Origin of the sequence: Aquamicrobium sp., from assembly GCF_023954335.1 — a bacterium.
In the GTDB taxonomy this organism is placed as follows: Bacteria; Pseudomonadota; Alphaproteobacteria; order Rhizobiales; family Rhizobiaceae; genus Aerobium.
In genome coordinates, this window is record NZ_JAMLIE010000001.1 from 1,171,581 (window position 1) to 1,394,463 (window position 222,883).

Genomic DNA, 222,883 nt, shown 5'->3' on the forward strand with positions numbered 1-222,883 from the left:
GACAGCCCGTCCTCGCCGCCATAGGCCGGCCAGGAGACGGCGAAATAGTAGGTCATCTGCGCGAAGGCGAGCGTGATCATGATGAAGTAGACGCCCGAGGTGCGGAGGCTGATCGCGCCGATGGCCGCCGCCAGCAGCCCGCCGACCGCGACGGCGACGAGCCAGATCACCGGCATGGTCTTGGTGCCGGGCACGGAAAACAGGCCGAAATCGAGCGGCTGGCCGGCGAAGGCGTGCGAGGCGAGGATGCCCGCCGCATAGCCGCCGACGCCGAAGAAGGCGGCATGGCCGAACGAGACCAGCCCGCCGAGGCCGAGCGCGATGTTGAGGCCGACGGCCGCGAGGGCGAGGATCGCCATGCGCGTCGCCAGCGTCACGTAGAACGGCTTGCCGAGTTCCAGCGCGGCATAGGGGATCGCCAGCAGGACGAGGACGAGAACGATACTGAGCGCGGTTTCGCGGGAGATCGTCATCGGTTCACCCCTTTGCCGCCGGAAACAGGCCCTGCGGCTTCACCGCGAGCACCACCGCCATGACGATGTAGATCAGCATCGAGGCGAGCGCGCCGCCGACGAGGCCGGCCTGCGAGGGCGGCATCATCAGCCCGAACAGTTGCGGCAGCAGGAAGCGGCCCATCGTGTCGACGACGCCGACGATCACCGCGCCGATGAGCGCGCCCTTGATCGAGCCGATGCCGCCGATGACGATGACGACGAAGGCGAGGATCAGCACCGGCTCGCCCATGCCGACCTGCACGGATTGCAGCGCCCCCACCATCGCGCCCGCAAGGCCGGCGAGCGCCGCGCCGAGCGCGAAGACGATGGTGTAGAGCGTGCGGATGTCGACGCCGAGCGCGCCGATCATCTCGCGGTCGCTTTCGCCGGCCCGGATGCGCATGCCGAGCCGCGTTCTCGCGATCAGCAGATAGAGCCCCAGGGCCACCGCGACGCCGACGCCGATGATGGCCAGCCGGTAGAGCTGGTAGCGCGAGCCGCCCGGAAGCGCCACCGTGCCCTGAAGCAGCGGCGGGATGTCGAGATAGAGCGGGAACGAGCCGAACAGCCAGCGTGTGCCTTCCGAGAAGATCAGGATCAGCGCGAAGGTGGCCAGCACCTGGTCGAGATGGTCGCGCTCGTAGAGCCGGCGGATGACGAGGATCTCGACCACCGCGCCGGCTGCCGCCGCGGCCGCGAGACTGGCGGCGAGGCCGAGCCAGAACGAGCCGGTCGCCGCCGCCGTGACGGCGCAGGCGAAGGCCCCGACCATGTAGAGCGAGCCGTGGGCGAGGTTGATCAGCCCCATCACGCCGAAGATCAGCGTCAGCCCGGCGGCCATGAGGAACAGCATCACCCCGAGCTGGAGCCCGTTCAGGAGCTGTTCGATGAAAAGCGCGGTCTGCAAGGGCGGGGCTCTGGTTCTGTGATAGAGGTGAAGATCGCGGCACGGACGTTCCCCCCTCTCCCCGTTCACGGGGAGAGGGTGGCCCGAAGGGCCGGGTGAGGGGCGGCGCGAGCGTGGCAGACAGTCTTTCGACGTCTCCGCTGCCCCTCATCCGGCTGCCGCCACCTTCTCCCCGCAAGCGGGGAGAAGGAAGCTGTGGCTGTGTCGTGCGCGTGCTAGTTCAGCGCGCACTGCTCCGCATAGGCGTCCTTGTGGTCGGTGAAGGCGGTGCCGATGATCTTGTTGGTCAGCACGTCGCCCTCCTTCACCACCTCGCGGACATAGATGTCCTGGATCGGGTGGTTGTTGGTGTTGAAGGAGAATTTTCCGCGCACGCTGTCGAAGTCGGCTTCCTTCAGCGCGGCGCGGAAGGCGTCGGCGTCCTTGACGCTGGCCTTCGCCGCCGCCGCGACGATCAGGCTGCCGGTGTCGTAGGCCTGCGCGGCGTAGATCGAGGGCAGGCGACCATATTCGGCCTGGAAGGTCTCGACGAACTTCTTCGACGCGTCGTTGTCGAGGTCCTTGGCCCAGCTCGCCGAGTTCCTGACGCCGAGCGCCGCGTCGCCGATCGCCGGCAGCACGTCCTGGCTGAAGGAGAAACCGGGGCCGATCAGCGGGATGTCGACACCCGACTGGGCGTATTGCTTGACGAAGGCGATACCCATGCCGCCCGGCAAGAAGATGAACACCGAATCCGCGCCCGAGGCACGGATCTGCGCGATCTCGGCCGCGTAGTCGGTCTGGCCGACCTGGGTGTAGACCTCGCCGGCCAGCTCGTTCTTGTAGTAGCGCTTGAAGCCGGTCAGCGAATCCGTGCCCGCCGGGTAGTTGGGGGCGAGGATGAAGGTCTTCTTGTACGTCTCGTTGGCGTACTGGCCCATCGCCTCGTGGAAATTGTCGTTCTGGTAGGCGACGTTGAAATAGTTCTCGTGGCACTGCGCGCCGGCCAGCGCCGAGGGGCCGGCATTGACCGAGATGTAGAACTTGCCCTGCGCCACCGCGCCCGGCACCACGGCCATGGCGAGGTTCGACCAGATGATGCCGGTCAGGATGTCGACCTGGTCGGACTGGACCATCTTGTCGGCGATCTGCACCGCCAGCTCCGGCTTCTGGCCGTCGTCCTCGGTGACGACCTCGATCTCGGCCGCGGCGTCGCCGGCGTTCTTCAGCGCCAGCAGGAAGCCGTCGCGGGCGTCGATGCCCAGGCCCGCGCCGCCGCCCGAAAGCGTGGTGATGAGGCCGACCTTGACCGGCTCGGCAAACGCCCCGCCGCTCATACCCGTCGCAAGCGCAATGGCGCTCGCCGCAATCAGTTTACGCATGTCCGTTCCACTCCCGTTTTGCCTGGAGCCCTGGGGGGCTTCTCCTACGATGAAAAATAATTGGCGCGCGCGCCAGTCTTCGCCGACATTTTTAAAGCTCCGTCCTCACCTTCCATAGTTCGGGGAAAAGCTCCACCTCCAGCATGCGCCGGAGATAGGAGACGCCCTGCGTGCCGCCGGTGCCGCGCTTCAGGCCGATGATGCGCTCGACCGTGGTGACGTGGTTGAAGCGCCAGCGGCGGAAATAATCCTCGAAATCGACCAGCTTCTCGGCCAGCTCGTAGAGCGCCCAGTGGCGCTCCGGCTGGCGATAGACCTTTCGCCACGCCGCGATCACCGCCTCGCTCGGCCTGCGCGTCTCCCGCCAGTCGCTGCGCAACGCGTCCGCGCCGATGTCGAACCCGTTGCGGTGGATGAGAAGCAGCGCCTCATCGTAGAGGCTCGGCCGGGCGAGGATCGCCTCCAGCCGCTCGATGATCTGCGGCCGGTGCGCGTGCGGCTTCAGCATGGCAAGGTTGCGGTTGCCGGCGAGGAACTCGATGGCGCGGTACTGCCACGACTGGAAGCCGGAGGACTGGCCGAGCGCGCCGCGAAAGCGCGTGTATTCGCTCGGCGTCATCGTGCGCAGCACGTCCCAGGCATTGTTCAGCTGCTCGAAGATGCGCGCCACCCGCGTCAGCATCTTGAAGGCCGGGCGCACGTCGTCGGTGCGGATCGCAGCGATCGCGCCCGTCACTTCATGGATCGCGAGCTTCATCCACAGTTCGGAGGTCTGGTGCTGGATGATGAACAGCAATTCGTCCGGCGAGGCTGACAGCGGCTCCTGCGCGTCGAGGATCTTCTCGAGGTGCAGATAGTCGCCATAGGCCATGCGGCCGCGGAAATCGGTCTCGGCGCCCTCGATGCCCTGCGTGTCGCGAGGGTCGGTCACGATGCCCCCTCCCGCAGCCGGAAGCGCTGGATCTTGCCGGTCTGCGTCTTCGGCAGGGCGTCGACGAACCTGACGACGCGCGGATATTTGTAGGGCGCGATGGTCGCCTTGACGTGCTCCTGAAGCAGCTTCGCCGTCTCGGGCCCGTCCGGCGCGCCGTTCGCCAGCACGACATGCGCCTCGACGATCTGGCCGCGCGCCTCGTCCGGCGCGCCGATCACCGCGCATTCGGCGACCAGAGGGTGCGACAGCAAGGCCGCCTCCACTTCCGGCCCGGCGATGTTGTAGCCGGAGGACAGGATCATGTCGTCCGAGCGCGCGGCGAAGCGGAAACGGCCGTCCTCGTCCTCGACGAAGGAATCGCCCGTCAGGTTCCAGCCGTCGCGGACATAGTTCTTCTGCCTTTCGTCGGCGAGATAGCGGCAGCCGGTCGGGCCGCGCACGGCCAGCCGCCCGACCACGCCGCGCTTCACCGGCTTCATCTCCTCGTCGACGATCATCGCCTCGTAGCCCGTCACCGGCCGGCCGGTGACGCCGGGGGCGCGGTCGTCGAGGCGGTTGGTGATGAAGATGTGCAGCATCTCGGTCGCGCCGATGCCGTCGAGGATCGGCTTGCCGGTCTTCCGCTCCCATTCCTCGTAGACCGGGGCGGGCAGCGTCTCGCCGGCCGAGACGGCGATGCGCAGCGAGGACAGGTCCGCGCCCTCGTCCATCGCCTTCAGCATCGCCCGGTAGGCGGTGGGCGCGGTGAAGGAGATCGTCGCCCGGTATTTCTGGATGATCTCGACCATGTTGGGCGGCGTCGCGCTCTCGAGCAGCGTCGCCGTCGCGCCGAAGCGCAGCGGGAACACGGCGAGCCCGCCGAGGCCGAAGGTGAAGGCGAGCGGCGGCGAGCCGACGAAGACGTCGTCGGGCGTGACGCCGAGCACTTCCCTGGCGTAGCCGTCGGCGATGATCAGCACGTCGCGGTGGAATTGCATCGTCGCCTTGGGCGCGCCCGTGGTGCCGGAGGTGAAGCCCAGCAGGCAGACGTCGTCGCGGCCCGTAGCGACCGCGTCGAAGGAAACCGGCTTGTCGAGCGCGGCGCGGTCGAGCTCGGCGTCATGATTGGCCGTGCCGTCGAAGCCGATGACCTGGCGCAGGAACCGGCTCTCCTTGGCGCAGGCCACCAGCTCGTCCTTGATGCGCGTGTCGCACAGGGCGAGCTGGATTTCGGCCTTGTCGACGATCTTGCCGAGCTCGCCCGCGCGCAGCATCGGCATGGTGTTGACGACGACCGCGCCCGCCTTGGTGGCGGCGAGCCAGCAGGCCACCATCGCCGGGTTGTTGGGCGCGCGGATCAGCACCCGGTTGCCGGGCACGACGCCGTAATTCTCGACGAGCGCGCGGGCGAGCCGGTTGGTCCAGTCGGCAAGCTCCTTGTAGGTGCGCCGCCTGCCGTTGCCGATCAGCGCCGTGCGGTCGCCGAAGCCCTTCTCCACCATGCGGTCGGTCAGCTCGACCGCGCAGTTGAGCCGTTCGGGATAGTCGAACCCGTCGAGCTTCAGGTCCGGCCATTCCTCCGCCGGCGGCAGGTTGTCGCGGGAAAACGTGTCGACATGCGCGGACGGTCCCAGCATTGCGTCATGCTCCCATGGTCTGGCGGGCGATCACCACCTTCTGCACGTCCGATGCGCCCTCGTAGATGCGCAGCGCCCTGATCTCGCGATAGAGGCTTTCGACGATGTGGCCGCGCCGCACGCCGTCGCCGCCGTGAAGCTGCACCGCCTTGTCGATGACGGCCTGTGCCCGGTCGGTGGCGTAGAGCTTGGCCATCGCCGCCTCGCGGGTGACGCGCGCCGCGCCGCGATCCTTCACCCATGCCGCGCGGTAGATGAGCAGCGCCGCGGCGTCGACATCGAGCGCCATGTCGGCGACGTGGCCCTGCACCATCTGGAGGTCGAACAGCGGCGCGCCGAACAGCTCGCGCTCGCGCACCCGTGCGATGGTTTCATCCAGCGCCCGGCGCGCGAAGCCGAGCGCGGCGGCCCCGACCGTCGAGCGGAACACGTCGAGCACCGACATGGCGATGCGGAAGCCTTCACCCGGCCTGCCGATCATCGCCGAGGCCGGCACGCGCACGTCGTCGAAGGCGAGCCGGGCGAGGGGATGCGGCGCCACCACCTCCAGCCGCTCGGCGACGGTGAGGCCGGCCGTGTCGGCCGGCACGACGAAGGCCGAGATGCCTTTCGCCGCCGGCGCCTCGCCGGTGCGGGCGAACACGCAATAGACATCGGCGATGCCACCGTTGGAGATCCACGTCTTCTCGCCCGACAGCACGTAGTCGCCGCCGTCGCGCGCCGCCGTCATCTCCATGTTGGCGACGTCGGAGCCCGAGCGCGGCTCGGAGAGCGCGAAGGCCGACAGCGCCGTGCCGGCGCGGGTCTTCCTCAGCCATTCCTTCTGCCCGGGCGAGCCGAACAGGCTGATCGCGCCGGTGCCGAGCCCCTGCATGGCGAAGGCGAAATCGGCCAGCCCGTCATGGCGCGCCAGCGTCTCGCGGCTGATGCACAGCGTGCGCACGTCGAGCGGGCGCGGATCGTCGGGATCGACCGCCGTCGGCAGGAGCCAGCCGGCCTCGCCTAGCGCCGCGACCAGCTTGCGGCAGGCGGCGTCGACATCGCCATGATCGGCGGGAAGGTTATCGCCGCACCAGCGTTCGAGCCGCGCCGCATGGTTGCGGTGGGCATCATCGAGGAACGGCCAGTCGAGGAAGGAGCGGTCAGGCATGCGTACGATCTCCCCGGACAGGCCGCGCCGACCCCTCACCGGTTCGCTGCGCGAACCACCTCTCCCCAGAGGGGAGAGGAAAGAACATGAGACGTTGCGGCCGGCCTTCCTCTCCCCTCTGGGGAGAGGTGGCCCGAAGGGCCGGTGAGGGGTCAGCAGCGAACATCGTCATCAATCCCCTCCGAACACCGGGCGCTCGCGGGCGACGAAGGCGCGGTAGGCGCGCTCGAAATCCTTCGTCTGCATGCAGATCGCCTGCGCCTGCGCCTCGGCCTCGATGGCCTGCTCCAGCCCCATCGACCATTCCTGGTTGAGCTGGGTCTTGGTGATGCCGTGGGCGAAGGTCGGCCCGGCGGCGAGCTGGGCGGCGAGCTTCATCGCCTCGGCTTCCAGCACGTCCGCCTCGACCAGCCGGCTGTAATAGCCCCAGCGCTCGCCCTCGGCCGCGCTCATCGTGCGCCCGGTGTAAAGCAGCTCGGCCGCGCGGCTGTGGCCGATCTGGCGCGGCAGCATGGCGCAGGCGCCCATGTCGCAGCCGGCGAGCCCGACGCGGGTGAACAGGAACGCGGTCTTCGCCTCCGGCGTCGCGAGGCGGATGTCGGACGCCATGGTGATGATCGCCCCCGCGCCGACGGCGACGCCGTCCACCGCCGAGACGATCGGCCGGCCGCAGGACAGCATCGCCTTGACGAGGTCGCCGGTCATGCGGGTGAAGGCGAGCAGCCCCTTCATGTCCATGTCGACCAGCGGGCCGATGATGTCGTGGACGTCGCCGCCCGAGCAGAAATTGCCGCCGTTGGGCAGGAAGACGACGACGTCGACGTCGTCGGCATAGGCGAGGTTGCGGAAGGTGTCGCGCAGCTCGGCGTAGGACTCGAAGGTCAGCGGGTTCTTGCGCTCCGGCAGGTCGAGCCGCACGGTGGCGATCCTGTCCTCGACCTTCCACAGGAAATGCCGCGGCTTCAGCTCCGCCATGCTGCGTACGGTCAGAGTGCTCAATGCTCTCCCTCCCAGTTGCTGCGGAACGCCTTCAGCATCGCCGAGAGCGCCTTCGCGTCGGTCTCGCTCACCTCGCCGAGCAGGTCGGCGATCCAGCCCTCATGCGCGGCCGCCATGGCGGCGAAGCGGGCCGTGCCTTCCTCGGTCAGCCGCACGACGAAGGCGCGGCGGTCGCCTTCGCGGGCAGCGCGCTGCACCAGCCCGTCGGCGACCAGCCGCTCGACGATGCCGGTGACGTTGCCGTTGGAGACGAGCAGGAACCGCGACAGGTCGCTCATCAGCATGCCCTCACGCTCCCTGTAGAGCGCGGAAAGCACGTCGAAGCGCGGCAGCGTTGAGTCGAACTCGCGCTTCAGTCGCTCGCGCAGCTCGGCCTCGACCACATGGACGACGCGCAGCAGCCTGATCCACAGCCGCAGGCGCTCCTTGCTGCCGGTCCGGCGGTCGACGAGTTCGAGCGGCACGCTCACCATGTCTCGCCTCCCGAAACCGAGATCGCCTGCCCGGTGATCGAGCCTGCCATGTCGCCGCACAGCCACAGCACGGCTGCCGCCACTTCCTGCGGCTGGATGAAGCGGCCTTGCGGGTTGGTCGCGGCAAGCGCCGCGCGCGCCTCCGCTTCGCTGCGGCCGGTGGTGGCGACGATGTTCGCCACGCTTTCGTCCAGCATGCCGGTCTCGACGAAGCCGGGGCAGACGGCGTTGACGGTGACGCCGGTCCTGGCGAACTCGGCGGCCAGCGCCCGCATCAGCCCAACCACGCCGTGCTTGGCCGTGACATAGGACGCGACGTAAGGATAGCCCTTCAGCCCGGCGGTGGAGGCGATGAACACGATGCGGCCCCCGCCGGCCTTGCGCATCGTGTCCATCGCCGGACGGGCGCTCAGGAATGCGCCCGTCAAATTCACCGCAAGCGTCTTCTGCCACAGGTCGAGCGTCGTCTTCGCCGCCGGCGCGCTCTGCGCCATCCCGGCATTGGCGATCACGATGTCGAACGGCCCGCGCGCGGCGACAGCCTCCTCATAAAGCGCGGCGACGGACGCCTCGTCGGTCACGTCGGCGGCGAGCGCGTGGATGGACGGGCTTTGCGCCGCCGTCTCCATGAGCGGCTCGATGCGCCGGCCGCAGACCGTCACCGCGACGCCTTCGCCCGCCAGCGCCAGCGCGACCGCCCGGCCGACGCCGCTGCCGCCGCCGGTGACGAGAGCGTGTCGGAAGGGGATCGCCATCACACCTTCCCCGTCATCTGTTCCGGCCCGCGCTCGGCGAGGCGGTAGAGCTGGTCGCGGCCCGGCAAATAGGGATCGGGCCATTTCACGCCGCGGTCGCCGAGCTTCGCTGCCGCGTGCAGCGTCCAGTAGGGATCGGCCAGATGCGGCCGGGCCAGGCAGACGAGATCGGCCCGCCCGGCCATCAGGATCGAGTTGACGTGGTCCGGCTCGTAGATGTTGCCGACCGCCATCGTCGCCATGCCGGTCTCGTTGCGGATGCGGTCGGAGAACGGCGTCTGGAACATGCGCCCGTAGACCGGCCGCGCCCGCGTCGAGGTCTGCCCGGCCGACACGTCGCAGATGTCGACGCCGGCCGCCTGGAGCATGCGCGCGATCTCCACGGCTTCCTCCGGCGTCACGCCCTCGTCGCCGACCCAGTCATTGGCCGAGATGCGCACCGAGACCGGCTTGTCCTGCGGCCACACGGCGCGCACGGCGTGGAACACCTCGAGCGGGAAGCGCATGCGGTTGTCGAGGCTGCCGCCATAGGCGTCGTCGCGCCGGTTGGTCAGCGGCGAGATGAAGGAGGAGAGCAGATAGCCGTGCGCCATGTGCAATTCGAGCATGTCGAAGCCGCAGCGATCGGCCATCTGCGCGGCGGCCACGAACTCCCCGCGCACCCTATCCATGTCGGCGCGGTCCATCGCCTTCGGCGTCTGGTTCTTGCCCGACCATGGCACGGCGGAGGCGGCGAGAAGCGGCCAGTTGCCGTCCTTCAGCGGCGCGTCGGCCTCCTCCCAGCCGAGCTGGGTCGAGCCCTTCGGCCCCGAATGGCCGAGCTGGGCGCAGATCTTCGCCTCGGTCTCTTCATGGACGAAATCGACGATCCGCTTCCACGCCGCCTCGTGCCCGGGCCGGTAGAAGCCGGTGCAGCCGGGCGTGATGCGCCCTTCAGGCGACACGCAGGTCATCTCGATGACCACCAGCCCGGCCCCGCCCTTGGCCCGCTCGCAATAATGGATGAGATGCCAGTCGGTCGGGGTGCCGTCGACGGCCTTGTATTGCGCCATCGGCGAGACGACGACGCGGTTCTTCAGCTCGAGCCCGCGCAGGCGGAACGGGGCGAACATCGGCGCGCGATGCGTGCCGTCGCGTGCGCCGGCCCGGCGCTGGAACCATTCCTCCGCGCCGCCCAGCCATTTCGCGTCGCGCAGGCGCAGGTTCTCGTGGCTGATGCGCTGTGAGCGCGTCAGCAGCGAATAGGTGAACTGGATAGGGTCGAGGTCGAGATAGCGCTCGACGTCCTCGAACCATTCGAGCGAGTTGCGCGCCGCCGATTGCAGCTTCAGCACCTCGGTACGCCGCGCGACCTCGTATTTCTCGAATGCCGCCTGCAGGGTCGGCTCGGAATGGAGATAGTCGGCCAGCGCGACGGCGCTTTCCATGGCGAGCTTCGAGCCGGAGCCGATCGAGAAATGCGCCGTCGCCGCCGCGTCGCCCATCAGCACGACGTTCTCGTGCGACCAGCGCTCGCACAGCACGCGCGGGAAGTTGATCCACGCCGAGCCGCGGATGTGGTTGGCGTTCGACATCAGCGCGTGGCCGCCGAGATAGTCGCGGAAGATCGCCTCGCAGGCGGCGATGGACTGCTCGCGGCTCATCTCGCCGAAGCCGAACCTCTGCCACGTCTCCTCGGCGCATTCGACGATGAAGGTCGCGGTGTCGTCGTCGAACTGGTAGGCATGGGCCCAGACCCAGCCATGCGGCGTCTTCTCGAAGATGAAGGTGAAGGCGTCGTCGAATTTCTGGCGGGTGCCGAGCCAGACGAACTTGCATTTGCGCATGTCGATGTCGGGGCGGAAATGCCCGGCCAGCGCCGTGCGGGTCTTCGAGTTCAACCCGTCCGCGGCGACAACGAGGTCGTAACTCGCCATCAGCGCGGCGTGGTCGTCGGCTTCCGCCTCGAAGCGCAGATCGACGCCGAGCTCGCGCGCCCGCGCCTGCAGCAGGAGCAGCAGCCGCATGCGGCCGATGCCGCAGAAGCCGTGCCCGGTCGACAGGGTGCGCACGCCCTTGTGGACGACGGCGATGTCGTCCCAATAGGCGAAGTGGTCGCGAATGGCGGCGGCGCTCTTCGCATCGTTGGCGGCGAGGTTGTCGAGCGTCTCGTCCGACAGCACCACGCCCCAGCCGAACGTATCGTCCGGCCGGTTGCGCTCGAAGACGACGACCTCGTGGCCGGCGTCTCGCAGCTTCATCGAGATGGCGAAATAGAGGCCGGCGGCACCGCCGCCCAGCACTGCAACCTTCATCCCGTTCTCCCATTGGGCCCGCCTCTTGGCGTGTTCCCGTGCCGGCCGCTGGTCCTCGATGAAGGATGCGCCGGTCTGTCATTGGGGCAAGGATTCCACCGAACCGGAATTGTTTCAAGTATGAAATTTCAAGATTGAAATATTTTTCCCGTCTGGACAGGATGCCTCCCGCCGCGCCATGGAAGGCGCGCGCGCCGTCGAGAGGAAAGCGGGCGCGCAAGGGAGCGACACGGATGTTTCATCGCATCGGGGACTGGGACGACGCCTATGCCAACGGCGTCAACATCGCGCGCGGCGATGCGTGGCCGGGCGTCTGGGTCGAGGCCTCGCGCGCCTTCCGCGACAAGCTGGCGGGTGGAGAGAGGGCGCGGCTCGACCTTTCCTACGGCGATGCCCCGCGCCACCGCTTCGACCTCTTCCTGCCGGACGGCGCGCCGAAAGGGCTGGTCGTCTTCGTCCATGGCGGCTTCTGGATGAAGCTCGACCAGACCTTCCTGTCGCATCTCGCCGCCGGGCCGCTGGCGCACGGCCATGCTGTCGCCATGCCGACCTATACGCTCTGCCCCGACATCCGCATTTCCGGCATCGTCGGCGAGGTCGCCCGCGCCGTCGAGGCTGCGGCCGGCATGGTTGAGGGGCCGGTCCGGCTTGCGGGCCACTCGGCCGGCGGGCAGCTCGTCACGCGCATGATCTGCGCCGATTCGCCCCTGCCCGGGGCGGTGAGGGCGCGCATCGTCAACACCGTGTCGATCTCGGGCCTCCACGATCTGCGGCCGCTGATAAGGACGAAGATGAACGAGACCTTGCGCCTCGACGCGGCGGAAGCGGCGGCGCAAAGCCCGGCGCTGCTCGCGCCGCTGCCGGGTGCGCGGCTCGTCTGCTGGGTCGGCGCGGCGGAGCGCTCCGAATTCGTGCGCCAGAACGCGCTGCTGGCCAATATCTGGACCGGGCTGGGCGCGGCGACGCTTTGCGTCGAGGAGCCGGACCGGCACCATTTCACCATCGTCGACGGGCTGGCCGACCCGGCGCATCCGCTGACGACCACCCTGTTGACAGGCTGACCCCGAGGCCCGACTGTGGCCGGCAGAATGCGAGGAAAACGATGAGAGCGGTTTTCGTCCAGCTCCAGTGCACCCCCGGCAAGACCTATGACGTCGCCGACGAACTGTTCGCCCGCGAGGTCGCGTCCGAGCTCTATTCGACCAGCGGCGACTACGACCTCCTGATGAAGATCTATGTCGAAGACGGCGTCGACATCGGCAAGTTCATCAACGAGAACGTCGCCAACGTGCCCGGCATCGTCCGCTCGCTGACGACGCTGACTTTTAAAGCGTTCTGACTTTTATTCGAACCGGATCGCCTGCAAGGCGCTGCCGTTGCGCTTGAGCCAGGCGCGGGCCTCGTCGGTGCGCGGGCATAGCTCGCGGCACAGCGCCCAGAATTTCGGCCCGTGGTTCATCTCGCGCAGATGCGCGACCTCGTGCGCGACGAGATAGTCGATCACCGTCGGCGGCGCCATCATGATCCGCCACGAGAAGGACAGCGTGCCGTCCGCCGTGCACGAGCCCCAACGCGACGACGTGTCCTTGTAGCGGACGGCCTTGGCCCGCCGGCCGGCGCTGGCCGCATGCCGCGCCACCAAAGGCTCGATGTCGCGCCGCGCCTCGCGCTTGAGGAAGTCGGCGAGCCGGCGCGGCAGGTGCGCCTCCTCGCCATGGACGTGCAGCGCCGGCGCGCCGTCTTCCAGCGCGACCGCCACCGTGCCGCGCCTTCCGGGCCGGTGCAGGATCAGGTGCGGCGTGCCGCGCAGCGGGATCTTCACCCCGGCGCGCACCTGCGGCCGGTCGGGCAGCCGGGCAAGCTTCAGCTCCAGCCAGTCGCGGTGGCGTTCGAGGAAGCGCTCGACCTCGCCCCGGCGCAGGCCGGGCGGCACGGTGACGCGCAGGCCCTGGCCGCCGGCGTCGATCCTGAGCGTCAGTCGCCGGGCGCGCGCGTTCTCGACCACGCGCAACGGCAATTCGCGCCCCGCGACGTGGTGGGTGCGCTCCCCGGCCGTCTCGGGCGCGGGCTTTGCAGGGCGGGAAAAGAAGCCGAATGCCATGGAAGCCAGTCTATCCGATTCGCCGCTCCGGGAAGCGGGAGCGAAGGGAGCAAGGAAAAGCGGCGGCGGATTTCTCCGCCGCCGCTTTCGCGTCATCAAGGGGCCGTCTTCAGAGGCCGCTTCAGTCGTCGAGAAGATTGTCGTCGTTCTTCTTCGCCTTGCGGGGGGCAGGGGTTCCCTTGGAGCGTTCGGACATGAAGCGGTCGAATTCCTGCTGGTCCTTGGCGCGGCGCAGCTCGCGGGCATAGGTGTCGAACTCGTCGCGCAGCTCGTCGAGCTTGCGGCGCTCCTCGTTCAGGCGCTCCAGCTCCTTCTCGCGCCAGTCGTCGAAGGCGACGTTGCCGGTGCGGGAAAAGCCGTTGCCGCGCTTGCGGCAGGAGCCGAACAGGCTCTTGCCCGTCTTGCTCCAGTCGCCGTTGAACTCGCCCAGCCGATCGCCCCACAGGATGTAGGCGAGCATGGCGAGGCCGAGCGGCCAGAACACCACGAAGCCCACGACCATCAGCGCAATGGTGGCCGGCGTCCACGCGGGACGGATAAGGGCGGTCTTGGTCATAGTCTTCCGTTCCTTCCAGGTCATGCAGTCCGGTCTCGGCTGCCATTTTCGAGATGGGAAGACGAATGCGGCCGTTCAAGGCCCGGCCGGCAAAAAGCGGAAACCTTACCGAAATGTAAGGATGGGCGTTCCGGTCATATGTCGCCTGCCGCCCGCGCCACCAGCCCGTCGAGCGCGGCGAGCATCATGGCGATGTCCTGCGGCCGCGACAGGCGGTGGTCGCCGTCGCGGATCAGCGACAGCGTCACGTCGTCGGCCGGCAGGTGCTGGACGAGCTTCAGCGCCAGCGCGTGCGGCACGTCGGGGTCCTCCATGCCTTGCAGGATGTGGACCGGGCAGTGCGTGTCGATGAGCCCGTCGAGCACGCGGTTCCTGCGCCCGTCCTCGAACAGGGCGCTTGTGTAGACGTTCGGCTCCGGCGCGTATTGGGACGGCTCCTCGAAATAGCCCTTCTCCTCGAGGTCGCGGCGCTGCGCCGCGGTCAGTTCGGGCTCCATCAGCTCGACGGTGAAATCGGGCGCGGGCGCCAGCAGCAGCAGCCCGGCGACGCGGCCGCCTTCTCCCGCCCTGGCGAGTTCCTGCACCATGCGCAGCGCGATCCATCCGCCCATCGACGAGCCGACCAGCACCTGCGGCCCCGTGGTGAACTGGCGGAACACGGCGAGGCTCTGCGCCAGCCAGCGGGAGATCGTGCCGTCGCTGAAGCGCCCGCCCGATTCGCCGTGGCCGGAATAGTCGTGGCGAACGAAGGCGCGGCCCTCGCGTTCCGCCCAGCCGTCGAGCGCCTGCGCCTTGGTGCCCGCCATGTCGGAGCGGTAGCCGCCGAGCCACACCGCGCCGGGGCCCCTGCCGGTCCTGCGGCGCACCGCGATGCGGTCGCCCTCGACCGCGATGAATTCGGCGTCGGCGGATATGGGCTCTGTAGACATGGGCCTCGTCGTCTCCTATCTGGTGGAAGTGGGGTTCATGGCACGTTTGCCGGCCGCAGGAAAAGGCTGCGTCCTGAGCGCGCGCCTTGCACGAGACCCGTGATTTTTTCCCGCTCCCGTGCTATTGACCGCGCTCGAACGCGCGCGGGAATTGCCGTGACGCGCCATTTCTGCAGCATCGAACATCAATCATTCGAGGAGATTACGACCATTCGCAGACCGTTCAAAGCCGCTGCGCCCGTGAAGGAAGGGCCGCGTTCCAACCAGGAGATTCGCGTCCCGCAGGTTCAGCTCATCGACGCCGAAGGCCAGAATCGCGGCGTCGTCGCGACCGCCGAGGCCCTGGCCATGGCCGAGGATGCCGGGATGGATCTGGTGGAGATCGTGCCGCACGCGCAGCCGCCCGTGTGCAAGATCACCGATCTCGGCAAGATGAAGTACCAGAACCAGAAGAAGGCGGCCGAGGCGCGCAAGCGCCAGAAGACCATCGAGATCAAGGAGATCAAGATGCGTCCGAACATCGACGACCACGATTACGAGACCAAGATGAAGGCCGTGCGCCGCTTCTTCGACGACGGCGACAAGGTCAAGCTGACGCTGCGCTTCCGCGGCCGCGAGATGGCGCATCTGGAGCTCGGCATGCAGCTTCTCAACCGGGTCCGGGAAGAGGTCGGCGAGATCGCCAAGGTCGAGGCCGAGCCGAAGCTCGAAGGCCGCCAGATGATGATGGTGCTGGCGCCGAAATAGGCGTTCCGGAGCGGGTTGTCCGTTCCGCGCGCAGCCTGTTGCGCTTTTATCCGCGCGCCGCTATATAGCGCGCGTTCCAAAGAGCCGCCCGGCAGGGCATGCCGTGGCGGTTTCTTATGCTTTTCGGGCTTGGTCGGCCCGAAGCAATGACAAAGAGACGCGAACCGAGCGACAGCGAGGCAAGCGCGACCGCGCGTCGGCCGGCATCGGCCGCCCCCGCGGAGGCGTGAGCGACAGCGAACTTGCCGGGAGCGCAAAGAAAGGAAAGCAAAATGCCCAAGATGAAGACCAAGTCGGCCGCCAAGAAGCGGTTCAAGATCACCGGCACCGGCAAAGTGAAGTCCGCCGCTGCCGGCAAGCGCCATGGCATGATCAAGCGTTCCAACAAGTTCATCCGCGACGCCCGCGGCATGATGGTTCTGGCCGAACCCGATGCCAAGAAGGTCGTGACGTACTTCCTGCCCAATGGCGGCGGCCTCTGAGCCGGCTGGAAACGAGATTTAAGGAGATCATGACATGGCACGCGTGAAACGGGGCGTTACCGCCCATGCCAAGCACAAGAAGGTCCTTTCGGCAGCCAAGGGCTTCTACGGCCGCCGCAAGAACACCATCCGCATCGCCAAGCAGGCGGTGGAGAAGTCGCTCCAGTACGCCTACCGCGACCGCAAGAACCGCAAGCGCAATTTCCGCGCCCTGTGGATCCAGCGCATCAACGCGGCGGTGCGCGAGCACGGCCTGACCTATGGCCGCTTCGTCGACGGCCTCAACAAGGCCGGCATCGAGGTCGACCGCAAGATCCTGTCGGATCTGGCGATCCACGAGCCGCAGGCGTTCGCCGCGCTGGTCGCCAAGTCGAAGGCCGCGCTCGAATACCTCAAGGACACCACGCCGAACCAGTTTGAGAGCGCGGTAGCTTAAGGCGCAGCGCTTCCCAGGCATTCGGAAAACTGATTTGGGAAACCCGCGCCGGCAGGGCTGGCGCGGGTTTTTTCGTGAGCGAAGATGGCAAGAGGGATTGAGGATAGCGGCGGCCTGTCGCGGCAAGGAACCGAGCAGCTCCTGAAGCTGCTGGTCGCCCATCCGCGCCGGCTGTCCTCTGCCGAAATCGACGGCTGCACCGTGTGGATCAAGCGGTTCGACACCGAGACGCGGCCGCTGGCCACGCGGCTGCATTCCCTTCTTTCGCCCGTCCTGCCGGCCGCGTTCCTGCCCGCCTCTCCGTCCGCCGACGCGGCCGGGCTGGCCGCGCGCGAGGCGCGCAAGGTCGCGCGGTTCGACGCCGCCGGCGTCCCGACGCCGGCCATCCTGTGGCAGGGCGGGGCCGTCCTCGTCCTGTCGCAGGTGGCCGAGATCGTCCAGCCGACGCTGCACCGGCTGGCGAAGGCCGGTGACAGGCAGGGCCATGACGGCCTGCTGGTCGAGATGGCCGGCGCGCTCGGCCGCGTCCATGCCGCCGGGCTGTGCCACGGCCGGCCGCACCCGCGCGACATGTTCCGCATGGCGGACGGGACATGGGGCTTCCTCGATTTCGAGGAGGAGCCGGAAGCGTCGATGCCGCTGGCCGCGGCGCAGGCGCGCGACGTGTGGCTGCTGTTCATGCAGATCACCTTCCGGACGCAGGACGAGGCGGCGAGGGCGGCCGCCTTCGACGCCTGGCGGGCCGAGGCTCCCGCGGCGGTCGTGCCGCAGTTGCGCCGGCTGGTGTCGGCCCTCTCGCCGCTCGTGCCCGTGCTGAAACTGCTGCAGCCGCTCGGGCTCGGCAAGGACGGCCGCCGCCTGCTCGGCGCCCTCGTCTTCCTGCGCTCCGCCTTGCGGACGCGAGCCAACGCTTCCCCGGCGCCTGCCGCCGGAACATCCAAACCAGACCGGATCGGGACACCGACATGACAGAACTTGAACAACTGGAACGCTCGATCATCGAGGCGGTCGAGGCGGCGGCCGACGAGGCGGCCATAGAGGCGGTGCGCGTCGCCGCGCTCGGCAAGAAGGGCTCGGTCTCGGAGAAGCTGAAGACGCTGGGCGCGATGAGCGCCGAGGAGCGCCAGGTGATGGGCCCGGCGATCAACGGCCTGCGCGACCGGGTAAGCGCGGCGCTCGTCGCCCGCAAGAGCGCGCTGCGCGACGCCGCCATCGAGGCGCGGCTCGCCGCCGAGCGCGTCGACGTGACGCTGCCCGTGCGGCAGGCCCCGGCCGAGCGCGGCCGCATCCATCCGATCAGCCAGGTGATCGACGAGATCGCCGCCATCTTCGGCGATCTCGGCTTCGCCATCGCCGAGGGGCCGGATATCGAGACCGACTACTACAACTTCACCGCGCTGAATTTCCCGGAAGGCCATCCGGCGCGCGAGATGCACGACACCTTCTTCTTCAACCCCGACGAGAAGGGCGAGAGGAAGCTCCTGCGCACCCATACCTCGCCGGTGCAGATCAGGACCATGGAGGCCCAGAAGCCGCCGATCCGCATCGTCATCCCCGGCAAGACCTACCGGCAAGATTCGGACGCGACCCACTCGCCGATGTTCCACCAGCTCGAGGGGCTGGTGATCGACAGGACGGCGAACATCGCCAACATGAAGTGGGTGCTGAGCGAGTTCTGCAAGGCGTTCTTCGAGGTGCGACACGTCAACATGCGCTTCCGGCCGTCCTTCTTCCCCTTCACCGAGCCGTCGCTGGAGGTGGACATCCAGTGCGACCGCTCGCGGCCGGGCGAGGTGCGCTTCGGCGAGGGCGAGGACTGGATGGAGATCCTCGGCTGCGGCATGGTCCATCCCAACGTGCTGCGCCATGGCGGGCTCGACCCGGACGAGTATCAGGGCTTCGCCTGGGGCATGGGCATCGACCGCATCGCCATGCTGAAATACGGCATGCCGGACCTGCGCGCCTTCTTCGACGCCGACGTGCGCTGGCTCTCCCACTACGGCTTCCGCCCGCTCGACCTGCCGACGCTGTTCGGCGGCCTTTCAAGCTGATCTTCGAAGGAAAGAGACCATGAAATTCACCCTTTCCTGGCTGAAGGACCACCTCGACACCGACGCTTCGCTCGACGAGATCGTGGAAAAGCTGACCATGATCGGCCTCGAGGTCGAGAGCGTCGACGACAAGGCGGCGCTGAAGCCGTTCGTCATCGCCAAGGTGCTGACGGCGGAGAAGCATCCCGACGCCGACAAGCTGCGCGTGCTCACCGTCGATGCCGGCTCCGGCGCCCCGGTGCAGGTCGTGTGCGGCGCGCCCAACGCGCGCGCCGGGCTGATCGGCGCCTTCGCCGCGCCCGGCACCTATGTTCCCGGCATCGACGTCACGCTCTCCGTCGGCAAGATCCGCGGCGTCGAGAGCCACGGCATGATGTGCTCGGAGCGCGAGCTCCAGCTTTCCGACGAGCATACCGGCATCATCGACCTGCCCGAGGGCGCGCCGGTCGGCACCAGCTTCGCGGCATGGGCGAAGCTCGACGATCCGGTCATCGAGATCAATCTGACGCCGAACCGCCCCGACGCGACCAGCATCCACGGCATCGCCCGCGACCTGGCTGCCAGCGGTCTCGGCACGCTGAAGAACGACGCGGTCGCCGCCATCCCCGGCGAGGGCGACTGCCCGGTCAAGGTCAGGATCGAGGCGCCCGACCTTTGCCCCGGCTTCGCCTTGCGGCTTGTGCGCGGGGTGAAGAACGGCCCGTCGCCGAAATGGATGCAGCAGCGGCTGATCGCCATCGGCCTTCGGCCCATCAACGCGCTGGTCGACATCACCAACTACGTCACCTTCGACCGCGGCCGGCCGCTCCACGTCTTCGACGCGAAGAAAGTCGCGGGCGATCTCGTGGTACGTCGCGCACGCGAGGGCGAGACGGTGCTGGCGCTCGACGGGCGCGAATACACGCTGACGCCCGAGATGTGCGCCATCGCCGACGACAACGGCGTCGAATCTATCGCCGGCCTGATGGGCGGCGAGCATTCCGGCTGCGACGAGGATACGACCGACGTGCTGATCGAATCGGCGCTGTGGGACCCGATCGTCACCGCCCGCACCGGCCGGGCCTTGAGCATCGTCACCGACGCCCGCTACCGCTTCGAGCGCGGGGTGGACCCCGAATTCATGGTGCCGGGGCTGGAGCTGGCGACCAAGCTGGTGACGGAACTCTGTGGCGGCACGCCGAGCAGGGCCGAAGTCGTCGGCTATGCCGGCCATACGCCGAAGGTCGTGTCGTTCCCCTTCGCCGAAGTGAAGCGCCTGACCGGCATCGACGTGCCGGTGCAGACAAGCCGCGCCATCCTCACCCGCCTCGGCTTCACGCCGGAGGGCGAGGGCGAGACGGCGGAGGTCGCGGTGCCGTCCTGGCGGCCGGACATCGATGGCAAGGCCGATCTGGTGGAAGAGGTGATGCGCATCCACGGCGTCGACAACATCGCTCCGCAGCCGCTCGCCAGCCACGACGCCGTCAACGGCCGCATCCTCACCACGCTGCAGATCCGCACCCGCGCGGCACGCCGCGCGCTCGCCGTGCGCGGCATGATGGAGGCGGTGACGTGGTCGTTCATTCCCGCGAAGCACGCCGAGCTGTTCGGCGGCGGGCAGGCGGCGCTGAAGCTCGCTAACCCCATCGCCGCCGACATGTCCGACATGCGCCCCTCGCTGCTGCCGGGGCTGGTCGCCGCCGCCCAGCGCAACGCCGACCGCGGCTTCGCCGACGTCGCGCTGTTCGAGGTGTCCGGCACCTATGAGGGCGATGGCGCCGAGAGCCAGCGCCGGGTCGCCGGCGGCGTGCGCCGCGGCACGGCGAAGCTGGACGGGCAGGGCCGCCACTGGGCCGGCAATGCCGGGCCGGTCGGCGTGTTCGACGCCAAGGCCGACGCCATCGCCGCGCTGGAAGCGGCCGGCGCGCCGGTGGACAAGCTCCAGGTCGAGGCCGGCGGCCCGGCCTGGTATCACCCCGGCCGCTCGGGCACGATCAGGCTCGGGCCGAAGGTCGTGCTCGCCACCTTCGGCGAGTTCCACCCGAAGACGCTGGAGGCGCTCGACGCGGCGGGGCCGCTTTGCGGCTTCGAGGTGTTCATCGACGCGATCCCCGAGGCCAAGGCCAAGCCGACGCGGACCAAGCCGCGCCTCGATCTGTCGCCCTTCCAGGCGGTGAAGCGCGATTTCGCCTTCGTCGTCGGCGAGGATGTCGAGGCGTCCACCCTGATGCGCGCGGCTTCCGCCGCCGACAGGAAGCTCATCACCGGCGTGCGCGTCTTCGATGTGTTCGAGGGCGCGGCGCTGGGCGAGGGCAGGAAGTCGGTCGCCATCGAGGTGGCCATCCAGCCGCTCGAACGCACGCTGACCGACGAGGATTTCGAGGCGCTCGCCGCGAAGATCGTCGACAACGTGACGAAGCAGACCGGCGGCGTCCTGCGCACCTGAAAATCACGGACCGGGCGCCGCCGCGCGAGCGCCGCCCGGTCCCTTCGACTGCGGCCGGGACCGCGCCGTCCTGACCTGATGTTTCAGCCTGTTGCCATAAGTGTCCGCGCCTGAAGGGCTTTGCCACCTCGTCGCCCGATTTCGTGCCTAGCGGCGCTCCATCGTCAATGGAACGGGACAGTCCCAGGCATGAAATCCACCCCCCGTCTGGCGGCCTTCGCCGCCGCCTCGCTCGTCGTGCTGTGCGCCGACGCCGCCTTCGCCCAGTGCGGCGGCGCATCCTGGTATGCGCTGACCTCGAAGACAGCCTCGGGCGAGCGCATGAACCCGGCGGCGATGACCGCCGCCCACCGCAGCCTGCCCTTCGGCACCAGGGTGAAGGTGACGAACCAGCGCAACGGCAAGTCGGTGACGGTGCGGATCAACGACCGCGGGCCGTTCATCAGGGGCCGGGTGATCGACCTGTCGAAGGCCGCGGCGCACGAGCTCGGCTTCATCAAGTCCGGCCACACGCCGATCTGCTTCCAGAAGGTCGGCTGAAGCACTTTTCCGTCCGGAATAGCGCCGAAACAGGATCTCAGGCGATACGCCGCATCACGGATGCGAGATAGCTCTCGCGCAGGAGGGCCATCGTCGTCTCGGCGTTGCTGGGCTTGCCGAACAGGTAGCCCTGTCCGCCGCCGCAGCCGAACTCGATGAGCCGCCGCGCCTGCTCCTTTTCCTCGATGCCCTCGGCCACGACGTCCATGCCCAACCCCTCGCACATGGCGAGGATGGCGCGGATGATGTGCTCGGACGGCTTGTCGTCGAGGATCGAGGACACGAAGGAGCGGTCGATCTTGAGCTTGTCGAAATCGAACTGGCGCAGGCGGCCGAGCGAGGACTGCCCGGTGCCGAAATCGTCGAGGGCGACGCGCACGCCCATGGCGTGAAAGTCGCCGACGATCTTCTCGGCCGAGGCAGGGTCGGTCATCAGTCCGCTTTCGGTGATCTCGATCTCCAGCCGGCGCGGGTCGAACCCGGTCCGCTCGAGGATGGCCAGCACGTGCTGGGCCGTGTTCTGGTCGACGAGCTGCGACGGCGACAGGTTGAACGACAGGAACAGCTCGTCCGGCCACTGGTTCGCGGTCTGCGTCGCCTTCTGCAGCAGAAGCTGCGACAGGGGGCCGATGATGCCCCGCTCCTCGGCCAGCGGGATGAACACGTCCGGCGTCACCACGCCGAGGTCGCGGTCGGTCCAGCGGGCCAGCGTCTCGAAGCCGATGATGCGCTGCGTCTTCAGCTCGACGATGGGCTGGAAGTGAGGCTCGACCTCGCCGGCCGCCACCGCGCGGCGCAGCGCCTGTTCGATCTGGGTGGTGCGCCGGGCCGCTTCCTCCATCTCGCGCGTGTAGACCACGACCTTGCCGCGGCCGGACCGCTTGGCGTGATAGAGCGCGGTCTCGGCCTTGGAGACCAGAGTCTCGGTGTTCTCCTCGCCCGAATAGAACAGCGAGCAGCCGACGGAGGCGGAAAGCCGCGCCGTGCGGACGCCGACGTCGTAAGGCGCCGACAGGATCTCGATCAGCATCAGGGCGCGCTCGCGCGCGGCCTCCTCGCTGAACACCAGCGGGTAGAGGAAGGCGAACTCGTCGGCGCCGACGCGCGCCACGGTGGCGTTCTGGTCCATCGCCGCGCCGAGGCGCATCGCCACCTGCTGGAGGATGTCGTCGCCGGCCCCGCGCCCGAAAAGGTCGTTGATCGGCTTGAAGCCGTCGAGGTCGAGGATGCCCACAGTGAAAGGGGCGGGGTCGTCGGCGCGCTCGATGATCAGCCGGTCGACCTTGTCGAAGAAGCGGCGCAGGTTGCCGAGCCCGGTCAGCGGATCGGTGAATGCGAGATCCGCGCCCTGACCGGCAATATGGCCGCTAACCGGTGGGTTGTTCATCTCACGCCCCAGAGCCTTCTTTTTCTTTTCGGCTACCCCGGGATCGACCCTGCCAGAAAACCCTTTAGGAAACGTATCGAACGGGAGACGAAAATTCTACGCGGCTCCCAATCAGGGGAACGGGCCGGGGCATGGGCGTCGGGGGGGGGCCGGGGGGGGCCGGCCCGCCCCCCCCGCGGGCGGGGCCCCCTCAGCGCCGGGCGGCCGCGGCGCGGCGGGCGCGCGGGCGACAGGTGCCTCCCTGCGGATCGGGCAGCGAGCCGCGCGCCCGGACGTGGACAAGAGGGCGAGCGACGGCCGCCGTGAGCGCCGCGGCTACGCGCCCCCGCCGACGGCCCGGGCCAGGCGCGCCACCCGCCCGCGCACGATCCGCGCCGTCGACAGGGTCGCGTCGCGGCCGGTCCGGGCCAGGGCGTCGAGCGCCGCGCGCCCTCGGCGAACGGCGCGGCGACGTCCATGAACATCATGTGGAAGCTGCCGGGCTTGAGCTCGACCGTGCCGCCGGCGGGGATTTCGAGCCCGCCCTCGACCGGGCGCATGGTCATCACGTCGTCGACCACCTCCATGGTGTGGACCTCGACCTTGCCGGCGCGGGCGCTGGAGCCGCCGACCAGCCGGTCCGCCTCCGCGCCCTTGTTGGTGACGGTGAGGTAGGCCCCGGCCGCCTTCTGCCCGGCCAGCATGGCGCGCGCCCAGGCCGCGCCGATCTCGAGATCGCCGGCGGCAACGACATCGGCCCCGGCGTCCGCGCCATGGGCGTGGCCGTGGCCGCCGCCATGGCTGTCGTTCGACGCCAGCACGACGAGGCCGGGCGCAGGACGATCGAGCGCGTGCGGGTCCTGTCCGGCGGCCGGGATCTCGTCCCAGGCGACGGTCCCCTCGGGGCAGGTCTGCACCGTCTTGAAGAACAGCGACGTGCCGCCGGCGTCGCCGGCCAGCGTGCCGGACAGCACGAACTCGTCGTAATGGGCGTCGTCGAGCGGGCCGCCCGACCACGTCACGGCCTTGACGCCGGAGGCGACCTCGCGGCCGTGCAGCGTGTAGGCATGGGCATAGTCGCCGCGCTCGATGTCGAGCGACCAGCCCGCCTTGGGCTGCGGGCGCACGCCGATATAGCCTTCCGGCACCTCGACGCGCACGGTGTGGGTCGGCTGGCCGTCGCAGCCATGGCCGATGCGCACGACGGCCTTGTAGCCGCCGGGCGATGCTTCAGCGGTTTCGAGCGTGGCGTGGGCGTTGGCGGTTACGAGGGATGCGGCCGTCAGCGCGGTGGCCGCGGCGAACTGGATGAACAGGTGACGCATGATCTTTTCCTTGCCAGTCTGAAAACGGGATCGCGCCTTCCAGGGAGGAAGGCAGTTCGCTTCTCAGGCTGAAAGGGGTGGCGCGCGGATCGCCGGCGGCGGCGCGACGAGTAGCTCGGCCGGGCCGTCGCTCGCCACGGCAAGCAGGGATTGCGCCGCGAGCGCCGCCGGGGCGGGGAAGGCCGCGAAGGCGGCGGGCGTCGCCTTGTAGACGGCGGCGGCCCCGCAAGCGTTGCCGATGAGGCAGACCGGGCAATCGTCGAGCGGCCCCGGCGAGTCGCCGGCCGCGCCCGTCTCGCCGCCGGCGCTGAGCGCCGTGCAGATCGCCATGTGCCCGCCGCCCGGCATCTGCGCGGCGGCAAGCGGCTGGAGCGTGTTGAGGATGAGGACCAGCGTGCCGAGAAGCGCGAACAGGAAGCGGTCGCGCCGCAGCGAGGCAAACAGGGTGAGGCGTGACGCCGTGCTCATGCACGACACTTACCCGAAACCGCCGCCGCCCGCCACTGCGACATGGCGGCGCTATCGCATGCGGTCAATCACGGGCGCCGTCGCTGCCCCTCACCTGCCTGCCGGCATCCTCTCCCCGTGAATGGGGAGAGGAGAGATGGCCGCAACCCCGCCGCTTCCCCTTCTCCCCGTTCACGGGGAGAAGGTGGCCCGAAGGGCCGGATGAGGGGCGGCGCGGGCGCTGGCGATTACCGCCCGCCTAGCGCAGCTCGTAGAACTCGCGGATGATCGTCCAGGCCTCGTCGGCGGTGTCGACCGCGTCGATGATGTTCTGGTCGCCGGGCGAGATCGTTCCCTGCTCGGCCAGATAGTCGAGGTCGATGGCGCGCTTCCAGAATTCCTTGCCGAAGAGGATCACCGGCAGGCGCTCCATCCGCCCGGTCTGGATCAGCGTCAGCGTCTCGAACAATTCGTCCATGGTGCCGAAGCCGCCCGGGAAGATGGCGACCGCCTTCGCCCGCATCATGAAGTGCATCTTGCGGATGGCGAAATAGTGGAAGTTGAAGCACAGGTCCGGCGTGACGTATTCGTTGGGCGCCTGCTCGTGCGGCAGCACGATGTTGAGGCCGATCGTCGGCGCGCCGCAATCGGCCGCGCCGCGGTTGCCCGCCTCCATCACCCCCGGCCCGCCGCCGGTGACGACGACGAACTCTCGGTAATAGGTCGAGGCCGAGTATTCCGAGCACAGCCGCGCGAACTGCCGCGCCTCGGCATAGTAGCCGGCATTGGCTTCGAGGTTCTTCTTCTGCGTCTCGTTCTTGGCCGCCCAGGCCGGGCCGCCGGGCTCGGGGATGCGGGCGCCACCGAACAGGATCACGGTCGAGCGGATGCCGCGTTCGGAGAGCGCCATCTCCGGCTTCAGCAGCTCGAGCTGGAGCCGCACCGGGCGCAATTCGCGCCGCGTCATGAAGTCCTCGTCGTCCCAGGCAAGCCGGTAGGCCGGCGCGCGCGTCTGCGGCGTGTCGGGAACGGCCTTGGCGCGTTCGAGGTCCTCGTGTGAATGCGGCAGCGGCGTCCAGCCGGCCTTGTCCTCCGGGTTCATGCTTGTCAGTCCTGTCTGTGCCGGCCGCCGGTGCGGCGGCCTTTGCGTCCCGTCATTGACCCCTATCCGCGCTTCGCATAGGTTCCGCGCGGCTTCGGGGGATGTCCCTGCCTCCGAGCCTATCGTCCCAGCCCTTAACAGCGCGTGTAGCGGAGCATTTTCATGACCAGACCGGACCTCGCAAGCCTGGAGAAGACCGTGGACAGGGCCTTCGACGAGCGCGACGCCGTTTCGACGGATACGCGCGGCGAAGTGCGCGAGGCGGTGGAAGCCGCGCTCGACCTGCTCGACCGGGGCGAGGCGCGCGTCGCGGAGCGGCAGGACGGCGGCGTGTGGCGCGTCAACCAGTGGCTGAAGAAGGCGGTGCTGCTGTCTTTCCGCCTCAACCCGATGGAGATCGTCAGGGGCGGTCCGGGCGAGGCCGTGTGGTGGGACAAGGTGCCTTCCAAGTTCGACGGCTGGTCGGCCAACGAGTTCGAGCGCGCCGGCTTCCGCGCCGTGCCGAACTGCGTCGTGCGCCGCTCGGCCTATGTCGCGCCGGGCGCGGTGCTGATGCCGTCCTTCGTCAATCTCGGCGCCTATGTCGGCGAGGGCACCATGGTCGACACCTGGGCCACCGTCGGCTCCTGCGCCCAGATCGGCAGGAACGTGCACCTCTCCGGCGGCGTCGGCATCGGCGGCGTGCTGGAGCCGATGCAGGCCGGCCCGACCATCATCGAGGACAACTGCTTCATCGGCGCGCGCTCGGAGGTGGTCGAGGGCTGCATCGTGCGCGAGGGGTCGGTGCTCGGCATGGGCGTCTTCATCGGCAAGTCGACCAAGATCGTCGACCGCGACACCGGCGAGATCTTCTACGGCGAGGTGCCGCCCTATTCGGTGGTGGTGGCCGGCACGCTGCCGGGCAGGCCGTTCCCCAACGGCGAGCCGGGGCCGAGCCTCTACTGCGCCGTCATCGTCAAGAAGGTCGACGAGAAGACGCGCTCCAAGACCTCGATCAACGAATTGCTGCGCGACTGAGCGGACGCTCCCATGATGCAGATGGCCTGGCTGTTCTTCGGCTTTACCGGGCGCATAGACCGCAGCGTCTATGCGCTGGCCGGGCTCTTCGTCTTCACGGTGCAGATGTTCATCGTCTACCGCTATCTCCAGCCGGTGCTCGGCACGCTGGCCAACGGCACCTTCGATCCGTCCGAGACGCTCACCCTGTCGCCGATGACCAACATCCAGAGCGGCATCTTTCTCCTCGGCCAGCTCGCCCATATCGCGCTCGCCGCCAAGCGCATCCACGATTTCGGCAAGTCCGGCTTCTTCGCGCTGCTCTTCATGTTCGCCGGGCTCGTCGCCTATCTGGCCCTGTGCCTGATTCCGGGAACGCCGGGTCCCAACAAGCACGGCTCGCGCTCCAACGCGGCGAAATAGCCAGCTCGCAGGGCCATGAACGGGTCGCGCGTCCACGGTGACAGGCCTGCGCGTTTGGGCTATCCCTTCGCATTACCATGAGCCTGCCCACCGACCCCGCCGCAAACCTCGCCGCCCTGATCCGCTGCCCCTCCGTCACGCCCGCGGAGGGCGGAGCCCTGATGGCGCTGGAGGCGATGCTGAAACCGCTCGGCTTCGCCGTCGACCGCCCGGTGTTTTCCGGGGAGGGGACGCCCGACGTCGAGAACCTCTACGCCCGCCTCGCCGGCGATCATTCGGGCGAGGGCCCGCATCTGATGTTCGCTGGCCACACCGACGTCGTGCCGCCGGGCGACGAGGCCGACTGGACGCATCCGCCCTTCTCGGCGACGGTCGAGGGCGGCTTCATGCACGGCCGCGGCGCGGTCGACATGAAGGGCGGCATCGCCTGCTTCGTCGCGGCGCTCGCCCGCCATGTCGAGGCGCACGGTGCACCGGGCGGCCCGGTCTCGCTGCTGATCACCGGCGACGAGGAAGGCCCGGCGATCAACGGCACGGTCAAGCTGCTCGAATGGGCGGCCGCGCGCGGCGAGCGCTGGGACGCCGCCATCGTCGGCGAGCCGACCAACCCGGACGCGCTCGGCGACATGATCAAGATCGGCCGGCGCGGCTCACTGACCGGCGACATCGTCGTCCACGGCCGGCAGGGGCACATCGCCTATCCGCATCTCGCCGACAACCCGGTACGCGGCATGGCGGCCCTGCTCGACGCGCTGTTCCACCCGCCGCTCGACGCGGGCACGGAGAACTTCCAGCCGTCGAACCTCGAGGTCACCACCGTCGATGTCGGCAACCCGGCGACCAACGTGATCCCGGCCAAGGCCCGCGCCACCTTCAACATCCGCTACAACGACGCGTGGACGCCGGAGGCTCTCCAGGCCGAGATCCACAACCGGCTCGACCGCGCCGCCGGCCGTGGCAAGCTCAGGCTTGGCAAAGAGGACGGCGTCGCCTTCGAATTGAGCTGGCGCGTCAGCCCCAGCCCCGTCTTCCTGACGCGCGACGACAGGCTCGTCTCCGGCCTGTCGGCGGCGATCGAGGCGGTGACCGGCCGGCGGCCGGCGCTCTCCACCTCGGGCGGCACGTCGGATGCCCGCTTCATCAAGGATTACTGCCCGGTGGTCGAGTTCGGCCTCGTCGGCCAGACCATGCACATGGTGAACGAGCGCGTGGCCCTCGCCGACCTCGAGACCCTGACCCGCATCTATCGCCGCTTCATCGAAGACTGGTTCGCCTGACCATGCCGCCGGCTGAGGACATATACCGCCATCTTCTCGGTGCCTTTCGCATGATGATCGGCAAGCGCGACGGCCTGCGCCTGCTCGACCTGTCGCTCGACGGCTTCTGGAACTCGTTCTTCGCCATCGTCGTCGCGCTGCCGGCGATGCTGGCGAGCTGGGTGCCGCTGGCGGGTGAGCTGACCGTGGCGGACGCCTCCTTCGGCCTGCGCCTGTCCATGCTGGTGCGGCTGGCGATCGTCGATGTCGGGGCGTGGGTGCTGCCGCTCGTCGCACTCGCCGCCGTCGCCGATTACGCCGGCATCCGCCACCGCTTCGTCCACTATGTCGTCGCCTCGAACTGGGGCTCGGCCATCTTCGCCTGGATGACGCTGCCCGTCTCGCTGGTCCGGCTGGTCTTTCCCGGAAGCGGCGACCTCGCCGCCGGCCTGTCGCTCGTCGTCTTCATCGCCACGCTGGTGCTCTATTGGCGACTGACCGACGCCGCGCTGGAAAAGGGCGCCGGCACGGCGAGCGCCGTGTTCGGCGGCATGCTGGTCGCCTCCCTGCTCACTTTGTTCGCGCTTCAGGACATTCTCGGCGTCACGCCGGCCTAATAGTCGACCTTGACGAGATAGAGCCCGTCGGCCGGCGCGACCTGGCCGCAGCGGGCGCGGTCGGCGGCCTTCAGCGCGGCTTCGAGGTCGTCGGCGCTCCAGCCGCCGTCGCCGACCCGCTTCAGCGAGCCGACCATCGAGCGCACCTGGTTGTGCAGGAACGAGCGCGCCGAGGCGCGCACCTCGATCAGGTCGCCGGCGCGCGTCACGTCGAGCCGGTCGAGCGTCTTGACCGGGCTGTCCGACTGGCACTGGACCGAGCGGAAGGTGGTGAAGTCGTGCTTGCCGAGGAGCCGCTGCGCCGCCGCGTGCATCGCTTCAGTGTCGAGGCGCTTCGGCACATGCCAGACATTGCCGCGCAGCAGCGCTGCCGGGGCGCGGCGGTTGAGAATGACATAGAGATAGTGCCGCGCCCTGGCCGAGAAGCGGGCGTCGAACTCCTCGCCGACCGCGGAGACGGCAAGCGCCGCCACATGCTCGCCGGCAAGGCCAAGATGCGCGTTGAGCGCGCCCTGCACCTTGTCCGCCTGCCAATCGCGGGAAAGGTCGACATGCGCGACCTGCCCCGTGGCGTGGACCCCGGCGTCGGTGCGGCCCGCGCCGCGGATCGTCACCGCCTCGCCGGTGAAGGCGAGGAGCGCCTTCTCGATCGCCTCCTGCACCGTGGGCAGGTCGGCCTGCCGCTGCCAGCCGGCATAGAAGCGGCCGTCATATTCGATGTCGAGGCGATAGCGCGGCATGGCTCAGGACGCGGTGGTCACGACAGGAAATCCCCCTTGCCCAGCTTGGCGCCGTGCAGGAAATCCGTGGCGTTCATCGCCCTGCCGCCGGCGCGCTGCACTTCGATGAGCCGCACCGCGCCCTCGCCGCAGGCGACGGTCAGCGCGTCGTCGAGGATTTCGCCTAGCCGGCCGCTGCCCGCCGCCAGCGTCGAGCGCAGGAGCTTCACGCGCTCCACCTTGCCGCCCGCCTCCATCTCGCACCACGCGCCGGGGAAGGGCGAGAGGCCGCGAATCCGGTTGTGGACTTCGCTTGCCGGTATCGACCAGTCGATGCGCGTCTCTTCCTTGGAGATTTTTTTCGCGTAGGTCGCGCCGTCTTGCGGTTGGGGCGTCAGCGTCAGCTCGCCTTTCTCCAGCGCCGCCAGCGTGCGCACCATCAGCGCCGCGCCCGTCGTCATCAGCGCGTCGTGCAACTCGCCTGCCGTCATGTCGGGGCCGATGGCAACGCGGCTCGTCAGCGCCACCGGGCCGGTGTCCAGCCCCTCGTCCATCTTCATCGCCATCATGCCGGTCTCGGCGTCACCTTCGATGATCGCGCGCTGGATCGGCGCGGCCCCGCGCCAGCGCGGCAGCAGCGAGGCGTGGCCGTTATAGGCCCCGAGCCGCGTCCCTTCGAGGATGGCTTTCGGCAGCAAAAGGCCGTAGGCGACGACGACCGCGACATCGGCGGCAAGCGCGCGGAACGCCTCCTGCTCCTCCGCCCCCTTCAGCGAGCGCGGCGTGCGCACCTCGATGCCGAGCTCTTCGGCGGCCAGGTGGACGGGCGATTTCGTCAGCTCCAGCCCGCGCCGCCCGGCCGGGCGCGGCGGCTGAGAATAGACAGCGGCGATGTCGTGGCCAGCCCCGGCCAATGCCCGCAACGTCGCCGCCGAAAACTCCGGCGTGCCCATGAAGACGACGCGCAGCGTCATCGCCGAGGCCCTAGACCGCGAGCCGGCTGGGCGCGGGCTTGTCCCTGGCGAGCTTCCTGAACTTGCGCACGACCATGTCGCGCTTGAGCTTGGAGATGTGGTCGATGAACAGCACGCCGTTCAGATGGTCGATTTCGTGCTGGAGGCAGGTCGCCATCAGCCCGTCGGCCTGAAGCGTCCGCTCCTTGCCGTCGCGGTCGAGATAGGCGACCGTCACCGTCGCCGGCCGCTCGACCTCGGCGTAATAGTCCGGGATCGACAGGCAGCCTTCCTCGTAGACGGACGGCTCGTCGCCATGCGCCACGATCTGCGGGTTGATCACGACATGCGGCGCCTTCGGCTGGTCGTCCTTGGCGAGGTCGATGACCAGAAGCCGCAGCGGCACGCCGATCTGGATCGCCGCGAGGCCGATGCCCGGCGCGTCGTACATCGTCTCCAGCATGTCGTCGGCGAGCAGGCGCAACGCGTCGTCGACGCGCTCGACGGGTTTGGAAACCTGGCGCAGGACGGGATCGGGAAGGATGACGAGAGGCCGTATCATGGCCCGTCAGGTAATCGCGCGCTTGCCACGCGTCAACGGCTTTCAGGACGTGCCCGCGGATTTGTTCACTCTTTGATCTTATGTGCGGCGTTCGAATCGTCTATCCTGCCGCGATGGACGATCTTTCCTCGCTGTTTTCGATGCCGGTCGCGCAGCTCGGCGCGAGCGTGATCACGCTCGGCCACGCGCTGGCGGCTGCCGGCGCGCTGGTGGTTATCCTCGTGCTCGCCCTTTCCTTCGGCCTGTGGCGCGCCGGCAAGGCGCGGGCTGAGGCCGCGGTCGAGGCGGCGGAGCGGGCGCGCGAGGCCGAGGAGCGCATGACGGGAATCGCCCGCGCGCAGGCCGAGATGCAGGGGCGCATGGGCGCGCTGGCCGAGGTGTTCGGCAGCCGGCAGGCCGAGCTGACGAAAGCCATCGGCGAACGGCTCGACGGCATGACCTCGCGCCTCGGCCAGTCGCTGACCGAGCAGACGCGCTCGACCCACGAGAACCTTGCCAAGCTTCAGGAACGGCTCGCCGTCATCGACACGGCGCAGACCAACATCCAGTCGCTCGCCGGGCAGGTGGTGCAACTCCAGCAGATCCTGTCCAACAAGCAGACGCGCGGCGCGTTCGGCCAGAGCCGCATGGAGGCCATCATCGCCGACGGCCTGCCCAAGGGCGCCTACGAATTCCAGGCGACGCTCTCCAACGGCAACCGGCCCGACTGTCTCGTCAGGATGCCGAACGGCGCGCCCGACCTCGTCATCGACGCCAAGTTCCCGCTCGAATCGTGGAACGCGATCCGCGCCGCCGCCGAGGCCGAGAACCCAGACGCCCACCGCTTTGCCACGCAGGCGTTCCGCCGCGACGTCGAGGTGCATATCAAGGCGATCGCCGACAAATACCTGATTCAAGGCGAGACGCAGGACACCGCCTTCCTGTTCGTGCCGTCGGAATCGATCTTCGCCGGCATCCACGAGGATTTCGAGGGGCTGGTGCAGAAGGCGCACCGCGCCCGCATCGTCATCGTCTCGCCCTCGCTGCTGATGCTGTCCATTCAGGTGATCCAGGCGGTGCTGAAGGATGCGCGCATGCGCGAGCAGGCGCACCTGATCCAGCACGAGGTGGTGCGGCTGATGGAGGATGTCGGCCGGCTCGACGACCGCGTGCGCAAGCTGCAGGGGCATTTCTCGCAGGCGACCCGCGACATCGACATGATCCTGACCTCGACCGACAAGGTGACCAAGCGCGGCGCGCGCATCGAGGCGCTGGAGCTCGGCGCAAGCGAGGGCGCAGAGCCGCAGGGCGCGGCCGCCGACGCCAACGGCGACGAGGCCGCCCGCCGCGTTGCCGCCGCGCCGGCCGGTCGCCTGCGGCTGCATGTCGTCGACGACGAGGAATGACGGTGCGGCTTGACCAACGGCCGCTGCGATACGATTTGTTGAGCCGATGACAGCCTCCGTTCTCACCGCCGCCTTCAGGGCCACGGCCCTTTCCGCCCTTCTCACCCTCGCCGCCTGTCAGACCGGCGACTGGTGGCCGCGCGAGACGACGTCGGCCGGCGCGTCCGTCGCCGCCGCCTCCCATGTCCGCGAAATCCGCGCCACTGCCGGCCTCGCCGGCCTGTCGCCCGACGCGAAGCTTGAAAAAGCGGCGCAGCGCCAGGCCGCCTATATGGCGGGCTCGGGAAGGATGGAGCACACGACCGGCCCCGGCCGCGACTTCGCCGCTCGCATGAAGCGCGACGGCGTCGCCGCCCCGGCGGCGGAGAACCTCGCCCATGGCCGCATGGAGCTGGAGCGCCTGTTCTCGATGTGGATGGCCTCGCCCGGCCATCGCCGCAACATGCTCGACCCGCGCTTTTCCCGCTACGGCCTAGCCCATGCGGCCGCCGGCGACGGGCAGCGCTACTGGGCGCTGGTGCTCGGGCCGTAGACAGCCTGTTCACTGGCTCACGCTGGCGCATCGCGCGGCCCGCGCCTAACTCTGCCGCTTTGACAAGGGAGCGTTCAGCATGGAACTCGGCCTCTACACCTTCGGCGATGTCGGCAAGGACCCGGTGACGGGGGCGATCACCGGCCCGCAGGAGCGGCTCAGGAACCTCGTCGAGGAGATCGAGCTGGCCGACCAGCTCGGCCTCGATTTCTTCGGCCTCGGCGAGCATCACCGCCCCGACTACGCGGTGTCCGCCCCGGCGGTCGCGCTGGCTGCGGCGGCATTGCGCACGAAGACCATCCGCCTGTCGAGCGCCGTGTCGGTGCTGTCGTCCGACGATCCGGTCCGCGTCTACCAGCAGTTCGCGACGCTCGACAATTTGACCGGCGGCCGGGCCGAGATCATGGCCGGCCGCGGCTCCTTCATCGAATCCTTCCCGCTGTTCGGCTACGCGCTCGACGATTACGATACCCTGTTCGCGGAAAAGCTCGACCTCCTGATCAAGCTGAACGAAGGCGAGCGCCTGACATGGCCGGGCGGCCAGCACACGCCGAAGATCGATGGCCGCGGCGTCTATCCGCGCCCGGTCAACGGCACGCTGCCGCTGTGGATCGCCGTCGGCGGCACGCCGCAATCGGTCGGCCGCGCCGCCATGCTTGGCCTGCCGCTGGCGCTGGCCATCATCGGCGGCGAGCCGCACCGCTTCGCGCCGTTGTTCAACCTCTATCGCGAGGCGGCGCGGAAATTCGGCCGCGATCCGGCGGCGCTGAAGACCTCGATCAACGTCCACGGCTTCGTCGCCGAGACGACAAAGGAGGCGATCGACACCGCGTTTCCCGCCCACAGCGACGTGATGAACCGCATCGGCCGCGAGCGCGGCTGGGGCGCGTCGATCACCAGGGCCGAGTTCGCGGCGAGCGCGGAACCGCGCGGCGCGAACTTCGCCGGCAGCCCGGCGCAGGTGGTCGACAAGATTCTCGCCAACCACGAGATCTTCGGCTTCGACCGCTTCGTGCTCCAGATGGCCATCGGCGTCATGGACCATGGCAAGCTGATGAAGGCGATCGAGCTCTACGGCACGAAGGTCGCGCCCGAGGTGCGCAAGGCGGTTGCGGCGCGGAAGGCCGCGCCCGCAGGCACATGACGCGCCCGCGTTCTGGCGCTTGGTGAAGCGCGCCTCGCGTCCTATATGCGCGCGATGATACCGCTCTCCGTTCTCGACCTTTCGCCCGTTCCCGAAGGCTCCGACGTCTCGGCGTCGCTCGCCAACACGCTCGACCTCGCCCGCCATGCCGAGCGGCTCGGCTATCGCCGCTACTGGCTGGCCGAGCACCACAACATGCCGGGCATCGCCAGCGCCGCGACGGCGGTGGTCATCGCCCATGTCGCGGCCGGCACCTCGACCATCCGCGTCGGGGCGGGCGGCATCATGCTGCCCAACCACGCGCCGCTGATGGTGGCGGAAGCCTTCGGCACGCTGGAGGCGCTGCATCCCGGCCGTATCGACCTCGGGCTCGGCCGTGCGCCGGGCACCGACGGGCGCACCGCCCACGCGCTGCGCCGCAACATGAACGCGGACATCGATTCATTCCCCAACGACGTGGTCGAATTGATCAACTATTTCGAGCCGGAGCAGCCCGGCCAGCTCGTGCGCGCCGTGCCGGGCGCGGGGCTGAAGGTGCCGGTGTGGATCCTGGGCTCCAGCCTCTACGGCGCGCAGCTCGCCGCCATGCTCGGCCTGCCCTACGCCTTCGCCTCGCATTTCGCCCCGGCCGAGATGGAGCGCGCGCTTGAGGTCTACCGGACGCGCTTCGAGCCGTCGCGCTATCTCGACAAGCCCTATGCGATGCTCGGCGTCAACGTCGTCGCGGCCGAGACGGACGAGGAGGCGCGTCTCCTCTTCACCTCGCTCCAGCAGGCCTTCGTCAACCTGCGCACGGGCCGCGCCGGCAAGCTGCCGCCGCCGCTGGCCGGCTATGGCGAGACGCTGGAGCCGGCGGCGCGGGCGATGCTCGCCCACACGCTCTCGACCGCCATCGTCGGCTCGCGCGAGACCGTGCGGCAGGGGCTGGATGCCTTCGTCGGCCGCACCGGGGCCGACGAGCTGATGGTCGCGGCGCAGGTCTTCGACCACGCCGCGCGGGTCCGCTCCTACGAGATCCTCGCCGAGGTGGCGGGAGGCATGCCCGCCTAGGCGCGTCCTTCGGGCGGCGGCATCGCCGGGCTTGATTTTTGAGCCGTTTTGGCATCCGATGACGGGACAAGACCGGAACGGCGGTTGGTCGGCTCCTGTCGTGCGCTTGCCGGAAGCGGGATTTCGCGGGACATGCCGATGCGGTCGCACACAGCCTTGGGAGGGGCTGCTGTGATGACGGACATCCTTATTGTCGAAGACGAGCCGGCGATCATGGAATCGCTGGAATTCATCCTCAAGCGCTGCGGCTGGACGGTCGGCCTCGCCCGCGACGGCGAGGCGGCGCTGGAGGCGGCCTATCGCGACAGGCCGCGCATGATGCTGCTCGACATCATGATCCCGCGGCGCAACGGCCTCGACGTGCTGCGCGAGATGCGCGCCGACGAGGCGCTGCGCGACACCTCGGTGTTGATGCTGACCGCGCGCTGCCAGCCCTACGACCGGCAGGCGGCCGAGAACCTCAGGGCCGACGGCTTCATCACCAAGCCCTACGCCAACACCGAGATCGTCGCCGCCGTCCGCCGCGTTCTCGAGCCCGCGCCGCCGCTCCCCGCCTGAGTACCCCGGCCCCTAGAGGGCCAGGCGCCGTCTCGCGGCCTCGTATTCGCCGGCAAGGCGGTCGACCAGCTCGGCGGCGCCGACGATCTCCTTGACCGCGCCGATGCCCTGGCCGCAGCCCCAGATGTCCTTCCACGCCTTCGACTTGTCGCCGCCGAAATCCATCTTCGACGGGTCGGATTCCGGCAGCTTGTCCGGGTCCATGCCGGCGGCGCGGACGGAGCCCTTGAGGTAGTTGCCGTGGACCCCGGTGAACAGGTTGGAATAGACGATGTCGGCGGCGTTCGACTCGACGATCATCTCCTTGTAGGCGTCGGTGGCGCGCGCCTCGCGCGTGGCGATGAAGGGCGAGCCGATATAGGCGAGGTCCGCGCCCATCGCCTGCGCCGCCAGCACCGCCCCGCCATTGGCGATCGCTCCCGAAAGCAGCAGCGGCCCATCGAACCACTGGCGGATTTCCTGCGTCAGCGCGAAGGGCGACAGCGTGCCGGCATGGCCGCCCGCGCCCGCCGCCACCGCGATCAGCCCGTCCGCGCCCTTCTCGATGGCTTTGCGGGCGTGGCGGTCGTGGATCACGTCGTGCAGCACGATGCCGCCATAGGAATGTACCGCCTCGTTGACCTCCGGCACCGCGCCGAGTGAGGTGATGACGACCGGCACCTTGTACTTGACGCACAGCGCCAGATCCTCCTCCAGCCGCCCGTTGGACTTATGGACGATCTGGTTGACGGCGAAGGGGGCCGACCGCGCCTGCGGGTGGGCCGCGTCGTGCGCGGCGAGCGTCTCGGTGATCTGCGCCAGCCATTCGTCGAGCTGCGAGGCCGGCCGCGCGTTGAGCGCGGGGAAGGCGCCGACGATGCCGGCCTTGCACTGGGCCAGCACCAGCGGCGGATGCGAGATGATGAACAGCGGCGATCCGACCACCGGAATACGAAGCCTGTCTTTCAGAATATCCGGCAGCGCCATCTTCGCTCCTCACTATTGACGTTTACGGAAACGTCATTTCTTAGCAGATCGAAAGGTCGACGCAACCGCCCCTTGCCCCCGCATGCGGTCCGTGGCGACGGAATGAATGCGCGCAAGGATCGATCGACGCGATTGATTGCGTGGCCCGCTGCGGTTAACGATGTGAAAAGACAAGATTTCACGCTGCGGCCGGGCTGATGGATTCGATCGAGAACGCGATAAGAAGCGCCTTCGCCAAGGGAGACCCGGGCGACCGGGCTTTCCGGGAAAAGGTCTATCGCTCGGCCTTCGGCGCGCTCGACCGCTCGCTCAAGGCCAATCCGAACATGACGGAGGCGATCGCGCAGCGCCGGCGCGAGGCGCTGCTCGCCGCCATCACCGCCATCGAGACCGAGTTCGTTCCCGCCCGGCCGGGGCCCACGCCATCCGTCTCCGCGCCGTCGCCCCAGCCCGCTCCCGCGCCGCGCCCGGGCGTGCACGCGCCGGAGGCGAGGGGCGCTCCCGACGTCGCCGCCCCGGCGGCGGAAAGACGCAGGGAAGGCGCAGAAGCGGCGTTCTCGCCCACCCTCGACGGCGAGAGGCGGCCGCCTTCCGGCCGCGCCGGGAGAGCAGCGGCCGAGCCCGTCGAAGCCCCCTTGCGCGAGGGGCAACGCAGCCGGCCGCGCCGGCGGCTGCGCCTCGTCGGCCCGCTGGTCTTCCTCATCCTGCTCACCGGCCTCGCCGCCGGCATCTGGTGGATGGCGACCTCGGGCGCGCTCCAGCGGATGCTGACGCCGACGCCGCCGCAGGCCGGGGAGAACGCCGCTCCTCCCGTTCCCGGCACCGCCGACACGTTCGAGGACTGGGTCGACGTCTTCACCCCCGCCGACCCGACGACGATCTCCGCGCCGGGCGATTCGCGCGCCGAGGTGATCGAGGAGGAGGGCGAGCGCTTCGTGCGCATCACCGCCGGCGCGTCCGGCTCTCCAATCCTCTTCGATGTCGGGCAGGGCGTGCTCGAGGACGTCGCCGGCAAGCGCGCGGTGTTCAACATCGTCGCCCGCGCCCGCGAAGGCGCGGAAACGCAGATCTCGGTCGATTGCACCCTTGGCGAGCTCGGCGATTGCGGGCGCAAGCGCTATGTCGTCGGCGCCGCCCGCGACGAATATCTGTTCGAGATCGACCTGCCTGCGCGCCAGCCCGGCTCGGGCGGCACCATCGCCATCAACCCCGATGTCGAGGGCGGCGGCAAGGCCATCGACATCTACGCCATCCGCGTCCTGCCGGCGGGGTGAGGGCGGGCGCGGGACCCTGTCTCCTGCCCTTGATCCCTTGCCCTCAGTCCTTGCGGAAGATCAGGCGGCCGGCCCAGCCGGTCAGGATCGCCAGCGCGACGGCGGCGAGGCCGTAGAGGAAGCCGTGCTGCTGGGCAGCCCGGTGCACCCGCTGCTCGAAGCCGGCCTTGAGGATGGCGAGCTGGGCCGAGTTTTCCTTGATGAAGACGCCGTTCTTGAACAGGAAGGCGCGCGCCCGGTGGGTGCCGACCGGCACGTTGGGCGCAAGGTGGAGCGTGGCGCGGAACAGGCTCTGCGACAGGAATTGCACGCCGCCGATGCGCTCGCTGTAGAGGCCGCTCGCCTTCTTGCGCTCGCGCAGCGCCGCGGTGAACTCGGCGATCGTCACGGGGTCGTCGCCGCGGTCCTGCGGGATCAGCGCGATGTTGTCGGCACCGAGCGCGAGCTGCCGGTAGTTCTCGGGGCCGGTTATGTCCTGCCACACCCGCGTCGTCGCCACGGAATAGGACATCGGCACGTTGACGAAGGTTTCCGACCAGGTGTTGATCCACATGCCGAGCACCCGGCTCTTGCGCCGCACCACCACCGGCCGCGCCGGCCCCTCCAGCACCACGATCACGTCGTAGCGCCCTTGCCGGGCGAACAGCGGATCGGCGAAGTCGAGCGCGCCGAAGATGGTCAGGTCCGCGCCGGCGAAGTCCGAGGTGATGAAGACGCGGTCGGTCGAAAGCCCGATCTGGATCGTCTCCGGGTTCGGGTTCTCGATCGCCTGCGCCCGCGCCGCGGCCGAGGCGAGGAGCGCGCCGAGGAAGAGCAGCGATGCCAGGGTGCGCGCCGGCATTGTCATATCCCCGACAGCGAGGAGAGGGAGTAGATCGACGACGGCGGCACGAAGAGGTCGAAGGCGAGGCGCGCGGCCACCGCCAGCACGAGGAGAGCGAGGAGCGCGCGCAGCTGCTCGCCGCGCAGCTTCTGGCCGGCCTTGGCGCCGTATTGCGCGCCGGCGACGCCGCCCACCATCAGCAGGAAGGCGAGCACGATGTCGACGGTCTGGTTTGTCGCCGAATGGACAATGGTCGTATAGGCGCCGGTGAAGACGATCTGGTAGAGCGAGGTGCCGACGACGACGTTGGTCGGCACCTTGAGCAGGTAGATCAGCGCCGGCACCATGATGAAGCCGCCGCCGACGCCCATGATCGAGGCGAGGAAGCCGATGATCGCGCCGAGACCCAGCACCGGGATGACGCTGACGAACAGCTTCGAGGTGCGGAAGCGCATCTTGAGCGGCAGGCGGTGCACCCAGTTGTGCTGCCCGGGACGGCGCAGGGAGGGCGGCGCGCCGCTCGCCGTGCGGCGGATGGCGCGTACGCTCTCGACCAGCATCATGCCGCCGACGGTGCCGAGCAGCGCGACATAGACCAGCGACACGAACAGGTCGAGCTGGCCGAGACTTCGCAGGAGCGAGAACACCCACACGCCGAAGGACGAGCCGACGATGCCGCCCATCAGGAGCACGGTGCCGAGCTTGAAGTCGATGGTGCCCTTCTTGAAATGCGACAGCGCGCCGGAGGTCGATGAGGCGACGACCTGGTTGGCGCCGGTGGCGACGGCGATGGCGGGCGGGATGTTGTAGAAGATCAGCAGCGGCGTGATCAGGAAGCCGCCGCCGACGCCGAACATCCCCGAAAGAAAGCCGACCGCGGCCCCCATCGCCAGGATCACGGCGATGTTGACCGACATTTCAGCGATCGGCAGATAGATGCCCACCGTCAGTCCCGATTGCTCGCGGCGCGTTCGCGGGGCCGCCCGCACCATCGCGAACGTGCCGGAACGGCATCATCGTTCTTGCGACGATGCGCCCGCGAAGTCAAACGCCCGCACGGCGCGCGCCGGCATTAAACCGTGGCGCAGGCGGGGAGATTCGCGCCGGATCGCCGCGCCCACGCCGCCCCTCATCCGCCCTTCGGGCACCTTCTCCCCGTGAACGGGGAGAAGGGGAAGCGGCGACGTTGCGGCCAGTCCTCCTCTCCCCGTTCACGGGGAGAGGATGCCGGCAGGCAGGTGAGGGGCAGCGCGAACGGGTGGAATTAGGCACGGATGCCCCGGCTGGCCGCAAGGATGCGCCCGTCGCCGGGGCGTGGCGCCTGCCTCAGCGGCGCTCGAGCAGCGCCCTGACCAGCGCCTCGTCGACCTCGCCGGTGGCGGTCATGCCGTTGTCCTTCTGGAAGGCGGCGATGGCGGTCTTGGTCTTCTGTCCCATCAGCCCGTCCTCGCCGCCGGCCTGGTAGCCGTTCTTGTTGAGGATCTTCTGGATGTTGCGCACGGCAGCGCGCATGTCGACGCCGGCGGTGGTGTCCTGGCTCTCGCCCCAGCTCTCCGGGATCTCGACATGGTTGGCCTCGCCGTCGAGCTCCTTGGCGCGCCACAGCTCGGCGGCGGCGCGCGCCGTCTCGAGCTGCTCGGGACGCAGCGCCCGGGCGACCTCGTCGCGCTTTTCGGCGGCGTCCTTGTCGCCGGCCTTGGCGACGAGCGCGAACCACTTGTAGGCGTCCTGGAGGTTCTGCGGCATGCCGACGCCCTTGGCCGACAGGATACCGAGGTTGAACTGGCTGTCGCGCACGCCAAGCTCGGCGGCCCGCATGAACCAGCGCGCGGCTGTCTCGTTCTCGGCCGCGGTCTGCGCGTCCATGGCGTGGAGCACGGCGAGGTTGTGCATGGCGCTGGCGTTGCCGGCCTCTGCGGCCTGCGCGTACCACTTCTTGGCGGCGGCGATGTCGCGGCCGACGCCGATGCCCTTCTCGTAGAAGCTGCCGAGGCGATACTGCGCCGGGGCGAGGCCGTCCTCGGCCGCCTTCCCGTACCATTCGGCGGCCTTGGCCGGGTCGGCGGCGACGCCGCGCCCTTCGGCGTAACGGTTGCCGATCTCGTAGAGCGCCTTGGGGTCGCCCCCGGCCGCCGCCTCGCGCAGCGCCACGGGGCCGGCCTCCAGCGGGATCGCGGCGACGGCTTTCTCGCTCGCCTGCGGCAGGGCATCGATCTCGGTGGCGGCCTGCGGGCCTCGCGCCTCTTCGGCCGGCGCGAAAGCCGTGGCTGCCGGCGCGGCCGACACCGTTTCCTCGCGCGCGGGGGCCGCGGCGGTGGTTTCGAGGTCGAGCCAGTCGCCGTCGATCTCCGCCGCCGTCTGCGGCGGCGTGACGAGGGCCGAGCCGGCGTCCGAAACGCGCGTCGGCGCGCTCGCGGGCGCAGCCGGCTCGCCGGCCATGCGCACCTGCGGCGCGGGCGTCCCGATCTCCGGGGCCTGCGCCTCCGGCGTGGGAACGGCGGCGACGATGGCGGCCGGCGCGGGCGCGGAGGCGACGTTCGCGCCGCCCTTGCCGAGGAAAAGCTTGCTGCCCTGGAGCGCGGCGAGCGCGATGAGGATAGCGGCGATGCCCATCAGCAGCGGCTTGCGCCGGTTCTTCAGCAGCCCGCCGAGGCCGGAAGCCTTCGCGTCCTCCTTGCCGGCGGGCGTGCGCTTCATCCGCTCGGCTTCCGCGGCGGCGGCCTGCGCGGCGCGGCGGGCGGCGGCGATGAAGTCGGCCCGCGAGGCGTCGGCCCCCGGGCCGCGCGCGGGCTGGGCGCGCTCGTCGCGCACCCGGCGCATGATCGCGCCGAGGTCGGGCGCGCCGGAGCCGGGCTCCAGCGGCTGGTTGGCGAGTTGCGGGTCGAGCGGCGCGTCGGGATCGACCGACGGCGCCGTTCCGGCCTCGTGTTCCGCCGGGGCCTCCACGGCTTGCGCCGCCGCGCCGGCCTTGTCCTTGCGGGAGAGCTTGCGCGCCAGCCCGCCGAGGAGCGAGCCGCGCGGGGCGGTTGCCTCCTTCGCGGCTGCCGGCTGCGTCGTCCGCGGGGCGCTGTCGATCGCGACCGCCATCGCCAGTTCCGAGGTCGAAGCCGGTGCCAGCGGCAGGGCCGCCGCCTCCGGCGCGAGCGAGGGCGTGCGGGCGGGGCCGAGCGCCATGTCGCGCGTCAGCGTGCCCGACAGGGCAGCGGCGTTGGCGCTGGCGTTCTCGACCGCGCCCAGCCGGTCGACGATCTTCAGCAGCGTGTCGTGGATCGCCTCGAAGGTCTTGGCGTTGCGGTCGTCGGACTTGCGCGTCAGCGCCTCCAGCGACTTCAGGTCGTCGGCGAGGCCTGCGACCAGCGCGTTTTCCGACGTGGTGCCGGAGAAGTTTCGCACCGCGTCTTCCGCCGCGCGCCGCGCGGCCTCGACGACGTCCGCCCTGGAGGCGGCGATCGACTGCTCGATCTTGTCGAGGCGCGGCTGGATGTCGTCGGCCCTTTGGGCCGGCGCGGGATGCGAGATGTGGTCGGCAAGCCCGGCGATCTGCGCCTCCAGGCTGCGGATCAGGTCGGGATCGACGGGCGATGCGCCGACCGAGGATTCGATGCGGGTCGAGATGGTGTCGAGCCGCTTTTCGAGGTCGCGGATCGCGCCGCTGTCGGCCTGCGCCGCCGCCTGGCGCTCGAAGCGCGCGGCAAGCTCGGCAAAGCGTGCGTCCATCGCCGAGATGAACGCATCGTCCGAGCCGGCCGCCGGGCGGTCGGTCTCGATCCGCGCCGCCACCTCGTCGATCCGGGTTTCCAGGTCGTGGAACAGGGCGCGGCCCTGCGCCAGCGCGTCCTCGTGGCGCTGCTCGAGCAGGTTGGACATCGAGGCGAGCCGGTTTTCCAGCCCGTGGAAGACGGCGTCGAGGTTGGGCAGCGCCGGCGCGTGGTCGAGCCGGTCGGCGATGGCGCCGATCTGGCCGGCCAGCCGCTCTATGGCGCGCTCGGGCAGGTCGACGCGGTGGGCGAGGTCCTCGACGCGGTGCGAAAGCGCGGCGAGCTGGTCGCCGAGGTCGCGGCCCGTCGTGTCCTGCGCCGCCTCGTCCATCTGGCGCGCCAGCGAGGAGATGCGCGCCTCGATGCGCTCGAACGGCTCGGGATCGAAGGCCGGCGCGCGCGGCGCGCTGTAGGCGGCGGCGACGGCGCGCGAGATCTCGTCGAGGCGGTCCTCCAGCGCGTCGAACATGCGCGTGTCGGGATGCGCCGGCTCGTGCGAGAACCGCTCGACCGCGTCCTGCAGCACCCGCATCTTTTCCTCCAGCGAGCGCAGCGCGCCGGTCGTCGGGAGGGTGCGCACCGCGCTGCCGATCTCCTCGATGCGCGCCGCCAGCGTCCTGATCTCGGGGTCGACGGTGCCGCGCGACGAGGCCAGCGTGCCGGCCATGTCGCGGAAGCGCCGGTCGAAGGAGCGCAGCGTCTCCTCCCGCGCGAGATGACCGAGGGCCTTCTTCATCTCCTCCATCTCCGTGCGCAGGAGATGGACCTGCCGGTCCTCGCCGGGATTGGAGAGCCGGTGGATCATCGACGACAGGCGCTCGAACTCGGCGCCCAGCTCGGCGGCCTGGCCGGCCGGCGGCGCGCTGCGCAGCGCTCGCTCGATGTCGCCCTTCAGCGCGGCGAATTCCCGGCGAAGCCCGGCCGTCATCTCACCGTGAAGCTCCTCGCGCAGGGCACGCATCTCGCCGGAGACGGCGAAGCGCGGCGTGTCGGCGTAAGGCGCATGCGCCTCCTCGCGCGGCTGGAAGCCGCGGTCGCGGCCCTCGAAATAGCGGTAGTCGTCGCGCGCGGCCTCGCGGCGCTGGCGCCCGGCGGCGGGGCTATGCCTCGCGCCGTCGTCGTGGGCGGCGCGGCCGAGCCGGCCTTCGAGCTGGTCGAGCGTCATGTCGATGGCGTCGAGGGACGCGCCGTCCCGGCGCCTGCGTCCCGCGTTCACCGAATCGAGATAGGATCGTCTGTCGCGCATGGGATCGTCCGCTGCCGCATTTGCCGACCGGGACCATCCCGGCGCTCATCGTCGTGGGGAACCGTGAGCCAACAACGGACAGAATAACTACGGGACACCGACAACGGCACCTTTCTACCAACGTGGTAAACAACCCGTTAACCAAGATTACCCGTTTGATTTCACCGGGGTACGAAATGTGACGTCCAATGCGACACTTTTCTCCCTTGCGGCATGCGGAATGCCGACTTATATGCGCCCCAATCAGGCTGGCGGGCACAGGGTCCGCCGGAGGTGAAATCGAGGATTCGGCTGCCCTTCGCCCCGAGGGTCGCCGTCCGGCGCTCCCGAAGACGGGAACGCGATTGGGGAAGTATGACATGATGAACATGATGACGACCGGCGCGAGCGCGGTCCCTGCCGGCGATGTTTCCGACGGCTACATCCGCATCGGCGACGTGGCGCGGCAGTTCGGGCTGACGCTTCGCGCTCTGCGCTTCTACGAGGACAAGGGGCTGTTGTCGCCGCGGCGCGAGGGCAACATGCGCCTCTACACGCACAAGGACATCGCCCGGCTGAAGATGGTGCTGCTCGGCCGCAAGGCGGGGTTCTCGCTGCGCGAGGTCAAGCAGGTGATGGATCTCTACGATCCCGAAAGCGGCAACGCCAGGCAGTACCGCACCCTGGTCGACAAGTCGGAGCGGCAGCTCGTCAAGCTGGAGAAGCAGCGCGCGCAGATCGACGAGGCGATCGGCGAGCTGAAATCGGCGATGGTGCAGTGGCGCGCCGCGCTCGCCGCCCGCCAGCAGCGCACCGCCGCCTCCGCCTGACCGGGCGCCCCGCTTGAGTCAACGCCACTGGAACCAGAAAAGCGCGCCCTCCGGCGCGCTTTTTGTTTGAGGGTGATTCTCGGCAGGAGTCGCGTAATCCGTGGCCATACAGCCGCGAGGGCTGGGGACGGCCCATGCTGGAAGATGGCCGCAAGCAAGCACGCGGAAATCCCCTGTCCTATGCCCCGCCTCATCCCGCGGAACTGGACGATTTTTGCGCGTTCCCCGACTGCGACAGAAATTGACGTTTACGCAAACGTCAATTGTTGCTATGGTGCCTTCGACATTCTCTCCCGTCGCGGCGGCCTGAAGCAATTCCAGGAAAAGTGTGGGACACCTTTCCGCCCGGAATTGCGACGAGGGGCAAGCCGGTGGCGGGGCTTTGCTCGCTTCCGGAGGATTTTTTCATGACGACATACAAGGCGCCTGTCGCGGACACGCTGTTCCTTCTCAACGAAGTGCTCGGCTACGAGCGCCACGCCAACCTGCCGGGCTTCGCCGACGCGCCGGCCGACATGCTGGAAGCCATCCTCGGGGAGGCGGCGAAGCTCGCCGAGAACGTCGTCCATCCGCTCAACCGCGTCGGCGACGTCGAGGGCTGCGTGCGCAACGACGACGGCTCGGTGACGACGCCGAAGGGCTTCAAGGAAGCCTACGACCAGTATCGCGAGGGCGGCTGGATGTCGCTGGCGATCCCGGCCGAGTTCGGTGGGCAGGGCCTGCCCTATACGCTCCATTCGGCGGTCGGCGAGTTCTTCTCCTCCGCCAACATGGCGCTGATGATGTATCCGGGCCTGACGCAGGGCGCCATCGCCGCCATCCTCGAGCACGGCACGGACGAGCAGAAAGAGACCTTCGTGCCGAAGATGGTCGAGGGCGTGTGGACCGGCACCATGAACCTGACCGAGCCGCATTGCGGCACCGATTTGGGCCTGCTGCGCTCGAAGGCAGTTCCGACGGGCGACGGCAGCTACAGAATTTCCGGCCAGAAGATCTTCATCTCGGCCGGCGAGCACGACATGAGCGAGAACGTCATCCATCTGGTGCTGGCCCGCATCGAGGGCGCGCCGGAGGGCGTCAAGGGCATCTCGCTGTTCATCGTGCCGAAATTCGTCCTCGACGCCGACGGCAACCCCGGCAAGCGCAACGGTGTCAGCTGCGGCTCCATCGAGGAGAAGATGGGCATCCACGGCAACGCCACCTGCGTCATGAACTACGACGATGCGCAAGGGTGGCTGATCGGCGAGGAGAACGGCGGCCTCAAGGCCATGTTCGTGATGATGAACGAGGCCCGCCTCGGCGTCGGCCTGCAAGGCCTGTCGATCAGCGAGATCGCCTACCAGAACGCGGTGGCCTATGCGCGGGAGCGCATCCAGGGCCGCTCGCTCTCCGGCCCGAAGGCGCCGGACAAGAAGGCGGACCCGATCATCGTCCACCCCGACATCCGCCGCAACCTGATGAACATGCGTGCGATCAACGAGGCCGGCCGCGCGCTCGTCCTGTGGACAGCGCTCCAGTCCGACATCGCCCACCGTTCGGACGACGCGGCCGCGCGCCAGGCGGCCAGCGACCATCTCGGCCTGATGACCCCGGTCATCAAGGGCGTGCTGACCGACAAGGGCTTCGACAACGCGGTCGCCGCCCAGCAGGTGTTCGGCGGCCACGGCTACATCGAGGAGCACGGCATGAGCCAGTTCGTGCGCGACGCCCGCATCGCCATGATCTACGAGGGTGCGAACGGCATCCAGGCGCTCGACCTCGTCGGCCGCAAGCTGGCGCAGAATGGCGGCCGCGCCGTGCAGGCCTTCTTCAAGGAGGTCGGCGATTTCTGCGAGGAGAACCGCGCCGACGAGACCATGGCGCCCTTCACCAAGGCGCTGAAGAAGGGGTTGAACGATCTTCAGGCCGCGACCATGTGGCTGATGCAGAACGCGATGACCAAGCCCGACAATGCCGGCGCCGCCTCGACCGACTATCTCCACCTCTTCGGCCTCGTCGCGCTTGGCCTGATGTGGGGCCGCATGGCGAAGGTCGCGCAGGACAGGGTCGCGGCCGGCGACGCGACTGCGCTGCACGAGGCCAAGCTCGTCACGGCGCGCTACTATTTCGAGCGCGTCATGCCGGAATCGGCGGCGCATCTGGCCCGCATCTCGGCCGGCTGCGACTCGATGATGGCCCTTGCCGAGGACGCGTTCTAGGGAGTAACCAAACCAAGACTGTTCAGTTTTGAACATCCTACGGCGGCAGCGTATCAGGGAGGCGCGACGTGTCGAAGCGACCGGCTGAAGTTCTCGATCTTCCGAAGCCCGCATGGGCGGACGAGGAAGTCTCCATGCTCTACGACATGGCGACGAAGTTCCTCGAGACGGAGATCGCGCCGCATTACGAGGCGTTCGAGAAGGCCGAGATGTTCGACCGCGAAAGCTGGGAGAAGGCCGGCGCCAACGGCCTCCTCTGCGCCTCGATGCCCGAGGACTATGGCGGGGCGGGCGGCACCTTCGCCCATGAGAGCGCGATCATCGAGGCGATCAGCCATGTCGGCGTCGACGGCTTCGGCATCGCGCTGCACAACGCCATCGTCGCCCCCTACATCCTCCACTACGGCTCCGAGGAGCAGAAGCGGAAATGGCTGCCGAAGCTCGCCTCGGGCGAGCTGATCGGTGCCATCGCCATGACCGAGCCCGGCGCCGGCTCCGACCTGCAAGGGGTCAAGACCCGGGCGGTCAAGGACGGCAACCACTATTCGATCTCCGGCTCGAAGACCTTCATCACCAACGGCCAGCTCGCCAATCTCGTCATCGTCGTCGCCAAGACCGACCCGGAAAAGGGCGCGAAGGGCACGTCGCTGATCGTGGTCGAGACCGACGGGGCCGACGGCTTCGAGCGCGGCCGCAACCTCGACAAGATCGGGCTGAAGTCGAACGACACCTCCGAGTTGTTCTTCAACGAGGTGCGCGTGCCGACCGCGAACCTCCTCGGAGCCGAGGAGGGGCAGGGCTTCGTCCAGCTGATGCAGCAGCTTCCGCAGGAGCGGCTGCTGATCGGCACCCAGGCCATCGCCATGATCGAGCGGGCGCTGGCGCTCACCATCGATTACGTCAAGGAGCGCAAGGCGTTCGGCCGGCCGATCCTCGACTTCCAGAACACCCAGTTCAGGCTGGCCGAGCTGAAGACCGAGGCCACCATCGGCCGCGTCTTCTATAACGACTGCGTCGCGCGCCATGTCGCGGGCGGCCTCGACCCCGTCACCGCCTCGATGGCCAAGGCGTGGCTGACCGACCTGCAATGCAAGGTGGTCGACGAGTGCCTCCAGCTTCACGGCGGCTACGGCTACATGAACGAATACCCGATCGCCCGCATGTATCGCGACGCCCGTGTCCAGCGTATCTATGGCGGCACCAACGAGATCATGAAGCTTCTGATCGCCAGAAGCCTTTGAGGGAGACTCCATGATGCCGAGCCACGGCGCGGAACTGATCTGGAAGGCCGGGACGCAGGAGGATTTCCTCGCCGGCCGCTATTCGCGGCGCCACGAGATCCGCTTCGACGGCGGCGCGTCCCTTGCCGGGTCGTCGTCGCCCTCGGTGGTGCGCGAGCCCTGGAGCGACCCCGCGGCGGCCGACCCCGAGGAACTTTTCGTCGCCTCGATCGCTTCGTGCCATATGCTATGGTTCCTCGACTTCGCGCGCCGTGCCGGGGTCGGCGTGCGCGCCTATCGCGACGCGCCCTCAGGCGAGATGGCGAAGAACGCCGAAGGCCGCATCGCGGTGGTCAAGGTCACGCTGCGCCCGCATGCCGAGTGCGACGCCGACGCCGCCACGCTCGAAGAGCTGCACCACAAGGCGCATGAAGCCTGCTTCATCGCCAACTCCGTCACCAGCGACGTTCGCGTCGAGCCGGTTTTCGAAATCGCAAAGGTTTGATCCCAAGGGAAGGATAAGGTCATGGCTGAAGCCTATGTCTATGACGCCGTACGCACCCCGCGCGGGCGCGGCAAGAAGGACGGCTCGCTGCACGAAGTGCCCGCCGTGCGGCTGGCGGCGAAGGTGCTGGAGGCCGTGCGCGACCGCAACGGTCTCGATACGTCGCAGGTAGACGACATCGTCTTCGGCTGCGTCGATCCGGTCGGCGAGGCCGGCTCGGTGATCCCGCGCGCCGCCACCTTCGAGGCGGGCTATGCGATGGAAGCGCCCGGCATCCAAATCTCGCGCTTCTGCGCCAGCGGCCTCGACGCGGTCAATCTCGGCGCGGCCAAGATCGCCGGCGGGCTCGACGACATCGTCATCGCCGGCGGCGTCGAATCGATGAGCCGCGTCGGCATGGGCATGTCGGGCGGCGCCTGGTTCATGGACCCCTCCGTCGGCCTGCCGGGCTATTTCGTGCCGCAGGGCGTTTCCGCCGACCTGATCGCGACGAAGTACGGCTTCAGCCGCGACGACGTCGACGCCTACGCGGTCGAGAGCCAGAAGCGCGCCGCCCACGCCTGGGAGAAGGGGTACTTCAAGAACTCGGTGATCCCGATCAAGGACCAGAACGGCATGGTCATCCTCGACCATGACGAGCACATGCGCCCGGGCACCGACATGCAGTCGCTCGCCTCGCTCAACCCGTCCTTCGTCATGCCGGGCGAGATGGGCGGCTTCAACGCGGTGGCCATCCAGCGCCATCCGGAAGTCGAGGCGATCAACCACGTCCACCATGCCGGCAACTCGTCCGGCATCGTCGACGGCGCGGCCGCCGTGCTGCTCGGCTCGAAGAAAGCCGGCAAGGCGATGGGCCTCAAGCCGCGCGCCCGCATCCGCGCCTTCACCAATATCGGCTCCGAGCCGGCGATCATGCTGACCGGCCCGGTCGACGTGACGGAGAAGCTGCTCAAGAAGGCGAAGATGAAGCTCTCCGACATCGACCTGTTCGAGCTGAACGAGGCTTTCGCCTCGGTCGTGCTGCGTTACATGCAGGCCTTCGACATCGATCCCAAGAAGATGAACGTCAACGGCGGCGCCATCGCCATGGGCCACCCGCTCGGCGCGACCGGCGCGATCATCCTCGGCACCGTGCTCGACGAGCTGGAGCGCCGCAACCTGAACACCGCCCTCGTCACCCTTTGCATCGGCGCGGGCATGGGCACCGCCACGATCATCGAGCGCGTCTGACCGGGCCGGAGGAGACTGAAAAATGGCTGACTACAACAACTTCAAAGTCGAGACCGACGCCGACGGCATCGCCCTCGTCACCTGGGACATGCCGGGCCGCTCGATGAACGTCTTCACCGAGGAGGTGATGGAGGAGCTCGACAAGATCGTCGACCAGGTCGCGGGCGACGCGGCCATCAAGGGCGCGGTCATCACCTCCGGCAAGGACACCTTCTCCGGCGGCGCGGATCTCACCATGCTCCAGCGCATGCTGGGCATGTTCGCGGCGGAAAGCGCCAAGGACGAGGACAAGGCGATCAAGCTGCTGTTCGACAATGTCGGGCGCATGACCGGCCTGTTCCGCAAGCTCGAGACGTCAGGCAAGCCGTGGGTCTCGGCGATCAACGGCACCTGCATGGGTGGCGCGTTCGAGATGTCGCTCGCCTGCCACGGCCGCGTCGCCGCCGACAGCGACAAGGTCAAGATGGCGCTGCCCGAGGTCAAGGTCGGCATCTTCCCGGGCGCCGGCGGCACCCAGCGCGTCCCGCGCCTCACTGATCCGCAGTCCGCGCTGCAGATGCTCACCTCCGGCCAGACGCTGACGCCGAAGAAGGCCAAGGCGATGAATCTCATCCACGAGATCGCCGAGCCGAAGAAGCTGGTCGAGGCCGCCAAGGCGATGATCAAAAATGGCCTCAAAGCGGTGCAGCCGTGGGACGAGAAGGGCTTCAAGCTGCCCGGCGGCCCGGTCTATTCGGCCGCCGGCGCCAACCTCTTCCCGCCGGCGATTGCCATCCTGCGCCGCGAGACCTATGGCAACTATCCGGCCGCCAGCGCGATCCTGAAGTGCGTCTACGAGGGCCTGCTGGTGCCGTTCGACACCGGCCTGCGCATCGAGCAGCGCTACTTCACCGAGATCCTGCGCTCGACCGAGGCGCGGATGATGATCCGCTCGCTGTTCGTCTCGCTTCAGGAGCTGAACAAGGGCGCGCGCCGTCCGGAGGGCGTCAAGGAAACGAAGTTCAAAAAGATCGGCGTGCTCGGCGCCGGCTTCATGGGCGCCGGCATCGCCTATGTCACGGCCAAGGCCGGCATCCCGGTGGTGCTGCTCGACCGCGACATGCCTTCGGCCGAGAAGGGCAAGGCCCATTCGGCCGGCCTGATGGACGGCGCGATCAAGAAGGGCCGCGCCACGGAAGGCGAGAAGGAGCAGCTCCTCTCGCTCATCACCCCGACCGACGACTATGCGCTGCTCGACGGCTGCGACCTCGTGGTCGAGGCCGTGTTCGAGGATTCCGAGATCAAGAAGGGCGTGACCGAGAAGACGGAAGCCGTCATCAAGTCGACGGCGACCTTCGCCTCCAACACCTCGACGATCCCGATCACCGCGCTGGCGAAGAACTCGGCGCGGCCGAAGAACTTCATAGGCATCCACTTCTTCTCGCCGGTCGACAAGATGATGCTGGTCGAGATCATCATGGGCAAGAAGACCGGCGACAAGGCGCTGGCCGTGGCCATCGACTATGTGCGGGCGATCAAGAAGACGCCGATCGTCGTCAACGACACGCGCGGCTTCTACGTCAACCGCTGCGTGCTGCGCTACATGTCGGAAGCCTTCCAGATGCTGATCGAGGGCGTGCCGGCGGCGATGATCGAGAACGCGGCGAAGATGGCCGGCATGCCGGTCGGCCCGCTGGCGCTGACCGACGAGACCGCCATCGACCTCGCCCAGAAGATCATGAAGCAGACGATCCGCGATCTCGGCGAGAAGGCGGTCGATCCCGAGCAGTTCAAGCTCGTCAACACCATGGTCGACACCCATGGCCGCTTCGGCCGCAAGAACGGCAAGGGCTTCTACGACTATCCCGAGAAGCCGGCCAAGAAGCACCTGTGGCCGGGCCTGAAGGACCTCTACAGGCAGCAGGACGCCGACTCGATCGACGTCGAGGAGCTGAAGCAGCGCTTCCTCGCGACGATCGCGCTGGAAGCGGCCCGCGTGATGGAGGAAGGCATCGTCATCGACCCGCGCGAGGCGGATGTCGGCTCGATCCTCGCCTTCGGCTTCGCCCCCTATACGGGCGGTGCGCTCTCCTACATCGACGGCATGGGCGCGGAGAGGTTCGTCAAGCTGGCGAAGAAGCTGCAGAAGAAATACGGCGCGCAGTTCAAGGCGCCGAAGCTGCTTCTCGACATGGCGCAGAAGGGCGAGAGCTTCTACGACCGCTTCGACCCCTACGCCGGCAAGGAAAAGCAGGCGGCGTAAGCGAAGCCCTCCTTTCCCCGTTCACGGGGAGAGGATGCCGGCAGGCAGGTGAGGGGCAGCGCAAGCCCTTCAAGGCTGGCTCTGCCCCTCATCCGGCCCTTTGGGCCACCTTCTCCCCGTGAACGGGGGGAAGGAAAGGGAGACCTTCATGTATGTCTGGCTGCGTCTTGCCCGGATGATCGCGACCGCGCGCTCGCGCGGCCGTTATCGCCTGGGCGAGGAGAGCAGGCTGTCCTTCCGCTGCCTGCCCACCGACGTCGACACCAACCTGCATTTGAACAACGCCCGCTACATGATGCTGGCCGATGTCGGCCGCATCGACATCTTCGCCCGCGCCGGCCTGATCGAGCTGGCGCGCAAGCGGCGCTGGGCGCCGATGATGGGCGGCCTCCAGGCGGTCTATGTCCGCGAGATCAGGCTATGGAAGAAGTTCGAGGTCGTCTCGACCCTCGAGACATGGGAGGACACCCAGGTCATCGGCCGCCATCGCTTCGTCCTCGAGGACGGGCGCACGGCGGCGGTGGTGATGACCACGGCCGGCGTCTACGACTTCGCCAACCGCCGCTTCGTTCCGGTCGACGAGATCGTCGGCATGCTCGGCGCGCCGGTGCGTCCGCGCCCGCCGAGCGAGGAGGAGCGCATCTTCATGGCCTCGCACGCCGGCATGCGCCGACTTGCCAAAGGGGAGTTGGCCAAAGGGGAGTTGGCCAAAGGGGAGTTGGCCAAAAGGGAGGTCGAGAGCGAAGGCTGAGCGGGATCAGCGCGCCACCGTCACGGAGCATTTCGCCTCGGCGACCACGGTTTGCGAGACCGAGCCGAGCAGCAGCCGGCCGATGAAGGGCGGGTTGCCCGTGCCGACGACGATGTGCCCGGCCTTCCTTTCCTCCGCGAAATGCAGGATGGCCTCCGCCACGTCCCGCGCCTCGACCAGCGCCGGGCGCGCGTCCTTGACGCCGCTCGCCTCGGCATAACGCATGGCGATGTCGAGGACGTCGCGTGCATCTCTCTCGCTCATCGCCCTTATGTCGGGATAGCCGCTCGCCGGGCGCGTCTGGTTGACGAGGAGGAAGACGAGCGGGTGGCCGAGCGCCTTCGCTATTTCCGTGGCGAGCTCGATGGCGCGCCGCGCATGGGCGCTCGCGTTGACGCAGCAGAGGAGCGTGGCGGCCATGTCGTCGTCTCCGGCGGTGATCGTCCTCGGGTACTGATAGGCGGCGCGGCCGCCGCGGGCAACACGGCGCGCGATTTCGTGCTGCCCAGGCCGATGGCGGCTGGACACGGGACGGCGCCGGAGGTAGACAGGAAAGGTATTTTTTCCTGTCATCGGGAGGGCGTCATGCTCTCGCACGAGAAGGTCTGGGCGGCGATCGACGCGCTGGCGGCGCGCCACTCCCTGTCGGCCTCGGGCCTCGCCCGCCGGGCCGGCCTCGATTCCACCGCCTTCAACAAGTCGAAGCGGCTGTCGGCGGACGGCCGGCCGCGCTGGCCGTCGACCGAATCGCTCGCCAAGATCATGGAGGCGACGGGCGCGTCGCTGGCCGAGCTTCTCGCGCTGGTCGAAGGCCGCGCGGCGCTTCCCTCCGCCGCCCGCGCCTCCGTGCCGCTGATCGGCTTCGCCCAGGCGGGCGCTGGCGGCTTCTTCGACGATGGCGGCTTCCCTGTCGGGCAGGGCTGGGACGAGATCGACCTGCCGACGGCGCGCGTCGGCGACAACGCCTATGCGCTTCAGGTGCAGGGCGATTCGATGCTGCCGCTCTATCGCGACGGCGACGTCCTGATCGTCGAGCCGGGCGCGCGGGTGCGCAAGGGCGACCGCATCGTCGCCAAGACGGCGTCCGGCGAGGTGATGGCCAAGATCCTCGCCGGCCGCACGACGCGGCATGTCGAGCTGGTCTCGCTCAACCCCGCCCATCCCGATCGCACCATCCCGTCCGCCGAGATCGTCTGGCTGGCGCGGATCGTCTGGGCGAGCCAGTAGGGGCGGCGAGGATGCGCCCGTTCGCCCTTGCCGTCGCGCTCGGCGGCCTCGGTGCGCTGGTTCTTGCCGCGCCGGCCTTGCGCGAGCAAGCGTCCCGGACCGGTACAGCGGGCCTTGACGATGCGCCCCAGGCCGCCGCGGTGGTCGAGGAAGAGCGCGAGGCCGCGCCGCCGCCGCCCGCGCCGTTCATCGTGCGCCCCGTCTCTCCGGACATCGTCGCGCCTCCGCCGCTGGAGCCGCATCGGCTGGAGCGGATCGACCCGCGCGAGCCGCTGAGCCCGATCGGCCGCGCGCACGTCCCGTCCGAAGGGCCGCCGAAGGAGACGGTGCTGCACCGGCCGGTGGTGGGCGAGGCCGGCGCGTTCGAGGCCATGGGCTACCGCATCGTCCTCGCCGGCCTCATGCCGACGCCGGTCGATGAAAGCTGCGCCGTCGACGGCGTTCCGTGGCCGTGTGGCGTCCACGCCCGCACCGCGTTCCGCAACTGGCTGCGGGGCAGGGCGCTCGCCTGCGTCGTGCCGCCCGCGCCGACGGCCGAAATCGTGGCGACGCCGTGCCGGCTCGGCGCGTTCGACGCCGGCGAATGGCTGGTCGCGCAGGGATGGGCCCGCCCGGACCCGGACGACGCGCGCTATGCCGCGCAGGCTGAAGGCGCGCGCGCGGCGCGGCGCGGCCTCTACGGCCCCGGGCCGGCTGCGGCCGCGCCACTGACCGTCACCGTGCCGGAACTGACCGAGCGGGATTTGACCGGGACCGGCATCCTCGATGCGGATTCCGATCCCGGGCCCGACGATGCGGGGGCGTCAGGCGACTAGCTCGCCCTTCAGCGCCCGCTCGATCAGCGCGCGTGTGTTGTCGATGCCGTAGAGCGCGGCGAAGGAGCCGAAGCGAGGGCCCCGTTCCTGCCCGATCAGCACCTGATAGATCATCTGGAAGAAGGCGATCGAGACGCCCGGCCCGCCGGTCGGGCTTTTCTTCGCATGGTCCTGATAGCGCTCGATCCCGCGCGCCACGTCGAGCGCGGCGTTCTGGATCGCCTCGCCGTCCGCGTCCGCCGGCAGCGTGCCGAGCCTGTCCGACAGCGCCCGCAGCGCATCCGTCTCCACTGCATCGGGTGCGCGAAACACCTTCGACGGCTTCACGAAGTCGTCGAAATAGCGGATCGCGAAGCCGACCAGCCGGTCGAGCTCGGGGTGGGTCTGCGGCGAGACGCCCGGCGCATGGCGCGAGATGAAGCCCCACAGCACGGCCTTGTCGTGGGCGTTGGAGGCGCTGACGAGGTTGAGCAGCAGGCCGAACGACACCGGCATGTCCACCACCGGCGGGTTGCCGGCATGGATGTGCCAGACCGGATTGCCGAGCCGCTCCTTCCAGTCCTGCCGCGGATAGGCGGCGAGAAACTGGTAGTATTCCTCGACCGCGCGCGGGATGACGTCGAAATAGAGCTTCTTGGCCGTGCGCGGCTTCTGGAACATGTAGAGCGCGAGGCTCTCGGTTGGCGCATAGGTCAGCCATTCGTCGATGGTCAGGCCGTTGCCCTTCGACTTCGAGATCTTCTCGCCGTTCTCGTCGAGGAACAGCTCGTAGACGAAATGCTCGGGCGGGCGGCCGCCCAGCGCGGCGCAGATCGAGTCGTAGACCATCATGTTCGGCCCGTGGTCCTTGCCGAACATCTCGAAATCGACGCCGAGCGCCACCCAGCGCGCGCCGAAATCCGGCTTCCATTGCAGCTTCACCCGGCCGCCGGTGACGGGCAGCGTCACCTCCTCGCCATCCTCGTCGTCGAAGGTGATCGTGCCGGCCTCGGCGTCGACGCGCTTCATCGGCACGTAGAGCACCCGGCCCGTCTTCGGAGAGATCGGCAGGAAGGGCGAATAGGTGGCGCGCCGCTCCTCGCCCAGCGTCGGCAGCATGATCGCCATGAGCGCGTCGTAGCGCTCGGCGACCCGGCGCAGGATGTCGTCGAAGCGGCCGGACTTGTAGTAGTCCGTGGCGCTGGCGAACTCGTAGTCGAAGCCGAACGTGTCGAGGAACCGGCGCAGCATCGCGTTGTTGTGGTGGCCGAAGCTCGCGTACTTGCCGCCGAACGGGTCGGGCACGACGGTCAGCGGCTGGTGGAGATACGGCTCCAGGAAGGCCCGGTCCGGCACGTTGTCGGGGATCTTGCGCATCCCGTCCATGTCGTCGGAGAAGCACAGCAGCCGCGTCGGCAACTTTTCTTCCGTCAGCACACGGAAGGCGTTGCGCACCATGGTCGAGCGCGCCACCTCGCCGAAGGTGCCGATATGCGGCAGGCCGGAGGGGCCGTAGCCGCTTTCGAACAGGATCTCGGCCGGCCAGGCGCGCCCCTCGTAGCGCCTGACGATCTTGCGCGCCTCCTCGAACGGCCAGGCTTTGCTCTCCCGCGCCGCGGCAACGAGTTCCGGCGTCAGGGTGAGCGGGGTCGGGCGCGTTTCGGACATGTCTTCCGTTCCATGAGGTTCGCGGGGAAGTTCGCGGGGGTTTTCGCGCCGCAGCGCGCGAGTTCTCTAGGCTTGCGGCCCCGGTGCGTCAATGTTGGCCCGGCTTTTTCGTTGCGGGCCGTGCGGTTGCCGCCTAACGTGCGCCCGCCAACGCGAATCCACACCCACGGAGCCTTTCATGTCGAAGCCGAGCCAGCAGGAAGCCCTTGTCTATCTCATGGTCATCCTGTCCGCCTCCGACCGCGACATGGGCGACGAGGAGCTGGCGCGAATCGGCGCCATCGTGCGTACGCTGCCGGCCTTCCACGGCTTCGCCCAGTCCCGCACGCTGGCCGTGGCGCAGGATTGCCAGCTCCTGCTTCAGGAGGAGGCGGGCTTCGCCGGCGTCCTCGACCTGATCGCCGAGACGCTGTCGCCGGAGCTGCGCGAGACGGCCTACGCGCTCGCCGTCGACATCGCCGCGGCCGATCTCGACGTCAAGCTGGAGGAGGACAGGGTGCTGCAACTCGTCCGCGAGCGCTTCGACATCGAGCGGGGAACCGTGCTCGCCATCGAGCGCGCGGCGCGTATCCGCCACCGCCGCATCGCATAGAGGCAGCGCCGTCCGGCCGCCTCAGTAGAAGCTGACCGGGAAATATTTCAGGTAGAGCTCGGCGAAGACGCCCTTCACCCCGATCTCGCGCAGCGCGTAGTCGAAGGCGCGCGCCAGCGCCGCGCCCTCGTGCCGGACCGCGATCGCCAGCCCGTGGCCGAGGAACTCGGGCGCGAGATAGGGGCCGCCGGCGAACCGGCAGCAATTCTTCGCATTCGAGCCTGCCAGCCAGAAGGAAAGCTGCATCCCGTCGCCGAACGCGCCGTCGAGCTTGCCCTCGCGCAGATCGTCGTAGAGCCAGTCGACGCGCGAATAGGTGACCGGCCGCGCCTCGGGGAAGTAGCGGCGCAGCATCGTCTCGTGGGCCGAGCGGGCGAGAACGCCGATGCGCTTGCCGCGCACCGCGGCATGCATCGGCTCGGCCATGGTGCTGGCGCGCGGCACGGCAAAGCGGGCGGGGAACCTGAGATACGGCCGCGAGAAGGCGTAGCGTTCCCGCGTCTGCGCCGTCACCGCCGTCGCCGCCAGCAGGGCCTCGCCCTGCTCGGCCTCCATCGCGGCGTCGAGCTCGCCCCACGGCAGGCCCTGTATCTGGCAGCGCGCCACGATGTCGAGCTCGCGGCAGATCGCCCGCGCCAGCTCGACATGGAAGCCCGCGAGGCGGCCGTCGCCGTCGAGGAAGTTGAACGGCGGGAAGTCGATCGTGGTCAGGAAACGCAGCCGTCCGAGGCTCGACAGGTCGGGCTTGGGCAGCCGCTCCTTCTCGTCCCAATAGGCGGGGATCGCGGCTTCCTGCGCCTGCGCACCGCCGACCGCGGCAGGCAGGCAAAGCATGTGGACCAGCAGGACAAGGGCGGCGGCGAGTTTCGGCATCATCACGCAGGCGGCGAGAAAAGGGTGGCCATCTCTCCCGTGCGCCGCTGTTTCTGTCAACCTGTCGCCGCACGGAAACGCCGGCCCCGAAACCGGTCGAAGCACGATCCGCGTCTTTATCGGGACGACGAAATAAAACGACACTATTGATGGCAAACATGCCGGCCGGCCGCAAGATGCCATTGAAAAAGAATCGGATATGGATTTCACTGTTGTTTTGGGGTTTGGCGGGTTTGCGTTTGTATTCGATCCGAAACGGCCGAAGCGATGATCCGGGACGCCAAGGGCGTCCGACTGCTCCTCCCTTGTTATCATCCGTTTTCATGCGGTGACGGATGACGCTCTCCGGGTCCCATGACGGAAAGCCCGTCCTTCCCCCTCTGCGCTTCCTGAATGCGGATGCCGGCTTCGGACGAACGGCGAAGGAAATCCGGCCACGGCATGCCTTTCCAGCCGCCGAGACGGCCCGCGCGATCCCCGCCGGCGGCCGCGAGACGCCGCAAGCGCGCTTGCTGCGCGAATGGCGGCCGATCCTCGCACGGGCCGACGTTCCGGAGGCGCTGGCCCGCCGCGCCGCCGTGCGGGCGGAGGCCATGGGAACGCGCTTCGCGGAGGAATTGCTGGCGTCGGGCGAGGTGGCGGAAGCCGATCTCTACCGGGCGATCGCCGCGGATCTCGGCCTCGGCTTCGTGGACGCCGTCGATCCCGAATCCGTCATGGCTGATCAGGCGAGGCGGCTGGCCTCGCTGCGCGACAGGCACGGCCTGCGGATCGCCATGCTGGGCAATGCCGACGGGACGACGACGCACCTGATCGCCGATCCCGGCATCGACCCGGCGGCGATCCGCGCCCTTCTGGCGGGCACGCCGCATCTGCGCGCCGGCATCCGCATCGCGCCGCCCTCCGCGCTGCGCGCCGCCATCGTTGAGCGAAGCACCGGGCGCCTGCTCTTCGACGCCCAGCATCGGCTTCTTCTCCAGTCGCCGGAGTTCTCGGCGCGCACCGTCGTCAGCGCCTGGCAGGGCGCGACCGCGGTGGCGGCCGTCTTCGCCTTCCTCGTGCTCCTGTGGCTCGCCCCGGTCGCGACCACGCTCGCCGCGCATCTGATCGCTTCGGCGGGCTTCGCCGCCTGCGTGGTACTGCGCCTTCTCGCCTGGGTCGAGGCGGGGCGGCTGCGGCCCCGTCCCCTGCCGCCCGCCGATCCCGCGCGCCAGCCGGTCTATTCGGTGCTGGTCGCGCTCTATCGCGAGAAGGAGATGATGCCGCAGCTCCTCGCCGCGCTCGGCCGGCTGCAATGGCCGCGCGCCCGGCTGGAGATCAAGCTCGTCTGCGAGGCCGACGACGACGAGACTCTGGCGGCGCTGCGCGGCTACCGCCTGCCGCCGACGATGGAGATCGTGCTGGTGCCGCCCGGGCTGCCGCGCACCAAGCCAAAGGCGCTGGCCTATGCCCTGCCATTGTGCAGCGGCGAGTTCGTCACGCTCTACGACGCCGAGGACCGGCCCGACCCGCTGCAACTCGTCGAGGCATGGCAGCGCTTTTGCGAGGAGCCGCCGGAGGTCGCCTGCCTGCAGGCGCCGCTCGCCGTCGCCAATGGCGGGGCGAGCGCGCTGTCGACCATGTTCTCGTTCGAATATGCGGCGCTGTTCCGCGGCCTCTTGCCGTGGCTGGCGCGGCGCAGGCTCGCCCTGCCGCTCGGCGGCACGTCCAACCATTTCCGCCGCGCCGCGCTCGACGAGGTCGGCGGCTGGGACGCCTACAACGTCACCGAGGACGCCGAGCTCGGCGTCAGGCTCGCCCGCTACGGCTACCGCACCGGCGTCATCACCCGCCCGACATGGGAGGACGCGCCCGAGACGCTTGCCGTGTGGCTGCCGCAGCGCATCCGCTGGTTCAAGGGCTGGATGCAGACATGGCTGGTCCACATGCGCGAGCCCGCCTCGCTGTGGCGCGAGCTCGGTCCGGCCTCGTTCCTCGCCGTGCAGATCACCTCGCTCGGCATGATCGTCTCGGCTCTGTTCCACCCCGTCTTCGTCGGCTCGATCCTCTACGGCGTGGCGAAGCTCGCCATGGCGGGCGAATTCGCGCCGGGCGATGCCGCCATCGGCGCGGTCGCGCTCGGCAACGTCGTCATCGGCTATGCCGCCTTCATCGCCCTGGGGCTGGTGACGCTGAGCGGGATCGAGAAGCCGCGGCCGCTCGTCTTCGTGGCGCTGACGCCCGTCTACTGGCTGCTGCTGTCGCTGGCGGCGTGGGCGGCGCTGTGGGAAATCTACCGCCGGCCGCATCACTGGAGCAAGACGCCGCACCGCCGGGCCTCGCGCCCGGCCGCTCCGGGCCGATAGGCGATTGCCAAGCGCACCGACCGGTCCTATCTGAAGACGAGACGGCACGACCCGCGCCGCGAAGAGAAGGCGATTGCGCCCCGATGATAAAAGCTGCCTTGCGTCTCGTTTCGATGGTGCTTCTTGCGGTCGCCGTCATCATGGCGGTGCTCGACGCCACGCGCTCCATCGCCGCCGGGGCCGTCGTCATGACGCCGCTCGGCTCGTCATGGGCGGCGCTGTCGCGGCAAAGCCTTGCCGGCTTCGAGGCGCTGGTCGCGGAGAACCTGCCCGGCTTCGTCTGGGACCCGGTCCTGCTGTGGCTGCTTTCGCTGCCGGGCTTCGCGGTGTTCGGCGGCCTCGCGCTTCTCATGGCGCTTGCCGGCCGTAGGCGCGAGCGCCGCGACCACCGCTTCGCCACCTAGGCCGGAGCGCCCTTCGGGCAGAAAGGCCCACCATGCCCTTCGGGCAGAAAGGAAAGCATCGATGTTTTTCCTGAACGACGGTCCCGCAAGCAAGCTGCGCCTGCCGACGCCGGAAGAGGCGCTGCCGGGCCGAAGCCATCCCATTCCCACCGCCGCCGGCCATTTCGTTTCCGGCCGGCCGCTGCACGGCCCCTATCCGGACGGCATGGAGGCGGCCTATTTCGGCATGGGCTGCTTCTGGGGCGTGGAGCGGCTCTACTGGCAGGTGCCGGGCGTCTGGGTCACGGCCGCCGGGTATCAGGGCGGCATCACGCCGAACCCGACCTATCGCGAGACCTGCACGGGCCTGACCGGCCATGCCGAGACGGTGCTCGTCGTCTTCGATCCCGCGACGGTGTCCTATGGCGAGCTCTTGCGCGTGTTCTGGGAGAACCACGACCCGACGCAGGGCATGCGCCAGGGCAACGACGTCGGCACCACCTACCGCTCCGTGATCTTCACCACCTCCGACGCGCAGAGGGAAGAGGCCGAGGCCTCGCTTGCCGCCTATCAGGCGGCGCTGGCGGGCGCGGGGCGTGGGGCCGTGACCACGGAGATCGCTCCCGCCCCGGCCTTCTATTTCGCCGAGGAAGAGCACCAGCAATATCTCGCCAAGAATCCGGGCGGCTATTGCGGCCTCAGGGGCACCGGCGTCGCCTGCGTGGTCCCGGCCGCGCGCTGACCGGCAGGCTCAGCGCAAATAGCCGACGAGATAGCCGATCACGAAGACGGCCACGACCCCGAAGGCGACGACGAGCCCGCGCCGTCCGCCAGTCTCGCCGAGGCCGCGTCCGACGGGCCGGCGTGCGACGATCCGCGGCCTGACGGGCCGCGCCGGGGCCGCCTGCCGCGCCTGCAGGCGCTCCGGGCTCATCCCCGCCATCTGCGGCAGTTCGGCGATGCGCGCGGCGATCTCGTTCCACGCCTCGTCGGCCGACTTGTCCGGCCGCTTCATGTCGTGCAGCCTTTGCAGCTTCTGCGCCAGCTCCAGCACGCAATCGCGGAACTCGGGGTCGACGACCATGTCGCGCTCGGCGCGCATCCGCTCGGTCTCGTCCATCAGGCCGAGCACATAGTCTTCCGCGCGTCCCATCCGGTCCCTGATCGTCATCCCCGCCTCCCGCCGCCTCACCAGTGGGGCGGCTTCGTCACCGGCGTTTCCGGCGCGGCCTGCTCCTCCAGCGCGAGGAAACGCTCGGTCAGCGCGTCGAGTTTCTTTTGCAGCCGGTCGATGGTCTTCCACTGCTCGGTCAACTGGTCGGACAGGTCGGCGATCGTCCGCTCCTGCTCGGCATAGCGGATCTCGAGCGCCACCAGCCGCTCGTCCAGCCGCTCATTCCCGGGCGCGTTCATGCGGCGACGCCCTCCAGAACCGCGCGCAGCGCCGCGTTCAACGGCTTCGGCCGCCGCGTCGCCCGGTCGACATAGACATGGACGAAGAAGCCTTCGGCCGCCGCCAGCGTCTCGTCGTTGCGGAACAGGCCGACCTCGTAGCGCACCGAGGACGCGCCGAGCCTCGCCACGCGCAGGCCCGCCGTCACCACGTCCGGAAACGCCATCTCGGAGAAATAGCGGCAGCCGGTCTCGACCACGAGGCCGATCTGGTCGCCGCCATGGATGTCGAGCGCGCCGCTTTCGATCAGCCAGCCGTTCACCGCCGTGTCGAACAGCGAATAGTGAACGACGTTGTTCATGTGGCCGTAGATGTCGTTGTCCATCCAGCGCGTCGCGATGGTGCGGAAGGCGCGGTAGCCGGCGCGGGGGGACGGGGCAGGGCGCTCGCTCACCGCGCTTCCCCGCCGCCCGCGAGCTTTTCGGCGATCAGCGCCGCGAGCCGCTCCGCCACCTCGTCCTTGCCCATTTCCGGCCAGTCCTCGACCCCGCCGGGCGAGACGATCCTGACGCGATTCCTGTCGCCGCCCATGACGCCGCCCGCGTTGATGCCGCTGTCGTGCGACACGTCGTTGGCGACGATCAGGTCCGCGCCCTTCTTCTCGAGCTTCCGGCGCGCGTTGTCGACGATGTCCTGCGTCTCGGCCGCGAAGCCGATCACCAGCCCCGGCCGCCTCGCGTGGTGGCCGATGGTGGCGAGGATGTCGGGGTTCTCCACCATCTGTAATGCCGGCGGCCCCTTGCCGGGCTCCTTCTTGATCTTCTGCCCGGCCTCGCCCGCCGCGCGCCAGTCGGCGACCGCGGCGACGAACACGCCGGCGTCGGCGGGCAGCGCCGCCTCCGCCGCTTCGAGCATCTGCCGCGCGCTCTCGACGCGGGTAACAAGAACGCCGGCCGGGTCAGGGATGTTTACCGGGCCGGAAACGAGCCGCACATCCGCGCCGAGCCTCGCCAGCGCCGCGGCGATGGCGTGGCCCTGCTTGCCCGACGAGCGGTTGGCGATGTAGCGCACCGGGTCGATCGGCTCATGCGTCGGGCCGGAGGTGACGACGACGCGCCGGCCGGCCAGCGGCTTGGGAGCCACGTCGAGCAGCGCCTCGATGGCGGCGACGATCTCCCGCGGCTCGGCCATGCGCCCTTCGCCGGCCTCGCCGCTTTCGGCCATCTCGCCGCTGTTCGGCCCGACGAAGCGGATGCCGTCTTTCGCAAGCGTCTCGCGGTTGCGCCGCGTCGCAGGGTTGCGCCACATCAGCGGGTTCATCGCAGGCGCGAGGAGGACCGGCTTGTCCGAGGCGAGCAGCACGGCCGAGGCGAGGTCGTCGGCGAGCCCGTGCGCCATCTTCGCCATCAGGTCGGCGGTGGCGGGGGCGACGACGATCACCTCCGCCTCGCGCGCCAGGCGGATATGGCCGACATCCTGTTCGTCCTCACGGTCGAAGAGGTCGGTGAACACATGGGTCGCCGACAACGCGCCGACCGCGAGCGGCGTGACGAATTCCTGCGCCGCCTTCGTCATCACGCAGCGCACCGAAGCCCCGCGCTCGCGCAGGCGGCGGATCAGGTCGAGGCACTTGTAGGCGGCGATGCCGCCGCCGATGATGAGAAGGATGCGCCTGTCGGAAAGGGTCGTTTCGGAAAGGGTCATTCGCCGGCCTGCCTCCGTGGTCGGACCAGATTACTTCAGCCGATCTGCCATGCAATCCAGATCAGCGTCGCCGCGATCACCCACAGCGCGACGCGTCCCGAGCGGGTGCGGCGCGCCTCTGCCCGGCCAATCCGGTCGGCAGTCGCGTCGTCGAAGCGCAGCCCGTGCTCGGCCATGGCGTCGATCTCGCGCGACAGGCGCTCGGCGCGCTCGGCCAGCTCCGGCGCCTGCCGGGCGAGCGAGGCGAGGGCGAGGACGCCGTCGCGCGCGTCCTCCAGCATGCCGCGGGGGCCTAGATTGCGCCTGATCCAGTCGCCGACCACCGGCTCGGAGGTCCTCCACATGTTGAAGGCCGGATCGAGCGTGCGCGCAACGCCCTCGACCACCACCATGGTCTTCTGCAGCAGGACCAGCTCGGGCCGCGTCTGCATGTCGAACAGCTCCGTCACCTCGAACAGCAGCGTCAGGAGCCGCGCCATCGAGATGGTCTCGGCCGGCTGGCCGTGGATCGGCTCGCCGATGGCGCGGATCGCCTGCGCGAAGGCGTCGATGTCGTGGTCGCGCGGCACGTAGCCGGCCTCGAAATGCACCTCGGCGACGCGGCGATAGTCGCGCACGATGAAGCCGTAGAGGATTTCGGCGAGGAAGCGCCGCTCCTTCTTGCCCAGCCGCCCCGATATGCCGAGATCGACGGCGACGATGGTGCCGTCCGCCTCGACGAACAAATTGCCGGGATGCATGTCGGCGTGGAAGAAGCCGTCGCGCAGCGTGTGGCGCAGGAAGGACTGGATCAGCGCCACCGAGAGCTTCTCGAGGTCGTGGCCGGCGGCACGCAGGCCCTCGACGTCGTTCATCTTGACGCCGTCGATCCACTCCATGGTGACGACGTCGCGCCCGGTCCGCTCCCAGTCGACCCACGGCACGCGAAAGCCCGGATCGTCCTTCGTGTTCTCGGCGAGCTCCGAGAGCGCGGCGGCTTCCAGCCGCAGGTCCATCTCGATCTTCGTGGTCTGCGCCAGCGTCTTCGTCACCTCGACGGGGCGCAGCCGCCGCGTCGCCGGGATGAACCGCTCCTGAAGCCGGGCGGCGAGGAAATAGCTTTCGAGATCGGCGTGGAAGCGCCGGCGCACGCCGGGGCGGATGACCTTGACCGCGACCATGCGCTCGGTTCCGTCGCCCTGCCGAGCGATAGCCGGATGCACCTGCGCGATCGAGGCGGCGGCGACCGGCGCGTCGAAGCGCGCATAGAGATCGCCGACGGGGCGGCCGAGCGATGCCTCGATCTCGGCGACCGCCTCGGCCGTCGGGAAGGTCGCCATCCGGTCCTGGAGGTTGGCGAGATCGGCGGCGATCTCCGCGCCGACCACGTCGGGGCGGGTGGCGAGGAACTGGCCGAGCTTGACATAGGACGGCCCCAGCCTGTCCACCGCCTTGGCGAGGCGCTGGTCGCGCTGGCGGCCCTTGGCCCCGCGCCGTGTGAACAGCCGCGCCACACGCCAGCCGAACCGCGGCAGGCCGGAAAGCTGGTCGCCAGGCAGCGCGGCGACGACGCCCTCACGGGTCATGATCCAGCCGGCGCGGGCCAGCCGGAACCAGGCGGCAACGGTGCTCATGAAACCGGAAACCTCACAGCTTCCAGCCCGAATGCAGCGCGGCGATGCCGCCGGAATAGTTGCGCCACGTCACCCGCCCGAAGCCGGCGTGCTCGATCATCGCGCCGAAATTACGCTGGTTGGGGAACTTGGCGATGGATTCGACGAGGTAGCGGTAGGGCTCGCCGTCGCCGGCCACCATCGCGCCGATCTGGGGGATGGCCTTGAACGACCACGCCTCGTAGACCTTGTCGAGCAGCGGCATCTCGACCTCGGAGAATTCGAGGCAGAGGAACCGCCCGCCCGGCTTCAGCACGCGATAGGCTTCCGACAGCGCGACGTCGATGCGCGGCACGTTGCGGATGCCGAAGGCGATGGTGTAGGCGTCGAAAGTGCCGTCGGGGAAGGGCAGTTCCTCGGCGTTCGCCTCGACGAAATCGACATTGTCGCCAAGGCCGCGCTTCTGCGCCCGCTCCTCGCCGACTTTCAGCATCGAGCCGTTGATGTCGAGCACGGTGGCGTGGGCGTTGCGCTGCGAGGCCTCGACGATGCGGAAGGCGATGTCGCCGGTGCCGCCGGCGACGTCGAGCACGCGCCAGCCCTCGCGCCTCGGCGGATTGAGCCAGGCGACCATCGCGTCCTTCCAGAGGCGATGCAGCCCGCCCGACATCAGGTCGTTCATCAGGTCGTAGCGCGAGGCGACCTTGTGGAACACGTCGTTGACGAGGCCCTGCTTCTCGCCTTCCGCCACGTTGCGGAAGCCGTAGGCCGTTTCCATCCCGCCCGCGGCGGTCGTGCGTTCGTCCGACATATGATCATCCATGCGAAATCCGGCCGGACCATAAACGATTGATCAAGGCTGCGCCATTGCCGAAGCCGCGATGATCGGCCGCGCCGGTTAACGGGAAAGCCGCCGCCAGAAAACTGTGGTTCGGCCGGCGGCCAAGGTATCCCGCCCGGCGATGTGCGGCTAGAATTGCCCCCGGAAAAAAGGGCGCAAAGGCAGGGAAAGGCAACAACACGATGCAGGGCGTAACCGTCGTCGATCATCCGCTGGTCCAGCACAAGCTCACCATCATGCGCGACAAGGAGACCTCGACGGCGAGCTTCCGCCGGCTGCTGCGCGAGATTTCGCTGCTGCTCTGCTACGAGGTGACGCGCGAGCTCGCGCTGACGACGCGGATGATCGAGACGCCGCTCAAGACCATCGAGGCGCCGACGCTCGAAGGCAAGAAGCTGGTCTTCGCCTCGGTGCTGCGCGCCGGCAACGGCCTGCTCGACGGCATGCTCGACCTGGTGCCGGCGGCGCGCGTCGCTCATGTCGGCCTCTACCGCGATCACGAGACGCTGGAGGCGGTCGAATATTTCTTCAAGGCGCCGAGCGACCTCGAGGATCGGCTGGTCATCGTCGTCGACCCGATGCTGGCCACCGCCAATTCGGCGGTCGCGGCGGTCGACAAGCTGAAGGAGCGCGGGGCGACGAACCTGCGCTTCGTGTGCCTGCTCGCCGCGCCGGAAGGCATCGCGCGTTTCACCGCCGCCCACCCGGACGTGCCGGTCTTCACCGCCTCGATCGACGAGAAGCTGAACGAGAAGGGCTATATCGTGCCCGGCCTCGGCGACGCGGGCGACCGCATGTACGGGACCAAGTAAGCCGGTTCTAGTCCAGCGTGCTGCGGAAGCGCATGAGCGCCAGCGCGCCATAGGCGAGGACGAACAGGGCGAGGATCGACGCCTCGAGGGCGATGTCGGTAAAGCCCGCGCCCTTCAGCATCACCGCGCGCACGACGCGCAGGAAATGGGTCAGCGGAAAGAACTCGCCGATCCATTGCGCCCAGTCCGGCATGCCGCGGAACGGGAACATGAAGCCCGACAGCATGATCGACGGCAGGAAGAAGAAGAAGGTGAGCTGGAGCGCCTGCATCTGCGTGCGCGCGAAGGTCGATATCAGGTAGCCGAGCAGCACCAGCCCGAGCACGAAGACGAGGATGGCGGCGACGAGCGTCAGCGGATCGCCGGCGAAGGGGATGTGGAACAGAAGCCGCGCCGCCGCCAGCACCACAACGGTCTGCACCGCGCCGACCGCGAGCCCCGGCAGCACCTTGCCCAGCATGATCTCGAACGGGCTCGCCGGCATGGCGAGCAGGTTCTCCATCGTGCCGCGCTCGATCTCGCGCGTCAGCGCGATCGAGGTCATCATCACCATGGTCATCTGCAGGATGACGCCGAGCAGGCCCGGCACGATGTTGTATTGCGAGATGCCTTCCGGGTTGTAGCGGCGATGCACCACGACATCGAGCCGGCTGTCGCGCTCCTCCTCGGCAAGCCGGGCGATGCCCTGCTCGCGCAGTAACGCCTGGTTGATCACGGTGCCGAGCGCCGAGATCGCGCCGCTGGAGGCGGACGGGTCCGAGGCGTCGGCCTCGATCAGGATGCGCGGCCGCTCGCCCCGGTCGACGCGCCGGGCAAGGTCGGAGGGGATGGTGACGACGAAGGCGACCTTGCCGGACGCGATCAGCGATTCGGCTTGCGTCCCGCTCTGCGCGACATGGTCGAAGCGGTAGTAGCCGGTCGCCTCCAGCGCCGAGATCACCGCGCGGGTGTAATGGTCCTGGCTCGTCACGACCAGCGCGGCGGGAAGCTGCCGCGGATCGGCGTTGATGGCGTAGCCGAACAGGAGGAGCTGGATCAGCGGCACGCCCAGCATCATGCCGAAGGTGATGCGGTCGCGCCGCATCTGGATGAACTCCTTGGCGAGCAGCGCCCAGAGCCGGGCAAGGGAGAAGACGCCGCTCATTGCATGTTGTCCCCGCCCATATTGTCTTGGGCATCGCCCATGAACTTGATGAACACGTCCTCGAGGCTGGTCTGGCCCGGCTCGACGCTGATGCCGGGCCTTTCCGCCAGCGGCGCCAGCGAGGCGGCGAGACGGTCCCTGTCCGAGCCGACGACATGCAGCGTCGTGCCGAAGGGCGCGGCCTGCTCGACACCGGGGAGCGCGGAGACCTCGGCGGCGAGGCGCTGCAAATCCGGCCCGCGCACCACGAAGGTCGACAGGGCGGCATCCCGGATCACCTCCTCCACCGTGCCCGTCGCCAGCATCCTGCCGTAGGCGATGTAGCCGATGCGGTGGCAGCGTTCGGCCTCGTCCATGTAGTGGGTGGAGACGAGCACGGTCAGCCCGTCGGCGGCGAGGTGGTGGATCTCGTCCCAGAAGTCGCGCCGCGCCTTGGGGTCGACGCCGGCCGTCGGCTCGTCGAGCAGCAGGAGCTTCGGCTTGTGCATGACGCAGGCGGCGAGCGCCAGCCGCTGCTTCCAGCCGCCCGACAGCGTGCCGGCGAGCTGGCCGCGGCGGGAAGCCAGGCCGAGCTCCTCCAGCGTGCGCGTCACGTGGGCGGCGACCGGCTTCAGCTCGTAGAGGCGGGCGACGAATTCGAGGTTCTCGGCGATGGTCAGGTCCTCGTAGAACGAGAATTTCTGCGTCATGTAGCCGACCTCGCGCCGGATGCGCCGCCCCTCCTTCCTCAGGTCGAAGCCGAGCACCGTGCCCTCGCCCTCGTCGGGGGTCAGAAGCCCGCACATGATGCGGATCGTCGTCGTTTTCCCTGAGCCGTTGGGGCCGAGGAACCCGACGATCTCCCCGCGCGCGACCTTCATCGACACATGGTCGACCACGGTGCGGTCGCCGAACCGCTTGACGAGGCCGGTGACGTCGATGGCGGTCATGGTGCGCTCGCTTCGCGAGCGAGTGAGTAGGGAATAGTGAGTAGTGAGTAGGGGAAAAGAGATTGCTTCACGCTTCCGATCTCCAACATTTCACTACTCACTACTCACTACTCACTCACCCGCACATCCACGATCTGCCCCGGCTTCAACGCCGCCGCGTCCCCTTCCGGCCGGGCCTCGATCAGGTGGACGAGCTTCTGGCGCGTCTCCAGCGAGTAGATGACGGGCGGGGTGAATTCGGGCTCGGGCGAGGCATAGGTCACGCGTGCCGTCAGGCCCGGCGGGCAGCCGTCGCACTGGACGGCGAGCAGCGCGCCGACGGAAACCGACGAGAATTGCGGCTCGGGCAGGTAGAGCTTGAGCCGGATCGCGCCGTCCGGCAGCAGCGACAGGATCGGCGCGGACGGGCCGGCGATGTCGCCCGGATGGCGGATCACCTCGGCGATGCGCCCGGCCGCCGGGGCGGCGACGGTGCGCTGGCCGAGCCGCCATTCGGCCTGCGCCAGCGCGGCGCGGGCGCGCTCGACCTGGCCTTCGGCGGCGCGGATCGCTTCCGCCCGCGCCGGCAGGCGGGCGACGGCGAGGTTGGCCTCGGCTTGGCCGGTCGCGGCCGCGGCGAGGGCGAGCGCGGTCTCGGTGCGCTCCAGATCGGCTTGCGTCGCGACGTTGCGCCGGGCGAGGTCGCGGGTGCGCTCCAGCACGCGGCGCGCCTCGGCCTCCTGCGCTTCGGCCGAGCGCAGCGCGGCTTCCAGCACGGCGATCTCCTCCGGCCGCCGGCCCTCCTTCAGATCGGCGGCCTGCGCCTCGGCCTGCGCCAGTGCCGCCTTCGCTTCCTCGGCCGCGTGGCGCGCGTCCTCAGCCTCCAGCGTCGCCAGGTCCTGCCCGGCGCTCACCCGCTCGCCCTGCCGCGCGGCCAGCGCCTCGATACGGGCCGGCTCCACCGGCGCGACGAGGACGAAATCGCCCTCGACATAGCCGACGGCAAGCGGCGGCGGCGCGGCGCAGGCGGCGAAGAAGGTCGCGGCGAGGGGCAGGGCGCAAAGGAGGCTCATGGTTTCCGTTCCCGATGGGCGGCAAGCGCCGCCAGCGCGTTCTCCAGCACGGTCGCGGTGATGAGGCCGGCCTCGGTCGCGCCGATCTCGCGCCAGCCCATGCGCCGCAGCACGGCCTCGCGGGCGATGCGGAAATAGACGGTCTGGCCGATCATGGTGAAGACGGCGATCTTCGTCGCTTCGCTTTCCGCGTCGTCGCCGCTGGCGACGGCCCAGACCGCGCACAGCCGGCGATGGACCTTCTCGACCAGCCCGGCATAGAGGATGTCGAAAGCGCGGCCCGGATGGTGGATCTCGCGCAGGATGAACTGGACGAAGCTCGACATTTCCGGTGCGGCGACGAGAAAGCCGGCCATCCGCTCCGTGGCGATGCGGAGCTGTGCTTCCGCCGCCGCCCGGTCGGTGGGAGGCGGCATCGTCGCCAGCACCGGGTCGGCGACCCGGGCGATCGTCTCGACGATATGGGCGGCGCAGGCATCGCGCAGCTCGCCCTTGCCGCCGAAATGATAAGCGATGGAGCCGATATTCGCCTTCGCCTCGGCCGCGATCTCGCGGGTGGAGGTGGCGGCGAAGCCCTTTTCCCCGAACAGCCGCAGGCCGGCCTCGATCAGCGCCGCTCTGGTCTTCTCGGCGGAGGACCGTCCCGCCGCATCGGTATCGTTGTCTTCGCTCATGGAGAGAGTTTAATCAAACGTATGATTAAATACAACCGTGCTGCGCTGCGAAATTGCCGGTTGATGCGCCGCCGCCAGTCGCTACATTCGGCCCCGACCGAAGCATCGAGGCCCTCGCGGAAACCGGGGCGCCGAGGAAAGGCCGGAGTGACGCCATGACCATCCGCAATCTCGAATTCATGTCCCGCCCGCGCTCGGTCGCGGTCATCGGCGCGTCCGACCGCGAAGGCTCGGTCGGCGGCGTGGTGCTGCGGAACATCATCGAAGGCGGCTTCGAGGGGGCGATCTATCCGGTCAACCCGAAATACAGGGAAGTGATGGGCCGCGCCTGCTACGCCTCGGCCGCAGACCTGCCCGAGGCGCCCGACCTTGCCGTGATCGTCACCCCGCCGCCCACCGTGCCCGGCGTCGTCGCCGAGCTCGGCGCGCGCGGCGTCAAGGCTGCAGTGGTCATCACCGCGGGCCTGAACGACAAGAACGGCCTGCGCCAGAAGATGCTCGATGCGGCCAGGCCCCACACGCTGCGCCTCCTCGGGCCGAACACGGTGGGCCTGATGATCCCGCCGCTGAAGCTCAATGCCGGCTTCGCCCACATGGCGGCGGCGGCGGGCGACATCGCGCTGCTGTCGCAGTCGGGCGCCATCGCCACCTCGCTGATCGACTGGGCCGCCGGGCGTGGCATCGGCTTCTCGCACATCGTCTCGCTCGGCGACATGGCCGATGTCGACGTCGCCGACTATATCGACATGCTGGCCGGCGACGGCAAGACCCGCGCCATCATGCTCTATCTCGAATCCGTGCCGCATCCGCGCAAGTTCATGTCGGCCGCGCGCGCCGCTTCGCGCATCAAGCCGGTGATCGCCATCAAGCCCGGCCGCCACGAGCAGGCGGCCAAGGCCGCGGCCACTCACACCGGGGCGCTGTCCGGCGCCGACCGGGTGGTGGACGCCGCGCTGCGCCGTGCCGGCATCCTGCGCGTCAACGGCCTCGCCGAGCTGTTCGACGCGGTCGAGATCGTCGCCCGCTTCCCGCCGCTGAACCGCGTGCGCGTCGGCATCGTCACCAATGGCGGCGGCGCCGGGGTGCTGGCCGTCGACCAGTTGATCGACATCGGCGGCGCGCTGGCCGAGCTGTCGAACGAGACGATCGCCACGTTGAACAAAGGCCTGCCGCCGACCTGGTCGCACGCCAACCCGGTGGACATCATCGGCGACGCCCCGGCCGAGCGCTACGGCGCGGCGCTGAAGGCAGTCGCCGCCGACAGGAACGTCGATGCCGTGCTGGTGCTGAACTGCCCGACGGGCCTCGCCTCGCCGATGGACGCGGCAAGGGGCGTCGCCGCCGTGGTCGACAAGGTCGGGAACGGGGGCCGGATCGGCGGCAAGCCGGTCCTCGCCTGCTGGCTGGGCGAGCACACGGCCGAGCCGGCGCGGAAAGTTCTGCGCGAGGCCGGCATCGCCACCTTCGAGACGCCGGCCGAAGCCGCCGGTGCCATCGGCTATCTCGACGGCTGGAGCAAGGCGCAGGCCGCGCTCAGCCAGGTTCCCGCCTCCGGCAGCGCCGACATCGCGGGGCGCATCGACGAGGTGCGTGCGATCTTCCGCGGCGCGGCTGCGGAGGGCCGCACCATCCTGACCGAGCCGGAGGCGAAGTCGGTGCTCGCCGCCTATGACGTCACCGTGCCGCAGATCCTCAACGCCGGCTCGCCGGCCGAGGCCAAGGAACACGCCGCGCATCTGCTTAAGGACTGGGACGCGGTGGTGGTCAAGCTCCTGTCCAAGGCCATCTCGCACAAGTCCGACGTCGGCGGCGTGGTGCTCAACATCGAGACGGCGAAGGCGGCGCGCGAGGCGGCCGAGGCCATCGAGGCGCGGGTGCGGAAAGTCCGCCCCGACGCCGACATCGAGGGCTACGCCGTGCAGCCGATGGTGAAGATGAAGCACGCGCACGAGCTGATCCTCGGCGTCTCGCGCGATCCGATCTTCGGCCCGGTGGTCATGTTCGGCTCGGGTGGCGTCTCGGTCGAGGTGGTGGACGACACCGCCATCGGCCTGCCACCGCTCGACGACGTGCTGGGCGAGGAGCTGATCGAGCGCACTCGCATCGGCAAGCTGCTCGCCGGCTTCCGCGACCGCGCCCCGGCCGACCGGTCTGCGATCCTGCGCTCGCTCAACGCCGTGTCGCAGATGGTCATCGACTTCCCCTGCATCGCCGGCATCGACGTCAACCCGCTCTTGACCGGGCCGGAAGGCGCGGTGGCGCTCGACGCGCGCATCGAGATCGACCTTTCCCGCATCGAGGAGGAGGGGCCGAACCCCGACCTCGCCATCCGCCCCTATCCGGCCGGCTGGGAAAAGGCCTTTCGTTCGGGCAGGGGCATGGAGTACACGCTGCGGCCGATCCGCCCGGCCGACATCGCGCTCTATCCGGAGTTCCTCGAGCACGTCTCGCCGTCCGATATCCGCCTGCGCTTCCTCGGCTACCGCAAGGCGTTCCCCGACGAGATGCTGAAGCGGCTGACCCAGCTCGACTACGACCGCGAGATCGCCTTCGTCGCGCTCGACGCGGACGGCGCGCTCGCCGGCATCGCGCGCCTGTCGGCCGACCCGAACCACGAAAGCGCCGAGTTCGGCCTGCTCGTGCGGTCGGACCGGCAGGGCCAGGGGCTCGGCTGGGCGCTTATGAGCCATTTGATCGAGTACGGCCGCGCCGACGGCCTGTCGCGCATCGAGGGCATCATGTTCGACGAGAACGACAAGATGATCGACCTCGCCCGCGATCTCGGCTTCGTCATCCACGACCATCCGGACGATTCGACGCTGGAGCTCGCGGTGCTGACTCTGAAATAGGCTTTGGTTCAGGCCGCGAGGCAGGCCGCGCAGTGGCCGCGGATCTCGATCATGGTCTTCTCGGCCTTGAAGCCCTTGGTCGCGGACCACGCGGCGAGGCGCTCGCGCACCACCTCGTCGGAGAACTCGTCGACCTGCCCGCAATCCTCGCAGATGGCGAAGGCGATCAGCCCCTGCGCGTGGCAATGCGGATGGGCGCAGGCGACAAAGGCGTTCAGCGTCTCCAGCCGGTGGACGAGACCGGCGGCCAGCAGCTTGTCGAGCGCGCGGTAGACCTGGAGCGGAGCGCGGAACCCGTCCTCGCGCAGCCGGTCGAGAATGGTGTAGGCCGACAGCGGCCCGTCGGCCCGCGTCAGCGCGTCGAGGACGAGCGACTGGTTGCGCGTGAGGTCATGGGTGTGCGTGTGGGTGTGCGCGGTCATGATCTGTCGCTCCCGGATGGTGCGCGCCCGAAAAGGGCAGGGTAGGCCGGCAGGCCGAGAAGGAAAAGGCCGAGCGCGGCGACGACGATCGACGGGCCGGACGGCGTGTCGAAGGCGAGCGAGCCGTAGAGGCCGCCCGCGACCGCCAGCGCCCCGACGAGGGCGGCGAGGACGGCCATCGCCTCGGGCGTCGCGGCGAAGCGCCGGGCCGTCGCGGCAGGAATGATCATCAGCGCGGTGATGAGCAGCGCGCCGACGATCTTCATGGCGATGGCGACGACGAGCGCCATCATCAGCATGAAGACGAGGCGCGAGCGGGCGGGCGCGAGCCCTTCGGCCGCGGCCAGCTCCTCGTCGACCGAGGCGGCGAGCAGCGGCCGCCACAGCAGTGCCAGCAGCGCGAGGACCGCCGCCCCGCCGCCCCAGACCAGCGCGACGTCGAGGCGCGATACGGCGAGGATGTCGCCGAACAGGAAGCCCATCAGGTCGACGCGCACCCATGTCATGAAGGCGAGCGCGACGAGGCCGAGCGCCAGCGCCGAGTGCGACAGGATGCCGAGCAGCGCGTCGGCCGAGAGCCCGCCCCGCCGCTCCAGCGCGATCAGCGCCAGCGACACGAGGAGGGCGACGGCGAAGACGCCGGCGGTCAGGTCGATCTCGAGGAGGAAGCCGAGCGCGATGCCGAGCAGCGCCGAATGCGCCATCGTGTCGCCGAAATAGGCCATGCGCCGCCACACCACGAAGCAGCCAAGCGGGCCCGTCACCAGCGCCAGCCCGATGCCGGCGAGCAGCGCGCGCGAGAAGAAGTCATCGAGCATCGCCGGCCTTTCCCTGCCCGTGCCCATGATCATGGCTGTGCCCGTGATCGTGGCTGTGCCCGTGATCGCGGTTGTCGTGATGATGCCCGTCGGTGGGGTGGCAATGGTCGGTGATCGAGCCGTCGCTGTGCAGCACCCGGCCGTCCTCCAGATGGGTATGGTCGTGGTCGTGGCTGTAGACGGCGAGCGCGCCGGCCGCCCGGTGTCCGAACAGCCGGCGGTAGCCCGGGTCGGCCGCCACCGCGCGAGGCGTGCCGCGGCAGCAGACATGGCCGTTGAGGCAGATCACCGTGTCGGTGGCCGACATGACGATGTGGAGGTCGTGCGAGATCAGGAGGATGCCGCAGCCGGTGCGGTCGCGGATGCGGCCGATCAGCTCGTAGAGCGCGGCCTCGCCGGTGTAGTCGACGCCCTGCACCGGCTCGTCGAGCACGAGGAGGTCCGGCCGGCGCAGCATGGCGCGCGCGAGCAGCGCCCGCTGGAACTCGCCGCCGGACAGCGACTGCACCGGCGATGCGGCAAGATGGGGAATGCCGACCTCCTCCAGCGCCGCCGCGATCTCGGCCGCCGAATGGCGCGCCGTCAGCGTCATCAGCCGCGCCACGGTGAGCGGCAGCGTGTTGTCGATGGCCAGCTTCTGCGGCACGTAGCCGACGCGCAGGCCCGCGCGGCGCGTGATCGCGCCCTCGTCGGGCCGCAGGATGCCGACCACCGCGCGCGCCGTCGTGCTCTTGCCGGAGCCGTTCGGGCCGATCAGCGTCACGATCTCGCCGCGCCTGATGTCGAAGGTGACGCCGCGCACCAGCCAGCGGCCGCCGCGCCGGACCCCGGCCGCATCGATGCGCACGAGCGTCTCGTCCCGCGCGGCCGTGGGCACGCCGTGCCGTCCCGCGCCGCCGGGCGGGTCATGACGCGCTTGGCCGGCAGGGGAGCGGTTCACGCCCGTCTTGTCGACTTGGCCGGAAGATTCCTGCATTTTCATCCCGTCGAGGCTTGTCACGCCCATATTGCATACGTTATAGCGTTTCACAACGTAATAACATTACGATCTAGATCGCCGTTACCTGTTTCGGGCTTGCCGCAGGGACACGCGACCCGGTGCCGCCCGTCGCCGAGGTCGGCCTGCCCGCCTGCGGTGGCATCACTCTGCCGCCCATCGGCAGCATCGCCGCGCCGCTTTCCGGCGGCATAGCTATTTGAAAGGATCGCCATGTCCCGGCTGTTTCGTTCGTTTGCCCTGGCATTGCCGGCCGTTCTCTCCGTTCCGTTCGCCGCCATCCCGGCGCATGCGCTCGACGGCGTCGTCGCCTCTGTCAAGCCGGTCCACTCGCTGGTCGCGGCGGTGATGGAGGGTGTCGCGGAGCCGGCGCTGCTCGTGCGTGGCAGCGGCTCGGAGCATGTCCATTCGCTGCGCCCCTCCGACGCCGCCGCGCTTGAAAACGCGAAAATCGTGTTCCGGGTCGGCGAGGGCATGGAGACGTTTCTCAACGGCCCGCTGAAAACGCTCGCCGCCGGCGCGAGGGTGGTTTCGCTGGAGGACGCGCCCGGGCTGGAGATGCTCGCCTTCCGCGAGGGAGGCCCGTTCGAGTCGCATTCCCATGACGACGAGGACGGCGACGACCACGATGGGCATGACCATGAGGGGCACTCGCATGAGAGCGATTCCGGCGCCCACGCCCACGACCATGACCACGAAGGGCATTCGGACGAGAACCGCGCCCACCCGGATCGCGACCTTCATTTCTGGCTCGACCCCGTCAACGCGCGGGCGATGGTCGCCGAGATCGCCCGCGTCCTCGGCGAGGCTGATCCTGCCAACGCCGCCCGCTATGCCGGCAACGCCGAGGCCTATCTCGCCCGTCTCGACGCGCTGGTCGCGGAAACGGCGGCGACGGTCGAGCCGGTGAAGGCGCGGCCCGCCATCGTCTTCCACGACGCCTACCAGTATTTCGAGAAGCGGTTCGGCCTGAACGTCGCCGGCTCCATCACCGTCAGCCCCGAGGTGCTGCCCGGCGCGCAGCGCCTCACCGAGATCAGGGAGAAGGTGAAGGAGCTCGGCGCGGTCTGCGTCTTCTCCGAGCCGCAGTTCGAGCCGAAGCTGGTTTCCGTGGTGACGGAAGGAACCGACGCGCGCACCGGCGTGCTCGATCCGCTCGGCGCGGAAATCGCCGACGGCCCCGACCTCTACGTCATGCTGATCCGCAATCTCGGCGAATCCTTCGCCGCCTGCCTCGCGCAGGCCGGCTGAGCCCTGTACCCGCCGGCCGGGCAGCGCGCGCAAATCGCCGATCGGCGGCCAATCGACGCTTGTCTTTTGCCTTCAATGCGGGTATCAGGCCCCACGCTTTCCGCGCCGCCCTCCGGGCGCTCCGCGATGCCGCTTTAGCTCAGTTGGTAGAGCACATCATTCGTAATGATGGGGTCGCGTGTTCGAGTCACGCAAGCGGCACCACTTTCCTGTTTTCCCACGTCCATAGACGTCTGGAGAAAGCCTGAAAATCCAAGGAACTCCGCCAGTTTACGTCCAGAGGCGTTTTCCGGCATCCGTTGGCATCCAGAAAATTTGTTGGTATGCTTGTTGGTATCAAAATCACGGTACCAAACGCGGACCGGCACATGGCGACGGACAAACTCAGCGACGTGGCGCTGCGATCCATCAAGCCGCGCGACAAACAATTCAAACTTTCGGACGGCGGCGGCCTCTTCCTGCTCGTGAACCCGAAAGGTAGCCGCTTGTGGCGACTTGCCTATCGGTTCGGCGGTCGCCAAAAGGCGCTCGCTCTCGGTTCATACCCGGCGACGTCGCTTTCCGAAGCGCGGGAAGCCCGCAGGAAAGCAAAGGGGCTTCTCGAGGCCGGCACAGATCCAGGCCAGGAGAAGAAGAAGCGCAAAGCCGCCGTCAGGGCTGCAGAAGAGGCCGCAGAGAACACCTTTGCCGCTGTCGCGGAAAAGTATCTTACCAAGGCGGAAAAGGAAGGGCGCGCGGCCGTCACAATCGGCAAGGCGCGCTGGCTGCTCAATGATCTGGCGGCAGGATTGGCGGACAAGCTGGTGCACGAAATTGCTCCGAAGGACGTTCTGGCGGTGCTTCGGCCCATCGAAGCCAGGGGAAACTATGAAACGGCCAGACGCATGCGATCCACGATCGGCCTTGTCCTGCGGTTTGCCGTCGCAAACGGCTGGGCGGAGCGTGACGCAACGGCCGATCTCAAGGGAGCGCTGATAGCCCCGAATGTTCGGCACCGCGCCGCTATCGTGAAACCGGAACCGCTCGGTGTGCTCATGCGCGCCATCTATTCGTGGGAAGGCGGTCAGCCGACCACGGTCGCGGCGCTGAAGCTGATGGCCCTTCTTGCCCTTCGGCCCGGCGAAGTCCGGGGCGCGCGCTGGGACGAGATCGATTTCGAGAAGCGGACGTGGACCGTTCCATTAGAGCGCATGAAAATGCGGCGTGTGCATGCCACGCCTCTACCTGATCAGGCGATTGCGATCCTCAAGGAGTTGCAGCCGCTGACGGTTCGTGGCGAGGGGTCGCTCATCTTCCCGTCCACCACTTCCTCCAAAGTTCCGATTTCGGAGAACACGACGACGCTTGCCATGCGCCGGCTGGGCTTCGGCCCGCACCAAATGACAAGTCATGGCTTCCGCGCCGCGTTTGCCACGCTCGCGAACGAAAGCGGCAAGTGGTCCGTGGATTCTATAGAGCGCCAGTTGGCTCATGTGGAAGGAAACGCCGTCCGCCGTGCATATGCGCGCGGACAATACTGGGACGAGCGCGTTGTGATGATGCAATGGTGGGCTGACTATCTCGACCAGCTTCGAGAGCAGGCTAAATACACCCCTCGTCAAGACAAGCGAAAAGCGATGCGTCGATAACTCGATTCGTCGAGCCAGCCGGGTGCCTCCTTGCAGTGGCGGGCGACGAAGGGCATGGTCGAGCCCGCGTCGAGCGGCGCGATCGCCGCCTCGGCCTGGTACGGCCATCGCGGGGGCGGGGCGCATCCCCGCCGCGTCCTGCCTCAGTCGAACCGCAGAACGCTCTCGCCGACCCAGCCGGGAAGCTGGTCCGGCCGCGCCGGCGCGAATAGCTCGTAATAGACGCAGCCTTCGGGCCCGGCACCGACGGCGGCATGGCGCGAGCCGGGCGGAAAGAAGACGAGATCACCCGGGTGGGCGTCGAACTCCCTGCCGTCGACCATCAGCCGCACCGTGCCGGAGATCATGATCAGGATCTGCTCGTTGTCGTGCCAGTGCGTCTTGCCGTCGAACTGCGCGTCCGGGGCTGTCACGACGCGCACGGCGGAGATCTTCTCCGCGCAGATGCCCTGGCGGTCGGAACCAGCCCGCATCCCCGCCGCAACCGGTATCTTGCTCCAGTCTATCAGCATGTCTGTCTCCGGGACCTGGTCCGATCTGCTGGAATTGCCCTAGAGCATGATCCCGAAAAGATCATGCTCGAACAAAGAGATAGAGATGGGATGCGATTCAGCTCGATCGCATCCCGCCCTAGACGCTCGGGATCAGCCCGCCGTCGACGCGCACGACCGATCCGGTCACGTAGGATGCCCGCTCACTCGCGAGAAACGCGACTGTGTCGGCATATTCCTCCGGCCGGCCGTAGCGCTTGAGCGGAATGCTGCCCGTGCTCTCCGCCTGGACCTCCTCGACGCTGCGGCCTTCGCGTTTGGCCTTCATCTCGTCGAGATAGGTGATGCGGCCCGTGGCGACGCGGCCGGGCACGACGATGTTGCAGGTTATCCCGTCAGGCCCGACCTCGCGCGCCAGCGTCTTCGACCAGCCGACCAGCGTCTGCCGCAGCGCGTTCGACAGGCCGAGATTGGGGATCGGCGCGATGACGCCCGACGAGGTCGAGGTGACTATGCGTCCCCATTTCTGCTCCCGCATGTCCGGCAGCACGGCGTCGGTGATGGCGATGACCGACAGGACCATGGCTTCGAAATAGCGCTGCCAGTCTTCGGCTTTCTGGCCGGAAACCGGTGTCGGCGGCGGGCCGCCGGTGATGTTGACGAGGATGGAGACCTTGCCCATCTTCTCGCGGATGCGGGCGAGACCGGGCGCGATCGCGGTGCGGTCGGCGAGGTCCCATCCGAGGTCGATCGCCTTTCCGCCGGCCGCGCTGATCGCCTCGGCGCGCGTCCTGGCCGCCGCCGCGTCGATGTCGGCCACCGCAACCGCCGCGCCCTCGCGCGCCAGCGAGTCGGCGATGGCGCCGCCCAGTCCCCCGCCCGCGCCAAGAACGAGGGCGACACGTCCGTTCAGTCCCAGATCCATGCCGGGTCTCCTGTCCCTGGTTGTGGTTCCCGCCCCGACCGGCCCGCGCTCAGAGGCTGGCGAGGAAATGGTCGACGATGCGCCCGCGCGTCGTGACCCAGATGTCGTCGCGGCCAGCGCACATCTTGGCGATCTCGCCATAGGCCCAGGCTCCGCCCGGCCGGCCGTAGCAATGGGTATGCACCAGCACGTCCAGGATCACCGTATCGTTTTTCGCGGCGAGCGTGTGCTCCAGCGCATCGGAGAATATCTCGACGAACTGGCGGGGCGAGCGCCCGAAGCGCATCGAATGCGACAGGTCGTTGAACTCGATGTTGAGTGGCACCGAGACGATCTCGCCCTCCTCGTAACGCTGGATGTAAGGCAGGTCCGTGTCGAGGAAGTCGCCCTGCCACCGGTAGCCGTTTGCGACGAGGCGGCGCATCGTGTCGTGGCCGGCCGTGGCGCGCGGGCTGATCCAGCCGGCGGGCCGTGTTCCCGTCACCTGTTCGAGATTGGCGGTCGTGCGACGGATGTATTCCTCGTCGTCCTCCGCCGAAAGGGTCGAGGGGATCAGGTCCTGGGCGTAGCCGTGCGACACGATCTCGTGGCCGGCGGCCGCAACGGCCTTGACCTGCTCCGGATCGCGCTCGGCGAGCACGCCGGAGGTGAAGATGTTGGCGCTGACCCCTGCCTCCGCAAGCACACGCATCAGCCTACGGATGCCCGTCGTCGCGCCGTAGCGGCCATAGCTGTCGGCATTGGGATCGAACTTGCCGCCGGGAAGCGGGTTGCCCATCGGACCGATGCCGGAAGCAGCGCCTTCGGACCACACCTCGTAGGCGATGTTGAAGACGACGGCCACGTTGCGGCCGCCAGGCCAGCGCAGGTCCGCCGGGGCCAGAACGATCTCCGGCAATGCAGTCGACGCCACGAACTCCTCCATCACGCAATTGTCGTGAACCTCACCTAGCCAGCTGGCGGCATGTAAGGAATTGCATATTGTTCAGCGTGAAATGAATGTCGTGCATGATGAAGCGCGTGCAGGTTCACCTGCGCGATTTGAACGCGCTGCATGCGGCGTTTCTGGTAGAGACGGGGAACGTCCACCGGCCACGGGTCTGCCCCATGGTTCTCCTCGTGGTTCGGGACGCGTGTCGGCGCGCATGTCGCACGGCTCGGGGAGGGGTCCCCGAGCCGGTCGCAGCCTTCGCCGGCGCGGCGTGGGCGGGAGGGCTGGATGTCACGCCGTGCGCGCCGGGGAAGATGTCGCGTTGGGAGGTATCATGTCGGGAGGCGTGGCTGGCCGTAGGGTGGGTATGATCGTGCCGTCGGGGAACATCCTGGCGGAGGATCAGGTGCGCGCCATGATGCCGGCCGAGATCGGGCTTCACGTCACCCGCCTCAAGCTCAAGGGCAGCAGCGCCGCCGAACTCGACGCGATGATCGCCGATCTGCCGAAGGCGGCGGACCTTCTTGCCGACGCGCGCGTCGACCTCATCGCCTTCAACTGCACGGCAGTCTCGACCCGCTCCCGCGACGCGGACAGGACCATAACGGACGAGATCGCCCGGACGACCGGGATTGCGGCGGTGACCACCGCCGAGGCGCTTCTGGCCGGGCTCGCCGTGCTCGGCGCGCGCTCCATCGTTCTGGTGACGCCCTATATCGCCTCGGTTGTCGACGCCGAGGCTGCGTATTTCCGCGATCACGGCCTCGACGTCGTAGAGGCCGTCGGCGCGGGGATCGATTCAAACTGGGACATGGCGCAGGCGCGGCCCGAACGCTGGCGGGAGCTTCTCCTGGCGCATCGCTCGGCGCGCGCTGACGCCTACGTCCTGAGCTGCACCGCGATCCGCACCCACGAGATCATCGGCGCGCTCGAGCACGAGGTCGGGCGGCCCGTGCTGACGAGCAACCAGGCGATCGCCTGGCACGCGACCCGCAAGACCGGCTCGTCGGCCCGCCTTGCCGGTTTCGGGCGGCTGCTGGCCGAATACTAGGCATGCGTCGGCGCCGCCGGTGCCGACTTTGATGAACGGAGGAGATGACAATGACGAAACTGACCCTTGGAAAGCTGGCCGGCATCGCCGGCGTCGCGCTGGCGCTGTCGCTTTCGATCGCCCGCGCCGAGAACTGGGACGTGGCCACCCCCTATCCGGAAGCCAACTTCCACACCCAGAACATCATCCAGTTCGCGAAGGACGTCGAGGAGGCCACCGAAGGTGCGCTGACATTCACGGTTCATCCCGCCAACTCGCTGATCGCGCATCCCGAAATCAAGAATTCGGTTCGCTCCGGCACCATTCCGGCCGGCGAGTTCCTGCTCGGCCAGCTCGCCAACGAGCATCCGATCTTCGAGCTGGACATGCTGCCCTTCATCGTCGGCGGCTACGACGATGCGCGCGCGATCTGGGCGGCGTCGAAGGAGCGCGTCACCGAACTGCTCGGCCGGCAGAACCTGCGCGTCCTGTTCTCCGTGCCGTGGCCGAACAACGGCATCTATTCCAGCCGCGAGATCAACACGCCCGGCGACATCGGCGGCCTGAAGATGCGCACCTATAACGCCACCACCGACCGGCTGGCGGAGCTCCTCGGCGCGGTCCCGACCCAGGTCGAGGTGTCCGACATCTCACAGGCGTTCGCCATGGGCCGCGTCGAAGCCGTCATCACGTCGGCCGCCACAGGCGTCTCCATCTCCGCCTGGGACTTCGTCGACCGCTACTACGACGTCAACTCCTTCCTGGGGAAGAACATCGTCGTAGTGAACGAGCGCCGCTTCGCGGCGCTGCCGGCGGAGGTTCAGGAGGCCGTTCTGAAGGCCGCCGAGGCGGCCGAGGTCCGCGGCTGGGAAGCCTCCGTCAAGAACAACCAGGACATGGCCGCCGTGCTCGTCTCCAAGGGCATGAACGTGCAGAAAGTGGCGCCGGAGGTCGAGGCGCGCTTCAAGGAGGTCGGGCAGACCATTCTGCGCGAGTGGCTTGCCCGCGCCAGCGAGGAGGACGCCGCCGTGGTGAAGGGCTTCCTGAAGGACTAATCTGGCGCCGGCGCCGGAGGGCTTCTTCTCCGGCGCCGCCATATCCGGATCGCGTCTGCACCGAAGGAGGGTTGCGTGGCACGCAAGGCAATGGATTTCCTGTACCGCGCCAGCGAGACGCTTTCGGCGCTGTGCATATTCCTCATCACCGCCATCATACTCGTCCAGGTGACGTTCGGCATCGTCGACCGCATCGCCCGCCTGCTCGGATACGAGGCGTTGGGTCTCTCCGTGCCCTCATATGCGGACCTCTGCGGCTTCCTGCTCGCTGCGGCGATCTTCCTCGGGCTCGCCGCGACGCTGAAGGTCGGCGGCCATGTGCGCGTGAACCTCGTCCTCAAGAGCGTGCCCGACCGCATGCGGCAGGTGCTCTCGCTCGTCTGCGCGGTCTTCGCGCTGGCCGCCTCGGCCTACTTCTGCTGGCGTGCCGGCGCCATGGTCCATGAGAGCTGGCTCTACGGCGATCTCTCCTTCGGCAAGATCGTGATTCCGATGTGGATTCCGCAGTCGGCCATGGTCGTGGGTCTCGGCGTGCTGACGCTCGCCTTCCTCGACCTGACCCTGTCGCTGCTGCGCGGAAGGGAGGACCTGACCGCGCGCGAAGACAGCATCACATCAGCAGGCTGATTTCATGGATATTCTCGTCGCACTGGTCGTTCTGGCCTCGCTCGTCTTCTTCCTCGGGCTCGGCGTCTGGGTCGCCTTCTCGCTGATGGCGGTCGCCGGCATCTCGGTCTATTTCTTCACCAACATTCCAGTCGGCCAGATCCTGGCGACATCGAGCTGGTCGGCCGCCAACTCCTATTCGCTCACCGCGCTGCCGCTGTTCATATGGATGGGCGAGATCCTGACGCGCTCGCGCATGTCGGAGGATCTGTTCACCGGCCTGGCGCCGTGGATGCGGCGCATACCCGGCCGCCTCATCCACATCAATATCCTCGGCAGCGGTATCTTCGCCGCCGTCGCCGGATCGTCGGCTGCCACCTGCGCCACGGTCGGCCGCATGTCCATTCCCGAACTGAGGCGACGCGGCTACGACGACAAGCTGATCTTCGGCACGCTGGCGGCCTCCTCCACGCTCGGCCTGCTGATCCCGCCGTCGATGATCATGATCGTCTACGGCGTCGCGACCGAGCAGTCGGTGGCGCGCCTGTTCATCGCCGGCATCCTGCCGGGGCTGATGCTGATCGCTCTATTCATGGGTTACATCGTCGTGCGGGCGCTGCTGAATCCTGGCCTGGTGCCCGCCGCCGAGCCGCGCATGCCGCTGCGCGAGAAGCTGCGCCAATCGCGCCGCCTGCTGCCGGTCTTCGCGCTCATCGTTTGCGTGGTCGGCGCGATCTATGGCGGTCTCGCCAGCCCGACCGACGCGGCAGCCGTCGGCGTCGGCTTCTCGCTGCTGATCGTCTACCTGTCCGGCGACTGGGAATGGAAGGTGATCAAGGCAGGGCTGATAAGCGCCTCCTACACCACCTGCATGATCGGCCTGATCGTGGTCACTGCCAATTTCCTGACCGCCGCGATGGGCTTCGTCGGCTTGCCGCGCAACCTCGCCAACTGGATCGCCGCCATGGAGCTTTCGCCCTATGCGCTGATCGCGGCGCTGACCGTGTTCTTCGTCATCATCGGCACCGCGCTCGACGGCATCTCGATCGTGATCCTGACCGCCTCCATCATCATGCCGATGGTTGTCGCCGCCGGGATCGATCCCATCTGGTTCGGCATCTATCTGGTGATCGCCGTCGAGGTCAGCCTGCTGACGCCGCCGGTCGGATTCAACCTGTTCGTCATCCAGGGGATCACCGGCGAGAACATCTTCAGGATCGCCTGGTCGGCGATGCCGTTCTTCTTCCTGATGATGCTGGCGATCGTCATCCTGTGCATCTGGCCCGAGATCGCGACATGGTTGCCCGACGCGATGCTGTCGCGATAAGGTCCGGCGCCAGCGCGGGCGCCGAGGCCGGGAGCCAAATGAACCTCCGGAAGTTCGATCTCAATCTCCTGGTGATCTTCCAGGCCATCATGGAGCAGCAGTCGGTGGTGGCCGCGGCCACGAAGATCGGCCTTTCGGCGCCTGCGGTCAGCCACGCGCTCGCGCGGCTCCGGGTCATGTTCAACGACGAACTGTTCCGGCGCACCGCCAGGGGGCTAGAGCCGACGGAGCGGGCGCGCGAACTCTATGGCGAGGTCGTCTCGGGCCTCGGCCACATCCAGAACGCGCTTGAACGCCAGCACGTCTTCGACCCGGCGACTTCGGAGCAGGTATTCACCGTCCAGATCACTGACTATGTCAGCGGCACGCTGCTGCCGCGCCTCGCGGCGCGGCTGCGGACGGAGGCGCCGGGCGTGTCGGTCCATGTCGTTCCCTTCTCAACCGGAGCCGACAACGACCGCATCGACGCGGACGTGCAGATCCGCTTCACCCCGGGCGACCAGGCGCTCTCCCATGCCTATTCGCAGCGGCTGCTGCTCGACAAGTTCGTCGTCATCATGCGCCCCAACCATCCGGCCGCCGACGAGGAGATGACGCCCGAGCGCTATGCCAGGCTGAATCACGCCCGTCTTTCGCCCGCGGCGGCGGGCACCTCAATCGTGGACGACGCCCTGGAACGACGCGGCCTGAAGCGTCGGGTTGTGATGTCGGTACCGACCTGGCCCGACATTCCGCCGATCATCGAGGGAACAGACCTGATCGCGATCATTCCGCGAAGCTGGTCGCTGTCCGACAGCCGCATCGCCGCGCTCGTGTCCCGCCCGCTGCCGCTTCCCGAGGTGGTCTACTCCATCGACTTGTGTTGGGATCGCCGTAAGGACCGCAACTCCAGCCAGAAATGGTTCCGCGGCCTGATCGCGAAGCTGTTCGCGTAAGGCCCTGGAAGAAGAAGGACGTCTCAGTTCGGCGGGCCCGCCGGCGTCCCGTTGCGGCGCGGGTTGACTGTCGGCACGGGCGGATCGGCGATCTCGTCCCAGGTCGTCTGCGGCTCCTCGGCAGGCGTATCGACGCGGCCGCCGGAGAGTTTTCCGGCTGACGATGCGGTTAGCCACCCGTTTCAGCGAAGACGAGCCGCTGTCTCATCGTCATGTCGTCGATCGTCCACGAATTGCTGCGCGCCCATCCGCGCATAGCCCGACTGGTGTTCGGTCCGCCAGTCCCCGACAAATGCCTCGACAACCTCGGCCCAATCCGATGCGCCGGCTTTGCTGCAAAAGAGCGATACTTGGGCGCTGGCCGACCCGACGAAAGCAAGCCCGGCGATACAGGCCGATGACAACAGATACTTCATGCGCCGCCCCTGAACCGAAATCTATTTCTCGACGAAGAAACGGGCGTCGAAAAGCCCCTCGATCATACGGCAGTTGCCCGGATCGCCACCCCCTTCGTAGTCTTCCGCAAGACACAGTTCGGCGGCGAAGGTGCCCGCGGCGCGACCCTCCTCGCCATCGATCTCAAGGGTGGTGAAGGTTACGCGGGGATCGATCGGCCTTTCCTCGGATGTCCGCTGTGGCGGGCGCCCTTGTGGCGCGTAGATAATCTGTCGCTGGGGTCACCAACACAGCAGGATGCAGCATGCAACCGACGTCTATGCCACGATCGACAAATAGGGATTGTTCGGCGGCACGTCATCGAACAGGCTTCGCGGGTCCTTCAACAGGTAGCCGTGCAGCCGCCGCGACTTACGCTGTCCCGTGACCTCGCATGTCCAGATATTCAAGCCGTTGGGCTGCTTGCGATGCAGTTGCAGCTTCTCGAAACGCTTCTGCACCCATTCCAGCTCGGTGAGCTTCTCCTGTCGGGCGAGGACGCCGGCTTGCGGGTGTTCCAGAGTATAGCGGTGAAACAATCCCGGGCTCACCAGCATGACCGTATCCGCGACGGTATGAACGCGGGCCTTCGCGTCGTTGATGACGATCTTGCGAGTTTCGATACCGCTGCGCAGCCACTCCAAGAAATGCTCACCGGACGGTGTCGGTGCCTCGGCACCGCCGTGAGCGTCGGGAGCCGGTTGGGCTTCCTGCGGCGCGCCAGGCGAACGAGGTTCTGCCTCGACCAAGGGCGACGCGTCCGGCAGATGCGTCTCATCATTGTCGGCGTCCGGCGAGCCGATCAATCCGAGCAGTTCATCGATCGCGCCGCCCACCTGAAGCGGCACGGATGAGACTAAAGCCGGCTTTGCTGCCGCGAGAGCCGTCACCGGCGAAGCGGCGTCGATTTCTGCAGCCGCTGACAAGGCTGGCTGTATCGCGCCGTCACCGACCTCGCCATCGGGGCCGATGATCACACTCACAGAGCCCGCAAAGGATGGCGGCCGCTCTTCGCTTTCCCAAATCAGGGCAGGCGATAGACGCAGCAGCGTAAAGCTGTGCGACCAGCCACTGTCGCTCGTGACGGTCGCTCTCCAGATCGCCTTTCCTTCCGGGGTGGCTTGCAGGATTCCGTGATCCTGAAGCACGGTGAAGACGGCGGTGTTGTTCGCCGGTATTCCCTCGAAGCCTTGGGACAGCAGGTGGGCGCGCAGCTTGTCCGACACCGTCTTGCTGACCAGCCACAGATCCTCGTTGGTCAACCAGCCGTCCGATGCCTGTGGCTGGTTGAGTTTCAGTTCTTCCCTGAGCAGGTAGCGCAGCCCTTCGAGCAATTTGCGCTGCAATGCGTGCTTCGGTGCTGCCATCGCACGGGCAGGATCGCCGCCCAGATCCTGTGCGACCGAGGCGCGGTCGGCCTGCACCACAAGTTCGCCCAATATGCCGGCATGCTCGTATTGTCCTGCGAGGACGTAGAGCAGAGACGACCAGACCTGGGTGAAGCCGCAGAGCCAATCCAGGATCCCGCGATCGAGAATCTGATGGTGGATCAACCCGGTTGCCGCCCCGTGAAGGCGATATTCGCGATCCCTTCGATACCGGAAGCGATAGGGCTGCCTCACCGGACCGTGCCAGGGATGCCAGACATTCCCGTCCTCCAACTCGACATGCAAGTCGACGGCGAGCTTGCCGATATCGTGCAGCAGCGAGGCATAGGCGATCGCGCCGGTCCACGCCTCGGATTGCTCCGCCTGTTCCTCCGGGGTCGTGCCGGCCGGCAGGATAGCCGGCCTTGCGGCCGAGCAGCGTGAACAGCCGGCTGAGATTCATGCCGATGAGCCAATCGGCCCGCGAACGTGCAAGGGCCGAATGATAGAGCGGCAGCGTCTCGGAACCGGGTTTCAGGGCGCCGAGGGCCTTGCGGATGGAGGCATCGTTAAGCGCCGACAGCCATAGACGCTGGATCGGACCACGATAGCCACACAGGTTGATGATCTCGCGAGCGATCATCTCGCCCTCGCGGTCGGCATCCGTCGCAATCACCAGCTCGGACGCCTCGCCGACCAGGTCCGTCACGATCTTGAACTGCGCGGCCGTCGCCGGTTTGATGTCGATGCGCCAGGAGCGCGGAATAATAGGAAGCTGATCTATCGACCAGCGCTTGTACTGCTCGTCGTAGGCTTCGGGTTGCGCCGCCTCGACCAGATGACCGATGCACCAGGTAACGACGGCATTACCGCCATTGTAGCAGCCGTTGCCGCGTTGCCTGGCGCCCACCACCCGGGCGATATCCTTGCCCTGACTGGGCTTCTCGCAAAGAAAGACACGCATCCGTTCCCCGTTGGCGTCGTGAATCGCTGGGTGGCGGATGCAACATGTCCGCTTCGGACGAGACCGACAGCAAACAAGGTGTACGCACTACCAACCGGTTTCGGGTGCGAAGACGAACCGTATGCGAACTGCGCTGGAATATTTCCATATCGGCCAGGCGCCGCCCCGCGGGGACACTGCTATCAATGGCATTCTAGGGCCGTGTCATGACGACGACCGTGATTCTCGACCCTGCCGGTAAATCCTTCACAATGAGACGTGGCGTGTGGTCCAGCGTCCATCTGATCGCCCATCTACCTAAGTGGCTGGCCTTCTACAGGCGGCAGCAGGAATTGCACCCGGCGCATGCGGAGTTGTATGCGGAAAGCTGCAACACGCTGGAACGGCTCGCAGCAGCGATAGGCCGAAGCAGCGTGGCGGCGGATTTGAGTGAAGAAGCGAGGGTGGGCAGCTTGCCATCGCCTCCTGAGGCGCCGCCGGCCGCGAATCTTGACGACGGATCACCGCCGCATTACTTTTCCCCTTACGGATTGTAAGGAGATGCTGCGATGCCAACGGCCACCATCACCTCGAAAGGACAGATCACGCTTCCGCAGCAGGTCAGGAATGACATGGGCCTGACTGCCGGAGATCGGGTCGATTTCATCAGGATGGAGGACGGCCACTATGCGGTCGTCCCGGCCTCGCATTCGATCAAATCCCTGAAAGGGATCATTCCACGCCCCGGCCGGCCCGTCAGTCTTGAAGACATGCAGGCGGCGATCGAAGCCGGGGCGACGGGAGAATGATCGGCGTCGATACCAATCTGCTCGTCCGCTATCTGGCGCAGGACGACGCCGTGCAATCGCCCGTGGCCTCGCAGATCATCGACGGCTTCACGCCCGAAGAACCCGGCTACATCTCGCAGGTGGTGCTTGTCGAAACCGTCTGGGTTTTGACCCGTGCCTACAAGACGCCGCGCGAGGCCATTGCCGACATTGTCGAATCCCTCCTTCGAGCGCGTGAAATCGTGGTCGACCGGGCCGATGCCAGCTATCTGGCGCTCGCCACCTATCGCGCGACGAAGGCGGACTTTTCCGATGCCTTGATCGCTCATAGCGGGCGTCTGGCCGGCTGCAGCGAAACGTTGACCTTCGACAAGCCGGCGGCAAACCACGCCGGATTGCGGCTTGTCGTCACGTAACCACGGACCGCTCCGCGGCGGCACGCCTTCAGGAGCACGACGCGCCGTTCAGCAGACTCCGTCAGCACGAGGAACGTCGTGTTCCTGAAGGCGCGTAGCCCGTCTCGCGCGATCCTGAACCCAGATGTGCGCTGCCGACTGAGCGCTGGTGCACGAGACTCTCATTGTCGGCGCTTGCTGGCGCACGGAGGGCGGCCATCAATTGTTGCAGCCGCCCTCGCTGCGCCGCCTAAGCCTTGGTCTTCTTTCCCCTCGTTTCCTTCTGCTGCTCATTTCCACTCGGCTTCGTTTCCCCATCAATCTCCTGACGCTTCGGGCTGAGGGTCACGGCTTCGATGCGGTAGGGCATGATGGCGATCCGCCGTGCCTCGACTTTGAACGTCGTCCGCTCGTTGTTGTCTGTCCGTCGTCAGGGTTTTTGGGACAACAGGCGGCGTGAGCTAACGGAGGCTCTGGTCCATCAGGTTTGTCACATTAGGCCGCTGCATCTCGATGAAGCAAGCGGCGCTGTTTGATGGTTTTGCGTTTGATCCTTTCCCTTTCCAGCGTGATGATATCGCCGCGCCCGAAGTAGACGTCGGCAGGGGTGAGATTGTCGAGGCTCTCGTGGTAGCGGCGGTGGTTGTAGTGATCGACGAACGCCGCGACCTGCTGCTCGAGATCACCCGGCAGGAAGTAGTTTTCGAGCAGGATGCGGTTCTTCAACGTCTGGTGCCATCGCTCGATCTTGCCTTGGGTCTGAGGATGGCAGGGCGCCCCGCGCGTATGTTCCATGCCCTTGTCGGATAGCCATGCGGCCAGGTCGGAAGAGACGTAAGAGGGGCCGTTGTCGGACAACAGCCGCGGCCGCTGCACCACCCTGGCGCTGTCGCAGCCAGAAGCCTGCAGCGCGATGGTCAGCGTGTCGGTGACGTCCTCGGCCTTCATCGTGGTGCACAGCTTCCAGGCGATGATGTAGCGAGAGAAGTCGTCGAGCACGGTCGACAGGTAGAACCACCCCCAGCCGATCACCTTCAAGTAGGTAAAGTCGGTCTGCCAGAGCTGGTTGGGCGCCGTCGTCTTGTCGTGGAACTCATCGGCGGCCTTGATGACGATGAAGGCGGGGCTGGTGATCAGGTCGTGGGCCTTGAGCAGGCGATAGACTGAGGATTCCGAGACGAAGTAGCCCCTCGTGTCGGTGAAGGTGACCGCCAGTTCCCGTGGCGACAGCTCCGGCTCGTTCAACGCCAGCTCAATGATCTGATCGCGTTTCTCCTCGGGGATGCGGTTCCAGACCCGGTTCGGCCGGGGCCTGCGATCCTCCAGCGCATCGACACCGCCGGCCAGGAAACGGTCATACCAGCGATTGAAGGTCGAGCGCGGAATACCGAGTTTTTGCAGCGTGCGCCGCGCCGACAGATGCGACTGCTCGACGAGCCGAATGATCTCCAGCTTCTCGGATGCGGGGTATCTCATTCGTCGTCGCCCCCATCCGCAATCATGCTTTTTTTAAGAATCCGCAGTTCCAGCGCCTGCTCGGCGACGACCTCCTTGAGATCGCGCGCCTCCTTGCGCAGAACCTTCACCTCGTCGCTGGTGGCGGCGCGCGCCGTATCCCCGGCAAGCCGCTTCTTGCCGGCTTCCAGGAATTCCTTCGACCAGGTGTAATAAAGGCTCTCCGCGATCCCCTCGCGCCGGCACAGCGCCGCGATCGACTCTTCGCCGCGCAAGCCCTCCAGCACGATGCGGATCTTCTCCTCGGCCGAATATTGCTTGCGGGTTGCGCGGCGGATGTCTTTGATGACCTGCTCTGCCGGCGCTTTCCCGGTTCCGGATTTCTGTCTCATCTTCGCTCCTTTGAAAGGCTACGATGAACCAGAAATCCTCCGTTCTCAGTTAAGCCGATTTGGTCCCATCAGTGCTGACGCCGGACAGAAGATTTCCTGCTGCTTTGCGTCGAGAAGAAGCCATCACATCAGGATGACTGGGGTTCGCCTGGTCGGCAAGCTCCGTCAGCCAAGCGGTGCGCGTCAGTCAAGCATCGTCCGTCTTGCTGCGGCTTTGCGGGCGGAAGTGCTCGGAGTTAACAGGTCTGCCAGCCCGGTCGCGGCCGTCACGACCCGACGGCGCTCCTCGGCATCGAGGCGCGCGAACCGTTGCAGGAACAGCTCGCCCAGAGGCGACGGCGCAGAAGCAAGGATGGCGAGGCCGCGTTCCGTCAGCCGCGTATGCACGATGCGCCGGTCGCTGCCCGAACGGTAGCGGTGGATCAGGTCGCGCTCCTCCAGATTGTCGAGAACCGTCACCACCGTCGCCGCGCTGATGTCGGCATAGGTCGACAGGGCCGCCGACGTCACCTCGCCCAACTCCGCGATCCCCTTCATCACCACGAGCTGCGCCGCCGTCAGACCGCTTGCCTTGGCGAGCGCCCTGGACTGGAGGTCGTGAGCGCGCACGATCCGGCGGATCGCTTTCTCGATGGCCCTGATATCCGCCTCAGGAAACCTTTTGCGCACCCGCGCGTTGGCAAGGCCAGCAGTCATTTCTCACCGCCATAATTTGACATCTAATTATCAGATGTATAATAAAATCGGCGATAACACAATGTAATTGAAAGGGTTCCGACCAACTCGTGTGTGGAATTTGCGGAGAAATACGGTTCGACGGCACATCGCCGTCGGCGCTCACCCAGACCAGGATGATGGAAGCGCTCGCGCCACGGGGACCTGACGGTTCCGGCCTCGTCATCCACGATAACGCGGCGCTCGCGCATCGGCGGCTCAGGATCATCGACCTGTCCGAGCGGGCGCGCCAGCCCATGGTCGATGCCGAGCTCGGCCTGACCGTCGCCTTCAACGGCTGCATCTACAACTACCCCGAATTGCGCGCCGAGCTTGAAGCGAAGGGCTATCGCTTCTTCAGCCACGGCGACACCGAGGTCATCCTCAAGGCGTGGCACGCCTGGGGCAAAGACTGCGTCGGCCGCTTTCACGGCATGTTCGCCTTCGTCATCCACGAGCGCGACACGGGCCGGGTCGTCATGGCGCGCGACCGCTTCGGCATCAAGCCGCTCTACCTCGCCGAGACGCCCGGCTCGCTGCGATTCGCCTCGTCGCTGCCGGCGCTGCTGAAGGGCGGCGGCATCGACACGTCGATCGACCGCCACGCGCTGCATCACTACCTGTCGTTCCATGCCGTGGTGCCGCCGCCGCGCACCATCCTCAACGGCGTGCGCAAGCTGCCGCCCGCGACGATCCGCGTCATCGAGCCGGACGGGCGCAAGGCCGACACCGTTTACTGGTCGCCGCCCTACGAGCGTGACCCGGCGCTGGCGGAGCTGTCCGCGGACGAATGGCGCGACAGGGTGCTGGAGGCGCTGCGCAGGGCGGTCAGGCGGCGCATGGTGGCGGACGTGCCGGTGGGCGTCCTGCTGTCCGGCGGGGTCGATTCGTCGATGATCGTCGGCCTGCTGGCCGAGGAGGGCCAGCACGGGCTGATGACCTTCTCGGTCGGATTCGAGGAAGCGAACGGCGAGAAGGGCGACGAGTTTGTCTATTCCGACCTGATCGCCCGCCATTTCGACACCGACCATCACAAGATCTTCGTGCTGTCCGACCGGCTGATGGAGGCGCTGCCCGGCGTGTTCGCCGCGATGTCGGAGCCGATGGTCTCCTACGACAATGTCGGCTTCTACCTGCTGGCGCAGGAAGTCTCGAAGCACATCAAGGTCGTCCAGTCCGGGCAGGGCGCGGACGAGGTCTTCGGCGGCTATCACTGGTACCCGCCGTTGGCGGCGTCCGAGGATGTCGCCGCCGACTACGCGCGCGTCTTCTTCGACCGCTCGCACGAGACGATGAAGGCGCATGTCAACCCGGAGTGGCTTCCCGACGACGACCCGAGCTTCGCGCTGGTGGCCGGGCATCTTTCGCGGGCCGGCGCCGATACGCCCGTCGACGCGGCGCTCCGGCTCGACAGCCAGGTGATGCTGGTCGACGACCCGGTCAAGCGCGTCGACAACATGACCATGGCGTGGGGGCTCGAGGCGCGCGTGCCGTTCCTCGACCACGAGCTGGTCGAGCTGGCCGCGCGGATACCGCCCGAGGAGAAGCTGCGCGACAACGGCAAGGGCGTGCTCAAGGACGCCGCCCGTCTCGTCGTCCCCGACGCGGTGATCGACCGGCCGAAGGGCTATTTCCCGGTGCCGCAGCTCAAATATGTCGACGGCCCCTATCTCGACATGGTGCGCGACGCGCTGACTTCGCGTGCCGCCCGCGAACGCGGCATCTTCCGCGAAGACTATCTGGCTCGGCTTTTCGCTGATCCGTCCGGGCACATCACCCCGTTGCAGGGGTCCGAACTGTGGCAGGCGGGATTGCTGGAACTGTGGATGCAGACCCATGGGATATGAGAGCGTGACCAAAGAGAACAGGAGCGGCCGCGTCCGCGCCGACAAGGCGGTGGCCCGTCGCCTGCGGCGGCTGCGCGCCGAGACGATGAAGCTCGCCATGGGCGGCGACGAGCCGAAGCCCGCCGCCTCGGTCGATTGCGGCTGGGGACGGCTGATCTTCGCCCAGACCTTCGACGATCCCGCCGCGCTGGTCGACGTGCTGCGCAAGGAGGCTCCCGAGCGCCGCGACATCGTCTTCTACGTGCGCGACCCGCACGTCCTGCTGGCACGCGCGCCGCAGGAGATCTTCCTCGACCCCTCGCACACGTTCCGGCTCGATCTGGCAACCTACCGCTCCGGCCGTCGCCAGCCACGCGGCTTCTTCGTGCGCAGGTTGTCCTCGGAGGCGGACGCGCGCGCCGTCAACCGCATCTATGCCGCGCGCGGCATGGTGCCGGTCCGGCCCGACTTCTTCTGGTCGAACCGCGACAACCGCGCCATCACCTATTTCGTCGCCGAGGACGAGGCGTCGGGCGAGATCATCGGCACCGTCACCGGCATCGACCATGGCCGCGCCTTCGCCGATCCCGAGCGGGGCGCCTCGCTATGGTGCCTCGCCGTCGACCCGCAGGCGCGCCATCCGGGCATCGGCGAGATGCTGGTGCGCCGGCTCGCCGAGCATTTTTCCGCGCGGGGCGCGGCCTATATGGACCTGTCCGTGCTTCACGACAACGAGCAGGCGATCGCGCTCTACGACAAGCTCGGCTTTCGCCGCGTGCCGGTTTTCGCGGTCAAGCGCAAGAACCCGATCAACGAGAAGCTGTTCGCCCGCCCGCTCGACGAATACGACACGCTCAACCCCTATGCCCGCCTCATCGTCGACGAGGCGCACCGGCGCGGCGTGCATGTGGAGATCACCGATGCGGAAGGCGGGTTCTTCCGTCTGTCGCATGGCGGCCGCTCGGTCCATTGCCGCGAGAGCCTGTCGGAGCTGACCTCGGCGGTGGCCATGTCGATCTGCGACGACAAGGCGGTAACGCGCCGCGTGGTCGGGAATGCCGGGCTGGCCGTGCCGGAGCAGATCGCGGCCGGCGATGACGCGGCGCTGGAAGCCTTCCTGGAAAAGCACCGCCGCGTCGTGGTCAAGCCCGCGCGCGGCGAACAGGGCAGAGGCGTTGCGGTCGGCCTCGACACGCTCGAGGACGCGCAGCGCGCCATCGCCGCGGCGCGGGAGATCTGCGACCGCGTGCTGGTGGAAGCCTGCTTCGAGGGCGAGGATCTGCGCCTCGTGGTGATCGATTTCCGCCTGGTCGCCGCCGCCGTGCGCCGCCCGCCATCCATCGTCGGCGACGGGCGGCGGAAGGTGAAAAGCCTGATCGCGAGCCAGTCGCGCCGCCGCGCCGCCGCCACGGGCGGCGAGAGCCGTATTCCGGTCGACGCGGAGACGGAACGCTGCCTCGCCGCCGCCGGCTTCACGCTCGACAGCATACCGGGCGAGAGCGAGGAGATCGTCGTGCGCAAGACCGCGAACCTGCACACGGGCGGCTCCATTCACGACGTCACCGGCATCGTCCATCATCGTCTGGTGGAAGCCGCGATCAAGGCCGCGCGCGCCATCGACATCCCGGTCGTCGGCATCGACTTCATGGTGAAGAGCCCGAGCGAGCCGGATTACGTTTTCATCGAGGCCAACGAGCGGCCCGGCCTTGCCAATCACGAGCCGCAGCCGACGGCCGAGCGGTTCCTCGACCTGCTGTTCCCGCTCTCGGGCCACCGCGCGGCCACGCTGGCGCTCGGCAGGCCGTGACATGCCGGACCATGACATGCGGATTGACGAAGCCTATCTCGTCGCCCAGCTGCGGGCGCTGCTCTCCATCGACAGCCCCACCGGCTACACCGATCAGGTGGTGCGCCACTGCTCGAAGGAGCTTTCGCGGCTGGGGCTTGCGCCGGAGCTGACCCGGCGCGGCGCGATCCGCGCCGTGCGACGCGGCAGCCGCCGCAACGGTGCGCGCGCCATCGTGGCGCATCTCGATACGCTCGGCGCGCAGGTCAAGCTGGTCAAGGACAACGGCCGGCTGGAGCTGGTGCCGATCGGCCACTGGTCAGCCCGTTTCGCCGAGGGCGCGCGCGTCACCCTCTACAGCGAGCCGGGCACGTTCCGCGGCAGCGTCCTGCCGCTGAAGGCCTCTGGCCACACCTTCAACGACGAGGTCGACACGCTGCCCGTCGGCTGGCCCTTCGTCGAGCTGCGCATCGACGCCGTGACGCAGTCGAAAGCGGAAACGCGGGCGCTCGGCATCGACGTCGGCGATTTCGTCGCCTTCGACGCCAATCCGGAGATTCTCGACAACGGCTTCATCAATGCCCGTCATCTCGACGACAAGGCCGGCGTGGCGATCGCACTGGCCGCCGTCGAGGCGCTCGGGCGCGAGAGCGTGAAGACGCCGGTCGACATCCATTTCCTGTTCACGATCGCCGAGGAAGTCGGCGTCGGCGCCGCGGCGATCGTCACGCCCGAGATCGCCTCGATGGTGACGATCGACAACGGCACCACCGCGCCGGGCCAGAATTCGTCCGAATTCGGCGTGACGGTCGCGATGGCCGACCAGTCGGGCCCTTTCGACTACCACCTGACGAGGAAGCTGGTGGACCTGTGCCGCGAGCACGACATCCCGTTCCAGAAGGATGTGTTCCGTTACTATCGTTCGGATTCCGCCTCGGCGATTGAGGCCGGCCACGACGTACGCACGGCGCTGATCGCCTTCGGCGTAGACGCCTCGCATGGCTATGAGCGCATTCATGCCCATGCGCTGACCTCGGTGGCGCGGTTGACGGCGCTCTATGCCGCAAGCCCGCTGGAGATCGCGCGTGACCTCGAGGAGGTGTCCGGGCTCGCCGGCTTCCCCCGCCAGCCGACCGTCGAGGCCGACCAGCCCGAATTCGACCCGGAGGACATCGGCCCGCCCGCCGGGGCCGGCCCGCTCGACTAGATCGTTGCTTCTACGCAATTCCAGACGGAAAACCGCTTCGCACTTTTCCTGGAATTGCTCTGGCCGCCGGCGGCGGTGGACCCTCGATGGTTGACGGTCGCGGACGAGATCGGGCAGACCGGTCTTGTCGTCCGTCCCGAACGTGGACCTGATCTCATGACCGCCCGCAGCGCCTGTTTCGTCCTCCTCGCCTTTCTCGTTGCCTTTGCCGGCGCAGCGCCGGCAAAGGCGCAGGAGGCGGACGGGACGGAACGCGCCGCGCGGCCCGTGGCGGTCGGCGTCTATGTGCACCCGCCCTTCGTCATCAGGAAGGGCGACGCATTCACGGGAATGGCCATCGAATTGTGGGAGTGGGTGGCCAACCAGCGCGGCATCGAGAGCCGGTATGTCGAGTTGGGCAATGTGGGCGAGCTGGTCGACGCCGCCGCGGCGGGCGATATCGACGTCGCCGTCACCAACATGACCGTCACCAGGGAGCGCGCCGAGCGCATCGACTTCACGCATCCCTGGTTCGATGCCGGCCAGCGCATCATGGTCAACGAGGAGCGCGGCGCGGGCTTCCGGGACGTCTTCAGAGGGTTGAGCGATTCCGGCCATCTGCGCGCCTATGGCTGGATCGCTCTCGTTATCCTCGCCGCGACATTCCTCATGACCCTGTTCGATCGCCGCTTCGACAAGGATTTTCCGCGCCGGTGGCGCGATGGCGTTGCCGAGAGCTTCTATACGGTCATGTCCGTGGCGACCTCGGGCCGCTCGCCGACGCGCAAGAACCTGTTCGGCTGGGTAGGGCGCATCTGGCAGGGCCTGTGGCTCGCCTGCGGCGTCGCCGTGCTCGCCTATGTCACGTCGTCCGTGACCAGCGTCATGACGACGTTGTCCCTGACCAACCAGATCAACAGCGTATCCGACCTGGGCGGCCGCAGCGTCGGGGTCCAGCCCGGCAGCGTGTCGGAGGATTATGCGCGTCAGGCGGGCTTCGGCACCCATCCCTTCGAGCATATCGACGAGGCTGTCGAGGCGCTCCTCGACGGGCGGATCGACGCGATCATCGGCGACGCGCCGGTGCTCGAATACTACGCCCACACCCATCCGGGTCAGCCGGTCACGGTGGTCGGGCCGATCTTCGCGCCGGACAAGTACGCATTCGGGCTGACCCGCCGGAGCGAGCTGACCCGCCCGCTCACGGTCGAGCTGATCGGCGCGCATGAAAGCGGCCTGATCGAGGAGATCAGGACGCGATATTTCGGGAAGGATCCGTAGGGATCCCGGCCGGGTCCCTTGCGTGTCGTTCCACGCATCGGCCCGCCTACTTCCGCCAGTTCAGGATGCGCAGGTTGCATCACAAGGGTGACGAAAAGCCCTTCCCGAAATCCTTGTGCCCTGGCGACACGGCCTCAGGAGCGCAGCGCCGGCGTCCGGCGGCAGGTGATCAGCGCGCGGTCAGCAGCTTGCCGATCACGGCCACGCACAGGAAGTCTTCGTGGATATCAGGCGCTTCTGGCATCGAAGGATCTGGACCGGTTGGCGCTACCCCACAGCGATAAGCGCGCTTTGCCTGCCGCTCCTATTCCGCAATGATGCAAAGCCCCTGCATGACCTCCAACACCTCGGCCGGCGGGCGCATCTCCGTGACGAGAGACAGGCTGTTCGACCTACCAGAAAACCGCACGACGGCCGACTTGCGGAATTTCGAACTATCTCCCACAACGAACGAATGCTCGGCCTGCTCCATGGCAGCCTGCTTTACCCCCACTTTCTCGATATCGTAGTCCATGAACGCGCCGTCGCGATCGATCCCCGAAAAGCCGATGACCGCGTAATCGAAGCGGAAACGCGACAGGGTGGACAGCGTCGTTTCACCGACCAGCGACCCGTCCACCCCGCGAACGGAACCGCCGATGACGAACAAGTCTATGGCGGGATGATCAGATAGAATGGTCGCCGCGGCGAGGCTTGCCGTGAACACATGCAACCGGCGCTTGCCGGCGAGTTCGCGAGCAACCGCCTCGACCGTAGTGCCGACGTCCAGAAAAACCACGCTGCCGTCGGGGATCAGCGAGGCGGCCTTCGCGGCGATGCGCTGCTTCGCGTCGGCGGCGACCGTCCGCTTTTCGGCATAGCCCAGCCGCACCGACGTCTCGCGCACCCCGACACCGCCGTGGAACCGCTGCAGCATCCCTTCCGCGTCGAGACGGATGATGTCGCGCCGCACGCTTTGCGCCGAGACCCCGAAATCGCGGGCGAGGTTGTCGATCGTGGCGAAACCCTGCTGGGTGACGATTTCAACAATCCGCGCCTGACGCTCGGTGATCGGCTCTTTCATCTGGGTATCCATAGGCGATCCTGTTAGCGGGTCACGCAATATGTAAATTATCTTCCATATAGGGTGACAGTATGATATGTCATCCGGCAAGAGGAGAACAATCGTGAGCAAGCAGCTTTTCTGGTCAGAGGCCGAAAAGGGCCTCTTTGGCGAGAGCGGGCGTTTCGACGCCTGGGCGCTGGAGTGGCGATCGGCGGAAATTCCGGGCGACGCTGCGCCGATGCTTCCGCTCGACGCCCTTCGCAAGATCGTGGCCAATGGCGCTATGCGTCGCATTCCTGTCGGCATCATCGGCCCCAAGGTCGCCACGGACGAAGAACTGGCCATTGCCGAACATCTCGGCGGCGAACTGCAGAAACTCGGCCTTCAGCTTCTGTGCGGCGGCAAGAACGGCGTCATGGAGGCTGCCTGCAAGGGCTATGCCGAGGCAGGCGGGCTGGCGATCGGCCTGCTGCCGGACGAGGAGTGGACCGCGGCCAACGCGTATGTCGCCATCCCGATCCCTACCGGCATCGGCCCTGCCCGCAACGCGATCATCGCGCGCGGCTGCCAGATCCTGATCGCCATCGGCGGCGGGCACGGCACCTTGTCGGAAATGGCGCTCGGGCTTCACTTCAACCGGCCGGTGCTGGCCCTCGGCAATGCGCCGTCCGTCGACGGGGCCACGCTGTGCAATAGCCCGCGACAGGCGCTTGAACTGACGGCGGCGCACATCCTGCGATAGCAGTAGCGTCATAAAACTATCATCTATCGTGAATATGAGCGGTTTATGATCGAAAATTTACAAACGAGGCGACTGACGGGAGAGAGGGTGCCGTGCTGTTTGTCACCGTCCTTTACCTGATCTTTCTGGCCGCGCCGATCCTGCTGCTGCTGATGGGCTCGTTCGGCGAGGTCTGGAGCAACACACTGCTGCCACAGGGCTTCACAACCCGCTGGTATCTGGAAATCGCCGCCGATCCGAGCTTCCGCCGCGCCTTCGTCACCAGCCTGCAAGTCGTCGCGGCAACATGCGTGCTCAATGTGATCGTAGGCCTGCCGCTCGCCTACGCCATTCATTCGGCCGCGCATCGCGGGGTGCAGTTCGCCGCTCGCCTCGCGGCGCTGATGCCTGTGGCGGCGCCCGAGCTGGTGCTCGCCTTCGGCTTCATTCTCGTCTTTTCCTCGGACACGCTGCCGTGGCTCGGAAGTTTCTGGCTGCTGGTGGCAGCGCATCTGGTGCTCACGCTTCCTTACAGCGTAACGACGCTGCTGGCCGACATGGAACAGATGAGGCTTGCCGACTATGAGGGCGTCGCCGCCTCGCTCGGCGCAGGCTTCGCCCAGCGTGTGCGCGACGTGGTGATGCCGCTTCTGGGCGCAAGCCTCACCTCGTCGCTCCTGACCGTCGCGGCGCTGTCGATCGGCGAGTTCCAGATTTCGAACCTCATTTCCGGCTTCCTGTCGCGGCCCTATCCGGTGGTGCTACTGCAGGCGTTCTACGGCGCAACCGGCTTCGCCTGCGCGGCGACCGTGGTGCTTCTGGTCCTCGCGGCCATCGCCTCCGTCGCAAGCTCGCTCACGGCGCGCGCCACAGCCAGCGGAAGGACCGGCTGATGCTTCATCTCGACAATGTTTCCTTCCGCTATCCCGGCGCAATGGCCGGCGTGAGCGACGTGTCGCTGGAGGTCGCGCCCGGCGAACTGGTGGCTGTGATCGGCGCATCGGGTTCCGGCAAGACGACCCTGCTCAACCTTTTCGCAGGGTTCCTCAACCCCACGCGGGGAGAGGTCAGGATCGACGGCAAGGACGTGTCGCCCCTGCCGCCCGAAAAGCGCAATCTCGGCATCGTCTTTCAGAGCTACGGCCTGTTCCCGCATATGCGGGCATGGGAAAACGTCGCCTACCCCCTGAAGGTGCGGGGCGTGGCGCGGGCGGACCGCCGGACGCGCGCGATCGAGGCGCTGCGGCGCGTCGGCATGGGCGACCGTGTCGACAACGGCCCACGGGAACTATCCGGCGGGCAGCAGCAGCGCGTCGCGCTGGCGCGGGCGCTGGTGTTCCAGCCGCGCGGGCTGCTGCTGGACGAGCCGCTATCGGCGCTGGACGCCAACCTGCGCGTCGAGATGCGCGACGAGATCCTGCGCGTGCAGCGCGCCGCCGGCATCGCGGCGCTGCTGGTCACCCACGATCAGGAGGAAGCGCTTTCGATCGCCGATCGGGTCGCCGTGGTGCGCGACGGCAGGCTGGTGCAGATCGCGCCGCCGCGCGAGCTTTACGACACGCCCGCGGATGAAGGCATCGCGCGCTTCGTCGGCGACGCCAATCTCTGGCAGGCCACAGTCGTGGCTGCCGGTCAGGTGCGGACGCCTGTCGGTCTTCTTGCCTGCGACACGAAGGGTTTCGGCACCGGCGATGCCGTGGTCGTGCTGGTCAGGCCGGAAAACGTCGTGCCGATGGATGGCGCGGGCGGGAAGGCCGTCAACAGCTTCAGCGGCGAAATCGTCGTGGACCGCTTTCTCGGCGCGGCCCGTCGGCTCGACCTCGCCGCCGGCGACGGCTCGATCCGCATGGAGACAAGAACTCGCGATGCCATAGAAGGTGTCACGATCCCGCCGGAGGCGATCCGGCTGCTTCCGCCTACCAAACAGGGACAGCAGTAGAGAGGAAAACGAAATGAACAGGCACATCGGTATTGGCGCCTTGCTGGCGTGCTCGCTGCTCGCGAGCCCCGCTTCGGCTTTCGAAGGCGAGGAACTGTACGAGGGCGAGAAGGCCCTCTACGAGGCAGCTCAGGAGGAGGGCATGGTCGTCTCCTTCGACACCGGCCCGACCTGGGCGAACTGGGCGGCGCAGTTCAAGGCGTTCAAGGAGCGCTATCCGGGCGTGGAGATCGTCTACAACGACATCGGCTCCGCAGCGACCGTGGTGGCGCTTGACAAGTCGAAGAACCGTCCGCAGGCCGACACGGCCTATTACTTCGCGGCATCCGCGCTCGACGCCGCCGAAAAGGGCCTCGTAGCCGATTTCGAGCCAGTCAATTTCGACAAGCTGCCGGAAGCGTTCCGCCACGAGAGCGGCCAATGGTTCACCATCCACACGCTGAACGTCGCCTTCCTCGTCAACACCAAGCTGGTCGAGAACGTGCCGCAAAGCTGGGCCGACCTTCTGAAACCCGAATACAAGAACGCGATCGTCTATCAGGACCCGCGCTCGACCGGCCAGGGCCAGGTCGTCGCCTTCGCAGCGGCGTTCGGCAATGGCGGCGACATGGACAATGTTCAGCCGGGCATCGATTATCTCGGCGAGATGACCAAGGCCGGCAACGTCCTGCGCACAGTCGGCACCACGCCCTACGCTCAGTTCCTGAAGGGCGAGATTCCGATCTGGATCGGCTACGAGAACGACGGCCTCAAAGCCAAGCATCTCGACGGCATGGGCGACGACATCGCCGTGGTCATGCCTCAGGAAGCCTCGGCCGCAGCGCCCTACGCCATCTCGCTGGTCAAGGACGGCCCGAACCCGAATGCCGGCAAGCTCTGGCTCAACTTCATCATGACCGAGATGGGGCAGGGCATCTTCGCCGAAGGCTTCGTGCGTCCGTCGGTTCCGGGCGTCACGCTTCCAGAAAGCGTCGCCGACAAACTGCCCGACGCGCCGCAGCTCCAGCCGGTCGACATCGTCAAGGCGACGGCGAAGAAGGCCGAGATCGACGCAGGCTGGGCCAAGGCCGTCCTCGGCCAGTAAGGACCGGCAACGCGTGGCTCGCGGGGCGAATGTCCCGCGGGCCGGTTCAGGGAGAACAGCATGTCCGTGCGCACATCCGCAGCGACCACCGCCTCGTTCGCAGTGCCGGGCGCGATCGTCTTCGCCCTGTTCTTCCTGTTGCCGCTGGCCGTCGTCCTCATCGAGGCGATGAGCGACGGCGGATCGGCGTTCTCGCGGGTGTGGAACGACCCGGTGTTCTGGAACGGCCTGCGCGGCAGCATCCTCCTCGGGCTTGCCGCCCCGTTCTTCTCGCTCCTGATCGGCGTGCCGGTCGCGATCACGCTGGCGCGGCTTTCGCCGCGCATGCGCGCGTCGCTGCTGATCGCCATCTCGCTGCCGCTGACCTTCTCCGGTCTGATCGTCGCCTACGGCTTCATCCTGCTGCTCGGCCGCGCGGGCTTCGTCACGCTGCTTCTGGCGCGGGCGGGCTTCGATCCCGCCGTGGTCGGGGGGTTCATCTTCTCGCCGATCGGCCTCGGCCTCGCCTATTCCTATTATCTCGTGCCGCGCGTCGTCCTGATCGTGTTGCCGGCCGTGCGCAATTTCGACGGCGTCCAGTTGCGCGCCGCTCGCTCGCTCGGTGCGGGCCCGTTGCGGATCCTGGGCGACGTGCTGCTGCCGCAGATCTTGCCTTCGCTTGTGGCGGCCTTCTGCCTGACCTCGGCCGTAGCGGTCGGCGCCTACGGCACGGCGCTGGCGCTCGTCGGCACACAGGTGAACATCTTACCGCTCATCCTCTACTCGAAGATTTCCGAGACCGGCACCGACATGCCATCGGCGGCGGTGATATCCATCGTCCTGATGGCGATCTGCGCGCTGATCATCGCCATCGGCGAGGCGATCTTCAACCGAGTGCCGATGCGCCGATGATCCCCTGGGAAACCGGTGGCGTCGCCACATACTGGAGGCCCGCGCCATTCGCCGCGTCTGCACGGTGATCCCGCCTGCCGTCACGCCGACGATCCTGACCGGTATGCACATCTCCTTCGGCATCTCCCGGGCAAGATGCAGCGCGGCCAGGCGCTTTGCCCTCGTGCAGCAGGTCGAAGGTGATGTTGATCTTGCCGTCCATGTACCAGTCGACGAACTTCGGCCAGTCGGTGCTGCCCGCGCGCCGCCGAAGGCCGTATCCGTCCGGCCGGTGAGTTGCAACGGCCGCGTCGCGATCGCCTTGCCTGCCTCGGCGAAGCCGATGATGATCGATTCGCCCCAGCCGCGATGGTCGCGGCGCACCTTGTGTGCTGGCGGCTTCGTTGGTTCCCTCACAGCCGGCTGGCGTGGGGCCATCGGCTACCAGCCGCCACCGCCACCGCCGCCGCCCCCGCCACCAGAGAAGCCACCGCCGCCAGAGAAGCCGGAGGACGAGCTTTTCGGTGCTGGCAGCGAAGCGGTGAAGCTGTTCGACAGCGCACCTGTCATGTTGCCAAGATTGGTGCCGATCTTGTCGGGACTGAAATCGCGGCCGTGATACCAAGTCGGACCGGCATAAGCGACGGTGCCTGCCGCCAGCGCCGTTGCGAGCCACGCATCGAATGTCTTCGACCAGGGTTCCTCGACCCCGAGCGCGACGGCATAGGGCAGTAGCGTCTCGAAATGCTGCGGCGACATTTCGGGCGCGCCCTGCATGTTCATCCGGTCTTTTTCGGCGAGGGTCAGATATTGCTTGAGACCGGCGATCTCTGCCGAACGCTTCTGGCCGATCGGAGTGGGCGCGCCCATAATGAAGAAGAAGACGATGTTGGCGATCGCCAACCCTGCGACAGCCGCTAGCACACGCGCATCGAAGTCGAGCGGCGTCAGCATCCCGACGAGGCTGGTCACCATGTTCAGGCCCGCGAAGCCGATAATGGCCGCCACGGCCACTGCCCCTATCCGCGCTCGGAGCGTGCGCGCGGTGCGGAACTTGCGTCCGACGCCGACGGCGATGACGGAAATCACTACCACGGGAAGGATCATGCCGAAGATGGACAGGATCGTGTCCACCGAAAGCCCTCCGAACGCGATGATGAATATGAACACCATCACCGACACGAAAGCGCCGGCCGTCAGATAGAGCGCGTTGGCGCGGTAGAACTGATTGCGGTGCTCGGCCTCCATCGCCTGCCGGAAGGCGCGGCCGACCAACTGCACCGTCTGGCCGTTCGCCTTGTTGACGGTCAGCGTATCGCCGTCGGCGGGCAGCGCCTTGAGGATGGCGCGCTGTCCCACACCGATCTCTCCGGGAACGCCGTCACCCTTGCGGCGGATCGTCATAGTCCGCTTCGGCTGATCGAGTTCCAGATGCCCCTTGACCGCGAGGTCGATCATCGAGGCGGCGAAGGCATCCCAGCCCATGCCCCGGAAGCCGCGCTTCTCGATATAGTTGGCCAGCCCCGGCGAGACGCCGTCCGGCGGCGTCCAGCGCGGCACGACGATGTCGGCGGGCGGGTCGCGCCCCACGCGCCGCCAGGCCCACAGATAGAAGACGAGCACCAGCGCCAAACCGCCGGCGCCGACGATCCAGCCGAGATTGTCGCGCCACCAGTCGGCGCGCCGTTCGGCTTCGGAGAGTGGGGCGATCACGCCTTTGGGGATGGCGACCACCGCCGTCAGCCCCTCGCGAGCCCCTAGCGTCCGCGTCGCGTCGACGAGAATGCGGTTTCCCCCGTCGAGCCGTTCGGCCCGCGCGGCCTGCTCGGTCGAGCCGTAAGGGCCGGTGAAATACGTCACGTCGCTCGTCCGCGCGCCGGCCGGCAGCCTGATCTCGGCGCCGGATTTCAGGATCGGGAAATCCCAGCCATTGCCGGTGACGTTCCAGTAGAGTTCGTCGTGCCCGTCGAAATAGCGGATCTGCCGCGTCGTGTCGTAGGTGATCGCATAAGTGTGCACGCCATGCGGCAGAAGCACGTCCGCATCGCCGATGCGGATGCGCAGCACGCCCGAACCACGCTCGGTCGCATAGGGCTCGCTCTCGCCATCGCGCGTTACCGATCGTACATCCAGCCGCACCTCGCGCGTGCGGCCGTTCTCGTCTTCATAGGGCAGCGGAATGTCGCGGAAGATGCCGCGCGAGATCTGCCGGCCCTCGACATTGACGGCAATGGTCTCGGTCACCGTCAGCGTGCCGTCCGCGCCCACGTCGATCAGCGCGCGGAAATCGCGGATCTCCTCGGCGGCCGGCGCGCCCGCGGCGGAACAGCAGACGAGCAGGAGGGCGACGAGGATGCGGGCGGGCGCTTTCATCGACCTGCCGTCAGCCGAACGACACTTTCGGCACGGCGCGGTCTTCCGCGTTCTCGATCTCGAAGAACTCGGCCTGGCTGAAGCCGAACGTGTTGGCGACTAGATTGGAGGGGAAGCTCTCGACCTTGATGTTCAGGTCGCGCGCCGCGCCGTTGTAATAGCGGCGCGACATCTGGATTTCGCTTTCCAGCGTCTCGAGCGAAGCCTGCAACTGGACGAAATTCTCGTTGGCCTTCAAGTCGGGATAGGCTTCCGCCACCGCGAACAGCCGGCCGAGCGCCTGGCCGAGCATGCCTTCCGCCTGGGCGCGGCCGGCGACGTCGTCGCGCGGAAGGCTCTGCGCCCGCGTGCGCAACGCCGTCACTTCCTCCAGCGCCGCGCGTTCGTGCTGCGCATAGCCCTTCACCGTCTCGATCAGGTTGGGAATCAGGTCGGCGCGGCGCTTCAACTGCACGTCGATGCCGGACCATGCTTCCCGCACCATCTGGCGGGCCCGCACGAGGCCGTTATAGGCGATGATCACATATCCGGCGACGGCCAGAACAATGACGACGAGGATGGTCCCGAGGCCGAAATCCATAATCTGATGCACCTTTCGAAAATTCAGAGTCCTACACGGTTTTGGCGAAAGTTTCCCGATTTCTGTGGCACACTATATCTGCTTGTCGCGCTTCGTCGGCGCCGGTCAAGCCGCTGCTGAGGAATTTCGGCCGGCCATGACCGGCATGCCAAAAGCCGCATCCTTACAACCGTCTTCATCTTGCCGGCATAGGGCAGTGAGTCCGGGCCGGCACCGGGCGGGCATAGTCCAATACATCAGGCAGGTCCGGGAAATAACCTGTCTCGGTGCGCCATGAACGATCCGCGCCGGGGACACGCTTCCCGCAAACATATGCCACATCGACGCGATCGGAATGTCGGTTCCCGATCTTGTCCGAGCCGATCAAAAACAATCCGTTCGGCCCGAAGATCACGTTCAGCTGCGCCGATCCATGCCACTCCGTCAGCGCCGAGATCGGCACATTCACCGTGGCGCGCCACGCCCGGTCGGTCTGCAATTCGACCCATTGTGCCGCTACCGTCCAATGACCGTCATGATCGACATCACGCGGCAGGCTGAGCGCGTTCGCGCTATAGGTCCGGGGCATCTCGAGTTCCGCCGCGCTGACCACGATCAAGCGCTGGGTTTCCGCGAGCGGCATTTCGATCGCGAAATGGGTCAGGACGACGGGCGAGGACTGGTAGGATCCGAAGGTCAGCGACAGCGAATCCGCTGCCATGGCGGAATGGCAACCGAGCAGCAGCACCATCGCGGCAAACACGATGCGCTTCATGGAAGCACCTGTACCGACAAATGCATTCAACCTTCACTCCGCAGGCGGCGCGCAATCGGTTCTGGACGGAACCGGGCGCATGTATTTCAGCACTACCGGTAGTTCCGGATACCGGCCGATATTGCTACCCCAGTTCCGGTCGGCGGATGGCACCCGCTGCCCGCAGTTCATTGCCAGATCCACCCGATCCTCCGGCTGGTTGCCGATTCTGTCGGAGCCGATCAGAAACAACCCATGCGGTCCGAAGATCACGTTGAGTTCATAGGCGCCATAGGCTTCCGTCAGCCCGGAGATAGGTATCGACACTTCCGAACGATAGGCGCGGCTGGTTTGCAACTCGATCCATTGAGCCGCGACCTTCCACCGCCGATCACCGCCCACATCCCTGGGAGCGTTGATCGCCGCGCTGGCGCCATTGGTGCGCGGCACCTTCTCTTCCGCCGCGCTTATGATGACCATTTCGGGCGTCGGGGCGAGCGAGGATTCGATGGAAAAGTGCGTCAGCAAAACCGGCGAGGATCGATGGGACCCGAATGTCAAGGTCAGCGAATTCGCCGCCGCAAAGGTACTGCCGAGCACCAGCGCTGCCATGGCGGCAAATATCGTGCCTGTTGGCGCGCATCTCATCATCATCGGGAGTACATACCGCTGGTGCGCCTTCCCACGGATATCAAGTCACATCCACCCGAATCGCGTTGCTTCGGATAGAGCTCATATCGCTGTTTCTGATACAGCAAAGCCGGTAGCGGCGTATACGGAACTGGTCGAAAATCTGTCTGCATCGTCAATCACAACAGCCGGGAGGCCGCAAAGCAATGAAGAGAGCTTACGGCTTCATCGCGATCTCGGGTTTTGTCCTCGGCCTGATCCTCGGGACGATCGCAGGTCCCCTGGCGGTTTCATATGTCTGGAGGCCACAGCCGGCGGCTGAGCCAATGGAATACCGGGCGTTCCGCGACAGGGCCGTCGCGGAACTCTCCACGAACGAGGACCTGATCGCCTTTGATGGAGAAGCCCCTTTTCTGCAGCAAATGCGAAGCACGGCGCCTCAATGGTCCTCGCTTCTGCGTCTCCTGATGGCGGACCGGACCGTAGCGCTCGAAGTCAAGCTGGGCGCCCTGCCGGTCATTTTCGACCTACCGCCGGAAGATCTGGTGAATTTCGTGGATCACCTCAGTTCGCTCAGCCTTCTCGATCCAAGCCTCTTCCGCCTTGTCATGCTCGCCGCGACAAATCCCTATCACGCAAGCGGCTTCATGAAGCCGGGCATGGTTGCCGATGCGTCCCTGATCAATCTCGATCACCGCTCCGACGCCCGGATCGTGCTTCAGAATATCGCGAGAAACCCGGCCATCGACAAACAACTGCTGGAATCCGGGCAGTTTATGGAGCCCTATGCGCCCGGCCCGCAAGCCTGCAATCGCAGCGAGCACTTCCGGTGCACGGCCACCCCGAATCTGGTGTTCCACGGATGCCGACAGGCTGCTGGCGACCATTCGTATCGACGACATAGGCTACCTGCTGCGCTTGGCCGGCAGGACCGGAGGGCCTATTCTATGGCCTGGGCGGAGCCGGACGAGTTTGTGGATGCGACGATGACGATAGCAGAAGATGGCGGCCTGCCCGTATTGTCGGCGGAAGACACGCCCGACCGGATCGAGCACGTACTGAAATCGGCGCTGGTCGGCCGCACACGCGCCGAGGTGGTCCCGATCCTGACCGAAATGGGCGCGCGTGGCGCCTATGCATACGACCTCATGGATACGGGGCTTGCCGCGGGCGCGGAGGTCGGCAACGGCTATCGGGCGGGTGACCGGGTGTTGACGGTGACCTTCGGTCTTGCCCGGGGCGGCATTCAGCCGGACCGGCGGCTGCGCATTTATCTCGCATATGGAGACGAATGGCGCGCAGCCGATGAGAACGACCGGATCAGCGGGGTCCGCGAAATCGAGTACTACGCCAAATAGCGTCTGGCGAACGTTGGTGACAACCTGAACTTCGCTGGGCCGATGCCCGCCAACGGCTGAGCAGGGTGGACTTCTGGAATGTCGATCCCGTCCGTCGTTTCATCCAGAAAAAGTTGCCGGCACGGCGCTGGTGGAACGAAACCGGATGGAGCGCACGGCCGAGACGACGCAATTCGGCCAGGCGCCATTCAACGCCTGTTTCGACAGGCATAGGGCGCAGTCTCCGGCTTCAGGCCGATCCTTGTTCCGGCCCCTGACGACCTGTGCGCCATGATGGACGGGGTCACTCGATCTCGTCCATCCTGGCGCGCAGGCACATGAAAGCGCCATGGGTGCAATGATGGATGGTCATCGGCGCGACCGCCAGACGATATTGATCCGTTTCGGAGCTGTAGTCCGCTCTCGACAGCCCGGTGCTCTTTCTGAACGAGCCGGTCGAAAGGTCGAGCAGCGTGATCGCGGCGGGACCGTCCGCGCCGATCACGATCAGGCGCTCCTCGACATCAGGCTCCGAGCGCATTTCCGGCATTAGGTCCTCTCTCGGCTCCTGATCGCGTGCGACATCGTGCCTGCGGCGGAATTCGGAGAAGCCGATCCAGTCCTCCACCGGCCAGACGCCGCCGGGGAAAACGTCGACCCATTCCGGGTTGCGCCGGTCGGGTTGCGGGCCGGTCAGCGGGTTCCGGCTGCCGGCGAGCGGCGGCGCGAAGCGGAAGCGCACCCGGCCGCCATTGTGGGCCTTCAGCAGCGGAACGAAGCCTTGCGGCATCTCCGCACCGAACCTTTCCGCGACTTCGGCGAGGGTGTCGTCGGTCGCGCCAACGGCCGTCGCGCCTGGCATCCAGAAGGTTCCCATGGCGGCGACCCGTGGCGTAAGCCTCCGGTCGGCGATGGGCAGGCTGTCGTTCGAAAGCGGGTTCGCGCGCTGGCGTAGCGCCTCGAGGAATATGTCGGCCGCTGCGAGGTCGACGCATGTTTCGGACCGGGTCAGGTCGGGGCAATGGAGCACAAGTGGCTCGTCCCGTCCGCGATAGTCCAGCATGAGCGCGCTATCGAACGACGCCGAGACGACGATCAGCCGTTCGGGGCTTTCGTGCAGTTGCGCATAGGGCGTCGCTTCCGGGAAGGACAGCCGCTCCGACAGCTCTGCGAGGCTGACCCATGTCAAAAGCGGCAGCAGTGCCCCTTCTGTCCGTCGTCAGGGTTTTTGGGACAACAGGCGGCGTGAGCTAACGGAGGCTCTGGTCCATCAGGTTTGTCACATTAGGCCGCTGCATCTCGATGAAGCAAGCGACGCTGTTTGATGGTTTCGCGTTTGATCCTTTCCCTTTCCAGCGTGATGATATCGCCGCGCCCGAAGTAGACGTCGGCAGGGGTGAGATTGTCGAGGCTCTCGTGGTAGCGGCGGTGGTTGTAGTGATCGACGAACGCCGCGACCTGCTGCTCGAGATCACCCGGCAGGAAGTAGTTTTCGAGCAGGATGCGGTTCTTCAACGTCTGGTGCCATCGCTCGATCTTGCCTTGGGTCTGAGGATGGCAGGGCGCCCCGCGCGTATGTTCCATGCCCTTGTCGGATAGCCATGCGGCCAGGTCGGAAGAGACGTAAGAGGGGCCGTTGTCGGACAACAGCCGCGGCCGCTGCACCACCCTGGCGCTGTCGCAGCCAGAAGCCTGCAGCGCGATGGTCAGCGTGTCGGTGACGTCCTCGGCCTTCATCGTGGTGCACAGCTTCCAGGCGATGATGTAGCGAGAGAAGTCGTCGAGCACGGTCGACAGGTAGAACCACCCCCAGCCGATCACCTTCAAGTAGGTAAAGTCGGTCTGCCAGAGCTGGTTGGGCGCCGTCGTCTTGTCGTGGAACTCATCGGCGGCCTTGATGACGATGAAGGCGGGGCTGGTGATCAGGTCGTGGGCCTTGAGCAGGCGATAGACTGAGGATTCCGAGACGAAGTAGCCCCTCGTGTCGGTGAAGGTGACCGCCAGTTCCCGTGGCGACAGCTCCGGCTCGTTCAACGCCAGCTCAATGATCTGATCGCGTTTCTCCTCGGGGATGCGGTTCCAGACCCGGTTCGGCCGGGGCCTGCGATCCTCCAGCGCATCGACACCGCCGGCCAGGAAACGGTCATACCAGCGATTGAAGGTCGAGCGCGGAATACCGAGTTTTTGCAGCGTGCGCCGCGCCGACAGATGCGACTGCTCGACGAGCCGAATGATCTCCAGCTTCTCGGATGCGGGGTATCTCATTCGTCGTCGCCCCCATCCGCAATCATGCTTTTTTTAAGAATCCGCAGTTCCAGCGCCTGCTCGGCGACGACCTCCTTGAGATCGCGCGCCTCCTTGCGCAGAACCTTCACCTCGTCGCTGGTGGCGGCGCGCGCCGTATCCCCGGCAAGCCGCTTCTTGCCGGCTTCCAGGAATTCCTTCGACCAGGTGTAATAAAGGCTCTCCGCGATCCCCTCGCGCCGGCACAGCGCCGCGATCGACTCTTCGCCGCGCAAGCCCTCCAGCACGATGCGGATCTTCTCCTCGGCCGAATATTGCTTGCGGGTTGCGCGGCGGATGTCTTTGATGACCTGCTCTGCCGGCGCTTTCCCGGTTCCGGATTTCTGTCTCATCTTCGCTCCTTTGAAAGGCTACGATGAACCAGAAATCCTCCGTTCTCAGTTAAGCCGATTTGGTCCCATCAGTGCTGACGCCGGACAATGGCGGAACAGCGGCACAAATAGGATAGGGCTTCAGCCTGCCCACGCGCATTGGATGCGGTGCCGTCAACCTCCTTGGATTTCACGTTCTCCCCTTCTTCCTCCGTTTCCAAAGTGTCGTTCGGGAAATCCCCAGTTGATCGGCCGCATCCCCGATCCGTCCGTGCGCGGCGACGATGGCCTGCTCGATCAGATCGGCTTCGGTGCGTTTTTTCGCAGCAGCAAGAGTTTCTTTTCCATCCTTCCCCAATCCTGTCTCCGGAAATATGTCGGCGGTCTCAAGCACGTCTCCCTTTGTGAACACGCTTGCCCTGTGGAGCCGGTTACGCAGTTCCCTGATGTTGCCTGGCCAGTCGTAGCGCAAAAGTGCTTGCAAGGCTTCGTGCGACAGTTGCCGAGCAGGTTGGTTCGCGGATGAAAACTCTTGCAAGAACCGCTTGGCCAACGGCTCGATCTCGCCGATGCGCTCGCGAAGCGGAAGAAGCGGGATTTCTATCACCGACAGGCGATAGTAGAGATCGTCGCGGAACTTTTTCTCAGAGCGCAGATGGTCGAGATCGGCATTGGTCGCGGCGACGATCCTTCCGCCGAACGTCTTGTCCTTCCGCGCCCCTACGGGTCGGAACCGGCCGTCCTCGAGCACACGCAAGAGCGCCGTCTGGAGGCGGGTATCGAGCTCGCCGATCTCGTCGAGGAAGAGCGTCCCGTCCGATGCCTCCTCGAAGTAGCCGACATGGGCTTGCGCGGCGCCGGTGAACGCGCCGCGCTCATGGCCAAAGAACTGGCTTTCCAGAAGCTCGTGTGGGATCGCGCCGCAGTTGACCGCAACGAAGGGCGAGTCGGAACGAGGAGAACTCGTATGAAGGTAACGTGCAGCGACCTCCTTGCCGACACCCGTCTCTCCCGTAAGCAGCACCGGAAGGTCGGTGGCGGCGGCACGTTGCAATTGCTCGGCGATCGTCTTGGTTGCCGGCGAAAGCGCAAACTCCGCCGAAGCGGCGCCGTCTGGCGAGCGGTGTCTGCGAGACAGGCTCGTCCGGATGCGCCCGACGAGCTCGTCCACGTCGTAGGGCTTGGTCAGGTAGTCCTCGGCACCGGCCTTGACCAGCCGCACCGCCTGGTCGATCTCGCCGAAGGCGGTCGCGAACAAGATCGGCGTGTCGCCCAGCCATGGCTGCGCCTTCGTGAACACGTCCTCGCCGGACCCGTCCGGCAACACGATGTCGGACAGCACGAAGTCTGGTCGGGCACGCTTCAGCGCGGCGATCGCGTCGGCGCAAGTCTGCGCCCAGATCGGGGCGAAGCCTTCGAGCTTCAGCCGCTGCACGATCGCGCCGCCGAGGATCGGGTCGTCCTCGATGACGAGGATTTGGGGGTTGGCGATCATGCCGTTGCGCTCCTGTCTTGCAGGGGAATATGGAGCGTGATGACCGTGCCGCTATTGGGGGCCGATTCTATTGCGACGCGCCCCTGCAGGCGCTCCACAAGGCGAATGATGACAGCAACCCCGATGCCAGGCCCCTCTGTCGCTACGGCCCCGCTTTCGATCGTACGCGCGAGCCCCCGATCCAGACCGCTGCCTTCGTCCTTGACGGTGACGACGAGTTCCCGGTTCCACACTCTGGCAGTCAGTTCCACCTTGCCTCCCTTGGACGAAGCGCGGACGGCGTTCAGCAGCAGGTTGAGGAGAACCTGGCGCACATCGAGCGCGGGGACAGCGACGGTTTCCGGCATGTCGACATCGAGCACAAAACTCACGTCACGTGACTGGCCATCGGCCTCGACAAGCAGGCGCAGATCCTCGAAATCCTGCCTGGACAACGGCCGCCATTCAGGGCGTGCGCGATAATTTTCCAGGGTGGCGTCGACGACGTGCTCCAGAGCAGCGACGCCGCGTTCGAGGAACTCGACCGCCTCGCCACGCGAATCTTCCCGGTCGCCGAAACGCTTCAGGGTGCTGATGGCCGTGCGCATGCCGCCGAGCGGGTTCCTGACCTCGTGAGCAACGGTAGCAGTCAGTCGGCCAAGATCCGCCTCGCGCTGCTGCTCGGCAAGGTGCGCGAGCAGACTTTCACGCTCGCTCGCTGCGTTGGCCATCGCGTTGAAGGCGAGGATCATGCGTTCGGCCTGCACGTCGTCTGCGGGTATTTCGTGCGGTTCGATGGGCCTGAGCATGCCGAGCGCGGCGTCGTAGAGATGGTGCGCGACAATCGCCATCGGCCGCTGCATGCCGCGGACCATGAAGAAGCCGATGACTGCGCATATGCCGCTGAAGACCAGATCGAACAGGAGCAGAAGCCACCTGATCGAGCCTCTTTCTGCGTCGAAGGAAGAAATGTCGAGGTTGACGACGACGGTTCCGAGCGTTGCAGCGCCATCCGCAAGCTGGCGCCATATCCATATCGTGCCGTCGTCGGATCGGCTGAAGCCGGTGGCGCTGGCACGCACCTCTTGGGGCAATTGCTCGTCCTCACTGATCCCTGGGCGCGACGCCTCAATGCGCTGCCCGTCGCGCTCGTCAAGAAAGGTCAGTCGCCGATCTACGACCCCCTCGTGAAACTCGAGCGCCTGTTGAAGCGTCGCGCGGATACGGTCAGTGTCGTTGCTGGCGACGTGAGGCAGAAGGGCGGCCGAGAGCCCGTCGAGATAGACGTGTCCCAGCGTCTCGACCTGCCGGTCGGCCTGCCGGCCCATGAAGAAGATGGCGGTCTGCGTCGATCCGACGGCGGCGATGAAGATCATCGCGGCTGCGATGAGGGGCAGCCGCACGGTCACGGGCAGTCTGTATGCTCGGGCGCGCAAGCTGCTTCTCTCCCGACGATTGTCCTCGCCCGAGAGTCGCAGCGTCATGATCCTAACTCAACCGAAAACGACCAATGGCGCATCGTCTTCATCCCGATGCTCCACGGTACCGATACGATGGCGCGCGAGCCAGGTCGCCGGGTCGATCCTTCTTTCGGCAAGACCGTGGTCGAACCAGCTGCGCCGCGGCAGAACCAGCGCGACACCTTTTCCGAGTCGCTCGCGCAGGACGGGGGCTGGATCTCCCTCCTCGACGGAAACACTGAAACTGATGCCGGCTTGTTTCGCGACCCGCTCGAAGGACTGCACCGCCTCGGCCAGCCGGTGCCGGGCTTTTGTGATCAGCGTATTGCGCAACTGTGCGGCATAGTAGTTGCCGCCGATCGGTATCGGGCCGACATTCTCCAGCATCTTCGTGTCGACGATCGCCATACCGACCAACTCGGCTTGACTAGCCTTCGCCAGTTCGATCGCGTGTCTCATCGCGACTTCCGCACCCGGACCGTTGGTAAGGCCCAGCACCACACGCTCTATCGTCGGGTTCATGTCTTTTCTCCAAAGGGAACCTGTCGGTGGATGATCAAAGTCGCCGCGCGGCAGTTCGCCCTTGAGCTGGTCCTCGCGCGTGCCGCCCCACAGGGGCACGCCCGCGACGTAGCCCGCGCGTGCAAGGAGATGGCCGGCGATCGGGGTGGTAAGCAGCAGGAAGGCGATGGCGATGGCGACCTTGATCCACATGCCGGGCGACGGATGCGCGAAGGCCACGCCGATCAGCAGCAGCCCGCAGCCGGCGACGCCCGCCTTGGTGGCGGCATGCATGCGCATGAAGAAATCCGGCAGGCTCAGCACGCCGATGGAAGCGAGCAGGCACAGCGCCGCGCCGGCGACGAGAAAGAGGGCCGAGAGGAACTCCGTCATCCCTCCTCCTCCTCGTCGATCGAGCCGCGCTCGATGAAGCCGGCGAAGGCGACGGCGGCAAGGAAGCCGACCAGAGCCACGCCGAGCGCGATGTCGATGAAGGCGGCAGAGCCGGAGACGACCACCGCCATGCCCGCCCCGGCGACGCCGAGGATGCCCAGCATGTCGAGGGCGACCACGCGGTCAGGCCCGGTCGGCCCGCGCACGATGCGGATGCCGGCGCAGATCATGGCGGCCAGCAGCAACAGCGCCGCGATGGCCGTGCCGGCCGTCTGCACGGTTTCGGGCGTCATGGCAGCACCTCCTTCACGCAGCGCTCGAAGCCGTCCTTGATCCCGGCGACGCTCTCGTCGGAGACGTTCATCACATGGCAATAGAGCGTGGTCCGGTCCTTGCTGACATGCAGGCTGGTGGTGCCCGGCGTCAGCGTGATCATGTTGGCGAGCAGGGTGATGCCGGCGTCGCTCGTCACGTCGAGCGGCACGGCGACGATGGCCGAGCGGATCGGTCGGCGTGGATTGAGCACGGTGATGGCGACGTCCTTCACCGAAAGCGCAAGCTCCCTGAAGAACAGGCCGGTCAGCCGCAGCCACGCGAGCAGAGCACTCATGGATTTGCCTCCGCGAGTTGTGCGGGCGTGCCGAAAACGGCGTCGATATAGACGGACTTGTCGAGAAGCTGCGCGCCCGCCCGCAGCGAAAAGTCGACGAACGGCTCGGCATAAAGCCCGATGGTGAGCGTGATGGCGGCGAGCGTGACGATCGGCGTCAGCATGAGCAGCCGTGTCCTGCGATCCGTCTGCCAGCCCCGAATCGTCTCCGCCGCACCGGCGGGCGCAGCCTTCCAGAACGCCTCGTTCCAGATCTTCAGCATCGAATAGAGCGTCAGCAGGCCGACCAGCAGGCCGGTCGCGGCGAGGACGACGTGGCCGGCGTCGAGGCTCGCCTTGATGACGGTGAACTTCGACCAGAAGCCGGAAAGCGACGGCAGACCCGCGAGCGACAGCGCCGGGATGAGGAAGAGCACGCCCAGCATCGGCAGGCTCGTGTAGAGGCCGCCGAGCTTCTTCAGATGGAACGAGCCGCCGGCGCGCTCGATCGCGCCCGCGATCAGGAACAGGTTCGCCTTCACGATGATGTGGTGGATGACGTAGAGGATCGAGCCGCCGACCGCGAGCGGCGTGGCCACCGCGATGCCGAACAGCATGTAGCCGATCTGGCTGATGATGTGGAACGACAGGATGCGGCGGATGTCGAAATGCGCGGCGGCCCCCAGAACGCCCGTGACCATCGTGAAGATCGCCACCGCCGCCACGATCGGCCCCGTATAGCCCGCGTCGCCGTCGAACAGCAGCGTGAAGGTGCGGATGATGGCGTAGACGCCGACCTTGGTGAGCAGCGCCGCGAAGATCGCGACCACGGGGGCCGAGGCCGTGTGATAGGCAGCCGGCAGCCAGTAGAACAGCGGGAATACCGCAGCTTTGGAACCGAAGGCCATCAGGAACATGACGGCGAGCGTGGTCACGAGCCCCTGGTTCTCCAATGTCGGCAGCACACGGGCGAGATCGGCCATGTTGAGCGTACCGGTCATGCCGTAGAGGAAGCCGACGGTAATGAGGAAGAACGTCGTCGCGATTAGGTTGAGCGTGACGTACTTCACGCCCGCGTCGAGTTGCTCCTTCGTGCCGCCGAGCGCCAGCATGCCGAAGGACGAGATCAGCATGATCTCGAACCAGACATAGAGGTTGAAGATGTCGCCGGTCAGGAACGCGCCGGTCACGCCGAGCAGCAGGCCCTGATAGAGCAGGTGATAAAAGGCGTTTTCCCGAGGCTCGATATTGCCGTTGAGGCCGTAAATCCCCACGGCGACGGCCATGATACCGGTGATGAGCACCATTGCGGCCGCGAACATGTCGGCGACGAAGACGATGCCGAACGGCGCGTCCCAATTGCCGAAACTGGTGGCAAGCACCGTGCCGTCATAGACTGCGGCTGTGAGGGCCAATGCGGAGCCGAGAAGCCCGACGCTTGCAACCAGGCTGACGATGCGCTGTGCGGACTTGTTGGACCAGAAGAGCGCGCAGAGCGCGACGCCGAGAATCGGAAAAAGTATCGGAAGTGTCAGCAGGATGTGTGGGCTCATCAGGCGGGTTCCTCCGCCTTGTGGGTTCTTGACGACCTGGCCTTGGTCTGCGCTTCTGGTTCGGCTTCCCGCATGGCGTCCGCATCGAGCGTACCCAGACGGCGATGCGCGCTCTGGAACAGGACGACCGTGAAGGCGACCAGTGCGAACGAAATGACGATGGCCGTCAGGATCAACGCCTGCGGCAGCGGGTTCGCCCCACCCGCCAGCGCCGTCTCGCCGGCGGGCACCAGCGGCGGCACGCGGCTGTCTAGCCGGCCAGCGATGAAAATCGACAGGTTGGCCGCGTTGCCCAGCACGAGCAGGCCCAGGACGATGCGCAGCACGTTGCGCGACATCAGGAGATAGGCGGCGACGGCCATCATCACGCCGAAAGCGATGGCGAAGACAGGCTCCACGTTAGTTCTCCAGGTAGTAGGACAGGAATGTCAGCACGGAGCCGATCACGACGAGATAGACGCCGAGGTCGAACACCAGCGTCGTGCCGATCGGCAGCGACGCGAAGGGCCACTGATGCGTCAGAAATGGCTCTCCAAGCAGCAGCGACGGCAGGCCCGAGACGATCGCCAGCAGGATGCCTGCCCCGATCAGCGCCTTCGGCCAGACCCGCAGCATGGCGATCAGGGCCTCGCGCCCGCGTGGGATCGCATGAACGGCAATGCCGGCGGCGGCGATCAGCCCGCCGATGAACCCGCCGCCCGGCTCGTTATGTCCGCGCAGGAGCACGTAGATCGAAAAAGCCAGAGCGGCAGGCAGGATCAGCCTGCTTGTCGTCTGAAGGATGATGGAATTCATTTGCGTTTCTCCGCAGTGGCGCGGCGCAGGCCGGCCAGAACGGCGGCGGCCGCCACGGCCGCGAGGCCGAGCACAGTGATTTCACCCATGGTGTCGAGGGCCCGGAAGTCGACCAGGATGACGTTGACGAGGTTGCGGCCGTGCGCTTCCGGTACGCTCGCCACCCGGAACCAGTCCGAAAGCCGTGCATCGAAGGGCTGGGCCAGCACCGCCAGCAGGATCAGGGACGCGGTCGCTCCAACGACGGATGCGACGAGAGCATCGCGCAGGCGTTCCCCCGGAACGCGGCTGTCGCGCTCGCGAAACGGCATGTAGCCGACGATTGCAAGCATGATGATGATTGCCAGCGCCTCGACCGAGAACTGGGTGAAGGCAAGGTCAGGAGCACCCTGAAACAGGAACAGCAGCGCGACAACGAAGCCGACCATGCCGGCTGCGACGATGCCGGTAATGAAGTTGCGCGCACGGGCTACGGCGAGGCTGGACACGACCAGCAGCACCGCAATTGCAAGGTCCGGCGCCAGGCTGCCACTAAAGGACGGTAGTTCCAGTCCACGATGCAACAGCAGCGTGATCAGCGCAGCCAGCGACATGATCAGCAGTGTCCGCGCTACATAGCTGCGCAGGCTTCCCGGCTGGATCAGGCCCGTCTGCCACAGCGCCAGTCGTTGCAGACCGTCCATGACACGGTCGTAGCCACGATCGGGACCCCAAAGGTCGATCTGCCGGATGCCCGAAAGGGTGGAACGCAACCCATCCCAGCGCAGATAGGCGAAGATGCCGAGCGCCAGCGTCAGCAGGCTCAAGGCAAGCATCGGCGTAAAGCCGTGCCAGAGCGACAGAGAATAGGCGACCGGTCGCCCGGCGATGGCGCTTGCAGCAGGCACGATCAGGCTGTCGCCGACCAGCCAAGGCGCCAGGCCGAACACGAGGCCGAGAGCCGCCAGCACAACCGGTCCGGCCAACATGGCGAAGCCGGGATCGTGCGGCGTTTTCGGGGTCGCGGTCAGGTCACCCGAGAAGCATCGCACGGCAACGACCCCCGCCACCACGACCATCGCCGCGTTTGCGACAAGCGCAACCGCCACCAGCGCCCACCTGGCCGACGCCGCCAGCCCGGTCTCATAGACGAGTTCCTTGGCCGCGAAGCCGATGAAGGGCGGCAGCCCCGCCATCGACAGCCCGCCCAGAAACGCGACCGCCGCCGTGACCGGCATGTAGTGGCGCATGCCGCCAAGCGCGGACGAATCCCGCGTGCCCGTTTCATGGTCGATGATGCCCGCGACGAGAAACAGGCACGCCTTGTAGAGCGCATGAACGATCAGGAAGGCGACGACGGCGACGGCCGCCAGCTCGCCCGGAATGCCGATCAGCATGGTCAGCGTGCCGAGCGAGACGATGGTGGAATAGGCGAGCACGCGCTTCAGGTCGGTCTCGCGCATCGCCAGCACTGAGCCGGTCAGCATGGTCGCGGCGCCGAATCCGGTCAGCAACGCGATCCACAGCCCATGGTCCGAGAAGACGGGATCGAGGCGGGCGAGCAGATAAACGCCGAGCTTCACCATCGTCGCCGAATGCAGGTAGGCAGACACGGGCGTCGGCGCCACCATCGCATTGGCGAGCCACGAATGAAGCGGCGCCTGCGCGGACTTGGCGAACGCGCCGGCCGCGATCAGCACGATGATGACGGGCGCCGTCGGATGTGCCGCGATCACCCCGCCCCGCCCGAGAATCTCCGTGATGGAAAACGTGCCCGCGACGGAACCGAGCAGGATGACGCCGGCCAGCATCGCAAGTCCGCCCGCGACCGTGACCAGAAAGCCCTGCTGGGCCGAGCGTCGGGATTCCGCCTCTTCCGGCGAATAGCCGATGAGCAGGAAAGAGGTGAGGCTGGTCAGTTCCCAGAACACGACCAGCAGTACGAGGTCGTCCGCCAGCACGGCGCCGAGCATCGAGGCCATGAACAGCGTCAGCACGGTATAGAAGCGTGCCAGACGCGGTGCCCCGTGCAGATAGGAGGAGGCGTAGAGAAAAACCGCGCCGCCGATGCCGCTGATCAACAGTGCGAAGGTAAGCGACAGCCCATCAAGCCGGAACGCGGCTTCGATGCCGAGGCTCCGTATCCAGCGATGCGCCTCCAGGATGATCTCACCGCCAGCGATCTCCGGTAGCAGTACGCAGGAACTGGCGAAGAGCAGGAAAGGTATCACCGCCGCTAAGGGTGAAGACCGGCCGCCGGCCCAGCCGACGACCGGCGCGAACATGAAGGCGGATGCGACAAGCGCGAGAAGGATCATGGTGCGAGGCTTCCGTTATGGAGACCTCATAGAAAGTTTCATGCCAGTTTCGCCGATGCCCGGATGATCTCGTTATCTCATTGATTTTGAAAGAATAGCTTCCGTTCTGCCTCGCGGCGGCAGAACGCGACGTTCAGATTCGTGAACATCGTGAACCGAAGATGTTAACCTGCGTGAACGTCAACGATGCTAACGATCGAGGATGCCCATAAGCTCGCTGCGTAGTTCGACATGGACCTCGTGGCGTTTCCTGCCGGAGGGAGGCAGAACGATCTCACCTATGAGCGAGCGCAACGCTTCGACCGCCTCGCGGCCGTCATAAGGATCGTTGAGAGCTTCAGTGAACCGCTCCACGTTCCGACGATAGGCGTTGGCGATGTTGGGATGCACATCCGGCACATCGGCAGGAGCCTCCGCCATGCAGGCGAACGGCATACTCGACAAAATAACATATCCGTGCCTCAATATGGTCTTCGCAAGGAAGAAACATTCGGGCAAACAAGCCTTTCTCGGGGGCGCATGACGATATTATCCATTCGCTCGCAAGACTTCGAGATTTCCCGCCGCGTCGAAGAATTTCAGAACGTTGTTGCCGCGATTACAAAGGTGAACTTCGTTCCAGACGATGAGGATTTCTTTACCTCCGAGACGTCAATCGGCGTTCTGCAAAATCTGATCGTCGGCTATGGGCGGCACTCCGCGTCAACGGCGTTTCGCACATCCGGCCACGCCGCCGAGACCGACGACAATGTGATGTTCCACATTCCGCTTTCGGGAAGCTGTTCCATCGAACAGCGGGGCGGCGAATGCATCGAACTGAAATCTGGTCTCGTCTATGCCGATCCCGGCGAGGTTCCCGGCGTCATCAGGTTTCATGGCGAGCCCACCGAAGGGTTCTATGTCTCCGTCCCGCGCGTCCATCTCTCCGACGCCACCTTGGGTCTCAACGCCATGCTGCGCGGCACCGCGTCGCTGACGCCGCAATGGCGTCTGTTCTTCAATTACGCCCGTAGCCTGCATGGGGAAATGTCGAAGCTCGCCCCCGTGGAGGCCGAGCAATGCGCAACGCATGTGCGGGACCTGGCGTTGATGGCGCTCGGCGCGACACGAGAAGCCGCCGAAGTCGCAGCAGGTCGCGGTGTAAGAACGGCACGGCTGAAAGCCATCAAGGCGGATGTCGAGCGCCATTTGACCGTGCCGGATTTGACGGCGGACGGGGTAGCCAGCCGTCACGGCATCAGCCCACGCTATCTGCGCTCGCTGTTCGAGAGCGAGGGCACCTCGTTCGGCGATTTCGTCGCCGTGCGGCGTCTGGCGTTGGCCCACCGGTTGCTTTCTGATCCGCGCACTGCGGGGAACAGTATCGCCAGCATCGCCATGAGCGCGGGGTTCGGCGATCTGTCATGGTTCAATACCCGCTTTCGCCGTGCCTATGGCATGTCGCCCAAGGATGTCCGCGCTCTGGCGTGTTTGCGCTGAACGGATCGTCTCGGACATCTGTTCCGCTCTCCCACTGTTTCACTTCCTCTCTCCCCAAGACGGGCGATGGCGGCCCGCTTACTCTGCATCATGGGCGCACCTTGGCTGCTGGTGAGGGTGAAGCGTATGCGCACGTGAGAGATCGAATATGGAACCAAAGCCGTTCAACGATGCTGGCCCTCGTCACGATTGGATGGAGGCGTGATGTGGAATTTTTCGGTTTCCCGCTCCCTCAGCCTCATGGGCCGCACCATGCCCTTCATCGCCCTGCGCGTGGCCGTCTATTTCGGCATGGCGGCGGCCTACGTCGTCGTTACGGGCACGGGTGTGGCTCATTCCCGGTGCATGGTCGGCGGGCGGATTTGTCTTCGCGCTGATCTTTGCCTGGGCGGTCAAGGCGGCGCTGATCGAGCCCTTCGCCGTAACCTGCATGATGGAAGTCTATTTCAGGACCATCGAGGGGCAGCAGCCCAACCCCGAATGGGACGCCAAACTGTCGGGCGTCTCAAAGCAATTCAACAAGATCAAGGACAAGGCCATCGGCGGACGCGGTGCGCCCGACATTGGCTTTGCCGTCCCCGGTTCGTGAGGAGGGATCGACATCGTGACATCGCACCACAAGAGGAAAACCGGCCCGCTGGCTGGTTTGAGGCGCATCGGGTATCTTGCCGCTTTCAGCGCCTTGGCCGGGTTCGCGCTTCCCGTGGCGGCCCAACAGGCCGACAGCGCCTCGATCCTGATCTATGACGCCTCGGGGTCGATGTGGGGGCAACTCGACGGTGGCGTCACCAAGGTCGAGATCGCCCGCGAGGTGATCGGAGACTTTTTCGTCAGCCGCGACAATACGGTTCCGCTCGGCGTCATCGCCTATGGTCACAACCGGCGCGGGGACTGCTCCGATATTCAGGTGATCGCCAATGTGGGCGTGAACAATCCTTCCGAGCTTTCGGCCCGGCTCAACCGGCTCAATCCGCGTGGCATGACGCCGATCACGGATTCGCTGTCGCTCGCCGCATCCATGATCCCGCCCACGGCGGAATCGGCCGACATCATCCTCGTGACCGATGGGCTTGAAACCTGCGACGCCGATCCCTGCGCACTCGCCGCGCAACTGGCGCAGGAAGGCATCGCCATCCGCGCGCATGTTGTCGGCTTCGGACTGACCTCGCAGGAAGCGGCGGCGATGAGCTGCGTGGCCGACGCCACGGGCGGGCTGCTGCTCACCCCCCAGACCGGGCAGGAACTGGCCGACGCGCTAAACCAGATCGCGGCCGTCGAACCGGCACCTGAGCCTGAGCCGGTTCCGGAAGCGTTCTTCGATATTGGCCCGAAAGCCGAGGCGGGGCACGACTATTCCATTTCATTTCAGGGCACGGCACGCCCTGACCACTACGCCGGTTTCACTCTACGCGGAGAAGGTAGACCCTCTGTCAGCCCTTCCTTCGGTGTCATCGGTGGCGCTGGCGACCTGGGCAACAATCCATTTTCCAAGACGGCACCGACCGAGCCGGGCGCTTACGATCTTGTCATGACGGCGCCTGACGGCACGGTTATCGCGCGTCAACCAATCGAGGTCGTTGCGCCGTCCAACGGCTTTGATGCCATCGGTTCGGTCGCGCCCGACACGCGGTTCGAATTCACATGGCGCGGCCCCAATCAGGTCGGCCAGCGCATCGTCATTGCGCGCCCCGGCGCAGCCCCCGACGACTATTTCGACAGTTGGGGTTATCCGTACAATAACCGGCAGACCCAGCGCATGGGCCTGCGGGCACCGGCGGAGCCCGGCATCTACGAACTCCGCTACATCTCAGGCAATCGGCAGGAGATATTGTTCTCCCGCGAATTTGGCGTAGGCGTACCCTTCGAGGACACCGAACTTACCAATACCGCCGACCTTGCCACGCAGGCCGCAGCCGCAACGCAAGCCATGCCCGGTCAGGACGCCATGCCAACAGTGCGGGCGACCTTCCGCATCCCGGACAATTTCCCGCAGATCCCGCTCTGGTGGTCGGCTGTCCCGCTCGATCCCGACATGAGCCCCGAAGCTTGGTCCCCCATCTCCGAAATGATCGTTGGCGAAGGTGAATTCGAGCCGGGCCGCTATCACGTGTCGACCACGGGACCGGGCGAAGTGGAATTCAGCGCCGAGGTGGAAATCTACCCCGGTCAGGATAACGACTTCATCATCCCGCCGGTAGACGAATCCGACGATGAGGCTTCGGCGAGGACGCTTGGAGGTCCGTGGCAGATTATCGGTGTGCCGCCTTATCAGGTGCAGGCGGGAGCGGATCAATTGCTGACGCTCGCGCTTGAACAGGCTCAACCCAACGGCGCGATTGGCGGAATCTGGGTGGCAGGGGAACGACTTGCCGGGCCACAAGCGGCCGGACGGGAAGGCACATTCACGACTGCAACGCTGGAAGGCGACGTGCTGCGCATGACCTTCACGGTGGGCGAGCCGATCCCGGCACCTATGACGCTCTATCTCACGCCTTACGGCATCGGTTATGCCGGCACACTGTCATCAGGTGGGCAAGGCATGAGCGTTGTCATGTGGCCGGGCGGCCATGTGCCTCCTTCGCTGGTCGAAATGCGCGTTGCCGTGCATGGTCCGGCACCAGCCGATTTCGTTGATACGACCAGCCCTCGGGCATCCGCGCAGACGCAAGAGCCAGCGCAGGCCGCAACGGTGCCGGTGCGCCTGCGCACGCCGTTGCAGATCGGCGATTTGGGGGTGCAATGGTCGGCCATCCGCACCGATGTCCGGGAAATGGACGTCGCCTTCGCCAGCCACGATCTCCTGCCGACCTTCACGACCCAACTGGCTCCGGGGGGCACCTATGAGGTCGAGGGGATCAACGAAGCGGCTGGCATCCGACTCGCGGGCACGATCACGATCAACCCGGCAGGCGGCAACGATTTCGAGATTCCGGTCGCCGGAATTGCCGACAACCACGAAGACCCGGTGGCCTTTCACTGCACGGACAATCCTTCGGGCTGCCTGGTCAATCATGCCGCAAGCGGTATCTCTCTGACCCTGCCGAACAATTGGTCGATGAGCGAGCCGTATTTCTACGAAACCGTTGGCGGCGCGCGCGCCGATCTGCCGACTACCACCTTCTTCGCGGAGGATTTCGGCAAGGTCATCAGCGTGGAACTCAACCCGCGTCAATGGATGGAGTCGAACGGTCCTTGCCGATCCATCGGCGCAAATCAACTCTGCATGTTCAGCGGACAGGGTATGGGTGCGGAGATCGGGTTCGAGGGAATTGCTTCTTCGCTTCGGATTGCGTCGTCAGGACCGAACGACGCGGCCGCGCCTCAATCGACCGGAGCGATCCGTGTGACCTTTCGGCCTGCCGAACAGTTCGGAACCGGCTGTTTCCTGAACGCCGAAATTGCGAACCCATCGGGCGAAGCCTTCACGCTGTTCGCGCCGATCAACGCCACGGCAAACGGCCAACCGGTTCGTCCGGCGCTGAACCCGGGAGAGCCCGTCGTGCTGGAAATCGATGCCTATACCGAGACGGGTGCCACGCTCACCCCGCCGATGCTGATGTCTCCATGCGATACATTGGTGATGGGCGTCGGTCCCGTCGAGTGCCGTATAGGCGTCGGCGATTCAGGCCCGTTGACCGCCTGCCCCCTGCCGGTCGAGGTGATGGCTATCCCGGAATTTACCGATCTCTTCCTCGTAAGCTCGAGTGATCGGGCGTCCTTCTCTCAGCCGACAGGTTCTCCCGCCACTGTCGCGGATTCGGACGCCATCATCCCGGTCGATCTCGGCGGGCGTGATCCGGAGTCGGTCCTGCGCGCCCTTTTCAGCAACCGGTCGGGGAACTGAATTCATGAGAAACAAGCTGGCATCCGCCATTTTCGGTTTGGCCTTGTCCTTCGGCTTCATCCCTGCGGCACATGCGCAGATGGTGCAGATCGCCATGTGCATGGAGGGTGGCTGCTCCTGCCATGTCCCCGGCACGACGCTTTCCGATGTCGAAATGATCCTCGGCGCTCCCAATCCTCCGGGTGCGGCCGACATGACGCTCGTGGTGTATGAAAACGAATATAGCTGGCGTTCCCAAACGCCCGCGCAGATTGATGCTTCGTTCGGTGGGCCGGGCGAGTGTCCGGTCCAGCTTGAAGCGCCGCTCATTCCCGAAGATGGAATGTGGCGCATCACAACCGGGGCCACCGACGCTTCGGCCTGCCCCCTGTTCTCGCTTACAGGTCAGGCCATCCCCGGCCAGATGAGCGGCGAAACCCGCCAGATCAGGTGGGGCGGATGGTTTTCGCCCAGCAAACTGATGTCAGGGGCGATTGGCCATGTGAACTGGACCTCCGCCGGGGGACATTCATGGCGTGGTGTTGTCGTTGATGAACGGCTGTCGGACGGCTCCGGCACTACGGGCGCAAGCGTCGTCTGGCGGCTGACCTTGGTGAGCCCCACCGAAATTACCGGCTCCAGCGTCTTTGAGTATGACATTTCATCTGGTCTCGCCGATGCGGCAGCGCAGGCCGTTCTCCAGAACATGCAGTGCCGGACGGTTACACCGTTCACGGCGCGAAAGGTTGGATGAGGAGAAAGGAGTAGAGCAGCCCAAGAGTCGGATGCACACATGCGCGCTGTCCAAGATGGACTACAAAACCCGAAGCTCTGACTCTTCTACCTATAACGGCCACACGAGCAGGATCATGGGCACGGAAACCAGGATGATGATGATTTCCAGCGGCAGGCCCATCCGCCAGTAGTCCCCGAAGCGGTAGCCGCCCAGCCCCATGATGATGGTGTTGTTCTTGTGGCCGATGGGGGTAAGGAAGGCGCAGGATGCGGCCACGGCCACGCCCATCAGGAAGGGATCGGGATTGACGCCCATGGAATTGGCCACGCCAACGGCTACTGGCGCGGCGATGAGCGCCGTCGCCACGTTGTTCAGGAAATCCGAAAGCGTCATCGTGACGACCATCACGAGGACAAGCACGCCCCATACCGGAAGCGCATCCGTCTGCTGCACGATGAAATCGGCGATTAGCGCGGTGCCGCCTGTTTCTTCCAAAGCAAGTCCGAGGGGTATCAGCGAGCCGAGCAGCACGATAACCGGCCATTCCACCGCCTCGTACACTTCGCTCGGGCCGACGATGTTGAAGAAGGCGTAAAGCGCGACGGCCGCCGCCAGGGCGACCGTCAACGGCAGCAGCCCCGCGACAGCAGCCGCCACCGCGGCGGCGAAGATACCGATGGTCGTCAGGGCCTTGCTGCGCTGGATGACCGTATGGCTTTTGTCGGCAAGGGCCATCGCGCCCATCCATTCGATGGCGTCCGCGACGCGATTGTCCGGTCCGAGCAGCAACAGCACGTCACCGGCGCGGATCGTCGTTTGACGCACACGGTTTCGCGAACGCGCGCCTTGCCGCGACAGTCCCAGCAGGGTCACGCCGCGCCTGCCCAGCAGGCGCATGCTGTCGGCGCTGCGTCCCTCGGCCCGCGCGCCCGCCGGAACGATGGCTTCCACGATGGTCATGGAACGGCTGGTTAAGCCGTCCTTCGCCGGAGTTCCCGCGATTTCGAGTTTCGCCTTGCCGGAGAAAGCCTCGATGGACTTGGGGTCGCCCTCGAGCATGAGGCGATCGCTCTTCATGATGGTTTCGTCGAAGGAGAAGCCCGCAAGACGCCTGCCCCGTCGTACCAGACCGAGAATTGCCACATCGTGCTGGTCCGCGAGTTCGGCGAGGTCGCGCGGTGTTTTGCCAACCCATTCGCTGTCTTCGGGGAAGCCCGCTTCGGCGACATAGTCAGCGGATTCGGCCGCCTCTGGCGGCGATGCCTGAAGCCTCTTCGGCAGAAGTCGCCAGCCGATCGTGGCGACGAAGGCGATCCCGGCGATGGCGCAGACAATCCCCACAGGCGCGAAGTCGAACATGGCGAACGGCTCGCCGAAAGCGTCGCGGCGATACTGCGCGATCACGATGTTCGGCGGCGTGCCGATCAGCGTTATCATCCCGCCCAGAATGGTGGCGAAGGACAGCGGCATCAGCGAGAGAGAAACGGATCGCGCGGCCTTTCTCGCCGTTTCCATGTCTAGCGTCATCAGGATGACCAGGGCAGCGACATTGTTGATGACAGCCGAAAGCGCGGCTCCCACCACGGACATGATGCCGATATGGACGGGGAGGCTGCGTTGCGCGTTGACGACGTATTGCGCGATGAATTCGACGGCCCCCGCGTTGACCATGGCGCGCGAAACCACCAGCACGAGCGCAATGATGACGACGGCCTCGTGTCCGAATCCCGAGAAAGCATGCTCCGCCGGCACGACGCCGCCCGCCACGGCGATGACCAGCGCGGAAAGCGCAACAAGGTCATAACGGATCCTGCCCCAGACCAGCATGGCGAAGACGCCCCCAAGCAGCGTGAAGATGAATATCTGCTCATACGTCACAGTTTGTTCCTCGAACGGTTAGGGCGAGCCGCACATTGTTGGGGTACATTTGTCGGTGAATGCGCGAGGGTGATGACATCCGCCGCGCGATATTGACGGCTTGCCCGGGCTGGATGGAACCTACCGCATGAAGGCAGGCAAGCATCGATATCCGAAAATCGACGATGAGATGATGCAACGTACAGGTACGACCCGCTCAATCCGAGCCGGTCCAGATGGCGACGACGTCCGCCGCCGGCGTTTCGGATGTCTCACCGCCGGAAAGATCGCTGACAGCGACGGGCTTGTGATGGACGCTTAATACGGTGAGGTAGTTGGTCTTGCCCTCGTGTTCCACCGCGATCCTGTCTCCCGGCGAAGGGGAGGCCACGAAATTCAGAACACCCCAATCCTGGGTGGCGCTGTCGACGGACCCCCTCTGGACCAGCAGTCTCAGGCCAAGCAATCCAATCCTCCCGAAATGATGCGATTTCAGTTTCCGCAAACGGCTATCTAAAGAGCAGAATAGCCGAGAGCTGTCTGCGCGACCAGAGAAATTGAAACATGAAGGGATCCGCCGCCGGTCATCCCATGGTTGGATTTCTTGCCGAATAGCGCTACTTGACCTGCCTTTGAACGGGGTGGACGGAGATTGTCCATGAGGGTGATAATTTGCGGCGCCGGGCAGGTCGGCACGACCATCGCACGCCATCTGGCGACGGAAGGTTTCAGCGTTACCGTGATCGACAACGACCCCGAGCAGGTCCGCCGGGTCGATGAAAGTCACGATGTGCGCGGCGTGGTCGGATACGCTTCCCATCCCGAGGCGCTTCGAAAAGCGAACGCCCAGGATGCCGACATGCTCATAGCGGTCACGCGTTCCGACGAAGTCAACATGGCCGCCTGCCAGGTCGCCTATTCCCTGTTCGGCGTAAAGCGCCGTATCGCCCGGCTGCGTCACTCCGGCTATCTCGACCAGGACAAGAGCGGCCTTTATGCGGCCGAACACATGCCGATCGACGTGGTGATCTCGCCCGAGATCGAGATCGCGAAGGGGATCACCCGCCGTCTCGCCACGCCCGGCGCATTCGACATGGTCCCCATGGCCAGTGGTCAGGTCGAACTGCTCGGCATCCATGTCGAGGATTCGCGCATCCCGATCGTCAAGGAACGCATCGGAGATCTCGGCAAGGACGAGCAGTTCCACGGAATGTCGATCGTCGCCCTGGTCCGCAAGGGACGGTGTTTCGTTCCCGACAGCCAGGACCGGGTGACCGTCGGCGACGACGTCTATGTGCTCGCCAGGCGGGGCAAGGTCGACGACGTCGTTACGGCGTTCGGCCATCGTGAACGCGTCGCGAAGAAGCTGATCATCGTCGGAGCCGGCAATGTCGGCCTGAATCTGGCCAAGACCGTTCGGCGGCGCTCCCCGCTCGTCGACATCAAGCTTATCGAACAGGACGAGGAGCGGGCGGAACATGTCGCGGCGGAACTCGGCGGCGCCGTGGTGGTCTTGCACGGCGACGGTCTTGATCGCAGCCTGCTGGACGAGGCGCAGGCCGCATCCACGGATACTCTGGTTGCCGTCACCAACGATGACGAGACCAACATCTTCGCCTCCGTGCTCGCCAAGCAGGCTGGATGCAAGCGCGCGATCACCCTCGTCAACAAGCGTTCCTACGAGACCGTTCTCCCGGCTTTGGGGCTCAACACGGTGGTGAGCCCCAGCGCCGTGACGATCTCGACCGTTCTGCGCCACGTCCGGCACAGTTCCGTCACCGCGCTCTATACGTTGCGCGAGGACTTTGGCGAGGTCATCGAAGCGGAAATCCCCGAAGGCTCCCGATTGCTGCGTCGACCTCTGGGCCAGTTGGGCTTGCCCGTGGGGATGAAGATCGGGGCGGTGATACGCGAAAAGGAAGTGGTGTTTCCGCAGCCCGATATGCAGTTGCAACCAGGCGACACCGTTATCGCGCTCGTGACCTACAGCTATCTCAAGCTCGCCGAAGCCTTGCTGGGCTCGACCGGGATTCGCAATAGATGAATCCCGCCGCAAAAAAGGTTTCGGCGCCCCGGCCGATCTCGGCACAAGGCTTCAAGCCTGTCGCCTATTTCTCCGGCATGGTGCTGCTGGCGACCGCCGCGATGATGGCGTTCCCGATGCTTGCCGATCTGTATTTCGGCAACGAGGACTGGAAAGCGTTCGCGTTCGCCTGCGTCTTGACCTTCATACCGGGCATGTCGCTGGTCTATCTCACGAAAGGTTCTCTCAAGGCAGGATTGAGCCTGAGACAGGCGTTCCTGCTGACGCCGCTCAGTTGGCTGGCGGTGTCGATATTCAGCGCCATTCCGTTCTACCTGTCCGACTATGGCATCGTCGGCGGCAGTCCGGCGGATTCGTTCTTCGAAGCCGTTTCAGGCATCACCACGACCGGAGCGACGGTCATCTCGGGGCTGGATGGCGCTCCTCCGGGGATGCTGTTGTGGCGTGCTCTGCTTCAATGGATGGGCGGGATCGGCATCATCGCGACGGCGATAGCGATCCTGCCTGCTCTAGGCATCGGCGGAATGCAGTTGTTCAGGACCGAGTCGTCGGATCGCTCCGAAAAGGCCATGCCTCGCGTGCGCCAGATCGCGGCGACGCTCGGGAAGACCTATGTCGGCCTTACCGTGCTGGCTGTCCTGGTTTACTGGGCGGCGGGCATGCGGCTCTTCGATGCGGTCGCCCATGCCATGACCTCGATCGCAACGGGCGGCTATTCGACGTCCGACGCTTCGTTCGGGCGGTGGGAGAGCAACGGAATACAATGGTTCGCGACCCTGTTCATGCTGTCCGGAACGGTCCCGTTCGTGCTCTATGTCCGCTTCGTCGCGGGAGACCGGCGCGCGTTTCTGGACCGGCAGATCAGGACGCTGATGGTCTTTCTGGCCGTCACGGTCACGCTGATCGGCGGATGGCTCTTCATCTCGGGCGCCTACGCCCTCGAGCCCGCCTTTCGCCACGCCGCGTTCAACGTGGTGTCGGTCGTGACGACGACGGGCTATGCAACCACCGACTACACCTTGTGGGGAAATGCCCTCATCGGTGTCTTCTTCGGGCTAACCTTCGTGGGCGGCTGCACCGGATCGACGTCCGGCGGGATAAAGATCTTCCGATTTGAGGTGCTGGCGATCATGCTCAAGGCGCACTTCATGCGCCTGCTTTATCCGCGCGGCGTCTTCCCGCGCTACTATGGGAACCGCAAGCTCGATGACGACGTCGTCGGCTCGGTGGTCGCTTTCTTCGCGGTTTTCTTCCTCACCTACTCCGCATTGACCATCGGCTTGATGGGGTTCGGTCTCGACTTCCTGACGAGCGCGAGCGGGGCGGCGACCGCCGTCGCCAATGTCGGCCCGGGCCTTGGAGACACGATCGGTCCTGCCGGCAACTTCGGTCCATTGCCGGATGGTGCGAAATGGCTGCTTTCGCTCGGCATGCTGCTCGGGCGACTGGAGCTGTTCACGGTGCTTATCCTGTTCGTTCCGCGGTTCTGGCGGGGCTAGGCTTCGCCGTCCTCGGTGCGCCCGCGATGTTTCGTCGAGCATACCGATATGGGTCTCGGGAAAGCTGCGGCGTTCGCACCTTCCGGCGCTCGCCAATCCGAGGGCAGAGCCGACCAGAACTCCTTCTACTGAGGGCTGGTCAGGAAGCCGTCCGGCGCGAACGCCGGAAGGTGCGTGAAATAGGCGAAGGCCGGGCGGAAGAGCAAAGGCGATTGTGTTGTCCGCGGTGCCGAGCTTGCCACCCTCGGATATCGAGAGCAGGTCCTGCGATCGATGAATCGATTGTGATGTGACGGCGGCGGTGGCCCAACACCTAGTGCCCTGTGGCCGCTATCCGGCCTCCGGCGACTTCGAGAACGAGGGGTCGGAGTCGATCCGGCGCCGCCCCCGACATCGAATAGGCCACCAGCTGTGCCTCGATCTCTCCGTTGAAGCGCAGCGAGCCGTCCCCCTCGCCGTCGATGTCCAGAACCATGCGCGCCCCGGCATCGTCAGCGAGACCTAGAACGGGATTTCCGGCTCCGTCCTCGATCCGCAGTTCGACAAGACTTGCCGTTCCCTCGACCATCATCACCATCAGGCGGATCGGGCCGATGTCCGTTGGTGCCTCCTGCGGCTCGGCGAAGATGCGCAGGGAGCCGACATCATCGCTCTCGAAATGGTACTCCGACCGCTCCGCGTCGATCCGCCAGGACGCGGGCGCGCCGTCCAGAAGCCCTGTCATGCTCCCATCCCGTTCCTGGGCCGGGACAGGTGCGGAAAGGCAAATCACGGCAAGGGCGAGCACAGCGCCCTTCACGGCCGCACCTCGATGATCGACCGGCCGAGAACCACCCGGCCAGTTATGTCCAGATAGCGGATCTCGTAGGTGCCGAGCGCATCCGGCATTGCGACCTCCAGGCTGTCGATCCCAACGGCGCTTGCGAAACTGATCCAGCTGAAATCGGCCTGATCGGCGCGAGCCAGCGCAACACGCCGGTCCTCGCTTTCGCCACCGCCGGTCCAGCTCACGACGATGATTTCGCCCGGCTTCGCGGTGGTGGGCACGACGAGCCCGGCACCCTCATCCATCGGCGCGTCCGCCGCCAGCACTTCGATCGGCCGACGCGCCATGATCCGGTCGCCACGATCCAGATGGTAACGGATTTCATAGGCGCCTGGCTCTGCCGGGGCGGTGAACCTGCCGCGGTCAGCATCGCCGACACGGCGATAGCCGCTTTGTTCGCCGTCGGGCGTGCCGATCGGAACGATGGCAACGTAATCGCGCGGATGGATGGCGCCGGTCCATGATACGGAGATTTCCGTTTCGGCCCGCACCCTGTCGGGTCCGTTGAGCGAGACATCACCCTCGATCACCTCGACGGGCGCACGGGCGAGAACCCGGTCGCCGGCGTCGAGTTGCAGGCGCACCTCATAAAGCCCCGGCTCGGCCGGCGCACGCAACTCGCCCTCGGCATCGCCTTCCATGCGGTCGTAATCGCCATAGGCGCCGTCATCTGCCGCTGCGGGGACGATGGTGACGTAGTCGCGCGGATGCAGGCCCTCGGCCTGCCAGGTGACGGGGAAGGCCGATCCGACGACGACCTGTGCCGGCGCGGATACGGTGACGTCCGCATCGACAACCTCAATGGGTGTGCGGGAGAGAACCCGGTCGCCGGCGTTGAGTTGCAGCCGCACCTCATAGAAACCGGGTTCGGCCGGGGCGCGCAGTTCGCCCTCGGTCCGGTCCTCGAGCCGGTCATAATTGCCATAGGTCCCGTCCTCCGCCTTAGCGGGAACGATGGTAATGTAGTCGCGCGGATGGAGGTCCTCGCCTTCCCATGTCACGCTGACCGCGGACCCCACGACAGCGCGCGCGGGAGCGGATACCTGCGCAAGGGGCTGTTGCGGCTCGACGGGCGGGAAAATCGCATGAACATTGCGCACACCGTGCGATGTCAGGCTGATGTCGATCTGCGAGAAGTCGTCCTGCACCGTCGAATGGACCGTCACGATGTAGTCGCCGAACGGCAGATCGACGGTGAAGGGATTCGCGGCGCCCGTCCGAACCTTGGTGAACCCGGTGTCCGAGATTTCCCAGATCACCTCGCCGTCAACAAGGGGGAGGTCCGGTGCCGTTGATGGTTGGTCCCAGACGGGGGTGTCGCCGATCTCCTCACCACCAAGGTTTGCGGTGAAGGTAAACGTTGCCGACGCAGGTGCCGCAGTAACCTCGCGCAGGGCCTCCGTCAGTTCCCGGGCATTGTCGGCGGTCAGAAATCTGCCGCCGGTCTCTTCGGCGATACACTGCATCTGCATCAGCGCCTCGGCCTCGCCGCTGACGTCGAAGCCAATGACGTGGGCGGTGAAGTCCACGCCGACCGCCTCCAGCGCGCGGGCGGCGGCGCAGGGATCGGGGTTGCAGGTTTCGATACCGTCCGAGACGAGGATCACGGTCGCCGCCTGTTCGGTATGGCGCAGCGCTTGGGCAGCGGCAATGACGGCATCGGTCATCGGGGTCATGCCGCGCGGGTTCAGTTCGCTAACGATCCGGGCAATCTCGTCGGCGGTGCCCGGCGCCGGCGCAACAACGGTCTCGATATCCGAGCATTGTCCGCGCTCGCGGTGGCCGTAGGTGACGAAACCGAGGTTCTGGTCGACAGGAAAATCCAACAGGATTTCGGCCACCACCTCACGGGCGATGGTGATCTTGTTCACTCCATCAATCTGACCCCACATCGACCCCGATGCGTCCAGCACGAGGATCGTGTTCTGGCGTTCTTGGGCGAGCGCCGGCGCTGCGAGGGATAACGTCAGGGCGGCAAGCCCGGCGGTCACGAGCGGTTTCATACGGCTTCTCCGTTGTGCGCAGCTCCGAAGCGAGCGCCCGCGCGCTCTTTCAGTTTGCGAAAATGCGAGGACATCTGCTCCAGCCGCGCATCCCATTCCGGGTCAGGCTGCTGGCCGTCGGTCGTTTTGAAATAGACCTGCATCAGGCAGGTGACGGCGAAGGGTTCCAGGAAGGCCGCCTTGACGCTCCATGCGAACAGAAGCGCGAAGACGAAGCCGCCCGCCGACCAGGCGCCGGGGATGGCGTAGACCAGTGCGGCAGCCGGGGCGAGCATCACGAGGAAGATCAGAAAGGCGAGGCCGTAGGTAAAAAGCGTCAGCCAGGCGGCGTTGCGCAGCATCACTTTCCAGTTCTGGCCGTAGAGCACCAGCGCCTCACGCGCCGATCCCCAGGCATCCGTCGAGCGGGTGCGGATCGCATGAGCGAGGATCACCTCGTCGATGAACCCGACCGCCATGCGCAGGAATGCCTGGACGACGCCCATCAACTGCCGGACATAGGGGATTGGCAGGATCGACAGGATGCCGCGCGCCAGCCCCGTGACGGCACGAATGACGCCCTTTACCAATTGGTCCAGCGCGAAGAGCAGCGACGCCTGACCAAAGCGTTCTTTCACCACGGTCGTCGCATGGGCGATTTGCCCGCGCCCTTCCGGCAGAGGCCTGCCGTCGATCTGCTCGACCAAAACCGCGACATGACCCGCCTTGACGACGTAGAGGATATACTCGCGCAGCCAGTACATCACCGCCCCAGTCAGCCCCAAGCCCGCGATGCCACCCCAGGCCATCGAGGCCGCGCGAAAGTCGTCGTCTCCGAAGGCGCCGACGCCCCAGCCGATCCCGACGCCGGCGCCGGTCGCAAGGATGTAGGCCAGCGTGATCCCGAAATAGACCGCTGCCCGCATGAGCACGAAAGGCAGCGTCCGCATCATCAGGCTGAACGCCTGTCCTATATTGAAATCCCACAAGGCGCCGGTTTCCTTTCGGGTGTCGATCAGTCTGGATGTTGACGCCTGGGGGTGATCGTTTCGTCCCCGAAATGGCGCCGCAGCCAGGCGTTGATGCCATTGGCCATTAGCGCGGGCCCGTCGCCGGACACGCTCCACCGCGACAGCGCGACCCGTGTGGCCGGGCGGGTGTCGCGAAAAACCAGAACCACCTTCGAGGTGCTGCGGTCCTCTTGCGAGGTATGGCTGCGGTCCAGTTCGGCACTGTCGAGCGCCTCCAGCGGATAGTCCCGCCGGCGCGTGCCGAGGCGCGATGTCCGGGTGATGCTGGCCAGCCCCGTCCCCGCATCCAGCCGGAGCCGCGTGCGCTCGGACAGGGCAATGTATCCCGCGATGAAGGCCCCGTTCAGCCCGACCAGCAGCACCAACGCGATCAGGAACTCGCCGCCGATCAGATTGGCAAGCCCGATCAGCGTGACCGGCAGGACAGGCAGCATGACGAACCACAGGATAAAGCGCGGTATCCCAAGTTCCAGTTCCAGCAGATCGGGCGTATTCGTCTCGATGCTCATGACGAGACTCCCTGTTCGCGGCAGGACAGCCAGCCATTGACGACGCTTGTCAGATGCGCCACCTCTTCGGTATCCGGGCGAGACATCGGCATGACGATCTCGCGCCGCTCTGGTCCCGATCCGCATACCAGCACCAGCCGGGTCTCATCGTTTCCTGCTGCCGTTCCATAATGCGCGACGCTTTCCACCTTGCGCAGGTCCGAGAGTGCGCATGTCTCCTCGTGTCGTCCGCGCAATGTGGTCACGCGCAGTCGGGCAAACCCCGCATCGCGATCCAGGCGCAGCTGTGTCAGTCGTACCACGTCGTGCAGGTAGAACCAGCCAATCAGGCCCACCATGGCTAGGACGATGATCCCCGTTCCGGTGGCGCCGTCCGCCATGGTCGCGAGGCCCCCCGCGATCGCCACCAGTATCGCCGCTGCGGCGATCGCAGCCCGCCGGATCGGACGGTTTTCGATCTCCAGCACGGTGTCTGAGTTTTGCGTGACGCGCAGTGGATCGGCCAATAACTCGGCAAGCGTCATGGGCCGGCACCCAACGACGTGTCGATCCGCCCCTCGACGCCGCGACAGTCGTCAGGGGCATCCTGGCGGCATAAGGTTGCCGAAAAGCTGGCCTGGATGCGGCCTTCATCCTCAAGGTCCAGCAGGTCGACCTGCATCCGGGGCGGCTCTTCCTCGCTTTCCCAGATCTCCCCTGCCATCGTCCCACGATCCGGTCGCATGTCGATGGTCAAGCCGGCGGGCGGCGTATCGCCTGAAGGCTTGCCATGAAAGATCATTCCGATCGAAATGCTGCCGTCACCAAGCGCATGCAGGTCGATCATGGTCAGCGGGCCGATATCGGTGATCTGCACCATTGCAGAGCCGTCATCTTGACGCAGTACCTGCCAATTCAGGTCTTCACCTTCTGTGCTTGCCCTGATCTCGCCGATGGCCTCCAGCGCGCTGGCCGGGGCCGCGATGCCGAGGGACAGGATAAGTGAGAGAAACACCTTCATCGCTTGCCCTATCGGCTGATCAGTTGTTCGCGGACGCCCCGCGCGGAATTGCGTTTTGTTCCCATCGCCTCATCGGCCGAGAAGAAGCTGATAATCCCGTCCGAGCGTCGTGCACCGGTGCCGAACTGCCATTCGAATTGCGGTGCCGAGTCAATCTGGCAATCCTGAACCAAAGCCCATTCGAAGGGCTCGGCGGGGGGCTCGGAACCCTTTGAAATCAACATATAAAACTGTGGGTCCATTGGTTCGCCACGCACAAAGTCAAAGCGCAGCGGCTTGTTGCCACCTCGAACCGGCACCAGTTCGCTCTGAATGCCGTCCTGACCCAGATACAATCGGTTGCGGCTCCGGTCATAAATGATCTCGAAGGTGCTCTCCTGAACGCCTATTGCCACACTCGTTCCGATGGCGGATTCGGTCCATGTTCCCGCGATCAGCGGACCAATCTGTCGCAGATCGAACTTACCCGCCCGGTGGACGTCAGCGTGGCAGACCGGGTTGGGCGGTTCACCGGCCAGTGCTGAAGTTGCCGTAGCGATCAGCAACACGGCGGCAAGTCGGACAAGGGCGGCTCCGGCCATCTCAGTCAAGCTCTTCAAGCCGAGTGTCGAAGCTGAAGGTGACGGACCGGGTTTCGGATGCGGGGCCGCCGCTGACCTGCCCGGTGAGCGTGCCCTTCAGGGCGACGATCCCGTCCCCCGGTGCGAATTCATCCAGTGACAGCGTCAGGCTGTCCTGATCGCCGCTCCAGTTTCGGCCCATGTCGCGGGCGAAGGTAAGCGTCAGCGCGACCTCGGCAGGAGTGGGCAATTCGCCGCTGATGACCAGTTCCAGATTGACCGGCCCCTGATCGCCTTCCATCTGTGCGGCAAGGAGGGATACATCGGTGTAGTTGCCGATGATCGTCGCTTCGGACAATGCGGAGGCAACGGTCAGCTCCAGCGGCTTATCGCCGAAACTGCCGGTAACTAGCCCGCCCGGTTCGTCGGCCAGCGCCGGCAGCGCCAGCAGGCCGATCAGAAGGGGGGCACCTGCCCTGGACATGGTCGAGAAAATGGACAAGTGCAGTTCCTCCTGTTGTTTAATCCTGAGTATATCTTTGCTCATGCCTGTCGGCCCCGTTCGTTTGAACGGGGAACGTGCGGTCTTTTGTGTTAAAGTTGCATCTGAACCGGGTTCTTACGTCAGGTTGTAGTGATGAACTTGCGGCATCGCATCGCTCGAACCGCGCTGATCGCAGCGCTTTTGCTCAGCTCCGTGCCGGCGGCCGCCGAGAACGTGCTGCTGACCCTGACCGGGGCGGTGACGGATGGCAGGGTGGAACTGACGCGCACGGATTTCGATGCGATGGACTGGCATGAGTTTGCCACATCGACCAGCGTCACAGATCACCAGCCAGAGTTTCGCGGCGTGCTGATGCGCGACATCCTTTCCCACGCCGGGGCCGAGGGCAGCCAAGTGCGCGCCGCGGCATTGAACGATTATGTCGTCGATATCCCCATCGAGGATTTTTATCAGTTTGACGTTCTGGCCGCGCTTTACATGGATGGCGTGCCCCTGAGCCGGCGTGACAAGGGCCCGGTCTGGATCGTCTATCCGCGCGACGATCACGGCGTTCTGGCCGATATCCGCTATGACATGCGATGGGTCTGGCAGCTTGTCGCGCTGCATGTGCAATGACCACCCGCCAAGAGTGGATACGTTATTTGGGGCTGGGCGGTCTGGTTCTGGTCTGCCTGGGCCTTCTGGGTCTGGCTGCGTGGCAGCTAGTCCAGTTGGAACGTCAGATGCGGATCGGTGCCAGCGAAAACATGATCTGGGTCTTTGGCCAAGCACAGATAGAGGCTTTGAATCTCGCGCTCGCGCTTTCTGACGAGGCGCCGCCGCAACAGGTTCAGACCCGCTTTGACGTCTTACTTTCCCGGCTGACGCTGCTGGAAGAGGGTCCACAACGCCGCTTTCTCGAGGATGCGGGGATCTCTGAAACGCTTGCTGGTTGGCGCAGCGGCCTTCTGGCGCTTGATCCCGCGCAAGGGGCTGATCCGGCCGCGCTGCGGGCACATGTCACAGCTCTGGTCGCAGCCCTGCGGGGCAAGGCCAGTCTGGTAATGTCCCACGAATGGAAGATTCAGGCTGAGCGGCTGGACCGTCTGGGACATTTGCACAGGCTCGCGCTGGTGTCGGTCTTGGGGGCTGCATTGGCAGGATTGGGGTTAGCCGCAATCCTGATCGATCACGAGAAGCGGTTGATGAGAGGGCGGCTGGATCGCCTCCAGGCTGAAAAGCTGGCCGGCGATCTGGAACGCGAGCGCGAAACCTCCGAGAACCACCGCCGATTCGCCGATCTGATTGCCCATCAACTCCGCACGCCGCTGGCTGTGATCGACAGCGCCATGCACCGCCTGACTCGGCGCGGCGGCCCGGTTTCGCCGGAATTGGTTTCGGAAAAGGCGGCCGTCTCGCGCGAGGCGGTTGCGCGGCTTGTGAAGCTGACGGATACCGCCCTGATGATGTCACGGCTGGAACGTGACGGGGTTCTTCCCCACCTCGGTGCTCATGACCTGCGTGATCTGGCAGCCTCGGTAATTGACGACCTGATGATGACGGCGCAGGGTCGTGAGCCGTCGCGTATCCGCCAGCCGGAGCAGACAACTCCGATGGTCGCGCTCTGCGATCCGGCGCTGTCCGGCGAAATCCTGATCAACCTGCTCAGCAATGCGCTTTTGTACTCCCCATTGGATTGCCGCGTCGATGTCGAGGTTTCACAGTCGCAGACTCATATCGTCTGTCGAGTCGAAGACCGAGGACGAGGTATGTCGCCTGAAGAGATCGCGTGCGCCTTCGACAGGTTCCATCGTGGGAGTGGGCACGAAACCCTGCCTGGCTCTGGGTTGGGGCTGACGCTTGCGCGCCATCTTGCCCGGATGCAGGGAGGTGATGTGAACCTGACACAGCGTGTCGGGGGCGGTCTGACAGCCGCGCTTTACCTGCCGAGGGAAACCTCCGCATGACCGCGCCACTGATCCTGTGCGTGGAGGACGAGCCGTCGCTGCGCGACGATATCACGTTCGAACTACAGGAGGCTGGTTATATCGTGGCGGCTGCCGAAGATGCACGCGAGGCGTTGGCCTTTCTGGAAAGCAGCCGCCCCGATCTGATCCTGTGCGATATCCTGATGCCCGGCATGGACGGAAGAGGGTTCATATCCCATTTGCGCAAGGCGCGGTCTGATCTCGACGACGTGCCCTTCGTCTTCCTGACCGCCCTGTCCTCACGCCAGCACGTGATCGATGGACGCATCGCAGGGGCCGACGACTATCTGACCAAGCCCATTGACTACGACCTGTTGCGTGCGACGGTTGAATCCCGCCTGAACCGGATCCAGCAATTGCGCGCAATGCCCGGAGACCGTTCCGGCCTGACCGCGTTGGACCGCCTGGCCATCGGCGTGGTGCTGCTGAACGCCAATGGCGGCGTGGTCCATGCCAATCCTCTCGCCCGGTGCCTGTCGGACGAGGTAGGTATCGCTCTGAGCGGGGGCGTCACCGCCAGCGGCAAGGATGGTCGGAAACTGTCCGCACTAGTCGCCGCATTGATTTCGGATGAAAGAGTGGCGCCGGCGGGCTTGCGCCTTGATAACGGATGTCATCTGATGGTCCTCGGGATGTCGTTGCCGGCACGCGCGCACCATGACGATGCGGTAGCCATGCTGATACTGAGCAGCGGGGATAGCCAGCCTCCTCTGGACAATGCGATCCTTGGCCAGTTGTTCGATCTGACCCCGATGGAAGCCCAGGTAGCTTGTCTGTTAGCCGAAGGATTGCGCCGCAACCAGATCGCGGACCGGTTGGCGATCTCGGGCACTACCGTCGCATTTCATCTGCGAAACATCTTCGCCAAGACCGGCGTCCAAAGGCAGGCGGAACTGGTAGCGTTGGTTCTGTCGGTACCACTGGCACGGTCCGTGACCTGAGCGAAACCGGCCTCGCAATCCCCCATGCTTTTCTGGCGACGCTCGAGAGCGCCAGAAGGCGGCGCGCATCCTTGCAGAAGACCTCTCCCGACCACGTCAACCTGATTCTGCCCTTCGACCGATGCAGCAACTCCACGCCGAGGTCGTCTTCCAGATCCTTGATAGCGCGCGACAGAGGTGATGGTTCAATGTGCAATCTTGCCGACGCTCGGGTGAAGTTCAGTTCCTCCGCAACGGTAATGAAATATCGCAGATGACGCAGCCTCATCTCCTACCTCCTCGCATCAAAGAAGTGCCCACAAAAATACAGCGGAGGGCTGTACCTGCTGATCCGGCGGCGTTGCCGCGATTCGAGCTGACGTGGATGGTTGCAGGTCCGACAGTTTGTCACTTCGTCCTGGCAACGCACATGGCGGCTGACGCTGGACACTTTCATGCCGAGCGCGCCGGCCGCGCCCGAAAAGCTCATCTGCTCGGCCGCCGCAAGGACGTAGCGCAGCGCCCTCAGAGCGAATGGAAGCCCTTCTGCAGGCCAGCGTACAGGGCGTTCCCATAGAGGTGAGTTCGATCCGCTCATCGCCAATGTGCTCCCTCGTAGAGGTTGACGATGCGGCGTCGGCTGGCTCCTACTTTCAGGTTCGGTTTGGCCCGTGCCGCATTACCGTGTCGCTAGCTCCGCCACACGCGCAAGTGCGGAGGCGAAGCCCGACAGCGAGACGGAGAAGGCGAGTTCCTGGCCGCTGTCGTTGGCCGTCACTGTAATGCCGAGCGCCGCGCCGGCCTTGAGCACCGCGACGGTCGCCGCGTCGAAGGCGAGCGGCACGAGACAGCCCGCAGGCAGGCAGGTCGAGAACCGCGCGTCCGCGAGCGGCGCGGTCTCGTCGATGGCGAGCCGCGCGCCCGCGTCCAGCCGAAGCCCGAAGGGCAGCACCAGAACGCCGTTCGCCGCGTTGCCGCCCTCGGCCGCCGAAAGCTCGACGGCAAGCACGCGCTGGCGGTTCTCGCCGCTCACCTGAGTCTGGGTCATGGCGCAGCGCACCGCGCCTTCCCGCGTCGTGCAGGCGACCGTCCAGTCGCCATGAGCCTCGTTGAGCGAGGACGCGCCGCCGGGGAGGCCCTGCGCGGCGGCGATGCCCGCCCCGGCAAAGCCGAGCAGCGCGACGCCGAAGATCGTTCCGGTCGCCTTCATCGCCTAGAACTTCACGTTGAGCTCGACGCTCGCGGTGTGGTTCTGCTGCTTGCCGGAGAACGCGCCATCGTAGCGGGCGCGCACGCTCACATTGTCGGCGGCATCAAACGAAAGGCCCGCGCCGACGCGGAATCGGTCGCGGCCGGCATCGGGTCCGTTGACGGTGAAGGCGGTCAGGCTTCCTGCGAAGGCGTGGTTCTGGCTCGGCCTCTCGTCGGAGAATGCGTGCTCCCACAGCGCGCGGCCTTCGAGTGTCACCTTGCCGCTCTCGGTCAGAAAGGTGTGGCTGAGCGCCACGCCGAGCCCCGTGTCGAGCCGCGTCCGGCTTTGCGAGCCCGCGGTCAGGTTGAGCGCGCCCGCGCCCGTCTCGGTGAAGCCACTATTACCCGACCAGCCCGCGTCGAGCGTAGCGAGCGGGGAAACCGTCGTGCCGCCGCCGATGTCGAAGCCGTAGGCCGCCTCGCCGGAGAAGCCGACCGTGTGGTTCCAGTAGCTCGCCTTCGCCGTGCGGTCGATGCCGCCGAAGACGATGTGGCGCTCAGTGGAGACGCGGCTGGCAGCATAGGCGAGCGAGCCTGCGAGCGACCACGGCCCGTCCGACCAGCCGCCATAGGCGCCGATGTGCAGGCCATCCGCGTCGAGCGAGGATAGCAGCGCATCGACGGAGCCGTGGCTGCGGATGTAGCCGAGGCCGAAGCCCACGAAGGCACTGCCGCTGGCGACGTCGACCGCGCCTTCGTAGCCGCCCGCGACGCCGAGGCTCCACCAGTCGAGCTTTGCGGCGTTGCCGTCCACGTCCACCGTGCCGCGCCCGCCCAGCGGGGCAAGCCATGCCTGCGCGACGCGCCCGCTGGCATAGGCCGAGGTGGTCGCATCGTCGATCGCCGCGATGCCCGGTGCGGCCGAGGCGGACGGCCCGTAGCCGAGCGGCGCGGTGAACACCTGCCCGCCCGCCATGCCGCCGCCGAACCCTCCGACCGAAGCCTGGCCGAGCAGCGTGCGCGAGAACAGCCCGGTGCTCTGGTCGACGACGTGCTGGCCCGAGGCGTGGATTTCGCCCGAGGCGAGGTCGAAGGCGCGGCGGGCTTCGTCCGCGTCGGTCATGAGCAGAAGCGCGTTATAGACGGCAAGGGCGTCGCCGCTCTGTTCGAAGCCGTTAAGAGCGGTCGCGGCCTGACGCTGGTTGTCGGTCAGCGCGACCGATGTGAAGTCCTGTCCGGCGCCGCCAGCCGTCAGCACGATGTCCACATAGGTCGCGCCGTAGTCGAGTTCGGACGAGAGGAACAGGAACGGGTTGGCGAAGGTGAAGCCGCCGTTGCGCACCACGGTTCCCGCCTCGATGATCCGGTAGCTCTGTCCGCCCTGATAGCTGGCCTCGTCGCTGAGCTTGCCGACCTGCACCGTGCCGCCGTCGATCGTCGCGGTGCCCGTGACCGAGAGCAGGTCGGCCTGATCAGGCGCTTCGATCTCAACGATGAAGATCGACCCGGCGTTAAAGGTGGCGTTGCCGACGACAGTCAGCGTGCCGATGGAGTTACCCGGCGAGACGGTGCCGTTGATGCTCACATGGCCGGCGATGGTGCCCAGGCCCGAAAGGGTGCCGTCGGCGCCCACGGTGAGAAGCGCCGAGCCGAGCGAAGCGCCGGAGGCGAGGCGCAGGTTCCCGCCCGTGACGGCAACCTGTCCGGCCAAGCCGCTGCTGACGCCGGTCAGCGTCGTCATGCCCGCGCCGATGAAGCTGGTCGTGCCCGATCCCGAAATCACGCCGTCATAGGTGATGTCGTCCGAGCGGTTGAAGATCAGCGCCGCGTTGTTGGTGATGTTGCCCGTGATCGAGCCCGACGTGCCGCCATTGCCGATCTGGAGCGTGCCGGCGCTGATCGTCGTGCCGCCGGTGAAGCTGTTGGTCCCCGTCAGTGTCGTGGTTTCGCCGCCGAGCTTCTCGAACGTCCCGCTCCCGGAGATGGAGCCGGCGAAGGTCAGGGCGTCGGAGCGGTTGAAGACCAGCGCCGCGTTGTTGGTGATGTTGCCCGTGATCGAGCCCGACGTGCCGCCATTGCCGATCTGGAGCGTGCCGGCGCTGATCGTCGTGCCGCCGGTGTCCGTCGTCAGGGTTTTTGGGACAACAGGCGGCGTGAGCTAACGGAGGCTCTGGTCCATCAGGTTTGTCACATTAGGCCGCTGCATCTCGATGAAGCAAGCGGCGCTGTTTGATGGTTTTGCGTTTGATCCTTTCCCTTTCCAGCGTGATGATATCGCCGCGCCCGAAGTAGACGTCGGCAGGGGTGAGATTGTCGAGGCTCTCGTGGTAGCGGCGGTGGTTGTAGTGATCGACGAACGCCGCGACCTGCTGCTCGAGATCACCCGGCAGGAAGTAGTTTTCGAGCAGGATGCGGTTCTTCAACGTCTGGTGCCATCGCTCGATCTTGCCTTGGGTCTGAGGATGGCAGGGCGCCCCGCGCGTATGTTCCATGCCCTTGTCGGATAGCCATGCGGCCAGGTCGGAAGAGACGTAAGAGGGGCCGTTGTCGGACAACAGCCGCGGCCGCTGCACCACCCTGGCGCTGTCGCAGCCAGAAGCCTGCAGCGCGATGGTCAGCGTGTCGGTGACGTCCTCGGCCTTCATCGTGGTGCACAGCTTCCAGGCGATGATGTAGCGAGAGAAGTCGTCGAGCACGGTCGACAGGTAGAACCACCCCCAGCCGATCACCTTCAAGTAGGTAAAGTCGGTCTGCCAGAGCTGGTTGGGCGCCGTCGTCTTGTCGTGGAACTCATCGGCGGCCTTGATGACGATGAAGGCGGGGCTGGTGATCAGGTCGTGGGCCTTGAGCAGGCGATAGACTGAGGATTCCGAGACGAAGTAGCCCCTCGTGTCGGTGAAGGTGACCGCCAGTTCCCGTGGCGACAGCTCCGGCTCGTTCAACGCCAGCTCAATGATCTGATCGCGTTTCTCCTCGGGGATGCGGTTCCAGACCCGGTTCGGCCGGGGCCTGCGATCCTCCAGCGCATCGACACCGCCGGCCAGGAAACGGTCATACCAGCGATTGAAGGTCGAGCGCGGAATACCGAGTTTTTGCAGCGTGCGCCGCGCCGACAGATGCGACTGCTCGACGAGCCGAATGATCTCCAGCTTCTCGGATGCGGGGTATCTCATTCGTCGTCGCCCCCATCCGCAATCATGCTTTTTTTAAGAATCCGCAGTTCCAGCGCCTGCTCGGCGACGACCTCCTTGAGATCGCGCGCCTCCTTGCGCAGAACCTTCACCTCGTCGCTGGTGGCGGCGCGCGCCGTATCCCCGGCAAGCCGCTTCTTGCCGGCTTCCAGGAATTCCTTCGACCAGGTGTAATAAAGGCTCTCCGCGATCCCCTCGCGCCGGCACAGCGCCGCGATCGACTCTTCGCCGCGCAAGCCCTCCAGCACGATGCGGATCTTCTCCTCGGCCGAATATTGCTTGCGGGTTGCGCGGCGGATGTCTTTGATGACCTGCTCTGCCGGCGCTTTCCCGGTTCCGGATTTCTGTCTCATCTTCGCTCCTTTGAAAGGCTACGATGAACCAGAAATCCTCCGTTCTCAGTTAAGCCGATTTGGTCCCATCAGTGCTGACGCCGGACAGAACCACGACAGGTCGCCGAACCCGGCCTCCGCGGCGATCCGGCCGACCGGCACGCCGGACTGGGCCGGGTCGCTCAGCCGCCGGCGCGCCAACATCAGGCGGCGCAACGCCACATGATCGGTGAAGGAGGTGCCTTCATCGGAAAACAGCGACCGCAGATAGCGCGGCGAAATGCCGTGCCGCATGGAGATCCAGCGCGGCGACAGGCCGGGGTCGGTCAGGTTCCGCTCTATGTCCGCCTTGATCGCGCGCAGCCGCGCCACCCGCGCCCCACGGCCGCGCGCGATCGCCTCCGCATCGCGATCCGCGCCGATGGCCAGCAGCGCCAGGTCCTGCAAGTGGACGGCGGACAGGTCCAGATCGGCCGGCGGCAGCAGCGCCGCCTCCTTGTGCACCGCCTGCGCATAGGCCAGCATCAGCCGCCATTGCGGCGTCAGCGCGATCTGGCTGCGCAGCGACAGCTTGTCCGCCGCCGGGCCGAGCGCCGCGCGCGGCAGCGACAGGTAGAAGGCATTGGTGTGAAGTCCGTCGAAGCGTGCGATGCCGGGCTGCTCGGTCGGATCGAGATAGATCGAGCCGGGGCCGCAGTCCTGTTCCCCACCTCCGCGCTGGCGGATGCTGAAGCCGCCGGAAAGGGGAACATGGAGCAGGATGTTGTCGCCGGTCGCGGTGGCGAGCGCCGCCGTCCGCTGCGTCACGCAGGAAGAGTGGGTTGTGTCGGCCAACACCGCGTTCCCGACCAGCGCGATCGAGGTCCGGGACGAATACTCTTCGCCTGCCGGCGTGATCTGGAGATGGCAGATCTGCGTGCAGGCCGCCTCGAACTCCTCCACCCGCCGGGCGGCGTCCATGTCTTCGGTTCGCAGGACGAAATGGCTCATGGCGGGAACAACGGTTTGGCAGGAGCGCCTGTGTCGAAAGCTCGCGGGTTGCAGGGGCGCTGTCAACCGGGAAAGACTTCGCTTTCATATGGCGCTGGCCGCCGCCACTCCCGTCGATGCACCGGGGTGGCCGATCTCTCAGTTCGCCCGCGAGGTTTCGTAGAGCACGCCGATATGGGTTTCGAGAAAGCTGCGGCGTTCGCGCCGGACGGCTTCCTGGCCGGCCTCGTAGTTCCCCATGGTCTTCTGGCGCCGCTCGAAAGCGGCAAAGGCGGCGCTGGAGACGGGCAGCGCCTGCCTGAAGGCGAGCGCGTGTCCGACCGCTAGGCGTGCGGCTGCCGTCAGGATGTATTCGACCTGCACCGGATTGTCGCCGGCGGCGGCCGCCGCCTCGCGCGCCGCTTCCAGCATGGCCGCGACGCCCGGCGCGTCGGGCCCCTGCGGTCCCTGACGCATCTCCGCCACGGCAATGTAGAATCGTGCGAGCGCGGCGTTCGCGGGGTTGCCGGCCGCTTCGGCCGCCTTTTCGCTCTCGCGGAACAAGGCTGCGACGCTTTCAAAGTCACCGCTTCTGAACAGGATCGCCGCGCGCTGGACGAGCAGCGAATATTGCGCCTCCGGCGTCGTCGCGTAGTCGGCGATATTGCGCAGGGCTGCATCGGCCAGAGCCGGGTCGTCCACGAAAAGGGCGCTCGCTCCAAGGCGGATGAAAACGCCCCAGACCACCTTGTCCGTCAGGTCGACGACGAGATCCGGATAGAGCGTGACGATCGAACGGCCGTCCCACGGCTCGCTTGAAAGAAGGTCCACGGCTTCGCGCAATGTCGCCACTGCCTCGCGATGCCTGCCTTCGACACCGTATGCCGCGCCGGTGATGGAGCGGCACCAGGCGTTGACCAGCCGCTCCGCGCCGAGGCTCAGTCCCGAATTGTCGGGCAGCATCGCGCGTGACGCGAGCGCGATGGCGCTCCCGGTATCGCCGGCAACCAGTGCGGCTTCCGCCTTTTGCAGAAGGTCGATGGCGACCTGCGCCACGGAAGGCAGGACGTCGGCATTCCTGGCGGCCAGCCAGCCGCGGATTTCCGCTTCGAGGTCCGCCCGCGCCTGCGCGCCGAATCGCTGTTCGAGCCACAGCGACGCGATGGTCGCCTCGTCGGCCGCCTCGTCGTAGCGCCCGAGTTCGGCCAGCGCATATGCGCGAGAGACGATCAGCGCGTTGCGAATCTCGGTGTTGGGCTCGGCCGCGGCGTTGACGAGCGCAAGCCCCTCGTCGGCGAGTTGCAGCGAGAATGCGGCATTGCCCTCGAACCGGGCCGTATCGGCGTAGATCGCGTAGACGAAACCGAAACCGGGATCGAGCCGACCATTATGCGGAGCAGCGCGCAATCCCGCGCTGAGCACGGCGCGCACGTCGGCGTAGCTCTTTTTCTCCTGATAGGCGGAAAGAGCACGGTCGACGAGTTCGAATGGATCGACATGATGGGCTGCGGCCGGATTGCCGAACGCGACCAATCCAGCCGTGAGCAAGGCGCGGAGATTCACGAATGCCCCCCTTCGCCGACGACCATGAACGGCGCCCATGCTGACGGATGGGCGAGAGACTGGTCGCTCTCGTCCTCCATCAGGGACAGCATCGTCTGCCGTAGCGCCTGAGAACGCCCGATGCTCGCATCCTCTGCGATCCGCGAGAGCGTTCCGGTCGTCAGGCGCGCGGCCGCATCGTCCCGCACCGGCCAGTGCGAAACCAGGATAGACCGCGCCCCGGCATAGAGGAACGCCCTTGCCAGGCCGGACAGGCCCTCGGCGTCGGGGCGCCCGTCGGTGCCGGCCGTGTTGCAGGCGGACAGGATCACCCAGTCGCTCGACAGGCGAAGTTCCGCGATCTCCGAAGCCGTCAGCAGGCCGTCATCGTCCGGCGAGGCCGCATCGGGCGGCGTGAGCACGAGCGCGGGTTCCGCAAGCCCGGAAAGCTCACCGGAAAGCAGGCCGTGGGTGGCGAAGGCAACGACCGAGGTTGAGGAAAGATCGAGCGCCTTGACGTTGGCTTCGGTGGCGGCTTCGGCGAGGTGAAGGCTTTCCTCCCCCGCTCCGAGCGCCATGGCGAGCCGGCGCAGTTCCGGCCCGGTCTGGGGGAGCGAGGGAAGGCTGCGGACAGCCGAGACATCGGACAGCATGCCCCGGAAGAAGTCCGAGCCGGGCGGCGGCACGGCTTCCTCCGCCGCGATCTCCGCGCCGAGGACCGGCGCGCCGATGCCGGCGAAGGGATTGCGCCTGACGGCCGCCTCGCCGCGGTCGGCCCGGATCGTCGAGAGGCTCGCGACCGTGGGCAATGTCGTGGTTGCGAAGCGCCTGACCAGCCACGCCGTCTCCCGCATCGCCGCCGGATCGGTATCGGCGCCGCGCGGGCGCTGCGAGACCAGCACCGAAAGAGGCAGGCCGGAGAGCGGCCCGTCCGTCACGGCGAATACATGCAACTTGCCGCCGAGGATCGCCTCCACCGGCTCGATGAGCTGCGTATACAGGAACCAGGCATTCGTCCGGTCGAACGGGGCGATGCGCGGCCGATCCATCCCCTCGACCAGTGTCACGGCGCCGCGCGTGCGCGCATGCGGATCGAGATCTGCCCGCAGGTCCGCGACGATGTCGCCGAGCCAGTCGCGCGAGAGCGAACTCTCGAACCACAGGCTGTCGTCACGGTCGAGCGCCCAGACGAAGGTGGCGGAATCCGTGCTCAGAAAGAAAAGCAGTGCCTCGTTCTCGTGCAACTGCGCCTGCACGGTCGCGATGTCGACAGGGGCCGGATTGGCTAGCTCGGCATAGCGCGGAAACTCCGCCGCCAGCTTCGTGTCGATGGCGGCGATCTCTCCGTTAAGGGAGTCGATCTCGCCGCGCAGCCGCACCGCCGTATTGGCATCGCGAACGGTCGAAAGCTCGGCCTCGCGGATTGCGACGGCGGACAGCAGATCCTGCCGGCTGCGCACGATGGCCGCCAGTTCCGGATCTCCCGTCGCCTCGCGCAGACCGAGCTGATGCAACGCCTTGCCCGCGGACGACAGGGAGGCCCATTGCGCCGCCCTGAACGCTTCGTTGATCGAGTCGGCGCATGCGGCGTTGAACGGTGCGGCCGCCAGCATCGCGCAGAACAGGTATGGAAGCACTGCTCCCGCTTCGAATCGCATGCCGGCCTCCCGATCACCCACGACGAATATTCGCGTCAAACAAGAACAGAACAAGGGCGGCGGCGCGGAGCCGGCCCCCGGGTACGGTCCGGATCAGCCGGGCGGCAGGCAGACGCCCTCATAACCGCGCCCGATGGTCGAGAGCATTCGCGACGGGCGGGCAGGCGGGCGGCAGGCGACGACGGTCAGCCCGTTGGGGTTTCCCGGCAGCGACGACAGATAAGCCTGTCCCGGATCGAAACGCGCGATCTGGCCGGGCTCGATCGTATGACTCTGCGCGCAGGGCGCGGGGTTGACCTCGCCCGGCAGGCAAAGGCCGACCGTGATCGGTTCGTCGCAGATATTGGTGACCTCACGTGGCTGTGTCCGACCCGTCATGCCCCGCGTGCAATGGTTGACATCCGCTCGCAGCGAGAGACGCTGGTAGCTGCCCGTCACCCGGTCGAGAAACGGCGGAAGCAGGGCGGCCGTCGCAACGCCGGTTAGCAGGCAGGCCCAGAGCGGAATACCCGGCGCCCGGCCCGGACGATGACTGACGCTCAGCACAGCGAGAGCCATCCACGCCCCGATGAAGATCCGTCCCTCGGTGATGACCGGCAGGTCGGGCAACCCGGGCACGGCCCGCCACGCCCCCGCGAGGAAGACGAGCGCGGGGGGAATGACATAGGCCGCCGCGCCGCCGATCAGGATCACCTTCCAGGCCGGCAGGCGCGGCCTGAGAGACCGCGCGCGCAGCACGATGGCGGTCAGGGCAGTCAGGATTCCGGTGAAAACGGCGCCGGGAAGAAGCTCTGGCAAAAGGCGCCCTCGCTGGCCGGACGCCACGCTGCGTCCATTCGGAAACCTGACATATGTTTACGCCGTCCTCAATGTTTTGGGTGGAATGGGTTCCGCAGAATAGAAGCACTGCTCCCGCTTCGAATCACATGCCCGGCCTCCCGATCACCCGCGAGGAATATTCGCGTCAAACAAGGACAGAAAAGGGCGATGATGCAAATCCGCTTGCGGGCGCGGAATTGATCGCCCGGACAGCAGGCGGTTAACGCCCGTTCAACGGGGATATCGGCACCAGCAGCTTCCTCTCGAACTTATCGAAACAAGTTCCCGGTCTTGGGATTGACCTGCCGGTGGTGCTCCCTGGATGGCTTTGCCAATCCGGATTTCTTCCGGCCGGCCGGGCGCGTTGCCACAAAAACGCGGATCGCAACGAAACCCGTGACGATCAACACGATTGCGACGAGCACGATCAGGTTTACCCATCCGGCTGACATTGGCGTCTCCTATGGCGCATGATCGCACCCGCATTGGCGGCGCATTCTAGCGCAGGAATGAAACGAGACGAGCCTAAAAGAACAAGGGTCAAAATGCCGAGCCAAAGCCTGTCCTTTGCAAAAGGCTTGTCCACCAACCCGCCGCGAAAAGCACGGACTGCCCAGCCTGATCCAGGCAGCACGGTGCGCTTGCGGCGACCGCATCGGCACGCAAGGCAAAGCGGAAGATCGACTTGATGTGTGGCGCTACCGTGTTACCCGACAGGGGAAGCTGTCTGGAGATATCCACGTTGCGCCTGCCTCGGCTTGTGAGGTTGGAGCAAGAGCGGCGACGCGGAGCTAGTCGTCGGCGCATCTGAGGCGGCCGAACGAAAGGCAGAGTTGGCGAGCAGCGGGCGATGACATTCGCTCTTGCGCGTGGCGTTCGAGCCAATATGCTCCCTGACTACCCCCTGCCAGGACTCGGGGCTGAAGGTTGTATGCCGTCAGGGAGACTTCGATGCATCACCAGAGTGTTCCGGAGCTTTTCAAACGCGACCAACCCTCACCATGGAAGATCGCCATCCGTGTCATCCTGCTGATGGTCATGCTCGTTGCAGCCGCTTGGTTGATCAAGAGCAATCCGTTGACTACAGACCAGAACACCCAGGTCGGGAACAAGGATAAGAAGGTGTCAGATGAGCGGCGGTCGTGACTGGAGAGAATATCCAATACCAGCCTGGGCATTGATCGTGTTCCTGATCGTTTTCGTTTCCGGAGCGTCCTGGCTCGCGGTTTGAGGTTTGGACAGAATCTGCCTGCAAACAGGGTAGCCGGACGTAGCGTTGGCGCGCCGCGGATGGCAGGAGGTTCTCACAGGCTCGACCAGTCCCGCGCCAGTTCCTCGCCGCTCATGCCTGTTATGCCCGCGGCTTCCAGCCCCGAACGCACGGCGTCGACGAGGTCCGCATTCGCCGCGGCCCTGTCGCCGGAGGGCAATGTCAGGTTGTTCTCGAAGCCGACCCTCAGTCCACCGCCCAGGAACCCTCCGGCGATCGTGCAGGCGGCTTCGTGCCGGCCGAAGGCGCACACCATGAAGCGGCGGAAGACCGGCTGGCCGGGTGCCAGAAAGGGCAGGAGATCCGCCGGCGTCGATGTCTGGCCCGTCGTGTAGCGTCCAAGCACATAGAGCACCGGCGGCTCCTCGAAAGGCACGATCCCGCGCCGGCGCAACGCGTCGAGCCGAACGGCTTCGCCCGGCTCGTAGAGAATGAATTGCGGCGCGACGCGCTCTGTCTTCATCCACAGCAGGAAGTCGGCGAACGCCGCCTCGTTCGCGGTTCCGGGCAGGATTTCGCGCAGCGCCAACGAGGCGGCCTGCGGCTTCACCGCCCGAACGACAGCCATCTGCTCTTCCGGGCCGTAGATTCCGAGCGCCTCGGAGGTGATCTGGACCACCATGCGTTCGCCCACCTCGGCCCGGATCGCGTCGATGACGGCATGGTAGGCGTCGGCGTCGAGCAGGTGCTTGTCCTCGCTGTCGCGGACATGGACGTGGATCATCGCCGCGCCGGCCTCCAGGCACTCGGCCGCCGTGCGCACCAGTTCGGCCGGCCCTATGGGCAGGGCGGGATGATCCGCCTTCGTCCTGCGGCCGCCATTGGGCGCGACCGCGATGGGCACACAAGGCAGAGCGCGACCGGCCGGTGGCATATGGGGCTTCCCTCTTCAATGATTCATTCCGATCACATATTTCCAGCATGAAACAGATGTTGCAATAGCTGCCCGGCGGCGATAGCTTTTTCCCCATGGAGCAGGGAACCGTCAGGCAGAAACTCGTCGCGGATTTCGATGCGCTGCCCGGACAGTTGCGGCAGGCGGCGCGCTACGTGCTCGACCACCCGCGCGACGTCGCGCTGCTGTCCATGCGCGAGCAGGCACGGGAGGCGGGCGTCCAGCCGGCGACGATGACGCGGCTGGCGCAGCGGATCGGCCTCGACGGATATGACAGCATAAGGGGCGTTCACGCCGCGGCGCTGCGCGGCGGCGAGCCGCGAGGCTTCACCGCCAAGGCCGGCGCGCAGGTCGAACGGCAGAAGAAGCAGGGCGACCGGGCGCTGGCGGCGGATATGCTGGGCCGGATCGCAATGCAGATGGCGGAGCTCGGCGAAGCCGACGGGCTCGACCGCCTCGAAAAGGCGGCGCGCACCCTGAGCGGAGCGCGCCGCATCTACTGCATCGGCATGCGCTCCAGCCATGCGATCGCCTGGCATCTCCACTATATCCTTTCCATGATCGGCGACCGTTCCGTCCTGCTCGACGGACCGGGCGGCACCGGCATGGACCTCGCGGGACGCATCGCGCCCGGCGACGCGCTCGTGGCTGTAAGCGTGGCGCCCTATACGAAGGCGACGGTCGAGCTTGCCCGGCTGGCGTCGTCGCGCGGCGCGGCGCTGGTCGCGGTCACGGACAGCGAGGTGTCGCCGCTGGCGCGCATCGCGCGCGATGTCGTGCTGGTGCCGACCGACACCGCCTCCTTCCTCCACACCATGGCGCCTGCCTTCGCGGTGGCGGAAATCCTCGGCGCGCTGGTTGCCGGCCATGCCGGAGACGCCGCGCTCGCGGCGCTGGAGCATTTCGACGCCCAGGCCGAGGCGCTGGGAATTCACATTCAACCGGCACGCAAACGCAAGGCGTCCTCACCATGACCCGCATCATGCATCGCTCGCTCGTCACGAGCCCGCCGGTCGCCGTCGCCGCGCGCGGCATCGAGATCGTGGATGCGCAGGGCAGGAGCTATATCGACGCCTCGGGCGGCGCCGGCGTCTCCTGTCTCGGCCATGGCCATCCGGCGGTGCTCGAAGCCATGCACGCGCAACTCGACCGCATCGCCTACGCCCATACCGGCTTCTTCACCACCGAGGTCGCCGAGCAACTCGGCGAACGGCTGGTCGAGGATGCGCCGGAGGGGCTCGACCACGTCTATCTCGTCTCGGGCGGGTCGGAGGCGGTCGAGGCGGCGCTGAAGATGGCGCGCCAGTATTTCGTCGAGATCGGCCAGCCGCAGCGCCGCCATGTCGTCGCGCGCCGCCAGAGCTATCACGGCAACACGCTCGGGGCGCTGGCCGCCGGCGGCAACGAATGGCGGCGCGAGCAGTTCCGCCCGCTGCTGATCGAGACCCATCACGTCGATCCCTGCTTTTCCTATCGCTTCCGCCGCGAGGACGAGAGCGAGGAGGACTACGCGGCGCGCACCGCCGCCTCGCTGGAGGAGAAGCTCCTCGAACTCGGGCCCGAGACCGTCATCGCCTTCGTCGCAGAGACGGTCGTGGGCGCGACGGCCGGCGCCGTCCCGCCGGTCGGCGACTATTTCCGCCGCATCCGCGAGATCTGCGACCGCCACGGCGTGCTGCTGATCCTCGACGAGGTGATGTGCGGCATGGGCCGCACCGGCACGCTGCACGCCTGCGAGCAGGAAGGCATCGCGCCCGACCTGATGACCATCGCCAAGGGGCTGGGCGGCGGCTACCAGCCGATCGGCGCGGTGCTCGTCTCGGGAGCGATCCGCGAGGCGATGTGCGCCGGTTCCGGCTTCTTCCAGCACGGCCACACCTATATGGGCCACCCCATGGCCGCGGCGGCCGGCCTTGCCGTGCAGGAAACCATCCGCCGCGACAAGCTGCTCGACAACGTCCGGGCCATGGGCGCGCTGCTCGAGGCGCGCCTGACCGAACGCTTCGGCAACCATCACCATGTCGGCGACATCAGGGGGCGCGGCCTGTTCCGCGCGATCGAGCTGGTGGAGGATCGCGCGAGCAAGCGTCCGTTCGCCGCCTCGCGTAAGGTCAACGCGGCGATCAAGCGCGCGGCCATGGCGCGCGGCCTGATGGTCTACCCGATGGGCGGGACCATCGACGGCGTCAATGGCGACCATGTGCTTGTGGCGCCGCCCTTTATCGTCGACGAAACCGATATCGAGCGCATCGTGTCGCGCCTCGGCGACGCGGTCGACGCGGCTGTGACTTGACGGTGGCGCCGATACGCGCACTCTTGGGGACGGGGATCGGGGGGCTCCGCGCCTGCCGCCTCCGACCCCGCCTCGAAGAAGGAGACGGGCCTGCGGCACGAGGCCTGTCTTCATCCGAAAGCCCGAAGAGGGATCGTGCCCAACAGGGAGACGCACTCATGAAACGACATTCGGTACTCGGCTTCGGCCTCGTTACGGCGATGTTCGCCTCGCTGGCGGCAGGAGCCGCCAGCGCCCAGGAACAGCGTTTCGTCTCGGTCGGCACCGGCGGCGTGACCGGCGTGTATTATCCGGTCGGCGGCGCCATCTGCCGGCTGATGAACCAGACCCGCCGCGACCACGGCATCCGCTGCTCGGTCGAGTCGACCGGCGGCTCGGTCTTCAACGTCAACGCCATCAAGGGCGGCGACCTCGAATTCGGCGTCGTGCAGTCGGACGTCCAGTACAACGCCGCCCATGGCGAGGCCGGCTTCGCCGATGGCGGGCCGCATGAGAAGCTGCGTTCGGTGTTCTCGCTCCATGCCGAGCCGCTCACCGTGGTCGCGCGCGCCGACGCCGGCATCTCCGATTTCGACGGCCTCAAGGGCAAGCGCGTTAATATCGGTAATCCCGGCTCCGGCCAGCGCGCGCTGATGGACCTGCTCATCGCGGAGAAGGGCTGGACCAACTCCGACTTCGCGTTGGCGGGCGAGCTCGCGCCCGCCGAGCAGAGCTCCCAGCTCTGCGACAACAACATAGACGCCTTCGCCTATACGGTCGGCCATCCGGCCGGCGCGATCCAGGAGGCGACCACGACCTGCGAGTCCAGGATCGTTCCGGTCGAGGGCGATGTGGTCGACAAGCTGGTCGCGGAGCGCCCCTACTACTTCAAGGCGGTCATCCCCGGCGGCATGTACAACGGCAATCCCGACGACGTGAACACCTTCGGCGTCGGCGCGACCGTCGTGACCTCCGCGGACGTGCCGGACGACGTCGTCCGCGCCTTCGTCGACGCGGTGTTCAAGGACTTCGACGCCTTCAAGGGCCTGCATCCGGCGCTCGCCAACCTGAACCCGGAAGCCATGGTGAACCAGGGCAATTCTGCCCCGATGCACCCGGCCGCCGAAGCCTATTTCAAGGAAAAGGGTTGGCTTCAGTAGGGTCGAGCCACACCCGCGAGGAAAGGCAACGCATGACGTCTTGCCGAACCTTCATCGTCTTCGGTCCGGGCGCGAAGCTGCGCGCAGACGAGCGCGCGCCCGGCTGACATTGGGGGAGGCGTTTCCGCGGGAAGCGCCTCCCTTTTTCATTTCCCGGAATCGCCCACCGGAGGGGAACCGCCATGGCGACAGAGAACGACAAGACCGCGAACGCGCCGCTGAGCGAGGCCGAGCTTCAGGACCTCGTGGCCGCTTCCGATACCGGCGCGCGCAATCCCGTCGGCTTCGCGGCATGGGTGATCTCGGGCGTGGCGCTGTGCTGGTCGCTGTTCCAGCTCTACATCGCCTCGCCATTGCCCTTCATGCTATCGAGCGCGACCGGCCTGCCGCTGGTGTTCAACGACACGCAGACGCGCTCCATCCATCTTGCCTTCGGCGTGTTCCTCGCCTTCATGGCCTATCCGGCCTTCGCCCGCAGCCCGCGCGACCGCATCCCGACGCTCGACTGGGTCTTCGCCATCGTCGCGGCCTTCGCCGCCCTCTACATCTTCATCTTCTACCGCGACCTCGCGCGCCGGCCCGGCCTGCCGATCACGCAGGACCTGGTGGTCGCCGGCATTGGCATGGTCCTGCTGCTGGAGGCGACGCGCCGCGCGCTCGGCCCGCCGCTCGCCGTCGTCGCCATGGTCTTCCTGGCCTATGTCTTCTTCGGCTCCTCGCCGCTGGTGCCCGACATCATCCGCTGGGGCGGCGCCTCCTTCGGCCGCGCCATGGACCAGATGTGGCTGTCCACCGGCGGCGTCTTCGGCGTGCCGCTCGGCGTCTCCACCGCCTTCGTGTTCCTGTTCGTGCTGTTCGGCTCGATGCTCGACAGGGCGGGCGCGGGCAATTTCTTCATCAAGCTCGCCTTCGCGCTGCTCGGCCACATGCGCGGCGGACCGGCCAAGGCGGCCGTGCTCTCCTCGATGATGACGGGGATGATCTCCGGCTCGTCCATCGCCAATGTGGTGACGACCGGCACCTTCACCATCCCGCTGATGAAGCGCGTCGGGTTCACGCCGGAGAAGGCCGGCTCGGTCGAGGTGGCGAGTTCGGTCAACGGCCAGATCATGCCGCCGGTCATGGGCGCGGCCGCCTTCCTGATGGTCGAATATATCGGCATCCCCTATATCGAGGTGATCAAGCACGCCTTCCTGCCGGCGGTCATCTCCTACATCGCCCTGCTCTACCTCGTGCATCTGGAAGCCGTGCGCGGCGACATGCCGGTCCTGCCCAAGCGGGTGCAGTCCACCGGCCTCCAGTCGCTGCTGCGCGCCGGCATCACCATCGCCTCGATCGTCATCCTGGCGGGCGCGGTCTACTACTTCATCGCCCTCGTGCGCATGGTGCTGCCCGGCATCTCCGGCCCGGCGCTGATCGTGCTTCTGCTCGCCGCCTATGTGGCGCTCATCTGGTACGCGTCGAGGGTTCCCGATCTCGACCTCGACGATCCCAACGCGCCGGTAGTCGAGCTGCCGCTGGTCAAGGACGTGATCAAGACCGGCCTGCACTATCTGCTGCCGCTCTTCGTGCTCGTCTGGTTCCTGATGGTCGAGCGCCGCTCGCCCGGTCTGTCGGCCTTCTACGCGGTGCTGCTGCTCATCGTCGTCGTCCTCACGCAAAAGCCGCTCAAGGCACTGTTCCGGGGCATCCGCGCCTCCGAGCAGGTCGCCGCCTTCCGCGAAGGCTTCGACGACCTGATCGTCGGCCTGATCGCGGGCGCGCGCAACATGATCGGCATCGCCTGCGCCACGGCCGCGGCCGGCATCATCGTCGGCACGGTCACGCTGACCGGCATCGGCCAGGTCATGGCAGAGTTCGTCGAGTTCCTGTCGGGCGGCAACATCTTCCTGATCCTGGTGTTCACCGCGATCATCAGCCTGGTTCTGGGCATGGGCCTGCCGACCACGGCCAACTACATCGTCGTCTCCTCGCTGATGGCCCCGGTCATCGTCGAGGTCGGCGCGGCCAACGGCGTGCTGATCCCGCTGATCGCGGCGCATATGTTCGTCTTCTATTTCGGCATCATGGCCGACGTGACGCCGCCCGTCGGCCTCGCCTCCTTCGCGGCGGCGGCCGTTTCCGGCGGCGACCCGATCAAGACCGGCTTCGTCGCCTTCTTCTATTCGCTGCGCACTGTGCTCCTGCCCTTCATCTTCGTCTTCAACACCGACCTGCTGCTGATCGGCGTCGGCTGGGCCGGGGGAACGTGGATATTCCTCAAGGCGACCGTCGCGATGCTCATCTTCGCGGCCGCGACGCAAGGCTTCTTCATGGCGCGGAACCGCATCTGGGAGACGGTGGCGCTGCTGCTCGTCACCTTCCTGCTCCTGCGTCCCGGCTTCTTCCTCGACCTGGTGCAGCCGCCCTATGACGCGATCGAGCCGCAGCGCATCCACGAAACGGTCGAGGCCCAGCCCGACGATGCCGAGGTGCGGGTGCATATCGCCGGCCCGTCCTTCAACGATCCCGACCGGACGCTCGACCGCATCATGGCTTTCGACCTCGGCCCGGCCGGCGAATCCGGCCAGGCCCGTTTCGAGGCCGCGACCGGCCTTGCCATGCGGATCGAGGGAGACAAGGCGATCCTCGACGAGCCGCTCGACATGAACAGCCTCGCCGGCCGCACCCTGTCGGACATGGATTTCTACGCCGACGAGCCGGTGACGGTCACGGCGCTCGAGGTGGCGGCCGAGCGCATGCCGCGCGAGGTGTTCTACATTCCGGCCATCCTGCTGCTCGGTCTGGTGATCTGGTCTCAGCGCCGGCGCGGCGGCACGCTCGCCGGCAATCCGAAGGCAGCGTGAGGAGCGGTGCGATGTACAGGAACATTCTTGTGACGGTCGATCTCGGCGAGGCCGAGGCGGAGAAGAAGGCGATCAAAACCGCCGTGGAGCTGGCGCGGTTCACCGGCGCCAACCTTCACGTGCTCACGGTCGTGCCGGATTACGGCCTGTCCCTCGTCGGCGGCTTCTTCCCGAAGGACCACGAGAAGCAGGCGATCGAGCACGCGAACAAGGCGCTGCACGACTATACGAAGGCGAACGTCCCAGCGGACGTGAAGCATCGCCACATCGTCGGCCACGGCTCGATCTATCGGGAGATTTTGCACTATGCCGCAGTCAGCAAGGCCGATCTCATCGTGCTCATGGCCTCCAAGCCGGGCCCTGAGAACTATCTTCTCGGACCGAACGCGGCCCGCGTGGCCCGCCATGCAGACGTGTCCGTGCATGTGGTCAGATAGGGGCTATCTCGCTCGACGATCCTAACGGGTATTGCAAACGCCACATCTTTGCCGGTTTCGAGCGCACCAATGTGATTGCCTGGAAAATGCTCAGGCTCTGCCACGCCAATGGTGAATCCCGGTTGCGTCAGAAGCCGCTTGCGTGTGGCAGCCATGTCGAAAGCGACGGAATCAGTGTCAGCATCGTGAGCACGATCAGGTGCGCGACCATGAACGGCGGCATCTCTCGTACGAGTTCGCCCACGTTGAGCCTCACCGTTGATGAGATAACGAACAGCAGTGCGCCGACCGGCGGCGTGATCAGTCCGATCGTCAGGTTCACGATCACGATCATCGCGAACTGGAACGGGTCTATGCCGAGACTGTGCGCAATAGGCGAAAGGATCGGCACGAGCACCATCACACCGGGCAGCGGGTCCATGAACAGGCCGAACAGAATCAGCAGCAGGTTGACGGCGAGCAGAAAGACGATCGGGCTCAGGTTCCAGCCTGAGATTACGTCGGCAAGCGTCTGCGGAACGCTCTCGATGATCAAGACCCACGCGAAAGCGCGGGCGGCGGCCAGGATGACGAGCACCGAGACGCTGACGAGTGCGGCGCGCAGGAGGATCGCTGGCAGATCGCGCGGCTTGAGGGACCTGTAGACGAACGTTCCGCACAGCACCGCGTAGAAAACAGCGACCACCGACGCTTCGGTCGGCGTGAAGATGCCGCCGCGGATGCCGCCGATGATGATCACCACCAGCATCAGGGCCGGGATCGCCAGGAACGTCGTCCGCACCATTTCGGCGAGCGCTGGCCTTGGTTCGCTCGCGCGGTATCCCCGCTGGCGACAGACATGCCAGTTGGCCGCGCACAGCATGGCCGTCATCGCGAGCCCCGGCACGATGCCGGCCATAAACAGCCCGCCGACCGAGACCTCGCTGACCTGCATGGCATAGAGGATCATGATGTTCGACGGGGGGATGATCGGCCCGATAACCGCGCTCGATGCTGTCAACGCGCCGGCGTAGGACTTGTCGTAGCCGCTTTTCTCCATCATGCGCACCATCATCGCGCCGGGGCCGGCCGCGTCGGCGAGAGCCGACCCGGAGATGCCCGCGAACATCGTCGATGACAGCACGTTCGCATAGCCCAGACCGCCACGCAGATGACCGACGAACTGCGAGGCGAAGCGCAGCAAGACGGTCGTCATCGCACCGCCGGTCATCACCTCGGCGGCGAGGATGAAGAACGGCACGGCCATTAACGGGAAGCTGTCCAGGCAGGAGAACATCTCCTTTACCACGACAAGCATCGGATAGCTCGATCCGAACCAGACGGCCAGTGCCGCCGAAATCGCGAGCGAGAATGCGACCGGAACGCCGATAAGGAGAAGAACGAAGAAAGAGGCGAAGAGGATTGTCACCATGGCAGTGTCCGAATCTCGTCCATGTCAACCGCCGTTCGTCGGAACATCGTCCGTGCTCCCGCCCGTCGCCACGTAGTTCTTAAGAACCAGCAGGAAGTGGACGATGAGCAGCGCAAAGCCGACCGGCATGGCGGCATAGATGGTGTAAAAGGGGATTCTCGTCGCGGGCGTCAGCTGGCGGCCCATGCGCGACATGTAGTCATGGCCGAACCATGCCATCCCGGCGAAAAAGCCTAGCACGAGCATCGAGACGACCATGCGCAGCGCACGGCTTGCACGATCCGGCAAGAGGTCGTGCAGATTGGTTATCGCGACGTGTCCGCCCGAGCGCAGGACCAGCCCTGCACCGAGAAACGTCATCCAGATCATCAGGTAGCGGGCGACTTCTTCCGCCCAGGTTAGCGAGAAGTTGGTCAGATAGCGTAGCGCGACATTGGTGAAGACGATCACCGCCATCGCTGCCAGCATCAGCAGCACCAGCCATTCGTTGACCGTCACGAAATGACGCTCGTACATTTTCATCGTTTCTCACCTCGAAAGGGGCCGGCACGGCCAAAGCCGTGCCGGCGGCACCTGCGGCGGTCGGCGCAGGGCCTTTATTCGGTCGCGATGATCCGTTCGACGAGATCCTTGCCGTAGATGCCGTAATACTGCTCATAGGCGGCCTCCAGCGCGCCCTGGAACGCTGCCTTCTGCTCCGTGGACAGTTCGCCGACGGTCATGCCCTCGGATTTCAACTGCTCCACGCCCGAGGTTTCGACGCCATCGACGAAGGCGCGCATCGCCGTAACGGCTTCGACGGCGCCCATGCGAAACATCTCCTGGTCTTCCTGAGACAGGCCGTCCCAGAGCGGACGGGAGACGAGGAACACCGTCGGCGAATAGACGTGCCCCGAGAGGGTGAGATAGGTCTGGACTTCGGAGAGTTTCGCCGAGGTGATAACGGTGAGCGGGTTCTCCTGACCGTCGATCGTGCCCTGCTCCAGAGCCCCGATGACTTCCGGCCATGCCATCGGCGTGGGTGCGGCCCCAAGCGTCTCGAAGGCGGTTATGTGAGTGGGGTTCTCCATCGTCCGCAGCTTCAGGCCCGCGATATCAGCCGGCGCTTCGATGGCATTGCGGTTGTTTGTGATGTGGCGGAAACCCTGCTCGCCCCATGCGACCGCGACCAGCCCGACATCGTCGAACTTCGCGAGAATCTCCTGTCCCACCGGGCCGTCGAGCACCCGGCGCGCGTGGCCAAGGTCGCGAAAGAGAAATGGTATGTCGAAGACACCTGCTTCCGGCACGAAGTTGGACAGGGTTCCGGAGGATACGATTGTCGTCTCGACGGTGCCGAGCTGGACGCCCTCGATCACTTCGCGCTCGCCGCCGAGCCCGGAGGATGGAAAGTGCCGGAACGTGTAACGCCCGTCGCTTTCCGCCTCAACATATTCCTGCCAGCGATCGGCCGCGACACCATAATGCGATGTCGGAGCCAGCGCATAGCCGAGCTTGATCTCCTGTTGCGCGGATGCCGATGTGGCGAGACCCGCCAGTGTCGCGGCAGCGAGCGCGGCGCGAACGAATTGTCTTCTCGAATGCAGCATGATCTTTCCTCCCTGTTGTGATTGTTGAGCGAAACCGTCTTGGCTTGCCAGCTATCCGGTTACGGCTCCTTCATTGGCCGGCCTGGCGAGAGCGGCGAACTTCGCAAGCACGCCGCGCGTGTAGCGCGGAGCAGGCTGACGCCACTCGCGCCGCCGTCTTTCGATCTCTTCTGTCGAAACCTCGAGCTGGAGCAGGCGGCGTCCGGCGTCGATCGTGATCTTGTCGCCCTCCTCGACCAGCGCAATCGTTCCGCCGACGAACGCCTCCGGCGTGACATGGCCGACGAGCATGCCCCACGAGCCGCCGGAAAAGCGCCCGTCGGTGATGAGACCGACCTTGTCGCCGAGCCCGCGGCCGACGATCGCCGAGGTCGGTGCGAGCATCTCCGGCATGCCGGGACCGCCCTTCGGTCCGAGATAGCGCAGCACGAGCACGTCGCCCGGCTGGATCGCACCGGAAAGAATGGCGTCCAGCGCGGATTGTTCGTCGTTGAACACGCGCGCCGGTCCGGTGATCGACGTCGACTTCAGGCCGGTGATCTTCGCAACGGCGCCGCCCTCTGCCAGATTGCCGCGCAGAACCGCAAGATGACCTTCTTTGTAGAGCGGCGCATCGACGGGGCGCACCACGTCCTGGTTGGATGGTGGATGGTCGGGAACGTCCGCGAGTTCCTCCGCGATGGTCCGGCCGGTGATCGTCAGGCAGTCGGGATTGATGAGCCCAGCGTTGAGCAGCAGCTTGAGCACCTGCGGCACGCCGCCCTGACGGTGCAGGTCTACCGCCATGTATCGGCCGGAAGGCTTGAGGTCGCAGATGACCGGGACCCTTCTACGAACGCGCTCGAAATCCTCGAGCGTCCACTCGACATCGGCTGCATGGCAGATGGCCAGATAGTGAAGCACCGCGTTGGTAGAGCCGCCGGTCGCCATCACCAGGGCGATGGCGTTCTCGATGCTTTCGCGCGTGATGATATCGCGCGGCCTGATGCCTTTCCTGACCGCCTCCACCAGAACGGTTGCCGAAGCGGTCGTAGAATCCAGCTTCTCCTGATCGACATTGGCCATCAGTGAGGAGCCGAGCAGCGACATGCCGAGCGCCTCGAAGGACGAAGCCATCGTGTTCGCCGTATACATGCCGCCACAGGCGCCCGTGGTTGGACATGCGTGCCGTTCGATGCCCTCGAAATCCTCCTGGCTCATGCGACCAGCCCTGATCGCGCCGACGGCTTCGAATGACGAGATGACCGACAGGTCCTCGCCCTTCCAGTTTCCTGGCTTGATGGTGCCGCCATAGACATAGACCGCCGGTACGTTCGCCCGCGCGATGCCGATCATGCCTCCGGGCTTGTTCTTGTCGCAGCCGCCGATGACGAGAACACCATCCATCCACTGGCCCTGAACTGTCGTTTCGACGCAATCCGCGATCACCTCACGCGAAACGAGCGAGTATTTCATGCCTTCGGTGCCCATCGACATGCCGTCGGAGATGGTGGGAACGCCGAACATCTGGGGATTGGCGCCGGCCGCCTTGATCGCAGCGGCGGCGGCGTCAGCGAGAGGCTGAAGTCCCGCGTTGCAGGGCGTGATCGTCGAGTGGCCGTTGGCAATCCCGATCATCGGCTTCGCGAAGTCCTCGCTTCGATAGCCGAGCGCCCGAAACATCGCCCGATTGGGCGAACGTTCGACGCCTTTGGTGATCTTGCTCGATCGCAGTTTCTGCGGCACTGGCTGCCCTCCCGCGGCTGGCTGGTAAGGCGAAGCATAGGCGGGAGCGTAGTAATCCTGGAAATCTATTTATCATATGGTATTAGGTCATACTGCATATCAATGAGGCCATCATGGAATTGCGCCAACTTCGCCATTTCGTTGCCGTGGCCGAAGAACTGCACTTCGGCAGGGCGGCCGAGCGCCTGCATATGACGCAGCCTCCGCTCAGCCAGAGCATACAGGCGCTGGAGGTTGATCTTGGGGTGCAACTGTTCTTCCGCACCAAGCGAACTGTGCGGCTGACGCCGATTGGAAATGAGTGGCTGCCATACGCAAGACGCGTTTTGGGCGAAGCGATGGAGCTTCCGGACCTGGCGCGGCGCCTGTCGCGAGGTGAGGTCGGCAGGCTGCGCGTGGCTTTCGTCAGCTTCGTCGGTTACAGCTTCCTGCCGAGGCTGGTCAGCCGCTTCAAGCAATCCTTCCCCGAAGTGGAAATCGATTTGCACGAAGCGACCAGCAACGTCCAGCTCGAGAGCTTGCTTGCAGGTGAACTGGATGTCGGCCTGATGATCCCGCCACCGAACCGTGCCATGCCGGCGCCCCTCGGCTACGTGCCGATCAGTTCGGAAGAACTCATTGTTGCGATGCCGTCACGCTGGGTGGATGGCAGCGATCCCGCCTCCAAGGAACGAACTGTCTCGTTCGATGATCTGAGGGACAAGCCGCTTGTGCTTTTTCCCCGCACGGGAGCGCCTGTTCTTCATGATCTCGTCACTCGCTTGTACGCCGATCACGGAGCACAACCCGTTGTCGGCCAGCGCGCGATGCAAATGCAGACCATCATCAATCTGGTGGCCGAGGGAATGGGGTTGGCGTTCGTTCCGAGTTCCATGCGCAGCCTGTCGCCGTCTGGTGTCTCCTATCTGCGGCTGCGGGAAAGTGCCCCCACGATCGAAGTGGGGATGGGCTGGAGACCGGAACAAGCCTCAGAAATCGTCCGGAAGTTTGTCGCATTTGTCGAAGATGAAATGGCAAAAGGGCGAGGTGAGGTATGCCTGACATCTACGGTCGCGTTGGGATGAACTTGTTCTTGCAGGTTCCGCTGACGATACGATGCTCTTCTTTCCTGGAAATTGTTCCGTCAAATGATCCTGTGGACAGGAACGATCACCATCGACGTACTCAAAATTGTCCAGAGGCGCTGTAAATCTGCCGTCACCAGCCGCGATCCGACGTTGTCCTCGTCGACGGTCGGATAGTGAATCAAATTGTTGGTATAATTATTGGTATGCAAGATATAAAATATAATAAATGTTAATATTATCAAATAGATAAATAATTATTTTTAGCCCCGCAAGCGGCACCACTTCCTTCCATGAAGCGATACGGCGTTCGCGCCCTGACCACGTGAGGCCGGGCGGCGGTTTCCTGTCGTCTTCCTGACATGGAAGGATGATGTCTTCCGGCTGCCTCGGGACAGGCGGCCGCAAGCGGGGCTGTGGCCATGTTCGGGGGCGCGGATGCGGCCGGTAACCGGCCGCGGTTTGTCCGGCGCGGCGCTTCCGGGCGGATGCGCCGGCCCTCGGGTTCTTGCGCATGGTCGAATTTCTCTTCTTCGTCTCCGGGGTGCTGCTTCTCGTCAATCTGGCCAGCATCGCGATCGCCGCGTGGCGGCTCGATCCTGACGGCATCGAGGCGCCCGCCGCCGCCGGGCGGCCTGCGGCTCCCCCGGTGTCCATCGTCATCCCCGTGCGCGGCATCGAGACGTTCTCGCGCGAGACCCTGGCGAGCGCGTTCCGCCTCGAATGGGACGAATACGAGCTGATCTTCTGCGTCGCCGACCGCGCCGACCCGATCGTCGCGGCGATCGAGGCGGCGATGGCGGCCCATCCGTGGGTCGCGGCGCGGGTGCTCTTCGGCGACGACCGCATCAGCGCCAATCCCAAGCTCAACAATTGCGTCAAGGGCTGGCGCGCCGCGCGCCACGACTGGGTGGCGATCGCCGATTCCAACGTGCTGATGCCGAAGGACTTCGTGCGCCGCCTGATGGCGGCCCGGCGCACGGACACCGGCCTCGTCTGCTCCACGCCGCTCGCCACCCGCCCCGGCAATTTCTGGGCCGAGGTCGAGTGCGCCTTCCTCAACACGCATCAGGTGCGCTGGCAGTATGCCGGCGAGGCGCTGGGCTTCGGCTTCGCCCAGGGCAAGACCATGCTGTGGTCGAAGCCGCTTCTCGACGCCCAAGGCGGGATCGAGGCGCTGGCCGCCGACATCGCCGAGGATGCAGCCGCGACCAAGCTGGTCCACCGCCTCGGGCTGAAGGTCCATCTCGTCTCCTCGCCCTTCGCGCAGCCGCTCGGCCGGCGCAGCCTCGGCGAGATCTGGGCGCGGCAGGCCCGCTGGGCGCGGCTGCGCCGCGTCACCTTCCCGGCGTTCTTCGCGCCCGAGATCCTGCTCGGCGCGTTGCCGCCGCTCGTCCTTGTGCTGGCCGCAGCGGCCATCGGCGGCATCAGCCTGCCGGCGACGGCCGCCTTCGTCCTCGCCGCGGCCTATCTGCCGGAGCTGCTGCTGGCGCGGGCGAAGAACTGGCGCCTTTCTCTTTACGCCCTGCCGGCGCTGCTGGCGCGCGACCTCGTCATGCCGGTGGTCTGGCTCCGCAGCTGGGTGGTCGGCCGGTTCGAGTGGCGCGGGAACCCGATGACCGCCGGCACGCGGATCTCCGAGCTGGGGGAAGCCGCCGCGCTTCCGGCGCACCGGGCGCATTGAGCCTCGCTGCTTCGCGTGGAGCCGGAAGGGTCAGGCCCCGGCGTCGCGCGGCTGGCTGCGCGCAGAAGCCGACGGGCCGCGCCGGGCCGCGTCGAGATCGAGCGGCCGGTCGGGGATGGTGATCGAGAACACCGTGCGCCCGCCCCGGCTTTCGACCAGCTCGAGCGTGCCGCCATGGGCGCGCACCAGCTCGTGCGCGATGGCGAGGCCGAGGCCGGTGCCGCCGGTGCGGGCGGAGCCGCGAAACGCCGAGAACAGGTTCTCGCGCGCCTTCTGCGGCAGGCCCGGCCCCGTATCCTCGACCAGGATGCGGGCGACGCCGCCGGTTCGTTCGGCGCTGAGCGTCAGCCGGCGCACCAGCGCCGGCGAGGCGTTGCCCGACATCGCCTCGATCCCGTTGCGCGACAGGTTCGACAGCACCCGGAACAGTTGCTCGGGGTCGGCGTCGATCTCGAATTGCGGATCGACGGCGTTGACGAGCTCGATCCGCGCCGCGACCTCGGGACCGGAAAGCGCCAGCACCTCCTCGACGAGGTCGTGCAGCCGCAGCCGCAGGCGCGCCGGCGGCGGCTCCTGCGTGCGGCCATAGGCCAGCACGCCTTCCGAATAGGAGATCGCCCGGTCGAGCGTGCGCATCAGCCGCGGGGCCATGCTGCGCACGCCCGGATCGTCGACCCGCGCCAGCCGGTCGGACATCAGCTGCGCGGCGGCGAGGATGTTGCGCATGTCGTGGTTGATCTTGGAGACGGCGAGGCCGAGATCGGCGAGCCGCCGGCGCTCGACCAGCATGCGCTGCAATTCGCCCTGCATCGCCGCCAGCTCGCGCTCGGCGACGCCGATCTCGTCGCTGCGAGTGCCGGCGCGGATGATGCGGGCCGGGTCGTCCGGCGCTTCGGCGAAGGCGAGCATCGAGCGTGTCATCGCCCGCATCGGTCGGATCATCACGCGATGGATGGCGTAGAAGACGAGGCTCGCCGTCACCAGCGACAGGATGAGCGACAGGAGCGCGACGTTGCGCGCATAGGCCACCATCGCCTTGCGCAGGTCGGTCTCGGCCATCACCAGCTCGAACTCGCGCTCGCCGCCGCCGAAGGGCGCGAAGACGCGCAGCACCCGCTCGCCGCCGAACACCAGCGCGTAGAGCGCCTCGTGCACCTCGCCGAGCGGCGAGGCGCTGCCGAGGTCGACGTGAAGGTCGATGTCGTGCGGCATGTCGACGGCGACGAGCAGGCGCGAGGAGCCCTCGTCGCGCACCGCGAGCGCCATCGCGCCGAGCGCGCGCAGCACGTCGTCCTGCACCTCACGCGACAGGCTGTCGGGGTCGCTGTCGACGAGGACGATGCCGACGGCCGCCGCGGTCGACAGCCGCTCCTCGAGCCAGCTCAGCCGGAAATTGGCCAGCGACGGCAGGAAGATCAGCATCTCGGCCAGCGTGACGAACAGCGCGGTCAGCACGAGCAGCTTCATCGACAGCCCGCGCGTCAGCGGCACGCGCTCGCCGGCGCGCGCCTCCGAGCGCTCCCCCGCGCGCGGGGGAGCGTTTTCCTGCCGTTCGTTGCCGTCCTGCGTCACATCGTCATCCGTTCAGCCCGGCCAGGAATGATGGCCAGGGGCGACGTGCAACGATAGGGCAGGGCGGGCCGTTTGCCAATTTGGTGGCATGGGCCATCGCATTGACACCTTGTAAGCGCCCCCCTATAAGCGCCCGACGCTCGGGCCTTCGGTCCGGCGCGGCGCTGGCTGTGCATTGCCGGCATTCGCGTATCGGGAAGGCGGGCGAACGCTCCTGCTCATGAAGAGTCAGATCCAAGAAGGGCCGCACACCGCGGTATTAAACAAATGAAGCGCACCTATCAGCCCTCCAAGCTTGTCCGCAAGCGCCGCCACGGTTTCCGTGCCCGCATGGCCACCAAGGGCGGCCGCGCCGTCATCGCGGCCCGCCGCAACCGCGGCCGCAAGCGGCTTTCCGCCTGACCGGCGTTTAAGGCCGGACGGTGGCCGCCCGGCCGACCGGAATGCTTCCCGCGCGGCTGAAGAAGCGCGCGCAGTTTCTGGCCGTGCGCCGGGGCGAGAAGCGGCGCGGCCCGCTCTTCCTGATGGAAGTCCTCGACCGGGGCGACGGCGGCGCGCCGCGCCTCGGCTTCACGGTCACCAAGAAGGTCGGGAACGCGGTGACGAGAAACCGCATCCGCCGGCGGCTGAAGGAAGCTGTCAGAACCCGTGCCGGTGGTGACATGGCGGCCGGCAGCGACTATGTCATCGTCGGGCGGCGCGAGGTGCTCGACGCCGCTTTCGACGATCTGGCGCGCGAATTGTCCCGCAGGATGCGCGGCGGCCGGCAGCCCAGGCAATCCCAGCGGTAGGGCCCAGCGGTAGGGAATCGATGGAAAACAATCGCAATTTCTTCATCACGATCGCGCTTTCCGTGCTGATCCTCACGCTGTGGCAGGTGTTCTACATGAACCCGCGCATCGAATCCGAGCGCGAGGCCGCCCGCATCGCCGCCGAGCAGGCGGGCGAGGCGCAGCCTGCACAACCCGGCCAGCCGGCGCAGCCCGACCTGCCGGCCGCGCCCGGCGGCTCCGACCTGCCGGGCGGCGCGGCCCCGGCCGTCCCCGGCGGCGGCACCGGCGTTCCGGGCGGCGCGCTGACGCGCCAGGACGCCATCGCCGCCAACGGCCGCGTCGTCATCGAGACCCCGCGCATCTCCGGCTCGATCAACCTGACCGGCGGGCGCATCGACGACCTCGTCCTCAAGGACTACCGGGTGACGGTCGAGAAGGATTCGCCGAATATCGAGCTTCTCAGCCCCTCGGTGATGCCCGACGGCTTCTATGCCGAGGTCGGCTTCATCGGCGGCGAGGCGACCGGCTCCCTGCCGGGGCCGGACACGGTATGGACGCTCGAGGGCGAGGCGAAGCTGACGCCGTCGACCCCGGTGACGCTGCGCTGGACCAACGACCGGGGCCTGACCTTCACCCGCACCATCGCCGTCGACAACGACTATCTCTTCACATTCTCCGACCAGGTCGCCAATGAAAGCGGCGAGGCGGTGAGCCTGTCCAATTACGGCCGCGTCGCGCGCATCGGCACGCCGCATGTCGCCGGCTTCTACATCCTGCACGAGGGCCTGATCGGCGTCACCGGCACGGAAGGGCTTCAGGAGATCGACTATTCCGATCTCGCCGAGAAGCGCCAGATCGTTCCCGGCAAGTCGAGCGACGGCTGGCTGGGCATCACCGACAAGTACTGGGCCGTGGCGATGGTGCCGTCGAGCGCGCAGGAGTTCCAGCCGCGCTATGCCTTCTTCGACGATGGCCGCGTGCGCTACCAGGCCGACTACCTGACCGACCCGGTGCAGATCGCGCCGGGCGAGACGCGCACCGTCGAGACGCTGGTCTTCGCCGGCGCCAAGGAAACGGCGAAGATCGACGCCTATCAGGAGAGCCGGAACATCCGCAATTTCGATCTCCTGATCGACTGGGGCTGGTTCTACTTCATCACCAAGCCGATGTTCTACCTGATCGACTGGCTGTTCAGGCTGCTCGGCAATTTCGGCCTCGCCATCCTCGCCACCACCGTCGTCGTCAAGCTCATCTTCTTCCCGCTCGCCAACAAGTCGTACAAGTCGATGGCGAACATGAAGAAGGTGCAGCCGCAGCTCCTGGAAATCCGCGAGAAATACGCGGACGACCGCATGAAGCAGCAGCAGGCGATGATGGAGCTGTACAAGACCGAGAAGATCAACCCGCTCGCCGGCTGCTGGCCGGTGCTGATCCAGATCCCGGTGTTCTTCGCGCTCTACAAGGTGCTCTACGTCACCATCGAGATGCGGCACGCGCCGTTCTTCGGCTGGATCAGGGACCTGTCCGCGCCGGACCCGACCTCGATCTTCAACCTGTTCGGCCTTCTGCCCTACGACGTGCCCGCCTTCCTGATGATCGGCATCTGGCCGCTCATCATGGGCGTGACCATGTTCCTGCAGATGCGCATGAACCCGACGCCGCCCGATCCCACCCAGGCGATGATCTTCAACTGGATGCCGGTCGTCTTCACCTTCATGCTGGCGGCATTCCCGGCCGGACTCGTCATCTACTGGGCGTGGAACAACACGCTCTCGATCATCCAGCAGGGCTACATCATGAAGCGCCAGGGCGCCAAGATCGAGCTGTGGGACAACCTCGCCGGCCTGTTCAGGAAGAAGCCGAAGCCGGCCGAGTAGGCCGGCAAGCAGAAAAAGAGTCGGCCGGACGGGCCGGCAGGCAGGACGCGGGAAGAGATGACGCAAGGCACGCCGGCCCCCCCCGCCAGCCCCGAAGTGTTCGCCCGGCCGTGGGTGTTCATCCGCGGCGTGCCGGCGATGAAATTCCTGCCGCCCGAGGGGCCGGCCGAGATCGCCTTCGCCGGCCGCTCCAATGTCGGCAAGTCCTCGCTCATCAACGCGCTGGTCAACCGCAAGGGGCTGGCCCGCACCTCGAACACGCCCGGCCGCACGCAGGAGCTCAACTATTTCGTGCCGGACGGCTATTCGGGCGAGGCGGGCGACCTGCCGCCGATGGCGCTGGTCGACATGCCGGGCTACGGCTACGCCCAGGCGCCCAAGGCGCAGGTCGACGCCTGGACGAAGCTTGTCTTCGACTATCTCAGGGGCCGCGTGACGCTGAAGCGCGTCTATCTCCTGATCGACGCCCGCCACGGCATCAAGAAGAACGACGAGGAGGTGATGGACCTTCTCGACCGCGCCGCCGTCTCCTACCAGATCGTCCTGACCAAGGCCGACAAGATCAAGACCGCCGGCCTGCCGCGGCTGATCGAGGAAACGGCGCTCAAGGTGAAGAAGCACCCCGCCGCTTTTCCGGAAATCCTCGCCACCTCGTCTGAAAAGGGCCAGGGGATGGACGAGCTGCGCGCCGCCATCGCGCTTGCCGTCGCCGGCGGCTGATTCCTTGCCGGGGTTCGGCGATCTCTCTGACATGGGGAAAAGCCGGCAGCGGGCGGCCGCGCCGCGCCGCCGCCGATTGCCGCTCCGGTGAATTTGGCCTAGTTTCCGGGGCACAATCATAACAGCGGTGCTGCCCGTAAAACCCCAGAACCAGAGGTGGTCAAATGTCCGATTCTACCCGCCGTCCGTCCGGCCTTCTGCCGGTCTCCCGCCGCCGTCTGTTGAAGGGGGGCGCCGCGCTCGGCCTCGCCGCCGGCCTGCCGACGCGCCTCTTCGCACAGGAGGCGCTGAAGGTGGCGGCCGTCTACACCGTGCCGGTCGAGCAGCAATGGGTCAGCCGCATCCACAAGGCCGCCAACGCGGCGAAGGACGCCGGCGAGATCGAGTACGTCTATTCCGAGAACGTCTCCAACAACGACTACGAGCGCGTGATGCGCGAATATTGCGAGGCCGGCCACAAGCTGATCCTCGGCGAGGTGTTCGGCGTCGAGCAGGCCGCGCGCGATGTCGCCCGCGACTATCCGGATGTCGCCTTCCTGATGGGCTCGAGCTTCAAGGAAGACGAGAGCGTGCCCAACTTCGCGCCGTTCGACAACTACATCCAGGACGCCTCGTACCTGACCGGCCTGATCGCCGGCGCGATGTCGCAATCGAAGAATTTCGGCATGGTCGGCGGCTACCCGATCCCCGAGGTCAACCGGCTGATGCACGCCTTCATGGCCGGCGTGAAGGAAGTGGCGGCCGACGCGAAGTTCCAGGTCGCCTTCATCGGTTCGTGGTTCGACCCGCCCAAGGCCAAGGAGACCGCCTTCGCCCAGATCGACGCCGGCGCCGACGTGCTCTATGCCGAGCGCTTCGGCGTCTCCGACGCGGCCAAGGAGCGCGGGGTGCTGGCCATCGGCAACGTCATCGACACGCAGAGCGACTATCCCGAGACAGTGGTGGCCTCGGCCCTGTGGCACTTCGAGCCGACGCTCGCCAAGGCCGTTGCCGAGGTCAAGGCCGGCACCTTCAAGGCCGCCGACTACGGCGTCTATTCCTTCATGAAGGACGGCGGCTGCTCGCTCGCCCCGCTCGGCACCTTCGAGGAAAAGGTCCCGGCCGAGGTCAAGGCGCTGGTGGCCGAGAAGGAAGCCGCGATCCGCGCCGGCACGCTCACCGTCGAGATCAACGACGAAGAGCCGAAGTCGAACTAGCGCCTTTTTCCTTCTCCCCGCCTGCGGGGAGAAGGTGGCCCGGAGGGCCGGATGAGGGGCAGCGTCGGCTTTGTGCAAGGTTCGTGCCGCCCTCATCTGCCTGCCGGCATCTTCTCCCCGTGAACGGGGAGAAGTACGCTTGCCGCTCCGATTTCGCCAATCGCCATGGTTTCATGACCCAGCCCGTCCTGCGCATATCCGGCGTCACCAAGCGGTTCGGCCCGCTCGTCGCCAACGATTCCATCTCGTTTTCGCTGATGCCGGGCGAGGTGATCGCGCTGCTCGGCGAGAACGGGGCGGGCAAGACGACGCTGATGAACATCCTGTTCGGCCACTACGTCGCCGACGAGGGCGAGGTCGAGGCCTTCGGCAAGCCGCTGCCGCCGGGCGACCTCAGCGCCGCGCTCGACGCCGGCATCGGCATGGTCCACCAGCACTTCACGCTGGCCGACAACATGACCGTCTTGGAGAACATCGCGCTCGGCACGCAAAGCCCGTGGTCGCTCAGGCTAGACCGGGCGGCGGCGCGGGCGCGCATCGCCGGGCTCGCGCGCGATTTCGGCCTCGGCGTCGAGCCCGACCGGCTGGTCTCGTCGCTGTCGGTCGGCGAGCGCCAGCGCGTCGAGATCCTGAAGGCGCTCTATCGCGACGCCAGGGTGCTGATCCTCGACGAGCCGACGGCGGTGCTGACGCCGCTGGAGACCGAGGCGCTGTTCCGCACGCTGAAGATGCTGGTGGCCAAAGGCCTTTCCGTCATCTTCATCTCGCACAAGCTCGGCGAGGTCATGGCGGTGAGCGACCGGGTGCTGGTGCTGCGCGCCGGCCGGCTCTCGGGCGAGCGCAAGACCGGCGGCGCGACCCGGCAGGAGCTGGCGGCGCTGATGGTCGGGCAGGAGGTCGCGGCCCCGCCGGTGCCGCCGGTCGCGCGCGGCGCGCCGCTGCTCGTGCTCGACAACGTCTCGACCGCGCCCGGCCCCGGCGGCAGCGCCCTGCGCGGCGCGTCGTTGACGCTCCATGCCGGCGTCATCACCGGGCTTGCCGGCGTCTCGGGCAACGGGCAGGCCGCGCTCGCCGCGCTACTTTCCGGCACCGGCGCGCCGGCTTCCGGCACGCTCCGCGTCGGCGGCGAGGCGGTCGCCGGGTGGTCGCCGCGCGCCGCGCTCGCCCACGGCATCGCCCGCATCCCCGAGGACCGCCACGCCGTCGGCTCCATCGCCGACATGAGCGTCACAGAGAACGTGATCCTCGAACGCTACCGCTCGCCGCGCTTCTCGCGCCGCGGCTTCCTCGACTGGAAGGCGGCGCGGGCCTTCGCCGAGGCGCTGATCCGCGACTACGACGTCAAATGCCCGTCGCCGGAGACGCGCATCCGCCTGCTGTCGGGCGGCAACATGCAGAAGCTGATCCTCGGGCGCGCGCTCGATCCCGATCCCGTCGTCATCCTCGCCAACCAGCCGACGCGCGGGCTCGACGTCGGCGCCGTCGCCTATGTCCACGGCAGGCTGCTGGAAGCGCGGGCGAGGGGGGCGGCGATCCTGCTGATCTCGGAAGATCTCGACGAGATCCTCGCCCTGTCCGACGAGGTGGCGGTGATGTTCAAGGGCCGGCTCTCCGCGCCCTCGCAGCGCGGCGAACGCTCGATCCGCGACCTCGGCGAGCTGATGGCCGGCCACGGGCTGGAGGAGGCGGCGTGACGGTGTTCGAGGCCGAAAGGGGTGCGCCTCTCCTTCTCCCCGTTTACGGGGAGAAGGTGCCCGAAGGGCGGATGAGGGGCGGCGCAAACCCTGCAAGGTTGGCGCCGCCCCTCATCTGGCTGCCGCCATCTTCTCCCCGTAAACGGGGAGAAGGACGCCGTCCGCTATGCCGGCTTCCATTCTTGCAACAGCGGGAGTGTGCCCATGCGGCTTGAGCCGAAGCCCGCGCCCTCGCTTGCCGCCACGCTCGCCTATCCGGCGGGTGCGGTGGTCGCCACCTTCGTCATCGCCGGGCTCCTGGTGCTGGCGGCGGGCGCGTCGCCCTTCGCCGTGTTCGCGCAGGTCATCAAGGGCGCGGCCGGCTCGCGCTTCGCCGTCCTCGAGACGCTGACGCGGGCGACGCCGCTGATCTTCACCGGCCTTGCCGTCGCCGTCGCCTTCCGGGCCAAGCTGTGGAACATCGGCGCCGAGGCCCAGCTCTATGCCGGCGGCCTCGCCACGGTCGTCCTCGGCACCGGCGCGCTGCCCTTGCCGGCGCCCGTCCTTATCCCGCTCATCATGGCGGCGGCGATGGCGGCCGGCGCGCTGCTGCTGCTCGGCCCGGCCTTGCTCAAGACCCGGCTCGGCGTCGACGAGGTCGTCACCACGCTGCTCCTGAACTTCATCATGATCCTGTTCGTCTCGATGCTGCTCGAAGGCGTGCTCAAGGACCCGATGGGCATGGGCTGGCCGCAGTCTGAGCGCGTCGTCGCCGAGGCGCAGCTGATGAAGCTCGTTCCGCGCAGCCGCCTTCATCTCGGCTTCGTCATCGCCCTTGTTGCCGCTGTCGCGGTCTGGGTGGTGATGAAGAAGACGACGCTCGGCTACGAGATGCGCGCCGTCGGCCACAACCCGGAAGCCGCGCGCTTCGCCGGCATCCCGGTCAACCGCGTGCTGGTGAAGACGGCGCTCATCTCGGGCGGGCTCGCCGCGCTCGCCGGCTTTTCCGAGGTCGCTGGCTTGAAGGGCAACTTGACGCTCGATCTGTCGCCCGGCTTCGGCTACACCGGCATCGTCGTCGCCATGCTGGCGATGCTGAACCCGCTCGGCGTCGTCGCCGCCGCGATCTTCGTTGCCGGCATCTTCGTCGGCGCCGACGCCATGAGCCGCACGGCCGGCGTTCCCTCCTACATCGCGCAGGTGATGGTCGCGACCGCGCTCCTGACCATGGTGGTGGCGATCATGCTCGCCCGCTTCCGCATCAGGTGGAGGTGAGGATGGCTCCTGTCATGACCGCCGTTTCCCCTCACCGACCCTTCGGGCCACCTCTCCCCAGAGGGGAGAGGAAAGGCTGCTGCAACGTCTCCGCATCTTTCCTCTCCCCTCTGGGGAGAGGTGCCGAGCGTAGCGAGGCGGTGAGGGGAAACCGCGCCGGAACGGGGACGGCCGGATGATCGAAGCCTTCGAGATCCTGTTCACCGCCTCGTTCTGGGTCGCCGCGATCCGCATCGCCTCGCCGCTGATCTTCGCCACCATGGGCGAGCTGATCTGCGAGCGCGCCGGCGTGCTCAATCTCGGCATCGAGGGCATCATGGCGGTCGGCGCCTTCGCCGGCTGGATGACCGTCTATTCCGGCGGCGACCTGTGGACAGGCGTCGCCGTCGCCGCGCTGGCCGGCGCGCTGTTCGGCCTGCTGCACGGTGCGCTCACCGTGCCGCTCGGCCTGTCGCAGCACGTCGTCGGCATCGGCATCACCCTGCTGGCGACCAGCCTGACCTATTTCACCTACCGGCTCGTCCTGCCGGAAGTGACCTCGCCGCCGAAGATCGTGCCGTTCCAGCCGCTGCCCGTGCCGCTGCTTTCCGACATCCCGCTCGTCGGCCCGGCGCTGTTCAACCAGACGCCGCTGACCTATCTCGCCTTCGCCACGGTCGCCATCGTCGCCTGGGTGCTCTATCGCACGCCGCTGGGCTTGGCCGTGCGCGCCGCCGGCGAGAACCCCGCCGCCGTCGAGGCGCAAGGCATCTCGGTGACGGCGGTGCGCATGGGCGCGGTGATGGTCGGCAGCGCGCTGATGGCGGTCGGCGGCGCGTTCCTGACCATGTCGGCCTTCAACTCGTTCTTCTTCGAGATGATCAACGGCCGCGGCTGGATCTGCATCGCCCTCGTCGTCTTCGGCTCGTGGCGGCCGGGCAAGGCGCTGCTCGGTGCGGTGCTGTTCGCCGCCTTCGACGCCTATCAGGTCCGCCTCCAGCAGCTGACCGGCGGCGTCGTGCCCTACCAGCTGTTCCTGATGATGCCCTTCGTGCTTTCCATCGCTGCGCTCGTCGTCATGTCGCGCCGCGCCTCCTATCCGAAGGCATTGATGATCCCCTACCGGAAAGGCGAGAGATGAGCTTCGACCTGATCGTGAAAGGCGGCACGCTGCCGGACGGCAGAACCGCTGACATCGCCATTTCCGGCGACCGCATCGCCGCGGTCGAGCCGGATATCGGAGCCGAGGCCGGCCGCGTGATCGACGCCGCGGGCTGCCTCGTCTCGCCGCCCTTCGTCGATCCGCATTTCCACATGGACGCGACGCTTTCCTACGGCATACCGCGCATCAACGCCTCGGGCACGCTGCTCGAAGGCATCGCGCTGTGGGGCGAGCTGAAGCCGCTGCTCACCCACGAGGCGGTGAAGGAGCGGGCGCTTCGCTATTGCGACTGGGCCGTGTCGATGGGCCTCCTCGCCATCCGCAGCCATGTCGACACCTGCGACGACCGGCTGCTGGCAGTCGAGGCGCTGCTGGAGGTGAAGCGGGAGGTCGCCCCCTATATCGACCTGCAACTGGTCGCCTTCCCGCAGGACGGGCTCTATCGCGACCCGACCGCGCGCGACAACACCATCCGCGCGCTCGACATGGGCGTCGAGGTTGTCGGCGGCATCCCGCATTTCGAGCGCACCATGGAGGACGGCCGCCGCTCGGTGACGGAGCTGTGCGAGATCGCGGCGGAACGGGGCTTGAGGGTCGACCTCCACTGCGACGAGACCGACGACCCGCTGTCGCGCCACATCGAGCAACTCGCCTACGAGACGCAGCGCCTCGGCCTTCAGGGCCGCGTCAACGGCTCGCACCTGACCTCGATGCACTCGATGGACAATTACTACGTCTCGAAGCTCTTGCCGCTGATGGCGGAGGCCGAGGTGTCGGCCATCCCCAACCCGCTGATCAACATCGTCATCCAAGGCCGCCACGACACCTACCCGAAGCGGCGCGGCATGACCCGCGTGCCGGAAATGCTGAAGGCCGGCATCCGCGTCGGCTTCGGCCAGGATTGCGTGCGCGACCCGTGGTATCCGCTCGGCACCGCCGACATGCTCGACGTCGCCTTCATGGGCCTGCACGTGGCGCAGATGACGAGCCCTGAGGAGATGGCGCGCTGCTTCGACATGGTGACGAAGGAGAGCGCCGCCATCATGGGAGTGGAAGGCTACGGGCTGGAAAAAGGCTGCAAGGCCAGCCTCGTCGTCCTCGACGCCGGCGACAGGATCGAGGCGATCCGCCTGCGCGCCGAGCGCCTCGTCGTGGTGGCGAAGGGCAAGGTGGTGGCCGAACGCCCGCGCCGCGACACCGCGCTCACGCTCCCCGGCCGCCCGGCAAGCGTCAATCGGCGGCATAGCGTCTGAAGTGTGCCGCGTCTTATCCGCTCCGGCGGAGTGCAATGTTCGAGCGCCGGCGCTGCCCCTCATCCGCCCTTCGGGCACCTTCTCCCCGTGAACGGGGAGAAGGAATGCCGGCCGCAATCCCGCAGTTCTCTTGCCACGCTTGCGATTGGCGAAAGCAAGGACGGCAGCTCTCTTCTCCCCGTTCACGGGGAGAAGGTGGCGGCAGCCGGATGAGGGGCAGCGCCGGCGGCGCCGAAAATGCGCATAAGGCGCGGCACGCGATCAGTTCAGCCGATCGGTTCGGCTTCCCATTTCGCCAGCGCCGTGTCGCGCAGGTCGCGGATCGAGGAAAGCCGCTCGCGCTTCACGATCTCGGAAAGGCCGCGCACGATCCTGCCCGGCATCGCCGGCCCGGCATAGATCATGCCGGTATAGAGCTGGACGAGGTCCGCGCCGGCCCTGATCTTCTCGGCCGCCGTCTCGGCGCTCTCCACCCCGCCGACGCCGATCAGCGCCATCTGCGGCCCGAGCCGGCGGCGCATGCGCGCCAGCACCGCGGTCGAGCGCGAGAACAGCGGCCGGCCGGAAAGCCCGCCGGTCTCGGCTTTCGCGGCGCTGCCCAGCCCGTCCCGCGCAAGCGTGGTGTTGGAGACGATGACGCCGTCGATCCCGTTGCCCTGCACTTCCGCCGCGATGTCGTCGAGCCCGGCCTCGTCGAGATCGGGCGCGATCTTGAGGAACACCGGCGTATGCCCGCCCGCCCGCGCGTCCTCCGCATCGAGCGCCTGCCGGACGGCGGCGAGCAGCAGGCCGAGGCTTGTCCTTGCCTGAAGGTCGCGCAGGCCCGGCGTGTTCGGCGAGGAGATGTTGACCGTGAGGTAGGAGGCATGGGCCGCGAAGCGCTCGATGCCGAGCCGGTAGTCGGCGATGCGGTCGGTGCTGTCCTTGTTGGCCCCGACATTGATGCCGACGATGCCCGCCCGCCCGCGCCGCGCCTCCATGCGCTTCAGGCACGCGGCATGGCCCTCATTGTTGAAGCCGAGCCGGTTGACGACGGCCGCGTCCTCGGCCAGCCGGAAGATGCGCGGCTTCGGGTTGCCCGGCTGGGCGAGCGGCGTCACCGTGCCGATCTCGGCGAAGCCGAAGCCGAGCCCGAGCAACGCGTCCGGCACCTCGCCGTTCTTGTCGTAGCCCGCCGCCATGCCGAGCGGGTTGGGGAAGGAAAGGCCGGCGACATCGACCCGCAGCGCCGGGTCGGGCGCGGGGGGGCGGCAAAGCGGCAGCCCGCTCTTCAGCGCCGCGATCGACAGGCCGTGCGCGGTCTCGGGGTCGAAGGCGAACAGCAGCTTCTGGCCGATGCGGTCGAGACCGGGAATCATATGTCGAGCTCCGGAAAGATGTGGGCCCCGTCCGCGCCCAGCGGCAGCGGCTTCACCCAGAGGGCGGCGGCGGGATCGAGCGGGGCGTAGAGATGCGGGAACAGCGCCCCACCGCGCGAGACTTCCCATTTCAGCGCCGCGCCGAGTCCCTCGGCGTCGACGGCGACGAGGACAAGATCGTCCTGCCCGGAAAAATGCTTCGCCGCCGTCTCGCGCACCTGCGCGGCGGTCGAGAAATGGATGTAGCCGTCGGCGAGGTCGACCGGCGCGCCGGCGAACGTCCCCCGCGCCTCCGCCTCGCGCCACAGCGCCCGGGGCGCGATCTTGTAGATGAGCGTCGTCATGGCCGGGCTATAGAGCAAATGCGGGAAAAGGGGGAGGCGCTATTCACGGTGCCGACGCAATTCGGGCGCAATGCTGCGAAAAATTCACGTCCGCTTCGTCAAGGAGGCTTTCCCGATGCGCCACCATGTCACCCTTGCCTGCGCCGCTTTCGCCGGGCTCGCCGCCCTGCCGGCCGCCGCCGAGGAGGCCGAACGCTACCGGCTGGAGCGCACGGAAGACGGCTATGTCCGCCTCGACACCACGACCGGCGCGATGACGCTGTGCCGCGAGGCCGACGGCCGGCTGGTCTGCGCGCCGGCCGCGCAAGAAACGGGGTCCGCTTCCGAGGTCGAATCGCTGCGCGAGCGCCTGCGCCTGCTCGAGGGCCGCGTCGCGGCGCTGGAAAGCGGCGGCGCGCCCGTCGCCGGCCTGCCGCCGGAAGAGGAGTTCGAGCGCGGCATCGGTTACATGGAGCGGTTCTTCCGCATGTTCATGGGGCTGGTGAAGGAGTTCGAGGACGAGCCGCGCGCTGCGCCGGAAAAGCCCGCTCCCGAGCGCACCTGACCCGCATCCGCCACCCGCCATCGGGCCTTCGGGCAGGTTCGTCGTTGACGCTTATCGCCTGCGACAATTTTCACTATTGTTGCCGGCGGGGGTCAACCGGGGACTGATTCTTCATCCGTCCCATTCTCAGGAGTGCGGGATGCTCAAGGAATTCCAGGAATTCATCGCCCGGGGCAACGTCATGGACCTTGCCGTCGGCGTCATCATCGGCGGCGCGTTCGGCCTGATCGTGTCGTCGCTGGTCGACGACATCATCATGCCGATCGTCGGCGCGATCTTCGGCGGGTTCGATTTCTCGAACTACTTCCTGCCGCTGTCGTCCAACGTGACCGCGACGACGCTTGCCGCGGCGCGCGAGCAGGGCGCGGTGTTCGCCTACGGCAATTTCATCACCGTCATCATCAACTTTCTGATCCTCGCCTGGATCATCTTCCTGATGGTCAAGGCGGTGAACACGCTGCGCCGCAAGCTCGAGGCCGAGAAGGCCGCCGAGGTGGCGGCCGCGCCGGCCGACGTCCAGCTCCTGACCGAGATCCGCGACCTGCTTGCCAAGAAGTAGGCGTCGCGATACCCGACTTCGTGACCCCGGCCGCCCGGCCGGGGTCTTTCTTCGTTGAAGGCAGCCTTTCCATGTCGCTGGTCGATCATCTCCGTCCCGAAGCCCGCAACGCGCCGGAAAGCGGCATCGTCGAATTGATGAACCATGCGCGCGGCCGCGAGGGGCTGATCCCGCTCTGGGTCGGCGAGGGCGATCTGCCGACGCCGTCCTTCATCGCCGAGGCCACAGTCGCCTCGCTCGCCGCCGGCGAGACCTTCTACACCTGGCAGCGCGGCATCCCGGAGCTGAGGGAGGCGCTCGCCCGCTACTATGGCCGCCATTTCGGCGGCTCGTACCGGGCGGAAGAATTCATCGCCTGCTCGAGCGGCATGCACGCGATCCAGCTCGCGCTCGACGCGGTCGCCGGCCCGGGCGACGAAGTGGTCTATCTTTCCCCCGCCTGGCCGAACTTCGCCGCCGCCGCGGCGATTGCCGGTGCGCGGCCCGTTCCCGTCGTGCTCGACAACACGGACAATGGCTGGGCGCTCGACATCGAGAAGCTCGCCGCTGCGATCACGCCGGCGACGAAGGCGCTGTTCGTCAACACGCCGTCGAACCCGACCGGCTGGGTCGCCGACCGCGAGACGCTTGCCGCCATCCTCGCGCTCGCCCGCGCGCGCGGCCTGTGGGTCGTCGCCGACGAGATCTACGCGCTGTTCTCCTACGGCGCGGCGCGCGCGCCTTCCTTCCTCGACGTCGCGGGGCCGCAGGATCGCCTGATCTTCGTCAACAGCTTTTCGAAGAACTGGTCGATGACCGGCTGGCGCATCGGCTGGCTGAAGATCCACCCCGACTTGCAGCAGGTGTTCGAGAATCTGGTGCAATATTCGAGCTCGGGCACGCCGACCTTCCTGCAACGCGGCGCGGTGGCCGCGCTCGACCATGGCGACGCCTTCGTCGCCGGCCAGGTCGAGCGGGCGGCAAAGGCCCGCGCCATCCTGTGCGACCGGCTCGCCGCCACCGGCCGCGTCCATCTCGCGCCGCCGGCCGGGGCGTTCTACCTGTTTTTCCGCATCGACGGGGTGGAGGACAGCCGCGCCGCCGCCTTCGACATGGTCGAGCGCGCCAATGTCGGGCTCGCGCCCGGCGCCGCCTTCGGCGCCGGCGGCGAGGGCTATTTCCGCCTCTGTTTCCACCGCCGCCTCGACCAGATCGAGGAAGCCGCGGAACGGCTGGGACGGTGGATCGAGACGGTCGGCTGAAACGAGAAAAGGTGGTCCGGGTCCGTCCGCTCCGGTCGAAAGCCGCCATTTTCGTGGCGCAGAAATCCTGATTTTTGCACCATTCCCATACCACAGTCGTGCCTGCCGTTTCTTAGGACGGCGTCGGCGGCCTGTCGAAGCGGGCGGCAGCGGACGCGCAAGAATTGGCAGTTGACCGCCTGAGTACCGATCTTTCCCATCGGAGTTCCGATTCCAATGAAAGTTCTAAGCGTTCTTCGCGCCCTGCCTTTTACGGCCCTCGCTCTGGCCAGCATTTGGGCTGCCAATCGGGCTCCCGACGGTCGCCGTCCCCCGCAGATGGACTTCACCGTTACGCCTGAGGCAATCGCCAATGCCCTGACCAAGGTGCCGCACATAGCCTCCATGGCCATGCTGTTTGTCCTCGCCGCACTCGCGACGGGCTACTCTCGCATCTGGCTTGCCGCGGTGCTGACTTTTCTTGTGGGCGTGAGCTGGGAGCTCGTACAAACCACGGTAATCGGCCACAATCCCCGTGTCGTTGACCTCTTTCCCAACGTTGTTGGCATTGCCATTGCCTGGATCGCCGTATCCGTGTCGGTTTTTCTCTGGCGCTCGGCCTGTTCGCGCTTTGCTGCCTCCCGCTGAAAGAGACGTGACCGGACTTCCCCCGCAAGTCGTGCCGTCCGCTACGGCCGGACCCCGGCCTGCCCTCAGCCGCCGGCCTTCGGCACGGTCAGCGGCACGATCCGGTCAGAGCGCGCGGCGACGCTGGGCTTGCGCTGGCTCTCGAACGGGATGCCGAGCGCGGCCCACGTCTCGACCAGCGCCTCTTTCAGCGTCTCGATCAGCGCGTCGTCGTGGAACGGCGTCGGCGTGACGCGCAGCCGCTCGGTGCCGCGCGGCACGGTCGGGTAGTTGATCGGCTGGATGTAGATGCCGTGCCTGGCCAGCAGCCGGTCGCTCGCCATCTTGCACAGCTCCGGGTCGCCGACGAGGATCGGCACGATATGCGTCTGCGACGCCATCACCGGCAGGTCGGCCGCCGACAGCACGTCCTTGGTGTGCTGCGCCTGCCGCTGCTGGGCGTCGCGCTCGCTCTGCGAGACCTTGAGGTGGCGGATCGAGGCGGTGGCCGCCGCCGCGATCATCGGCGGCAGCGCGGTGGTGAAGATGAAGCCCGGCGCGTAGGAGCGCACGGCGTCGATCACCTCGCGCCTGCCGGCGATGTAGCCGCCCAGCGTGCCGAACGCCTTGGCGAGCGTGCCCTCGATGACGTCGATGCGGTGGGCCAGCCCCTCGCGCTCGGTGATGCCGCCGCCATGCGCGCCGTACATGCCGACCGCGTGGACCTCGTCGATATAGGTCATAGCGTTGTACTTGTCGGCGAGGTCGGCGATCTCGGCGATGGGGGCAATGTCGCCGTCCATCGAATAGACGCTCTCGAACACGATCAGCTTGGCGCGCTCGCGCCCGGCCTGCGCCAGCAGGCTTTCCAGATGCGCGAGGTCGTTGTGGCGGAAGACCTTCTTCTCCGCGCCGGAGCGGCGCACGCCCTCAATCATCGAGGCGTGGTTCAGTTCGTCCGACAGGATCAGGCAGTTCGGCAGCAGCCGGGCGATGGTCGAGATCGCCGCCTCGTTGGAGACGAAGCCGGAGGTGAAGACGAGGCCGGCTTCCTTGCCGTGAAGATCGGCGAGCTCGCGCTCGAGCTCGACCAAGGGGTGGTTGGTGCCGGAGATGTTGCGCGTGCCGCCCGCGCCCGAGCCCATGGACGAGACGGTCGCCTGCGCGGCCGCGATCACGTCCGCGTGCTGGCCCATGCCGAGATAGTCGTTGGAGCACCAGACGGTGATTTCGCGCGCCTCGCCCTCGGCGCGCCAGATCGCCCTGGGGAAGGCGCCGACGATTCGTTCCAGATCGGCAAACACCCGGTATCGCCGTTCGGCGTGGAGCTGGTCGATCGCTTCTTCGAAAAACCGTTGGTAGTTCATTCTTTCGTCCCGGGGTTGCGGCGGCAAGAAAGTTCGCGCTGCCTGAGGCGTCGGCCGCCCATGGCCGGATTGCCACGCCGACGGCACATGCTTTCTATACCGCCTGACGCAACGGTACAGATTGATTTTCCTCAAGCGCAACAATCTGCCGCACCTGAAATCTTTCTTAGCGAATTTCGGGGCATGGTGGCCGGCGCGAAGACGCGGCCCCGCCGCGGGCACGAGGAAGACACGGGGATAGCGACATGGCCGTACTCGTCACCGGCGGCGCCGGCTATATCGGCAGCCACATGGTCTGGGAACTGATCGACGCCGGCGAGGAGGTGATTGTCCTCGACCGCCTGTCCACCGGCTTCGAATGGGCGGTCGCGCCCGAGGCGAAGCTGGTCATTGGCGATGTCGGCGACAGCGCCCTCGTCTCGGAGCTGATCGCCGCGCACGCCGTCGATTCGGTCATCCACTTCGCCGGCTCGATCGTGGTGCCGGAATCGGTCGCCGACCCGCTCGCCTATTACGACAACAACACGGTGAAGACGCGCGCGCTGATCGAGAGCGCGGTGAAGGGCGGAGTCGGGCACTTCATCTTCTCCTCCACCGCCGCCGTCTACGGCGCGACCGGTGCGGAGCCGGTGCTGGAGAATGCTGCCTTGAATCCCGAGTCGCCCTATGGCCGCTCCAAGCTGATGAGCGAATGGATGCTCGCCGACGCGGCCGCCGCCTACGGGCTGCGCTACACGGCGCTGCGCTATTTCAACGTCGCCGGCGCCGACCCGAAGGGCCGCACCGGCCAGTCGACGGCGGGCGCGACCCATCTGATCAAGGTGGCGGGGCAGGCCGCGCTCGGCAAGCGGCCGTTCATCGAGGTCTACGGCACCGACTATCCGACGCCGGACGGCACCTGCATCCGCGACTACATCCATGTCAGCGACCTCGCCGCCGCGCACCGGCTGGCGCTGGAGCGCCTGCGCCAGGGCGGGACGAGCCTTGTCGCCAATTGCGGCTACGGCCACGGCTATTCGGTGTTCGAGGTGCTGGACAGCGTCCGCCGCGTCCATGGCCGCGAGTTCGACGTGCGCCTCGCCGGGCGGCGGCCGGGCGACGCGGCGGCGGTCGTCGCCAACCCGGCGCTGGCGCGGCGCGAGCTCGGCTGGTCGCCGCGCCTCGACGATCTCGACGGCATCGTCAGGTCCGCGCTCGACTGGGAGCGCCATCTGACGATGATGAACACGCCGCAGCCTCCGGCGTGAGGCTGTCGCCGATCTATCTTCTGTTTCTACGCAATTCCGGACGGAAAGTGCTTCACACTTTTCCTGGAATTGCTCTATCGCTGCACGACGATGCGGGTGTTCTTCAGCCCTTCCTGCTGGGCGAGACGGTAGAGCACGGCGGCGTTCTGCGTGTGCAGCCGCACGCAGCCGGCCGAGGCCGGCCGGCCCAGCCGGCTGACCTGGTTGGTGCCGTGGACCGCATAGTTGCCGCTGTAGAAGATCGCATAGGGCATCGGCGCGTTGTTGTAGCGGCTGGAGCGATGATTCTTCGACAGCCACTTGGCGCTCCAGCTTCCCGCTGGCGTCACCTTGCCCTTGCGCGCGGTCGAGACCTTCCAGCGATACTTGACCTGCCCGCGATGGATGACGGTCATGGTCTGGGTCGAGATGTCCACCCTGGCGACGAGCGACGCCGCCTGCGAAGCGACCGGCGCGCCGACGACGAGCGACAGCGCCAGCGCAATGCCTGCAATGATCCTCATGGTTTTCCCAAGCCTTGTTGCCGATGACGCAAGGTTAGGTCCGGGCAGGGGCGAAACCAACTCATTTCTTCGTCATTGCCGTTTCAGGGTTAGCGGAAAGGGTTAAAAGCCTTTCCGTTTTCCCGCCCGATGTTCTAGAGATTCGCCTGCCGCGTGACAGGGCTCGCGGCGAAAGACAGGCAGCGAAAGGGTCGCCATGACGCTCAAGGTCGCCGTCCAGATGGACCATATCTCGACCGTCTCCATCGCCGGGGATACCTCGTTCGCGCTGTCGCTCGAGGCACAGCGGCGCGGCCACGAGCTGTGGCACTACACGCCGGACCGGCTGTCGATGCTGGGCGGCGCCGTCTTCGCCTATGCCGAGCGGATGGAGGTGCGCGACATCAAGGGCGACCATTTCACTCTCCAGCCGGCCGAGCGCGTCGATCTTTCGCAGATGGACGTCGTCCTGCTCAGGCAGGACCCGCCCTTCGACATGAACTACATCACGACGACGCATCTGCTGGAGCGCATCCATCCGAAGACGCTGGTGGTCAACGACCCGGCCTGGGTGCGCAACAGCCCGGAGAAGATCTTCGTCACCGAGTTTCCCGACCTGATGCCGGAGACGCTGATCACCAAGGACCCGCGCGAGGTCGACGCCTTCCGCCGGCAATATGGCGACATCATCGTCAAGCCGCTCTACGGCAATGGCGGCGCCGGCATCTTCCACCTGCACGAGGCCGACCGCAACCTCGCCTCGCTGCTCGAGATGTTCCAGCAGATGTTCCGCGAGCCGTTCATCGTCCAACGCTACCTGAAGGACGTGCGCAAGGGCGACAAGCGCATCATCCTGATCGACGGCGAGCCGGTCGGCGCCATCAACCGCGTGCCGGCCGAGCACGATTCGCGCTCCAACATGCATGTCGGCGGCCGCGCCGAGCCGACCGGACTGACGGAGCGCGAGCGCGAGATCTGCGCGGCAATCGGCCCGTCGCTGAAGGAGCGCGGCTTCATCCTCGTCGGCATCGACGTGATCGGCGACTTCATGACCGAGATCAACGTCACCTCGCCGACCGGCGTGCGCGAGATCCTGCGCTTCGGCGGCGCCGACGTCGCGGCCCTGTTCTGGGACGCCGTCGAGGCCAAGCGCGGATAGGGCCGACCGCCGCGCCGGGTTCCGGCCGCTAGCGCTTTAATGCTTGGCGCCGATGATCGCGCCGGCGGCCGCGCCGCCCAGCCCGCCGACGACCGCGCCGGGCGTCCCGGCGATCGCGGCTCCGGCGAGGGCGCCCGACCCCGCGCCTATCGCGGCGCCGCTGGCGGTCCGCATGGCGGGGGTGGAGCCGCACCCGGCGAGCGACAGGGCAAGGATCGAAACGGCGATGATGCGCGTCATGGCATATCTCCCGGCATTTCAGGTTGGGGTTCGCCCCCGAGACTGGGAGAACAGGGTTAAGAATTGCTTATGGCGCGCCGAAGCGGGGCTGCGCGGTTCGTTCCGTTCTTCGGCGGTGGGCCTTGGTTGCATCGCGAGGATCATATTCCTTGCCGGCGGAAGGCGCTAAACGAGTGAACATAATAAGAACATGGGTGGTAATTTCGGTGGGACTTTCTGCGTCACAGAGTGCCACCGTGCACCGTTCGTTCCGTTCTTCGCTGTCGGCTCTTGCCAAAAAAACGCTGCAACCCTATAGCCCGCAAGGAGCGGAGCGTAGCGCAGCCTGGTAGCGCATCTGGTTTGGGACCAGAGGGTCGCAGGTTCGAATCCTGCCGCTCCGACCAAGAACGGCACCGGCAGGCAACGAACGAGGCAGACATGTCCGCACGCATCTTCAGCCCGGCAAAGACCGCAATGCAATCCGGCACGGCCAAGACCGGCTACTGGGTTCTCGAATTCGACCCCGAGCAGCCGCGCAAGATCGACCCCTTGATGGGCTACACCACCTCCGGCGACATGAAGAGCCAGATCAGGCTCACCTTCGAGACGCGCGAGGAGGCCGTGGCCTACGCCCAGAAGAACGGCATCGCCTATCGCGTCATGGAGCCGAAGAAGCCGAAGCGGCAGCAGGTCTCCTACTCGGAGAACTTCCGCTACGACCGCCGCATGCCGTGGACGCACTGACCCGTCCGCGCCCCGCGGGCACCCCGAAACGATCGGGAGTACCTGTTTCGCCGCGTTTCCGGTAAAAGCGGACTCCGCTTGTGCCGGAAGCATCCTGACCGGCCCCGTAGCTCAGCTGGATAGAGCACCGGCCTTCTAAGCCGATGGTCACAGGTTCGAATCCTGTCGGGGTCGCCAGCAAAATCAAATACTTATTGTATTTTGCTCATTCTTGTTGCCGTCTGTATACCGCAATTTCCAAGGGTTTCCCGCGCCGCACGGCGGGTCCATGCGACATGAACGCAACATGAAACAAGGCACACATGAAGAATCCGCGCAAACCTTCCGAACAACCTGTAACCACTGACCGGATCGAGAGTGCCTGAGGTGGACCCGCTTGGTGAGACAGTTTGGCGGCTTGGCTAAGGTGGATCGGGTTGGTTTTTACGCCGCCAATTTCTCCATCATTTCTGCCGTAGCATAGACCTCGTCGGGTGTCCTGCCGTCGAAGGTCGAGTGGGGGCGTCGCCGGTTGTAATAGTCGATCCATGAACCGATGCCAGCCCGGGCCTCACCGCCTGTCTCGAAGGCGTTGAGGAAGACGCACTCGTATTTGAGGCTGCGCCACAGCCGCTCGATGAAGACGTTGTCCATCCACCGGCCGCGCCCGTCCATGGAGATGCGGATGCCGGCATCCTTCAACGTCGTGGTGAAGGCGAAGCTGGTGAACTGGGCTTCTCCTGATCGGTGTTGAAGATGTCGGGCCTGCCATGGCGGGCGATCGCCTCTTCCAGAGCGGCGACGCAGAAGTCGGTATCCATCGTGTTCGACAGCCGCCAGCCAGCACCTTGCGGCTGAACCAGTCCATGATGGCGACGAGGTAGAGGAAGCCGCGCGCCGCATGGGGATGTAGGTCACGTCGGCGCACCAGACCTGATCGGGGCGCTCAATGTTGAGATGCCGCAGCAGGTAGGGATAGATGCGGTGCTGGGGATGCGGCTCGCTGGTCTTCGGCGCTTGGTAGATCGGTGACAGGCCGATCTTGCGCATCAGCCGCCGGACCCGCTTTGCGGCCTACGCACCAGCCCTGACGGCGTAGGTGCCGCGCCATCTGTCTCGAGCCATACCACGGCATTTCGTGAACGCCTCGTCAATGAGGCGCATCAGTTCGAGGTTTCGGGCGTCTCGCCCGCCGGCTGTCGATAGAACGAGGCCCGCGAGATCGAGACCAGTTCGCACTGGCGGCGGATCGAGAGCCGTTCGTGATCGGGATCGATCATCATTCTCCTCGATCCAGGCTCAGGCGATCGAAGGCTTTGCCACAAAATCCCGCTCCACGACGAGCTGGCCGATCTTGGCGTGCAGCTTCGTCACCTCGGCTTCCCGGCCGGCCCGCATCCGAAGCCCTGTCGTCGAATGCCTTGGCCAGGTTCTCGATGGCCTGCCGTTTCCACTGCGTGATCTGGTTCGGATGAAGCTGGTGCTTCGTCGCCAGTTCCGAAATCGTCCGCTCGCCGCGGATCGCCTCAAGCGCAACCTTGGCCTTGAACTCGGCCGTAAACCGTCTGCGTGTCTTCATGCTGGATCGTCCTTTCCATCGGGCGATCCACCTTATGCCCCTGTCTCAGAAACCGGCACCACCTCTCCACCTCTGCCCTCGATCGGCTGGCCATCATCATGGCCACCCTCGGAGAGTCGGGTGCACGATACCTGCCAATTTATGAGAAGCCCGAGTCGGAGCTTGCTATCTACAAGGCTAGGGAAGCGAAGATGGTTGAGATCCATGAGCGGGCGCGGCGCGTGAAGTGCAAGGAAGTCCTCCCCTGATTGACGGCCTGAGATGTTTCCAGCACCATCTTCTAAAAAGGGGAAGCGGGCATGGGAGAAAGCAAACGATTTACTCTGATTGAACGGTCAGCAATGACCTTTGAGTCGTTCTTGGGTCGCGAGTTCGGTAACCGATTCTACTCAGATGAGTTCTTGACCGGGATATCTTCGCGTCGACTCGAGCTACACGCGCGTCTGGCTAGATCGAGTGGGTTGGCATTTACCTTCGCAACGCTAATCGCATTCTTTGATTTGATCGCCGGTAGTGCCTTTTCGTACAGCGGGCTGACGTTGCAGATCACAAAAGATCTCATGCCCATTCTTGCGCTTTTCGCGGCAGGCGCATTTCTCCAGATGACCTTTACATTCATCGATGAGCAGATCGTTTTTAGAATCCTGACAAAGATCGGCGCGAAGATAGACGTCCACCATTTTCCGCTACTTCTTGTCGACAAGGCGGCGATCAATCTTTGGGCCGACGCGTTAGCTCCACGGTACTTCGGCCCCAAATCCGGCTTTGGCCAAAAGGCATCGTTTGCGTTCTTGGCGTTCGTCGCTTTGACCGCGAATCTGGCACTCTACCTGTATGCGCCAGCGATGATTGCGGTTGTCACATACCAGACATTCGCAAATCTGGACTCCCGCTTGGTGACAAAAGGAATAAGCGCGTTGTCCTGCCTTGTCGTGATATGGGCGCTCCTTCTCGGCATATTCTCTGGCTGGAAGTTCAAGTTTCAACCCGCAGACTGGATCGAATCCACGAATAAGCCGACGGAAGAGTTTGCTGCTCAAATGAGGGCAGAGCTAGCAGCAGAGCAAGCAACAAACGAAGCTTAACAGGCACCAAAATAGGAGCCTAACTGTCTCCTTCACCTCCTCCGGCTTGGCTTGTTTCAGACCTGTTCCGCCGCCCCCTCCAGTGCCGCCGGCACCGCGCCGCGCTGCGGCGGTTCGGGGACTTCGCAGCCGGTGGTGCAGCAGCGGCCCGGCTGCTTCGAAACGCGGCGGCCGTCGTCTAGGACGCCGCGATCGAGGAGACCCTCGACCAGTTCGGCCTTTTCCATAACGGGATAGTTGCGCCAGATCTCGCGCTTCATCGCTTCGGGCGAGCCGCCGCCATGCAGCGAGATCACCGAATACCACCCGGCCTGATGCGACACCGTCAGGTCCTCGATGAAGCGGGCGACGTCCGCGCGCCGCTCGGCGGGGATGTCCGGCCGGCCGCCCATCACGGCGGCGAGCGACGCCTTCGTTTCCGGGTTGTGGTCCTCGTCCGGGCCGGGCAGGGCGACGATCAGCCCGCCGGAGACGTAGTGGGCGAGGCGGTGCATGTCGTAGATCTTCGTCGCCAGCAGCAGCTTGCCGATATTGGAGAACACGGCATCCGGCATCACCGACCCGGCCGGGTCCTTCGCGCAGTAGACCGAGGAGGCGACGCCGCAGGCGTAGAAGCTTTCCGTGATGGTGATGAGCTCGACCATCGCGTCGCGGATATGGGCGTGGCGGCCGGCGTCGAGGCCGTTCGCCTCGATCATCAGCGCGCCGGCGCCGATCAGGAGGTCGCCGAAACCGGCGCGCGCGCCGATGCACGAATGCCGGTGATGCGTGGCGTAGGAGGTGGTCAGGAACCCGCCTTCCCCGGTCTCGCCGGCGAGGAACACGCGCTCGTGCGGCACGAAGACGTCGTCGAAGATGACGACGCCGACCGACTGGCCGTACTTGGCCGAGAATTTCGCCGCCGCCTCGCCCGGGCGGCCCGCCGGCCGCGCGACGATGGTGACGCCCGGCGCGTCGCATGGCACGGCGCAGCAGACGGCGAAGGCGGCGTCCTCGGGGGTGTGCGTGCGGCAGGGCATGACCAGGAACTCGTGCATGTAGGGTGCGCCGGTCACGATCGCCTTGGTGCCGCGGATGACGATCCCGTCCGGCCGCCGCTCCTTGATGTGGACGTAGACGTCCGGATTGGCCTGCCGGCCGGGGCGTGCCGAGCGGTCGCCCTTGGCGTCGGTCATGGCGACGCCGAGCGTCAGGTCGCGGTCCTGGACGTCGTGGAGATAGGCGAGGAACCTCTGGGCATAGTCGGTGCCGTGATTGGCGTCGGTCAGCCGCGTCGACTGGAAGAGGCCGTTGAGCGCGTCATGCGTCAGGTAGCGCTGGGCGCAGCCGGAGGTCTTGCACACCAGCCGCACCGCCTCGAGCTTGAACAGCAGGTCTTGCGCCGTCTCGTTGATGTGCAGCATGCGGTTGACGGTCTTGCCCGACGTGCCCTGCCGCGCCGTCATCAGCGGCGCGTGCTCGGCCTGAAGCGCGAAATCGTAGGTGACGCCGACGCCGGCGATGCCCGGCGCGAGCAGTGGCTCGTCGGCGACGCTCTCGACACGGTTTCCGTTGATGAAGACGCGCGGCTTGTAGGCGCGCAAGGAATCTCGGTACTCGGCCGCGGACATCAGCATGGCGGTTCCTTCCCTCTTGTTCGAATTATCGAACACTGTTAAATTCTGGACAGCATCGGGATGGTTGTCAAGCGAGGAGCGAGGCGCGGCAGTGGTGGCGAAGCGGCAGAGCCGGCGCGAGGCGGTGAGCGGGCACAAGCGTGCGTTGATCCTCGACGCCGCCCGGCAGGTCTTCGCCGAGGAGGGCCTCGACGGCGCCAGCCTGCGCGCCATCGCGGTCCGCGCCGGCTATACGCCCGCGGCGCTCTATTTCCATTTCGAATCCAAGGAAGCGATGTATGCCGAGGTGCTGCGCGCCTCGCTGGAATCGCTCGGCGCGGCCGTCGACCGGGCGGTCTCGCGCACGCGCGCGCCGCAGGAGACGCTCAAGGCCGCGGCGATGGCGTTCTTCGGCTTCTATGCGCAGAACCCGCGCGATCTCGATCTCGGCTTCTACCTGTTCCGCGGCGGCATGAAGCCCGCCGGGCTCGGCCATGCGCGCGACATGCGGCTGAACGCGGCGCTGGAAGCGGCCCTGCGTCCCATCGCGCAGGCCGCCGTCGCGCTCGGCGCGTCGCAGGAGCGCGCCAATCTCCTGATGGTCGACAGCTTCGCCCATGCCGCGGGCCTGCTCCTGTTGCTCCACACCGGCCGCATCCGCATGTTCGGGGCCTCGGCACCGGAGTTGATGGAAGCCTATGTCGACGACAGGATCGCGCAGCTCGCGCATCCTTCGTCCGAAGAATCCCGACGCGCTTCAGGGAAGGAGTGACACTGATGCCGACCATCGATCCGGAACGCGCGCTGCTTCTCGTCATCGACTTCCAGGCTCGGCTGATGCCGGCGATCCATGACGGCGAGGCCGCGGTGCGCAATGCCGGCCGGCTGATCGAGGCGGCAACGCTCCTCGGCGTCCCGCGCCTGTTCACCGAGCAGAACCCGAAGGGCCTCGGCCCGACCGTCGAGGCGCTGCCGGTCGAGAAGGACCGGCTGGTCGCCAAGCAGTCCTTCGACGCCTGCCGGGAGGACGGGTTCCTCGATCGTATTCCGCGCGACGCGCAGGTGGTCGTCGCCGGCTGCGAGGCGCATGTCTGCGTCCTCCAGACGGTGCTCGGCCTCATCGCCGCCCCGCGCACCACCTATGTCGTGGCCGACGCCATCGGCTCGCGCGCGGCGGAAAGCAGGCAGGCGGCGCTGCGGCGCATGGAGCGCCACAGCGCGGAGATCGTCACCACCGAGATGGTCGTCTTCGAATGGCTGAAGACGGCGGAGCACCCAAAATTCCGGCAGGCGGTGGCGCTGATCAAGTAGCGCCGGCTGCCGGCGGCGGGGTCAGCCGAACGACGTGATGACGCTCATGCCGATTGCGTCGGACCTGTCCATCGTCGTCAGCGCCCTTATTCCCTCTTCGAGGCCGATGCGGCGGCCGATCAGCTTCTGCGGCGCGATCCTGCCGGCCTCGATCATCGACAGGATGGCGTCGTAGCGCCAGGCCTGCATGCCGTGGCTGCCGTAGATTTCCAGCTCCTGGCCGATCACCTGCGCCATCGGGATGCGCGGCGTCGCCTGTTCGCCGAGCATCAGGCCGATCTGGACGTGCCGGCCGCGCCGACGCAAATTGGCGATCGAGTTGAAGCAGGTCGAGGGATGGCCGAGCGCGTCGACCGACACATGCGCGCCGCCTCCCGTGATCTCGCGCACCGCCTCGATGACGGACGGCGCGGCGGCGGCATTGACCGTCGCGAGCGCGCCGCAGGCGCGGGCGAAGGCGAGCTTCTCGTCGGACAGGTCGATGGCCACTGGCCTCGCGCCGAGCGCCGCGGCGATCATGATCGCCGACAGGCCGACGCCGCCGCAGCCATGGACGGCGATCCACTCGCCCGGCCGCAGCCGCGCCTGGTCGACCACGGCGCGGAACGAGGTGGCGAACCGGCAGCCGAGGCTGGCGGCCGTGGCGTCGTCGACGCTGTCGGGCAGGATAACGAGGTTGGTCTCGGCGAAGTCGATGACGACGAACCGGGCGAACGAGCCCCAATGGGTGAAGCCCGGCTGGAACTGGTCGGGACAGACCTGCTGGTTGCCGGAGCGGCATTCCGCGCAGCGGCCGCAGCCGGAGACGAACGGCACCGTCACCCTGTCGCCCGGTTTGAAGCGCCGGACGTTCCGCCCCGCGGCGACGACACGGCCGGCCAACTCGTGGCCCGGAACGTGCGGCAGGCGGATGTCGGGATCGTGCCCCATCCAGCCGTGCCAGTCGCTGCGGCACACGCCGCTGGCGCCGACCTCTATCACCACACCGTCCTCGCCCGGCGTCGGGTCCGGCACCTCGGCGATGACCGGCATTTGCCCGAACGCGTCGTAGAACATCGCTTTCATTGCATGGCCCCGGACCTGTCGCTGAACGGGCGTCACTATGGCCCGGATTCGCCGCGGATGACAGCCGGCCGCGCGCGCGAACGGTCACGGTGCTTCTGAAAATCCCGCATGCGGGCCGGAACGATCCTCGCCGCCGCGATGCCATTTCCGGCCGCTTGACTCATATACATAGTACTCCTATGAATCGGCGATGAGCGAGGATGCACAGGATATTTCCCAGATCGTCTCCGGCCTCGGCCAGGTCGCCGCCTTCGTGCGCATGGCCGGGTGGCGCGAGGCCGAGCCGCTCGGCCTGACGCCGACCCAGACGGCATGCCTGTCGCTTCTGGCCGGAAGGGGCGCGAGCCGGGTCACGGTGCTGGCAAGGCTGCTCGGCGTCACCCAGCCGACGGCGAGCGAGGTGGTCGCGGCGCTGGAGCGCAAGGGGCTGGTCGAGCGGCGGCGCGACCCCGCCGACGGCCGCGCGGCGCGCATCGTCCTCACCGCCGCCGGGGCGCGGATCGTCAGGCAGACGGCGCAGCCGCCCGCGGCGCTCGCGCATGCCATCGGCGGGCTGGAGCCCGGCGAGCGCGCCGGCCTGCGGCGGGCGCTGGCGAAGACGATCCTGTCGCTTCAGCAGCAGGGCGCGATCGAGCCGCAGCGCCTGTGCCTGACCTGCCGTTTCTTCCGGCCTTACGTCCATTCCGATGCGGAAAAGCCGCATCACTGCGCCTTCGTGGACGCCGCCTTCGGCGACGCTTCGCTGCGTCTCGACTGTAGCGACCATGAGGAAGCCGGGCCGGGGGAGGGGGCGTCCGCGCCGCCCGCCCGCGAGCCGGCCTGAAGGACGAGCGCCCCGTCCACGGCAATGGACGAGGCGCTCTTTTGCTCACGCTCTCTCTGCGAAAGAAAGGAGCTTTTCGACCATGCCACACAAAGCGACATTTTACCATGCGGGGTGCGCCGTCTGCGTCGATGCCGAGCAGCGCCTGGCGCGCGCGCTCGACCGGGCCGAATATGCGGTCGAGATCGTCCATCTCGGCGAGCAGCCGGGCAGGATCGCCGAGGCCGCGGCCGCCGGCGTCAAGTCGGTGCCGGCGCTGGTGATGGAGGGCAACCCCTATCACATCAATTTCGGCGCCGCGCTTTCCGATCTCGGGGGAGGCGCGTGATGGTCAGGCTGCTTTCATCCGTGGCGCTGGCGGCCCTGCTTTCGGGCGGCGCGCACGCGCACGGCATCGACGCCGGGGCCGGCAACGCGGCGGTCGCCGATTTCGACATCGTCCATGCGAGGGTGACGATCGAAGGGTCGGAAGCCGTCTTCCATATGGCGGTGTCGGGCCGGGCCGGCGAGACGAAGCCGACGCCGGTCGGCACGCTGGCCGGCTCCGAGGTCTTCGCCTATGTCTGGCCGACCAGCGTCGATCCGGCCGAGGTCGGCTTCGAGGAAAAGGCCGGCATCCTCGCCATGACCGTCACCGCGCATCCGGATTTCGACGACACGCCGCTCCATGACGAGAACGGCGACGGCGATCCGGCCAATGACGGCGACGTCTGGCACAGCCACTGGGTGGTGCTCGGCCCGGACGAGGCCTGCGGCGAGGGCGCGCTCAAGGTGATCGACATCCCCGAAGGCGCGAAGCCGCGCCTGCCGAAGACATGGCCGGGCCTGCCGCTGCTCATCGACAGCCCCGGCTTCGAGCCGGCGCTCGACGGGCAGACGGTGGAGCTTCGCGTGCCGTTCGCCGATGTCTCGGTCGTCAAGGGCGCGAGCTATGACGGCGTCACCTCGGGGCTGCGCGTCAACGCCAACGTCCACGCGCCGCTTCTGTGCGTGGCCGACGTGTTCGATGTCGCCTCCGGCGACCTCAGCCTCCCCGGCAAGGTCGCCGACTGAACGAGCCGGCGCCCGCGTGGGGATCGCTCTCCTCGCGGGTGCCGGTCCTTGGGAAAGGATGAATGACATGACAGGCACGCCCGCGCCCGAGCTCGACGTGATCCAGTGGTTCAACGCCGCCGAGCCGCCCACCCTCGCCGGCCTGCGCGGCAAGGTCGTCGTGCTCCACGCCTTCCAGATGCTGTGCCCCGGCTGCGTCGGCGCCGGCCTGCCGCAGGCGAAGAAGATCGCCGCGACCTTCCCGGTCGACGAGGTCGCCGTCATCGGCCTCCACACCGTCTTCGAGCATCACGAGGCGATGACGCCGGTGTCGCTCGCCGCCTTCATACACGAATACCGGCTGGGCTTCCCCATCGCGGTCGACCGGCCGGGCGGCGACGGGCCGATCCCGCACACCATGGCCGCCTACGGCATGCGCGGCACGCCGAGCCTCGTCCTGATCGACCGGGCCGGCATGATCCGCCGCCATGCCTTCGGTGCCGAGGACGACATGAAGGTCGGCGCGGAAATCGCGTGGCTGATGAAGGAGGGAGCAGAACGTGACGAATGACGTGAAGGAAGCCGTCGCGCAGGACGACGAGGCGCGCGTGATCGCCGGACGGCTCGCTGCCGTGCGGGCGCGGATCGACGCCGCCTGTCGGCGCGCCGGACGCGACCCGAAGGGCGTGCGGTTGCTGCCGATCAGCAAGACAGTGCCGGCGGAGCGCCTGCGCGCGGCCGTCGCCGCCGGCATCGCCACCCTCGGCGAGAACAAGGTGCAGGAGGCGAAGGGCAAGGCCGAGGCGCTGCGCGACCTTTCTGTCGCGTGGAGCATCGTCGGCCATCTCCAGACCAACAAGGCCAAGGAGGTGGCACGCTTCGCCGCCGAGTTCCAGGCGCTCGACAGCCTGCGCGTCGCCGAGGCGCTGGAGCGCCGGCTCGAGATCGAGGACCGGACGCTCGACGTGCTGGTCCAGGTCAACACCTCCGGCGAGGCGAGCAAGTTCGGCCTTGCGCCGGAAGAGGTCGCCGGCTTCGTCGCCGGACTGCCGGCCTTCCCGCGGCTGCGCGTCGGTGGGCTGATGACGCTCGCGATCTTCTCCGCCGACGAGGCGCGCGTGCGGCGCTGCTTCCGTCTGCTCTGCGACATCCGCGCCCGGCTGCGCGAGGAGGGTCCGCCCGGTCTTTCCTTCGACGCGCTGTCGATGGGCATGTCGGGCGATTTCGAGATCGCGATCGAGGAGGGCGCGAGCGTCGTGCGGGTCGGGCAGGCGATCTTCGGCGCGCGCCCCACCTCGGACGCATACTACTGGCCCGGCGCGGCGGGAGCCGGCTGAGGGCGCCCCGTGCCGGGGGATATAGAAAAGTTGGATCGGCTAGACACATCTCTCTATTTCCCGCCGCGCTTTCCGGCGTTGTAAGCAGGGGCGAGAGCAGCGAGGTGGACACATGGCCCGGACCGGCATCCTGATCGACAATCAATGGCGGCAGTCCGAGAGCGGCCGGACGATCGACGTCCTCGCGCCGGCGACCGGCCAGCCCTTCGCCTCCATCGCCGCCGCCGTCGACGCCGATGTCGATGCGGCGGTGAAGGCGGCCCGGCGCGCCGTCGAGAGCGGCGTGTGGGGGCGCATGAATGCCGCCGAGCGCGGCCGGCTCCTGTCGCGCATGGCCATCGTCGTCGCCGACCATGCCGAGGAGCTGGCCCAGCTCGAGGCGCGCGACACCGGCAAGCCGATCAAGCAGGCGCGCAACGACATCGTCGCCGCCGCGCGCTATTTCGAGTTCTACGGCGGCGGCGCCGACAAGGTCCATGGCGACACGATCCCGTTCCTCGCCGGGCATTTCGCCGCCACCGAGCGGCTGCCGCACGGGGTCACGGCGCACATCATTCCGTGGAACTATCCGGCGCAGATGTTCCCGCGTTCCGTCGGCCCGGCGCTGGCCATGGGCAACGCGGTGGTGATGAAGCCGGCCGAGGACGCGTGCCAGACGCCGCTGCGCATGGCCGAGCTGATGGTGGAGAACGGCTTTCCCGAAGGCGCGATCAACATGATCACCGGCTACGGCCACGAGGCGGGCGCGGCGCTCAGCGGCCATCCCGACATCGACTTCATCTCCTTCATCGGCAGCAACCAGACCGGCGTGCAGATCCAGACGGCCGCGGCCCGCAACCATATCGGCTGCACGCTGGAGCTCGGCGGCAAGTCCGCGCAGATCGTCTTCGCCGACGCCGATCTCGACGCCGCCCTGCCGGTGCTGGTCGGCGCCATCGTCCAGCATGCGGGCCAGACGTGCTCGGCCGGCTCGCGGCTGCTGGTCGAGCGGTCGGCCTACGATCGCATCGTCGAGCGCGTCGCCGAGCGCTTCGCGCAGGTGCGCGTCGGCACGCCGGAGATGGACCACGACCTCGGCCCGGTGGTCAGCCGCCGGCAGCAGGAGCGGGTGCAGGGCTTCTGCGGCCGCGCCGACGCCGACGCCATCCCGCTGATCGCCGCCGGGCAGATGCCGGCGGACCTTCCGCAAGGCGGCTTCTTCGTGCAGCCGCGCCTTTACGGGCCCGTTCCGCGCGCCAACAGCCTCGCCAGCCAGGAGGTCTTCGGCCCGGTCATGGCGGTGATGCCGTTCGAGGACGAGGCCGATGCGGTGGCGCTCGCCAACGCCACGCCCTACGGGCTGGTGGCGGGCATCTGGACGCGCGACGGCGCCAGGGCGCTGCGCGTCGGCCGCAGGATGCAGGTCGGCCAGGTTTTCGTGAACTGCTACGGCGCCGGCGGCGGCATCGAGCTGCCCTTCGGCGGCATGAAGAAATCCGGCCACGGCCGCGAGAAGGGCTTCGAGGCGCTCTACGAGTTCTCCGCCGTGCGCACCATGGTCATCAAGCACGACTGAAGGCGGCTCCCGGCGGCCTCGTGCCGCCGGCGTTCCCCGGTCTCAGCGTCCCCGTTTTTCCTCGATCATGTCGGCCAGGGCGACGATCTCGTCGACGCCGCGCACCGAGGCGATGTCGATCATCGTTCCCTCGAAATTGATCGCGCCCTCGCCGCGCTCGCGCGCAGCGGCATAGGCCTCGGCCATGGCGCGGGCCTTCGCCACCGCGGCGGGGTCCGGCGAGAACATGGCTTCCGCCAACTCGATCTGCGACGGGTGGATCGCCCATTTTCCGGCGAAGCCGAGAATGGCGGCGCGGCGCGCCTCCTCGCGATACTTGTCCGGGTTGCGGAAATCGGCGTAGGGGCCGTCGACGGCGTCGAGGCCGCCGGCGCGCGCGGCGATCGCCACACGGTTGCGATGGTAGTGGAAGAGGTCGCCCGGATAGTCGTCCGTCTCGCCGACGCCCGACACGCGCATGCCCTGGCTGGCCGCGTAGTCGCCCATGCCGAAGATCAGCCCCTCCAGCCGCGGCGACGCGGCCGCGATGGCCTCGACGCTGTTCAGCGCCTCGATCTCCTCGATCAGCACCTCGACGCCGATGCGCCGGCCGATGGCGTGGCGCGCCTCCAGCATGCCGAGCAGGCGGTCGAGGAAGACGATGTCGTGCGGCCCCATCGCCTTGGGCAGCACGATGACGTCGAGCGTCTCCCCGCAGCCCTCGACCAGCGCCGTCAGGTCGTCATAGGCCCACGGGCTCGACAGGTCGTTGATGCGCACGGCGATGGTCGGCGCCCTGAAGCGCGTGGAGCGCACCGCCTCGACGACGTTGCGGCGGGCCTCGGCCTTGCGGTTCGGCGCGACCGCGTCCTCGAGGTCGAGGAAGATGTAGTCGACCTCCATCGTGGCGGCCTTGGCGAGCATCTTCTCGCTGGAGCCCGGCACGGAAAGCTGGCAGCGGCGCAGGCGTTTCGTCTTCAACGGGCTTCTCCCATCGTCGTGGTGTCGGTCGTGGCGGGCGCGGCCGCGCCGCCGCGCGTGCGTTTCAGACGGGCGACGACGAATTCGGGGATGCCCGCCAGCCCGCGCGGGAAGAAGCGCAGGATGAGGACGATGAGCACTGCGGTGACGAGGTAGCGCCCCGGCCCGAGCGGCGTCATCAGCTCCGACAGCACCGTGAAGACGAACGCGCCGGCGATCGGCCCCCAGATCGTGCCGGTGCCGCCGAGCAGAAGCATCGAGAGCGCCAGCGTCAGGAACGAGAAGCCGAACATGTCGGGGCTGGCCGAGCGCACATACTGCGCATAGACCGCGCCGATGGCGCCGGGAAAGATGGCGCTGAAGGCGAAGGTCGCGAGGCGCGTGCGCGCCAGCGGCACGCCGCGGCTGATGGCGTAGGGCTCGTTGTCGCGCAGGGCGATCACCCGCCAGCCGAACCGCGAATTGGCGAACCACGACACCGCCGCGACCGTGATCGCGAGGATCGCCAGCGCGAGATAGTAGTAGCCGATGTTCTGGTGGTCGCGGAACGAGAAGCCGTCCACCGCCAGCGGCGGGATCGACACGAGGCCGAAATTGCCGCCGGTGAGGTCCCGCTGGTTGAGCACGATCTGCAGGCACAGCTGGCCGAAGGCGAAGGTGACGAGGATGACGTAGATGCCCTTCAGCCTCAGGACCGGCAGGCAGACGATGACACTCGCCGCCACCGACGCCGCGATGCCGATGGGGATGCCGAGCCACGGCGAGAAGCCGAACGTCTTGGTCAGGATGCCGGTGGCGTAGGCGCCGACCGCGAAGAAGGCCATGTGGGCGAAGTTGAACACGCCGCCATAGCCGAGCGAGATGTTCCAGCTCGACACCAGCACCGCATACATGATGGCGATGATGCTGACATGGCGGACATAGGAATCGCCGTTGACCAGCGGCAACAGGAAAAGGGCGAGGAAGAACAGGGCGGCGGCGCCGTTGCGGAAGGAACGTTCCATCGTCACGGCTTCCCGAGCAGCCCGTTGGGCCGCAGCACGAGGAAGGCGATGAAGACGAGGAACAGCACCGCCTGGGTCCAGTAGGCCCCGAGGAAGTAGGTGCTGGTGGCTTCCCCGAAGCCGACGGCATAGGCGCCTAGTATGGTGCCCGGCATGCTGCCCAGCCCGCCGAGGATGACGACGATCAGCGCCTTGAGCAGCGGCTCGCCGCCGAGCCCGGGCGTGATGAAGCGGATCGCGCCGAGCATGACGCCGGCAAGGCCGGCCAGAGCCGCCGAGACGGCGAAGGCGATGGAGTACATGCGCTTGACGCGGATGCCGCTCAGCTCGGCGAACTCGCGGTTCTGCGCCACCGCGCGGATGGCGCTGCCGGTCCAGGTGAAGCGCAGGAACGCCCACAGGCCGATCATCAGCAGCGGCGCGAGCACGATGATGATCGCCTCGTGGCCGGATATGGTCGTCCCGGCGATCCTGACATTGCCCTCGACGAACTTGTCGAGCTGCTTGATGCGCGGCCCCCACAACAGCAGCGCGGAGTTCTCGATGAAGAACGCCCCCGACAAGGTCGTCATCACCGCGACGAGGACGATCTGCTTCTGGCCGAGGAAGGGCGTTACCAGGAGGACGTTGATGAGGTAGCCCATCACCGCCGCGACCAGCACCGCCGCGACCACGCCCGCCGCGAGCCCGAGGCCGAGGCCGCGCGGGTCGGACACCGTCCACGCGATGTAGGCGGCGGCCACCATCAGCGCGCCGTGGGTGAAGTTGAAGATGCCGAGCGTGTTCCACACCAGCGCGAGCCCGGCCGCCATCAGCACGTAGAGCGAGGCGAGGACGAGGCCGCTGGCGAAGATCGACTGGAAGAGGGCGAGGAAGGAATCAAGCATGGCCGAAATACATTTCCACGACGCGTTGGTGTTCGAGGCCGCCGCCCTCGGCGATCTCGGCGCGGATGGCGCCCTCGCTGACGAGGAGGAGGCGGGTGGTCAGGGTCTGGAGGAATTCGGGGTCCTGCTCGACGATCACGGTCTGAACGCCCGAGCCAATGATCTCCGCGATGGCGTCGCGCAGCTCGGCCTTCAGCTTCGGCGACAGGCCGAGGGTCGGCTCGTCGAGGATCAGCAGCTTCGGCAGCCCCATCAGGCAGCAGCCGATGGTCACCATCTGCCGCTCGCCGCCGCTCAGCGTGCGGCAGTACTGCTTGCGCCGCTCGGCGAGACGGGGAAAGATGGCGAACACCTTCTCGATGGTGCGCTTGCGCTCGGCGCGCGGCCCGGCGGCGAAGGCGCCGAGCCACAGATTCTCCAGCACCGTCAGGTCGGGGAACAGCTTGTTGCCCTGCGGCGCGTGGATGAGCCCGCGCTCGACGATGGAGGCGGGCGCGCTTCCCGTGATGTCCTCGCCGAGGAAGGTGACGCTGCCGGACCAGGCGGGAACGAGGCCCGACAGGGTACGGAACAGCGTCGTCTTGCCGTGGCCGTTCGGGCCGATCAGGCCGAGATTCTCGCCCTTGGCGATGCTGAAGGTGACGCCGTGCAGCACCGGCACGCGGCCATAGCCCGAACGCAGCGCCCTGACGTCGAGAACCGTATCAGACATTGGCGGCCGCCGTTCCGAGATAGGCTTCGATCACGCGCCGGTCGCGGATGACGTCCTTGGGCGCGCCCTCGGCGAGCAGTTCGCCGAAATTCAGCACCAGCAGCCGGTTCGAGACCGAGACGAGCAGCGAGATGATGTGCTCGATGACGATGATCGACAGGCCGTCGGCGTTGATGCGGCGTATGAGTTCTATCATTTCCGTGACCTCTGGCGGCGACAGGCCGGCCGCCGGTTCGTCGAGCAGCAGCACCTTGGGCCGGCAGGCGAGCGCCGTCGCGATCATCAGCTTCTTGCGGTCGTAGACAGTGATCTCCGAGGCGGGGCGGTCCGCCTGATCCCGAAGGCCGACATAGGCCAGAAGGTCCGCGGCCCGCTTTTCGGCGTCGCGCCGGCCGTGGCGGAAATCCTCGTCCGGCATCGCGACGAGGATGTTTTCCAGGACGCTCAGCGTCTCGAAATCCGTCTCGGTCTGGAAGATCCGGGCGAGCCCGGCCTGCACGATCTGGCGCGGGCTCATCCGGTCGAGCGACTTGCCGTCGAGGACGAGCTCGCCGGCGTCCGGCCCGAACGGGATCTTGGTGAGGATGTTGAAGAGCGTGCTCTTGCCGCTGCCGTTGGGGCCGGCGATGCCCAGGATCTCCCCATCGGCGAGCGAGAAGGAAAGCCCGCGTATGGCCTTGAGGGCGCCGAAACTCTTGCTCATGCCCCTGACGACGAGAATGTCCGTCATGCGATGTCCCCGGAAGGCGAGGGGGCGGCCGTCGCCGCCCCCCAATTTGGCGATGTTACTGCATCCAGGGCGGAGTCTGGCTCTTTCCGGTCGCGTATTCCTTCGGATAGATGGTAACGCGATCGCCTTCCCAGATCTGGTAGAACTGGATCGGCAGGTAGCCGTCGCCCTGCAAGGAAAGGTGGGTGGCCGGGTCGAACTTCACGCGGCCGTGGACCATCTCCTTGTCGGTGGCGGCGAGCTCGGCCGACATCGTCTCGTAGTCCTTGGGATCGCCGACCTTCTTCAGCATGTCGGCATAGAGATAGACCATCTCGTAGCAGATATAGCCGTAGATGCTGGAATCGTAGCCGTAGGCGGCTTTGTACTTGTCGCCGATCTCCTGCGTGCGCGGCCAGACCGCGGCGCTGATCGGGCCGCCGAGCATGTTGTAGAGCACGCCGGTCGAGTTGTTGCGGGTCAGCTCGACGAATTCCGGCACCGACGGCGCGTACTGGATGAACAGCAGCGACTTGGTCGGCTCCTCCATGAACTGGTTCATGAAAGAGGCTGCGTTGGAGGAGGAGGCCTCGGTGTTGATGATCACCGCCGGCGGGTTGGCGCGGATCTTGTTCAGGATGACGCGCCAGTCGTTGATCTCGACCGCCGGCACGACGTCGTCGAAGGTCATCTGCCAGCCCTTCGCGTCCATCGCCTTCTTCAGGCCCTCGTAGATCGGCATGCTGTAAGGGTTGTCCGAGCCGATGATGGCGTAGGTCTTGTCCCCGGGGCTGAACGAGCCGTCCGCGATCATCTCGTCGATCACCACCGGCAGCTCGGTCTGGTAGGCGTCGTAGGACGGGGCCAGCGACCAGACGTTCTTGAACTTGTCGGGGTCGGGCTGGATGATGGAGCGGTACTGGTTCGAGTTCGCGGCCACCATGTAGGGAACGCCGATCTCGGCCACGTAGTCCATCTCGAAGCCCGAGAGGCTGCCGAAGGGCGTGACGATGGCGCCGAGGTCCTGCGTCGCCTTGAGCCGCTCCACCGCCGCCAGCACGGCGTCGGGCGTCATCTCGCGGGTGTCGAACTGCTCGACCTTGAACGTATAGCCGTCGATGCCGCCGGCGGCGTTGATCTCGTTGGCCGCGAGCAGCGCGCCGTTGTAGCCCTCGACGGCGTCCGCCGCGAACGGCCCGGCAAAGGCGCCGAGCACGCCGAGCGTGACGGTCTTGTCCTGGGCGCTCGCCGGCAGCGGCGTCAGGGCGACGCCGAAGGCCATCGCCGTCGCCGTCAGCAAACTGATAGTGGATCGCATGGGTTCACCCTCTTTGTGCGCTTCGAGATTGTTCGTTGACCAGCACGCGCGCCCTCGCCGCAAGCGCGCGTGCTATCCGACGAAATCTACCGACGCGCGGCGACGCAACAAGCGTTCAAATGAGCATAGGGCGATAAGTTTGCTTTATAGCCCGGCGCCGCCGAGCGGCACGCCGCGCATGCGGTCGTCGGCGATCAGCCTGCCCATGACCTCGGCGAGCAGCATCGAGATGATTTCCGACGCGCGCGAGTGCGGCCAGCCGCGCGCAGCGGCGAGGTAGACCTTGCGCTCGATCTTCGGCTTCTCGATGCGCACGCCGCACAGGAGGCCGGCGGCGCATTCCTGCTGGATGGCGCCCCAGGGCAGGATCGAGTTGCCGTAGCCGGAGGCGACGAGCTGCTTGATCGCCACCAGCGAGTCGATCTCCGTCTTGACGTTGATGTCGAGCGCCGCGCCGTCGGTGTGGCGGTTGATAGCGTGGCGCAGGCCGTGGCTCGCGCCGGTCAGCACCAGCGGCGTGCCGCCGATCTCGCGCAGCTCGATGGAGTCGCGCCCGTCGACGAAGCTGCCCGGCGCGGCGACGAAGTAGAGCTGCTCCTCCATCAGCGGCCGGAGGTCGAACGGCGAGGCGGGGTCGATGTCGAACAGCACCGCCATGTCGAGGCGGCCGGCCAGCACCCATTCGGAAAGGTACCCGCTGTGGTTCTCGACGATCTTCAGGTCGATGGCCGGATAGCGCGCCTCGACCTCGTGCAGCAGCGGAACCGTCAGGCCGAGCGAGATGCTGGTCGGCAGGCCGATGGAGACCGCGCCCGAGGGCTGGGCGGAGGTGATCTTCACATCGAGCGCCGCCTTCGCCATCTGGCGCAGGATCTTCTCCGAATGGCGCATCAGCGTCTCGCCGCATTCGGTCGCGGTCACGCCCTTGGTGCTGCGCTCGAACAGCTTGACGCCGAGCTCGGCCTCGAGGTTGGCGACGTGATGGCTGAGCGCCGGCTGGGCGATGTTCAGCTCGATCGCGGCCCGCGAGAAGCTGCCGCAACGGGCGACCGACAGGAAATATCTCAGTTGCCGAACGTCCATTCCGCCCTCGTGCAGGAACCGCCCACGCCGGCCGGTCGCCGACGGCGTTTCTATAACTTTCCTGTCTAACTGTAGAATAAGGTTGTTTTTGCTTCGGCCAGGATCACCTGCGACATATTCGGCAATCGTCATGTAGAAAGCAACCAATGCCGGACCGCAATCGCCCCCTCGACGGACTCCGTGTTCTCGACATTGCGACCTTCATCGCCGCGCCGCTTTCCGCGTCCATCCTCGGCGAGTTCGGCGCTGAAGTGATCAAGATCGAGCAGCCGCGCGACGGCGATCCGCTGCGCCGCTTCGGGGTCGCCACCGGCACGACCCCGGACACGTTCTGCTGGCTGAGCGAGGCCCGCAACAAGAAGTCGGTGACGCTCAACCTGCGCGACCCGCAGGGCGCCGACATCCTGCGCGAGCTGGTGGCCGCGTCCGACGTCGTCTGCGAGAACTTCCGGCCCGGCACGCTCGAGAAATGGGGGCTCGGCTTCGAGGACCTGCGCAAGGTGAACCCGCGCCTCGTGATGCTGCGCGTCTCGGGCTTCGGCCAGCACGGCCCCTATCGCGACCGCCCGGGCTTCGCCCGCATCGCGCACGCCTTCGGCGGGCTGGCGCACCTGACCGGCATGGAGGGCGGCCCGCCGCTGACGCCGGGCTCGACCTCGCTCGCCGACTACGTCTCCGGCGTCTACGGCGCGCTCGGCATCATGCTGGCCCTGCGCGCGCGCGACCGCGACGGCGTCGGCCAGTATATCGACCTCGCGCTCTACGAACCGATATTGCGCATGCTCGACGATCTCGCCCCCGCCTTCGCCGCCAGGGGCATCGTGCGCGGGCGGCAGGGGCTGGGCACGTCGAACGCCTGCCCGCACGGCCATTTCCAGACCCGCGACGGCTGGATCGCCATCGCCTGCACCAACGACCGCATGTTCGCGCGCCTCGCCGCGACCATGGGCCGGCCCGACCTCGTCGAGCCGGACCGGTACGCCACGACCGGTGCGCGGCTGCGCGACGCTGCCATCGTCGATGGCATCGTCCAGGCCTGGGTCGGGGAAATGACCACCGACGAGGCCGTGGCGATCTGCGCCGAGAACGAGGTTCCCTGCGCCAGCGTCAACACCATCGCCGGCATCTTCGCCGATCCGCACATCGCCGAGCGGCAGAACCAGATCGCCCTGCCGCACGAAAGCCTCGGCGAGGTCCACATACCCGCTGTCATCCCGAAACTGTCGCGCACGCCGGGCCATGTCGACAGCCTCGGCCCGGCGCTCGGCTCCTCCAACGCTGAAATCCTCGGTAGCCTTCTCGGCCTCGACGAAGGCACAATGAGCCGACTCGCGCATGCGGGCATCATCTGAGGCCGACCGACGCCATGACCGATTTCCACACCCTTCCCGATCTCCGCAGCCCGACCCGCGCCGTCTGGGACGACATCCTCGCGCGCGGCGAGGAGCTGTATCGCGAATATTGCCGCACGCCGATCGGCGCCCACAGCCCGAACCTCCAGTTCGTGCTCGAGCATTTCCGCAAGGCGCCCTGCGCCGGCAAATACGTGCTGGTCGCCATTGAGCCGCATCGCCGCTGGCGGCTGGCCAAGCTCACGGGCGTGCGCGGCGATCCCGTGCGTCTCGAAGAGGTCGAGTTCGACGATCTCGCCGAGGCGGAACGATACGTCTTCCGGCTGCGCTGGAAGAATCTGTGCGGCCAGACATTGCAGGGTTCTTGAGGTCCATGGCGCTTCCCTACATCACCGGCTACCTCGACAAGATCAGCCTGACCCGCGGCGAGCGGCTGAGCGTGATGGTGAGCTGCACCGCGGCTCCCCGGTTCCGCGCCAGCCTGGTGCGGACGATCTGCGGCGATTTGAACCCCGAAGGCCCCGGCTTCCGTGAGATCGAGATCCCGTCGGCGGCCGACGGCGTCTATCCGGCGCGCGAGCAGATCTGCAATGCCGGCTCCTGCGTCGTCGTGCCGCCGAGCGAGCGGTTCTCGGCCCTGTCGAGCTTCTCGGTCCAGTTGCATGTCTGGCCGACCACGCCGCTCAAGGGCGAGCAGGCGCTGCTGTGCATCTGGGACGAGGCATCGAAGACGGGCTTCCGCCTCGCGATCGACGGGAACGGCGCGCTGGCGGCGCATTGCGCGGACGGGCGCGGCGGCGTTGCCGGCGTGTCGACGAACGTTCCCCTGACCGAACGGCAATGGCATCTGGTGGCCGCGACCTACGACGCCGAAGCGAAGACGCTGTCGGTGATCCAGGAGCCCTATTCGCGGACCGGGGCGGGCGAGCGGCCGGTCGTGGCGAGCGTGCCCGTCGGCTTCGACTTTTCCCTGCCGAAGGCCGCGCTCACCATCGCCGCGCGGATGACCGGCGGCACGGCCGAGGCGCCGCGGACAAGCGACCATTACAACGGCAAGATCGAGAAGCCCCGCCTGATCCGCGGCGCGGCCTCGCGGCTCGACATGGAGAAGTTCCGCGGCGAGGCGCTGCCCGCCGACGTCGCGGCGCAATGCGTCGCGTTCTGGGATTTCTCGGTCGGTATCGACGGCGAACGGATCGCCGATCGCTCCCGCCACCGCCTGAACGGCCGCGCGATCAACCTGCCGGCGCGGGGAATGACCGGCTCGAACTGGACCGGCGAGGAGGTGTCGTGGAAAAACGCCCCGACCCAGTACGGCGCCATCCATTTCCATGACGACGACGTCTACGACGCGCGCTGGGACGCCGACATCGCCTTCGACCTGCCGGAGGACCTGAAGAGCGGCTTCTACGCGATCCGCCTCGTCGCCGACGGCGAGGAGGAGCGCATCCCGTTCTTCGTGCGGCCCCGCAAGGGCGACCGGCGCGCGCCGGTGTGCTTCCTCGCCTCCACCGCGACCTATCTCGCCTACGCCAACCTCAACCCGGTGCCGTTCCCCATCGCCGAGCTGCTGTCGAGCCGGCTGATCGTCCTGCACAAGGCCAACCTGCTCATCGACGAGCACCCCGAATGGGGACCCTCGCTCTATGACGTCCATTCCGACGGCAGCGGCGTGTGCTATTCATCGCGCCTGCGGCCGATCCTGAATTTCCGGCCGGGCTTCATCAGCTCGTTCGGCGCCAAGGGCTCGAACCTGCGCGAGTTCAACGCCGACACCCACATCATCGACTGGCTGGAGAACCAGGGCATCGACTACGACGTCGTCACCGACGACGACCTCCATGCCGAGGGCTACGAGCTGCTGAGCCGGTATCGCACCGTCGTCACCGGCGCCCACCCCGAATATTTCTCGGCCGAGATGTGGGACGCGACCAAGGCCTATGCCGACGCCGGCGGGCGCGTCGCCGTTCTCGGCGGCAACAGCTTTTACTGGCGCATCGCCTTCCACCCCGAGCTTCCCGGCGTCATGGAAGTGCGCCGCTGCGGCCCGGCGATCCGCACATGGGAGACGCAGCCGGGCGAGGAGTTCCACTCGTTCGACGGCAAGCGCGGCGGCCTGTGGCGCGCCCACGCCCGCCCGCCGCAGTCGATCGGCGGCGTCGGCTTCATCTCGGAAGGCTTCGACCTCGCGGCCTTCTACCGGCGCACCGCGGCGAGCCGCGACCCGCGCGCGGCCTTCGTCTTCGACGGCGTCGACGACGAGATCATCGGCGATTTCGGCCTGCAGGGCGGCGGCGCGGCCGGCATCGAGATCGACCACGCCGACACCAATCTCGGCACGCCGGTCCATGCGCTGATCCTCGCCTCGTCGGAGGGGCACACCGAATCCTTCCGGCTGGTCAACGAGGAGATGAGCATCACCGTGCCCACCGTCACCGCGCCGGTCGAGGCGCGTATCCAGGCCGACATGGTGTTCTTCGAGACGGCGGGCGGCGGCGCGGTGTTCAACGTCGGCTCGATCGCCTGGCCGGGCAGCCTCAGCCACAACGGCTACGACAACAACGTCTCGCGCATCACCGCGAACGTCCTGCGCCGCTTCGTCGACCCGAAACCCTTCACCTATGAGCGCGAATGACCGCTGGAGGCCAGACAATGAAATCCGACATCGCAGACGTCGAGGCCGTGGTGCGGCTCTATCTCGAGGCGCTCCATGAAGGCGACACCGGGACACTGGGCCGCGTCTTCGCCCCCGATTCGGCGCTCTACGCGGCGATCGACGGCGACGCGACGGCGCTCGCCGTCGGGCCTTGGCTCGACCGGGTCCGCAACCGCAAGTCGGCGCGGGACAGCGGCTTCGAGAGCCGCAACGCCATCCTGTCGATCGAGACCGAGGGCGAGATGGCCATGGCCAAGGTGACGTCGGCCTTCCCGCCGAAGCGGTTCGTCGACTATCTGAGCCTCGTCAGGACGGCCGGCGGCTGGCGCATCGTCGCCAAGACCTATCACGCGGAAGATATCCCCGTTACATAGGGCGCTCCGCTCCCGGCTTCCGGCCGCCTCCCGAACGATGGAACGCAACCATATGCTACGACCGGTCCGTCCACGCCGATCCGTCCTCTACGTCCCGGCCGCCAACGCCAGGGCGATGGCGAAGACCGCGCAGCTCGCCTGCGACGCGGTGATCTACGATCTCGAGGACGCGGTCGCCGAGGAATCGAAGGCCGAGGCGCGGGGTCTCCTTGCTTCGCATTTCCGCGAGGCATCGCCCACAGAGGGGCAGGAGCGGGTGATCCGGGTCAACCTGCGCGCCGGCGCACCGGACGGCGAGGACATCGAGGCCGCCGCGCGCTGCGCGCCGGACGCGGTGCTCCTGCCCAAGGTGGAGGAGCCGCAGACGCTTCTCGATGCCCGGCGGATGCTGGATGCGTCGGGCGGCGACGGCATTCGCCTGTGGGCGATGGTCGAGACGCCGCTCGGCATCGTCAATCTGCGCGAGATCGTGCAGGCGGGCGCGCCGGACCATGTCGGGCTCGATTGCCTCGTCGCCGGGGTCAACGATCTCGCCAAGGAGACCAGCCTGCCGCTGCCCGAGGGACGGCCGACCATCCAGCACTGGCTGAGCGCGATCGTCATCCATGCCCGCGCCTTCGGCATGGACGCGCTGGACGGCGTCTACAACGATTTCAGGGACGAGGCGGGCTTCGCCGCCGAATGCCGGCAGGGCGTCCTCGGCGGCTTCGACGGCAAGACGCTGATCCATCCGTCCCAGATCGCCCCGGCCAACGCCGCGTTTTCGCCAACGGAGGAAGCCGTCCGCCAAGCCCGGCAGGTCATCGCCGCCTTCGAGGACCCGGCGAATGCCGGCAAGGGCGTTCTGGTCGTCGACGGCAAGATGGTCGAACGCCTCCACGCCGACATGGCCCGCAAGCTCCTCGCGCGCACGGCGTGACGGACGGTTCCCCGGCGGCCCGAAACAGCCGCCGCGTCCCCTATTCCCACTCGATGGTGCCGGGCGGCTTCGAGGTCACGTCGTAGACGACGCGGTTGATGCCGCGGACCTCGTTGATGATGCGCGTGGCAGCGTGGCCGAGGAATTCCATGTCGTAGTGGTAGAAGTCGGCGGTCATGCCGTCGACCGAGGTGACGGCGCGCAGGGCGCAGACATAGTCGTAGGTGCGCCCGTCGCCCATCACGCCGACTGTCTGCACCGGAAGGAGCACGGCGAAGGCCTGCCAGATGACGTTGTAGAGGCCGGCCTTGCGGATCTCGTCGAGATAGACCGCGTCGGCCTCGCGCAGAATGTCGAGCTTCTCGCGCGTCACCGGGCCGGGGCAGCGTATGGCGAGGCCGGGGCCGGGGAAGGGGTGGCGCTCGATGAAGCGCTCGGGCAGGCCGAGTTCGCGGCCGAGCGCGCGCACCTCGTCCTTGAACAGCTCGCGCAGCGGCTCGACCAGCTTCATGTTCATGCGCGCGGGCAGGCCGCCGACATTGTGGTGCGACTTGATGGTGACGGAGGGGCCGCCGGTGAAGGAGACGCTCTCGATCACATCGGGATAGAGCGTGCCCTGCGCCAGGAACTCGGCCGGCTTGCCGGCCACCGCGAGCTTCTTCGCCTCCTCCTCGAACACCTCGATGAACAGGCGGCCGATGGTCTTGCGCTTCTTCTCGGGGTCGGCCTCGCCTTCCAGCGCCGACAGGAAGAGGTCCTGAGCCTGAACGTGGACGAGCGGGATGTTGTAGTGCTCGCGATACATCGAGACGACCTGCTCGCCCTCACCCTTCCGCATCAGGCCGTGATCGACGAAGATGCAGGTCAGCCGCTCGCCGATCGCTTCGTGGATCAGCACCGCCGCCACGGAGGAATCGACGCCGCCGGACAGGGCACAGATCACACGGCCGTCGCCGACCTGCGCGCGGATCGCGGCGATGGCCTGCTCGCGATAGGCGGCCATGGTCCAGTCGCCCTTCAAGCCCGCAATCTTGTGGACGAAGTTGGAAAGCAGCTTCGCCCCGTCCGGCGTGTGGACGACCTCCGGGTGGAACTGGACGGCGTAGAAATTGCGGCTCTCGTCGGCGATGGCCGCGAAGGGCGCGCCGGACGAGGTGCCGACGACGCGGAAGCCGTCGGGAAGCGCGGTGACGCGGTCGCCATGGCTCATCCACACCTGATGGCGGGTGCCCTTGGCCCATACGCCGTCGAACAGCGCGTTCTCGGCCTCGATGTCGAGGAATGCGCGGCCGAACTCACGGGTATGGCCGCTCTCGACCTTGCCGCCGAGCTGCTCGCACATCACCTGCTCGCCATAGCAGATGCCGAGGACGGGGATGCCGGCCTCGAAGATCGCCTGCGGGGCGCGGGGGCTGCCGGTGTCGGCGGCCGAAGCCGGCCCGCCGGACAGGATCACCGCCTTCGGCTGGATGCGTCGGAAGGCGTCTTCCGCCGACTGGAAGGGAACGATCTCGGAATAGACGCCGGCCTCGCGTACGCGACGCGCGATGAGCTGCGTCACCTGGCTGCCGAAATCGACGATGAGGACTGTGTCAGGATGAGCGGTGGCGGTCATGACGAGCGCATAAAGAAACTGCGCTGATTCCGCAAGGCGTCAGCGCGTGAGCAGGCCCGCGGCGAGGGACGATTCCAGCCTGTCCACCGCCCCGGCCAGCTTTTCGTCGATGACATGGAGATATTCGGTCCAGTCGCCGATGTGGCTGAGCTCGGCCGCGCCGTCGGAAATGCCGCGCAGGCCGACGAGCGGCACGGGAAAATGCTGGCAGGCGCGCAGGATCGAGAAGGTCTCCATGTCGACCATCTCAGCCTCTATGCCGTCATAGGCCGCGCCCGAAACGATGTTGGCGCCGGTGGACAGGCTCGCCGCGGGAAGGCCGGGGATCAGGAAGGGCAGGGGAATGGTGGCCGGCAGGCGCAGGAACGGCGTCACGCCCTTGGGCACGCCGAGCACCGACGCATCCATGTCGCGATAGGCGACCGACGAGACCTGGTAGATCTCGGCCTGCTCCAGCGTGCGGCTGCCGGCGGAGCCGAGCGAGACGACGAGGCGGGGAAGCCGCCCCGCCCGCGCCAGCAGCGCCAGTGCGCCCGCCGTGGCGACGCCCGCCTCGACCGGGCCGACGCCGGTCATCAGCGGCGAGAAGCGCGCGCGTAGGTGCGCGCCGTATTCCTGCTCGGCCGCCATGACGAACAGCACGTCATGGCCGGATATGCGGGTCAGCGGCGGCTCAGCCGGCGATGCCGTCACGGCCGCTCACCACCATCATCGTGCCGGTCATGGTGGCGATCATCCGCGCCTCGCCCTCGCCGTCATAGGCGTAGGCCTGTCCGTCGGCGACGACGATGGTGCGGCCGGGCTTCGTCACCTGCCCGCGGAACAGGAACCGCTCGCCCTTGCCGGGCGCCAACAGGTTGATCTTGAACTCGATGGTCAGCACCGCGGCGTTTTCCGGCATCACCGAATAGGCAGCGTAGCCGCAGGCGGAATCGAGCGCGGTCGAGATGATGCCGGCATGGAGGAAGCCGTGCTGCTGGGTCAGGTCCGCCCGGAACGGCAGCTCGATCTCGACCTCGCCGGGGTTCACTCGCGTCAGCTCGGCGCCGATGGTCGCCATGATCCTCTGCCGCGCGAAGCTCGCGCGCACGCGCCCCTCGAAATCGCCGGCCGGCTCGAATGTCACGGACATGCCATATCCCTCGCTTTTTGCGCACCGCTTATTGCAGAGGCGCGGCAGGCGGGCAATGCTGGATCGGTGTCCGGCGAAGGATCAGTTGAGCCACCAGACCGAGGCGGTCAGCAGCGTCGCGAACGCCACCCACGCGGCATAGGGCAGGAAGAGAAGCGCCGCCGGCCGGTCGCGGTCCCAGGCGAGGCGGATGAAGGCGATAACAGTGGCGAGGAGGGCGAGGATGACGACGAGCGCCCAGCCGATGGACTGGAGCGTGAAAAAGACCGGGGTCCACAGGAAGTTGAGGCCGAGCTGGAGCCACCATGCGGTCATCGCGCCGCGCGTGTCGCTCAAGCGCCAGATGCGCCACCCGGCGACGGCGACGGCGACGTAAAGGAGGGTCCACACCGGCGCGAACAGCCAGTCCGGCGGGGTGAAGGGCGGCTTGGCGAGGTCCGCATACCACGCGCCCGGCGTGTTGGTCGCGCCGATCAGCAGGCCGCCGCCGACGGTGACGACGAGGAACAGGGCAAGCGGGATGAAGCGTGTCATGAGGGACCCCGGCCGGTAGGACTGCCCTCCAACGGCCGGCAGCTGGGTTGGTTCCGCTCCCTGATGGCCGGATAGGAACAGGTCACGACGGTCGACCGCTGGTGCCGCCCCTCATCCCCCTGCCGGGACCTTCTCCCCGTAAACGGGGAGAAGGTGGTCCGAAGGGCCGGATGAGGGGCAGCGCCGGCGTTCGAACGTCCAGCACACCGTCTGAGGAGGCAGGAGCCTCAGGCGCTCCGGTCGAGGACGGCGACGAAGAAGCCGTCCGTGCCGGTGGTCGCGGGCGTCAGGACGATGCCGTTCGCTCCGATGCGCGCGGATGCCGGGCCGATGCCGAAGCGTGCCTGCCAGAGGGCCGCATGGTCGGCCGGGGCGAAGGCCGGGTTCTGGCTCAGGAACGCCTCGATCTGCTGGGCGTTCTCGGCGGGAAAGATCGAGCAGGTGACATAGACGAGACGACCGCCGGGCTTCACAAAACGGGCGGCATCGGCGAGGATCGCCGCCTGCTCGCCGAGCCGGACGTCGAGCTGGCGCTCGGTCAGCCGCCACTTGGCGTCAGGCCGCCGTCGCCATGTGCCGGAGCCGGTGCAGGGCGCGTCGACCAGCACGAGGTCCATCTTGCCGGCAAGGGGCGAGAGCCCATCCTGCCCGGCGATGGCCTGCACGTTGCGCGCCCCGGCGCGGCGCAGCCGGTCGAAGATCGGCGCGAGCCGCTGCTTCTCGGCGTCGTGGGCGAAGATCTGGCCGCGATTGTCCATGGCGGCGGCGAGCGCCAGCGTCTTGCCGCCGGCCCCGGCGCAGTAGTCGAGCGCCTGCATACCACCCTCGGCCCCGGCAAGATGGGCGGCGATCTGCGAGCCGAGATCCTGCACCTCGAACCAGCCCTTCTGGAAGGCGGGCTTGGCCTGCACGTTGGGGTGGCGGCCGCTTCCCGCTATGGGCGGAATGCGGATCGCTTCCTCGAGCATTCCGGCGGGGGCGGCGCCGGTGTCCTTCAGCTCCGCCAGCACCTTGCGCGGCGTCGCCGCCAGCGTGTTGACGCGCAGGTCGAGCGGCGGGCGGGCGGCGAGCTCGGCGAGCTCGGCGACCCAGTCCGGCCCGAACGCCTCCTCGACCAGCGGCACGCACCAGTCCGGGCAGTCGGCGCGCACGGCGTCGGGCGCATCGGTCAGCTTGCGGGAAGAGAGCGCGTCGCGCTCGGCGTCGGACAGGGGCTGCGGCGCGAAGCGGTCGCCGTCGAGGGCCCCGTCGATGGCAGCGGCATCCATGCCCCATTCGAGGGCGAGCGCGCCGAAGGCCAGCGCCCGCGGCGCGTCGTCGCCCATCAGCCATGCAGCGGAGCGCTTGCGGCGCAGCGTGTCGTAGACGAGGTTGCCGATGGCCGCGCGGTCGCCGGACCCGGCGAAGCGGTGCGACAGGCCCCAGTCCTTCAACGCATCGGCGGCGGGCCGATGCCTGCGCTCGATGTCCTCGATGACGTCGATCGCCGCCGAAAGCCTGCCGCCCAGTCTCATTGCCCCGCTCCGATGCCGGTTGCCCGAAAGGCTGCCTTGCTAGACGCCGCTGCCGGGCAACACAAGTGAAGATCGGCAGGGCGTATCGGTGTCAGGCCTGGATGACGACGACGTTCGCCCCGGTGGGGACGCGGTTGTAGAGGTCGATCACGTCGTGGTTCATCATGCGGATGCAGCCGCTCGACATGGCCTGGCCGATGGAGTTCGGCTGGTTGGTGCCGTGGATGCGGAACATGGTGTCGCGGCCGCCGCGGTAGAGATAGAGCGCGCGCGCGCCGAGCGGGTTGTTGAGGCCGCCGGGCACGCCGCCGGCGAAGCGGCGGTTGCGCGCGTCGCGCTGCATCATGTTCTCGGTCGGCGTCCAGCTCGGCCATTCGGCCTTGCGGCCGACGGTGGCGCCGCCGCGCAGCGCGAGGCCGGCGCGCCCGACGCCGACGCCGTAGCGGATCGCCTTGCCGTCGCCGAGCACGTAATAGAGGCGGCGCGCCGGGGTGTCGACGACCACGGTGCCGGCCTTGTGGTTGCCGTCATACTCGACCGTGCGGCGGCGCAGCTCGGGTTTGATCTTGTCGGGCGACAGCGCCGGCAGGGGAAAGCGCGGATGCGGCACGGCCGCATAGTTCTGGTAGTCGCTGCCGAAGCCGCCCGTGGCGCAGCCCGCGAGCAACAGTGGAAGTCCGATAACAAAGCCCCTGCGCGAGATCGTCATGCGTCCCCATCCCTCGATTCGTCGTTTCCCAAGCGTTAGGAAATCATGGTTAACGAAATCCTGCCGGGGGACAAAGTCAGGAAATCGTTATCGGGGCCTATACGCCGCGCGGGGATCGTCACGATGTCTGCGGCTCGTCCGGGGCAGGGCGCGCGTCGAGCGTAAGCTGGAGGAAGGCGAGATCGAGCCACGCGCCGAACTTCGCGCCGACTTGCCTGAGAAGCCCGGCATGCTCGAAGCCGAGCTTCTCGTGCAGCCGGATCGACCCGGCATTGCGCGCCTCGATGCCGGCGACCATGACATGCTTGCCGATGCCGCGCGCCCGCTCGATCAGCGCCCGCATCAGCGCCTCGCCGATGCCGTGGCCGCGCCGGTCGGCGCGGACGTAGACGGAATGCTCGACCGTGTGGCGATAGCCGTCGAACGCCCGCCAGTCGCCGAAGGAGGCGTAGCCAAAGACGCCGCCGGACGCGTCGACGGCGACCAGCACCGGATAGCCGGCGCGCCGCCGCTCGGTCAGCCATGCAAGGCGATTGGCCTTGTCGACCACGGTTTCGTTCCAGATCGCCGTCGTGTGCGCGACGGCGTCGTTGTAGATCGCGGTGATGCCGTCGATATCGGCCTCGTCCGCGTCGCGGATATCCATGCTGCTCTCCCGGGAGCTGATCATATAGTGCCGATAAGTCTACTATATTAGATGAAAATGTACAACCCGGATGTTCGCGTCAGCGGCCGCTCAGCACCGCGACGGCGTAGACGCAGGGGCGCGCGCTCTCGTTCCTGAAGACGCAATCGGTCGGCGGGCCGAGATCGAGGCAGTCGCCTTCCCGCATCTCGTTCCGCGCCGCGCCTTCGACGAAGACGAGCTCGCCCTCCAGAACCCAGATCAGCTGGCGCAGGAATGCGTAGGCGGAGGCCGGCATCGGCACCTCTCTGCCGGGCGGCAGGGTGACGCGCACGAGGTCGAGCGGCATGTCGGAGCGCGGCGAGACGTGGCGGCGGACATAGCCGGTCTGTGGATCGGTCCAGCTCGGCTGGTCCTCGCGCCGCAGCAGGCGTCCCTGTCCGGTCTCTGCGCGGGCGATCAGGGTGGACATGCTCAGGCCGAAGGCGCCGGATAGCTTTGCGAGCAGGTTGGCGGTCGGGCTGCTGTCGCCGCGTTCCACCTTGTGGATCATCGCCCGCGAGACCGACGCCCTTTCGGCAAGGTCGGTCAGCGACCATCCCCGGCTCTCGCGCTCGGCGCGGATGCGCGCGCCGATATCGGCATCGATGGTCCGGGCTTCCGCGTCGCTCGCTCGTTTCATCGTGATAAGATAATGGACGCCTGACCCTGGCGCAACGACGACCGCCGCGGCCGAACGAAAACAGGCGCGGATCGCTCCGCGCCTGCTCCGGTAACGGCTATTTCGCTCCGCCGGTCAGGCGAGGTCGAAGCGGTCGGCGTTCATCACCTTGTTCCAGGCTGCGACGAAGTCGTTGACGAATTTCGACCCGGCGTCGCTCTGGGCGTAGACTTCCGCCAGCGCGCGAAGCTGCGAGTGCGAGCCGAAGATCAGGTCGACGCGGGTGCCGGTCCACCTGACTTCGCCCGTCGCGCGGTCGCGGCCCTCGAACAGTTCCTCGGTTTCCGAGGTCGGCTTCCATGCGGTCGCCATGTCGAGCAGGTTGACGAAGAAGTCGTTGGTCAACTGGCCCGGCCGGTCGGTGAAGACGCCGTTCTGCGAGCCGCCATGATTGGCGCCGAGCACGCGCAGGCCGCCGACCAGCACCGTCATCTCCGGCGCGGTGAGCGTCAGCAGTTGCGCCTTGTCGACCAGCAGCTCCTCGGCGGTAACCCGGAACGGCCGCTTGAGGTAATTGCGGAACCCGTCGGCCGCCGGCTCGATCACGGAGAAGGACTCGACGTCCGTCTGCTCCTGGCTCGCATCCGTGCGGCCCGGCGCGAACGGCACCGCCACTGGATGGCCGGCCGCCCGAGCCGCTTCCTCGACCGCTGCCGCGCCGCCGAGCACGATCAGATCGGCGAGCGAGACCTTCTTGTTGCCGGTCTGCGCCGCGTCGAACGCCTGCCTTATGCCTTCCAGCGTCTCCAGCACCCGCGCGAGTTGGGCCGGCTGGTTGACCTCCCAGTCCTTCTGCGGGGTGAGGCGGATGCGCGCGCCGTTGGCGCCGCCGCGCTTGTCCGAGCCGCGGAAAGTCGAGGCCGAGGCCCATGCGGTCGAGACCAGCTCGGAGATCGTCAGGCCGGAGGCGAGGATCTTCGCCTTGAGGGCGGCGATGTCGTTGTCGTCGATCAGCACATGGTCGACCGCCGGCACCGGGTCCTGCCAGATCAGGTCCTCGGCCGGAACCTCGGGCCCGAGATAGCGCGACTTCGGCCCCATGTCGCGATGGGTCAGCTTGAACCACGCGCGGGCGAAGGCGTGGGCGAACGCGTCCGGGTCCTCGAGGAAGCGGCGGGCGATCTTCTCATAGGCCGGGTCGGCCCTGAGGGCGATGTCGCTGGTCAGCATCGCCGGCGCGTGGCGCTTCGACCTGTCGTGCGCGTCCGGCACGGTGTTGGCCCCCATGCCGTGCTGGGGAATCCACTGGTGCGCGCCGGCCGGGCTCCTGGTCAGCTCCCATTCGTAGCCGAACAGGTTCCACAGGAAGTTGTTGGTCCACTTGGTCGGCGCCGAGGTCCACGTCACCTCGAGGCCGCTGCCGATCGTGTCGCCGCCCCTGCCGCTGCCGTAGCTGTTCACCCAGCCCAGGCCCTGCTCGGCGAGGCCCGCCGCCTCCGGCTCGGGGCCGACATGGGCGGCGTCGGCCGCGCCGTGCGTCTTGCCGAAGGTGTGGCCGCCGGCGATCAGCGCCACCGTCTCCTCGTCGTCCATCGCCATGCGGGCGAAGGTCTCGCGGATGTCGCGGGCCGAGGCGATGGGGTCCGGGTTGCCGTTCGGCCCCTCGGGGTTGACGTAGATGAGGCCCATCTGCACGGCGGCGAGCGGGTTTTCCAGGTCGCGCTCGCCGGTATAGCGCCGGTCGTCGAGCCACTTGTCCTCGCCGCCCCAGTAGACGTCCTCCTCCGGCTCCCACACGTCGGCGCGGCCGCCGGCGAAGCCGAAGGTCTTGAAGCCCATCGTCTCCAGCGCGACGTTGCCGGTCAGGATCATCAGGTCGGCCCAGGAGATGCGGTTGCCGTATTTCTGCTTGATCGGCCAGAGCAGCCGGCGCGCCTTGTCGAGGTTGACGTTGTCCGGCCAGGAGTTGAGCGGGGCGAAGCGCTGCTGGCCCGCGCCCGCGCCGCCGCGGCCGTCGGCGATGCGGTAGGTGCCGGCGCTGTGCCAGGCCATGCGGATGAACAGCGGGCCGTAATGGCCGAAATCGGCCGGCCACCAGTCCTGGCTGTCGGTCATCAGCGCCGCGAGGTCCTTCTTCAGCGCCTCGTAGTCGAGCTGTCCGAAAGCTTGCGGATAGTCGAAGGCCTCGCCCATCGGGCTCGACAGCGCCGAGTTCTGGTGCAGGATCTTGAGGTTGAGCTGGTTCGGCCACCAGTCGCGGTTCGAGCGCATGGCCGCGTTCGAGGCGATCGAGGCGCCGTGCACCACCGGGCATTGGCCGCGCGGGGTCGGCTCGGTCTCGGTGTTTTCGTTGACTTCGAGGGCGTCCATATCCGTCTCCTGTGGTTCCTGCCGGACGCCGCTGGCGACGCTTCGCGCGCGGAGGTCTTCGGCAATGCATGGGCCGCGCCGATCTTGCGCCGGCGGCTCGACGTGTTGAAATTTCAGCTTGCCGCTGCCGGCCCTCGGCCGGCATCAGTCTGGAATGATTCCAAAATTAGCCAGCGATAATGATAAGATCAAATTGCTATTTGTGTTTCTTCTGATAATTTGAAGTTATGATACGCCTGACGATCCGCCAGATGGAATATTTCGTGACGCTGGCCGAGGTCCTGCATTTCGGCCGCGCGGCCGGCCTTGCCGGCGTCAGCCAGCCGGCGCTCTCGGCCCAGATCGCCGAGATGGAGGAGCGGCTGGAATGCCGGCTGTTCGAGCGCGGCGGCCGCGGCGTGCGGCTGACCGAGGACGCGCGCGCCCTGCGCCCGCGCATCGAGCGGGTGCTGCGCGAGATCCGCGACATAGAGGCGCTGGCGCGGCGTGGCCGCGCGCCGATGGAAGGGCGCTTCCGGCTCGGTGTCATCCCCACCGTCGCGCCCTATCTCCTGCCGCGCCTCTTGCCGCTGCTGAAGGAGCGGTTTCCGCGTCTGGTGATCGAGCTGCGCGAGGCGGTGACGGTGACGCTCGTCGACGAGACCGCGGCGGGCCGCCTCGACGGCATGATCGCGGCGCTGCCGCTCGAGC

The 222,883-nt window shown here is 66.9% G+C and carries 213 protein-coding genes, 3 tRNA genes and 7 pseudogenes (2 of these 223 only partly in view); 105 read left to right on the forward strand and 118 right to left on the reverse strand.

What is annotated here, in order from left to right:
• From M9945_RS05725 to M9945_RS05770, 10 genes are all read right to left on the reverse strand, one after another.
• Positions 1 to 467 carry the beginning of a branched-chain amino acid ABC transporter permease gene (locus tag M9945_RS05725; RefSeq protein ID WP_367944775.1) on the reverse strand. It extends 514 nt beyond the left edge of the window, so the window shows 467 of its 981 coding nt (coding positions 1–467); it begins with the start codon at positions 465 to 467; the stop codon falls past the left edge of the window.
• Positions 468 to 477: 10 nt separating this feature from the next.
• Positions 478 to 1,401 carry a branched-chain amino acid ABC transporter permease gene (locus M9945_RS05730; protein WP_367931393.1) on the reverse strand — a complete coding sequence of 308 codons (924 nt, stop codon included), beginning with the start codon at positions 1,399 to 1,401 and terminating at the stop codon, positions 478 to 480.
• Between the two features lie 215 nt (positions 1,402 to 1,616).
• Positions 1,617 to 2,762 (reverse strand): ABC transporter substrate-binding protein, encoded by a 1,146-nt coding sequence (locus tag M9945_RS05735; RefSeq protein ID WP_367943774.1) that lies wholly within the window; start codon positions 2,760 to 2,762, stop codon positions 1,617 to 1,619.
• Between the two features lie 91 nt (positions 2,763 to 2,853).
• A complete protein-coding gene (gene kynA, locus M9945_RS05740) occupies positions 2,854 to 3,693 on the reverse strand; it encodes a tryptophan 2,3-dioxygenase (protein ID WP_367931391.1) in 840 nt (279 codons plus the stop codon).
• Positions 3,690 to 5,312 (reverse strand): AMP-binding protein, encoded by a 1,623-nt coding sequence (locus M9945_RS05745; RefSeq protein ID WP_367943775.1) that lies wholly within the window; start codon positions 5,310 to 5,312, stop codon positions 3,690 to 3,692. The genes kynA and M9945_RS05745 overlap by 4 nt, the downstream gene beginning before the upstream one ends.
• Positions 5,313 to 5,316: 4 nt before the next feature.
• Positions 5,317 to 6,462: an acyl-CoA dehydrogenase family protein gene (locus tag M9945_RS05750; protein WP_367943776.1), complete on the reverse strand. Its 1,146-nt coding sequence runs from the start codon at positions 6,460 to 6,462 to the stop codon at positions 5,317 to 5,319.
• Positions 6,463 to 6,633: 171 nt separating this feature from the next.
• Positions 6,634 to 7,437: an enoyl-CoA hydratase family protein gene (locus tag M9945_RS05755; RefSeq protein WP_367944776.1), complete on the reverse strand. Its 804-nt coding sequence runs from the start codon at positions 7,435 to 7,437 to the stop codon at positions 6,634 to 6,636.
• 20 nt (positions 7,438 to 7,457) lie between these two features.
• A complete protein-coding gene (locus M9945_RS05760; RefSeq protein WP_367943777.1) occupies positions 7,458 to 7,934 on the reverse strand; it encodes a MarR family winged helix-turn-helix transcriptional regulator in 477 nt (158 codons plus the stop codon).
• Positions 7,928 to 8,689 carry an SDR family NAD(P)-dependent oxidoreductase gene (locus M9945_RS05765; RefSeq protein WP_367943778.1) on the reverse strand — a complete coding sequence of 254 codons (762 nt, stop codon included), beginning with the start codon at positions 8,687 to 8,689 and terminating at the stop codon, positions 7,928 to 7,930. The genes M9945_RS05760 and M9945_RS05765 overlap by 7 nt, the downstream gene beginning before the upstream one ends.
• Positions 8,689 to 10,983 carry a bifunctional salicylyl-CoA 5-hydroxylase/oxidoreductase gene (locus M9945_RS05770; RefSeq protein ID WP_367943779.1) on the reverse strand — a complete coding sequence of 765 codons (2,295 nt, stop codon included), beginning with the start codon at positions 10,981 to 10,983 and terminating at the stop codon, positions 8,689 to 8,691. Before M9945_RS05770 ends, M9945_RS05765 begins: the two co-directional genes overlap by 1 nt.
• 233 nt (positions 10,984 to 11,216) lie before the next feature.
• Here M9945_RS05770 and M9945_RS05775 point away from each other — a divergent pair, with 233 nt between their 5' ends.
• Positions 11,217 to 12,044: an alpha/beta hydrolase gene (locus tag M9945_RS05775; RefSeq protein ID WP_367943780.1), complete on the forward strand. Its 828-nt coding sequence runs from the start codon at positions 11,217 to 11,219 to the stop codon at positions 12,042 to 12,044.
• 41 nt (positions 12,045 to 12,085) lie between these two features.
• A complete protein-coding gene (locus M9945_RS05780) occupies positions 12,086 to 12,322 on the forward strand; it encodes an Lrp/AsnC ligand binding domain-containing protein (protein WP_367931347.1) in 237 nt (78 codons plus the stop codon).
• A gap of 3 nt (positions 12,323 to 12,325) precedes the next feature.
• On the opposite strand, the gene M9945_RS05785 is transcribed toward M9945_RS05780, so the two are convergent.
• The 3 genes from M9945_RS05785 to M9945_RS05795 form a co-directional block, all read right to left on the reverse strand.
• Positions 12,326 to 13,084 carry a M48 family metallopeptidase gene (locus M9945_RS05785; RefSeq protein WP_367943781.1) on the reverse strand — a complete coding sequence of 253 codons (759 nt, stop codon included), beginning with the start codon at positions 13,082 to 13,084 and terminating at the stop codon, positions 12,326 to 12,328.
• 121 nt (positions 13,085 to 13,205) lie between these two features.
• Positions 13,206 to 13,640, reverse strand: coding sequence for a DUF2852 domain-containing protein (locus M9945_RS05790; protein ID WP_367931349.1), 435 nt, complete (start codon positions 13,638 to 13,640; stop codon positions 13,206 to 13,208).
• Positions 13,641 to 13,774: 134 nt separating this feature from the next.
• Complete coding sequence (locus M9945_RS05795) at positions 13,775 to 14,569, reverse strand: alpha/beta hydrolase (RefSeq protein WP_367931350.1); 795 nt, start codon at positions 14,567 to 14,569, stop codon at positions 13,775 to 13,777.
• Between the two features lie 210 nt (positions 14,570 to 14,779).
• On the opposite strand from M9945_RS05795, the gene infC reads away from it, so the two are divergent.
• The 7 genes from infC to M9945_RS05830 all read left to right on the forward strand — a co-directional run bounded on the left by infC (position 14,780) and on the right by M9945_RS05830 (position 21,250).
• Positions 14,780 to 15,316 carry a translation initiation factor IF-3 gene (gene infC / locus M9945_RS05800; protein ID WP_367931359.1) on the forward strand — a complete coding sequence of 179 codons (537 nt, stop codon included), beginning with the start codon at positions 14,780 to 14,782 and terminating at the stop codon, positions 15,314 to 15,316.
• A 272-nt stretch (positions 15,317 to 15,588) separates the two neighbouring features.
• Positions 15,589 to 15,798, forward strand: coding sequence for a 50S ribosomal protein L35 (rpmI, locus tag M9945_RS05805; protein WP_367931351.1), 210 nt, complete (start codon positions 15,589 to 15,591; stop codon positions 15,796 to 15,798).
• A 34-nt stretch (positions 15,799 to 15,832) separates the two neighbouring features.
• Positions 15,833 to 16,234 (forward strand): 50S ribosomal protein L20, encoded by a 402-nt coding sequence (gene rplT, locus M9945_RS05810; RefSeq protein WP_367931352.1) that lies wholly within the window; start codon positions 15,833 to 15,835, stop codon positions 16,232 to 16,234.
• Positions 16,235 to 16,318: 84 nt separating this feature from the next.
• Positions 16,319 to 17,203: a serine/threonine protein phosphatase gene (locus M9945_RS05815; protein WP_367943782.1), complete on the forward strand. Its 885-nt coding sequence runs from the start codon at positions 16,319 to 16,321 to the stop codon at positions 17,201 to 17,203.
• The gene (gene pheS / locus M9945_RS05820; RefSeq protein ID WP_367943783.1) at positions 17,200 to 18,285 is read left to right on the forward strand and encodes a phenylalanine--tRNA ligase subunit alpha; all 1,086 of its coding nucleotides are present in this window, start codon (positions 17,200 to 17,202) and stop codon (positions 18,283 to 18,285) included. Before M9945_RS05815 ends, pheS begins: the two co-directional genes overlap by 4 nt.
• 19 nt (positions 18,286 to 18,304) lie before the next feature.
• Complete coding sequence (gene pheT / locus M9945_RS05825; protein WP_367943784.1) at positions 18,305 to 20,710, forward strand: phenylalanine--tRNA ligase subunit beta; 2,406 nt, start codon at positions 18,305 to 18,307, stop codon at positions 20,708 to 20,710.
• A 189-nt stretch (positions 20,711 to 20,899) separates the two neighbouring features.
• Entirely contained in the window at positions 20,900 to 21,250 is a 351-nt protein-coding gene (locus tag M9945_RS05830; RefSeq protein ID WP_367931356.1) for a septal ring lytic transglycosylase RlpA family protein, read from the forward strand.
• Between the two features lie 37 nt (positions 21,251 to 21,287).
• Here M9945_RS05830 and M9945_RS05835 read toward each other — a convergent pair whose 3' ends face one another.
• The 4 genes from M9945_RS05835 to M9945_RS05850 form a co-directional block, all read right to left on the reverse strand.
• Positions 21,288 to 22,637, reverse strand: coding sequence for a putative bifunctional diguanylate cyclase/phosphodiesterase (locus M9945_RS05835; RefSeq protein WP_367943785.1), 1,350 nt, complete (start codon positions 22,635 to 22,637; stop codon positions 21,288 to 21,290).
• A 32-nt stretch (positions 22,638 to 22,669) separates the two neighbouring features.
• Positions 22,670 to 23,941, reverse strand: coding sequence for a DUF1775 domain-containing protein (locus M9945_RS05840; RefSeq protein ID WP_367943786.1), 1,272 nt, complete (start codon positions 23,939 to 23,941; stop codon positions 22,670 to 22,672).
• 63 nt (positions 23,942 to 24,004) lie between these two features.
• Complete coding sequence (locus M9945_RS05845; RefSeq protein ID WP_367943787.1) at positions 24,005 to 24,409, reverse strand: hypothetical protein; 405 nt, start codon at positions 24,407 to 24,409, stop codon at positions 24,005 to 24,007.
• Between the two features lie 238 nt (positions 24,410 to 24,647).
• Positions 24,648 to 25,490, reverse strand: coding sequence for an LOG family protein (locus tag M9945_RS05850; protein WP_367930115.1), 843 nt, complete (start codon positions 25,488 to 25,490; stop codon positions 24,648 to 24,650).
• A 162-nt stretch (positions 25,491 to 25,652) separates the two neighbouring features.
• On the opposite strand from M9945_RS05850, the gene dapD reads away from it, so the two are divergent.
• From dapD to M9945_RS05870, 4 genes are all read left to right on the forward strand, one after another.
• Positions 25,653 to 26,507 carry a 2,3,4,5-tetrahydropyridine-2,6-dicarboxylate N-succinyltransferase gene (dapD, locus tag M9945_RS05855; RefSeq protein WP_367943788.1) on the forward strand — a complete coding sequence of 285 codons (855 nt, stop codon included), beginning with the start codon at positions 25,653 to 25,655 and terminating at the stop codon, positions 26,505 to 26,507.
• 12 nt (positions 26,508 to 26,519) lie between these two features.
• Positions 26,520 to 26,909, forward strand: coding sequence for a DUF805 domain-containing protein (locus M9945_RS05860; protein ID WP_367943789.1), 390 nt, complete (start codon positions 26,520 to 26,522; stop codon positions 26,907 to 26,909).
• A 77-nt stretch (positions 26,910 to 26,986) separates the two neighbouring features.
• The gene (gene dapE, locus M9945_RS05865) at positions 26,987 to 28,186 is read left to right on the forward strand and encodes a succinyl-diaminopimelate desuccinylase (RefSeq protein ID WP_367943790.1); all 1,200 of its coding nucleotides are present in this window, start codon (positions 26,987 to 26,989) and stop codon (positions 28,184 to 28,186) included.
• Between the two features lie 50 nt (positions 28,187 to 28,236).
• On the forward strand, positions 28,237 to 28,782 hold the full coding sequence (locus M9945_RS05870; protein ID WP_367943791.1) for a transporter: 546 nt from the start codon (positions 28,237 to 28,239) through the stop codon (positions 28,780 to 28,782).
• On the opposite strand, the gene truA is transcribed toward M9945_RS05870, so the two are convergent.
• The 3 genes from truA to def are packed head-to-tail and all read right to left on the reverse strand — an operon-like array spanning position 28,779 to position 31,016.
• On the reverse strand, positions 28,779 to 29,522 hold the full coding sequence (gene truA, locus M9945_RS05875) for a tRNA pseudouridine(38-40) synthase TruA (RefSeq protein WP_367943792.1): 744 nt from the start codon (positions 29,520 to 29,522) through the stop codon (positions 28,779 to 28,781). The genes M9945_RS05870 and truA overlap by 4 nt on opposite strands.
• A 17-nt stretch (positions 29,523 to 29,539) precedes the next feature.
• On the reverse strand, positions 29,540 to 30,475 hold the full coding sequence (gene fmt, locus M9945_RS05880) for a methionyl-tRNA formyltransferase (RefSeq protein WP_367943793.1): 936 nt from the start codon (positions 30,473 to 30,475) through the stop codon (positions 29,540 to 29,542).
• Positions 30,476 to 30,485: 10 nt separating this feature from the next.
• A complete protein-coding gene (gene def, locus M9945_RS05885) occupies positions 30,486 to 31,016 on the reverse strand; it encodes a peptide deformylase (RefSeq protein ID WP_367943794.1) in 531 nt (176 codons plus the stop codon).
• A gap of 113 nt (positions 31,017 to 31,129) precedes the next feature.
• On the opposite strand from def, the gene M9945_RS05890 reads away from it, so the two are divergent.
• From M9945_RS05890 to M9945_RS05910, 5 genes are all read left to right on the forward strand, one after another.
• Positions 31,130 to 32,401 (forward strand): DNA recombination protein RmuC, encoded by a 1,272-nt coding sequence (locus M9945_RS05890; RefSeq protein WP_367944777.1) that lies wholly within the window; start codon positions 31,130 to 31,132, stop codon positions 32,399 to 32,401.
• A gap of 46 nt (positions 32,402 to 32,447) precedes the next feature.
• Positions 32,448 to 32,933, forward strand: a complete 486-nt coding sequence (locus tag M9945_RS05895; RefSeq protein ID WP_367943795.1) for a CAP domain-containing protein — start codon at positions 32,448 to 32,450, stop codon at positions 32,931 to 32,933.
• 79 nt (positions 32,934 to 33,012) lie between these two features.
• Positions 33,013 to 34,077, forward strand: coding sequence for an Atu2307/SP_0267 family LLM class monooxygenase (locus tag M9945_RS05900; protein ID WP_367943796.1), 1,065 nt, complete (start codon positions 33,013 to 33,015; stop codon positions 34,075 to 34,077).
• A 54-nt stretch (positions 34,078 to 34,131) separates the two neighbouring features.
• Positions 34,132 to 35,127, forward strand: coding sequence for an LLM class flavin-dependent oxidoreductase (locus tag M9945_RS05905; RefSeq protein ID WP_367944778.1), 996 nt, complete (start codon positions 34,132 to 34,134; stop codon positions 35,125 to 35,127).
• A gap of 174 nt (positions 35,128 to 35,301) precedes the next feature.
• Entirely contained in the window at positions 35,302 to 35,685 is a 384-nt protein-coding gene (locus M9945_RS05910) for a response regulator transcription factor (protein WP_367943797.1), read from the forward strand.
• A gap of 12 nt (positions 35,686 to 35,697) precedes the next feature.
• On the opposite strand, the gene M9945_RS05915 is transcribed toward M9945_RS05910, so the two are convergent.
• Entirely contained in the window at positions 35,698 to 36,651 is a 954-nt protein-coding gene (locus tag M9945_RS05915; protein WP_367943798.1) for an NAD(P)H-dependent flavin oxidoreductase, read from the reverse strand.
• Between the two features lie 197 nt (positions 36,652 to 36,848).
• On the opposite strand from M9945_RS05915, the gene M9945_RS05920 reads away from it, so the two are divergent.
• Positions 36,849 to 37,925, forward strand: coding sequence for a hypothetical protein (locus M9945_RS05920; protein ID WP_367943799.1), 1,077 nt, complete (start codon positions 36,849 to 36,851; stop codon positions 37,923 to 37,925).
• A 43-nt stretch (positions 37,926 to 37,968) separates the two neighbouring features.
• Here the strand turns inward: M9945_RS05920 and M9945_RS05925 are convergent, their stop codons facing one another.
• The 3 genes from M9945_RS05925 to M9945_RS05935 form a co-directional block, all read right to left on the reverse strand.
• Positions 37,969 to 38,772: a TIGR02186 family protein gene (locus M9945_RS05925; RefSeq protein WP_367930129.1), complete on the reverse strand. Its 804-nt coding sequence runs from the start codon at positions 38,770 to 38,772 to the stop codon at positions 37,969 to 37,971.
• Entirely contained in the window at positions 38,769 to 39,692 is a 924-nt protein-coding gene (locus tag M9945_RS05930) for a sulfite exporter TauE/SafE family protein (RefSeq protein ID WP_367930130.1), read from the reverse strand. The genes M9945_RS05925 and M9945_RS05930 overlap by 4 nt, the downstream gene beginning before the upstream one ends.
• Before the next feature lie 382 nt (positions 39,693 to 40,074).
• Positions 40,075 to 43,752, reverse strand: a complete 3,678-nt coding sequence (locus M9945_RS05935; RefSeq protein WP_367943800.1) for a peptidoglycan-binding protein — start codon at positions 43,750 to 43,752, stop codon at positions 40,075 to 40,077.
• Between the two features lie 368 nt (positions 43,753 to 44,120).
• Here M9945_RS05935 and M9945_RS05940 point away from each other — a divergent pair, with 368 nt between their 5' ends.
• From M9945_RS05940 to M9945_RS05970, 7 genes are all read left to right on the forward strand, one after another.
• Positions 44,121 to 44,561 carry a MerR family DNA-binding transcriptional regulator gene (locus M9945_RS05940; RefSeq protein WP_367944779.1) on the forward strand — a complete coding sequence of 147 codons (441 nt, stop codon included), beginning with the start codon at positions 44,121 to 44,123 and terminating at the stop codon, positions 44,559 to 44,561.
• Between the two features lie 407 nt (positions 44,562 to 44,968).
• Positions 44,969 to 46,759 (forward strand): acyl-CoA dehydrogenase C-terminal domain-containing protein, encoded by a 1,791-nt coding sequence (locus tag M9945_RS05945; protein WP_367943801.1) that lies wholly within the window; start codon positions 44,969 to 44,971, stop codon positions 46,757 to 46,759.
• Between the two features lie 68 nt (positions 46,760 to 46,827).
• Positions 46,828 to 48,000, forward strand: coding sequence for an acyl-CoA dehydrogenase family protein (locus M9945_RS05950; protein WP_367943802.1), 1,173 nt, complete (start codon positions 46,828 to 46,830; stop codon positions 47,998 to 48,000).
• A 10-nt stretch (positions 48,001 to 48,010) separates the two neighbouring features.
• Positions 48,011 to 48,484: an OsmC family protein gene (locus tag M9945_RS05955; RefSeq protein WP_367930134.1), complete on the forward strand. Its 474-nt coding sequence runs from the start codon at positions 48,011 to 48,013 to the stop codon at positions 48,482 to 48,484.
• A gap of 21 nt (positions 48,485 to 48,505) precedes the next feature.
• Positions 48,506 to 49,714, forward strand: a complete 1,209-nt coding sequence (locus tag M9945_RS05960; protein ID WP_367943803.1) for an acetyl-CoA C-acetyltransferase — start codon at positions 48,506 to 48,508, stop codon at positions 49,712 to 49,714.
• 22 nt (positions 49,715 to 49,736) lie between these two features.
• The gene (locus M9945_RS05965; protein WP_367943804.1) at positions 49,737 to 51,956 is read left to right on the forward strand and encodes a 3-hydroxyacyl-CoA dehydrogenase NAD-binding domain-containing protein; all 2,220 of its coding nucleotides are present in this window, start codon (positions 49,737 to 49,739) and stop codon (positions 51,954 to 51,956) included.
• Between the two features lie 148 nt (positions 51,957 to 52,104).
• Entirely contained in the window at positions 52,105 to 52,707 is a 603-nt protein-coding gene (locus tag M9945_RS05970) for a thioesterase family protein (protein WP_367943805.1), read from the forward strand.
• Positions 52,708 to 52,713: 6 nt separating this feature from the next.
• On the opposite strand, the gene M9945_RS05975 is transcribed toward M9945_RS05970, so the two are convergent.
• A complete protein-coding gene (locus tag M9945_RS05975; RefSeq protein ID WP_367943806.1) occupies positions 52,714 to 53,127 on the reverse strand; it encodes a universal stress protein in 414 nt (137 codons plus the stop codon).
• Positions 53,128 to 53,292: 165 nt separating this feature from the next.
• Between M9945_RS05975 and M9945_RS05980 the strand changes: the two genes are divergently transcribed.
• On the forward strand, positions 53,293 to 53,934 hold the full coding sequence (locus M9945_RS05980) for a S24 family peptidase (protein ID WP_367943807.1): 642 nt from the start codon (positions 53,293 to 53,295) through the stop codon (positions 53,932 to 53,934).
• 11 nt (positions 53,935 to 53,945) lie between these two features.
• Positions 53,946 to 54,749: a thermonuclease family protein gene (locus tag M9945_RS05985; protein ID WP_367943808.1), complete on the forward strand. Its 804-nt coding sequence runs from the start codon at positions 53,946 to 53,948 to the stop codon at positions 54,747 to 54,749.
• On the opposite strand, the gene M9945_RS05990 is transcribed toward M9945_RS05985, so the two are convergent.
• Positions 54,738 to 56,396, reverse strand: a complete 1,659-nt coding sequence (locus tag M9945_RS05990) for a lysine--tRNA ligase (RefSeq protein WP_367943809.1) — start codon at positions 56,394 to 56,396, stop codon at positions 54,738 to 54,740. The two genes, M9945_RS05985 and M9945_RS05990, sit on opposite strands and share 12 nt — an antisense overlap.
• Before the next feature lie 178 nt (positions 56,397 to 56,574).
• On the opposite strand from M9945_RS05990, the gene M9945_RS05995 reads away from it, so the two are divergent.
• Positions 56,575 to 56,988: a tellurite resistance TerB family protein gene (locus M9945_RS05995; RefSeq protein ID WP_367943810.1), complete on the forward strand. Its 414-nt coding sequence runs from the start codon at positions 56,575 to 56,577 to the stop codon at positions 56,986 to 56,988.
• A 21-nt stretch (positions 56,989 to 57,009) separates the two neighbouring features.
• On the opposite strand, the gene M9945_RS06000 is transcribed toward M9945_RS05995, so the two are convergent.
• The gene (locus M9945_RS06000) at positions 57,010 to 57,861 is read right to left on the reverse strand and encodes a transporter substrate-binding domain-containing protein (RefSeq protein WP_367944780.1); all 852 of its coding nucleotides are present in this window, start codon (positions 57,859 to 57,861) and stop codon (positions 57,010 to 57,012) included.
• Positions 57,862 to 58,196: 335 nt separating this feature from the next.
• Between M9945_RS06000 and M9945_RS06005 the strand changes: the two genes are divergently transcribed.
• The 3 genes from M9945_RS06005 to msrA all read left to right on the forward strand — a co-directional run bounded on the left by M9945_RS06005 (position 58,197) and on the right by msrA (position 61,331).
• Positions 58,197 to 60,206, forward strand: a complete 2,010-nt coding sequence (locus M9945_RS06005) for a glycosyltransferase family 2 protein (protein ID WP_367943811.1) — start codon at positions 58,197 to 58,199, stop codon at positions 60,204 to 60,206.
• 83 nt (positions 60,207 to 60,289) lie between these two features.
• Positions 60,290 to 60,610, forward strand: coding sequence for a hypothetical protein (locus tag M9945_RS06010; protein WP_367943812.1), 321 nt, complete (start codon positions 60,290 to 60,292; stop codon positions 60,608 to 60,610).
• A 61-nt stretch (positions 60,611 to 60,671) separates the two neighbouring features.
• Positions 60,672 to 61,331, forward strand: coding sequence for a peptide-methionine (S)-S-oxide reductase MsrA (msrA, locus tag M9945_RS06015; RefSeq protein ID WP_367943813.1), 660 nt, complete (start codon positions 60,672 to 60,674; stop codon positions 61,329 to 61,331).
• Between the two features lie 9 nt (positions 61,332 to 61,340).
• On the opposite strand, the gene M9945_RS06020 is transcribed toward msrA, so the two are convergent.
• Genes M9945_RS06020 through ubiE form a run of 6 tightly spaced genes read right to left on the reverse strand, consistent with a single transcriptional unit; the run spans position 61,341 to position 66,089 of the window.
• Positions 61,341 to 61,760 carry a hypothetical protein gene (locus M9945_RS06020; protein WP_367943814.1) on the reverse strand — a complete coding sequence of 140 codons (420 nt, stop codon included), beginning with the start codon at positions 61,758 to 61,760 and terminating at the stop codon, positions 61,341 to 61,343.
• A 17-nt stretch (positions 61,761 to 61,777) separates the two neighbouring features.
• The gene (locus M9945_RS06025) at positions 61,778 to 62,002 is read right to left on the reverse strand and encodes a SlyX family protein (RefSeq protein WP_367930154.1); all 225 of its coding nucleotides are present in this window, start codon (positions 62,000 to 62,002) and stop codon (positions 61,778 to 61,780) included.
• Entirely contained in the window at positions 61,999 to 62,436 is a 438-nt protein-coding gene (locus M9945_RS06030) for an acyl-CoA thioesterase (protein WP_367930155.1), read from the reverse strand. Before M9945_RS06030 ends, M9945_RS06025 begins: the two co-directional genes overlap by 4 nt.
• Positions 62,433 to 63,686, reverse strand: coding sequence for a bifunctional phosphopantothenoylcysteine decarboxylase/phosphopantothenate--cysteine ligase CoaBC (coaBC, locus tag M9945_RS06035; protein ID WP_367943815.1), 1,254 nt, complete (start codon positions 63,684 to 63,686; stop codon positions 62,433 to 62,435). The genes M9945_RS06030 and coaBC overlap by 4 nt, the downstream gene beginning before the upstream one ends.
• A gap of 35 nt (positions 63,687 to 63,721) precedes the next feature.
• Positions 63,722 to 65,299: a 2-polyprenylphenol 6-hydroxylase gene (gene ubiB, locus M9945_RS06040; protein WP_367943816.1), complete on the reverse strand. Its 1,578-nt coding sequence runs from the start codon at positions 65,297 to 65,299 to the stop codon at positions 63,722 to 63,724.
• Between the two features lie 13 nt (positions 65,300 to 65,312).
• Positions 65,313 to 66,089: a bifunctional demethylmenaquinone methyltransferase/2-methoxy-6-polyprenyl-1,4-benzoquinol methylase UbiE gene (gene ubiE / locus M9945_RS06045; RefSeq protein WP_367943817.1), complete on the reverse strand. Its 777-nt coding sequence runs from the start codon at positions 66,087 to 66,089 to the stop codon at positions 65,313 to 65,315.
• Between the two features lie 212 nt (positions 66,090 to 66,301).
• On the opposite strand from ubiE, the gene upp reads away from it, so the two are divergent.
• Entirely contained in the window at positions 66,302 to 66,931 is a 630-nt protein-coding gene (gene upp, locus M9945_RS06050; protein ID WP_367931758.1) for a uracil phosphoribosyltransferase, read from the forward strand.
• 7 nt (positions 66,932 to 66,938) lie between these two features.
• On the opposite strand, the gene M9945_RS06055 is transcribed toward upp, so the two are convergent.
• From M9945_RS06055 to M9945_RS06070, 4 genes are all read right to left on the reverse strand, one after another.
• Entirely contained in the window at positions 66,939 to 68,075 is a 1,137-nt protein-coding gene (locus tag M9945_RS06055; protein WP_367943818.1) for an ABC transporter permease, read from the reverse strand.
• Entirely contained in the window at positions 68,072 to 69,004 is a 933-nt protein-coding gene (locus M9945_RS06060; protein WP_367943819.1) for an ABC transporter ATP-binding protein, read from the reverse strand. The genes M9945_RS06055 and M9945_RS06060 overlap by 4 nt, the downstream gene beginning before the upstream one ends.
• 107 nt (positions 69,005 to 69,111) lie before the next feature.
• A complete protein-coding gene (locus M9945_RS06065; protein ID WP_367943820.1) occupies positions 69,112 to 70,056 on the reverse strand; it encodes an HlyD family secretion protein in 945 nt (314 codons plus the stop codon).
• The gene (locus M9945_RS06070; RefSeq protein ID WP_367943821.1) at positions 70,053 to 70,730 is read right to left on the reverse strand and encodes a CerR family C-terminal domain-containing protein; all 678 of its coding nucleotides are present in this window, start codon (positions 70,728 to 70,730) and stop codon (positions 70,053 to 70,055) included. Before M9945_RS06070 ends, M9945_RS06065 begins: the two co-directional genes overlap by 4 nt.
• Before the next feature lie 155 nt (positions 70,731 to 70,885).
• On the opposite strand from M9945_RS06070, the gene M9945_RS06075 reads away from it, so the two are divergent.
• A complete protein-coding gene (locus tag M9945_RS06075) occupies positions 70,886 to 73,579 on the forward strand; it encodes a GNAT family N-acetyltransferase (RefSeq protein WP_367943822.1) in 2,694 nt (897 codons plus the stop codon).
• A gap of 8 nt (positions 73,580 to 73,587) precedes the next feature.
• Here the strand turns inward: M9945_RS06075 and M9945_RS06080 are convergent, their stop codons facing one another.
• From M9945_RS06080 to M9945_RS06095, 4 genes are read right to left on the reverse strand one after another with little or no spacing between them, the layout of a single operon-like run.
• Positions 73,588 to 74,001 (reverse strand): Fur family transcriptional regulator, encoded by a 414-nt coding sequence (locus tag M9945_RS06080; RefSeq protein WP_367943823.1) that lies wholly within the window; start codon positions 73,999 to 74,001, stop codon positions 73,588 to 73,590.
• Complete coding sequence (locus M9945_RS06085; protein ID WP_367943824.1) at positions 73,998 to 74,819, reverse strand: metal ABC transporter permease; 822 nt, start codon at positions 74,817 to 74,819, stop codon at positions 73,998 to 74,000. The genes M9945_RS06080 and M9945_RS06085 overlap by 4 nt, the downstream gene beginning before the upstream one ends.
• Complete coding sequence (locus tag M9945_RS06090; protein ID WP_367943825.1) at positions 74,809 to 75,795, reverse strand: ATP-binding cassette domain-containing protein; 987 nt, start codon at positions 75,793 to 75,795, stop codon at positions 74,809 to 74,811. The genes M9945_RS06085 and M9945_RS06090 overlap by 11 nt, the downstream gene beginning before the upstream one ends.
• 50 nt (positions 75,796 to 75,845) lie before the next feature.
• Positions 75,846 to 76,031, reverse strand: a complete 186-nt coding sequence (locus tag M9945_RS06095; RefSeq protein WP_367943826.1) for a hypothetical protein — start codon at positions 76,029 to 76,031, stop codon at positions 75,846 to 75,848.
• Between M9945_RS06095 and M9945_RS06100 the strand changes: the two genes are divergently transcribed.
• From M9945_RS06100 to M9945_RS06110, 3 genes are all read left to right on the forward strand, one after another.
• Positions 76,030 to 77,067, forward strand: coding sequence for a zinc ABC transporter substrate-binding protein (locus M9945_RS06100; RefSeq protein ID WP_367943827.1), 1,038 nt, complete (start codon positions 76,030 to 76,032; stop codon positions 77,065 to 77,067). The genes M9945_RS06095 and M9945_RS06100 overlap by 2 nt on opposite strands.
• Positions 77,068 to 77,195: 128 nt before the next feature.
• Positions 77,196 to 77,271 (forward strand) — tRNA-Thr (locus M9945_RS06105).
• Positions 77,272 to 77,435: 164 nt separating this feature from the next.
• Positions 77,436 to 78,695 (forward strand): tyrosine-type recombinase/integrase, encoded by a 1,260-nt coding sequence (locus M9945_RS06110; RefSeq protein ID WP_367943828.1) that lies wholly within the window; start codon positions 77,436 to 77,438, stop codon positions 78,693 to 78,695.
• A 143-nt stretch (positions 78,696 to 78,838) separates the two neighbouring features.
• On the opposite strand, the gene M9945_RS06115 is transcribed toward M9945_RS06110, so the two are convergent.
• From M9945_RS06115 to M9945_RS06125, 3 genes are all read right to left on the reverse strand, one after another.
• Positions 78,839 to 79,207 carry a cupin domain-containing protein gene (locus M9945_RS06115; RefSeq protein WP_367931436.1) on the reverse strand — a complete coding sequence of 123 codons (369 nt, stop codon included), beginning with the start codon at positions 79,205 to 79,207 and terminating at the stop codon, positions 78,839 to 78,841.
• Positions 79,208 to 79,325: 118 nt separating this feature from the next.
• Positions 79,326 to 80,111, reverse strand: a complete 786-nt coding sequence (locus M9945_RS06120; RefSeq protein WP_367931435.1) for an SDR family oxidoreductase — start codon at positions 80,109 to 80,111, stop codon at positions 79,326 to 79,328.
• Between the two features lie 49 nt (positions 80,112 to 80,160).
• The gene (locus M9945_RS06125; protein ID WP_367943829.1) at positions 80,161 to 81,024 is read right to left on the reverse strand and encodes a polysaccharide deacetylase family protein; all 864 of its coding nucleotides are present in this window, start codon (positions 81,022 to 81,024) and stop codon (positions 80,161 to 80,163) included.
• A 352-nt stretch (positions 81,025 to 81,376) separates the two neighbouring features.
• On the opposite strand from M9945_RS06125, the gene M9945_RS06130 reads away from it, so the two are divergent.
• The 5 genes from M9945_RS06130 (at position 81,377) to M9945_RS06150 (ending at position 85,995) form a co-directional block, all read left to right on the forward strand.
• Positions 81,377 to 82,093, forward strand: coding sequence for a hypothetical protein (locus tag M9945_RS06130; RefSeq protein WP_367943830.1), 717 nt, complete (start codon positions 81,377 to 81,379; stop codon positions 82,091 to 82,093).
• Positions 82,094 to 82,143: 50 nt separating this feature from the next.
• Positions 82,144 to 83,127, forward strand: coding sequence for a TRAP transporter substrate-binding protein (locus M9945_RS06135; protein WP_367943831.1), 984 nt, complete (start codon positions 82,144 to 82,146; stop codon positions 83,125 to 83,127).
• Positions 83,128 to 83,202: 75 nt separating this feature from the next.
• Positions 83,203 to 83,754 (forward strand): TRAP transporter small permease, encoded by a 552-nt coding sequence (locus M9945_RS06140; protein WP_367931431.1) that lies wholly within the window; start codon positions 83,203 to 83,205, stop codon positions 83,752 to 83,754.
• Positions 83,755 to 83,758: 4 nt separating this feature from the next.
• Positions 83,759 to 85,060, forward strand: coding sequence for a TRAP transporter large permease (locus tag M9945_RS06145; RefSeq protein WP_367931430.1), 1,302 nt, complete (start codon positions 83,759 to 83,761; stop codon positions 85,058 to 85,060).
• Positions 85,030 to 85,995 carry a LysR family transcriptional regulator gene (locus M9945_RS06150; protein WP_367931429.1) on the forward strand — a complete coding sequence of 322 codons (966 nt, stop codon included), beginning with the start codon at positions 85,030 to 85,032 and terminating at the stop codon, positions 85,993 to 85,995. The genes M9945_RS06145 and M9945_RS06150 overlap by 31 nt, the downstream gene beginning before the upstream one ends.
• Positions 85,996 to 86,177: 182 nt before the next feature.
• Here the strand turns inward: M9945_RS06150 and M9945_RS06155 are convergent, their stop codons facing one another.
• From M9945_RS06155 to M9945_RS06165, 3 genes and pseudogenes are all read right to left on the reverse strand, one after another.
• Positions 86,178 to 86,411, reverse strand: coding sequence for a hypothetical protein (locus M9945_RS06155; protein ID WP_367931428.1), 234 nt, complete (start codon positions 86,409 to 86,411; stop codon positions 86,178 to 86,180).
• A 297-nt stretch (positions 86,412 to 86,708) separates the two neighbouring features.
• A pseudogene (gene mobH, locus M9945_RS06160) lies at positions 86,709 to 88,214 on the reverse strand (MobH family relaxase); the annotation flags it as partial.
• A pseudogene (locus M9945_RS06165) lies at positions 88,213 to 88,761 on the reverse strand (toprim domain-containing protein); the annotation flags it as partial. The pseudogenes M9945_RS06165 and mobH, both read right to left, overlap by 2 nt.
• Before the next feature lie 206 nt (positions 88,762 to 88,967).
• Here M9945_RS06165 and M9945_RS06170 point away from each other — a divergent pair.
• The 3 genes from M9945_RS06170 to M9945_RS06180 are packed head-to-tail and all read left to right on the forward strand — an operon-like array spanning position 88,968 to position 89,944.
• Positions 88,968 to 89,297 carry a hypothetical protein gene (locus M9945_RS06170; RefSeq protein WP_367931427.1) on the forward strand — a complete coding sequence of 110 codons (330 nt, stop codon included), beginning with the start codon at positions 88,968 to 88,970 and terminating at the stop codon, positions 89,295 to 89,297.
• Between the two features lie 12 nt (positions 89,298 to 89,309).
• Complete coding sequence (locus M9945_RS06175; RefSeq protein WP_367931426.1) at positions 89,310 to 89,549, forward strand: AbrB/MazE/SpoVT family DNA-binding domain-containing protein; 240 nt, start codon at positions 89,310 to 89,312, stop codon at positions 89,547 to 89,549.
• Positions 89,546 to 89,944, forward strand: coding sequence for a PIN domain-containing protein (locus tag M9945_RS06180; protein ID WP_367931425.1), 399 nt, complete (start codon positions 89,546 to 89,548; stop codon positions 89,942 to 89,944). The genes M9945_RS06175 and M9945_RS06180 overlap by 4 nt, the downstream gene beginning before the upstream one ends.
• Before the next feature lie 229 nt (positions 89,945 to 90,173).
• On the opposite strand, the pseudogene M9945_RS06185 reads toward M9945_RS06180, so the two are convergent.
• From M9945_RS06185 to M9945_RS06195, 3 genes and pseudogenes are all read right to left on the reverse strand, one after another.
• Positions 90,174 to 90,344: pseudogene (locus M9945_RS06185) on the reverse strand (single-stranded DNA-binding protein); the annotation flags it as partial.
• Positions 90,345 to 90,418: 74 nt separating this feature from the next.
• Positions 90,419 to 91,770, reverse strand: a protein-coding gene (locus M9945_RS06190; protein WP_367930840.1) for an IS3 family transposase whose coding sequence is annotated in 2 segments (ribosomal slippage) — positions 90,419 to 91,434 and positions 91,434 to 91,770 — 1,353 coding nt in all. Because the reading frame shifts where the segments join, the coding sequence is not laid out codon by codon here.
• A gap of 183 nt (positions 91,771 to 91,953) precedes the next feature.
• Positions 91,954 to 92,466 (reverse strand): MarR family winged helix-turn-helix transcriptional regulator, encoded by a 513-nt coding sequence (locus M9945_RS06195; RefSeq protein WP_367943832.1) that lies wholly within the window; start codon positions 92,464 to 92,466, stop codon positions 91,954 to 91,956.
• Between the two features lie 89 nt (positions 92,467 to 92,555).
• Here M9945_RS06195 and M9945_RS06200 point away from each other — a divergent pair, with 89 nt between their 5' ends.
• The 4 genes from M9945_RS06200 to M9945_RS06215 all read left to right on the forward strand — a co-directional run bounded on the left by M9945_RS06200 (position 92,556) and on the right by M9945_RS06215 (position 98,563).
• Entirely contained in the window at positions 92,556 to 94,331 is a 1,776-nt protein-coding gene (locus tag M9945_RS06200) for an N-acetylglutaminylglutamine amidotransferase (RefSeq protein WP_367943833.1), read from the forward strand.
• An 85-nt stretch (positions 94,332 to 94,416) separates the two neighbouring features.
• The gene (gene ngg, locus M9945_RS06205) at positions 94,417 to 96,117 is read left to right on the forward strand and encodes an N-acetylglutaminylglutamine synthetase (protein ID WP_367944781.1); all 1,701 of its coding nucleotides are present in this window, start codon (positions 94,417 to 94,419) and stop codon (positions 96,115 to 96,117) included.
• A 16-nt stretch (positions 96,118 to 96,133) separates the two neighbouring features.
• Entirely contained in the window at positions 96,134 to 97,303 is a 1,170-nt protein-coding gene (locus tag M9945_RS06210) for an osmoprotectant NAGGN system M42 family peptidase (RefSeq protein WP_367943834.1), read from the forward strand.
• 156 nt (positions 97,304 to 97,459) lie between these two features.
• The gene (locus tag M9945_RS06215) at positions 97,460 to 98,563 is read left to right on the forward strand and encodes a transporter substrate-binding domain-containing protein (RefSeq protein WP_367943835.1); all 1,104 of its coding nucleotides are present in this window, start codon (positions 97,460 to 97,462) and stop codon (positions 98,561 to 98,563) included.
• A 304-nt stretch (positions 98,564 to 98,867) separates the two neighbouring features.
• Here M9945_RS06215 and M9945_RS06220 read toward each other — a convergent pair whose 3' ends face one another.
• Positions 98,868 to 99,626: a DeoR/GlpR family DNA-binding transcription regulator gene (locus tag M9945_RS06220; protein ID WP_367943836.1), complete on the reverse strand. Its 759-nt coding sequence runs from the start codon at positions 99,624 to 99,626 to the stop codon at positions 98,868 to 98,870.
• A gap of 103 nt (positions 99,627 to 99,729) precedes the next feature.
• On the opposite strand from M9945_RS06220, the gene M9945_RS06225 reads away from it, so the two are divergent.
• From M9945_RS06225 to M9945_RS06245, 5 genes are all read left to right on the forward strand, one after another.
• Entirely contained in the window at positions 99,730 to 100,350 is a 621-nt protein-coding gene (locus M9945_RS06225) for a TIGR00725 family protein (protein WP_367931562.1), read from the forward strand.
• Positions 100,351 to 100,442: 92 nt separating this feature from the next.
• Positions 100,443 to 101,222 (forward strand): ABC transporter permease, encoded by a 780-nt coding sequence (locus tag M9945_RS06230; RefSeq protein WP_367943837.1) that lies wholly within the window; start codon positions 100,443 to 100,445, stop codon positions 101,220 to 101,222.
• A complete protein-coding gene (locus tag M9945_RS06235; protein ID WP_367943838.1) occupies positions 101,222 to 102,268 on the forward strand; it encodes an ABC transporter ATP-binding protein in 1,047 nt (348 codons plus the stop codon). Before M9945_RS06230 ends, M9945_RS06235 begins: the two co-directional genes overlap by 1 nt.
• A 13-nt stretch (positions 102,269 to 102,281) precedes the next feature.
• Positions 102,282 to 103,352 (forward strand): extracellular solute-binding protein, encoded by a 1,071-nt coding sequence (locus M9945_RS06240; RefSeq protein ID WP_367943839.1) that lies wholly within the window; start codon positions 102,282 to 102,284, stop codon positions 103,350 to 103,352.
• A gap of 60 nt (positions 103,353 to 103,412) precedes the next feature.
• A complete protein-coding gene (locus M9945_RS06245) occupies positions 103,413 to 104,243 on the forward strand; it encodes an ABC transporter permease (RefSeq protein ID WP_367931566.1) in 831 nt (276 codons plus the stop codon).
• Here the strand turns inward: M9945_RS06245 and M9945_RS06250 are convergent.
• From M9945_RS06250 to M9945_RS06275, 6 genes and pseudogenes are all read right to left on the reverse strand, one after another.
• Positions 104,218 to 104,445: a hypothetical protein gene (locus tag M9945_RS06250; protein ID WP_367931571.1), complete on the reverse strand. Its 228-nt coding sequence runs from the start codon at positions 104,443 to 104,445 to the stop codon at positions 104,218 to 104,220. The genes M9945_RS06245 and M9945_RS06250 overlap by 26 nt on opposite strands.
• Positions 104,425 to 104,594 (reverse strand): annotated as a pseudogene (locus M9945_RS06255) (S-(hydroxymethyl)glutathione dehydrogenase); the annotation flags it as partial. The pseudogene M9945_RS06255 and the gene M9945_RS06250, both read right to left, overlap by 21 nt.
• A 69-nt stretch (positions 104,595 to 104,663) precedes the next feature.
• Complete coding sequence (locus M9945_RS06260) at positions 104,664 to 106,595, reverse strand: DUF2207 domain-containing protein (protein ID WP_367943840.1); 1,932 nt, start codon at positions 106,593 to 106,595, stop codon at positions 104,664 to 104,666.
• Between the two features lie 10 nt (positions 106,596 to 106,605).
• A complete protein-coding gene (locus tag M9945_RS06265; RefSeq protein ID WP_367943841.1) occupies positions 106,606 to 107,175 on the reverse strand; it encodes a LemA family protein in 570 nt (189 codons plus the stop codon).
• A gap of 175 nt (positions 107,176 to 107,350) precedes the next feature.
• The gene (locus M9945_RS06270) at positions 107,351 to 107,929 is read right to left on the reverse strand and encodes a hypothetical protein (RefSeq protein WP_367943842.1); all 579 of its coding nucleotides are present in this window, start codon (positions 107,927 to 107,929) and stop codon (positions 107,351 to 107,353) included.
• A 33-nt stretch (positions 107,930 to 107,962) separates the two neighbouring features.
• The gene (locus tag M9945_RS06275) at positions 107,963 to 108,520 is read right to left on the reverse strand and encodes a hypothetical protein (protein ID WP_367943843.1); all 558 of its coding nucleotides are present in this window, start codon (positions 108,518 to 108,520) and stop codon (positions 107,963 to 107,965) included.
• A gap of 224 nt (positions 108,521 to 108,744) precedes the next feature.
• Between M9945_RS06275 and M9945_RS06280 the strand changes: the two genes are divergently transcribed.
• Positions 108,745 to 109,896, forward strand: a complete 1,152-nt coding sequence (locus M9945_RS06280) for a hypothetical protein (RefSeq protein ID WP_367943844.1) — start codon at positions 108,745 to 108,747, stop codon at positions 109,894 to 109,896.
• Between the two features lie 283 nt (positions 109,897 to 110,179).
• On the opposite strand, the gene M9945_RS06285 is transcribed toward M9945_RS06280, so the two are convergent.
• The 11 genes from M9945_RS06285 to mbhE all read right to left on the reverse strand — a co-directional run bounded on the left by M9945_RS06285 (position 110,180) and on the right by mbhE (position 121,552).
• Complete coding sequence (locus M9945_RS06285) at positions 110,180 to 111,064, reverse strand: SMI1/KNR4 family protein (RefSeq protein WP_367943845.1); 885 nt, start codon at positions 111,062 to 111,064, stop codon at positions 110,180 to 110,182.
• 95 nt (positions 111,065 to 111,159) lie between these two features.
• Positions 111,160 to 112,511, reverse strand: a protein-coding gene (locus M9945_RS06290) for an IS3 family transposase (protein ID WP_367943246.1) whose coding sequence is annotated in 2 segments (ribosomal slippage) — positions 111,160 to 112,175 and positions 112,175 to 112,511 — 1,353 coding nt in all. Because the reading frame shifts where the segments join, the coding sequence is not laid out codon by codon here.
• Positions 112,512 to 112,680: 169 nt separating this feature from the next.
• Positions 112,681 to 113,985, reverse strand: a complete 1,305-nt coding sequence (locus M9945_RS06295; protein WP_367943846.1) for a sigma-54-dependent transcriptional regulator — start codon at positions 113,983 to 113,985, stop codon at positions 112,681 to 112,683.
• A complete protein-coding gene (locus tag M9945_RS06300; RefSeq protein WP_367943847.1) occupies positions 113,982 to 115,448 on the reverse strand; it encodes a sensor histidine kinase in 1,467 nt (488 codons plus the stop codon). The genes M9945_RS06295 and M9945_RS06300 overlap by 4 nt, the downstream gene beginning before the upstream one ends.
• Positions 115,449 to 115,457: 9 nt before the next feature.
• Complete coding sequence (gene mnhG, locus M9945_RS06305) at positions 115,458 to 116,318, reverse strand: monovalent cation/H(+) antiporter subunit G (protein WP_367943848.1); 861 nt, start codon at positions 116,316 to 116,318, stop codon at positions 115,458 to 115,460.
• Complete coding sequence (locus tag M9945_RS06310; RefSeq protein ID WP_367943849.1) at positions 116,315 to 116,611, reverse strand: monovalent cation/H+ antiporter complex subunit F; 297 nt, start codon at positions 116,609 to 116,611, stop codon at positions 116,315 to 116,317. The genes mnhG and M9945_RS06310 overlap by 4 nt, the downstream gene beginning before the upstream one ends.
• The gene (locus tag M9945_RS06315) at positions 116,608 to 116,928 is read right to left on the reverse strand and encodes a Na+/H+ antiporter subunit E (protein ID WP_367943850.1); all 321 of its coding nucleotides are present in this window, start codon (positions 116,926 to 116,928) and stop codon (positions 116,608 to 116,610) included. The genes M9945_RS06310 and M9945_RS06315 overlap by 4 nt, the downstream gene beginning before the upstream one ends.
• Entirely contained in the window at positions 116,925 to 118,460 is a 1,536-nt protein-coding gene (locus tag M9945_RS06320; protein ID WP_367943851.1) for a proton-conducting transporter membrane subunit, read from the reverse strand. Before M9945_RS06320 ends, M9945_RS06315 begins: the two co-directional genes overlap by 4 nt.
• On the reverse strand, positions 118,460 to 118,858 hold the full coding sequence (locus M9945_RS06325; RefSeq protein ID WP_367943852.1) for an NADH-quinone oxidoreductase subunit K: 399 nt from the start codon (positions 118,856 to 118,858) through the stop codon (positions 118,460 to 118,462). Before M9945_RS06325 ends, M9945_RS06320 begins: the two co-directional genes overlap by 1 nt.
• Before the next feature lies 1 nt (position 118,859).
• Complete coding sequence (locus M9945_RS06330; RefSeq protein ID WP_367943853.1) at positions 118,860 to 119,255, reverse strand: MnhB domain-containing protein; 396 nt, start codon at positions 119,253 to 119,255, stop codon at positions 118,860 to 118,862.
• Positions 119,252 to 121,552 (reverse strand): hydrogen gas-evolving membrane-bound hydrogenase subunit E, encoded by a 2,301-nt coding sequence (mbhE, locus tag M9945_RS06335; protein WP_367943854.1) that lies wholly within the window; start codon positions 121,550 to 121,552, stop codon positions 119,252 to 119,254. The genes M9945_RS06330 and mbhE overlap by 4 nt, the downstream gene beginning before the upstream one ends.
• Before the next feature lie 231 nt (positions 121,553 to 121,783).
• Here mbhE and M9945_RS06340 point away from each other — a divergent pair, with 231 nt between their 5' ends.
• The 4 genes from M9945_RS06340 to M9945_RS06355 all read left to right on the forward strand — a co-directional run bounded on the left by M9945_RS06340 (position 121,784) and on the right by M9945_RS06355 (position 127,608).
• A complete protein-coding gene (locus M9945_RS06340; RefSeq protein WP_367943855.1) occupies positions 121,784 to 123,031 on the forward strand; it encodes an AraC family transcriptional regulator in 1,248 nt (415 codons plus the stop codon).
• A gap of 325 nt (positions 123,032 to 123,356) precedes the next feature.
• A complete protein-coding gene (locus tag M9945_RS06345) occupies positions 123,357 to 123,620 on the forward strand; it encodes a hypothetical protein (RefSeq protein ID WP_367943856.1) in 264 nt (87 codons plus the stop codon).
• Positions 123,621 to 123,635: 15 nt separating this feature from the next.
• Positions 123,636 to 126,875 (forward strand): hypothetical protein, encoded by a 3,240-nt coding sequence (locus tag M9945_RS06350; RefSeq protein ID WP_367943857.1) that lies wholly within the window; start codon positions 123,636 to 123,638, stop codon positions 126,873 to 126,875.
• Positions 126,876 to 126,879: 4 nt separating this feature from the next.
• Entirely contained in the window at positions 126,880 to 127,608 is a 729-nt protein-coding gene (locus M9945_RS06355) for a hypothetical protein (protein WP_367943858.1), read from the forward strand.
• 90 nt (positions 127,609 to 127,698) lie between these two features.
• On the opposite strand, the gene M9945_RS06360 is transcribed toward M9945_RS06355, so the two are convergent.
• Complete coding sequence (locus M9945_RS06360; protein ID WP_367943859.1) at positions 127,699 to 129,468, reverse strand: SLC13 family permease; 1,770 nt, start codon at positions 129,466 to 129,468, stop codon at positions 127,699 to 127,701.
• A 196-nt stretch (positions 129,469 to 129,664) separates the two neighbouring features.
• A complete protein-coding gene (locus M9945_RS06365; protein WP_367943860.1) occupies positions 129,665 to 129,913 on the reverse strand; it encodes a hypothetical protein in 249 nt (82 codons plus the stop codon).
• Positions 129,914 to 130,105: 192 nt separating this feature from the next.
• On the opposite strand from M9945_RS06365, the gene trkA reads away from it, so the two are divergent.
• Both trkA and M9945_RS06375 read left to right on the forward strand, forming a co-directional pair.
• The gene (trkA, locus tag M9945_RS06370; RefSeq protein WP_367943861.1) at positions 130,106 to 131,491 is read left to right on the forward strand and encodes a Trk system potassium transporter TrkA; all 1,386 of its coding nucleotides are present in this window, start codon (positions 130,106 to 130,108) and stop codon (positions 131,489 to 131,491) included.
• Positions 131,488 to 132,990 (forward strand): TrkH family potassium uptake protein, encoded by a 1,503-nt coding sequence (locus M9945_RS06375; RefSeq protein ID WP_367943862.1) that lies wholly within the window; start codon positions 131,488 to 131,490, stop codon positions 132,988 to 132,990. The genes trkA and M9945_RS06375 overlap by 4 nt, the downstream gene beginning before the upstream one ends.
• A 313-nt stretch (positions 132,991 to 133,303) precedes the next feature.
• Here M9945_RS06375 and M9945_RS06380 read toward each other — a convergent pair whose 3' ends face one another.
• The 8 genes from M9945_RS06380 to M9945_RS06415 all read right to left on the reverse strand — a co-directional run bounded on the left by M9945_RS06380 (position 133,304) and on the right by M9945_RS06415 (position 139,445).
• Positions 133,304 to 133,714 carry a hypothetical protein gene (locus tag M9945_RS06380; RefSeq protein WP_367943863.1) on the reverse strand — a complete coding sequence of 137 codons (411 nt, stop codon included), beginning with the start codon at positions 133,712 to 133,714 and terminating at the stop codon, positions 133,304 to 133,306.
• A 71-nt stretch (positions 133,715 to 133,785) separates the two neighbouring features.
• Positions 133,786 to 135,819 carry a VWA domain-containing protein gene (locus M9945_RS06385; RefSeq protein ID WP_367943864.1) on the reverse strand — a complete coding sequence of 678 codons (2,034 nt, stop codon included), beginning with the start codon at positions 135,817 to 135,819 and terminating at the stop codon, positions 133,786 to 133,788.
• On the reverse strand, positions 135,816 to 136,787 hold the full coding sequence (locus M9945_RS06390; RefSeq protein ID WP_367943865.1) for a hypothetical protein: 972 nt from the start codon (positions 136,785 to 136,787) through the stop codon (positions 135,816 to 135,818). Before M9945_RS06390 ends, M9945_RS06385 begins: the two co-directional genes overlap by 4 nt.
• Positions 136,788 to 136,813: 26 nt before the next feature.
• The gene (locus M9945_RS06395; protein WP_367943866.1) at positions 136,814 to 137,338 is read right to left on the reverse strand and encodes a hypothetical protein; all 525 of its coding nucleotides are present in this window, start codon (positions 137,336 to 137,338) and stop codon (positions 136,814 to 136,816) included.
• Positions 137,335 to 137,862 (reverse strand): hypothetical protein, encoded by a 528-nt coding sequence (locus M9945_RS06400; RefSeq protein WP_367943867.1) that lies wholly within the window; start codon positions 137,860 to 137,862, stop codon positions 137,335 to 137,337. The genes M9945_RS06395 and M9945_RS06400 overlap by 4 nt, the downstream gene beginning before the upstream one ends.
• On the reverse strand, positions 137,859 to 138,338 hold the full coding sequence (locus M9945_RS06405) for a hypothetical protein (RefSeq protein ID WP_367943868.1): 480 nt from the start codon (positions 138,336 to 138,338) through the stop codon (positions 137,859 to 137,861). The genes M9945_RS06400 and M9945_RS06405 overlap by 4 nt, the downstream gene beginning before the upstream one ends.
• A gap of 8 nt (positions 138,339 to 138,346) precedes the next feature.
• Entirely contained in the window at positions 138,347 to 138,919 is a 573-nt protein-coding gene (locus M9945_RS06410; RefSeq protein ID WP_367943869.1) for a hypothetical protein, read from the reverse strand.
• Position 138,920: 1 nt separating this feature from the next.
• The gene (locus tag M9945_RS06415) at positions 138,921 to 139,445 is read right to left on the reverse strand and encodes a hypothetical protein (protein WP_367943870.1); all 525 of its coding nucleotides are present in this window, start codon (positions 139,443 to 139,445) and stop codon (positions 138,921 to 138,923) included.
• A gap of 90 nt (positions 139,446 to 139,535) precedes the next feature.
• Between M9945_RS06415 and M9945_RS06420 the strand changes: the two genes are divergently transcribed.
• Genes M9945_RS06420 through M9945_RS06430 form a run of 3 tightly spaced genes read left to right on the forward strand, consistent with a single transcriptional unit; the run spans position 139,536 to position 142,311 of the window.
• Positions 139,536 to 140,018 (forward strand): molybdopterin-dependent oxidoreductase, encoded by a 483-nt coding sequence (locus tag M9945_RS06420; RefSeq protein WP_367943871.1) that lies wholly within the window; start codon positions 139,536 to 139,538, stop codon positions 140,016 to 140,018.
• The gene (locus tag M9945_RS06425) at positions 140,015 to 141,349 is read left to right on the forward strand and encodes a sensor histidine kinase (RefSeq protein ID WP_367943872.1); all 1,335 of its coding nucleotides are present in this window, start codon (positions 140,015 to 140,017) and stop codon (positions 141,347 to 141,349) included. Before M9945_RS06420 ends, M9945_RS06425 begins: the two co-directional genes overlap by 4 nt.
• On the forward strand, positions 141,346 to 142,311 hold the full coding sequence (locus M9945_RS06430; protein ID WP_367943873.1) for a response regulator: 966 nt from the start codon (positions 141,346 to 141,348) through the stop codon (positions 142,309 to 142,311). The genes M9945_RS06425 and M9945_RS06430 overlap by 4 nt, the downstream gene beginning before the upstream one ends.
• Before the next feature lie 55 nt (positions 142,312 to 142,366).
• Here M9945_RS06430 and M9945_RS06435 read toward each other — a convergent pair.
• The 10 genes and pseudogenes from M9945_RS06435 to M9945_RS06480 all read right to left on the reverse strand — a co-directional run.
• Positions 142,367 to 142,579: pseudogene (locus tag M9945_RS06435) on the reverse strand (LysR family transcriptional regulator); the annotation flags it as partial.
• 3 nt (positions 142,580 to 142,582) lie between these two features.
• The gene (locus tag M9945_RS06440; RefSeq protein ID WP_367943874.1) at positions 142,583 to 142,888 is read right to left on the reverse strand and encodes a LysR family transcriptional regulator; all 306 of its coding nucleotides are present in this window, start codon (positions 142,886 to 142,888) and stop codon (positions 142,583 to 142,585) included.
• Positions 142,889 to 142,969: 81 nt separating this feature from the next.
• Positions 142,970 to 143,500: an invasion associated locus B family protein gene (locus M9945_RS06445; RefSeq protein ID WP_367943875.1), complete on the reverse strand. Its 531-nt coding sequence runs from the start codon at positions 143,498 to 143,500 to the stop codon at positions 142,970 to 142,972.
• Between the two features lie 3 nt (positions 143,501 to 143,503).
• A complete protein-coding gene (locus M9945_RS06450) occupies positions 143,504 to 145,417 on the reverse strand; it encodes an autotransporter domain-containing protein (RefSeq protein ID WP_367944782.1) in 1,914 nt (637 codons plus the stop codon).
• 256 nt (positions 145,418 to 145,673) lie between these two features.
• A protein-coding gene (locus M9945_RS06455) for an IS3 family transposase (protein WP_367930840.1) occupies positions 145,674 to 147,025 on the reverse strand; the annotation gives its coding sequence in 2 pieces (ribosomal slippage) (positions 145,674 to 146,689 and positions 146,689 to 147,025; 1,353 coding nt in all).
• A gap of 45 nt (positions 147,026 to 147,070) precedes the next feature.
• Entirely contained in the window at positions 147,071 to 147,994 is a 924-nt protein-coding gene (locus M9945_RS06460; RefSeq protein WP_367943876.1) for a helix-turn-helix domain-containing protein, read from the reverse strand.
• Between the two features lie 138 nt (positions 147,995 to 148,132).
• Positions 148,133 to 149,575 (reverse strand): hypothetical protein, encoded by a 1,443-nt coding sequence (locus M9945_RS06465; RefSeq protein ID WP_367943877.1) that lies wholly within the window; start codon positions 149,573 to 149,575, stop codon positions 148,133 to 148,135.
• A complete protein-coding gene (locus M9945_RS06470) occupies positions 149,533 to 151,173 on the reverse strand; it encodes a CHAT domain-containing protein (protein ID WP_367943878.1) in 1,641 nt (546 codons plus the stop codon). The genes M9945_RS06465 and M9945_RS06470 overlap by 43 nt, the downstream gene beginning before the upstream one ends.
• A 93-nt stretch (positions 151,174 to 151,266) precedes the next feature.
• The gene (locus tag M9945_RS06475) at positions 151,267 to 151,971 is read right to left on the reverse strand and encodes a hypothetical protein (protein ID WP_367943879.1); all 705 of its coding nucleotides are present in this window, start codon (positions 151,969 to 151,971) and stop codon (positions 151,267 to 151,269) included.
• A gap of 290 nt (positions 151,972 to 152,261) precedes the next feature.
• Complete coding sequence (locus M9945_RS06480) at positions 152,262 to 152,444, reverse strand: hypothetical protein (protein ID WP_367943880.1); 183 nt, start codon at positions 152,442 to 152,444, stop codon at positions 152,262 to 152,264.
• A gap of 499 nt (positions 152,445 to 152,943) precedes the next feature.
• Between M9945_RS06480 and M9945_RS06485 the strand changes: the two genes are divergently transcribed.
• A complete protein-coding gene (locus M9945_RS06485) occupies positions 152,944 to 153,138 on the forward strand; it encodes a hypothetical protein (RefSeq protein WP_367943881.1) in 195 nt (64 codons plus the stop codon).
• A gap of 158 nt (positions 153,139 to 153,296) precedes the next feature.
• On the opposite strand, the gene M9945_RS06490 is transcribed toward M9945_RS06485, so the two are convergent.
• Positions 153,297 to 154,136 (reverse strand): 3-keto-5-aminohexanoate cleavage protein, encoded by an 840-nt coding sequence (locus M9945_RS06490; RefSeq protein ID WP_367943882.1) that lies wholly within the window; start codon positions 154,134 to 154,136, stop codon positions 153,297 to 153,299.
• A 95-nt stretch (positions 154,137 to 154,231) separates the two neighbouring features.
• On the opposite strand from M9945_RS06490, the gene M9945_RS06495 reads away from it, so the two are divergent.
• The 5 genes from M9945_RS06495 to M9945_RS06515 all read left to right on the forward strand — a co-directional run bounded on the left by M9945_RS06495 (position 154,232) and on the right by M9945_RS06515 (position 160,872).
• On the forward strand, positions 154,232 to 155,131 hold the full coding sequence (locus tag M9945_RS06495; RefSeq protein WP_367943883.1) for a MurR/RpiR family transcriptional regulator: 900 nt from the start codon (positions 154,232 to 154,234) through the stop codon (positions 155,129 to 155,131).
• Positions 155,128 to 156,450 (forward strand): aspartate aminotransferase family protein, encoded by a 1,323-nt coding sequence (locus tag M9945_RS06500; RefSeq protein ID WP_367943884.1) that lies wholly within the window; start codon positions 155,128 to 155,130, stop codon positions 156,448 to 156,450. Before M9945_RS06495 ends, M9945_RS06500 begins: the two co-directional genes overlap by 4 nt.
• A 158-nt stretch (positions 156,451 to 156,608) precedes the next feature.
• Entirely contained in the window at positions 156,609 to 157,589 is a 981-nt protein-coding gene (locus tag M9945_RS06505; protein ID WP_367943885.1) for a TAXI family TRAP transporter solute-binding subunit, read from the forward strand.
• 182 nt (positions 157,590 to 157,771) lie between these two features.
• Entirely contained in the window at positions 157,772 to 160,435 is a 2,664-nt protein-coding gene (locus tag M9945_RS06510; protein WP_367943886.1) for a TRAP transporter permease, read from the forward strand.
• A gap of 11 nt (positions 160,436 to 160,446) precedes the next feature.
• The gene (locus M9945_RS06515; RefSeq protein WP_367943887.1) at positions 160,447 to 160,872 is read left to right on the forward strand and encodes a universal stress protein; all 426 of its coding nucleotides are present in this window, start codon (positions 160,447 to 160,449) and stop codon (positions 160,870 to 160,872) included.
• Positions 160,873 to 160,999: 127 nt separating this feature from the next.
• Here M9945_RS06515 and M9945_RS06520 read toward each other — a convergent pair whose 3' ends face one another.
• The 4 genes from M9945_RS06520 to ilvD form a co-directional block, all read right to left on the reverse strand.
• The gene (locus M9945_RS06520) at positions 161,000 to 162,283 is read right to left on the reverse strand and encodes a TRAP transporter large permease (RefSeq protein WP_367943888.1); all 1,284 of its coding nucleotides are present in this window, start codon (positions 162,281 to 162,283) and stop codon (positions 161,000 to 161,002) included.
• A gap of 24 nt (positions 162,284 to 162,307) precedes the next feature.
• Entirely contained in the window at positions 162,308 to 162,805 is a 498-nt protein-coding gene (locus tag M9945_RS06525; protein WP_367943889.1) for a TRAP transporter small permease, read from the reverse strand.
• Positions 162,806 to 162,879: 74 nt separating this feature from the next.
• Positions 162,880 to 163,872 (reverse strand): TRAP transporter substrate-binding protein, encoded by a 993-nt coding sequence (locus M9945_RS06530; RefSeq protein ID WP_367943890.1) that lies wholly within the window; start codon positions 163,870 to 163,872, stop codon positions 162,880 to 162,882.
• A gap of 51 nt (positions 163,873 to 163,923) precedes the next feature.
• On the reverse strand, positions 163,924 to 165,597 hold the full coding sequence (gene ilvD, locus M9945_RS06535; protein ID WP_367943891.1) for a dihydroxy-acid dehydratase: 1,674 nt from the start codon (positions 165,595 to 165,597) through the stop codon (positions 163,924 to 163,926).
• A gap of 113 nt (positions 165,598 to 165,710) precedes the next feature.
• Between ilvD and M9945_RS06540 the strand changes: the two genes are divergently transcribed.
• Together M9945_RS06540 and M9945_RS06545 are read left to right on the forward strand one after the other, a co-directional pair.
• Positions 165,711 to 166,661: a LysR family transcriptional regulator gene (locus tag M9945_RS06540; RefSeq protein WP_367943892.1), complete on the forward strand. Its 951-nt coding sequence runs from the start codon at positions 165,711 to 165,713 to the stop codon at positions 166,659 to 166,661.
• A gap of 514 nt (positions 166,662 to 167,175) precedes the next feature.
• A complete protein-coding gene (locus tag M9945_RS06545; RefSeq protein WP_367943893.1) occupies positions 167,176 to 168,345 on the forward strand; it encodes a glycosyltransferase in 1,170 nt (389 codons plus the stop codon).
• 30 nt (positions 168,346 to 168,375) lie between these two features.
• On the opposite strand, the gene M9945_RS06550 is transcribed toward M9945_RS06545, so the two are convergent.
• A complete protein-coding gene (locus M9945_RS06550) occupies positions 168,376 to 169,836 on the reverse strand; it encodes an ATP-binding protein (protein WP_367944783.1) in 1,461 nt (486 codons plus the stop codon).
• A 348-nt stretch (positions 169,837 to 170,184) separates the two neighbouring features.
• Here M9945_RS06550 and rpmH point away from each other — a divergent pair, with 348 nt between their 5' ends.
• The 9 genes from rpmH (at position 170,185) to M9945_RS06595 (ending at position 179,825) form a co-directional block, all read left to right on the forward strand.
• Positions 170,185 to 170,319, forward strand: coding sequence for a 50S ribosomal protein L34 (gene rpmH, locus M9945_RS06555; protein ID WP_047147556.1), 135 nt, complete (start codon positions 170,185 to 170,187; stop codon positions 170,317 to 170,319).
• A gap of 41 nt (positions 170,320 to 170,360) precedes the next feature.
• Complete coding sequence (gene rnpA, locus M9945_RS06560; RefSeq protein WP_367943894.1) at positions 170,361 to 170,708, forward strand: ribonuclease P protein component; 348 nt, start codon at positions 170,361 to 170,363, stop codon at positions 170,706 to 170,708.
• Positions 170,709 to 170,728: 20 nt separating this feature from the next.
• Positions 170,729 to 172,567, forward strand: coding sequence for a membrane protein insertase YidC (gene yidC, locus M9945_RS06565; RefSeq protein WP_367943895.1), 1,839 nt, complete (start codon positions 170,729 to 170,731; stop codon positions 172,565 to 172,567).
• A gap of 57 nt (positions 172,568 to 172,624) precedes the next feature.
• On the forward strand, positions 172,625 to 173,287 hold the full coding sequence (gene yihA, locus M9945_RS06570; protein WP_367943896.1) for a ribosome biogenesis GTP-binding protein YihA/YsxC: 663 nt from the start codon (positions 172,625 to 172,627) through the stop codon (positions 173,285 to 173,287).
• 164 nt (positions 173,288 to 173,451) lie between these two features.
• Positions 173,452 to 174,483 carry a BMP family protein gene (locus M9945_RS06575; protein WP_367943897.1) on the forward strand — a complete coding sequence of 344 codons (1,032 nt, stop codon included), beginning with the start codon at positions 173,452 to 173,454 and terminating at the stop codon, positions 174,481 to 174,483.
• A 173-nt stretch (positions 174,484 to 174,656) separates the two neighbouring features.
• The gene (locus M9945_RS06580; protein WP_367943898.1) at positions 174,657 to 176,177 is read left to right on the forward strand and encodes an ABC transporter ATP-binding protein; all 1,521 of its coding nucleotides are present in this window, start codon (positions 174,657 to 174,659) and stop codon (positions 176,175 to 176,177) included.
• A 204-nt stretch (positions 176,178 to 176,381) separates the two neighbouring features.
• Positions 176,382 to 177,431 (forward strand): ABC transporter permease, encoded by a 1,050-nt coding sequence (locus M9945_RS06585; RefSeq protein ID WP_367943899.1) that lies wholly within the window; start codon positions 176,382 to 176,384, stop codon positions 177,429 to 177,431.
• A gap of 175 nt (positions 177,432 to 177,606) precedes the next feature.
• Positions 177,607 to 178,551, forward strand: a complete 945-nt coding sequence (locus M9945_RS06590) for an ABC transporter permease (RefSeq protein ID WP_367943900.1) — start codon at positions 177,607 to 177,609, stop codon at positions 178,549 to 178,551.
• Positions 178,548 to 179,825, forward strand: coding sequence for an amidohydrolase family protein (locus M9945_RS06595; RefSeq protein WP_367943901.1), 1,278 nt, complete (start codon positions 178,548 to 178,550; stop codon positions 179,823 to 179,825). Before M9945_RS06590 ends, M9945_RS06595 begins: the two co-directional genes overlap by 4 nt.
• Positions 179,826 to 180,091: 266 nt before the next feature.
• Here M9945_RS06595 and M9945_RS06600 read toward each other — a convergent pair whose 3' ends face one another.
• Both M9945_RS06600 and M9945_RS06605 read right to left on the reverse strand, forming a co-directional pair.
• Entirely contained in the window at positions 180,092 to 181,183 is a 1,092-nt protein-coding gene (locus M9945_RS06600; RefSeq protein WP_367943902.1) for a quinone-dependent dihydroorotate dehydrogenase, read from the reverse strand.
• Positions 181,180 to 181,527, reverse strand: a complete 348-nt coding sequence (locus tag M9945_RS06605; protein ID WP_367943903.1) for a DUF952 domain-containing protein — start codon at positions 181,525 to 181,527, stop codon at positions 181,180 to 181,182. Before M9945_RS06605 ends, M9945_RS06600 begins: the two co-directional genes overlap by 4 nt.
• A 115-nt stretch (positions 181,528 to 181,642) precedes the next feature.
• Here M9945_RS06605 and M9945_RS06610 point away from each other — a divergent pair, with 115 nt between their 5' ends.
• The 4 genes from M9945_RS06610 to M9945_RS06625 all read left to right on the forward strand — a co-directional run bounded on the left by M9945_RS06610 (position 181,643) and on the right by M9945_RS06625 (position 184,498).
• Positions 181,643 to 182,071 carry a hypothetical protein gene (locus tag M9945_RS06610; RefSeq protein WP_367931246.1) on the forward strand — a complete coding sequence of 143 codons (429 nt, stop codon included), beginning with the start codon at positions 181,643 to 181,645 and terminating at the stop codon, positions 182,069 to 182,071.
• A 139-nt stretch (positions 182,072 to 182,210) separates the two neighbouring features.
• A complete protein-coding gene (gene mscL / locus M9945_RS06615; RefSeq protein WP_367943904.1) occupies positions 182,211 to 182,630 on the forward strand; it encodes a large conductance mechanosensitive channel protein MscL in 420 nt (139 codons plus the stop codon).
• A gap of 71 nt (positions 182,631 to 182,701) precedes the next feature.
• Positions 182,702 to 183,871 carry a pyridoxal phosphate-dependent aminotransferase gene (locus tag M9945_RS06620; protein WP_367943905.1) on the forward strand — a complete coding sequence of 390 codons (1,170 nt, stop codon included), beginning with the start codon at positions 182,702 to 182,704 and terminating at the stop codon, positions 183,869 to 183,871.
• Positions 183,872 to 184,087: 216 nt separating this feature from the next.
• Positions 184,088 to 184,498 carry a hypothetical protein gene (locus M9945_RS06625; protein ID WP_367943906.1) on the forward strand — a complete coding sequence of 137 codons (411 nt, stop codon included), beginning with the start codon at positions 184,088 to 184,090 and terminating at the stop codon, positions 184,496 to 184,498.
• Positions 184,499 to 184,563: 65 nt separating this feature from the next.
• Here the strand turns inward: M9945_RS06625 and hemA are convergent, their stop codons facing one another.
• Positions 184,564 to 185,844: a 5-aminolevulinate synthase gene (gene hemA, locus M9945_RS06630; protein WP_367943907.1), complete on the reverse strand. Its 1,281-nt coding sequence runs from the start codon at positions 185,842 to 185,844 to the stop codon at positions 184,564 to 184,566.
• A 245-nt stretch (positions 185,845 to 186,089) separates the two neighbouring features.
• On the opposite strand from hemA, the gene galE reads away from it, so the two are divergent.
• On the forward strand, positions 186,090 to 187,091 hold the full coding sequence (gene galE, locus M9945_RS06635; RefSeq protein WP_367931251.1) for a UDP-glucose 4-epimerase GalE: 1,002 nt from the start codon (positions 186,090 to 186,092) through the stop codon (positions 187,089 to 187,091).
• Positions 187,092 to 187,165: 74 nt separating this feature from the next.
• Here galE and M9945_RS06640 read toward each other — a convergent pair whose 3' ends face one another.
• Positions 187,166 to 187,594, reverse strand: coding sequence for a L,D-transpeptidase (locus M9945_RS06640; protein ID WP_367931252.1), 429 nt, complete (start codon positions 187,592 to 187,594; stop codon positions 187,166 to 187,168).
• Positions 187,595 to 187,790: 196 nt separating this feature from the next.
• On the opposite strand from M9945_RS06640, the gene gshB reads away from it, so the two are divergent.
• Complete coding sequence (gshB, locus tag M9945_RS06645; protein ID WP_367943908.1) at positions 187,791 to 188,732, forward strand: glutathione synthase; 942 nt, start codon at positions 187,791 to 187,793, stop codon at positions 188,730 to 188,732.
• Positions 188,733 to 188,768: 36 nt separating this feature from the next.
• On the opposite strand, the gene M9945_RS06650 is transcribed toward gshB, so the two are convergent.
• On the reverse strand, positions 188,769 to 188,972 hold the full coding sequence (locus M9945_RS06650) for a hypothetical protein (protein ID WP_367931254.1): 204 nt from the start codon (positions 188,970 to 188,972) through the stop codon (positions 188,769 to 188,771).
• A 309-nt stretch (positions 188,973 to 189,281) separates the two neighbouring features.
• On the opposite strand from M9945_RS06650, the gene M9945_RS06655 reads away from it, so the two are divergent.
• The 3 genes from M9945_RS06655 to M9945_RS06665 all read left to right on the forward strand — a co-directional run bounded on the left by M9945_RS06655 (position 189,282) and on the right by M9945_RS06665 (position 189,875).
• Positions 189,282 to 189,358 (forward strand) — tRNA-Pro (locus M9945_RS06655).
• A gap of 34 nt (positions 189,359 to 189,392) precedes the next feature.
• Positions 189,393 to 189,698 carry an ETC complex I subunit gene (locus M9945_RS06660; RefSeq protein WP_367931255.1) on the forward strand — a complete coding sequence of 102 codons (306 nt, stop codon included), beginning with the start codon at positions 189,393 to 189,395 and terminating at the stop codon, positions 189,696 to 189,698.
• Between the two features lie 100 nt (positions 189,699 to 189,798).
• Positions 189,799 to 189,875: transfer RNA gene (locus tag M9945_RS06665), tRNA-Arg, on the forward strand.
• Between the two features lie 246 nt (positions 189,876 to 190,121).
• On the opposite strand, the pseudogene M9945_RS06670 reads toward M9945_RS06665, so the two are convergent.
• Positions 190,122 to 191,256: pseudogene (locus tag M9945_RS06670) on the reverse strand (IS3 family transposase).
• Positions 191,257 to 191,555: 299 nt separating this feature from the next.
• On the opposite strand from M9945_RS06670, the gene M9945_RS06675 reads away from it, so the two are divergent.
• Complete coding sequence (locus tag M9945_RS06675; protein WP_367931824.1) at positions 191,556 to 192,341, forward strand: hypothetical protein; 786 nt, start codon at positions 191,556 to 191,558, stop codon at positions 192,339 to 192,341.
• Positions 192,342 to 192,397: 56 nt separating this feature from the next.
• On the opposite strand, the gene M9945_RS06680 is transcribed toward M9945_RS06675, so the two are convergent.
• Positions 192,398 to 193,957, reverse strand: a complete 1,560-nt coding sequence (locus M9945_RS06680) for a 4-hydroxyphenylacetate 3-hydroxylase family protein (RefSeq protein WP_367943909.1) — start codon at positions 193,955 to 193,957, stop codon at positions 192,398 to 192,400.
• A gap of 94 nt (positions 193,958 to 194,051) precedes the next feature.
• Here M9945_RS06680 and M9945_RS06685 point away from each other — a divergent pair, with 94 nt between their 5' ends.
• The gene (locus tag M9945_RS06685; RefSeq protein WP_367943910.1) at positions 194,052 to 194,708 is read left to right on the forward strand and encodes a TetR family transcriptional regulator; all 657 of its coding nucleotides are present in this window, start codon (positions 194,052 to 194,054) and stop codon (positions 194,706 to 194,708) included.
• A gap of 5 nt (positions 194,709 to 194,713) precedes the next feature.
• Entirely contained in the window at positions 194,714 to 195,247 is a 534-nt protein-coding gene (locus tag M9945_RS06690; RefSeq protein WP_367943911.1) for an isochorismatase family protein, read from the forward strand.
• 21 nt (positions 195,248 to 195,268) lie between these two features.
• Here M9945_RS06690 and M9945_RS06695 read toward each other — a convergent pair whose 3' ends face one another.
• Complete coding sequence (locus M9945_RS06695) at positions 195,269 to 196,312, reverse strand: zinc-dependent alcohol dehydrogenase family protein (protein WP_367943912.1); 1,044 nt, start codon at positions 196,310 to 196,312, stop codon at positions 195,269 to 195,271.
• Between the two features lie 190 nt (positions 196,313 to 196,502).
• On the opposite strand from M9945_RS06695, the gene M9945_RS06700 reads away from it, so the two are divergent.
• The 6 genes from M9945_RS06700 to M9945_RS06725 all read left to right on the forward strand — a co-directional run bounded on the left by M9945_RS06700 (position 196,503) and on the right by M9945_RS06725 (position 201,059).
• On the forward strand, positions 196,503 to 197,135 hold the full coding sequence (locus M9945_RS06700) for a MarR family winged helix-turn-helix transcriptional regulator (protein WP_367943913.1): 633 nt from the start codon (positions 196,503 to 196,505) through the stop codon (positions 197,133 to 197,135).
• An 82-nt stretch (positions 197,136 to 197,217) separates the two neighbouring features.
• Positions 197,218 to 197,463 (forward strand): thioredoxin, encoded by a 246-nt coding sequence (locus M9945_RS06705; protein WP_367943914.1) that lies wholly within the window; start codon positions 197,218 to 197,220, stop codon positions 197,461 to 197,463.
• Complete coding sequence (locus tag M9945_RS06710; protein WP_367943915.1) at positions 197,463 to 198,188, forward strand: hypothetical protein; 726 nt, start codon at positions 197,463 to 197,465, stop codon at positions 198,186 to 198,188. The genes M9945_RS06705 and M9945_RS06710 overlap by 1 nt, the downstream gene beginning before the upstream one ends.
• 67 nt (positions 198,189 to 198,255) lie before the next feature.
• Complete coding sequence (locus M9945_RS06715; RefSeq protein ID WP_367943916.1) at positions 198,256 to 198,738, forward strand: redoxin domain-containing protein; 483 nt, start codon at positions 198,256 to 198,258, stop codon at positions 198,736 to 198,738.
• A gap of 37 nt (positions 198,739 to 198,775) precedes the next feature.
• A complete protein-coding gene (locus M9945_RS06720) occupies positions 198,776 to 199,504 on the forward strand; it encodes a YggS family pyridoxal phosphate-dependent enzyme (protein WP_367944784.1) in 729 nt (242 codons plus the stop codon).
• A 112-nt stretch (positions 199,505 to 199,616) separates the two neighbouring features.
• Positions 199,617 to 201,059: an aldehyde dehydrogenase family protein gene (locus tag M9945_RS06725; protein WP_367943917.1), complete on the forward strand. Its 1,443-nt coding sequence runs from the start codon at positions 199,617 to 199,619 to the stop codon at positions 201,057 to 201,059.
• Between the two features lie 42 nt (positions 201,060 to 201,101).
• On the opposite strand, the gene M9945_RS06730 is transcribed toward M9945_RS06725, so the two are convergent.
• The 7 genes from M9945_RS06730 to M9945_RS06760 all read right to left on the reverse strand — a co-directional run bounded on the left by M9945_RS06730 (position 201,102) and on the right by M9945_RS06760 (position 207,732).
• Positions 201,102 to 202,019 carry a CoA ester lyase gene (locus M9945_RS06730; RefSeq protein ID WP_367943918.1) on the reverse strand — a complete coding sequence of 306 codons (918 nt, stop codon included), beginning with the start codon at positions 202,017 to 202,019 and terminating at the stop codon, positions 201,102 to 201,104.
• Entirely contained in the window at positions 202,016 to 203,023 is a 1,008-nt protein-coding gene (locus tag M9945_RS06735) for a branched-chain amino acid ABC transporter permease (protein WP_367943919.1), read from the reverse strand. Before M9945_RS06735 ends, M9945_RS06730 begins: the two co-directional genes overlap by 4 nt.
• 2 nt (positions 203,024 to 203,025) lie before the next feature.
• Positions 203,026 to 203,910 carry a branched-chain amino acid ABC transporter permease gene (locus tag M9945_RS06740; RefSeq protein ID WP_367943920.1) on the reverse strand — a complete coding sequence of 295 codons (885 nt, stop codon included), beginning with the start codon at positions 203,908 to 203,910 and terminating at the stop codon, positions 203,026 to 203,028.
• Positions 203,903 to 204,622: an ABC transporter ATP-binding protein gene (locus M9945_RS06745; RefSeq protein WP_367930197.1), complete on the reverse strand. Its 720-nt coding sequence runs from the start codon at positions 204,620 to 204,622 to the stop codon at positions 203,903 to 203,905. The genes M9945_RS06740 and M9945_RS06745 overlap by 8 nt, the downstream gene beginning before the upstream one ends.
• On the reverse strand, positions 204,615 to 205,352 hold the full coding sequence (locus tag M9945_RS06750; protein WP_367943921.1) for an ABC transporter ATP-binding protein: 738 nt from the start codon (positions 205,350 to 205,352) through the stop codon (positions 204,615 to 204,617). The genes M9945_RS06745 and M9945_RS06750 overlap by 8 nt, the downstream gene beginning before the upstream one ends.
• Before the next feature lie 55 nt (positions 205,353 to 205,407).
• Entirely contained in the window at positions 205,408 to 206,649 is a 1,242-nt protein-coding gene (locus M9945_RS06755; protein ID WP_367943922.1) for an ABC transporter substrate-binding protein, read from the reverse strand.
• A 144-nt stretch (positions 206,650 to 206,793) separates the two neighbouring features.
• Entirely contained in the window at positions 206,794 to 207,732 is a 939-nt protein-coding gene (locus M9945_RS06760) for a LysR family transcriptional regulator (protein WP_367943923.1), read from the reverse strand.
• Positions 207,733 to 207,878: 146 nt separating this feature from the next.
• Between M9945_RS06760 and M9945_RS06765 the strand changes: the two genes are divergently transcribed.
• From M9945_RS06765 to M9945_RS06785, 5 genes are read left to right on the forward strand one after another with little or no spacing between them, the layout of a single operon-like run.
• Positions 207,879 to 209,084 (forward strand): CaiB/BaiF CoA transferase family protein, encoded by a 1,206-nt coding sequence (locus tag M9945_RS06765; RefSeq protein ID WP_367930193.1) that lies wholly within the window; start codon positions 207,879 to 207,881, stop codon positions 209,082 to 209,084.
• Positions 209,085 to 209,098: 14 nt separating this feature from the next.
• Positions 209,099 to 209,452 (forward strand): hypothetical protein, encoded by a 354-nt coding sequence (locus M9945_RS06770; protein ID WP_367930192.1) that lies wholly within the window; start codon positions 209,099 to 209,101, stop codon positions 209,450 to 209,452.
• 5 nt (positions 209,453 to 209,457) lie between these two features.
• A complete protein-coding gene (locus tag M9945_RS06775) occupies positions 209,458 to 211,719 on the forward strand; it encodes a N,N-dimethylformamidase beta subunit family domain-containing protein (RefSeq protein WP_367943924.1) in 2,262 nt (753 codons plus the stop codon).
• 17 nt (positions 211,720 to 211,736) lie between these two features.
• Positions 211,737 to 212,114 carry a nuclear transport factor 2 family protein gene (locus M9945_RS06780; protein ID WP_367943925.1) on the forward strand — a complete coding sequence of 126 codons (378 nt, stop codon included), beginning with the start codon at positions 211,737 to 211,739 and terminating at the stop codon, positions 212,112 to 212,114.
• 52 nt (positions 212,115 to 212,166) lie between these two features.
• Positions 212,167 to 213,033, forward strand: coding sequence for a CoA ester lyase (locus M9945_RS06785; protein WP_367943926.1), 867 nt, complete (start codon positions 212,167 to 212,169; stop codon positions 213,031 to 213,033).
• Positions 213,034 to 213,073: 40 nt separating this feature from the next.
• Here M9945_RS06785 and guaA read toward each other — a convergent pair whose 3' ends face one another.
• The 9 genes from guaA to katG form a co-directional block, all read right to left on the reverse strand.
• Positions 213,074 to 214,648 carry a glutamine-hydrolyzing GMP synthase gene (gene guaA, locus M9945_RS06790; RefSeq protein ID WP_367943927.1) on the reverse strand — a complete coding sequence of 525 codons (1,575 nt, stop codon included), beginning with the start codon at positions 214,646 to 214,648 and terminating at the stop codon, positions 213,074 to 213,076.
• Between the two features lie 39 nt (positions 214,649 to 214,687).
• On the reverse strand, positions 214,688 to 215,341 hold the full coding sequence (locus tag M9945_RS06795) for a 5'-methylthioadenosine/S-adenosylhomocysteine nucleosidase (protein WP_367943928.1): 654 nt from the start codon (positions 215,339 to 215,341) through the stop codon (positions 214,688 to 214,690).
• Entirely contained in the window at positions 215,322 to 215,780 is a 459-nt protein-coding gene (locus M9945_RS06800; protein ID WP_367930186.1) for a PaaI family thioesterase, read from the reverse strand. Before M9945_RS06800 ends, M9945_RS06795 begins: the two co-directional genes overlap by 20 nt.
• Before the next feature lie 81 nt (positions 215,781 to 215,861).
• Positions 215,862 to 216,314: a TspO/MBR family protein gene (locus M9945_RS06805; RefSeq protein WP_367943929.1), complete on the reverse strand. Its 453-nt coding sequence runs from the start codon at positions 216,312 to 216,314 to the stop codon at positions 215,862 to 215,864.
• A 227-nt stretch (positions 216,315 to 216,541) separates the two neighbouring features.
• A complete protein-coding gene (locus M9945_RS06810) occupies positions 216,542 to 217,828 on the reverse strand; it encodes an RsmB/NOP family class I SAM-dependent RNA methyltransferase (RefSeq protein ID WP_367943930.1) in 1,287 nt (428 codons plus the stop codon).
• 91 nt (positions 217,829 to 217,919) lie between these two features.
• Positions 217,920 to 218,537: a L,D-transpeptidase gene (locus M9945_RS06815; RefSeq protein ID WP_367930183.1), complete on the reverse strand. Its 618-nt coding sequence runs from the start codon at positions 218,535 to 218,537 to the stop codon at positions 217,920 to 217,922.
• 118 nt (positions 218,538 to 218,655) lie between these two features.
• A complete protein-coding gene (locus M9945_RS06820; protein ID WP_367943931.1) occupies positions 218,656 to 219,183 on the reverse strand; it encodes an N-acetyltransferase family protein in 528 nt (175 codons plus the stop codon).
• 79 nt (positions 219,184 to 219,262) lie between these two features.
• A complete protein-coding gene (locus M9945_RS06825) occupies positions 219,263 to 219,844 on the reverse strand; it encodes a helix-turn-helix domain-containing protein (protein ID WP_367943932.1) in 582 nt (193 codons plus the stop codon).
• 114 nt (positions 219,845 to 219,958) lie between these two features.
• Positions 219,959 to 222,193, reverse strand: a complete 2,235-nt coding sequence (katG, locus tag M9945_RS06830; RefSeq protein WP_367943933.1) for a catalase/peroxidase HPI — start codon at positions 222,191 to 222,193, stop codon at positions 219,959 to 219,961.
• Positions 222,194 to 222,420: 227 nt separating this feature from the next.
• On the opposite strand from katG, the pseudogene M9945_RS06835 reads away from it, so the two are divergent.
• Positions 222,421 to 222,883: pseudogene (locus M9945_RS06835) on the forward strand (hydrogen peroxide-inducible genes activator) (its annotated part continues 422 nt past the right edge of the window); the annotation flags it as partial.

Bases quoted from the DNA above. Each gene is read 5' to 3' on its own strand.
- M9945_RS06405 (WP_367943868.1), bottom strand. From the start codon at position 138,338: ATGAAGGTGTTTCTCTCACTTATCCTGTCCCTCGGCATCGCGGCCCCG.
- M9945_RS05840 (WP_367943786.1), bottom strand. From the start codon at position 23,941: ATGCGTCACCTGTTCATCCAGTTCGCCGCGGCCACCGCGCTGACGGCC.
- M9945_RS06580 (WP_367943898.1), top strand. From the start codon at position 174,657: ATGACCCAGCCCGTCCTGCGCATATCCGGCGTCACCAAGCGGTTCGGC.
- M9945_RS05980 (WP_367943807.1), top strand. From the start codon at position 53,293: ATGCTCTCGCACGAGAAGGTCTGGGCGGCGATCGACGCGCTGGCGGCG.
- M9945_RS06515 (WP_367943887.1), top strand. From the start codon at position 160,447: ATGTACAGGAACATTCTTGTGACGGTCGATCTCGGCGAGGCCGAGGCG.
- M9945_RS06275 (WP_367943843.1), bottom strand. From the start codon at position 108,520: ATGGCAGCGCTGGTGCTCGGCAGTACCTTTGCGGCGGCGAATTCGCTG.
- M9945_RS05890 (WP_367944777.1), top strand. From the start codon at position 31,130: ATGGACGATCTTTCCTCGCTGTTTTCGATGCCGGTCGCGCAGCTCGGC.
- M9945_RS06410 (WP_367943869.1), bottom strand. From the start codon at position 138,919: ATGGCCGGAGCCGCCCTTGTCCGACTTGCCGCCGTGTTGCTGATCGCT.
- M9945_RS06240 (WP_367943839.1), top strand. From the start codon at position 102,282: ATGAACAGGCACATCGGTATTGGCGCCTTGCTGGCGTGCTCGCTGCTC.
- M9945_RS06005 (WP_367943811.1), top strand. From the start codon at position 58,197: ATGACGCTCTCCGGGTCCCATGACGGAAAGCCCGTCCTTCCCCCTCTG.
- M9945_RS06280 (WP_367943844.1), top strand. From the start codon at position 108,745: ATGAAGAGAGCTTACGGCTTCATCGCGATCTCGGGTTTTGTCCTCGGC.
- M9945_RS06120 (WP_367931435.1), bottom strand. From the start codon at position 80,111: ATGGATCTGGGACTGAACGGACGTGTCGCCCTCGTTCTTGGCGCGGGC.
- M9945_RS06150 (WP_367931429.1), top strand. From the start codon at position 85,030: ATGGTTGCCCGACGCGATGCTGTCGCGATAAGGTCCGGCGCCAGCGCG.
- M9945_RS06760 (WP_367943923.1), bottom strand. From the start codon at position 207,732: ATGGACGTTCGGCAACTGAGATATTTCCTGTCGGTCGCCCGTTGCGGC.
- rpmH (WP_047147556.1), top strand. From the start codon at position 170,185: ATGAAGCGCACCTATCAGCCCTCCAAGCTTGTCCGCAAGCGCCGCCAC.
- M9945_RS05745 (WP_367943775.1), bottom strand. From the start codon at position 5,312: ATGCTGGGACCGTCCGCGCATGTCGACACGTTTTCCCGCGACAACCTG.
- M9945_RS06735 (WP_367943919.1), bottom strand. From the start codon at position 203,023: ATGGAACGTTCCTTCCGCAACGGCGCCGCCGCCCTGTTCTTCCTCGCC.
- M9945_RS05850 (WP_367930115.1), bottom strand. From the start codon at position 25,490: ATGAACCCGGAGGACAAGGCCGGCTGGACGCCGCTGCCGCATTCACAC.
- galE (WP_367931251.1), top strand. From the start codon at position 186,090: ATGGCCGTACTCGTCACCGGCGGCGCCGGCTATATCGGCAGCCACATG.
- M9945_RS06355 (WP_367943858.1), top strand. From the start codon at position 126,880: ATGAGAAACAAGCTGGCATCCGCCATTTTCGGTTTGGCCTTGTCCTTC.
- dapD (WP_367943788.1), top strand. From the start codon at position 25,653: ATGACCAGACCGGACCTCGCAAGCCTGGAGAAGACCGTGGACAGGGCC.
- M9945_RS05735 (WP_367943774.1), bottom strand. From the start codon at position 2,762: ATGCGTAAACTGATTGCGGCGAGCGCCATTGCGCTTGCGACGGGTATG.
- M9945_RS05970 (WP_367943805.1), top strand. From the start codon at position 52,105: ATGTATGTCTGGCTGCGTCTTGCCCGGATGATCGCGACCGCGCGCTCG.
- M9945_RS06060 (WP_367943819.1), bottom strand. From the start codon at position 69,004: ATGACCGCCATCGACGTCACCGGCCTCGTCAAGCGGTTCGGCGACCGC.
- M9945_RS06690 (WP_367943911.1), top strand. From the start codon at position 194,714: ATGCCGACCATCGATCCGGAACGCGCGCTGCTTCTCGTCATCGACTTC.
- M9945_RS06695 (WP_367943912.1), bottom strand. From the start codon at position 196,312: ATGAAAGCGATGTTCTACGACGCGTTCGGGCAAATGCCGGTCATCGCC.
- M9945_RS06315 (WP_367943850.1), bottom strand. From the start codon at position 116,928: ATGAGTGCTCTGCTCGCGTGGCTGCGGCTGACCGGCCTGTTCTTCAGG.
- M9945_RS05815 (WP_367943782.1), top strand. From the start codon at position 16,319: ATGGCAAGAGGGATTGAGGATAGCGGCGGCCTGTCGCGGCAAGGAACC.
- M9945_RS06320 (WP_367943851.1), bottom strand. From the start codon at position 118,460: ATGAGCCCACACATCCTGCTGACACTTCCGATACTTTTTCCGATTCTC.
- M9945_RS06575 (WP_367943897.1), top strand. From the start codon at position 173,452: ATGTCCGATTCTACCCGCCGTCCGTCCGGCCTTCTGCCGGTCTCCCGC.
- M9945_RS06445 (WP_367943875.1), bottom strand. From the start codon at position 143,500: ATGAAGGCGACCGGAACGATCTTCGGCGTCGCGCTGCTCGGCTTTGCC.
- M9945_RS06805 (WP_367943929.1), bottom strand. From the start codon at position 216,314: ATGACACGCTTCATCCCGCTTGCCCTGTTCCTCGTCGTCACCGTCGGC.
- M9945_RS06195 (WP_367943832.1), bottom strand. From the start codon at position 92,466: ATGACTGCTGGCCTTGCCAACGCGCGGGTGCGCAAAAGGTTTCCTGAG.
- M9945_RS06595 (WP_367943901.1), top strand. From the start codon at position 178,548: ATGAGCTTCGACCTGATCGTGAAAGGCGGCACGCTGCCGGACGGCAGA.
- M9945_RS06300 (WP_367943847.1), bottom strand. From the start codon at position 115,448: ATGACGCTGCGACTCTCGGGCGAGGACAATCGTCGGGAGAGAAGCAGC.
- M9945_RS06660 (WP_367931255.1), top strand. From the start codon at position 189,393: ATGTCCGCACGCATCTTCAGCCCGGCAAAGACCGCAATGCAATCCGGC.
- M9945_RS06235 (WP_367943838.1), top strand. From the start codon at position 101,222: ATGCTTCATCTCGACAATGTTTCCTTCCGCTATCCCGGCGCAATGGCC.
- ubiE (WP_367943817.1), bottom strand. From the start codon at position 66,089: ATGTCGGACGAACGCACGACCGCCGCGGGCGGGATGGAAACGGCCTAC.
- M9945_RS06295 (WP_367943846.1), bottom strand. From the start codon at position 113,985: ATGATCGCCAACCCCCAAATCCTCGTCATCGAGGACGACCCGATCCTC.
- M9945_RS05965 (WP_367943804.1), top strand. From the start codon at position 49,737: ATGGCTGACTACAACAACTTCAAAGTCGAGACCGACGCCGACGGCATC.
- M9945_RS05785 (WP_367943781.1), bottom strand. From the start codon at position 13,084: ATGGCATTCGGCTTCTTTTCCCGCCCTGCAAAGCCCGCGCCCGAGACG.
- trkA (WP_367943861.1), top strand. From the start codon at position 130,106: ATGAGGGTGATAATTTGCGGCGCCGGGCAGGTCGGCACGACCATCGCA.
- M9945_RS06820 (WP_367943931.1), bottom strand. From the start codon at position 219,183: ATGGATATCCGCGACGCGGACGAGGCCGATATCGACGGCATCACCGCG.
- M9945_RS06245 (WP_367931566.1), top strand. From the start codon at position 103,413: ATGTCCGTGCGCACATCCGCAGCGACCACCGCCTCGTTCGCAGTGCCG.
- M9945_RS05910 (WP_367943797.1), top strand. From the start codon at position 35,302: ATGACGGACATCCTTATTGTCGAAGACGAGCCGGCGATCATGGAATCG.
- M9945_RS06525 (WP_367943889.1), bottom strand. From the start codon at position 162,805: ATGAAAATGTACGAGCGTCATTTCGTGACGGTCAACGAATGGCTGGTG.
- M9945_RS06155 (WP_367931428.1), bottom strand. From the start codon at position 86,411: ATGAAGTATCTGTTGTCATCGGCCTGTATCGCCGGGCTTGCTTTCGTC.
- rpmI (WP_367931351.1), top strand. From the start codon at position 15,589: ATGCCCAAGATGAAGACCAAGTCGGCCGCCAAGAAGCGGTTCAAGATC.
- M9945_RS06210 (WP_367943834.1), top strand. From the start codon at position 96,134: ATGCGGATTGACGAAGCCTATCTCGTCGCCCAGCTGCGGGCGCTGCTC.
- M9945_RS06175 (WP_367931426.1), top strand. From the start codon at position 89,310: ATGCCAACGGCCACCATCACCTCGAAAGGACAGATCACGCTTCCGCAG.
- M9945_RS06590 (WP_367943900.1), top strand. From the start codon at position 177,607: ATGATCGAAGCCTTCGAGATCCTGTTCACCGCCTCGTTCTGGGTCGCC.
- M9945_RS06810 (WP_367943930.1), bottom strand. From the start codon at position 217,828: ATGAGACTGGGCGGCAGGCTTTCGGCGGCGATCGACGTCATCGAGGAC.
- M9945_RS05955 (WP_367930134.1), top strand. From the start codon at position 48,011: ATGATGCCGAGCCACGGCGCGGAACTGATCTGGAAGGCCGGGACGCAG.
- M9945_RS05935 (WP_367943800.1), bottom strand. From the start codon at position 43,752: ATGCGCGACAGACGATCCTATCTCGATTCGGTGAACGCGGGACGCAGG.
- M9945_RS06540 (WP_367943892.1), top strand. From the start codon at position 165,711: ATGGAATTGCGCCAACTTCGCCATTTCGTTGCCGTGGCCGAAGAACTG.
- M9945_RS06095 (WP_367943826.1), bottom strand. From the start codon at position 76,031: ATGGCGATCCTTTCAAATAGCTATGCCGCCGGAAAGCGGCGCGGCGAT.
- M9945_RS05940 (WP_367944779.1), top strand. From the start codon at position 44,121: ATGATGACGACCGGCGCGAGCGCGGTCCCTGCCGGCGATGTTTCCGAC.
- M9945_RS06500 (WP_367943884.1), top strand. From the start codon at position 155,128: ATGACCCGCATCATGCATCGCTCGCTCGTCACGAGCCCGCCGGTCGCC.
- M9945_RS05895 (WP_367943795.1), top strand. From the start codon at position 32,448: ATGACAGCCTCCGTTCTCACCGCCGCCTTCAGGGCCACGGCCCTTTCC.
- M9945_RS06775 (WP_367943924.1), top strand. From the start codon at position 209,458: ATGGCGCTTCCCTACATCACCGGCTACCTCGACAAGATCAGCCTGACC.
- M9945_RS06490 (WP_367943882.1), bottom strand. From the start codon at position 154,136: ATGCCACCGGCCGGTCGCGCTCTGCCTTGTGTGCCCATCGCGGTCGCG.
- M9945_RS06075 (WP_367943822.1), top strand. From the start codon at position 70,886: ATGACCATCCGCAATCTCGAATTCATGTCCCGCCCGCGCTCGGTCGCG.
- M9945_RS06135 (WP_367943831.1), top strand. From the start codon at position 82,144: ATGACGAAACTGACCCTTGGAAAGCTGGCCGGCATCGCCGGCGTCGCG.
- M9945_RS05860 (WP_367943789.1), top strand. From the start codon at position 26,520: ATGATGCAGATGGCCTGGCTGTTCTTCGGCTTTACCGGGCGCATAGAC.
- M9945_RS06180 (WP_367931425.1), top strand. From the start codon at position 89,546: ATGATCGGCGTCGATACCAATCTGCTCGTCCGCTATCTGGCGCAGGAC.
- M9945_RS05775 (WP_367943780.1), top strand. From the start codon at position 11,217: ATGTTTCATCGCATCGGGGACTGGGACGACGCCTATGCCAACGGCGTC.
- M9945_RS06510 (WP_367943886.1), top strand. From the start codon at position 157,772: ATGGCGACAGAGAACGACAAGACCGCGAACGCGCCGCTGAGCGAGGCC.
- M9945_RS06420 (WP_367943871.1), top strand. From the start codon at position 139,536: ATGAACTTGCGGCATCGCATCGCTCGAACCGCGCTGATCGCAGCGCTT.
- M9945_RS06055 (WP_367943818.1), bottom strand. From the start codon at position 68,075: ATGAGCGGCGTCTTCTCCCTTGCCCGGCTCTGGGCGCTGCTCGCCAAG.
- M9945_RS06130 (WP_367943830.1), top strand. From the start codon at position 81,377: ATGTCGGGAGGCGTGGCTGGCCGTAGGGTGGGTATGATCGTGCCGTCG.
- M9945_RS05830 (WP_367931356.1), top strand. From the start codon at position 20,900: ATGAAATCCACCCCCCGTCTGGCGGCCTTCGCCGCCGCCTCGCTCGTC.
- M9945_RS06380 (WP_367943863.1), bottom strand. From the start codon at position 133,714: ATGACAGGGCTTCTGGACGGCGCGCCCGCGTCCTGGCGGATCGACGCG.
- M9945_RS06090 (WP_367943825.1), bottom strand. From the start codon at position 75,795: ATGCAGGAATCTTCCGGCCAAGTCGACAAGACGGGCGTGAACCGCTCC.
- M9945_RS06640 (WP_367931252.1), bottom strand. From the start codon at position 187,594: ATGAGGATCATTGCAGGCATTGCGCTGGCGCTGTCGCTCGTCGTCGGC.
- M9945_RS06270 (WP_367943842.1), bottom strand. From the start codon at position 107,929: ATGAAGCGCATCGTGTTTGCCGCGATGGTGCTGCTGCTCGGTTGCCAT.
- msrA (WP_367943813.1), top strand. From the start codon at position 60,672: ATGTTTTTCCTGAACGACGGTCCCGCAAGCAAGCTGCGCCTGCCGACG.
- M9945_RS06520 (WP_367943888.1), bottom strand. From the start codon at position 162,283: ATGGTGACAATCCTCTTCGCCTCTTTCTTCGTTCTTCTCCTTATCGGC.
- M9945_RS05945 (WP_367943801.1), top strand. From the start codon at position 44,969: ATGACGACATACAAGGCGCCTGTCGCGGACACGCTGTTCCTTCTCAAC.
- katG (WP_367943933.1), bottom strand. From the start codon at position 222,193: ATGGACGCCCTCGAAGTCAACGAAAACACCGAGACCGAGCCGACCCCG.
- ngg (WP_367944781.1), top strand. From the start codon at position 94,417: ATGAAGCTCGCCATGGGCGGCGACGAGCCGAAGCCCGCCGCCTCGGTC.
- M9945_RS06785 (WP_367943926.1), top strand. From the start codon at position 212,167: ATGCTACGACCGGTCCGTCCACGCCGATCCGTCCTCTACGTCCCGGCC.
- M9945_RS06675 (WP_367931824.1), top strand. From the start codon at position 191,556: ATGGGAGAAAGCAAACGATTTACTCTGATTGAACGGTCAGCAATGACC.
- M9945_RS06780 (WP_367943925.1), top strand. From the start codon at position 211,737: ATGAAATCCGACATCGCAGACGTCGAGGCCGTGGTGCGGCTCTATCTC.
- M9945_RS06065 (WP_367943820.1), bottom strand. From the start codon at position 70,056: ATGAGCCTCCTTTGCGCCCTGCCCCTCGCCGCGACCTTCTTCGCCGCC.
- M9945_RS06600 (WP_367943902.1), bottom strand. From the start codon at position 181,183: ATGATTCCCGGTCTCGACCGCATCGGCCAGAAGCTGCTGTTCGCCTTC.
- M9945_RS06020 (WP_367943814.1), bottom strand. From the start codon at position 61,760: ATGACGATCAGGGACCGGATGGGACGCGCGGAAGACTATGTGCTCGGC.
- M9945_RS06610 (WP_367931246.1), top strand. From the start codon at position 181,643: ATGCGCCACCATGTCACCCTTGCCTGCGCCGCTTTCGCCGGGCTCGCC.
- M9945_RS06620 (WP_367943905.1), top strand. From the start codon at position 182,702: ATGTCGCTGGTCGATCATCTCCGTCCCGAAGCCCGCAACGCGCCGGAA.
- M9945_RS06800 (WP_367930186.1), bottom strand. From the start codon at position 215,780: ATGTCCGTGACATTCGAGCCGGCCGGCGATTTCGAGGGGCGCGTGCGC.
- M9945_RS05755 (WP_367944776.1), bottom strand. From the start codon at position 7,437: ATGGCGGAGCTGAAGCCGCGGCATTTCCTGTGGAAGGTCGAGGACAGG.
- M9945_RS06710 (WP_367943915.1), top strand. From the start codon at position 197,463: ATGGTCAGGCTGCTTTCATCCGTGGCGCTGGCGGCCCTGCTTTCGGGC.
- ubiB (WP_367943816.1), bottom strand. From the start codon at position 65,299: ATGAGCACCGTTGCCGCCTGGTTCCGGCTGGCCCGCGCCGGCTGGATC.
- M9945_RS06440 (WP_367943874.1), bottom strand. From the start codon at position 142,888: ATGAGCGGATCGAACTCACCTCTATGGGAACGCCCTGTACGCTGGCCT.
- upp (WP_367931758.1), top strand. From the start codon at position 66,302: ATGCAGGGCGTAACCGTCGTCGATCATCCGCTGGTCCAGCACAAGCTC.
- M9945_RS06340 (WP_367943855.1), top strand. From the start codon at position 121,784: ATGGACCTCGTGGCGTTTCCTGCCGGAGGGAGGCAGAACGATCTCACC.
- M9945_RS06395 (WP_367943866.1), bottom strand. From the start codon at position 137,338: ATGAGCATCGAGACGAATACGCCCGATCTGCTGGAACTGGAACTTGGG.
- mscL (WP_367943904.1), top strand. From the start codon at position 182,211: ATGCTCAAGGAATTCCAGGAATTCATCGCCCGGGGCAACGTCATGGAC.
- M9945_RS06215 (WP_367943835.1), top strand. From the start codon at position 97,460: ATGACCGCCCGCAGCGCCTGTTTCGTCCTCCTCGCCTTTCTCGTTGCC.
- M9945_RS05960 (WP_367943803.1), top strand. From the start codon at position 48,506: ATGGCTGAAGCCTATGTCTATGACGCCGTACGCACCCCGCGCGGGCGC.
- M9945_RS06740 (WP_367943920.1), bottom strand. From the start codon at position 203,910: ATGCTTGATTCCTTCCTCGCCCTCTTCCAGTCGATCTTCGCCAGCGGC.
- M9945_RS06310 (WP_367943849.1), bottom strand. From the start codon at position 116,611: ATGACGCCCGAAACCGTGCAGACGGCCGGCACGGCCATCGCGGCGCTG.
- M9945_RS06070 (WP_367943821.1), bottom strand. From the start codon at position 70,730: ATGAGCGAAGACAACGATACCGATGCGGCGGGACGGTCCTCCGCCGAG.
- M9945_RS05915 (WP_367943798.1), bottom strand. From the start codon at position 36,651: ATGGCGCTGCCGGATATTCTGAAAGACAGGCTTCGTATTCCGGTGGTC.
- M9945_RS06375 (WP_367943862.1), top strand. From the start codon at position 131,488: ATGAATCCCGCCGCAAAAAAGGTTTCGGCGCCCCGGCCGATCTCGGCA.
- M9945_RS06425 (WP_367943872.1), top strand. From the start codon at position 140,015: ATGACCACCCGCCAAGAGTGGATACGTTATTTGGGGCTGGGCGGTCTG.
- M9945_RS06465 (WP_367943877.1), bottom strand. From the start codon at position 149,575: ATGGGCGCCGTTCATGGTCGTCGGCGAAGGGGGGCATTCGTGAATCTC.
- M9945_RS05790 (WP_367931349.1), bottom strand. From the start codon at position 13,640: ATGACCAAGACCGCCCTTATCCGTCCCGCGTGGACGCCGGCCACCATT.
- M9945_RS06430 (WP_367943873.1), top strand. From the start codon at position 141,346: ATGACCGCGCCACTGATCCTGTGCGTGGAGGACGAGCCGTCGCTGCGC.
- M9945_RS06080 (WP_367943823.1), bottom strand. From the start codon at position 74,001: ATGACCGCGCACACCCACACGCACACCCATGACCTCACGCGCAACCAG.
- rplT (WP_367931352.1), top strand. From the start codon at position 15,833: ATGGCACGCGTGAAACGGGGCGTTACCGCCCATGCCAAGCACAAGAAG.
- M9945_RS06470 (WP_367943878.1), bottom strand. From the start codon at position 151,173: ATGCGATTCGAAGCGGGAGCAGTGCTTCCATACCTGTTCTGCGCGATG.
- M9945_RS06220 (WP_367943836.1), bottom strand. From the start codon at position 99,626: ATGAAAGAGCCGATCACCGAGCGTCAGGCGCGGATTGTTGAAATCGTC.
- yihA (WP_367943896.1), top strand. From the start codon at position 172,625: ATGACGCAAGGCACGCCGGCCCCCCCCGCCAGCCCCGAAGTGTTCGCC.
- M9945_RS06085 (WP_367943824.1), bottom strand. From the start codon at position 74,819: ATGCTCGATGACTTCTTCTCGCGCGCGCTGCTCGCCGGCATCGGGCTG.
- M9945_RS06680 (WP_367943909.1), bottom strand. From the start codon at position 193,957: ATGCTGATGTCCGCGGCCGAGTACCGAGATTCCTTGCGCGCCTACAAG.
- M9945_RS06000 (WP_367944780.1), bottom strand. From the start codon at position 57,861: ATGCCGAAACTCGCCGCCGCCCTTGTCCTGCTGGTCCACATGCTTTGC.
- gshB (WP_367943908.1), top strand. From the start codon at position 187,791: ATGACGCTCAAGGTCGCCGTCCAGATGGACCATATCTCGACCGTCTCC.
- M9945_RS05765 (WP_367943778.1), bottom strand. From the start codon at position 8,689: ATGGCGATCCCCTTCCGACACGCTCTCGTCACCGGCGGCGGCAGCGGC.
- M9945_RS06605 (WP_367943903.1), bottom strand. From the start codon at position 181,527: ATGACGACGCTCATCTACAAGATCGCGCCCCGGGCGCTGTGGCGCGAG.
- M9945_RS06400 (WP_367943867.1), bottom strand. From the start codon at position 137,862: ATGACGCTTGCCGAGTTATTGGCCGATCCACTGCGCGTCACGCAAAAC.
- def (WP_367943794.1), bottom strand. From the start codon at position 31,016: ATGATACGGCCTCTCGTCATCCTTCCCGATCCCGTCCTGCGCCAGGTT.
- M9945_RS06385 (WP_367943864.1), bottom strand. From the start codon at position 135,819: ATGAAACCGCTCGTGACCGCCGGGCTTGCCGCCCTGACGTTATCCCTC.
- rnpA (WP_367943894.1), top strand. From the start codon at position 170,361: ATGCTTCCCGCGCGGCTGAAGAAGCGCGCGCAGTTTCTGGCCGTGCGC.
- pheT (WP_367943784.1), top strand. From the start codon at position 18,305: ATGAAATTCACCCTTTCCTGGCTGAAGGACCACCTCGACACCGACGCT.
- M9945_RS06110 (WP_367943828.1), top strand. From the start codon at position 77,436: ATGGCGACGGACAAACTCAGCGACGTGGCGCTGCGATCCATCAAGCCG.
- M9945_RS05835 (WP_367943785.1), bottom strand. From the start codon at position 22,637: ATGAACAACCCACCGGTTAGCGGCCATATTGCCGGTCAGGGCGCGGAT.
- coaBC (WP_367943815.1), bottom strand. From the start codon at position 63,686: ATGACCCTTTCCGAAACGACCCTTTCCGACAGGCGCATCCTTCTCATC.
- truA (WP_367943792.1), bottom strand. From the start codon at position 29,522: ATGCCGCGCTATCGCCTCGACATCGAATATGACGGCCGCTTCTATGCC.
- M9945_RS06010 (WP_367943812.1), top strand. From the start codon at position 60,290: ATGATAAAAGCTGCCTTGCGTCTCGTTTCGATGGTGCTTCTTGCGGTC.
- M9945_RS06765 (WP_367930193.1), top strand. From the start codon at position 207,879: ATGCCGGACCGCAATCGCCCCCTCGACGGACTCCGTGTTCTCGACATT.
- dapE (WP_367943790.1), top strand. From the start codon at position 26,987: ATGAGCCTGCCCACCGACCCCGCCGCAAACCTCGCCGCCCTGATCCGC.
- M9945_RS05995 (WP_367943810.1), top strand. From the start codon at position 56,575: ATGTCGAAGCCGAGCCAGCAGGAAGCCCTTGTCTATCTCATGGTCATC.
- M9945_RS05905 (WP_367944778.1), top strand. From the start codon at position 34,132: ATGATACCGCTCTCCGTTCTCGACCTTTCGCCCGTTCCCGAAGGCTCC.
- M9945_RS05795 (WP_367931350.1), bottom strand. From the start codon at position 14,569: ATGTCTACAGAGCCCATATCCGCCGACGCCGAATTCATCGCGGTCGAG.
- M9945_RS05760 (WP_367943777.1), bottom strand. From the start codon at position 7,934: ATGGTGAGCGTGCCGCTCGAACTCGTCGACCGCCGGACCGGCAGCAAG.
- hemA (WP_367943907.1), bottom strand. From the start codon at position 185,844: ATGAACTACCAACGGTTTTTCGAAGAAGCGATCGACCAGCTCCACGCC.
- M9945_RS05770 (WP_367943779.1), bottom strand. From the start codon at position 10,983: ATGAAGGTTGCAGTGCTGGGCGGCGGTGCCGCCGGCCTCTATTTCGCC.
- M9945_RS06625 (WP_367943906.1), top strand. From the start codon at position 184,088: ATGAAAGTTCTAAGCGTTCTTCGCGCCCTGCCTTTTACGGCCCTCGCT.
- M9945_RS06100 (WP_367943827.1), top strand. From the start codon at position 76,030: ATGTCCCGGCTGTTTCGTTCGTTTGCCCTGGCATTGCCGGCCGTTCTC.
- M9945_RS06585 (WP_367943899.1), top strand. From the start codon at position 176,382: ATGCGGCTTGAGCCGAAGCCCGCGCCCTCGCTTGCCGCCACGCTCGCC.
- mnhG (WP_367943848.1), bottom strand. From the start codon at position 116,318: ATGACGGAGTTCCTCTCGGCCCTCTTTCTCGTCGCCGGCGCGGCGCTG.
- pheS (WP_367943783.1), top strand. From the start codon at position 17,200: ATGACAGAACTTGAACAACTGGAACGCTCGATCATCGAGGCGGTCGAG.
- M9945_RS06480 (WP_367943880.1), bottom strand. From the start codon at position 152,444: ATGTCAGCCGGATGGGTAAACCTGATCGTGCTCGTCGCAATCGTGTTG.
- M9945_RS05750 (WP_367943776.1), bottom strand. From the start codon at position 6,462: ATGCCTGACCGCTCCTTCCTCGACTGGCCGTTCCTCGATGATGCCCAC.
- M9945_RS05925 (WP_367930129.1), bottom strand. From the start codon at position 38,772: ATGACAATGCCGGCGCGCACCCTGGCATCGCTGCTCTTCCTCGGCGCG.
- guaA (WP_367943927.1), bottom strand. From the start codon at position 214,648: ATGACCGCCACCGCTCATCCTGACACAGTCCTCATCGTCGATTTCGGC.
- M9945_RS05780 (WP_367931347.1), top strand. From the start codon at position 12,086: ATGAGAGCGGTTTTCGTCCAGCTCCAGTGCACCCCCGGCAAGACCTAT.
- M9945_RS05990 (WP_367943809.1), bottom strand. From the start codon at position 56,396: ATGTCCGAAACGCGCCCGACCCCGCTCACCCTGACGCCGGAACTCGTT.
- M9945_RS06415 (WP_367943870.1), bottom strand. From the start codon at position 139,445: ATGAGCAAAGATATACTCAGGATTAAACAACAGGAGGAACTGCACTTG.
- M9945_RS06700 (WP_367943913.1), top strand. From the start codon at position 196,503: ATGAGCGAGGATGCACAGGATATTTCCCAGATCGTCTCCGGCCTCGGC.
- M9945_RS06485 (WP_367943881.1), top strand. From the start codon at position 152,944: ATGCATCACCAGAGTGTTCCGGAGCTTTTCAAACGCGACCAACCCTCA.
- M9945_RS05870 (WP_367943791.1), top strand. From the start codon at position 28,237: ATGATGATCGGCAAGCGCGACGGCCTGCGCCTGCTCGACCTGTCGCTC.
- M9945_RS06250 (WP_367931571.1), bottom strand. From the start codon at position 104,445: ATGGACGGCAAGATCAACATCACCTTCGACCTGCTGCACGAGGGCAAA.
- M9945_RS06705 (WP_367943914.1), top strand. From the start codon at position 197,218: ATGCCACACAAAGCGACATTTTACCATGCGGGGTGCGCCGTCTGCGTC.
- M9945_RS06750 (WP_367943921.1), bottom strand. From the start codon at position 205,352: ATGACGGACATTCTCGTCGTCAGGGGCATGAGCAAGAGTTTCGGCGCC.
- M9945_RS06170 (WP_367931427.1), top strand. From the start codon at position 88,968: ATGACGACGACCGTGATTCTCGACCCTGCCGGTAAATCCTTCACAATG.
- M9945_RS06545 (WP_367943893.1), top strand. From the start codon at position 167,176: ATGGTCGAATTTCTCTTCTTCGTCTCCGGGGTGCTGCTTCTCGTCAAT.
- M9945_RS06505 (WP_367943885.1), top strand. From the start codon at position 156,609: ATGAAACGACATTCGGTACTCGGCTTCGGCCTCGTTACGGCGATGTTC.
- M9945_RS06770 (WP_367930192.1), top strand. From the start codon at position 209,099: ATGACCGATTTCCACACCCTTCCCGATCTCCGCAGCCCGACCCGCGCC.
- M9945_RS06755 (WP_367943922.1), bottom strand. From the start codon at position 206,649: ATGCGATCCACTATCAGTTTGCTGACGGCGACGGCGATGGCCTTCGGC.
- M9945_RS06025 (WP_367930154.1), bottom strand. From the start codon at position 62,002: ATGAACGCGCCCGGGAATGAGCGGCTGGACGAGCGGCTGGTGGCGCTC.
- M9945_RS05900 (WP_367943796.1), top strand. From the start codon at position 33,013: ATGGAACTCGGCCTCTACACCTTCGGCGATGTCGGCAAGGACCCGGTG.
- M9945_RS06650 (WP_367931254.1), bottom strand. From the start codon at position 188,972: ATGACGCGCATCATCGCCGTTTCGATCCTTGCCCTGTCGCTCGCCGGG.
- M9945_RS06330 (WP_367943853.1), bottom strand. From the start codon at position 119,255: ATGAATTCCATCATCCTTCAGACGACAAGCAGGCTGATCCTGCCTGCC.
- M9945_RS06815 (WP_367930183.1), bottom strand. From the start codon at position 218,537: ATGACGATCTCGCGCAGGGGCTTTGTTATCGGACTTCCACTGTTGCTC.
- M9945_RS06265 (WP_367943841.1), bottom strand. From the start codon at position 107,175: ATGGATTTCGGCCTCGGGACCATCCTCGTCGTCATTGTTCTGGCCGTC.
- M9945_RS06495 (WP_367943883.1), top strand. From the start codon at position 154,232: ATGGAGCAGGGAACCGTCAGGCAGAAACTCGTCGCGGATTTCGATGCG.
- M9945_RS06725 (WP_367943917.1), top strand. From the start codon at position 199,617: ATGGCCCGGACCGGCATCCTGATCGACAATCAATGGCGGCAGTCCGAG.
- M9945_RS06530 (WP_367943890.1), bottom strand. From the start codon at position 163,872: ATGCTGCATTCGAGAAGACAATTCGTTCGCGCCGCGCTCGCTGCCGCG.
- M9945_RS06745 (WP_367930197.1), bottom strand. From the start codon at position 204,622: ATGTCTGATACGGTTCTCGACGTCAGGGCGCTGCGTTCGGGCTATGGC.
- M9945_RS06715 (WP_367943916.1), top strand. From the start codon at position 198,256: ATGACAGGCACGCCCGCGCCCGAGCTCGACGTGATCCAGTGGTTCAAC.
- M9945_RS05985 (WP_367943808.1), top strand. From the start codon at position 53,946: ATGCGCCCGTTCGCCCTTGCCGTCGCGCTCGGCGGCCTCGGTGCGCTG.
- M9945_RS06825 (WP_367943932.1), bottom strand. From the start codon at position 219,844: ATGAAACGAGCGAGCGACGCGGAAGCCCGGACCATCGATGCCGATATC.
- M9945_RS06260 (WP_367943840.1), bottom strand. From the start codon at position 106,595: ATGAAAGCGCCCGCCCGCATCCTCGTCGCCCTCCTGCTCGTCTGCTGT.
- fmt (WP_367943793.1), bottom strand. From the start codon at position 30,475: ATGACGCTGCGCGTCGTCTTCATGGGCACGCCGGAGTTTTCGGCGGCG.
- mbhE (WP_367943854.1), bottom strand. From the start codon at position 121,552: ATGATCCTTCTCGCGCTTGTCGCATCCGCCTTCATGTTCGCGCCGGTC.
- M9945_RS05845 (WP_367943787.1), bottom strand. From the start codon at position 24,409: ATGAGCACGGCGTCACGCCTCACCCTGTTTGCCTCGCTGCGGCGCGAC.
- M9945_RS06460 (WP_367943876.1), bottom strand. From the start codon at position 147,994: ATGAGCCATTTCGTCCTGCGAACCGAAGACATGGACGCCGCCCGGCGG.
- M9945_RS06145 (WP_367931430.1), top strand. From the start codon at position 83,759: ATGGATATTCTCGTCGCACTGGTCGTTCTGGCCTCGCTCGTCTTCTTC.
- M9945_RS05920 (WP_367943799.1), top strand. From the start codon at position 36,849: ATGGATTCGATCGAGAACGCGATAAGAAGCGCCTTCGCCAAGGGAGAC.
- M9945_RS05975 (WP_367943806.1), bottom strand. From the start codon at position 53,127: ATGGCCGCCACGCTCCTCTGCTGCGTCAACGCGAGCGCCCATGCGCGG.
- M9945_RS06115 (WP_367931436.1), bottom strand. From the start codon at position 79,207: ATGCTGATAGACTGGAGCAAGATACCGGTTGCGGCGGGGATGCGGGCT.
- yidC (WP_367943895.1), top strand. From the start codon at position 170,729: ATGGAAAACAATCGCAATTTCTTCATCACGATCGCGCTTTCCGTGCTG.